Origin of the sequence: Flavobacterium rhamnosi, assembly GCF_048286515.1 — a bacterium.
Classification (GTDB): Bacteria; Bacteroidota; Bacteroidia; order Flavobacteriales; family Flavobacteriaceae; genus Flavobacterium.
Map to the genome: position 1 here is coordinate 1 of NZ_JBLVPS010000008.1, position 163889 is coordinate 163889.

Sequence of the window (163889 nt, forward strand, 5' to 3'; positions counted from 1 at the left end):
CGTTAATCAATACCTTTCTACGGTATTTTGGACACCATATCAAATGATAGGCTATATTGTATGTAGCACTTCTGCTTTTCCTCCATCGCTTTTCCATTAAACAAATATATAAAAAAAGTATTTAATTGTCACTTTTATATCTAAAATGATTAGAAGTATTTGCATTTTCAATTCATCCCCTGTCTAAAGACCCAAGTGTATGGGGGCTTTCTTGAAAAATTATCGTAATTTTTATTTCTTAATTTCTGCCACTTCTTTTTCAGTAACAATTTTAGTTTGTTTATTTCCCCAGGATGTCATAACGTAATTCATCACATCGGCTACTTCCTGATTAGAAAGTCCCATCGCCGGCATACTGCTATTGTACTTCATTTTATTGACAATAATTTCGCCACTTTGTCCAAATTTTACTACTGCAATGCTTAGGATTCTTTTATTTAGAAGCCAATCAGAGCCAGCCAATGGCGGAAAATTTTTAGTGTCTCCTTTGCCGTTGGCACCATGACATTGTATGCAAAAATCAACATAAATTTCTTTTCCTGGTGTTTGGAATTTCGAAGTTACTGTGCTGGTTGTATTTGCTTCAATATAGTGGTCTTGATAAAATGGGTTTTCAAAGAAAAAACCGCCCAATAAAAACGGGCCTAGTGCAAAAAATAGTTTAATAGTCAACATAGATTAATTAGGTATAATTTTGAGAATCCCTTTTTCTTCGACAGCTATGTAAATATAACCGTCCGGGCCTTGTGCTACATTGCGCATGCGTCCTATGTCTGTGGCAATTTTTTGTCTTTCTGTCACTTCGTTTCCTTTTAATTTCACCAATTCAAGATATTGAAATTTTAAGGAACCAACCAGTAAATGTCCTTTCCAGTCGGGATACTTATCGCCGGTAACAAAAGTCATTCCGCAAGGGGCGATGGAAGGTACCCAGTAATAGATTGGTTTTTCAATACCTGGTTTTTCTTTTTCTTTGCTAATGGTTGTTCCGTCGTAATCGATGCCATAGGTAACAACAGGCCATCCGTAATTGGCTGCTTTTTTAATGATGTTGATTTCGTCCCCGCCTTGAGGGCCGTGTTCATGTGTCCAAATAGCGCCCGTTAAAGGATGTTTTGCCATTCCTTGCGGATTTCTGTGGCCGTAAGAATAAATGGCTTCTTTGACTCCTGCCTGGCCTACAAATGGGTTGTCTTTAGGAATGGTTCCGTCGTCATTTAAACGGTATATTTTTCCGCCATCCCTTTTGATGTCTTGTGGGTTTTCGAGATGATTGCCACGTTCTCCCACAGAGAAGTACAAATAACCATCGTTGTCAAAGGCAATTCGGGAACCAAAATGTTGTCCTTTTGTGGTATTGGGCGTAGCTTTATAAAGCGATTCAATTTGCGTCAGATTTCCATCAATTAATTTTGCCCTTATGAGTTTAGTGTGACCGCCAGTTCCTTCACCTTCATCGGAGGAATAGGTTATGTAAATCCAGCCATTTTTCGCATAATCAGGATGTAAAGCGATATCTAATAAACCCCCTTGTCCACGAGAATAAACTTTAGGGACATTTTTTATTTCAGTCTTAGTACCATTTTTAATTTGATATAGCACGCCACTTTTTTCGGTAACCAACATTGATCCGTCAGGTAGCCAAGTCATTCCCCATGGTATTGCAATACCGGAAGCAACTGTTTCGAAAGTATAGTTCTTCGCTTCCTCTTTTAAAGGAATATCATTTGATTTTACTTGTGCATCACAACTAAAAAAAATGAAAGAGAGAATAGAAAGGCAGACTAGTTTGATTTTTTTCATGAGTTTGATCTTTAGGTCCCTTTTGAACAGAAATCTTTTTTAAAGATAGTAAAAGAGGAGTTAAAAAGGGAGGGAAGTGTTTAATTTTGCTTAGAATTAACAAACTAGCTCGATTTAAAGGTTGCTTTCTTATAGTGTTTCGTAAACATTTTTTTTACGAATGAGTGCCTCGAGACTTTACTTGTTAACTACTGTCGGCTAATTTTGTTATCTTAACCTATCATAGTTTTTAAATCCATAACCCATCTTTCGAATAAAACGACATTAGGTATTATTTTATCTATAGCAAAAAAAAAGACCATCAACTGATAGTCTTTTTAATAAATAAAATAACTACTCCCATACAGGAGTCTATTTTTTTTGATTACAGATACTATTATTTTAGGAATCCAGTCTGTAAAAAGTATTGGCATTTTTACACCAAATCTGCTGTTGCTCTTCTGCGGATAATTGCGAAATATAGTTCTCAAGAGTTTTTACAACCATCGCATAATTTGCGGCAAGATTGCAAACAGGCCAATCAGAACCGAACATTAGGTTTTCTTTCGAAAAATTTTCAAAAATCACGTCGAGATACGGTTTTAGATCAGCTGCTTTCCATGTATTCCAATCCGCTTCTGTAACCATTCCTGAAATTTTACACATCACATTTTCTGCTTTTGCTAATTCTTTGATGCCTTCTTTCCAGGATTGAATTGCTCCCGATTTTATATCTGGTTTGGCAATATGGTCTAATACAAAGGCCTGATCAGGAAAACGATTAACAAGATCTATTGCTGCCGGTAACTGTCGATGAAAAACGAGTATGTCGTAGGTGTAATTAAACGGTTTTAGCTCCCGGATACCGTTACGGAAATCTGTTCTTAGCATAAAATCATCGGATTCTCCTTGTACTACATGTCTGAAGCCTTTTAATTTTTTTTGGGTTGAAAAAAAAGCCAGTCGGTCGGCGGTATTTTTATCCAGCAAATTTACCCATCCTACCACACCTTTGATGAAATCATTTTTTACTGCTAAATCAAGCAGAAAATTAGTTTCTTCTTCCGATTGGCTAGCCTGAATCGCAACACAGCCTGAAAATTTATTTTCTGTCAGTAACGGCAGAAGATCTTCAGGCAAAAAATCTTTTTGAATTTTCTGCATAGATTCATCGATCCAACTATCCCTAACAGGATCAAACTTCCAAAAATGCTGATGGGCATCAATACGTTTATGCATAAAACTCTACTAATTTATATCGTTGATTAATGACCGGTCCAGATGCACGTATCCTCCGTCTACAAAAACGAATTGTCCAGTAGTGTGTGAAGAACGATCAGAGATAATAAAAAGTGCAGTATCTGCTATTTCTTCAGGAGTCGTCATCCTTGCCTCAAAAGGTATGCTTTTATTTATTTTAGCCAGTACCATTTCTCCATCTGGTAAAGTTTCTAACCAATCTTCGTAAGCTGGAGTCAGACTTTCCGCGATGATAATAGCATTAGAACGTATATCATATTGGATTAAGTCGACCGCCCACTCTCGGGTAAGACCCAATACGCCACCCTTTGCAGCTGCGTATCCGGAAGTTCCTCCTTGACCCGTTAAGGCAACTTTAGAACCGATATTAAGTATATTACCTTTGGACTCCTTAAGGTATGGAAGGGCATATTTGGTTAGTAAAAAATAGCTTACCAGATTCAGTTTTAAAGAGTCCATGAACTCCTCATAACTGGCATCTAATCCTGCACCGTCATTTACCCCGACGTTATTGATAACAGCATCTATTCTTCCGTATTTTTCAATAATTTTTTTTACTGCAGCTTCCATTTGCTCTGGATTGGTTACATCCGTTTGCACAAATATTGAATCCAGACCCCTTTTTTGAAGTGCTTCGGCATAGCCATAACCTCTGTCGTTACGGTCTACAAGTACAGGTATGGCGCCTTCATCAGCTAATCTCTTTATAATAGTCTCACCGATGCTTCCTGGTTTTCCTGCCGATCCTGAGACAACTATAATTTTATCTTTTAATCCTAAATCCATACTACTTTTATTTATTAAGTTTAATCCAGTTCTATCAATGCTTTGATAACGTTATTTTTTGGATCAATCCACTTTTCAAATTCAGTTATCATCTCGGTAAAGTCGGCCCTGTGGGTAATGTATTTTTTTGGGTCTATTTTGCCGTTTTTAAGGCATTCCATCACATAAAGAAAATCATCTTTTGTTGCATTGCGGCTGCTCATTAGTGTTGATTCTCTTTTGTGAAAATCTGGGTGGCTAAAGCTGAGTTCTCCCTTTTGCAGACCTACTAAAACAAATCTTCCACCATGGGCTATGTAATTAAAAGCACTGTTCATAACATTGCGGTTACCAGTGGCATCTATAACAACAGTAGGCATATCTCCGTTTGTGATTTCCATAAGTCTTGCTGTGACATCTTCATTTGCAGGATTTATGGTAGCATCAGCATTAAGTTCTTCTTTGCAAAAACGAAGCCTGTATTCGTTTATATCCATGGCGATTACTTTTGCACCTGCTATTTTGGCAAACTGTATCAAACCAATTCCTATAGGACCGGCTCCCATAATAAGTACCGTATCATTTGAATTTACTGCAGCCCTTCGTACACCATGCGCAGCTATTGCAAGCGGCTCAACCAGTGCTAGCTGATCGTAATCCAGTCCTTCGCCATGCAATAAATACTGTTCAGGAACGGTAATGTATTGCGCCATCCCTCCATCGATATGAACTCCGAAAACCTTAATTTTTGCACAGCAATTTGTAAGTCCATTTCTGCAAGCCACACATTCACCACAATGGAAGTAGGGTATAAAAGTTACCTTATCGCCCTGCTTGTAACCTTGAGCTTCGCCTTCAATGTATTCTGCAGCAAGCTCATGACCTAAAATACGTGGATATTCAAAATAGGGTTGTGTTCCGCCAAAGGCATGGATGTCTGTGCCACAAACACCAATTTTTCTAATCTTTAATAATACTTCACCGTCCTTGCGCACCGGCATAGGTTTTTCTTTTAACTTAAACTCATGGGGTTTTTCGCATACAATGTATTTCATCTCTTACCTTTTTTCTTTATAATTTATTTGCTGTATGCAACCGCCACTTGTTTACTTGTACCTAAACCTTCCATTCCTAATTCAACAACATCTCCCGCTTTGAGATAGATAGGTTCTGGTTTAATTCCTAAACCAACGCCCGGAGGTGTCCCTGTACTGATAACGTCACCTGGAAGCAATGTCATGAACTGACTCAGGTAATGCACCAGGTAAGGAATTTTGAAAACTAAATTTGATGTATTGCTATTTTGGAATTTTTTCCCATTTACGGTCAACCACATCGACAAATTATCTACATCTGCAATTTCATCTTTTGTTGCCATAAAGGGACCAAGTGGTGCAAATGTATCACAGCCTTTTCCTTTCGCCCATTGTCCTCCACGTTCTAATTGAAAGGCTCTTTCACTATAGTCATTATGCAAACAATAGCCTGCAACATAATCCATAGCATCAGCTTCTTCAACATAACTGGCTTTTTTTCCTACAATAAACACCAATTCGATTTCCCAATCTGTTTTAGTGCTGTTTTTAGGAATTATTAAATCGTCATTCGGCCCGCAAAGGGCAGTAGTGGATTTAAAAAAGATAATCGGTTCTTCTGGTATTGGTGCATTAGTTTCTTTACAGTGGTCCACATAGTTTAATCCAATGCATATTATTTTAGACGGTCTTGCTACTGGCGAGCCCAAACGTACCGAAGCATCAACTTCAGGCAAAACAGGATTGTTTTCTAAAGCTGCTTTTAATGTTTCCAGTCCATTTTCATCAAAAAATGCTTCATTATAATCTGCAACAATTGCCGATACATCAAATCTTTTTTCTCCAATTAAAATACCTGGTTTTTCTTTACCAGCCTCTCCAAAACGTATTAGTTTCATTTTATCTATTTTTAGTATGATTCTTTAATAATTGTATCAATATTAATAAGGTGATCTTAGTTATTTAATTTAATAAATCCGCCATCAATTGGATAGTCACAGCCTGTAATAAAACCAGCTTCATCACTGCATAAGTATAGCGCCAAAGCGGCTACTTCATCCGGTTTTCCCATGCGACCAATAGGTTGTGACTTGGACAGTTTATCAAACATTTCCGCTTCTTTTCCTGGGTAGTTTTTAGAAATGAATCCATCCACAAATGGTGTATGTACTCTTGCAGGAGAAATGGAATTACAACGAATATTTTCGGCCATGTAATCTTTGGCGACTGATAAAGTCATAGCCATTACAGCTCCCTTAGCTGTGGAATAAGCAAATCGATCTGGAATGCCTACCCAAGCCGCTATAGAAGCCATATTCACAATAACTCCACCATTTGAATGGCGTAGTTGTGGGATTGCTGCATGCAAACAATTGTAAACCCCTTTTACATTTACACTCATAATTCTGTCAAAGTCGGCTTCTGGTGTAGTTTCCACCTTGCCTACGTGGGCTATTCCAGCATTATTGACAAGAATATGAATGTTGCCAATTTTTTCAAATGTTGCCAATACTTCTTGCTGATCGGCCACATTACAAGCATGTGAAAATGCTTTCCCACCCATTGCGCGTATTTCCGATATCGCTGTTTGAGCGCTTTCATCAGTTAGTTCAATGATATGTACCTCAGCTCCTTGTTTTGCAAATAAGGCCGAAATTGCCTTTCCTATTCCGCTACCTCCACCGGTAACTACTGCTTTTTTATTTTGTAATGAAAACATATTTTTTCTTAGATTTAAAATTTTAACTACTTCTCGAGCTATTCCAGGTGTGTGACTTTACATTATCTTTAAACTACCTTCGCAACATTAATCTAAACTGTCCTGTAAAACGCATGAAAAGAATAAAATACAGTAACCGATTTTAATTTATTAGAAACACCCTTGTTTTGCGTAATCGATTGCATTATCAGTTACGAAAATATTTATATAAAATTAATTAATAATTCAGAGGGCGAAAGATATAAAGATCTCTTGATTAAAGTATCCTGCTTAGTTCAAAATTATTTTTGTTTAATCCTTAATTATTTTTGTTTTTTAACAAAATTGGAAGAATAAAATTACCGCTTATCAAAATAGTCTTCTTTTTTGTCTATTGCAAATTAAAAACTAATGTGATGGAATGAATAAGTCTGTCTGAAGAAAGGTATTGAAAATAGATAACCATTCAAGCAACTCAAAAATTTGGGAATTTGGAATAAAAAAACCACCTACATGCGCTGTAGGTGGTTTCAATTATAACTTTAGGATTACTTCTTAGCGTTATATTTTGCAGTTCTGGCGTCTTTGATTACACCTTTCCAGTTTAAACCAAAACCAAAATCATACACATTTCCGTTAGTATCTACATATGGAGTCATGTCGTGAGGAACATCTTCCATTTGTTTTTCAACGGTAGACATGTTCAATGGCATTTGTAAAGGCAATAATCCTGAAGGCTCTGTTTTTCCGGAGATAATATCCATTAAAGCTTCAACTTGGACGCCAAACTCTCCCACTATTGCATCAACCTCTTTTTCAAATTCGCCGAAAACCATCGGATTCGAAATATTTACAGCTACAAGTACCGGCTTTCCATTAAGTGCTTTTTTAGTTTCCAGAATCGTATTTAAATCCGGGTACGAATTTGATTTTGATGTTTTATTCAGATACGATCTGTTTGTAATCGTCGGGTCAATCACAGGATCTCCGGCTGCAATACTTTGGGCTCTGGCCTCAACTGCGGTATACTCTTTTAATTGTAAACTAATTGGCACATATCCATTTCCGCCTGCTTCTCTGTCGGCTCTGCTATATCCACCACTGATCGGGCTTTTGATAAATACGATGGCAAAATCAGCCTTGCTCGGATCCTCTGTTACGGTATAGTATTTTTTAATCAATTCTAAATTAATAGGATACTCGATTTTTTCAGGAGAGGGTTGACCAAAAAAATTGATACTCACTGGAGTAACTCTTTTCGGGATGTAAACCGTTTTTCCTTTTTGAATTGGTAAGGTCTTATTTTGATTTTTAATCATCACAACAGACTTTAATTGTGCATCATACCCTGCTTTCATAAATTCAGGTTTGCCCACGGTGGCTTTCGTCTCAAGAGGATCTAAATACGAATTTTCAAATAGTCCCACTCGGAAAATATTCAAAAGCAAACGAACAGCTGATTGCTCAAAACGTTTTCGCATAAAAGTTTCACCGTGTTCTTTTATACCCATTTGGTAGGCTTCTAAAACCGGATTGATATCATTATTACCCCCAAATTGATCTACCCCGGCCATTAGCACTTTATAATGTCTTTCGGCGACAGTTAAATTTTCAACACCCCAAGACTTTCCCGCAAAGACATCTGGAGTAGGACCTTCATTGGCCGTAATTAGCCAATCTGTGCAAACTACTCCATCATAGCCGTATTTGTCTCTTAATAAATCAGTAATAATGTATTTACTAAATCCGTTTCCAACATTCTCACCGTATTTTTTATCCTGACCATAAGAAATTGTATAATAAGGCATTACCGCAGAGGCTTTTTTAGTAGCACCTTTCAATTGAAAAGCGCCATCTACAAATGGTTTTAGATGCGTTTCAAAATTATTACCAGGATACACTGCAAATTTTCCATATGCAAAATGAGCATCGCGCCCTCCCTCTTCCGGCCCTCCACTTGGCCAGTGTTTTACCATGGCATTGACACTTTGATTACCCCACCCTTGATAAGCAGCAATGGATTTTGGCGATGTTTGAAATCCATCAACATACGCTTTTGCCAAATCCGTTGCTAATTTGGGGTCTTCGCCAAAAGTACCAACAAAACGATTCCATCGCGGTTCTGTCGCCAAATCAATTTGTGGTGATAGGGCAGTAGTAATTCCCATGGCTCGGTATTCCTTTGCTGCAATAGAACCAAATTGTTCTGTAATAGCAGCATCAAAAGTAGCTGCCAGTCCCAATTCCTCAGGCCATTGTGATATGGCTCCACCGGAACCTGCATTGTATTCGGCATCTTTATTGGCTCCATTTCTTGGATCAGAACTGTTGTTAGAAGGTATTCCTACTCCAATTCCTTCGACTAGTGCTTGTATATTATTGTTCCATGTTGCTGCAACTATTGGGCTTTCAACCGAAGTCATCAGTACGTGACGCAAATTATCTTTAGTTAAAAATGCAATTTGTTGATCGGACAAATCGGAAGCTTTTGCACCACTTTTAGAAAATGGCTTTCCACTATAAGTCCCGGTAAACATCCCTGCTTCCTGAGCTGGTATGGCTTGATGTCTGCTGTATAACATTAATCCGGACATTTGCTCTACCGTCATTTTAGAAGCAAGATCTTTTGCACGTTCCGCTACCGGTTTTCTCCAATCTTCGTAAATATCTAAGATTCCATTTTTGTTTAGGTCTTTAAAGGCTAATCCATCTGCTTGTAGTATTTTGACTCCGGATTTGGGTGCATATCCTAACGTTTGCCCTCCTTGGTTTTGAACAATATTATGCGAACCTTTAGGGGTTTCTGTCCATTTTTTTTGAGCGTAGGTTTGCGTTCCAACAAGTAAAATTAGCGCAGGGAGTAGTATTCCTTTTTTCATTTTTTGGTTGTTTTTTAGTATGTAAACAGGTAAATTTTCTTCGTTGTACAACGAAAACGTTTTCAAATATATAAAATAATGCGTCACAACAACACAATGAAATTAAAAACATTTACATAACACACTAAAAATACGCATTTTAGATCGTTTAACGCCTTAAAATTTTTTGCAAAATCCAAAAAAGCCCAGCCTCGCTGTCTAATTTTTACAAAATACAGACTATTTTAATTGTAACTTCTTCTTTGCCTCGAGGGCAATAGGGTCTGTGTTTAAGAGTTCCAGGGATTTGACCATTTCCATTGTACTGTTCTTATATCTCTTAAAATGAGAGGTTTGTACATGGGTGTTGTAAGCATTATCATTAGCGTATATCTCAAATATGGTGATGCTGGCAGGGTTAGCTTTATCCGATACCGCATACAGTGACAGGACTCCAGGCTCTACACGAACCGAAGTTTCCATTTCCTCTTTCAATATCCTTTTATAGTTTTCCAGCTGAGCCACATCAATTTCAAGTTTTGCAATACGTATGACCATGTTCTTATTTTGAGCAAATACACTGCCGCTTAAAAGGGTTGTCATTATTATCATTGCTACAATTTGATATAATACATCTTGATTCTTCATTGTTTTTGATCTTAGGGTTTGCTTAATTTCTTCAGAAAAAAGGTTAATAGGCCTTCTTTTCCACCCATCTTTACATACTGGCTATTTTTATAAATTTTCAGATCGCCAATACTGAAAATTAGTGTGTTTCACTTTACTTCGTGATTTCTTTAAGTATAAATGCTTCTCCAGGAACAAGCACATATATGCGTTGTGGATTAACCACCAGTTTTTTTAATTTTTCAGGATCACCATTGAACGGCGCAAAATCAGGTGCATCCACTGATCCCCAATGATTAAGCAGTAGCGGCGTGTTTGGATATGCATTTGCAATTTTCACCGCACCTTCTAAAGTAAAATGCCACTCGCTATCTGAAAAATCAAACAAAATAGCGTCTGGAGCTGGGAATTCAAGGTGCTCTTTCATCAATCGAGAATCGCCTGGTGCCCAAATAGTGCCATCAGGTGTTTCAATCCAAAACCCACACGCGTCTTCATTTTTAAAGACACGTTTACTCATGCCCGGATAAGCATTTTGGTATGCATGATCAGCGGGAGTCAGTTTAATCTTTAGACGCCCTATTTTAAACTGATCTCCGATAGAGTGTCCAAATGATTTGAACCCTTCATTTTTCATTAGTGAATCAACATATATTGTAGAATGATATTCTTTCGTTACACGCAAAAGGTCGCGATTGGTAGGAATACTATAGTGGTCATTATCGGCATGCGTAACCAATACTGCATCTAATCGAAGGACATCTTTTGGCGCTATAGGAAAATCTATCAAAAGAGGCATATCAAAACCTTTCAGCAGTGGGTCAACCATCAAAATAGTACCTCGGCTATTGATAAAAAAGCCAGCCATACCCAGCCATCTTAGCGTGGTTTTATCAGATTCGTCAAAAGCCTCTGCACCAAAAGTTTGTGTTTCTCCCGGTCGAGCCTGATATTTTTTCTCTTTCTTTTCTGTTACTGTACTTTGCGTACTATTTGTAGGTTGTTGTGCCTGCACAATTAGTATTGAAACTAAAAAAGTCGCTACTGTAAATTTCCATTTTTTTGCTTTCATAATCCTTTTTGTTAATTTGTACCACTTTGATTATCTGATATGCAAATTTCTTTCTATTTTTTATCAGAGAATTATATAAATCACTGTATATCTTACCATTATTACTGATTAAAGATAAAAATAAAAAAGCAATAAATATTTGTATTAATTTTGAATCAATTGAATTTAGGAGTCATGAAAGAAATAGTAAAATTGGAAAGTATCACACAATTTAATTCTGAGCGAGGACAGAAGACTTCACACCCCAAGGTGAGTGTTCTGGATCAATCACTGTCAAAACCCATTACAGCAACCCGTTTTGTTTCAGAACTTTATATCATTTTTTTTAAGGACTTGAAATGTGCGGAACTCAAATATGGACGCACCCATTATGACTACCAAGAAGAAACGCTGCTTTTCATTGCACCAGGACAGGTTTTGGGATTTGAAAAGGATATTAAAATTATGCAGCCAAATGGATGGGCATTAGCATTTCATCCTGATCTGATACGGGGATCTTCGCTTGCTAAAAGCATCAAAGACTACGGTTTTTTCTCCTATGATGTAAATGAAGCGTTGCATGTCTCTGAAAGAGAAAAACAAATTGTTTTGGAATGCTTTAACAAAATAAAGCATGAATTAGAATATCCAATTGACAAACACAGTAAATCTATAATTGTGAGCAATATTGAATTGTTCTTAAATTATTGTGTCCGCTTTTATGACCGACAGTTCATAACGAGAGAAAACATTCATAAAGATGCCCTAGTGAGGTTCGAAACTTTATTGAACGACTATTTCCAATCTGATAAACCACAAACGCTAGGATTACCTTCTGTACGGTATTTTGCTGAAGAACTTCACTTATCGGCAAACTATTTTGGAGATTTGGTGAAGAAAGAAACCGGAAAACCAGCTCAGGAATACATACAAGAAAAAGTGATAGCTCTCGCCAAAGAAAAACTTTTTGATATCAATAAATCAATTAGCGAGATTGCTTATGAAATGGGTTTCAAATACCCACAACATTTCACTCGATTATTTACACAACGGGTAGGTTATTCCCCTTATAAATACAGAACGATGAATTAAAAGCTACATTATTTATACATCTATAGCATCATAAACTAGTACCTTTTCCCATAAATGGGAACAGTTCTTTATAAAATCCTGATGAATTGGGTGGTCCTGGTATATTTTTTGGCCGGCTTCATCATCAAAAAACATAAGTTCTGAAACATCCCAAGAGGTATCTACTACCTCGCGCTTTTCCGTAGAAGCTAAAACGCCCACATGAATTTGACGAATAGTTGGAATTGCCGCTAAGGTTTTCAAACCGGAAATCAATTGCTGTTTATCAGCCTCTGATTCGGGGTTTTTTAACCAAAAAAACACATGGTGCAACAAGGGTTTTTTCTTTGGACGCATTGCAAAGCCCATAATACCTGCAACTCCAAATAAAGCTGCGGAACCAATAAATCTTCTACGTATCATCAATTTATTTATTTTAAAAGGTAAATATCGAAATTTAAAAGATAAAAAAAGACAAAATAGCTCCTTTATTTGTTTGAATAGCTTCGGATAGAGCAATTAATCCCCTAATGAAAGTTTTTTTTTAGATATTTAATAAAATCGTACGCTATAAAAAAAGGTTCCAAGATGCTATCTTGAAACCTTTCGGGTGTTGCTCCACTTCGTATTGTTCTATTTCATTGGGACACCTCCCTGATTGTTTTGATCTCCTTCTTTAAGATCATCATTATTAATGCCCTTCTTTTTAGCGCCAGTGAAATTCATTGAACCAAAATTATAACTGAATGTAATTCCAAAAGAACGAATTGGGAATTTGAAGGTACTGGTTTGACTGAATCCCTGTCCGCTTGAATTCTGTTTAAATTCCAAGTCCTTTTTAAAAGGTGACACCATGTTAACTCCCAATGAAGCAGCCTTGTTCCAAAATTGTTTTTTGACTCCAAACACCATTAAATTAAAAGCGGGACTGGTGCCTTGCAATGTTTTTTTAGAAGAGTTTTGGATTACAAAAGCTTCCGCTGAAATGTCGTTTTTTAATTGAAGTGTCCCACTCACGAAAGCAGAATATTGTATGGATGTGCCATTCGTGGATTGTTCCAGATTGTATGCCCCGGTTGGATCTGGTTTGTAAGTAAAGGCATTAAAGTTTCCACGTAGGGTTAAGATCTTAAATGGATTTACAGAACCGAAAAAACTCATTCCAAAAGATTTATTGTTTCCAATATTTTGATAATTGGTGATTGTTCCTGTCTCATCTGTTAAAGGTGTTGCAATACCTTCAATTAGGTCAGATGTATATTTATAATACGCGGAAATATTCAGGCTGCGCTTTTGTGAAAATGTTGAATACCCAAACTCTACGGTTTGTGATACTTCAGGATCTAGGGTTGGATTTCCCTGTGTTTGTGCTTGAATATTTGATTTATTAATAAATGGGTTGAGGTATGTAAAGCTGGGTCTTGAAATACGTTTGCTGTACGTTAATTTTAAAGAAGAAGATTGTGAAAGTGCTTTCTGCAGTGTAAAGCTTGGAATAAAGGTCCCATAGTCAATTTTGAATGGACTTAAATTTGTTTGTAGCGCATTGGTAGGATCTCCTTTTATAGCCGTGTTTTCAAAACGCGCACCCGCCATTACAGTAAAACCTTTGGGTAAAGTTACCGTTCCTACTGTATAAAGAGACGCAACATCCTGATCGTAATTGTATAAATTCGAACTAACAGGATCAAAAACAAATGCATTTTGTGCATCAGGAACATAATTTTGAAAATCACTCGAAATTTTTCTGATGATTGTTTTACCTCCAGCTTCCAGTTTAAATTTCTCAGTTACCGGCAAGGTATAATCCAATTGGAGTGTATATTCATTATTTGTTCCGTCATTATTTGCCTTTTGGTTGGTATAGAAATCAGAGTACATATTCTGGTAATCGGTATCGACTATGCTGTGGCTCCATTGAGACGAAAAGGTAAGTTCGTGTCCCTCTTTTGTGAATTTGTGGGCATAATTAAGGTTCCAGTCAAATCCTCCAAAAGAATTTTTAGCACTGCTTTGTCCAGTATAAATACTACTGTTTGCATCATTCATATAATCAGTAAACTGATTATCACTAATGCCTTTTCGCTCAAATCCTCCTTCATTATATCGGAAGGTTGTACTTAAACTGTTGAAATTGTTAAAATCATATCCTGCTGTAACAGATGCTACTATGCCGCTGCGTTTTACCTCGTTAGTTCCTTCGGTAGTTTGCAGGCTATTGGCGGTGCTATTGTTCAAAATTTGACTGGATTCGGAAGTTGACTCTTGTGGCCAGCCATTGTTGAATCCAACATTTGCGGATAAACTGAAACGGTTTTTATTGTAATTAACATTGGCATTAAAATTGTTTTGTCTTGTGCCAATACCGCCGCTTACCGAGCCACTTACCCCGGAAGTATTTTTCTGTTTGGTGATAATGTTTATTATTCCGGCAGATCCTTCGGCATCATACTTTGCAGATGGAGAGGTGACAACTTCGATGTTTTTAATCTGGTCAGCGGGTATTGTTTTCAGCACATCGGAAAGGTTGGCCGATGTTGCACCTGATGGTTTTCCATTTATAAGAACACGCACATTTCCATCTCCACGGATGGAAACTTTACCATCAATATCCACATTTACCATAGGAACTTTCTGCAATACGTCAGTAGCATTACCACCACTTGCCGTCAAGTCTTTTTCTACATTGTAAACAATTTTATCAATCTTGTTAGTCACCTGTTGTGTTTTTCCTACTACTACAACTTCTTTTAAAGAATTTGTTTCAGGACTAAGAACCACTTTTCCAATTTCAATATCCATCTTTGCATCAGTTGTAGTTACTGATGTAATCGTTTTGTCATTGTAGCCAATAAATGAAATGGTAACGGTATAGCTTCCCGCTTGAATTTCATTCAATTTGAAATTTCCGGACGCATCTGTCAAAACACCAGTCAAGGGTTTAGTGGAGTTAATTTTGTAAAGGCTTACTGAAGCATAATCTACAGGGGCTTTTGTTATCGAATCAATGACGGTACCAGAAATTTTTCCCTTTAAGCTATTCATTCCTGTAAAAGTTTGAGATTTTACAGAAAAAACAGAAAAAAGTAATACTGTAAGGAGGACAATTTTTTTCATTTTAAGACATTTTAAGTTCCGAATCCATTGGAATTGTTTCAATCAATTCGTTTGGATTCCGTACAAAGCAACATCTTAATAGAAACATATGCCAGAACATTCGACAGAGAGGCGGAGAACGTCGACGGAATTTTAGTAATTAAGATCTAAGACCAGCCTTGGAAAAATTTTATAAAATTGTCCTTGTATTGATCAGTGACCGCAATTGTAACTTTACCAATCTGTACTGAATTTTTTGTAGCTGCCTTTATTTTATCCAATGATACAATATACGACCGGTGGATTCGCATAAATTTATTCTCAGGAAGTTTTTCTTCAAGCGATTTCATACTTGTTAGTGACAATAGTGGCTTGTCCTCACTAAGTCTAAATACTTTTACATAATCCTTCATGCTTTCGATATAGATGATATCATCTACTGCTATTCTAACAAGCTGATATTCGAATTTTAGATAAATGTAACTTACTTCAGTTTCGGGAATTGGCGGATTGATGCTTTTTATTTCCTGTTCCGGGTTTCGGATTAAATCAAAATAAGCAAGAGCCTTTGCAACAGTTTTACTGAAATCAACAAAGCTAAAAGGCTTAAGGAGGTAATCGAGAGCGTCAACCTTATAACCATCAAGCGCATACTGATCAAAAGCAGTGGTGAATATGATTCTTAAATTCCCTTTTACACGATATTGTTCCACAATCTTTGCGAGTTCAATTCCATTTATGTCTGGCATTCTAATATCTAGAAATAGGAGGTCAATATCGTGTTCATGAATTGCTTTTAATGCTTCAATGGCGTTCGAAAACTGCCCTACTAATAATAAGGATGGGGTTTGTTCTATATAGGAAACTATAATTTGTAATGCCAGAGGCTCATCATCAACCGCGATACATTTTAATATCATGAGATTTGTAATTTTAAGATTACTCCGTACTCCTTCTGAAGGGGATCTTCATTAGTAACTAATTCGTACTTGCCAGGATAAATCAAATCGAGTCTTCGACGGGTATTAATTAAACCAATCCCGTTACTTTCTTCTTTGTTTATGGTTTGATTATCAAATATTGAATTGCGTACTTCAATTTGTATATATTTTTCGGACTGTTTAATTCCTATGTAAATATAGCTTGGGTAAATCCCACTGATTCCATGTTTATAAGCATTTTCTATAAAAGGCAAAAACAGCATAGGAGCTACTTCGACATCCTTAATAATTGTAGGCTTTTCAAATATTACCTGCACTTTATCTGTTATTCTCAATTCCATAAGTTTAAGATAATCTTCTACGAAACCTATTTCTTTACTTAGCGTTGTCAGATTGTTTTTGGTGTCATAAAGTACATACCGCATCATGTGTGACAGTGTATATATAGCTTCACGAGCAGGTTGGTTTTCTGTACCTGCTAAGGCATAAATACTATTCAGAATATTGAAAAAAAAGTGAGGATTGATTTGCGATTTAAGGAATGACAATTCCGAAATAACTTTTTCCTTTTCAAGATTTTGTCGCATTTGATTTTCAGTCTGAAGTTTTTTTGCAACGCTTATTACTGTGCTGCCTCCCACCATTAGCAGGGTTATTATGATTTCGCTTAAATTTGATATCAAGCTGCTGTGCATGTTGTCTTTCTCCGAAATTTTAAAATGCTTTCTTAGTATTTGATCAAGATCTAATACTGTGTTGAACGTATTACTAATGTACAGAACCGCCAGTAATAGAAAACATATTGAAATAAAGAAAAATCCGTTCCTTCCTTGAAATAATAGTTTAGGTACAGCTATTTTATAGGTAAGATAAAACACTGCAACCCATACAATATACATGAAAATTTGCTTTAACCAAAATTCAATCGGAAAGCTAATATTCAAATATAGAGGCATACTTTGGACTATAAGCAGTCCAAAAAAGAGCAAAGCTTTTGAAAAAATCGAAATATCTTTAACTGAAAATGGTTTCATTGGCTACAAATTAAAAATAAATATAAGCAATAAAATAAGTCCTAAAATGAAAATCGACCGTTTCCTATAGAATGTCGATAGAAAGACCTAGTTCACCTAAGAAAACTATTTGCAAGCTTTACTATAGGACTTTAATCATTTTTAATTAAGTCAACCAATTTGAGGGAAATAAAAAAAGGGAATACTCCAAAAGTGGTGTATTCCCTAATCTCAATAGTTGTAAATTTAATAACAGTGCCTAGTATCTGTTAATTATACCCATCATTCTGAGTTAATTTAGCTTGTGTGTTGTTCTGAATTTCTTTGCTAGGGACAGGATATAAATTGTTATGCAGTTGTACATTTTTACTGGAATAGAAGTTATATCGTTTTGTTCTGTCGTAAAGTAAACCAAGCCTATTTAGTGTTAATCTTCTAGGTTCCTCCAGATACAATTCTCGAAGACGTTCGTCAAGAATAAAATCAATGGTCACTTCCGCACCAGATATTTGCGATGCATTGGCTCTTGTTCGAATTTTATTAATATCAATTGCCGCCAGATCTTTTTTCCCCAAATTCATATTTGCTTCTGCTCTCAAAAGTAATGTTTCAGGAAGTCTGGCTGCATATATATCCGTAAAAAGTCTTCTTGCATTTGCAGACATCATAGGTCCTACACCTCCAAAACTTGCTATTAAATCTTTTTGTGCCTGAGTTGCCAATGCTGCTTGTGCTGTCGTAAGAGAATTGGCGCTACCTGTCATTAAATCTGTTGAGAAATGGTTGTTAATTTGAGTATATTTCAAAAATACAGGGTAGAGTTTTCGATTTGAATCGTTTTCAATTACGGCAGCATTTAAATACGTCTGATATGCCAATTTACTGTTAGTACGTAAATCAATGGTTTGATTATAATACTTTGATAGCGGGTTGTCTATCCACCATTTACGTAATATATTATGATCAGAATTTCGAATGTCGTTATCAAAATCTTGAGGTTTAACATTCTTCCAAATTCCATGGGTTACGTGAGTTGAAGGTCTGAAAAAACCTTGTCCTCTACCAGCATGATAGGTAGATTCATAAATAAAGGTTCGCACACCAATATTTTCATTTTTGGCCTCAAATCTGTTGTATTCCGGACCTATTAGTCTTTCCCAAAAATTTGCATCACCTATTGGATCACCATAACCACCCAAAGTTAAAAATTCAACCTGATACACCCAAATACTTTCTGTATTACCAGACTTTCTATTTTGATTATTCAGCTGGAATAAATCCCCATATATATCCCCAGGTTTATCTTTTCTTGAGCCAAAGCGACTGTTCATTAGTGAATATTTCCCTCCATCAATAACTTCAGAAGCAACCTCTACCGCTTTTTGATTTTCACCTTTGTAAATATATATTTCCGCAAGAAAATGACGGGCAACATCCTTGGATATTCTTCCATTCTCTTCTACATTGTCAACATCGGGTAAATTGGCCCTTGCGAACTCAAGATCATCGATGATGGCAGCGACAATTTCTGCTTTTGGTGCTCTAACAAAATCCCTTCTTGGAAAAGATATTTCTTCTAAGACAAGCGGAACATCTCCAAACAAATATACAAGCGACCTATAGGCATATGCTCTAAAGAATCTTGCTTCACAGAGGAGCGTCTTTTTTTGTGTTTCATCACTAAATTGTACATTGTCAATTCTAGCTATAATAGTATTGGCATTAGAAATGATTTTATAAGCTCGCTCCCATCTCTCTTGAACATCAGTGTTATCAGATCCAAAAGCAGTATATTGAGAAAATACGTTTGTTTTAAAATCTCTAGCTTGCCATCCCGCATCTGTACCAAGTAGCAAATCTAAATCATCAGGAGACCCAGAAGTCCCAGTTGCAAAATAACGTCGCGCTTGACTATATAATTGAGCTACTGACGCCTTGAAATTGGCCGGAGTTGTAAAAGAGTTTTCAACCGTTGTAAAATCTTTTGGGATTTCTTCTAAAATCATATCTTCATTACAAGCATTTAGAGCTATAAACAGGATAGATAAACAAATATATTTTATATGTTTCATAATTCTTTTAATTTAAAATTTTCTAAATACTAAAACGACAGGTTTACACCAAATGTATACGAACGGATCACTGGTCTTCCAAAAGAAATTCCTACAGGGTTTCCAAGATCATCGGTAGCCTCCGGATCAACACCTTTCCATTTGGTCCATGTTGCCAAGTTTTTACCACTTGCTACTAAAGTCAGATGTTTAAGTCCCATTTTTTTTATTAAAGCTTCATCAAAAGAATAGCTTAAACTAACGTCTTGTAATCGTACAAAGCTTCTGTCTCTTAAGAAAATTGCCTCTGAAGGGTTGTTGATACCGCCATAACTAATAACAGGATATTCAGCATTCGGGTTGTCGGGCGTCCAATAATCAACCACTTTAGGTAACAATCCTTGAATCTTCCCTTTACCTCCTGCATCCCAATTGGATACTCTCCAGTAATTATCTTCTCCGAGATATTTGTTTTTACCTCCCTGAATTGCATTTATAAAAGCACTTAGTTTAAAGTTTTTATATGTAAAAGTATTGACTATACTGAAACGATAGGCTGGGTCTTTACTCCCTAGTATCACCTTGTCATCCGTACTTGTAATTTTACCATCTTTATTTTGGTCCACTAATCTATAAAATCCGGTCTGAAAACCGGGTAACAAAGGATCTCCTATTTGATATATTGGATTGTTGGGGTCAATTTGAAAATGATATATAGCTCCTAATTCTTTTCCTATAAACAAACCAGCCGTAGGTAAATCATCTTCTTTTCCATCTTCGTTATCATCTCTACCCAAAACGGAAACTATTTTATTTTTATTTGTTGAGAAATTCACTGTTGATGACCATTCAAAATCACCCACAGTCATATTTCTGGAATTTACAGTAAATTCAAATCCAGTGTTATGCACTTTACCTAAATTAGCTCTGGCTTTAGAAAAACCATTTAAAGAAGGGATATCTATTCCGACAAGAATGTCTTTAGTGTCAGTGTTGTAGTATTCAATATTTCCGGTTATTCTGTTATTCAGAAGTCCGAAATCCAATCCTAGATTAACACCATTGGTTGTTTCCCATTTCAAATTGGGTGAGGCAATAGTACTTACTTCCTGTCCTGAAGCTGTTGTTCCTCCATCACCAAAAACATACGCATTATTTTGAGCTACTCTCGCTAGTGTTTCATATCTTCCAACTCCTCTTTTTCCACTCTCTCCATAGGATGCCCTCAACTTTAAATTAGACATAGTTTTATCAAGACCTTTGAAAAAGTTTTCTTTTGAGAGTGTCCATCCTAAAGCAACAGATGGGAATACTGCAAATTTATTCAGGGTACCAAATCCTGAAAAACCATCGCGCCTTACGGTGCCGGTAACAAAATATTTCTTATCAAAATTGTAATTAAGTCGGGCCATTTGATAGATACTGCTTTCGTCTTCAGCACCTGATTCAATGACTTTTGTACCCGCTAAACTAAAATCATTAAAACCTAATGTTTGGTTTGAGAAATTTGAGCCTGAGACTTCTGTTGATTCAATGGATCTTTCTTCACGTCCATAAACTAAAGTAGCATTAACATTATGAACCTCTTTAATAGTAGTATTGTAAGATAGAATATGATCCATAGTCCAATCATTTTCCAGGAAAAAATTTTTTCTTGCTCGTGAAGGAAGTGCATCTGTTTTATAAAGAAATTGATTATGTCTTCGGGTTCTGTAACTATTATTATAATTAAGTCTATAAGAGAGACCTTTTATCCAAGGGACATCAAAAGTCGTATAAAGCGTTGTGTTAAGGTGCAATCTCTTATCTGCATCAATATCACTTGCGGCAAGTAAAGGGTTGGACTGTAAACGACCCGTTGGCGAGGAAATAAGATTGCCGTTATCATCGTAAGGAGATGCATAGGGTGAATAAGTATAGCTTTCTCTATCGAATTCTATCCCAGAGTAATCTGCTGTTGTAACAAATGAGTTAGTGCCAATTTTCCACCAGTCATTTAATTTTACATCTAGATTGATCCTCCCAGTGATCTTTTCGTAGTTATCACCAATAATAATTTCTTCCTCATCTAAAAAAGATCCAGATATAAAATAGGTTACATTTTTAGCATTTCCTGATATGCTCAAATTATGATTATTAACAAATCCTTTTTGTGTCAACAGATCTTGCCAGTTAAAATTAGTGCCATTGTTATATCCTTTAACCTCAGCAGGATCCAACCCTGTAATTGGGTTAAAATTAGGATTGTATAAATCCCCTTGTGGGAAAGCGGATCGCCAGTTATATGCTCTAATCTGATTTAAGTAATCTTCACCAGAACCGTATTCTAATTTATGAGCATCTTCTTTAATACTATAACGAGTGGAGTAATTAAAAACTGGTTTCCCTTCTTCACTTCCTTTACCAGACTTTGTAGCTATCAAAATAACTCCATTAGATGCCTCCGAACCATAGATCGCAGTAGAACTTGCATCTTTTAAAACATCTACTGATTGAACGTCATCTGGATTAATATCCTGAAGGGTTCCTCTAAAGATAATACCATCAACAACTATTAGGGGAGTATCTGAAACTCCAGATCCTCCTAAGTTGTTTTTGCCTCTTAATGACACATTTAAATTACCTCCCGCAGAGGTACTAACTCCGACATTTAGACCCACTACAGATCCTTGCAACGATTGTAAAATATTGGTATTTCCTTGTTCCCTAAAGGTAGCCAAGTCTGCCCTCACTACTGCACCGGTCACATCTGATTTTTTCTGCGTACCATAACCTACTACTATAATTTCATTTAATACATTGTTTTCTGGATCTAAACTTATATTTATATTGGTTTTTCCATCAATGGGCATTTCGATTGTTTTGTAGCCCATATAACTAAAAACCAAAATGTCATCGGTTTTAGCGCTTATACTATAATTCCCGTCAAAATCTGTAGATGTACTCTTAGGAGTACCCTTGATAAGTATAGAAACGCTTGGCAAAGAACCTCCTAATTTAGCATCTGAAACCGTTCCTTTGATATTTAATACTGTTTGACCATAGATTGGAAAGCAAAATAGTATTCCAAAAAAAAAGAAATAATATTTAATTTTTATTTTATTTATTTTCATAGTTAGTTGTTGGTTAATTAAAAAAAATTAATGTAATCGTGTAGTTTGTTAAAATGAGATCGTTATTTTCTATAGGCCGCCTGTTTTTAAATTAATATTTAAATCACGAATTCGATTTCGTAATTATGTTTAAAAGAGAATTTGATGTGCTCATTATTTCAAATTTCACATAAATTTATGTTAAGGCTATCCTGCGCTATCCTGTTTTATTTAATTAAAAAATTAAAATTTTCTAATAAAAAATTATTAATAAAGTAAAATTCACTAATAAAATCCTGTATTTATTAAGAAAAATGTAATTAACCACCATAGGGTCAGGCAGGTGTAATCCGTTATGGTAAACTGAAAAGAAAAGAGAATGGACTAACAGAAAATTGTAGAATATCTTGATTGACTCAACATTAAACAAGATATTGACCATTAAGGCATAGCTGCGACGATTATTGATGCGGAACGGTTTATTTCTTAGAAGACAGTAAGATCTCTGTCGCTAAGTTTTCAACTAGTGTAAATAATCTGTTCTCCTTGAGCGGCAATTTGTTTTTGTCCTAATTACAAAAAGCATGTAGCTGTCAGTCAGTAAGTATAAAAGAGGAGAGGTCTATAAATGGCACTCATAAATACTATTTCATCAACCAGAACGTAAATAGCTATTTAAAGAAGGTTTTAGTGTTGCTATGTAAGTCAAAAAGAAAGCTCTCAGGCTCGTACAATAGCATTAGAATTTGAAAGAGAATCAATCAAAATGACTATCAGAAATAAACTTTACTTCGTTGAAAAACAGCTATTTGTTACAAAAAAAAATAGGTGGTAATATCACTAAAAGTGGGTATTGTATAAACAAGTTAATATGAGTTTATTTACAGGGAACAATTTACTTTTATTGTTTTTTCATTACGTTTAACTTAAACTCTTCCGATTATGAAAAATCTGTTAACTTTTTTATTATTAGCATTAGTATTATCAAGTTGTAGTGATGGATCCTCTGAGGATTCTGGTGATTTTAAACCTGCAATTACGACTCTAAATTTAACTGCAAAAGTCCCCACTTCTTTGCAATCTAAGTCGCCAGTGACTTGGGAGCAGATTAGTGCTATGGAAGCATATATGAATATGGGAGGAATGTTTATGAACCAGTCCAATACAAAAAAAACAGCTAAGTCATTAACAAGTAAGCTTTCTCTTTCGGCATCAATTTATAATTGGAGTGTTGGTGACTATGTTGTAGATTATTCTTATAAACTAATGGGGGAGAAATATGAATACACTTATGTGATAACCTTAAAAGGGGATAGTTACGCAACGATAAATGGATGGCAGAACACAAATGGTACAGCTGGTCATTGGACTTACGATATAAATTTATCAGTTGTTGGTGTGCCATCTACGTCAAATTTTAATATTGACTTTGATTGGACTAAAAACAATGCGGGTAATTATAATTTTGATATGGTTTTTAATATGGGAGACTATGGCACCATGCGTTATGTGTCAAATATCAATAGTGATTTGTCAGGGGATTTTAATTTTTACATTGACAATGAGCTTATTTATGCAAGCTTGTGGAATTCCGGCGGTAGCGGAAGATTTACTGATTATTTTACTGACCCGCCAACAATTACTACTTGGTAATTAAAAGAATTTAAAGAATTAAAAGAGGCTACAGTTGTTAGCTTCTTTTTTTTTGCAATTCTGTTAGGTTGGCTTGAATTGTATATTTCTAATAAAGCCAAAAAAAATTACCCTCTTTACTCTGAAAAATAACAGTATTTTTATGATTCAATAAAATGTTGAGATTATATCTATACTCCATTGGATTGATAACAACAAAATAGGCCCCTCCCCAAGGTATGCCTCGTGAAATTTTAGAACATCAATACAGTTTTGGTATTTGATAAACATACTACTGGAGTTAAAATAAATTAACAAAAAAATAATTTTAATTAACACTTACTGTTAACAAAAAAATATATATTTGCATGAAAATTACGTTTGATGATAACAAATTAAGAAAGTATGCTAATGATGACAGATTAGCAGAAAATAAACTTGGAAAACGAGAAGCTGGACTCTTTAAACAGCGACTTGATGATTTAGCAGCGGCACAAACTTTAGAGGATGTTAGACATTTGCCTGGCAAATACCATGAATTAGTTGGGAATAGAAAAGGACAATGGGCTTGTAATTTAGTTCATCCTTATAGATTAATTTTTGAGCCTCACGAAGACCCAATCCCTACCAATGAGGACGGTCAATATATCTGGATAGCGATAAAAGGAGTTGAAATAATTAAAATTGAAGATTATCACTAACAAAAAAACAAATGACAACAATTACCCAATATTACCCTCAGTCAGTTTCACATCCCGGCACTACTTTGTCAGAAATTTTAGCTGAGAAAGAAATGGGAGCAAAAGAATTCGCAGTAAGAACTGGAAAACCTGAAAAAACAATTTCAGATGTTTTGAATGGAAGAAGTGGGATTACCCCTGAAATGGGAATTTTATTTGAACAAGTATTAAAAATTCCTGCTCATTTTTGGATTAACAGGCAAAGAACTTATGATGAATATTTAGCAAGAGTTGAATATCAAAAAACAATAGAAGAAGGAGTTGAATGGTCAAAAACCTTTCCTTATGCTAAAATGGCTTTATTGGGTTGGGTTGAGCCAACCACGAAAAAAGAGGTAAAGGTTATAAACCTTTTTGACTACTTTGAAGTTTCTAATACTAAAGGATATTACGATTTTTATCATAATCAAAAACTATTAGTCAACTTTAGAATTTCATTAAAAGAGAATGAAAATGCTGGAGCTATTGCAGCTTGGTTAAGACAAGGAGAAATTCAAGCTGATGCTTTTAATGTTCCAGAATTTGACAAAAAAAAATTAAACGAAATTTTGCCTAAACTAAAAACAATTATGGCATCACAACCCAATGATTTTTTCAGTCAGATACAAGTATTGTGCAGCTATGCCGGTGTGAAAGTAGTACATACTCCTTGTTTGCCAAAAGCACCAATTCACGGTTCAACAAGATGGTTAAATGATGTGCCATTAGTACAATTAAGTGGACGTTACAGAAGGAATGATATATTTTGGTTTACCTTTTTTCATGAAATTGGACATATTTTACTTCACGGTAAAAAATACATTTCAATTGAAAATATTGAATATGATGGAGAAAATCAAGTTTATGAAAATGAAGCAAATGAATTTTCAGCAAATTTACTTTTGAATAAAGAACAAGAACAAGAAATAACGAACAATCATACTTTAACAGAAAATGATGTTGTTAGCTACGCTAATAAATTTAAAACGCATCCAGCCATTATAATTGGAAGGTTACAACATTTAAAGTTAGTTCCTTTTGGTATGGGTAATAATTTATGTAAACCAATAGATTTTTGTTCGTAGTAAAACCAATAGAAATATTCATCTCTTTAGTCGAATATTAATTGTTTTGAACTTGTATGATAAAAAAACGGACAGACTCGCATTGCGTTTCCCTTTTCAGACTGACTAATATTTATGCTTAATTTTTGCTTACGTACTGGTTTTCGGATTGATCTGTTTCTACGCCGTTTTATTAATAAATTAATTCTTAAAAAGACTTTTTCAGTGGCCTCTATTGCTGTAACCTCTTTTTAAAAAAGCTCTCTCTCTAAGAATAGAACCTATATAAATTTAAAGGGTTTTTAAATAATCGATACTTTTTTTCAATGCTATTTCGGGTGATTGTACCATATCCTGTTCAACAAAGAAATGCTCAACACCGTTTTGTTTTGCAGCAGTAAGTATTGTAGGCAAATCTAGTACACCTTCTCCAGATGAAGTCATGTAAGGAAAAAGGCTAATCCATTGTGATGCATCACCACCATCTCCTGCAAATCTTTTTGCTTCTTTCATGTCTTTTATATGCACCATTTTATACCTGTCTTTATGCTTTTTGAATAATTCAACGGGATCTGCTCCACCGGCTATTGTCCAGTAAAGATCCATTTCAAAATAAACCAAGCTAGGGTCGGTTTGATCAAAAATAATATCTAATGGCATAACTCCATTCACATTGTTTAAGCCATAGCCATGATTGTGATATGCAAAACGAATTCCTTCTTTCTTGGCTTGAGCACCAATCGAGTTGAATTTTTCTGCTACTCGTTTATAATCGTCTAGGTTTTTTCTTTCAGCATCCGGAATGGAAGGAAGTACCACATATTTTGCGCCAATTAAATTAGCGGTTTCCGCCAATGGACCCATATTATTTGATAGTGTATCTAAATCAGTATGCATGGAAGGAATAGTAATGCCATTTGATTTTGCTGCTTTAAAAAAATCAGAAGCTGTTTTGTTAAAGAAACCACTCCCTTTGAATCCTAATTGGGGTGTAACGGAATTCCATGAAGCTTTTGCTTTTTCAGTACTGAATTCATAAGGTCCAAAACATTCCACTTCTTTGTATCCCATTTTAGCTAACATAGCAAAAGCGCCATCAAAGTCATTCTCTAGCATTTTTGGTATAGAGAATAAACCCAAGCCTACTTTATTGATTAATGGAGTTCTGGCAAACAGTTCATTTGCGTTTACTAAAGATGCTACAGAAAATAGGGCAGTGCTTTGAAGAAATTGACGTCGTTTCATAGTGCGGAATTTACAACCTCTAATTTATTCAATTATTTGGAAATAAAAAATAATTTTATATAAAAGTGGTCCCTTCGAAAATTTAAGAATCACTAAGCGCTAATTTTTACACATAAAAAAAGCCCGACATTGCTGTCAGGCTTTTAAAGGTCCCTCTCTTGGGCTCGAACCAAGGAGTGTGACTAGCAGTAAAACCAAGACTTTACGTTGTTTTACTTTTTTATGTTACCGAATTGTATGCCTTTTTTATTGATTTAATAATGGCTATATCTTTTTGTTTTAATCAAAAACTACATCTTCATCAATTATTTCAGCAACATTCGTTGTGGGTAGAACATACTGATTAAAGGTAGTGTCTTCTGTTTTAGCGTGTAAAACCCCTCTAGTTGTTCCGATAGTAAGCATTGCCATATGAGCGACAAAATTTTTCGGGAAAATCATTTTGTCTTCTTTTGCAAAACTTTTCCATGCTGAATCATCAATTTGAAAGAAACAACTTACCTGTATACTCATGAATGGTTTTTTCTTCATTTCAAAAGTAAATTTCGTTGTAACTGAAAATCTTTTGTCATCTGAATTTAATCCAAAAGTCAAGTTAGTATTTAGTTTGATTTTATCTTTCTCAGAGTAATTTTCTGGAAATAAAGCAAACTGCTCAGTTTTTATCTGAATTAAGCTGAAACTAATTTTATTATTATCTTCCATTACATTGCCTTTTCTAAAGGTTGAAAAGTTGTTTGATTTAATTTGTTATAAACAATTTTCATATTTGACCCTTCTTTTTTCTTAAAGTTATTCAATGATTTAAAATAAGAATTGCTGGTTGAAGCCAAATCTTCTGACCAACTCTCTTGAACTGCTTTTATAACTTGAGCTTTAATCTCAATTTTATTTACTGGTTTGTAATCAATAATTTCCATCAAGACAATTCCTAATGCGGTTTCTAACTTATCAACCGTTTCAAAAGTCATGTTTTCTTGGCCTTTGACAATTTTATTCACATGCTGCGCAGAAACGTTCATTTTTTCTGCTAAATCTTTTTGTGACCAACCTTTGTCTTTTAATGCTTCAAGAACATTAACTGCTACTTTTGCTGATTGATCTAATCTTTTTTTGTTGGTTTTATAATGGTCCAACTTTGCAAGAAAATTAGATGGTTCATTACTTACTAATTTTGCAAATTTTTCTAATCTTTCGTTTTGTGTCATGGCTTTAAATTTCAAACGTTTCAAAATCATCTTGGTCTAGAATTCCTTCTTCTTTTAGATAATTTCTAACGTCATTCAATTTTAGTAATTCTTTTTGTAAATGTGGTTTGTCATTCATCGCGCCTACGAGCTTTATTGCTCCTCCGGTAACTATGAATGTATTGGGTGCTATTCTAATGGCGTATATACGTAACCATTTCTTCTGGCTGTTTGTTTTGGCTTTTTCTTGTTGAAGTTCTTTTTGAGAATAGTCACCGTCTCGTAACGGTTTAAAAGCTAATGATAATGTTTCGTCATTACTTTTTGTTCCAGAAATTGCCAATGCTTTGAGTCTTTCAAATAAAAATAAGGCTTCATCCCTTGTGTATGAAATTGCTTGTTGAATGCTGATAGTTTTTCCATAATAACCACTATTCAAATCGTTTTGATGCAAAGTGAAAAAATCGTGTAAATATTGAGGGTCTAATAACCATTGGTCGATACATTTAGTTGCTTCATCTTCTGGTTCTCCTAGAAAGTGAATAGAAAATAATCCCTGCTTATTTTCTTGGGCAAATATAGGAACTATTTTCATAAAATCAACTTATAGGTTTATTTTTTAGCAAAATTATATGATTTTACAATACTATGGAAACTTAGTTATTAACATAAAGTCTTGTTTCTTCCTCAATTACATCTTATGTTATTCGCAAAGACTTTAAAAACAATAGGTTGTAGACTATTTGTAACATCCTCTTTGTTTTCCTAAAAAGGATATTTATCTCTATCTGCTTTACCCGATCATAGCATTCTCACTGATTTTTTCTATTATGCTGATTACTTTATGAGCATCGCTATCATCAAAAACCCCTAATAAACCTTTGTCATTTGCATTTGTAAATGGTGATTCAAAGAGCACACTAGGCTCTATAGCGCCGTTTACAGTAAGATACGAAATGATGTTTTATTTGGTCTGCTCTTAGGTTTCCATTGCTTAGAAAGTCTGCAAAAGCATCTTATGCTGCTTTTACATCTAGACCAATAATACTTCTAATGAATATGCCAAGTGGTTCTTGTCCGTACTCCTTAACAAAATCCTCTCTTGTACCTTTCATTATTCATACTAGGTCACCTTTAAATGCCTTTTGTAAGAGTCTATTAGGAAAGAACAAATTCACTTTTCTTTATTTCTTTGCCTAAGTGTTTATCGTGAATGTCCTCAACAGAAAAAGGATTTTCCCGTAATCTTAAAATCATGTAGATGCTATTGACCTTTGATTTTATTGTGTCAAGTTGAGAGTTGTATAGAATTGCCGATTTATGAGATTTTAGAATTACTTGGCTTTTGTTGTCCCAATAGTCAGCTTCTATATGAATGCCTGTGCTAAGTTGTTTTCTGTTACCATTCAGGGTTAATCTACAATACAATGGGGATTGATTCTTCTTGTTTGTTCTGTTCTTTGCTTGAACAAATAGAATTTTAAAATTTTCTGTTGTCATAACTTTTGGTTTAAGTTAGACCTACAATTAGTTACAATAAAAAGTGTTGCCTTTTAGAAAAAGAGATGTTGCCTAATATGTTGCCTTTTTTTATAAAAGAAACTATATCAAAGTTGTCAAATGACAAAATCTCCATTTTTTAATAGAACCTTGTGAAGCACTGATTTCACTACCGCCTTAAAACAAAAAAGACCTTACATTGCTGTAAAGTCTTTTTAAAAAGCTCCCTCTCTTGGGCTCGAACCAAGGACCCTCTGATTAACAGTCAGATGCTCTAACCAACTGAGCTAAGAAGGAAACTGTGTATTTTTATTCTTGTATCGAATGAACGTTTTTAAGTGTTTATTAGTGACGTGTGTTTCACTTCTAAAGCGGTGCAAATATAGGGCTTAATTTGTTTTTAGCAAACAAAATTAAAACTTTTTTCAATTTTTTTTACTTCCCTACAATTGCTTTGTAAATATCGTTTCCGTTAGCAAATAACAACAGTGTTATAAGTAATACGAAACCAACCATTTGAGCGTTCTCAAGGAATTTATCGCTTGGTTTTTTACCACTTACTATCTCATATAATAAAAACATCACATGACCACCATCAAGCGCTGGAATCGGCAATAAGTTCATCACACCAAGCATTATTGATAATAAAGCGGTGATCGTCCAGAAAACTTCCCAACTCCATGTATTAGGAAAAATGTCGAAGATGGCTTTAAAGCCACCCACTTGTTTGTAGGCACCAGTACTTGGACTGAAAATCATTTTTAGTTGTTTTCCGTATCCTACTAGTTGATCTTTCCCTTTTACAAGCCCTACCGGAATAGATTCTAATAAACTAAATTCCTGTTTGCTGATTTTATAATAACCGAGTTTTTCAAGTGAAGCTATTCCTAAACCTCCAACACCAATCCCTAATTTTCCTTCTTTAGAAACAATAACAGGAACCTGGACTTCTTTGCTGTCTCTTAAAACCGTTGCACTAATCGTCTTGTTTTTGTTGTTTTCTAAAACTGCTTTAGCTTGGTCAAAATATTTTGTTGGCTGTCCATTAAGCGCAATAACGATATCTTTTGGTTTTAGTTCTTTATTCAATGATCCTGCTGAAATTTCAGAAACTGCAAATGGCATCCTAATGTCAACTAACGATCCTTTTTCAAACTTTGAGAGTTGATCCACAAAATCATTTGGCATTGTGATCGATTGTTCTGTTCCGTTTCTTTCTATCAAAACCTGTTTTGCCATGACAATCTTCATGTTAATGTCATTGTCGAATTTTACTACTTTTTCACCATCAATCGAGATGATTTTATCACCAGTTTTAAACCCTGCGTTTTGCATGGCTTTGTTTTCTATCAAAAGACCGTCTTTTAAATCTGAGTTTGCAATATAGGTGTCACCATAAGCAAATGCCATCCCGATATAAATAATGAATGCCAAAATGAAATTCACAGTTACGCCACCCAACATAATAATCAAACGTTGCCAAGCTGGTTTAGATCTAAATTCCCATGGTTGAGGTGGCAAAGCCATTTGCTCTTTGTCCATGCTTTCGTCGATCATTCCGGAAATTTTTACATAACCACCTAGAGGCAACCAACCGATACCATATTCAGTTTCGCCAATTTTCTTTTTTATAAGGGAATATTTAACGTCAAAAAACAAATAAAATTTTTCGACTCTGGTTTTAAACAATTTAGCAGGAATAAAATGTCCTAATTCGTGAAGTATAATAAGTAATGATAAGCTCAATAAAAATTGAGAAAGCTTGATAACTATGTCCATTTTTTAATTTTAGTTCTTTTACAACTTACAAAAGTAAGGTTTTCTATTTGTTTAATTTGCAATAATTGTTCCAGACCCTTTTAAATGTTTGTTAATTAATTAAATTTCAATTTTTCCTTTCAGCTATGTCTCGTAACTTTACTTTTTCTGAAACGGATTTTCGTTATCTTATTTAAAATGCATTTAAAATAAATAGTTATGTCTTCAAAATTATTTTCGCCACTTCAAATAAAAAACATCAGCCTTAAAAATAGAATCGTTATTTCTCCAATGTGTCAATATTCAGCGCAGGACGGTTTTGCCAATGATTGGCATCTTGTGCATCTGGGCAGTCGTGCTTCAGGAGGGGCAGGACTAATTATTCAGGAAGCGACTGCAGTTTCTCCCGAAGGCAGAATTTCCCCTGAAGATTTAGGGCTATGGAAAGACGAACAAATTGAAAAGTTACAAATCATCAATCGTTTTATTGTCAGTCAAAATGCAGTTCCCGGAATTCAATTGGCACATGCCGGGAGAAAAGCAAGCGGAGCTGCACCATGGGAAGGAGGCAGGAAATTAGACGAAAACCAAGGCGGTTGGGACACAGTAGCACCGAGTGCTATCGCATATCATGACAATGAGAAAGCACCAATCGCATTAGATAAAGCAGGAATTGTAAAAGTGATTGCAGACTTTAAAGCGGCTACCAAAAGAGCGGTTCAAGCTGGTTTTCAAGTTCTGGAAATTCATTCGGCTCATGGTTATTTATTGCATCAGTTTCTTTCTCCCTTATCTAATTACAGGACAGACGAGTACGGTGGAAGTTTCGAAAACCGAACCCGTTTGGTTCTTGAAGTAGTGGAAGTAGTACAATCAGAATGGCCTGAAAACTTGCCTTTGTTTGTTAGGATTTCCGCTACGGATTGGGCGCAAGGCGGTTGGAACATCGAAGAATCAGTACAGTTTTCGAAAATACTGAAAGAAAAAGGAGTGGATTTAATTGATGTTTCTTCGGGAGGATTGGTATCACATCAACAAATCTTGTTGGGACCAAATTACCAGGTTCCTTTTGCAGAAAGAATAAAAAAAGAAACTGGAATAAAGATAGGTGCCGTCGGATTAATCACAGAATCTGGTCAGGCAGAGGAAATTATTGCAACTGGAAAAGCAGATTTGGTTTTGTTTGCAAGAGAATCGCTTAGGAATCCAAATTTAGGACTGACATTCGCAGAGGAACTTCATGTGGATGTTCAATGGGCAAAGCAATACGAAAGAGCCAAAATAAAATAACTAAGCCCCTTCTGTTTTTCATATATTTTTCAGCGTTTAATCCTATAGGAATAAATAAGTTCATTGAGTTTTAAAATTAAAAGTTATAAATTCGTGTTCGACTAAAAAAAAAGCACATGCAAAAAATAAGAACTGCTTTACTTTCCTACGGAATGTCTGGAAAAGTATTCCACGCTCCGTTTATATCGTTTCACCAAGGTTTTGAACTGATTGGTTCATGGGAAAGAAGTAAAAAATTGATCCGGGAGGACTATCCTTCGGTTAAAAGTTATAGCACAATGGAGGCTTTACTCGAAGATGATGTGGATTTGGTAATAGTGAATACGCCAGTGGATACGCATTATGAATATGCCAAAAAAGTATTGCTAGCCGGAAAACATGCTATTGTCGAGAAAGCATTCACCACAACAGTTGCGCAAGCAAAAGAACTAGCTGCTTTGGCCAAAGAAAGAGGAGTAAAACTAGCCGTTTTCCAAAACAGAAGGTGGGACAGTGATTTTAAAACTATTCAGCAAATCATTTTGGAAAAAAAATTGGGTGAAATAGTGGAAGCTGAATTCCATTTTGATCGTTACAATCCTCTTTTGAGCCCAAAGTCACATAAAGAAACTGCCAATTCCGGAGCCGGAATTCTAAAGGATTTAGGACCTCATTTGATTGATCAGGCTTTGTGTTTATTTGGCTTGCCTGAATCTGTTTTTGCTGATATTAGAATTACGCGAGAGCATTCTCTAGTGGACGATTATATAGATATTTTGTTGTATTATTCTGATTTTCGTGTCCGATTGAAAGCTGGATTTTTTATCAGAGAAGCCGTGCCGTCTTATATGATTCATGGTAAAAAAGGTTCTTTCTTGAAACCGCGTGGCGATGTGCAGGAAGACGATTTAAAACTTGGAAAAAAACCTAATTTAGATACTTGGGGAAAAGAGCCTAACAGTAAAGAAGGTACTTTACACACTGAAATTGAAAACGACATCTTTAACGCTAAAGTCCCAACACTTCAAGGCAATTACTACGATTTTTTTGACGGAGTTTACAATTCCATTTTAAATGATACACCAGAGCCGGTAACTGCTCAGGACGGAGTTCATGTAATGCAAATTATTGAAGCTGCAATTCAAAGTAGCGCTGAAAAGAAAGTAATTGGTCTATAAGTTGGATCCGGAATGTTTAGCAATTTACCCGCAGATTCGATTTCTATAAAAGTTTAAAAATCAATGAATCTGCGGATATCGCTTTTTTGTTAGGCAACAGAGTTCATTTTTTATAAACAATAACGATGTATTTTTAGGCAAATGTGTTGTTTCGACATAATGAACGATTGCTTTTTGTACTTTTGACCTTAAGAAATTCTAAAACTAATTCTTTTGATAGATTTAAACTTTTTGGGCAGGTTCAAAGCGAAGGGAAAATATAAGAAAACATATAGGGACGCTAAAATTTCTTATTTGAACCGAATTCGTTGGGCAGTATCAATGTTTTATTTTGGTCTGGGTTTGTGTTTTGCTTCTTGGGCGAGCCGAATACCGGATATTAAAACAACATTGCATTTAAGCGAAGGCGATTTAGGCAGTATTTTATTTGCATTACCATTAGGACAGCTCGTAGCAATGCCTTTTTCAGGTAGATTAGTAACTCGTTTTGGAAGTCATCGCACCCTAATAGTTGCATTATTAGGGTATGTTTTCAGTCTGACGAATCTTGGTTTAGCTGTTCATGCCTGGCAACTGTCTCTGGCTTTATTTGTGTTTGGAATATTCGGTAATTTTTCGAATATCTCTGTTAACACTCAAGGTGTTTATACTGAAGGACTTTTTAAAAGAACCATCATGTCTTCTTTTCATGGCATGTGGAGTTTAGCTGGATTTACAGGAGCTTTGGTAGGATTGGGAATGTTAGCAATGGATCTTACTCCATATCAACATTTTTTAATTGTTGCAGCAATTGTACTTTTGTTGGTTGCTTTTAATTTTAAATTTCTAATAAAAGCAAAAGAAACCGTTACAACAGAAAAGAAAAAAGGATTCAGAAAACCAGATAGCACACTGATTTGGTTAGGAATAATTGGTTTTTGTTGCATGGCAAGCGAAGGAGTCATGTTTGACTGGAGCGGTGTCTATTTCAAAGATGTTGTGAAAGCGCCCGGACCATTGGTGATTTTGGGCTATACTTCTTTTATGATTATGATGGCGGGTGGCCGATTTTTTGGAGATGGTTTGAGTCATAAATTTGGACGAAAAACAGTGATGCAAATCAGCGGTTGCATGATTTCGGTAGGTTTATTTACCGCCGTATTTTTTCCGTTCATAATTCCATCAACCATCGCTTTTATGTTTGTGGGATTGGGAGTTTCCACTATTATACCAACTCTTTATAGCATTGCTGGGAAAAATCCAAATATCCCCACAGGCGAAGCCTTAACAGCTGTTTCTAGCGTAAGTTTCCTTGGCTTTTTAATGGGCCCACCAATAATTGGTTATATAGCTGAGGTATTTAGTTTGCGATTTTCATTCGCTTTCATTGGTATTTTTGGATTCTTCATTGCACTAATGGTTTCCAGAATCAAGGCAATTCAAGACTAGTTTTTGATACCCAACATCTGTAGTTGATTTAAGATGTTGCTTTTTAGTAAATGATGTGTAGTTTCGGGATTACAGATTTTTGTTTTAGAAGGTAAATCTTTTAGTTGTGAGGATGTTGTTTTTCACTGCGGCTACAGGAGGAATTTACTATATTTGCCTTTTTTAAATAAATTTTACCATGAAACAAATCCTTTTTGCACTAGTTCTAACGCTCTGTGTATCCTGTTCAAAAGACAAGGAAGTCGATTATATTGCCCAAAACGAAAAAGAAATTAGTGCTTATGTAGCAAAAAATAATTTAACGGTGCAAAGAAGTGCTTCAGGACTGTATTATGTAGTTAGTGACGAAGGTACTGGAGAGCAGCCAATAACAACCTCTAATGTAACGGTAGCGTACAAAGGTTACTTTACAAACGGATCTGTATTTGATCAAAGTAAAGCAGAAGGCATTTCATTTAACTTGCAAGAAGTCGTAAAAGGCTGGACAGAAGGAATCACTTATTTTAAAGAAGGCGGTAGTGGTATCCTTTTGGTACCGGCTCACCTAGGATACGGAAATAATGATAATAAGGGTATTCCCGGAGGTTCTGTACTCATTTTTGAGGTTAAACTTATTTCAATAAATTAGAATTTATTCCTTAGATGTTAGGATGAGAATCCGTGTTGTCTTGAGTATTTCTAAGTCATCTGGTTTTTAACGATAATGCTAAAATAAAAGGGCAGTCTAAATTTTTAGACTGCCTCTTTGTTTTTGATTATTTGATTTCGACAATGCTTATGGCATAGCCTCCACCCGGAGCACTGAATTGTGACAGTTTTGATTTACTGGTCACAGCCATTTTGCGAACAGTATATGCTTGCGGATTTGTTTTAAAATGCGCATCCTTTGCATCTGCATAGATCGTAGCCATATATTTTTTTCCTTTTTCCAAGAAATCGAACTTGATAGTAGAAGTACGAGAATTTTCACCATTTACATTTCCGATAAACCAGTTGTTCGTCACTTTTGCTTTACGGGCAACGGTAACATATTGACCTGGTTCAGCTTCAAGATATTTGCTGTCAGTCCAATCTACAGCTACATCTTTGATAAACTGGAAAGCATCCGGAAAGCGATCATAATTCTCCGGTAGGTCAGCTGCCATTTGCAATGGACTGTACATCGTTACATACAAAGCCAGTTGATTAGCTATTGTGCTGTTAACATGTGAATTATTACTAGGATTAAGTTTGCTTAAATCCATTTCAAAAATACCCGGAGTATAATCCATAGGTCCACCTACTAAACGTGTAAAAGGCAATACTGTTACGTGATTTGGCTTAGAACCTCCAAAAGATTGATATTCGGTTCCTCTTGCCGCTTCATTGCCGATCAAGTTTGGATACGTTCTTGAAATACCAGTTGGGCGAACAGCCTCGTGAGCATTAACCATAATTTTGTAATCAGCTGCTTTTTCTATAGCATATTGATAATGATTGACAATCCATTGGCTGTAATGGTTTTCACCTCTTGGCATGATATCACCAACATATCCGCTTTTCACGGCATCGTATCCATTGTCTTTCATAAACTGATACGCTTTATCCATGTGACGCTCGTAGTTACGTACAGAACCTGAAGTTTCATGGTGCATTATCATTTTAACTCCCTTCGATTTTGCATATTCATGTAAGCCTTTCACATCAAAATCTGGGTAAGGAGTTAAAAAATCAAAAACATAATCTTTTGAATGCCCAAACCAGTCTTCCCAACCTTCATTCCAGCCTTCTACCAATACTGCATCAAACCCATTCTTGGATGCAAAATCAATATATTTTTTCACATTAGCATTATTTGCACCATGTTTTCCGTTTGGTTTTGCTTTTGCAAAATCAGTAACGCCAAGTTGTACCGTAGGGAATTCATCGGTGTAAGCCCATGAGCTTTTTCCGGTAATCATTTCCCACCAAACACCCACATATTTAACGGGTTTTATCCATGAAGTATCTTCAATTTTACAAGGGTCATTTAAATTTAAAGTCATTTTTGAAGCAAGAATTTCTCTCGCGTCATCGCTAACAATTATGGTACGCCACGGCGAATGGTTTGGAGCTTGCATATATCCTTTATCTCCTTTAGCATCTGGTGTTAACCACGATTCAAATACCATGTTTTTATCATCCAGATTCAGATGCATACATGAATAGTTGATTAATGCCGCTTCATGTAAATTGATATACAGTCCGTCACCTGTTTTTAGCATTAACGAGGTCTGAACTCCTGTAGGAGAAAAAGAAGTCTGCGATACATTTGCAGTTTTCGCTTTTTCAGTTAACCCTCTAATTTCAGACAATTTTGAAGTGGTATAATCGTATTCTTGGGTGTCATAGTCACCGGGAATCCAAAATGCAGTATGATCGCCTGCCATTGCAAACTGGGTTCTTTCTTCTTTAATTACAAAATAAGTTAGGTTTTTTTGTGAAGGGAATTCATAGCGGAATCCAAGTCCATCGTCAAACAAACGAAAACGAATAATAATCTGTCTGTCAGTCCCTTTTTGATTTAATGTTACTGCCAATTCATTATAGTGATTGCGAATTGAAGCAACTTCTCCCCAAACAGGTTTCCAAGTTTCATCAAAGCTTACTGTTTTTGTGTCAATAACAGTAAAATCGTTCAATAGTGATTTTTTATCATTTTTTAACTCAAGACCTAATTTACTTGGTTTTACAACTGCTTTGCCTTTGTAATTTAAACTGTAACTAGGAGTTCCGTCATTTTGTAATGAAAACTCCATCACAAATTTTTCATTTGGTGATTTTAACTGCTGTGCTTTAGCGGAGTTAAAAAATGCTAGCCATACTAAGGCTGTAATAAGAAAATGCTTCATTTTTTAAATAAAATTTAATAATTAATTTTCAGGTTTAATAGTGAATGTGGTCAACATTATTTTCACGAAATCGATTTATTGGAAAATTCAAAGTTTTAATTCAAATTTCAAATTTCGTGGAAGTAAAAGTAAACTCTTTACACCATACATATTTTTATCATTCTTAAAAAGTAGATTGAATTTCTATTTAAAAAATGTAATATGATGTATAGCTGGTTATTATGTAAATTTATTGCTTAAAAAAAGTGGTAGATTGATATTAAAAAAGTAGTATTCAAGATTGTTTTAAACCTGAAAAGCTTCTTAATAAATAGATTTTTTTATTTTAAATTGGTTCCTATTCGCATTACTCTTGATTCAAATTGCTCACGAGGTCCTGCTGCTTTATTTTTTAATTGTGAACGGTAATTATAAATTGTGGATACAGAATAGCGAAGGAATATTGATATTTTTGCACTATCCTTGATGCCCAAACGGATGAGTGCAAAGATTCTTAATTCAGTATTAAGCAGTTCTCCTTCCTTCAATTGTGTTACTTCGTCATCAATCAGTAAAGCTGCAAATTCTTTGATAAAATTTGGAAAGAGCTGCAAGAATGTTTTGTCGAAATTACGGTAAAACTCCTTGAGCTCATTTTCAATAAACTGTTTCGATTTTATGGCACTTACGAGATCGTTCATTTTTCCTGTAGTTACCATTATATTCAATTTTCGACGGTATTCGTCTAGCTTGCCTATATAATCCGAACACTGATCCATGTAACGGCCAATGTATATTTCCTTCAAAAGGTTTGCTTCAGTAAGAGTGTAATTTGTCTCATTCAATTTTTCATTGAATGTATGTAATTCCTTATTCAGATCAGAAAGCTGGGTGTTCGCTAAACTTAAATCCTGCTTCGCTTTAGATAATTTCTTCATTTGCTTGTAGAGCAAAAAGAGTACTGCCAACAAAAATAATGATAAAATACTGGCACTTATTAAAAACAGAATTAATTGAAGTCGATTGGTTTCATTTTGTTTTTGATAGGACTCGTTGATGATAGGCATCATCTTAGATATTTCATAAGTCCGCAAGCGGGCATTGCAAAAAAGAGCATCTTCGAGGGACCGTTTTATATATTTATAAGCACGGTCTATATCTCCATTTTCATACATCAGAAAAGCCAAAGATCGCAACGAAATATATTCCTTTTTAGCCAATTGCAAATCGGATATGGCAGAAATTGTTAACCATTTTTTCTGCTGTTCATGGTCTTTTTTTTGGCGATAAGCCTGTGAAATAATATAGGCAATAACAGCCCGGTCAGGACTATTATGAGCAATATTCGGAAAATAATTATGTAGTAAATCAAGCGTCTCGTTATATTTTCCAGCATCAATAAGCGTACTGGACTTAGCCATAATGTATGGGCTTGTTTGAGGCATATAGAAATTTAACGAGGAGTCACGGTACTTTTTCGTTAGTAAAACATACTTTTCTTTTTCTTGAGGCGAAGATGCATAATCAGACATGTATCCATAAACAGCACTATTTACAGTAAAATAATAAGCCTTGAGATCGGGAGAAGTGTTGATGTTGATCTTATTAAGGATATCTGTTGCTTCCTTATACATCCCTAATGTTCCCATTATAGAAGCCAGATTTAATCGGGCATCATTTAGCTTTCTAACATCATTTAATTTTTCTGCTATTTGAAAACTCTTTCTTGCATAAATCAGGGCCGAGTCGGACTGATACGACTTGTATTCAGAGTACAATTTTCCATAAATCTCATGTTTTTGAAGATCAGTAGAAGTGTATTTCAGCAGTCCTTTGAGTTTGTTTATTTCATTCTCTTTTTTATTAGAATATAATTGATAATTATCTACCGTTTTGTCCAATTCATCTAACAATGAGTCAAAATTATTTTGAGCAAGAAGAAGAGCGGGAAATAGCGATACAATAACTAATGTCAAAAATCTATTCATTGTTTGTTCTTTGAAAGAATTAATTTTTTTTTCTATCTCATTCTACAAAACGAGAAGAAAATGAAAAGTCCGGTTGCTTAGTATTGCATTACATCAAACTGTCTTTCACAATCGGTAAACTATTTTTTTCAGCAGGAGCAATAACGGCATTGTCCAAAGTATTTGTAACTACTTTTGGGGTTGGTTTTATCTTCTGTTTGATAACAACCGCATCATTCAGTACAAATGGTGTAGGCATCATCCATCTTTCCCTTTTTGCGATGTTAAACAGCGGATTTTGTAACAAATCGAAAGAACTTTCCATTAATTCCATTTCCAAGACTGTAGCAATACTGATGCTGAATTGCATTTCCAAAGGTATATTATCAACGACGTAATAACTCAAGATTTTCTGTCCGTTTCGTTCGTATCTAGATCCTTTTTGGCCTAATGATGCCGCGCCGTTTGCTTTAAAATTATGAAAAACCATTTTTTCATTCGCGAAAATATCATAACGATTGACTTTTCGATTTGGTGAGATTTTGATTTTTAAATACCTTTGGTTGCCAATAATCCTGTCTTCAAGAAATTCTATGCTTGGTTTTGCTAAGGCTTTTACGGGAGCATCTGCCTGATAGGTAAGAACAGAGTTGTATTTGCTGTATAAAGGCGTTTCGTTTAATGCGCTTGCCTCTTTTGGATTTTCGCCTAGGTACCCTTTGGTCCATGCGTCAAGATTGGTGTCGTAGGTTAACCAGTTTGCTTTATTCGTATCGGCATTATATACATATAATAAACTGTTTGATTTGGCTTTTCCAAATTCATAACCTGAGTTGTAATGCGCTTTAACTAAAAAGCCAATCGCAAGAGCAAAAAACAGTAAAGACCAGATCCCTTTTTTGGCGAAAGCTCCAAAAACAGGCAATAGTAATCCAAAAGTCAATATTGTAAGAATAGCACTTCCAAACAGCACTTTGAGACCCAAACCGATTGGGAACATTTGGATGAATGGTACTATAATGATTAAAGAAGGGATGCTAAAAATAAGATTTAGCATTTTATTAGACCTCTGAGTCACAATAAAAACGCCAAAAATAAATAATCCAAAGTAAACCGGAATAATCAAAAATCCAGCTCCTTGTAGAACAAAAGCGAGAATTCCGTTAATTATAATCCATAGAAATAATGGTACTACGTAATGATTCATAGTAACTTTTTTAGCAGAAAAACTGTTGTAAAACGCTAAGCCTATCGCTAAGGCTAAAAGCACAAAAGCACAAATGTAATCGTGGCCATTATAGGTAAATCCGTTGAGTAAATCATTGTATTGGGGATAGACTTTCAATAGTATTTTCCATCCAAAGAATGTAATTAATCCAGTAACGATTAGGGAGCCTAAGAACGGAATAAATCCTTTTCCAATTTCCCGGAATGATAAAATGCGTTTGGCTCTTCCTAAAAACAGCAGGAAAATAAACAATCCTAAAGCGATTAGTACCATTGGTAAAACCCAGCTAAATGGATAGCTTATAAAAGTATATGGAATTGTGAAATAAACATCGTCTGTGGTTGCTTGGGTGGCACTCAAATCAGCATTCGAAAAATAATTTAACAACGGTACTAAGTAAGAGCCTTGATGTGTTAAGGTGTTTTTGCTCAAATGATCAATATCGTCCTGAGCGGTATGATAGTTAAAATGGTCATCAATAAAAGCAAAATTATATCCTTGAATATTTCCTTGTTCCCTGAAAACGGTTAAATCTGTATCATTGGGTAACATTTTGTAAATACTGTACATTAAGGAATTGGAGACGGGAAAAGTTGCATTAGCAGCAGCAAATTCCTGCACCAATCCTGCATTTCCTTTATTGGTTTCCATTAACATGTAACTCGGGCCCGAGGAGCCTCGTGCTTCAAAATTAAGCACTAAGCCTATTTGGTGTGCCCAACTATGTTTTGTAACAAAAAGGGCAGCACCATTTAATCCTAATTCTTCTGCATCTGAAAACAGAATGATGATATCATTTTTATGAGGTGTTTTATTGTACAAAAAAGCACGGACACTTTCTAAGATTGTTGCAACACCTGAGCCTGCATCACTTGCTCCGGGAGAATAGGAATGCGGGGCACTGTCATAATGTGTAAGTAACAGCAATGCTTTAGAATTAGAAGTTCCTTTTATTCGAGCCAAAATATTTTTTGACTTTACCAAATTTCCCCAATCACTCAAAGTGTATCCCTCTTGGATAGCGGTTTCCAGTCCTAATTTATTAAGTTCTTTTTGTAGATAATTCGCAACTATTTCATGATTATCAGAACCTACGTAATGAGGTTGTTTTGAAATGGCTTCCACTTGCTTCAAAGCTCTTTTGGTCGAAAATTCAGAAAGAGGGCTTTCATCTTCTGAGGTCCAATGCGGCATCATGGTAAAGTAAATCAATCCTAGAACTACTAGGATAAATAAACTGGCAAAAATTGAGGAGTAATCTTTTTTCATTGCTGGTTAGGTAGGTTTGGGGGTTGTGGTATTAAATGTCTTTTTTGACTAACATATAAAAATCATTCTCCAAGGGTAGGTAGCCTTGATCGTACAGAAAATAGTAGGTATTTCCTGTTTTGGTTTGTAGAATATTAGTAAAAAACTCGAAATCGAAACCTTTGCTGAGAAGTTTTGCTCGAGTGGATTTTGATTTTCCTTCAGTATTGAGTTCGGATAGAATGCGGTAATTTTTGCGTAACTTATTGTTTATATTACGCATGAAATTAGTGCTGTCCTTATTTATTTTGTTATTGTAAGCATTGCGACAACCGTCGCTGCAAAACTTTTTGTCTTCGCGGCCTACAATCTTCTCTCCACATTCTAAGCAGGTTTTATTCATGGATTGATTTTTCTAATTTCGTATAAATCAGTTCTACGGTCTTTTAGGATTCTGGCACTTCCATGCTCGTGAAGCTCTTTAAGTAGATTTACATCCACATCTACAATCAAGGTCATTTCAGTATTAGGGGTCGTTTCCGCTTTTATTCCGGTGCTGGGAAATGCGAAATCTGAAGGCGTAAAAACAGCGGTTTGTGCATATTGAATGTCCATGTTGTTTACTTTTGGAAGATTTCCAACACATCCTGCAATGGCTACATAACATTCATTTTCTATGGCCCTGGCCTGTGCACAGTGCTTTACTCTAGTGTAACCACTTTGAGTATCAGTTAAAAATGGTACAAATAAAATATTCATTTCTTCATCGGCCATTAATCTTGCCATTTCCGGAAATTCAACATCATAACAAATCATGATGCCTATTTTTCCACAATCGGTATCAAAAGTTTTAATTTGTGAGCCACCTTTCATTCCCCAATGCAGAACCTCATTTGGAGTTATGTGAATCTTATAATACATTTCAGAAGTTCCGTCTCTTTTGCAAAGAAAACCAACATTATACAAAGTGCCATTTTCTAAATAAGGCATGCTTCCTGAAATGATATTAATGTTATAAGATATCGCAAGTTCCTGAAATTTTTTGCGAATAGGGTCTGCATATTTTGCAAGCTCTCTAATGGCATCAGGTTCCGCCAGGTGATTGTAATCTGCCATAAGTGGGGCAATAAACAACTCCGGAAAAAGGGCGAAATCACTTTTATAGCCGGATACAGCATCAATAAAAAATTCTGCCTGCTCAAATAGAGCTTCTAAGTTTATCAGTGGACGCATTTGCCACTGGATTAATCCAAGTCTTATTATGCTTTTTTGAGTATTTATTAACTGAGGACTTTCATCATAATAAATATTATTCCATTCTAATAGTACAGCAAATTCTTTGGAATCAATGTCTCCTGGCAGATAGTTTTTCATAATTCTCATCACGTGAAAATCATTACTCAATTGAAAGGAAAGCACAGGGTCATGTAATTCTTTTAGTTTGACTTTGTCGATATATTTTTTCGGGGTCAGTTCTTTAGCGTATTTACTGTAATTTGGGATTCTTCCGGCAAAAACGATAGCCTTCAGGTTCAATTTTTCACACAATTCTTTTCGGGCGTCATACAATCGTCTACCAAGACGTAATCCCCTATAGTCAGGATGAATAAAGACATCTATTCCATATAATATTTCTCCTTTTGGATTGTGTGTCGAGAAAGTGAAATTCCCGGTTATTTTAGCATAATCTGGATTTTTATCAACCAAAATTTCGGGGACAATTAACGATAATGCAGCGCCCACCACTTTTTTATCCGCAATAATTACGAATTGTCCTTCAGAAAATAAGTCCAGTAGTATTTCAATATCCTTTTCTTTCCAATACGAGTCTACAAGCTCTGGATAGGACTTTACCATTGATTTTTTCAATTCCTTATAATCTTCAATCTTCAGATTTCGTAATTCTACTTTTTTTATTTTGGCCAGCATAAGGAGTTGATTTTGACCAAATATAACTAAATTTTTCCATTTACAAACGCTTACAAATAGTTACAACCGAAAGTAAACAGTTAGTAACCGAATACTTTTTAGAAGTCACCGCATCTTTGCAATGTTGATTTGAAAGAACAATTCAACAAAACATACACTAACATTTAAACAGTATACGCCATGAGCTCATTAAGAAACAAAGTACAGTTAATTGGACACGTTGGGAGTGATCCAGAAATCAAAATTTTTGACGGAGGAAAAAAATTAGCCAATTTCAATCTGGCGACAAATGAAAGTTACAAAAATGAGAAGGGAGAAAAAGTAGAAGAAACGCAGTGGCATAAACTCGTAGCTTGGGGTAAAACAGCTGAAATCATTGAGAAATACGCAGCTAAAGGAAAAGAAATTGCCGTCGAAGGTAAATTGACATATAGAAGTTATGATGATAAAAACGGTGAAAAACGTTATGTGACCGAAGTAGTGGTTAACGAGGTATTGCTTTTAGGGAAATAGTGTCCAGATAGCAGAATTCGGTCAGTTTGCAGCTATTGTAATATTGTAAACTGTGCTCAAATAAAAAGACCATCGATAGCCATCGATGGTCTTTATTATATAGTATTGTAACTGTGTGGCGTGACTGAATAACTAATTATTCCGTTTCTTTATCCAAATCAAATCTAGGGCAACGCTTACAACGTTTGTCTTCGCCTTTTTTATAACTTTCGCAGCATTTTGACTTGAGTTTTCCTTTGGTGCCATCCTTTTTAAGGAGCCCTTTTTTGTCCTTTTTCTTTTCCTTATTTTTCTTCTTTTTACTCAAATTTTCAAAGAATTAAAATCAAGTTATAGTGTTCTAAAAAGTTTATTTAGAGTCTTTTTCTGCAGAGCCGTTTAAAGTCATTTGTTGCATGTCTCTGTCAAATAAATATAAACCACCTTTATCATCCCCAATTAAATTTATTTTATCTAAAATAAGTTTGGCCTGCGCTTCCTCTTCAATTTGTTCTGCTACATACCATTGCAAAAAGTTATGTGTAGCATAGTCCTTTTCAGAAAAGGAAAGATGAACCAGTTCATTTATTGAATCAGAAACGAAAATTTCGTGTTTATAAAGTTCTTCAAACATTTCCTTGAATGTTCCGTAGCTAATTTTAGGAGCCTTTAGTTCGCTTACTTTTGCATGACCACCTCTTTCATTTATATAGCGTACCAATTTAAGCATGTGTGCACGTTCTTCATCAGATTGAGCATACATAAATTTTGAAATTCCTTCTAAGCCATGAGTTTCTGCCCAAGAAGCCATAGAAAGATAAGTTTGAGAAGATTCTGCCTCAATGCGAATCTGATGATTTAACGCGAGCTCTATATTTTTTGATAGCATAGTAGTGAGTTTTAAGTAAAGTTACAAAAAATACTTATTTACGGGTTCATAATATCCTAAAAAATAATGTAAAAATTGAGCTAGATGTAGGTTGTCTGTTAATTGATTAATTCAGATGAGCTGATTGCAGTATAGTTCTTTTTCTGTTTTCTGAAGCTATCATTTTTCCAAAAGAAATCTTAAGCAGCTACGGGGAGATGATCCCCCAAATAAGAAAATAGAAGAGTAGTAATCCTCAGGTCCTGAAAAAATAGTTTTTCATATAACACAAAAAATTTGGACATAAAAAAAGCCCTAAAAGAAATTTCCTTTAGGGCTTTTTGATATGAAGAATTAGATTATTTTACTCTGAAAGTAACTTTTCTAACTAATTTTCTAGCACCGTCTGAATCTTTATCAACTGAAGTATCTTCACCTGCTGCGATTACATTTAATCTAGATGCATCAATATTAGCTTTCACTAAAATGTTTTTCACATTATTAGCTCTTGCATTAGATAATTTATCATTGTATGCAGATCTTCCTAATTCGTCAGCATGACCAATAATGTCAACTGAAGCAGAAGGATTGTTTCTCAAGTACGTTAAGATAAAATCAATACCTTCAGTAGAAACGTTAGTTGGTTTAGATTTGTCAAAGTCAAAATAAGTAGCAACATAACCACCATTGATTAAACTTTTGATCAATTCGTTATCGTATACACCATTAGCATCACCAGTTTTACTTGCGTAATTTTTCATGATGTAATCTTCTGTTTCGTCAGGAACGTTATTGTTGTTCTTGTCAATTGATCTACCTTTAGTATCTACCATTGCACCAGCAGCAGTATTTGGTTCTTGATCCAAGTAATCAGCTACACCGTCATTGTCAGCATCAAGCATTTTTGTTTCGATAGCTGTAAGTCTGTTGTCAATAACATTGAATCTATCTTCATTGTCAAGAACCCAGTCAGCATGTTTTACATTTTTACCTAAGTAAACAGTAATACCTGCAGTACCGTTAAAAAGGATTCCACCGAAACCTCTAGTATTTGATGAACTAGCTCCGTCAAAAGCCATGTTTTGTTTTGCATTAAGAATTGTTGTAAAATCTCCTGTTAATGAGATTCTGTCAGACAATTTAATTTGACCAGTTAAACCTGCCATGAAGTTACCCATTCTGTCTTTTCTATAAGAAGGATCTTCTCTTTCTAATAAAGACAAACCAACTCCAGCATGACCTAATAAGCCAATAGTTTGAGTCCAAGTTTCAAAACTCATGATTCTTCCTAAGTTAGCAACACCTTGTAAGTCTACTCTGTAGTACTTAGTGTCGAAATCAATAGATTCTTTTTTACCTGTGAAACTGTTGTAACCAAAATCAGCTTTCAAACCAAATTTGTTGTTAAACATGTAACGAACACCTAAATCAACAACATAAGGACTTATTAGTGAAGTTGTATAACCTGCACTCATAGGTCTTTGAGGTTTGTTAAAACCGCCAGCTAATTCAACTGACCATTTGTTAAAAGCATCTTCTGTGCTCTTTACAGTTTCTTCAGTTTGAGCACTCATAGTAGTCATAACAGAAGCAAATACTAAAGTAAGTATGATTTTTTTCATATTGTTTCAATTTTAATTTAATGCAAAAATACATCACAATATTTAATTAAAAAACCCAAACCGTTAATTATATAAGTATTAATAATTATTCTGTAATGATAACAAGTGGGTTTTTAATTCAAAACATTGGTTATCAGTATTTTGAATATAATATAGGAAAATATTTATTTTTTTAAAATTTATAAAATAACAGAAAATCACTGTATTTTATGCTTAAAACGGCACTTATTTAGTCACTATAGAGAAGAGTTTTAGATTGAAAGCGTCTTTTTATCACGTACTCTAATCACCTAACGGTAAACCAATTTTAACTATTTATAGGCAAAGTCGTTACGCTATTCCAGCCTTTTTAAAACTTCTGTTATTTTTTCAAAAGTATTGAAATTTTCATGTTCTACTTTATGATCAATTTTTTCGTGTGCCCAAGTCGTATGAAACGGTATATGAACTGCGTGTCCGCCAATGGCCAAAACAGGTAGAATATCGGATTTTAATGAATTTCCAATCATAAAAAATTCAGAAGGTTTTATTTCTAATCTTTTAATCAGGTCAGCGTAATCAATTTCTTGCTTATCCGACATCACTTCGATATGGTGAAAATAATGACCTAATCCCGAATTATGAAGTTTTCGGCGTTGGTCCAATAAATCGCCTTTGGTAGCGACAACCAATTTGTATTTGTCTTTTAATGCTTCTAGAGTTTCTTCTACGCCATCCAATAAAACGATAGGTTTTTCAAGTAGTTCCTTTCCGTACTGAATGATTTTTTGAATGATTTCAATAGGGATAGTATTGTTCGATATGGACATCGCTGCTTCAATCATCGAAAGAATATACCCTTTGATTCCGTAGCCGTATAATCTAAGATTGTCAATTTCCACTTTAAAAAGTTCTTTGGAAATTCCTTGATGTGACAAATAGTCTTCCATCAGACCACAGAATTTTTTCTCCGTTTCATCAAAATACGTTTCGTTGATCCATAAGGTATCATCGGCGTCGAAAGCAATTACTTTTAGGTTCATATTTGTGATATTTAAAAGACGAATTTCACAAATTAACAGAAATTAATTCATGCCAATCTGTGAAATTAGTGTTTGGATTTTTCTTTAATTTATGGTCTCTCCATTTGCAACATTATCGGTGTCAGGGTTCACAAAAGCCAATTTTCCTTCAGTATTGGTAGTCATTAAAATCATACCTTGACTCTCCACGCCACGAAGGTTTCTTGGCGCTAAATTCACTAATACAGTCACTCGTTTTCCAACAATATCTTCAGGCTTAAAACTTTCGGCAATTCCTGAAACGATTGTGCGAACATCAATTCCTGTGTCTACTTTCAAAATCAAAAGCTTGTTGGCTTTTGGCATTTTTTCGGCTTCTAGAATTGTTCCTACACGAATATCCATTTTGGCAAAATCCTCAAATTGAATCGCTTCTTTTTGTGGTTCAGCTTTTTTGTTTTCAGCACTATTGGCAGTTTTAGTTGCTTCCAGTTTATCTATTTGTTTTTGGATTTCTTCGTCTTCGATTTTAGCAAAAAGCAATTCAGCTTCATCAATTTGATGTCCGGCCGGAATCAGGTCAGAAGTATCTGAAATTGTGTTCCAGCCTATTTTATCTTCAATTTTTAGAATTCTGGAAAGCTTCTTTGCGGTAAAAGGTAAAAACGGTTCACACAAAACGCTCAATGCGGCAGCAATTTGCAAGGCTACATACATTTGTGTTTGAACACGGTCCGGATTGTCTTTGACAACTTTCCAAGGCTCTTCATCAGCTAAATATTTATTTCCTAAACGAGCCACATTCATCAATTCGCTCAAAGCTTCACGGAATCTGTATCGTTCTACGGAACTTGAAATGACTGCCGGATAAGCTTTCAATTCGGTTAAAGTAGCTTGATCTACCTCCGAAAGTTCATTCGGTTGAGGTACGATTCCATTGTAATATTTATTGGTTAAAACCACTACACGATTAATGAAGTTTCCATAAATTGCAACCAATTCATTGTTATTTCTTGCCTGAAAATCTTTCCAGGTAAAATCATTGTCCTTTGTTTCAGGAGCATTTGATGTCAATGCATAACGCAAAACATCTTGCTGATTTGGAAATTCTTCTAAATATTCGTGCAGCCAAACTGCCCAATTTTTTGAAGTTGACAATTTGTTTCCTTCTAAATTCAAAAACTCATTTGCAGGCACATTGTCTGGTAAAATATAGCTTCCTTCTGCTTTCAACATCGCAGGGAAAATGATGCAATGAAAAACGATATTATCTTTTCCAATAAAGTGAACCAGTTTTGTGTCCTGATCTTTCCAGTAAGGCTCCCAATCTTTTCCTTCACGTAAAGCCCATTCTTTAGTAGATGAAATATAGCCAATTGGTGCATCAAACCACACGTATAATTTTTTTCCTTCGGCACCTTCAACCGGGACATCAATTCCCCAATCCAAGTCGCGAGTTACCGCACGAGGTTCTAATCCACCATCAATCCATGATTTTACTTGCCCGTAAACATTGGGTTTCCAGTCATTTTTATGCCCAACAAGAATCCATTCTTTCAAGAAATCTTCATATCGATCCAAAGGTAAAAACCAGTGTTTCGTAGATTTCAAAATTGGAGTTTCTCCGGTAATTGTCGATTTTGGATTAATCAGATCCGTAGCATTTAGCGTAGAGCCACATTTTTCGCATTGGTCACCGTATGCTTCTTCGTTGCCACATTTTGGGCAGGTCCCAACAACAAAGCGGTCTGCTAGAAATTGATCTGCTTTTGCATCATACAATTGCTCCGTTATTTCTTCAATAAAATCACCTTTGTCATACAGTTTTCTAAAAAATTCAGAAGCGGTATCATGATGAATTTTAGCCGAAGTTCTGGAATAATTATCAAACGAAATTCCAAAATCAGAGAATGATTTACGAATGATTCCGTCATATTTATCGATTACCTCCTGTGGCGTAATGCCTTCTTTTTTGGCTTTCATCGAAATTGCCACGCCGTGTTCGTCGCTTCCGCAAACAAACAAAACGTCTCTTCCTTGTAATCTTAAATATCTGGAATATATGTCCGAAGGCACGTAAACACCCGCCAAATGGCCGATGTGAATCGGTCCGTTCGTATAAGGCAATGCCGCTGTAATCGTATATCTTTTTGGATTCTGTATCATAACTCAATTTTAGTGACCGCAAAAATAAGCAATAGAATTGAGTCCCGACGCTTCGGGATAAGGTTTTTATTAGGAGCTGCTTCCCGCTATTCGTTGCAATCTTGTTGTTAAAAAAAAAGGAATAAGGATTTTTTAATGCAAGGGTCTTTTACTGGACTCTTATAAAGATTAAAGTTAAGTGAAGTAATCAGGGCAGTATTTTAGGGTGTCGATAAATTTAATGTCAATAATTTAATAGAGATAAATCACATTGTATTTCTTTTCTGTTTTAATTTAACTGAAATTTGCAATAATAGTATTTAAACATAAAAAGTATGGAATTTGGTAGAATAATTATTTCAGAAACCGCAATGAATAGTGAAAATCTCCAAGACGTTATTCACTCTAATATTTCGGTAATCAACTTAATGCGTGAGGAAGGTGTTGACGATGATTTGATTCACGAAGATGCTTTAATGAGTTATTATTTAGACTATTATGTGTCACAATATACAGAAGGAAATTTTGCTCAATTTGTTTTTAATTCGGGTTGGAATACCGAGTTAAACGAGTTGATAGAAGAAGGTCTGGCACTGGTTGGCGCTGAAAAACATTTGGAATTATTCAGACAGCAATGCAAAAAAGTAAAATTAATGAGCAGTGTAAAGTTGAATAAATTCCTGAAAGGGAAGCTGGAAGGAGTAAATCCTATCAGAGGCTTGCTTAACAACGATGCTTTTTTTGAAATTGAAGAGAACCTGATTGCTTTGAATGCTGGTTTTTTAAAAACACATCCGGATTTCGAAGTGTTGTCTGTAGACACTATGTTTGCAACGTTGGAGGAATTTGTAGGTCATGAGATTAAAAGAGAATAGATAACTTTTCATCAAAACTTTGTCCCATTTCTATCAAACATTTCCTTAAATTTGCTACCATTATTATAAAAGTAGAGTTATAAAAATCAAGCTATGTTACAAATCGCATTTATTAGAGAGAATCAGGAAAAAGTAATCAAGGCTTTGGCAAAGAGAAACATCGATGCTACAAGTGTTGTTGAAGAAGTGGTACAACTGGATGAAAAACGTCGCGCGACCCAAGTGGAGTTAGACGGTATTTTATCTGAATCTAATAAATTATCCAAAGATATTGGCGAATTGATGAAAGGCGGAGAAAAATCGAAAGCCGCTATCTTAAAAGAAAAAACAGTTTTATTAAAAGAAAAAAGCAAGAAATTAGCTGAAACTGCTGATACGCTAGCCGCAGAACTCTTAGAAAAATTATATACATTACCCAATCTTCCGGCAGATATTGTTCCTGTTGGAAAGACACCAGAAGAAAACGTAACCGTTTTTGAAGCTGGTGAAATTCCGGTTTTGCACGAAGGTGCACAGCCACATTGGGAATTAGTAAAAAAATACGATATCATTGATTTTGAATTAGGAGTAAAAATTACAGGTGCAGGTTTTCCGGTTTATAAAGGAAAGGGAGCGAAGTTACAACGTGCATTAATCAATTATTTCTTAGATAAAAATACTGCTGCAGGTTACAATGAAGTTCAAGTTCCACATATGGTTAACGAAGCATCTGCATATGGGACAGGACAACTGCCTGACAAAGAAGGACAAATGTACCACGATGCTGCCGATGATTTATACTTAATTCCAACAGCTGAGGTTCCAGTAACAAATTTGTTTCGTGATGTAATCCTGAACGAAAATGAATTACCGGTTTTAACTACGGCTTACACGCCTTGTTTTCGAAGAGAGGCAGGTTCATATGGTGCACATGTGCGGGGATTAAACCGTTTGCACCAATTTGACAAAGTTGAAATTGTACGCGTTGAACATCCTGATAAATCTTATGAAGCATTAGATGGAATGGTAGAACACGTGAAAAGCATTCTTCAGGAATTAAAATTACCCTATAGAATTTTACGTCTTTGTGGTGGCGATATGGGATTTACATCTGCTTTGACATATGATTTTGAAGTGTTTTCTACCGCGCAGGATCGTTGGTTAGAAATTAGCTCGGTCTCTAACTTTGAGACTTTTCAAGCGAATCGCTTGAAATTACGTTTCAAAGACAAAGACGGAAAAAACCAATTAGCACACACCTTAAATGGAAGTTCATTGGCATTGCCAAGAGTTTTGGCAGGAATTTTAGAAAATTACCAAACTCCGGAAGGAATAGTAATTCCAGAGGTTTTACGTCCGTATTGTGGGTTTGATATTATAGATTAAATAGTTTGCAGGTATCAGTCACAGAAAATGAAACTGTGACTGAAAGCTGTGACTGCGACTAAAAATGGATAATGAAAATGAAAAAGCTCTTTCTATATATCACTTTGTCATTCTCGCTATTTGCCTTCGCCCAAAACGAACAATTGGCGCAGTATTATTATGACAAAGGCGATTTTGAAAAAGCAAAAATCAGTTATGAAGAGCTACTGGAAAATCTTCCACAAAACACGCAGTATTTTTTAAGAACAATCGAATGTTATCAACAATTACAACAGTTTTCTATTGCCGAAAAAGCGATACTGGATCGACTCGATAAATACAAACAAGGAAATCTACTGGTAGAATTGGGATACAATTACCAGTTGCAAAAAAATGATGCTAAGGCCAAAATTTACTACGAACAGGCATTAGACCGAATAAAAAAAAATCTAAATGAAGTGTACGGAATCTCAAACTCTTTTGAAAAAAAAGTGTTGCTGGAATATGCTTTAAAATCCTATCAGACGGCAACGGAATTAGAATCTAATTTTAATTTCAATTATCAGATAGGGTTGCTTTATGGTCAATTGGGCAATCAGGAAATGATGATTACTACCTTTCTTAATGAAGCCTATGCAAATCCCCAAAATTCGATATTGATTCAAAATCAGCTGTCTCGTTTTATGGTTGATGAAGGTGATGCCAACTTTGGTGAAACACTGCGCAAAGCGTTAATTATTAGAACACAAAAAAATCAGGATCTTTTTTGGAATCATTATTTGAGCTGGTATTATGTACAGCAAAAAGAATTTGAAAAAGCATTTATTCAGGAGAAAGCCATTTACAAGCGTGACCCTGAATCGCTTGGTAATATCGTAAATTTAGCACAATTGGCTATTGAAGAAGACAACCAGGAAGTAGCTAAGGAGATTCTTGGTTTTGTATTGGAAAACACAAAAAATTTAGAACTTTTAGTTCAGGCGAATTCCTATTTGATTAAGATGAAAATAGAAAAGGCGAAAGAAAAAGAATATGCCACTATTAATACAGAATTGGAAGGTTTGTTGAAACAATATGAAATAAGTCCTTTTACCTTATCTTTGCAGCTGATTCAAGCACATTTTGTAGCTTTTAATTTGAAAAAACCGGAGGAAGGAAAAGCTATTGTTAAAAAAGCAATGGAGTTAGAATTGGATGATTATGAAGTGGCTCTGACCAAAATGGAATTGGCGGATATTCTGCTTTACGAAGAAAAATTCAATCAGGCTTTGATCTATTATTCACAGATTGAACTGGATTTAAAAAATGATGTGGTGGCGCACGAAGCGAGTTTGAAAGCCGCTAAGACCAGTTATTTCAAAACTGATTTTATATGGGCTTTGAAACAGTTCAAGGAATTAAAATCAGCAAATACACAATTGATAGCCAATGATGCTTTAGAATATTTTCTGTTAATCAATGACAATACGGTTGCTGATTCAACACAAGCAGCTTTGAAAGAATTTGCAAAAGGAGATTACCTTTTATATCAAAATAGAAACCAGGAAGCAGTAAAACATTTTCAGACCTTGTTGAAAAATTATAAAGGGAAGGAAATAGAGGCGGTGACGGTATTGCGTTTGGGTAAAATTTATGAAAAAACCGGTGATTTTACTATGGCTTTAAGCCAATATCAAACAATTATTGACCAACACAATGAAGGGATTTATATAGACGAAGCGTTGTATTTTTCTGCCGAAATTTATAGCAAAAAATTACAACTGCCCGAAAAGGCAAAACCATTATACGAAAAGATAATTTTCAATCATCAGGACAGTATTTATTTTGTGGAAGCTAGAAAAAAATTCAGGCAATTGCGAGGTGATACGAATTTATAAATTATTGATTAACAGGTTTGTTTTTAACCAGTTAATCAAATCAATACTAAAAAGTAAGAAATGATAATATACAACGTTACCACAAACATACATGAAAGTGTTCACGATCAATGGATGATTTGGATGCAACACAAACACATTCCTGAAATTCTGGCTACAGGGAAATTCTCATCTGCAAGAATGGTAAGGGTTTTAATTGAAGAAGAAATGGGTGGAGTGACGTATTCTGTTCAATATACCACAGATAGCAAAGAAACTTTGGAGCGATATTACCAGGAAGATGCACCCGCTTTTCGCGAAGAAGGATTGAAATTGTTTGGAGATAAAATGCTCGCTTTTAGAACCGAATTGGAATTGATTTCAGATCATTAAAAGAAAGTTTTCACTCCCAGTATCAGTTGGTGATAGTTTTCTGGATATTAAAATAAATAAATACGCATTGAACCTTTGCGACTTCGTGGCAAAACAATAGACAAAATGGAAAAAGTAAAAGCCAAAAAACACCTCGGACAACATTTTCTTAAAGATGAAAGCATCGCTAAAGACATCGCTGATACTTTGAATTTAGAAGGATATGATGATGTATTAGAAATAGGTCCCGGAATGGGTGTTTTGACAAAATATTTGTTGGACAAACCAATTAGCACTTATGTTATTGAAATCGATACAGAATCAGTAACGTATTTAGATGAGAATTATCCCAAATTAAAGGATAAAATCATTTCTAAAGATTTTCTGAAATATAACATCAACGAGATTTTTGAGGGAAAGCAATTTGCTATCATTGGGAATTTCCCGTATAATATTTCGACTCAAATCGTGTTTCGTGCTTTAGAATATCGTGATCAAATTCCTGAATTTGCAGGAATGTTCCAAAAAGAGGTGGCACAGCGTATTTGCGAAAAAAAGGGAACAAAAGCGTATGGAATTCTGTCAGTTTTAGTTCAGGCTTTTTATGATGCCGAATATCTATTTACAGTAGATGAAAATGTATTTATCCCACCACCAAAAGTAAAATCAGGTGTTTTACGTTTGCGTAGGAAGAAAGATTATAGCCTGCCTTGTGGTGAAAAATTGTTTTTTACAGTAGTGAAAACTGCTTTTCAACAACGTCGCAAGACTTTGCGGAATAGTTTAAAAACCCTAAATTTGTCCGATAGTTTAAGAGAAGACAAAGTATTTGACCTTCGTCCGGAACAGCTTAATGTAGAACAGTTCATAGAACTTACCCAAAAAATAGAAGCCGATGGAGTTTAAAATCAGCAAAGAACTAATCCAAGAATTAGAGCAACTCATTCAAAGTAAAAACGACCAACAGCTGGAAGTTTTATTGAATGATATGCACCACGCTGATATTGCCGAAATTCTCGATGAACTCGATTTTGAAGAGGCAACCTATATTTTTAGAGTATTAGACAGTGATAAAACGGCAGAAATTCTTCTTGAATTAGAAGATGATTTGCGAGAGAATATACTAAGCAGGCTTTCGGCAAAAGAGATTGCGGAGGAATTAGATGAGCTGGAAACCAATGATGCGGCTGATATTATCGCGGAACTTTCACAAGATCTAAAAGCGGAAGTAATATCAGAATTGCAAGACGTTGAGCATGCCAAAGACATTGTAGATTTGCTTCGCTATCAAGAAGATACCGCCGGTGGAATCATGCACAAGGAATTGGTTAAAGTCAACGAAAATTGGACCGTACTCACCTGTGTAAAAGAAATGCGTATTCAGGCCGAAAACATTTCAAGAGTCCATTCTATATATGTAGTTGATGATGAAGACCGATTGAAAGGACGATTATCACTCAAGGATTTATTAACCACTTCGTCCAGAACCGCAATTAGCGATGTTTACATCCGAAAGTTAAATTCTGTAAAAGTGGATACCGAAGACGTTGAGGTTGCCCGAATTATGCAAAAATACGATTTAGAAGCTATTCCGGTAGTGGATGAATTAGGGCGTTTGGTGGGAAGAATAACCATCGATGATATTGTGGATGTAATCAAGGACGAAGCCGATCAGGATTACCAATTGGCGGCTGGTATCTCACAGGATGTCGAAGCCGATGATAGTATTATGGAATTGACCAAAGCGCGTTTGCCTTGGTTGGTTTTAGCACTTTTGGGAGGTTTTATAACGGTAAGGGTACTCGGATTATTTGAAGGAGCCATGTTGGATCATGGGAATTTATTCTTTTTCACGCCACTTATTGCAGCGATGGCGGGCAATGTAGGCGTTCAATCTTCGGCGATTATTGTTCAAGGTTTGGCTAATAATACTTTGAGCGGTTCTTTGTTTAACCGATTGATAAAAGAAATATCATTAAGTTTATTAAACGGAGTGATTCTGGCAGTCATATTATTTTTGGGCAGTCATTTTCTGTTGAATGTTGAAATCATCATTGGTATTATTGTAACCATAGCGTTAATTTCGGTTATTATTATCGCATCGCTTATTGGAACCTTTATTCCCTTGTTACTCGATAAATTTGGGATTGACCCCGCACTGGCAACCGGACCGTTTATTACGACAAGCAATGATATTTGTGGAATCCTTATCTATTTTTCGATCGCAAAATTGATTTTAGGATTTTAATAACAAATTTTTTTAGAAATTAAAATACGCAGTAAATTTAAATAAATACAAAACTAACTAACACTTTTCCTGGCTTTCCCTTTTTTGGTCAACGTCAGGGCAAGGAAAACTACAACCAGAATGAAAGTACACATCATTGGCGGAGGAAATTTAGGCGTTTCGATTGCATTAGGAATATCAAAATTTTCACAAGAAAACCAAGTTACCGTAACTAGAAGAAATACAGCCAGTATCCTATACCTTGAAAAATTAGGAGTAACGGTTTCTACTAATAATATCCATCAGATTCAGGAGGCCGATGTTATTATTTTGACCATAAAACCCTATCAGGTCGATACCGTTTTGGCCGAAATACTTCCAGCGATTTCCAATAAAGTTATCGCTTCGGCAGTGAGCGGGTTGTCCATCGAAAATTTGCAAAAGAAGATAGGCGATTCTAATAGTGCTATAAGAATCATGCCTAATATTGCGGCTCAATTTGGCGCATCAGCAACTTGTATTGCATTTCATGAAAAAGACAAAGAGAAGGCGAAAGATGTAGTCGCGCTTTTTCAGAGTTTAGGAACTGCTCCGATCATTGACGAAAAATTAATGGATGCTGCAACGGTTCTTGCCGCTAGTGGAACTGCTTTTGCATTGCGTTACATTCGTGCTTCGATGCAAGCCGGAATCGAAATAGGATTTGACTGGCAAACTGCATTAGCCATTTCAGCACAAACCGTAAAAGGTGCCGCTGAAATGCTACTCGAAGAAAAAGGTCATCCTGAACAATTAATCGACCGTGTAACCACGCCACAAGGCTGTACCATAGCTGGATTGAATGAAATGGAATTGCACGGATTCAGTTCATCATTAATCAAAGGAATCAAAACCTCTTTAAAACAAATAAAGGGATAGACTTCTTGTAGGAATGTTCCCTATTACAAAAAGGATCTTGTCAACTAACAGTTGATAAGATCCTTTATTTGTTATGCGGTCAGTCTATCCTCGAGTGCGGTAGCTTTCTGAGGTATTAAAGTAAGAAAAAAATCAACAGCCAGTAATCGCATGCATCAATGTTTTAGTTGTTTGTCCTTCGAAAAATTAAGAGCGTTTCCTTTGCTAGCTAATTGTAAATTCATTTGAATAAATAGTATATTTGAAAAAAAACACCATGAAAAAGCTACTTCTAATAACCCTTTTTTTAATTGCGACCTGTTATACTGCAAATGCCCAGCAAAATAAGCAAAAACAAATGCTCAGACATGTCGTTATGTTTGGATGGAAAGCCGGTACCAATTCTGCAGATATTGATAAAGTGGTAACTGCTTTCAAAAATTTGGAACATAAAATTGCATTAATCAAATCGTTTGAATGGGGGATCAATAACAGTCCTGAAAATTTGAATAATGGTTTAACCCATTGTTTTATATTGACATTCAATAATGAAGCCGATAGAGACGCTTACTTGATTCATCCCGATCACAAAGCTTTTGGGGCTATTTTGAATCCAATTCCTGAGAAAATAACTGTGCTTGATTATTGGGCTCAATAACGAAAGTAAAGTATAGCATTAGGAAGTGAAATCGGTTTTAAGGGAAAAGGAAATGACAAGTGTGTATTTTAAGATTTAACTATTTAGCTGCTTTCAAACTAAATTTCAACCATAAAAAACCCACAGTTCCAGCAATAAAAGAAGCGAGTAGAATCGCAATTTTGGAATACGTAATAATTTCTTCTCCGTCATTTTTAAAAGCAAGAAGTGTAATGAAAATAGACATTGTAAATCCAATTCCGCCTAGCATTCCTGCTCCAATGATACTGCTCCACTTTAGGTCTTTAGGTAAGGTGCAAATTCCTAAACTAACGGCCAGTAATGAAAATAACCAAATCCCTAATGGTTTTCCCACAACAAGACCCAATATAATTCCAATCGTGTTGGAATGATTCAATCCTTCATGCCAGTCTTGACCAATTGCGATACAAGTATTTGCTACAGCAAATAAAGGCAGTATGAAAAAGGCCACCGGTTTGTGTAAAAAATGCTGTAATTTATAGGAAGAAGTTTTTTTACCTCCATTACCAAAAGGAATTACAAAGGCTAGCAATACTCCAGTTATAGTGGCGTGAACACCAGAATTTAACATAAAATACCACATCGCTGCTCCGCCAGCCACATAAGGAATAAGACTGTGAACCTTTCTTCTGTTCAGGATAAATAGTCCGCCCATGATAGTAAAAGCAATAAATAGATTGACAAAGGCAATGGTTTTTGTATAGAAAACGGCAATCACTATAATAGCGCCTAAATCATCAATTACGGCAAGAGCAGTTAGGAATATTTTGAGAGACGTAGGAACACGATTTCCTAAAAGCGACAGGATTCCAATGGCAAAAGCAATGTCAGTAGCCATTGGAATCCCTGCTCCATTCTGTGTTGCCGTTCCAAAATTCAACAGTAAAAAGATTCCGGCAGGAACAATCATGCCTCCCAAAGCGCCAAAAATCGGTAAAGCGGCATTTTTAATACTGGATAGTTCTCCCTGATAAATTTCGCGTTCTAATTCTAAACCAATTAAAAGAAAAAAAATAGCCATTAAGCCGTCATTGATCCAATGTGTTATAGAATGACTGCCGACATTGGTTTCCCAAAACGCAATGTATGCTGTCTGAATGGGTGAATTGGCTAATAGAAGAGAGAGTATAGTTACAAAAAGTAATAAGAGTCCTCCCGCTTTTTCACTTTCAAAAAAAGCGTTGAATGTTTTTGTTAACCTCATTTTTTAGTTTTCAAATACTACAATTATTCCATTTGTAATAAAAATTAAGAACGCTAATTTACGAATTTAGGGTCTAATTTCTTTCGTTAAAATAATAAACCGTAATTTTTTTGTTAATTTGAAGGATCAAAAAAACATTATATTTTATGGATATTAAAATCCTTCATATCGATAGCAATCATTCCTTACTATGGGATCAACTACAGCATTCCGGATTTATAAATCATAGCGATTTCACCTCTTCAAAAGAGGAAATTGAAGCTAAAATCCAAGACTATCAGGGAATTGTCATTCGCAGTAGATTTAAAATTGATAAGGCTTTCTTGGACAAAGCAACTAATCTGCAATTTATTGCTCGTGTAGGGGCAGGATTAGAAAGCATCGATTGCGAATATGCAGAGTCCAAAAACATTACACTTATCGCTGCTCCGCAAGGGAACCGGAATGCAGTAGCGGAACATACATTAGGTATGATTTTATCCCTTTTTAATAAATTGAACCAAGCCGATAGTGAGGTAAGAGCGGGTCATTGGAATAGGGAAAGCAATCGCGGCTACGAATTAGAGGGAAGAACTGTCGGGATTATCGGTTACGGAAATATGGGAAAAGCATTTGCGAAAAAACTCCGTGGTTTTGATGTGGAAGTGTTGTGTTACGATATTCAGGAAAATGTAGGTGATGTAAACGCGAAGCAGGTTTCATTAGAAGAATTTCAACAAAAGGCGGATGTAGTGAGTTTACATATTCCTTGGACTCCTGAAACGGACAAAATGGTTGATAGGGAATTTATTAATGCATTTGCTAAACCCTTTTGGATTATCAATACCTCTCGCGGCAAAAATATTGTCACAGCTGATTTGGTTGCTGCGATGAAATCAGGTAAAATACTCGGAGCTGGTCTGGATGTTTTGGAATATGAAAAATTATCTTTTGAAACCCTTTTTAACGATAAAAATACACCCGAAGCTTTTCAGTATTTATTACAAGCTAAAAATGCGATTCTGACGCCACATATCGCAGGCTGGACATTCGAGAGCCACGAACGTTTGGCACAAGTAATAGTTGATAAAATAAAAGCGAAGTATTTTGGGGAAGCCAAAGCTGAGTTGCTTGCAAAACGAGTTACTGGAATTGGCGGTTTCTTTTTTAAATCAAAGAATCCTAAAGAACTGGTGGCTTGGTATGGAAAACATTTAGGTTTAAAAACCGATGAATATGGATCTACCTTTTGGTGGAAAGACAAGGAAGGAAATGACTGTTCTACACAATGGTCGCCATTTGCTTCTGATACTACATATTTTGCACCTAGCGAAAAACCATTCATGCAAAATTTCAGAGTGGATGATTTAGAAAATTTATTAAAAAAATTATCAGATGAAGGTGTAACAATTGTAGGCGAAGTGGAGACCTATGAGTATGGAAAATTTGGTTGGATTTTAGATATCGAAGGAAATAAAATCGAACTTTGGGAACCGATTGATTCAGCATTTCAATAAATTTTATATTTTTAATCACTGAAAAACAACTTTATAACACAATCTATGGAAAATTCAAAACATGAAGGATGGAATATTCCTCCACCTGCTCAACAAGAAAATAAGAAGATAGTTGCAGGGATTTTAGCTATTCTTTTAGGAGGATTGGGCGTTCATAAATTTATATTAGGGTATACGAAAGAAGGAATTATCCAACTTATTCTTGGTTTTTTATGTGGTATAGGATTTGTAATTGGCCTTATTGAAGGAATAATCTACTTAACAAAAACCGACGAAGAGTTTTATCAAACCTATCAGGTTGGTAAGAAAGGTTGGTTCTAAAGCATAAAAAAATCCCGAAAATTTTGGGATTTTTTTTATTTAAGCTGAAATCAATCTTCCTTTTCACTCAGTTTTCGTTCCAGTTCTGCCTGAAATTCTTCCATTACAGGCTTCATGGTGCTTTCTGGAATATCTGCAATTCTGATGTACATCAATCCGTCGACGGCATTATTGAACAGTGGATCTACATTAAATGCAACCACTTTTGCATTTTGTTTAATATATTTTTTAATCAAAACAGGCAAGCGTAAACTTCCCGGTTCCAGCTCGTCAATAATTTTGTCAAACTTGTTCAAATCAGATTCGGCTTCATCAAAAATGAAATCCTTATCAGCATCTTTTAGTTTTACTTTATAGGCTTTCTTTGGATGAATGTATTGCGCGATATAGGGGTCGTAATAATTAGATTTCATAAATTCAATCATCAGCGATTTGGAGAAGTCAGAAAATTGATTGCTTATGCTCACGCCTCCCAGTAAAAACTTATGCTCTGGATAACGCAACGTGGTGTGCATAATTCCTTTCCAAAGCAAGAAAAGTGGCATCGGTTTCTGTTGGTATTCTTTGATGATAAAAGCGCGACCCATTTCTATAGATTTGTGCATCATATCATGTAATTCTGGTTCAAATCGGAAAAGATCATTGAGGTAGAAACCATTTATTCCGTATTTCGGATAAATTTCTGATCCTAGTCCCATTCGGTAAGCACCGGCAATTTTACAGGCATCACTATCCCACAAAAATAGGTGATGGTAATATTGATCATGCTTGTCCAAATCGATAGATTCGTTTGTTCCTTCACCCACTTCGCGAAAAGTGATTTCTCGGAGGCGACCAATCTCATGTAAAATATTCGGAATTTTAGATGCTTTAGCAAAGAAAACTTCATAGTTTTTACTTTGTAAAAGTCTGCAATCCGTACTTCGTAATGCATCTACTTCCTTAATCATTTTGTCCTGATTAGCGGCTGTAACAATTTTTTTCGGACTTTTTGGAATTTTTAAAGTTGGGGTTGGCAAAAAAGTACTTTCTTTTTCAAAGGGATTTGCCAGCATGTATGTTTTCTTTCTCAAAAATTCTGAATATTCCTCTATCGTTGTGAACTCATTTTGTTCATTTACTGAAATAGGTTTACCAATGCGTACTTTAATCACGCGGTGTTTTTGGCTAAACACTTCCGAGGGCAATTTTGCAGTTCTAAAAGTGCTGCTTATTTTAGAAAGCAAATAAAATAACCGACTGTTTTTGGCATGAAAATAAATAGGAACAACAGGGACCTGAGCCTTTCTGATTACCTTAATCGCGCCTTCTTCCCAAGGTTTGTCTACCATTAATTTTCCATCCTTATAGGTGGAAACTTCTCCAGCAGGAAACATTCCCAATGGTTTTCCATCACTCAGATGGCGCAACGTTTCTTTAATTCCCACCACACTCGATTTAGCATCCTTATGATTTTCAAAAGGATTTACCGGCATGATATATTTTTTGAGCGGTCTGATTCTGTGCAAGAGAAAATTGGCAATAATTTTGAAATTTGGTTCTCTTTCGAGCATCAATTTCAATAGTAAAACACCATCTATTCCTCCAAGTGGATGATTTGAGATAGTGATATAAGCACCCTCTTTTGGTAAACGTTTTAAATCCTCTTCCGGGATTTCGAATTTTATTTGTAAATCATCCAGTATTCCATTTAAAAACGAAACATCTTTCAAATGTTTGTTTCTGTTGTATACTTTGTTTAAGGTAGAGATTTTTAGCACCTTCATCAGCATCCAGCCGGAAAAAGTACCTAGTACTCCGTACTTATCAGCATTTATCGCTTTTGCAACTTCTTTAGCGGTTACTAAACCCATGTATTTTTGTTTTTTTAGAGCAAGAAACAAAGATAGCAAAAAACTCCATTTTCTCTATTTTTCTCAATCAAACTTCTACTTTTTTATTACATTTGAAACCCATACAAAAAATAATATGTTTCTTTCGATAAAATGAAAAAAGAAGGTTGCTGATAGCCTTAAGTAAATGAGAATTTTTCGTAAGAAACGCTAAAAACACTTTAATGAGAATTATTTCATACAACGTCAACGGAATCAGAGCTGCCATTTCAAAAGGATTTATTGACTGGTTACAACAAGCAAATCCAGATATTATTTGTCTTCAGGAAATTAAGGCAACGGAAGACCAAATCCCCGTTGAAGATATTGCGAAAGCGGGCTATCCCTACCAATATTATTATTCAGCAACTAAAAAAGGCTATAGTGGGGTGGCTATACTTTCTAAAATTAAACCGAATAATGTCGTTCATGGAACCGGAATTGGCCACATGGATTTTGAAGGAAGAAACCTTCGTGCTGATTTTGATGGGTTTTCTGTGATGAGTTTGTATTTGCCATCGGGGACAAATATCGATCGATTGGACCATAAATTTATGTTCATGGACGATTTTCAAAGCTATATCAACGAACTAAAAAAAGAAACACCGAATCTTATTATTTGTGGCGATTACAATATTTGCCACGAGGCAATCGACATTCATGATCCTATCAGAAATAAAAATGTTTCCGGATTTTTACCGCAAGAAAGAGCATGGCTTGACGGATTCATGAAGTCAGGATTTGTGGATAGTTTTCGCCATTTCAACAATGAGCCGCACCAATATTCCTGGTGGAGTTACCGTGCGGGATCAAGAGGAAACAACAAGGGCTGGCGCATCGATTATAATTTAGTTAGTGATTCTCTAAAACATAAACTTAAAAGGGCCGTTATTTTATCTGATGCAGTGCATTCTGATCATTGCCCGATTCTGGTAGAAATCGAGTAATTGTCTCCTGAGCGAATTCAAAAGCGATGAATTGTTTTGCGATTTACTATAATTGAATTTTTTGCTTTCAAAACAACAATAGAAACAACATAAATACAAACAAAATGATTAAAAGAGTTTCCATCGGATTAGTAGTATTGGCACTTTCAACCTCCTGTGTATCTAAAAAAATATACAATGACTTAGAAAGTAAATTCACCGATTTAAAGAAAGAAAATAGAACCCTAGCAGATGAAAATGCAGATTTATTAAAAGCTAAAAATCAAGTGGAATTAGATCGCGACGGTTTAACCTCAGATTTGAACAAATCAAAATCTGAACTGGAAAAATTGAAAGCAGATTACGCTGCTGCTCAAAATAAATTCAAAGTCTTACAAGATTCCTACGCTGCCTTAGAAAAAAACAGCAGCGAAGCTTTGCAGAGTAATATGAAGAAAAATCGTGATTTGCTGGAGCAATTGGATGAAAAAGGAAAAGCATTGGCATTAGAACAAGAGCGTTTAAACAAAAATGCACAGCGTTTGCAGGAATTGGAAGATTTGATTGCTGCCAAAGAAGCCAGTATGAAAAAACTAAAAGAAACTTTGTCAAAAGCCTTGAACAGTTTCGAAGGAAAAGGGTTGACAGTAGAACAGAAAAATGGGAAGGTATATGTTTCTATGGAGAATAAACTACTTTTCAATTCGGGAAGTTGGGCTGTAGGTTCCGAAGGGAAAAAAGCAGTAATTGAAGTAGGTAAAGTTTTAGGTGATAACCCGGAAATCTCTGTTCTTATTGAAGGGCATACGGATGACGATGCTTTTACCGCTTCAGGGCCAATTGCTGATAACTGGGATTTATCCACCAAGAGAGCCACAGCAATTGTAGCTATTTTAAGCGAAAATAAAAAAATAAACAAGCAAAGTCTTACCGCCGCAGGAAGAGGAGAGTTCTCTCCATTGGCCAGCAACTCAACTGCTGAAGGAAAAGCCAAAAACCGTAGAATAGAAATAATTCTGACGCCTCGATTAGACGAAATTGCAGAAATGCTGAATGATATTAATTAAAAAATCGGCACAGGTTTACAAGATAGAAAGGTTCAAAGTTTTTTGCTTTTGAACCTTTTTCTTTTGGAGCATACCTTTGTATCTTTGCCATTCTGAACTTTGAATCTTAATTATGAAATACACTACTTTATCCAATACTGATGTGAAAGTCAGCAAAATCTGCCTCGGAACCATGACTTTCGGACAACAAAACACAGAATCGGATGGTCATGCCCAGATGGATTATGCCTTAGAAAGAGGAATCAATTTCTTTGATACTGCCGAAATGTATTCTGTACCGGCGCGTAAAGAAACCTATGGTAGTACGGAGAAAATTCTTGGAACTTGGTTCAAAAAAACGGGAAAAAGAGAAGCGATAGTTTTGGCTTCTAAAATTGCCGGACCTAATCCAAATTTCACCTACATGCGCGAAAAAAATGACTTTTCGCCTGCGAGTATCAGGTTTGCATTAGATCAAAGTTTACAACGCCTGCAAACGGATTATATTGATTTATACCAATTGCACTGGCCAGAACGTAAAACAAACTTTTTTGGACAACGTGGTTTTAAAGTACAAGAAGACTCTTGGGAAGATAATATTCATAATGTTCTCGAAACATTAGATGGTTTTATCAAAGAAGGAAAAATAAATCACATTGGACTTTCTAATGAAACTCCTTGGGGAATTATGCGTTTTCTGGAAGAAAGCAACTATAATAATTTGCCAAAAGTGAAAACGATTCAAAATCCCTATTCGTTATTGAATCGACTTTTTGAAGCGGGTTCTGCTGAAATTTGCAAGAGAGAAAATGTTGGTTTATTGGCCTATTCACCGATGGCTTTTGGCGTTTTATCCGGTAAATTCCTAACTGGTGAAAGTCTTCCAAACGCCAGAGTCAATTTGTTTCCGCAGTTTTCAAGATACAGTAGTGCACAATGTACCGAAGCTACACGATTATATCAGGAAATTGCAAAGAAAAATGGGTTGACGCTAACGGAATTGTCTTTGGCATTCATAGAGCAACAGCCGTTTGTAACCAGCACAATTATTGGCGCTACGACAGTAGAACAATTAAAAGAAAATATCGATACGATTCAAGTGTCGCTTTCGGATGAAATCTTAAAAGCTATCGATGAAGTTCAAGCTGTTATTCCTGATCCGGCACCGTAAATTAATATTCCCTCTCAGAGTGCAAAACTAGGAGAGGGCTATTTTGACCTAAAGATCAAATTCTTCGTCTACCGCTAATGAGTCCACTTTTATTTGCGTAGAATCTTGTGCTTTGAATTTAATAAAAGATTTTGCAGGACCAGAAATAAATATAGGTAATGACTTGTAAATAGTGTCGTCCGGAGTCAAAACTCCTCTTCGAAGCATTATATTAGTTAAAAAAGATTCTTGTTTTACGGCAAAATCTTTCAACATGCCTTGGTCATTGAACTGGTACATAAATTTTCTAGGACTTGGAATAATTCGAGCGAGATACAAGCATTCATTCAGCGATAACTCCGAAGGTGTTTTTTGGAAATAAAACTGACTTGCCTCTCCAATTCCATAGATATTTGGACCCCATTCGATAATGTTAAAGTATACTTCGAGCATGCGCTCCTTGCTGACGATTCGGTTATTTTCCAAGATGTAAACCAGTAAAATTTCTTCCAGTTTACGAGAAACAGTTTTCTCTCGACTTAGAAAAACATTTTTCACCAATTGCATGCTAATTGTGCTTGCGCCACGTGAAAACTTTTTGGTTTTTATATTCTTTACAATAGATTGTTTAAATGCCTCGTTGATAAAACCGCGATGCGAAAAGAAAGAAGGGTCCTCGGTCGTCAAAACGGATTTTCTCAAATAGGGTGAGATTTGGTCTAAAGGAGTGTAGTTTGGATTGGCTGAACCGACTAAAACTGGGCGTTGCAGAACATTCTTTATAAGTGCCCGATAAACAAATTCTCCATTGAGTTTATTAAGATTTGCTTCGCCATATTTTGTGATTTTTAGGTTTTCTTTATTTAATTTGCTGTCAAAAATCAGTTGATTCGGTTTGTTTTTATTGAACATAAAATTTAATTTGTAATCAAAGTTACCTTTAGCTTCCATTCCTTGAAAATGGGTGAATAAGCCCTCAGGAAGTGATACGATAAAGTCCTGCGCTTTCATTTTTGGAATTGCCACCTTGAGTTTGTAAACGGTGTCTTTTTCAGTTTCGTACGCCAGATAGGGATGAAATTTTATTTTGTTGAACTGCACTGTCGAAGTACTGTCAATTGAAATGAAATCAGAGCCCAACAAGAAACGATAGTCAAATTTTGTATTTTTAAAAAGGACATCTTTACTGGCTATTTTTGGATGATTTACTTTTAAATTGCTAATAGCCATGAAGCCGTCAATATGCAATTCATCACCATCTTTATCGATGTTTGTAATATTCAATCGGATAGAATCAAAGCTCGATTTCAGGTTGTAACGCTCATCAAAGTAAGGCACTTTTATGGCACCGGTGTCAATATTTACGAAACGAATATCGGCTTTTTTATTTCGTGGATCAGCAAACCCTTTGATTCTCCAACGCTGTGTAAAGGTATTGGTTTGTACTTTGATCGAAGTTTCGATTTGTTTGTTTACCAGTCTTAGTTTTTGGAAATTAATGGTCGCTTTTTTTCCGTTGTCATTTAACCGAAACGAAAGATTGTCCAAAACCATATCGGTTGGAACTAAATTCAATGCTTTTGAGATAATTCTATAAGCAAATTGAGCGTAATCCCTTTTTTCGTTGCTTATTTCTGTTTGCTTGTCTTTTTTTAGAAAGGCATCAAAATTTCTAACTTTTCCCTTCTTTACTAATTGTATATAGCCATTCTTGATTTCTAAAGTTCCAAGTTGGACATCCCCTATTAATAACTGCCATAAGTTGACACTTGTTTTTAATTTTTGTATTTTAAAAAGCGTGTCTGCATTTTTTGGAACTAATACTACATCGGAAAGATTTACGCCAGAGATCCCGTCAAAAGAAGCTTTTTTTACAGAAAAAGTACTGTTGTAATCAATTTCCATTTCATTGGAAACTTTCGCAATAGTTTGCTTCAAAACCGCATCACGGAATAGGTAAAAAGCAATAATTAGAGCCGCAAATAATACAGTAAGTATTTGTACCGCTCGAATTATTTTTTGTTTTCCGGTTTTCATAAACAGTTTCGTATTTAAAAAAGCTAAAATAAGTAGCATTTGAAATCTAGCTTATAAAGAAAAGGAAAATTATACAAAAGGAAAGATTTTTATAGTTTTCTTTAGAATTTTGACGTGTAAGGATGATTTTATTTTCATTTTAAAACAAAAAAACTACAACCTAAGTGCATTGTAGTTTTTAAATTATTATAGGAGCTTTAAGTTAGCTTTTAGGTTCGGGTTCTTTGAATTCATATGGGTTATAAAATCTTCTGACTTTAGCCACAATCTCGTTTAAGGTCATTTTATCTTCCGTTTCAACTGATTTGAGTTTTCCTGGTTCAATTAAATTATCATCAATTAATTTTTGCTCCAGTTTTGTTTTGGTTTGTGCAGGACCAAAAACAATGAGTTCGTCCGATTTTTTAACGTAAGTCAGTACTGATTTTATAAAATAATCCAGTTCTTGATCTTTTCGGTCATCAAATTTTTTATCACTATCGCCATGATGACCCGCCGAAAAGGTCCCTTGATTGCCTTCTTTGTTATGATAAACACTGTTTTCAACATCAGAATCTATTTCGGTAATTTTTTCTGTATCACCATCAAGAGCAACAATTATTGCTTTTGAGGAGTCTATCCAAATGCCAGTTTGTCTTTTCATGTCTATGATTTTTAAGTTAAAGTAGAATGTTTAAAAACAGCTTTATTTTGATTTAAAAATGGTTTATTACATATTATTGTATTAGAATAGTACTTAGTTGACTTATTAGAACGTGTTCTGATTTGTTTTTTTCTAAAAAAGAATTTGCAATTGCATTTGCCGTTTTTAGAATTAAGGTTATGACTTGCGGAGTAAACAAATGTTCATGCTCTTTTCTGAAGATTTTAAAATCAGTAAGGACTTGTCCCGGATCCCATTTGTTAGCTACAAGCCAATCAAAAACAATTTCAATTTCATAGGCTGTGTCGTCCCCAAATTCGTTAAAAGTATTTTCAAGTGGAAGCCATTCTGTCTTTATAATTTCTTTTAGTTGTGCGATTTCTTCTGTACGAATTGTTTTGTCTATGGCCGCAATACAATAGAACACTTTTCCTAAGTGTTCATAGAGGTGAGTCATGGTTTGGTGTGATGGTTTCATTTTTCAATCTTTAGATAAAAAAACAACACATAAATTTACAACAAAATAATGAATCCTATTCCTGATTTTTTATTTTTTATTAAGCGAAAGTGTATTTCTATAAAATGCAACTAATTGAATTTCAAATTAATGAAACAAATCGAATTCTTTGTGAACTTGGAGTTTCTTCTGTTGGTTTTTAATAAGACACTTCTTAAAAAGTAGAATTTGTAGCAAAAAAAGGATGCCTTTCTTTCTGAAATGACATCCTCTTTTTTTATGAAATTTAAAAAATTATTTTTTCGAATATTCTTTTTCTAAAAACAAATAACGAGCGTCATTTTCAGCTCTTTTTGATTTTGAATTGACATCAATAATCATGATTTCTGGTTTTTCTTCGTTTTTTGCAATAGACCATACAGGGAGTTTATCACCGTTTGGATTTCCTGTTTTAATGAAGTTTGCAAAAAAGTTCATCATTGTATCAGACACTTTGAAATCATCTTCTGTCCAATTGTAATCTTTATTGGTTGCCAAATTTCCCATTGCATATTCTATTTCAGCAGAATGAACGGCTCCTTTTGGTTTGGGTGCTTGTGGGATATTTTTGTCTTTTTTAATGACACCGCCGGCAAGACCTGCTTCAAGGCTATTGTCCCTCATTTCTGGTCTGGGATGTACGTAATAATAGCGGTATACAGGCTGTGTGCTGTTTTTTCGATGCAAATCGAACCATTTCCAAGTGCTGTAGGCAATAAATCGATCACCAGATAAATCAGTAGCAGATTGCTCGGTTACTTCTGGGGTTCCTACGGGATATAATTTTAAGACTTCCTCGGCTTTATTGCCATACAATTCTTTTATATTCTGAATATAGCTCTCATTGTCTAAATCTTTTCCCTTTGTTAAAGCGCGATAGCTCATTTCCTCTGAATTCCACCCTAACAATAAAGGTACCATAGCTTGTTGTTTGGCTTCAAAAATTTCCGGTAGCGATTTTGGTAAAAAGTAACCGTCAATTGTTGTTTTGAAAACACCTAAACTTGTTCCAGCGGATTTTTGATACAATTCGAAAGTAGACATTGAGCGAAGTTCTTTTAATGAGGAAGCACCGATTTTTTTAGCAAATTCAAAGCCTGTTTTTTCAGCTTCGGCCAAAGGAACTGGAGCTAAAGTAGGGAAGATTGAACCACCACTTTCGCCAATAGCCCCTGCAATAAGACCTGTTGATAATGGAGAAGCCATTTGAGCGCTCACGGCAATTGAACCTGCCGATTCTCCTGCGATGGTTACGCGTTTTGGGTCGCCTCCGAATTTTGCAATATTGGCCTGTACCCATTTCAGGGCTGTGTTTTGGTCTAAGAAGCCATAATTTCCCGATGCGTGATTAGGAGATTCTTTGGTCAGTTCCGGATGAGAGAAAAATCCCCAAATCCCCAATCTATAGTTTACCGTTAGTGTTACGATTCCCTTTTTTGCCATGTTTTCGCCATCATACCGATTTTCAGAACCATCGCCTGCAGCAAAACCACCTCCATAGAAATAAACTAAAACGGGAAGTTTTTCATTGGAAGATTTGGCAGGAGTCCAAACATTGAGGTAGAGACAATCCTCACTCATCCCATCACTCCTAAAGCCCATATCTCCAAATATATTAGATTGGATTGCTCTGGGGCCAAATTTTTTCGTTTGTTTTACACCTGCCCACTTGGTTAAATTCTGAGGTGCTTTCCAGCGTAAATCGCCAACTGGAGGCTGTGCAAAGGGAATTCCTTTAAAGCTCTGAATATTTGTTTTTACATCAAATTCACCTTCAATAATTCCATTTACTATGGATATCTGAACAGGAAAAGCATTTTGATTTTCGGCATGTTGCGCTTTGGAAAAGAATGGAATTGCCAGTAGCAGTAGTCCAATGTATTTAATTTTAGGATTCATAGATTTATTGGATTTTATCGTGTAATAGTATTAGTTTTCATAAAGGATAAATAGTTACAAGTAAAAACTTAATAATAGATGCATTTCACTTATTTCCTACATTTTGTTATAAATCTAGAATTGTTCAACAATTTGTGAAATGCTATAGTCAAGGTCTTTTTAAAATACATTGCTACCCAAATAACTCACTCGCCACATCCTCAATCTTAGCGACCAAGCGAATTTTGATTCCTGTATTTTTCAAAGCGATTTTATTGTATTTGGATACAAAAATAGTAGAAAATCCCAATTTTTCAGCTTCCTGAATGCGCTGATCCACACGGTTTACTGGACGAATTTCACCAGAAAGACCCACTTCTCCGGCAAAACAAAAATCTTTATTTACAGGGATATCTTCATTTGATGATAAAATAGCAGCTACAACAGCTAAATCAATTGCGGGGTCATCTACAGAAATTCCTCCGGTTACATTGAGAAAAACGTCCTTGGCTCCCAAGCGAAAGCCTGCTCTTTTCTCTAAGACGGCCAATATCATATTCAGTCTTTTGGCATTGTAGCCTGTTGTACTGCGCTGCGGTGTTCCGTAAACAGCTGTACTCACTAAGGATTGAATTTCAATCATCAGCGGGCGCATTCCTTCAAGTGTAGATGCAATCGCAGTCCCGGATAATTCTTCATCCTTATGTGAGATTAATATTTCCGAAGGATTTGAAACTTCTCGCAAACCATTTCCCAGCATTTCATAAATACCAATTTCAGCAGTAGAACCAAAACGGTTTTTTAACGAACGTAAAATACGGTAGACGTGATTTCTGTCGCCTTCAAATTGCAAAACGGTGTCCACCATGTGTTCCAGGATTTTTGGTCCGGCAATGTTTCCGTCTTTGGTAATATGACCAATAAGAATTACGGGAATATTAGTTTCTTTCGCAAATTTTATGAGTTCGGCAGTAGTTTCTCGTATTTGTGAAATACTTCCTGGCGTTGATTCAATATAATCAGTATGAAGTGTCTGAATAGAGTCGATAATCACGATTTCAGGCTGAATGGCTTCAATTTGTTTAAAGATATTTTGAGTTTTGGTTTCGGTAAGGATATAGCAATTATCGCCGCTCGGTGTGATTCTTTCGGCGCGCATTTTTATTTGTTTCTGACTTTCTTCGCCGGAAACATATAAGGTTTTATAAGGTAGTTTTAAGGATATTTGAAGTAAAAGTGTACTTTTTCCTATGCCAGGCTCGCCGCCTAAAAGGATGAGTGAGCCAGGAACTATTCCGCCCCCAAGTACGCGATTGAGCTCTCCATCAGTAGTGTCCATGCGGATTTCCTGAGTAGAATCAATTTCGTTTATTTTTAATGGTTTAGGTGTTTTATTACTCGAAGTTACTTCGCTCTTCCAAGCTACTTTTTCTTGTTTTTGAATGATTTCTTCGGCTATAGTATTCCATTCTTTACAAGAATTACATTGTCCTTGCCATTTGGCATATTGCGCTCCGCAGTTCTGACAAAAAAAAGTAGTTTTTACTTTTGACATTATTTTTTTGGTGTTAAACTTTTCATAGCGTCATATTTTTGATACATCATGTCTTTGGTTAAATTACCAATTTCCTCTAATTGTGAAGCAGTTTGATATGATTTTGCTGCTTTTTTTGTGTCACCCGTTTTTTCATACATAAGGCCTAATTCATAATCGGCAAGCATGGATTTCGGATAGTTTTTCTTGGCAATATCAGATAATTTATCCAATTCTGGGTAGGCTTTGTTTTTTAGAATAGCGGCTTCGATTGCTTTGAAATCATTAATTCGGATAGGAATCTTTAAGCCTAAGTTTTTAGAAATAAGATCGTATTTGTTGGTCAGATAATCCACATAACCCGTTTGTAGGACTGCAATTTTTTCTGTGTATTCTGTTGATGAAATAGGCTTGTAAGAATCAAAAAACTGATACAAAGCATTCGGTATCGAATAAAGTACGAGTGAATAATGAGACGCCCCTTTAAAATTATCAAATTTGTAATTGATTAAGGGATTTGTAACCAGTTTCATATTCTGGTCAAGAGTTTTTATAGGTTCCTGTAGTTTTTTTACATCACCATCGCCTGTAGATTGGTAATAGAAAATGGGTTGTTTTGAGTTTGAAAGTTTTTCTGGAATGTGATTTTCCATGTTTGGAGCAAGTTCTGGACTTAGAGAAATATAGGCGTTAAATAATGGTGCATCCTTGTACAGAAAAAAGTTCAGATACCCTGCGGTAGTATCGTGCCCCGCAATAATTCGGAATGGTGCGACACGGTATTTTTTCTCAAGATACGGGAGTAATTCGCTTCCGATAAATTCGAAAAATTGGGCTCCTTTTCCTGAAGGTATGCCGTCAACGGCATCATAATTACTATCTTCTGTTCGTTCGTCTTTTTTGTTTTGAGTAATACCAACGATTATAGTTTCCGGTAGATCATCCCAATAAGTACCATAATTTAAAGCGCCGTAAAATGGATCAAACAAGTAGTCGCCATCCAGTAAAATCATTATAGGATACTTTTTGTTTGTGTTTTTTTCATAAGATGGTGGTAATCCGATTGTGATTTCTCGACTTTCACCCAGCTTATTTGAATCGAATGGTTGCGTTGTTTTTTGAGAAAATACCGAAATAGAAAAGAATAATAAGAGTAAAATCTGTTTCATAATTTTGGATGTTTTAGAAATTATATTCAATCTAAATGCAGTAGCAATATAATACTTTTATTAAAACAGAAACAGCAAAAAACAGGGCAGTTCGAAAACCGACATATTTTTTGCTATTTCTGAAAAATATAGCATAGAGTACCTTTAAAAAAGTGTTATAAAGTACTTTTATGAATTAAATTTCTAAGATAACTAGGTCAAAGAATTATCATTTTCATTAGGGAAAATAATCCAGGGCGTGAAGGTTTTGGCTTCTTCAAATTCTAGCAGGGCATACGAAATAATGATAATTATATCGTCTCTTTGCACTTTTCGGGCAGCTGGTCCGTTTAGGGTTATAATACCTGAATTTTTTTCGCCTTTGATAGCATAGGTGTCAAAGCGTTCGCCATTGTTGATGTTTACAATGAATACTCTTTCTCCTTCAATGATATTGGAGGCTTCCAGTAAAGCTTCGTCTATGGTAATGCTTCCGATATAATTTAAATCGGCTCCAGTTACTTTTACTCGGTGTATTTTTGATTTTACGACTTGAATTTGCATGCTACAAAAGTAAATTAATTTAATGAAATGGTGTCAATCAAACGAATATTGTTGACAAATACGGCAATAAAAGCGCGGTATTTTTTATTTTTATTTTTTCTGGTGCAGGGAAGAAGCGTGGCTTCATCTGCAATTACGAAATATTCTAATTTAAAAAGAGGATGTTTTTCGAACGATTTTTGAACCCATTCCGCTACCGATTTAGCACTCTTTGTTTTGAATTTTTCTTTCGCAATAGTTAATGTTTTGTAGATTATTGCTGCTTTTTCTCTTTCCTCTGCTGATAAACGTTCATTTCTGGAACTCATAGCGAGACTGTTAGCTTCCCTAAAAATGGGACAGCCAATTACGTTTACTTTTAAGTTGGCTTTAGCAACCATCTTTTTTACAATTTGTAATTGTTGAAAATCTTTTTCTCCGAAATAGGCATTTGTAGGTTCTACAATTTTAAAAAGACGCTTAACAATAGTGCCAACACCATTAAAATGGCCGGGTCTGAATTCGCCTTCCATCTGATCTTCTAAGCCGTCAAAATCAAAAGATTGAGACAGGGGTTGTCCGTCGTAAATGTCCTCGACCGTTGGAGCATACAAGATAATTTCTGAACTCAACGCGGTAAGTTTTTTCACATCTTCTTCCAATGTCCTAGGATATTTTGCTAAATCTTCCGGATTGTTGAATTGGGTAGGATTTACAAAAATACTCACTATGGTATTTTCATTTTCCAACAGCGATTTTTGCATTAAAGCCAAATGTCCTTGATGTAACGCGCCCATAGTTGGAACAAATCCAATAGTGGAATTCGAAGTTTTGATAGATTTCAAATAGTCTCTCAAAGCAGCTTTTCCATAGAAAATATGCATGGTGGTATTATTAAAATTAAATGCAAACATAATATTTTAGTTAATAACTGCATAAATTTTTGTAATTTTGCGTGGTTTTTATTACCAATAAACTAAGTAAATTACAATATGAAAGATAAGAGGATATTATATGTATCATCTGAAGTGGTGCCTTATCTCGCTGAAAATGAGGTTTCTTTAATGTCTTATGACGTGCCGAAAATGATTAATGATCAGGGAGGACAAATAAGAATTTTCATGCCTAGATATGGAAATATAAATGAAAGAAGACACCAGTTACACGAAGTAATTAGACTTTCGGGGATGAATTTGGTAGTAAATGACTTAGATATGCCATTAATTATAAAAGTGGCTTCAATCCCTAAGGAGAGGATACAAGTTTACTTTATTGATAATGATGAATATTTCAAAAGAAAAGCCACATTTGCTGATGAAGAAGGTGTTATGTATCCAGATAATGATGAGCGGGCTATTTTCTTTGCAAAAGGAGTTGTAGAAACCGTAAAGAAATTGAATTGGGTTCCGGATATTATTCATGTTCACGGATGGATGGCGGCAATGTTGCCTATTTATATGAAACATTTTTATAAAAACGAAGCTTTGTTTTCGGAAACAAAAATTGTTACTTCCGTTTACAGTCAGTCTTTCGAAGGAACATTAGATGTCGAAATGATTAATAAGGTGAAGTTTGATGGTATTCCTGATGATGCAATAGCTGATTTAGCAATTCCGGATTATGAGAATATTATAAAAGCAACTGTTATGCATTCAGATGCTGTAATTATTGCTTCAGAAAACCTGTCTTCAAGTTTAACAAAATTTATAGAATCTTCGGGTAAACCTTTTTTACCTTTCACCCCGAAAGACAAATTCGCGGAAGCGTATACTAATTTCTATAAAAACGAAGTTCTTTAAATTAAACTTTTATTATTAAATATGTACAATATTTCTTTTTTTAAGAAAATGCTTGTTTTAACAAGCATCGTTCTTTTGTATTCATGTGATAAAGATTATAATGCGATTGGTGGAGATTTAATTGGTGATAACCATTTTTCGCTCACGCAATCAACATTTAGTGTAGTAGCTTACAATCAAAAGGTAGGGCCGATTGAGTCCAATAATTTGGCAGTTAATGCTTTAGGGATGTATAAAAATCCCGCTTTTGGTACAACAAGTGCAAATTTCGCTACGCAATTGATTTTAGCCACACCTAATCCAACAATAGGAGCTAATGCAGTTATAGATAGTGTTTACTTGTCAGTACCTTATTATAGTACTTTGAAATCAACAAATACAGACGGAAGTCATGTGTACGAGTTGGATTCTATATATGGTGCAGGTACAGCGAAAATTAAACTAAGTGTTTTTGAATCTGGATACTTCATGAGAGATTTGGATCCTATTGGAGGGTTTAAAGAATCTCAAAAATATTTTACCGACCAAAAAGCGGATTTCGAGAATGCTAAAGTGGGAAGCCGTTTAAATAATAATGCGAACTTATCGCAGAACGATGCGTTCTTTTTTGATCCTAAAGAAATTGTGGAAGCAACCAAGGACGATGCAGGTAAAGTCACTAATACACGTTCAGTTCCAGCAATGCGCCTAAAATTAGATGCGGAATTTTTTAAGAATAAAATCATAAATGCTCCTGCAGGAAAGTTGGCGACAAATGAGGTTTTCAAAGAATATTTTAGAGGCTTGTATTTTAAAGTTGAAAAGGGAGAGGGTAGTGATGGAAGCATGGCTATGTTGAATTTTAAATTAGGAAAAATAACCATAAAATACAAAGAAGATTTGGCTTCAACAACTGGAGGTGCGGCAACAAGAGTGGAAAAATCTATAGTTCTGAACCTGTCCGGTAATACGGTGAGTTTGTTGGAAGAGAGTGATGTAAATACTGCCTATACTTCAACAGTGGCAGCTTCAGATGCTTCATTAGGTGATGAAAAATTATATCTAAAAGGAGGAGAGGGTTCTCTGGCAATTTTGGATCTTTTTAGTATTGCCGGTGAACTTGAAGAAGTTAGAAGTAACGACTGGCTTATTAATGAAGCAAACCTTGTTTTTCACATTGATGCTGGTGCGATGGCAAATAGTCATGAGCCTAACAGGATTTATTTGTATGATTTGACAAATAATAGACCTCTTGTTGATTATTTTGATTCGTCAACCAATAGTGATCCTAAAAAATCAAAAATGGTATTCGATGGTATTATAAATAAAGAAGTTGTAGCTAATGGAAGAGGATTAACTTATAAAATCAGAATTACAAATCATATCCGCAATCTTATAAATAATGCCGATTCTACAAATGTAAAGTTAGGATTAGTGGTTACAGAAGATATTAATACAAGCACTTCTTCCAAAATGAGAACGCCAAATGCATTTATTTCTCAAGCGCCAAAAGCGAGTGTTATGAGTCCGTTAGGGACAGTTCTTTTCGGAGGAAAATCAACAGTTCCTCAGGACAAAAGATTGAAACTTGAAATTTTTTATACAAAACCTAATTAAGTAAAAATTATGTGTGGAATTGTTGGATATATAGGTTATAGAGAAGCTTACCCAATTGTAATAAAAGGGTTGAAAAGATTAGAATATAGAGGATATGATAGTGCTGGTGTCATGTTATATGACGGCGAAAACTTAAAAATTTCAAAAACTAAAGGTAAGGTTGTAGATTTAGAAGAGAGAGCGTCTAAAGAAATCTCAATAAACGGAACGATAGGAATGGGACATACGCGTTGGGCGACACATGGAGTTCCGAACGATGTTAATTCACACCCTCATCTTTCCAATTCAGGTGATTTGGCCATAATTCACAATGGAATTATTGAAAATTATGCACCGTTGAAAAAGGAGTTAGTAAAAAGAGGATATATTTTTCATTCTGATACCGATACTGAAGTTCTTGTAAATCTTATTGAGGAAGTTCAGAAAAAAGAAAAATTAAAAATTGGTAAAGCTGTACAGGTGGCTTTGAATCAGGTTGTAGGTGCTTACGCGATTGCAGTTTTTGATAAAAAGAATCCAGATGAAATTGTTGCGGCTCGTTTAGGAAGTCCTTTAGCTATTGGTGTAGGTGAAGGTGAATATTTTATTGCTTCCGATGCTTCTCCATTTATTGAATATACGTCTAACGCTATTTATTTAGAAGATGGCGAGATGGCAAATATCAGGTTGCATAAACCAATGAAAGTAAGAAAAATTAAAGATGATTCTTTAGTTGATCCTTATATCCAAGAGCTTCAAATGAATTTGGAGCAAATTGAAAAGGGAGGTTACGATCACTTTATGCTGAAAGAGATCTATGAACAACCAGACGTTATAAAAGATACTTATCGTGGAAGACTTCATGCAAATGAAGGGATTATCCAAATGTCAGGTGTTGAGGACAATTTAGAAAAATTCCTAAATGCTGACAGAATAATAATTGTGGCTTGTGGTACTTCATGGCATGCGGGTTTAGTGGCTGAATATATATTTGAAGAGTTTGCCCGAATTCCTGTAGAAGTAGAATATGCTTCTGAGTTTAGATATAGAAATCCTATAATAAACAGCCGTGATGTAGTTATTGCGATTTCACAATCAGGAGAAACGGCTGATACAATGGCTGCTATTAAATTAGCAAAAGAACACGGAGCATTTGTATTTGGAGTTTGTAATGTTGTTGGTTCTTCGATTTCAAGAGAAACTCATGCAGGTGCCTATACTCATGCAGGACCAGAAATAGGTGTTGCATCTACAAAAGCATTTACTACGCAAATTACAGTGTTAACGATGATTGCTTTGCGTTTGGCAAAGGCTAAAGGGACAATGTCTAATACTGACTTCCACAGGTATTTACAAGAGTTAGAAATCATTCCTGAAAAAGTAAGAGAGGCTCTGGAAACAAATGAAAGAGCAAAAGAAATTGCTGCTGCATTTAAAGACGCTCCTAACTGCTTGTATTTAGGAAGAGGATATAACTTTCCGGTTGCTCTTGAAGGGGCTTTAAAGCTTAAAGAAATATCGTACATCCATGCGGAGGGTTATCCTGCTGCAGAAATGAAACATGGTCCGATAGCATTAATTGATGAACATATGCCTGTAGTGGTTATTGCTCCAAAGCAAGGTCATTATGATAAGATTGTAAGTAATATTCAGGAAATCAAATCCAGAAGTGGAAAAATTATTGCAGTGGTGACCAAGGGCGATACTCAGGTTCGTGATTTGGCTGACTACGTAATCGAAATTCCAGAAACTTCAGATGCTTTATCTCCGTTAATAACTACAATTCCTTTGCAGCTTTTATCCTATCATATTGCTGTTATGCGAGGATGCAATGTAGATCAACCTCGAAATTTAGCAAAATCAGTTACTGTGGAATAACAATACAGATTAACTTTAAATTAAAAAGCCTCGAAAAGATTTTTCTTTCGAGGCTTTTTTTTTGCTTCTTGTTTTTATTTTACAAAATTTATGCGAAAATGAATTTTTTGTCCTTTTGTTAACTTTTATTAAATAGTTAAAAATTAAGAAAATTATTAAGATTAATGTATTTATTGTATGCGTGCATAATGATTTTTTTGTTTTTTTGCTTAATTTTTAACAAAAAAACAAAAAACAAAAAATGTAGAATAAATATAAACGGACCAAAATCACTGATAATTATGAAATTTTTTAGGCTCTTTTTTATTAATATGAAAAATATTTGTATTTTGGCGTCATAAACCAACAAACTTTAGTCCAATGAGAATGTATTTACTTTTTTTGTCATTGTTTTTTTGTAGCCTGACTTTTGCTCAAAATTCAATTTCAGGCATTGTTACAGACAGTAACAATCAACCTATACCTGGAGCCAACATCAAAATTGTTGGAGAAACTGCCGGTACTATTACCGACATCGATGGAAAATTCACTTTAAATTCATCGAAAAAACCACCTTTTGTAATAAATATTACAAGTGTAGGATATGGTTCTCAAAGAGTGACTGTTTCGTCAAATAATCAAAAAGTAACAGTTAAGCTTGCTGATGAAGAAACTAAACTTAATGAGATTGTAGTTTCAGCTTCAAGAACCCCGGAAAGAGTATTGGAATCTCCAGTTACAATTGAAAGAATGAGTATAGCTGATATTAAAAAATCGGCATCTGCGACTTTTTATGATGGTTTAGAAAACTTAAAAGAAGTTCAAATGAATACTAGTAGTTTGTCTTTTAAATCAATAAATACGCGTGGTTTTGCCACAGTGGCTAATACCCGTTTTATGCAATTGGTTGATGGAATGGATAATGCTTCACCATTGTTGAATTTTGTATTAGGTAATATGATTGGTGTTTCGGAAATTGATGTTCAAAGTGTAGAGTTGTTGCCGGGAGCGTCATCTGCTTTATATGGAGCAAACGCTTTCAATGGTATTTTATTCATGAACAGCAAAAGTCCATTTACCAGTCCGGGAATTACCGCTTATGCAAAGTATGGACAAACAAGTCAGGAAGCTGCGGGATCAAATGACTTCGTTGATTATGGAGTACGAATGGCTCATGCGTTCAGTCCGAAGTTAGCTGGAAAGGTTAACTTTACTTATATGCGTGGGACAGATTGGCATGCTACAAACTACGACGACAAGACTGTTGTGGGAAGAGATAGAAGTAACGTGAATTATGATGGTATAAATGTCTACGGTGATGAGGTTACTACAAATATAAAAGGAGTTGGGCAATCATTAGCCGCTTTGGGTTTAATACCAGCAGCGGCTGTAAATTTACTTCCAAATTATAATGTTAGCAGAACAGGGTATAATGAAGTGGATTTAACAGATAACAGAGCCAGTAATACTAAAATTGACTTTTCGCTTCATTACCGACCTTTTGGAAATGAAAATTTGGAAGTTATCTGGCAAAGTAAGTTTGGTTTTGGAAATGCTGTTTATCAAGGAGCCAATAGGTATTACCTGAATAATTTTTCTATGCAACAGCATAAATTAGAGTTTAAAGGGAAAAACTTTTTTTTAAGAGGTTATACTACAACTGAGGATGGTGGAGAATCATATGATATGCTTTTCACAGGAATCAATGTCAATAGAAAATGGAAAGATGATAAAACATGGTTTGGGCAATATGCAGGAGCTTATGTACAATCTACGTTAGCAGGAATGACGCCTGAAAACGCACATATTATGGCAAGAAATACTGCTGATACTGGAAGGTTTCTTCCTGGTACTCCAGAATTTAAGGCCGCTTTTAATCAAGTGATTGCTGATCCAAGCGTACTTACGGGATCAAAACTTGTTGATAATTCTAGAATATACCATTCTGATGCCAATTATAATTTTAAAGATTTAATAAAATTCGCAGAAATTCAAGTCGGGGGATCCTATAGACAATATCAATTGAATTCTTACGGAAGGATTTATACTGATGCAAACGGACCTATATATTATAATGAATATGGTGCTTATACACAATTAACAAAAAGATTTTTAGAAGAACGATTGAAATTTACAGGTTCTATTCGTTATGACAAATCAAAGAATTTCGACGGTAGTGTATCGCCAAGAGTTTCTCTTGTTTATTCTGGAGGTGAAAGCAAAAAACACAACTTTAGAGCTTCTTTTCAAACCGGTTTTAGAAATCCATCAACGCAAGATCAATATATTGGATTTAATGTAGGAAGTGCAATATTGCTTGGTTCAGCTCCGGACAATTTAACAAGGTATAGTGAAACTTTACCAGTTTCTACTGCAATTGGTCAAGCTTTTGCTGGCGGATCATCTGTCGTTATGACTGGTTTGAATGCCTATAATAATTCATATACCGCTTCATCAGTGCAGGCATTTAGTGCATTGGCGCCTACTGATCCCATTGCAGGATCAGCTTTATTAAGAAAAACAAATGTCAGTTATGTGAAACCAGAGCAGGTGAAAGCATTTGAATTAGGTTACCGTTCATTGATAAAAGATGTGTCAATTGATATTAATGGATATTATAATATTTACAATGATTTTATTGGGAATCTAAATGTTGTAGCTCCGTTTTATGGTACAGCAACTGATGCGCCAAATCCTTTGGCAGGACCAACAGATCCTGGTACGCAATCATTACATGCGCTTCAAAACAGTAATTTTAGAGCGTATCAATTATATACTAATACTAATATAGAAATCAAATCGCTAGGTTTTGGTCTTGGACTTTCTAAAAAAGTGTATCGAAATTTTGAAGTGGGTGTGAATTATAATTTTGCAGAATTTGAGTTCGACCAGGCAAAAGATCCGAGTTTTGAAGCAGGCTTCAATACACCAAAACATAGAGTAAAAGCATCATTTGGGAATGAAAAATTATTTGATAATTTCGGATTTAATGTTAGCGGAAGATGGAATAGTGAATATTTATGGCAATCAACAATGGCTGACGGTATGATCGCTGCTGCGACAGTAATCGATGCTCAGGTTAATTATAATATGCCAAAGTTAAAATCAACACTAAAACTAGGAGCTTCAAATATTGGTGGTAAGGAATATACTCAGGTACTAGGTGCCGGATTGATAGGGCAACAATTTTTTGCTTCTTGGACAATCAATCCGTAATTGAGTCAATAATTTAAAAAAAAATACAAACATGATAAAAAATTTCAAATGGCTACTTTTGGTTTCATTAACCTTTATGGCATGTGATAGTAATGATGATGAGGCTATTGTTGAGGAGCCTTTGACGGCTGGAACAGCAAATTTTTCTAACTATGTTTCCTTAGGGAATTCGTTAACGGCGGGTTTTAGCGATAATGCGCTTTTCAAAAAAGGACAAGAAGGTTCCTATGCTAACATCTTATCGCAACAGTTTGCTTTAGTAGGTGGAGGTGCCTTTAAAATTCCTTATACTAGTGATAATACAGGAGGCCTTTTGTTTGGAGGGGCTCAAAACCCGGCTTTTGGTCCAAGATTGTATTTTAATGGAACAGCTCCGGTATCAGTTGCCGGAACCCCAACAACCGAAGTTTTTAACCCAGCTGTAGCGGCGGCAGGTCCTTACAACAATGTAGGTGTTCCTGGAGCTAAAAGTTTTCATTTGCTGTCGCCTACCTATGGTAGTGCAGCAGGTTTGGCAACAGGAACTGCAAATCCTTATTATGTGAGATTTGCTCCAAATGGCACTACATCTGTATTAAGTTATGCAATGAGTCAAAAGCCAACGTTTTTCTCTTTATGGATTGGGAATAATGATGTTTTAGGTTATGCGACAACTGGTGGTGACGGATCAAGTACTATTACACCTTCGGCAGGTCCTCCAGGAGTGGGTTTTGATGCAACTTACGGTGCTTTGGTTAATACGTTGACGTCAGAGAGCGCAAAGGGTGTGGTAGCTAATATTCCCTATGTAACGACGATTCCTTTTTTTACTACTGTTCCTTTTAGTCCAATAACTGCAAAGGTTTTGGGTGGAGGCAGCGAGGCAGTCGGAGTTGCAACAATAAACGCACTTAATGCGCAATTATACGGACCTCTTAAAAATGCATTAACTTTTTTCGGAGCTGGAGCAAGAATTAATTTATTGTCCGCTACTGCCGCAAATCCTTTATTGATAAAAGATGAATCATTGACTGATTTATCAGCACAGCTAACGGCTGCGTTTACGCCTTCGCTAGGCGCTGGAACAGCTGCGTTTTACGGAAGTGTTTTTGGTCAAGCCAGGCAAGCGACTGCTGCTGATTTGGTGCTTTTGACTACGCAGGGTGCAATTGGCGCTACACCGCCAGGACCCGCTACAGCTTTAAATAAACTTGGGATTACTTATCCTTTACAAGATAAGCATATACTGATTCCGACTGAGATTGCTGAATTGAAAGCGGCTACGGATTTGTTTAATATAACAATTAAAACTTTAGCAGATTCTAAAGGACTAGCTTTTGTGGATGCAAACGCAATAATGAGTCAATTGTTTAATGGAGGAATTGTCAGTAATAGTTTTACGATGCTGTCTACCTTTGTAACCGGAGGGTCATTTTCATTGGACGGAGTTCATCCTTCACCAAGAGGACAGGCATTGTTAGCTAATAAATTTATCTTAGCAATTAATGCAAAATATGGGTCAAATTTAAAGGGAGTAGATCTTGGTTCTTATCCAATATTGTATCCGGCCACATTGCAATAAAGAGATTGTAAATGTTAAAAAAACCACCTATTTTTACGAATAGGTGGTTTTTTATTTGCACCAAATAATAGGTTTTTGTTTGTTTTAAAACAAGATTAAAAACAAAGCAATAAAATTATACTGTTTTTTATAAAAAAAAATATTGATTTTATATTTTAAAAAATTATCTTTGCGCACTGAAAAAAGTGTCTAATCGAGATGTTTCGGTTGGGATTATTTCATAAACCTAAATAGCTATTTAATAAATACATAAGTAATGTCAAAAGTAATAGGAAAAGTTGCCCAAATCATTGGCCCAGTAGTTGACGTAGTTTTCAACGGTAAAGATGTTGAACTTCCAAAAATTTATGATTCGTTAGAAATCACAAAAAAAGATGGTACTTTATTAGTACTTGAAGTACAATCTCACATTGGTGAAAACACAGTTCGTACCATTTCGATGGACTCAACAGATGGTTTGAGTAGAGGTTATGAAGTAGTTGGAACAGGAAATCCTATCCAAATGCCAATCGGTGCGGATGTTTACGGTCGTTTATTCAACGTAATTGGAGATGCCATTGACGGTTTAGGTAATTTACCAAAAACTGGTGAAAATGGAATGTCTATTCACAGACAAGCTCCAAAATTTGAAGATTTATCTACTTCTTCTGAAGTTTTATTCACAGGGATTAAAGTAATTGATTTAATTGAGCCTTACTCAAAAGGGGGTAAAATTGGATTGTTCGGTGGTGCCGGTGTTGGTAAAACGGTATTGATTCAGGAGTTGATTAACAATATTGCAAAAGGTCACGGTGGACTTTCAGTATTCGCAGGAGTAGGAGAAAGAACACGTGAAGGAAATGACTTACTTCGTGAGATGTTAGAGTCAGGAATTATAAAATACGGTGATGAATTCATGCACTCTATGGAAAATGGAGGATGGGATTTATCTAAAGTTGATATGCTAGGAATGAGAGAGTCTAAAGCTACTTTCGTTTTCGGTCAAATGAATGAGCCACCAGGAGCTCGTGCTCGTGTAGCACTTTCTGGATTGTCTATCGCTGAATATTTCCGTGATGGAGCAGGTACTGATCAAGGTAAAGACGTTTTGTTCTTCGTGGATAATATCTTCCGTTTTACACAAGCAGGTTCTGAGGTTTCGGCACTTTTAGGTCGTATGCCTTCTGCAGTAGGTTACCAACCAACATTGGCAACAGAAATGGGTGCGATGCAAGAGCGTATTACTTCAACAAACAAAGGTTCTATTACATCTGTACAAGCGGTTTACGTTCCTGCGGATGATTTAACTGACCCGGCTCCGGCTACAACATTTGCTCACTTAGATGCAACAACAGTATTGTCTCGTAAAATTGCTGAGTTAGGTATTTATCCTGCGGTAGATCCATTGGATTCTACTTCAAGAATCCTTACGCCACAAATTTTAGGTGACGAGCATTATGACTGTGCTCAAAGAGTAAAGGAAATTTTACAGAAATACAAACAATTACAAGATATCATCGCGATCCTTGGTATGGAAGAATTGTCAGAAGATGATAAATTAGCCGTTTCAAGAGCTCGTCGTGTACAACGTTTCTTGTCTCAGCCTTTCCACGTTGCGGAGCAATTTACAGGATTAAAAGGAGTGTTAGTAGACATTAAAGATACTATCAAAGGATTTAATATGATTATTGACGGTGAACTAGATCACTTGCCAGAATCAGCTTTTAACCTTAAAGGTACTATCGAAGAAGCTATCGAAGCTGGAGAAAAAATGTTAGCGGAAGCTTAAAAATTATAAGTTATGAGTTATGGGTTATTTCAATTTTGAAAACTCATAACTCATAATTCAAAACTCATAATTATGTTATTAGAAATAGTATCACCAGAAGCAAAATTATTTTCGGGAGAAGTAACTTCAGTTACGTTACCTGGAGTTGACGGAAGCTTTCAAATTTTGAATAATCACGCACCAATCGTTTCTATTTTAGGAAAGGGTGTTGTGAAAATTACAGCTTCTAATTTTACTTTTGCAAAAGAAGTTGTAAGCAAATTCACTAAGTTAGATGATCAAAATTATACGCTAGCGATTATTTCAGGGACAATTGAAATGAAAGATAATAAAGTTATTGTTTTAGCCGACTAAAATAATACCGACTATAAAAAATTAAAGCCTAACGCAATCGTTAGGCTTTTTTTTGGTCCAATCCCAAAGGATTATATTCCAAACAATGTCATTTCTTTATAAAGTCTGTCACTTTAAAACTAATTGCTTCGTGGGCTTTCATAGCGCGAAGGTTTATAGGTGCAGCTTCAGTATCGAGGCAATCACATTCAGGATATATAAAAAGCGTAAAGTCTTTAGAATACCCCTTGTTTTCTATAATTTTTATTTTACAACTAGTTTCGAATTCCTTTCGGCATAATATTTTTCGTTGTATTTTCCAGCAATTACAAGTGCTCCTGAAATTAGAATAAGATTTTTAATTATATATTGTCCAACTAAAGTGGGACAATATGGAAATACGTCAAAGCAGATGGTTTTTAGGATGAAAACAGGAAAGAATGTAACAGCCATGTGCATTAATAACAATACAATTGTAAAGGGGATAAATCTTTTAATGAGTAATCCGAGACCAATAATCACTTCGCATATACCAAGGATTGGAATAAATATTTCTGGTTTAAACCAATACACTGTTTTTTCTACCAGATCGCCAGCAGGACTCATTCCGAAAATTTTTAAAGCACCAAACCAGACGTAAACTATTGCCAGAGAAACTCGCATCATAGTGATACTGTGTTTTTCCATTTTTTTACTAAAACTAAAATAAATAAAGTTGATTGATGGTTTCATAGTGGAATATTTGAATAGAATAATTTTATTGGTCTGCTGTTTTTCCAATTTGTTTGTGATTTGAAGTTAACAGTTAAAATAGGAATAGCCTAACAGATTTTCAACGTCTGTCAGGCTTTAGTTGATAGTGAGATAAAACACATCATCAACCGTACTATTTAGCTATTCTGCGCCATCGATAGCGGCTCTTGCAACAGCAAATCCACCTACTTTTTCGCCTAATTCAAGTCCCTTTTCGCAATCACTTCTGTAATGAATACATCCGAACATTCTGGAATCTGAGGCTTCTTTTGCCATGGCTGTAAAACTTTGCGCTTTTGCAGGAATGAAATGTGATAAAACTACACAAGCAGCAGCACTAAAGGTAGAATGGCCCGATACATAGGAAGGAAAATTAGGTGTTCCGGTCATTGTTTTTATAGTAGGGTCCATTTGTGATGGCCTTGGATTAAAGTAAGTGTATTTTGCATCCCAACAACTGATAGCGGCATCCATCATGGCAATGTTCAATAATGCCATATTTCTTGCCCATCGTACTTCACTGTAATTTTGTTCTACAAATGACGCAGATGCAATAGCGTTCCAGTGGCCGGGTGGCGTATAAGTTCCTACTCCATCAGCCCAAAAAGTAACAATTGCCATGTTCTTTTTGGATGGATTTTTGCCGTAATTTTTTATTTCTGCTAATTCCTTTGCAAATTGTTCTGATTTTGTAGAAGGTGGCGCAACTGGTCGACTGGCAACAACCATTTCAGGAGTCATCAGGAATGATTTTACTTTGCCAAACAATGGTAGCATTGGAGGTCTTGCAGGCAAATCTAGTGATAGCCAAGGCGTTTCTCCAGTGGCTATAGTTTGCGTCTCTAATTGTGTCCAGAGTGTTTGGTTTCCTATAGCAGCTCCAGCCCCATCACTTGCAGCGCGTGCAATAAATTTTGCTGCAATCTTTCTTCCGAGAATGATACCGGCATCGAGATCACTTCGAACATTAGCACCGCTTATAATACGATATAGTTTTTGTTCTTCCGATTTTTCGTTTATGTATGCGATTTCAGTTGGAAACAATAATTTTAATAATTCAACTGTAACACCAGATAATACACCATCTTCTGAAGGGTAGGAAGGCATGGAACTTTTTGGAATTAAAACTTGTAAAGCTGCATCAACGGTAAAAGGAGCTGCTCTATTGTATAATTTTTTATAATACCAAGTGGCAACCAATGCGTCGTATTGCGCAGCGCTTACATAAGCATAGGCTCTGGCCGCATAAGGTGGATTTGAAAATGGAAATTGCGGATTAGCAAACGGATTTGCCGCCAATGGTGCAGGATAGGTTCCGTCTTCGTTTTGATATGGAGGACGGTTGTGTCTGGCGACTAAAGTTCGCATGATTTCATTCCAACGCAAAACACCACCAGCACTCCAATATTTTATTATTCTTTTTTGATCTTCTGATATGTTGGCTTGATAGCTTTTTATTTCATTAATTTCTCGTATGAATGCAGGTGTGTTTGTTGCAACGGGTGCATCTAAAGAAAATTCTCCAGGAGTCGTCAATAAAAAAGTTTTCCAAGTTCCAGCCAAGTCGTCTGTATTAGCAGGATTTAAGGCTTGAAATTCATTTCGTTCCGTAATGTCATCACTACACGAATAGGTGCAGACAAAAAGTAAAGCGAGAAGAATGGTAAAGGCTGTTTTTTGTATGTTATTTTTCATCTTGGTTGTTCTTTTTTTTAAAATTAATTACATAAAATAGACCGCCATAGAAGGTGTCCGATTTTCCAACGTTTCTTCCTTGTACTACGTAATTATAGCCAGCTACAAGAGACAATTCGGGTATCTTTTTAAAAGTATATTTAGAACTAATTCCATATTTTAGTGCATTCATAGTGTTACTCGGAAAAGGCATATTGTTTTTTGTTATGTCAAATCCTCCAGATTGAGTTACCCAATTGTCTATTACAAATTCGGCAATCAATCTATTAGAACGATAACCCGCTCTAAAATTCACTGAAATAGCATCCGGCATATCAACTTCATTAGTATAGTGCATTTCATCAGTCAGATAGGCATCCCTATCGATGGTTATGTTCGCTCTCTTTATATATGCGCCAGATAGTGTGGTAAAGAAATTTCCTCTCTGATAATCTCCCATTAATCGCAATGAAACTGTTTTGCTTTTTAATCCAAGGCTCAATGGCAAATAATCAGCAGAATAATCGGATAGAGGAGTTGAAAAGCTTCCCAATGCATAAATGGAATAGGTTGCTTGGCCAATTGTTTTTTCTAAAGGCATATATTTTAACGTAAGCGAAAGATCCTGGATTCCCTTTTGGCCTTTCATGGTTCCGGCAGAAGCATTGGTTTCTATATACGGCAAACTAAAAATAGCATTCAATTTATCAGAGATGCCATAGTTTCCCATAAGTCCAAGTGATTTTGTTGATACGGTACCAAGATTTAAATTCGTTCTTTTAAGAGTTCCCTCCCAGTATTGATCCCAGCTACTATATTGATATATCGCTCCAATACAAAAATTATTTTTGCTCATCATGATTCCGTCAATATCTGTTTGAGCATTAATTAAAAAAGGTGCCAATAGTAGACAACTCAGGTAAAATTTTTTCATTTTTAGTAAAAAGGTTAGTTAATAATTAGTGTTTGGTCGGTATGAAAACAAGACAAATGTATAGGGTTGTCATTTTCATTATTAAAAATTTAATTGCTTTTAAATGCAATTAATGCTTCATTGTCATAGTCATTTTTTTATTTAAATTGAAACGATATGAATAACCAACATTGATAGAGGAATCTGCAAATGCAGCATCTCCCTGAACATGCACATATTTACTTGGATCAGTTATCACTGAATTCTGTAGGTTTTGATCCGCAATATCGGCAGCGCTTTGGATGCGATTTTTAACAACATTGTAAGGGATATATAAACTGAAACCATGTTTACCTATGCGATATGAAAAGCCATATTCAACTGCAATAACGTATCCGGGACGACGGTACGCCACTTGGCCACCAAAAGCATCATAGGCAGGAATTCCTTCAAATCTTCCGGCTAACGAAACAGTGAAATTTTCTTTTTTATCAATTGCAGCCATAAAACCTGCACGTCCAAAATACTGATCAGGTGATGCGTAAATATTATATCCTTCCAAACCTGCTTTTGGGGCTGATTTAAATGTGCCGTTTGATTCTCTTGGATTGAATAAATAATATCCATTTGCGAAACCGTAAAGGCGTCCGGTTAATTTTCGGAATGCTTGTAGTTCTACTGAAAAACCTACACCTCCGTCTCCAGGTTGAATGGCTTGATCCATTATGACGCTTGCGGTAGTTCCATCGGCTTGTGGAGCATCGTCTCTTCGGTCGTGACTACCATTGTTTAGTTTCACACCTAATCCTACCATAATGTTTCCTTTTTCTGCTTTTTTTGGATCAACAACCCAATAGTTAACGCTTAAACGGGCATCAGCTATGCCCTCAGCATAAACGCTGTATCGATACGTGTTTGTTACAGGCGCTGTTTGTCTCAATATTTGAGAACGCTCATTATTCACGTAAGGTAATGTTGCGTTCAACTGAATACGGTCAGTTAATCCGTACGATATATTTAAATCGACCGCATGAGAATAAATGTTTACTGCATTTCCGCGTTCTTTTCCGTTTGCATCAAATCCACCTCGTGTTAATTGACGTTGTGGTTGTTCTTCTTTACCAACAAAGTGTCTCCAAGAGTGAAAATAGCGATAGTTAGCTCCTACTTGAAATTCCCCACTGTTTAGATTGTAGGAATTGGCAGAGTTTAAATTTTGGCCACCCATTTGACGTACGGCCACACAGCCTTGCGCAGTCATGTTTTGGGTGTTAAAAGCAATTGTAAGTAGTACGATAAAGGCACAAGATTGTAAAGCGGATAGTTTTTTCAAGGTTTTAGTTTTTTTAAATGGTTAATAGTATAAAATGCTCCAACAACAGCTTCTTTTCGAAAAGAGGGTTGGAAAAAAAGCCTAACAGGTTTCCAACGCCTGTTAGGCTGTAGTTGATAAAATGAATTATTAAAACAAACCATTAAAACAAATCATCAACCTAATATTTAGATTATTTAACACCCCTCTTGCAACACCAATTCTTCTCCAATACAAATAAAATTCATAAGTAAGGTTTAATCGATTTGGTTGTATTATTGCATGGTGATGGCTTTACATATAGTGGAATTTTGAGTTTTAGCAGGAAAACTTATTTTGTTAAGTTTCACTTTAGCGATACTGGTACTTCCTTCTTTTATTTTAATAAATTGATTTGGTTTTATGTTTTTGAAAATTTGTGTTTTGCGGGTTTTAGACCATGTAATGGCTATTTCCTCTATCAGATTCGCTTGGCCAATACCAATCTCTCTTCTTAATGCAGATGCTCCAAAACTACCGCCAGAATTTACTTCTCTATAAACAACTCTCTTAATTCCATTTTCTTTAAAGCTAATTTTAATACGTGTTCCAATTGCAGAGCGGTTCGTAGCTGTTCCTTCTAATTGTAAATTGATCCAACGATTCGCATTCTGCCCTGGATTCACATACAAAGAATTGTTGAAAGAATCACCAATATAGGCGCCACCCACTTCTATAAAAATATCTGCATCGCCGTCATTGTCTAAATCATTTATGGCAACTCCATGTCCTTTTTGAAGATTGCCAACTCTACCGGAAACGGTAACATCGGCAAATTTACCATCTCCCATATTTCTAAAGAGGCGATTTGGAACAAGTGAGCTGTAGTCAGGGTTTCCGGTGCCTAAATACATATCTAAATAGCCGTCATTGTCAATGTCACCAAAGTTGGAACCCATTGCAAATACAGATTTATTTAGACCCGCTTTTTCTGAAACATTGGTAAATGTACCATCATGATTATTATGATATAAATACATTTTACTGGCTTTGTTAGGAACATTTAGCGCTTCCGTCGCAGCGGTATGGGCAATTGTGCTGTCAAATTTATAGCCACATACAAAAAGATCCTGCCATCCATCATTGTCATAATCCCAAAACCATGTTGGAAATGTTCCAACTTTTATGTCTGCTAAACCCGCTTTTTGGGTTACATCCTCAAATTGAGGAATCCCATTTTTTATTCCCGTGTTTTTGAGCAGGGTTTTTCTTTCTCTATTACTAGAGACATACAAATCTTCCAAACCATCATTATTGTAATCACTAGCTGTAACTCCTTTTACAAAATCGACAATTGCACAATTTGCAGGAAGCGAAACTTCTTTAAAAGTGCCATCCTGATTACTGATGTATAATTCACAAGGATTAATTTCATTTAATTCTTTTCGGCTCTCATTACCAATAAATAAATCTAACCAACCATCATTGTTAAAATCTTTCCATACTCCGGCCTGTGTAGGATGCTCTGAAAATAAGCCGCTTTTTATAGTTACGTCAGTAAAGGTGTTATCTCCGTTATTTCTTAACAGAGAATTAGGTTGCTTGCCATAATTTCCCATCCATGCGCCCCTTAAAACAAAAACATCTGTGTCCCCGTCATTGTCATAATCAGCTTGAATCATGTTTAATCCACCTTTGAAGCGCCCTAACTGGGAGTTTTTTGAGCAATCAGTAAATCCTCCTTTTTTGTCATTTTGATAGTAGTGCATCGCTCCATTTAAACTCCAATCAGAGGTTATGAGATCTAGATAACTATCATTGTTAAAATCGTCTATGATAATTCCACCTGCCATATTTCGGTTGTTGATACCTAAATTAGGTGCAACATCTACAAAAGGCTTAATTGCATAATTAGAGTTGTCTTTGTCTAAATTGGGGATAAGCCATTTGGCAGGAACTTTTGATGGATAGTCACCTAGTGTCATATAGGCAATATTTAGAAGCCATCTCGATTCATAATCCTTTGGATAGCTGTTCAAAATAAGTTTGTAAACTTCAATTGCCTTTTTAGAACCAAATTGTTTTTGATGTATTCCTGAATTTGTGATAGGCATAATACAGGATTCAGTGGAGTGATTCGCAACACAATTTTGTCTTTCGCCTAGCCGCATATAGGAAAGTGCCATACTTCGTAATACCTTAGGGCTATTGTCATTTGACATTCCTATTCTCTCAATGATAGATTCAAAAGTTGCTGCAGATTCATTTTCTTTTCCCAATTTCAAAAGACTATTTCCTTTATATAAAGTAGCGATAAACCGATTATTGATTTCAGAAGGTGCTTTAAGTAATGAATCAAAAAATACTAACTCCGCATCAGGGCAAAAAGGATTCTCTTTGACACTAAACTGCCTGTATTTTGCAGCCAAAATTTCAACCATTTGGTCATTTGGGTTCGTAGCTTGTTCGCAAGATTGAAGTAACAACGAAAGTAATAACGGTATGAATATATATAATGTTTTCATTTTACGTCGTTAAAATTTTGTTCTCTTTTTGATGGTTTGTTTCAATCAATTACTAAAGAAAGATAGGCGCTCTTTAGTAATTGATTAAAAATTAATGCTCCACAATCCCTTTCATATTGTTATTTAAAATGATGCGATAATGGGCTAGTACGATTATTGTTAAATACAACTAATCACTAATAGTGTATATTAAAATCTGGTTGATATACCTACGTTAACAGTGTAATCTGCAAATGCAGCATCACCTTGAACATGAACTCCTCTGGTAATTGAATTTTCTTTATCAGTAACACTTTGCGTACGGTTGCGGGCAAAGGCAACTGGCACTGATGCAAACAGGGTGATTTTTTTATAGTCATAGTTTACAGATGGTTCTACAGACCAGATATACCCCGGGCGACGGAAATCACCACTGCCACCAATAAGGTCATAAACTGGGATGCCTTCTAATCGTGCACCTGCTGCTAAAGACAAACCTTTAATATAATTGAAAGAATAGTTAAACCCGGCTCTAACCATGTACTGGTCAGGAACACTCATAATAGCTTCATTTGCTAAATTTGGGGATATCGTTTCTCTATATGTTCTTACACCATTTTGTTCTCTAGGGTTACTTAGATAGTAAAAATTACCATAGGCACCAAAGTTCTTTAAGAAATTATAAAAAGTGTTTAATTCAAAAGTAATTCCTGTACCTCCGTCCCCTAATTGTATGGATTGATCTACAGTGCGCAATTCTTTTGTTCCGCCTGGACCTACATTGTACCAATAATCTTTGTAGTCGTAATCACCAGTTGGTAATTTAAGTCCCAATCCTAGTTGAATATTTCCTTTCGTGCTTTTTACTGGGTCTAGCATCCATCTATAAGCAGCAAACCTAATGTCGCCTATGCCAAAAGAACGCATTGAATGTCTTTCTTTTTTAACGTAGACACCATTTACTAATCCATGTTCGTACAGTGAGGAACGAACGTTATTTGAAACGGGAAGATCAACCATAACTGACCAGCGATTGTTTAGTATTCTAGTCAGCGAAAGGTCAAAAATAGAGGTGTAATTTATGACTTCTGTTTTTTGAATTAACCTTTGTTTGTTTTCTTCCGTTCCTGAAAAGTGTCTAAATGATCTAAAATAGCGACCACTGGCTGCAAATTGCCATCCGGTAACATTAGTGCTGTCGGCATGAATAGCCATGCATGTCGTAGCATTACCTTTAATAGCCACGCAGCCCTGAGCGACCATTTTTTCAGTGTTAAAAGCAGCTGTTAGGAATACGATAAAAATACAAACGGATTGTAATGCGGATAGATTTTTCAAATTTTGGTTTTTTTAGAATAGTTAATGATATAAAATAGGCCAACAACCTCTTTTAAAAAAGATGGTCAGCGTTAAAAAAATAAGTTAATTGATAGTAGGGCCGTTGTAAAACAGAGTCTTTCTGGCTTCACCCAAAATGGTTCGTTTGATTTGCATGGCAAAATGGATAGACTAAAATTTTATTTGAAATAAATAACTCTTTAGAAATTCATTTTTGAATTTGTAAATGAAAAGCCATGATCTGAATGCTAATTGTACAAAATATACCAGAATAGAAAGGTAAAATAGGCCTATGAAAATCATTCACTAAAAGCGAATTCGGAAAATACAAAAGACTATTTTATATTTATAATAGACGTAACCTCTAATAAAGGGGATATTAAATCGTACAGATTTAGCTAAAAGTGATCATGAATTATCTTGACTTTACAAATGCCAGATAATGCGAATGATTCCATTAAAGGAAAAGAAGATTTAAGCGATGTCTGGTGGAGAATAGGACAGTGCAACGTGTCCTGAATCTAACGCTTGGTTTGGCGTAATAATAGGATCAATAGAAAGTATAACTGTTTCTGGAAAAAAATTAATACAAACAGTATGATTTGGAATATAATCCTGAAGAAAAGACTTCATGAGTTTTTTAACTGGAGATTCTTTTGAGGATGAACCATTAAATAACTGGTTTTCAACAATGTCTTTTAAGTCCTTGCTAATTTCTTCTTGATGTGAATTGCGAAGATAGTAAAGACTTAATACGTTATTTTGAATTCTTTTCTTGAAAATATGATAACTTTTATTGTTAATAACCACATCTTCGTTTACATATTCAAAATCAGTGTCTTCAATGAAAGAATATACGGTAGCATTCAATTTTAGTACATGCAACTGTGAACTAGGAACTTTTTCCATACTAGTCACCCATGCTTGCTCTTTTTGATAAGCAAACATCAGATAGTATCCAAGCACATTGTAAAACAATGTTACTAATAAGAAAAGAGATGCAATTCGTTTCATAATGGCCGAAAGTAGAAAACTATTTCATAATGAAATATCTTCTACATGAATTTTAAGTTTTTTTTAACATAAATTTATCGTTTTATTAAATCGAAAAGGTTTTCGGAAATTTTTGTCAATTTATTTTTAGTACCGATAGGTCATTTGTTAATTTTTTAGAGGATTGAATTTTTCAAGTAATGCAATGCGATTTAAAATGGGAATGGATACCTTAGAAATCCATTAATATTAAAAAAGCATTAAACAAAAATGGCGCAAATTATATAAACCGAAAAAGATGCTTATTTTTGTGCTGTATGAGAAAATTTCCAAAAAATCTAATCGCTAAACTTGAAATTCGAAAGCAAAATAATGCTTTACGAGAATTACCTTTGTCTGGTAAAGCGATTGATTTTGCTTCCAATGATTATCTGGGATTATCCAAATCAAAAACTATTTTTCACGAAACGCATCAGTATTTAATAGATAATAAAAACATTCAAAACGGAGCAACAGGTTCAAGACTATTATCCGGAAATCATAAAGTGTATCAGGAAACCGAAAACTACATTGCACAGTTTCACAAGTGTGATTCGGTCTTAATTTTTAATTCCGGCTATGATGCCAATGTTGGTTTTTTTAGTTCGCTTCCGCAAAAAGGCGACTTGATTTTTTACGATGAATTGTGTCACGCTTCCATTCGAGATGGGATTCAATTGTCCAATGCCAAAGCCTATAAATTCAAGCACAATGATTTTGAGGATTTGGAAAGGTTGATTCTTCGAAATCAAAATGCAGTCACTTATATTGTTACGGAGTCTGTTTTTTCCATGGATGGCGATACGCCAAATCTTGAAGAATTAGTACAGCTGTCCGAAAAACACAACTGTTATTTAGTTGTTGATGAAGCGCATGCTTTAGGCGTTTTTGGAGAAAAAGGAGAAGGTTTAGTTCAGATGTTAGGTTTACAAGACCAGGTATTTGCTCGAGTGATGACTTTCGGGAAAGGGTTAGGATGTCATGGAGCCGCAATTTTAGGTTCTCCAGAATTGAGATGTTATTTAGTAAATTTTTCCCGAAGTTTTATTTATACAACAGGACTTTCACCACATTCGGTCGCTACGATTTTACTGGCTTACAGACATTTAGATAAGGAACAACAAAATATAGAACAACTTAGAGAAAACATCATTCATTTCAATCAGGAAAAGAACTTGTTAGGATTAAAGCAATTATTTGTTCGAAGTAAGTCGGCAATACAATCAGCGATTATTCCAGGAAATGAAAATGTTAAATCCATAGCCCAAAAACTACAAGCAAAAGAATTCGATGTGAAAGCGATACTTTCACCGACCGTTCCAGAAGGGCAAGAGCGATTGCGATTTTGCCTGCACAGCTTCAATTCAAAGGAAAATATCTCCGAAGTCTTAACTTTGTTGAGTACTTTTGTTTTTGAACAGTGACTTTCAACGCCAATTTCTTTGTAAATTTTGCAGTTAAACAATAAATAATGAAACTATTCATCACAGGAATATCTACAGATGTAGGCAAAACCATTGCATCAGCTATTATAACGGAGTCACTCGAAGCCGATTACTGGAAACCAATTCAGGCCGGCGATTTAGAAAATTCCGATAGTACTACAATCAAATCATTAGTGTCCAATAAAAAGACTGTAATTCATCCTAATAGTTATGCTTTAAATACGCCGGCAAGCCCACATCTTGCCGCAGAATTTGACGGAGTTGTTATTGATTTAAAGAAAATCACAGCACCCATAACAGATAATCATTTAGTAGTTGAAGGTGCCGGAGGTGTTTTTGTACCATTAAATGAGACTAAGTCAGTTATTGATTTGATTCAATCTGACTATAAAGTGATTGTGGTTTCGAAGCATTATTTAGGAAGTATTAATCATACTCTGTTAACAATAGAAGCCCTGCAAAGCCGAAAAATTAATATTGCCGGAATCATCTTTAATGGTGAAGAGAACAAATCTTCGGAATCAATAATTTTAAATAAAACAGGAGTAAAATGCATTGGAAGAATTGAACAAGAGCCCTATTTTGACCAAAATGTAATAAAAGAATATGCCGATTTGTTTCGGCAAAATTTATTGAGTTTATAATAATTAAGGGTCAGGAAGAAAAAACCGAGACTTGTTTTGTGTTTTTCCCGCTTCTTGTATCTTGCTTCTTTATCTTTGCAAAATGAACTTAACAGAAAGAGACAGCCAATATCTTTGGCATCCGTATACCCAACACAAAACTGCAGCGTTGCCAATTGCCATTAAAAAAGGGGAAGGCGCTTTGCTTTGGGATGAAAATGACAGAGAATACGTTGACGCAATAGCCTCGTGGTGGGTTAATCCCTACGGGCATTCGAATAAATTCATTGCAGATGCGATTTACAAACAACTCACGACTTTAGAGCATGTTCTTTTTGGTGGGTTTACTCATGAGCCAGCTATTTTGGTTGGCGAGAAATTAATGGAAATTTTACCCAAAAACCAACAAAAGATATTCTTTTCCGATAATGGTTCTACGGCGGTTGAAATAGCAATTAAAGTTGCACTACAATATTTTTTCAATAAAGGAGAAAAGAGAACTACAATTATCGCTTTTGACAATTCTTTTCATGGAGACACATTTGCGGCAATGGCAGCGAGTGGAATTTCCTTTTTTACACAGGCCTTTAAAGGGATGTTCATAGATGTCGTTCGGATTCCTGTTCCGGTAAAAGGGCAAGAACAGGAAAGTTATAACGCCTTAAAAGAAGTTATTAAAAACCACAATTGCGCAGGTTTTATTTATGAGCCACTGGTACAGGGAGCTGCGGGGATGGTGATATATGAGCCGGAGGCTTTAGATAAATTAATGCAGATTTGTAAGGAAAATAAAGTGCTTACAATTGCTGATGAAGTGATGACGGGTTTCGGGAAGACAGGCAAAATATTTGCGACGGATTATCAGGTGGAAAAACCTGACATGATGTGTTTGTCGAAAGCATTGACTGGAGGTACTATTCCTATGGCTATTACGACTTTTACCCAAGATATTTTCGAAGCTTTTTATGATGACGATATTAATAAAGCACTATTTCACGGCCATACTTTTACGGCAAACCCTACAGGTTGTGCAGCGGCCTTAGCAAGTTTGGAATTGTTGCAAACCAATGAAATGCAAGATAATATTGCTCGTGTAAATCAAAATCATTTGAATTTTCAGGAGCATATAAAAAACCATCCGAAAGTAGCTACCACGCGTGTGCTCGGTGTCATTTTTGCTTTGGAAATGAAAACCGAAAGTTCCAACAGTTATTATGGGACTTTACGTAATAAACTTTATGATTTCTTTATCGAAAACGGAATAATTCTACGCCCAGTTGGTAATATAGTTTACATTTTACCTCCTTACATCATAACCGATGAGCAATTGCAAAAAGTATATCGAGTGGTTGAAAGTGCTTTAGAAATAGTTTAATTTTATAACAATAAAGGTGCATTTTGAATGTATAAATTTTCAAACCTTCGTGAACTTTGCTAAAAACTTTGCGACCTTTGCGCTTAAATAACAACAGTATTTTGTCCAAAACAATCTCCATAACTGCCATTGCTTCCATTTCACCTTTAGGGAATACGCCAGAAGTGATTTGGGAAAATTATCGTAATGAAAATCATTGTTTTACGGAACGCAATTTAGATAATAAAAATACGTACATAGCAGCGTTAGATAATAATTCAGAACAAATCATTGGCGAATTAAGAGAGTCTGATAGCAAATATAAAGCATTGGATAAATCAGTTTTGTATGCTATAGCAGCTTCGAGAAAAGCGATGCAAAGTGCAGGTTGGACTATAGATGATATTTTTGGAATCAACATTGGATCTTCTCGAGGTGCCACCGATTTATTCGAAAAACACTATAAGGAATATTTAGAAACAGGAAAAGCGCATACGCTTGCTTCTCCTACAACAACTTTAGGGAATATTTCCTCTTGGGTAAGCCATGATTTGCAAAGTTCGGGGCCTGAAATTTCACATTCCATTACTTGTTCCACCGCTTTGCATGCTGTCTTAAATGGAGTTGCTTGGCTTCGAGCAGGAATGGCGGATAAGTTTCTGGTTGGTGGGAGTGAAGCGCCATTAACTGATTTTACGATTGCGCAAATGCGCGCATTAAAAATTTATTCGAATAGTGAAGAGGCTTATCCTAATCGTGCCCTTGATTTAGAAAAGAAACAAAGCACGATGATTCTTGGTGAAGGTGCCGGAGTTTGTTGTCTGGAAATCGGCAGAAAAGAAAATGCATTGGCTTATGTCGAAGGAATCGGTTATGCTACGGAAGTTTTAGAACATAATATTTCTATTTCAGCGGAAGCGACTTGCTTTCAGAACTCAATGAAAATGGCCTTGCAAAACACGAATTTATCTGAAGTAGATGTAATTGTAATGCATGCACCGGGAACCATAAAAGGAGATTTGACCGAATATAGAGCGATTGAAAAAGTCTTTGGTAAATCACTTCCTTTATTGACTACCAATAAATGGAAAATTGGACACACTTTTGGAGCTTCGGGAATACTTAGTATGGAATTGGCCATTATGATGATGCAGCACAATACTTTCATCGGAGTCCCTTATGCGAAAACGCAATTACATACAAAACCTATTAGAAAAGTATTGATTAATGCAGTGGGTTTTGGTGGAAATGCAGTAAGTGTACTTTTGAGTTTGTAGTTCGGATTAGTTTTATTTTTTATTCCTCTTTTAAATTCTCCAGCTCCTTGACTTTTTCAAAGACTAAATTGCTTTCAAATCCTCTGCGTAACATATAATCACAGAATTTTTTTCTTTTTTTCAGCAAATTAATTTCTCTGATAAATTCCCAATGTCTTTCGGCCAATAGATGAAAAGTTGTTGCATATTCCTCAGGTGAGATTTCTTTTAATGCAATATTGATAAGAGTTTGTGTTATTTTTTTTGACTTTAGTTCGTTTACAATTCTAATTTTTCCCCAATTTTTAATGCGGTGCTTTCCTCTGGCAAAACTACAGGCAAAACGTTCTTCATTGAGAAAATTATCACCGATAAGATGCACCATAATGGTATCAATTTCGTGAGAATCCATCTTCATGCTTCTCAATTTCTGAACAACTTCATCATGACAACGTTCTTGATAGGCGCAAAAATGTTCTATCTTATTTATGGCTTCTTTTATCGTAAAAACGTCCTTCATGTTTTGATTTAAAGTTGTGAATTTAAGTATTTATTGTTGATTTAAAAGATTGCGTTTTGATGAAAAACAATTACGCATTCTATAAAACCTATTTTAATATGCTAAGAAATTAAAATTTTAATACGAAATTTAGTTTGCGTCACCTCAAAAACAGCATTATAGCGGATAAATAAGCGGATGAACGACTTTATTGTATTATGTAGATTTGTTTTTTTTATTTTGCGGTTTATTGTAGGTTTTTTCTCTTGCAATTGCAGAAGTTTAAAACTGAGTTTATTTAAATGCCACATGAAATAATATGATCAAAAAATTACCCTTTACTCTTTTTTTAGTTTTACTTCAGACTGTGGTTTTTGCACAAAATACTGGGGATTTCCGTTCGGCAGCCAGTGGAAACTGGACTGCCCTTACTAGCTGGCAGTATTACAATGGTACAACATGGGTTACTCCGTCAGGAACATCGCCACAAGGTTATCCGGGACAGTTTGCGGGCACTTATGCAGTTCTTATTCAAACTGGGCATACGATAAGCATTGGTAATCCGGGTATTTCTACTGAGCAGATGGGTACTCTAACAATTAATGGGCAATTGAGTTTGATAGGTGAGAATAGTGGTGCGATTGTCTTCTCATTAAAGACACAAGCCATTGTAGTTACTACAGGAGCTAAAATAAATTTTGAAGATAAAGCAACATTGGCTTTGCCAACAAATGCGACTATTCAAGTTGGAGCAGGCGGCTTGCCAGTACCTGGGGGTAGTGGAGATTGTAATAATAATATTCAAATTTCGATTGGAGGATTTGTGTATGCCTATTGTACTGGTGGTGGAAGTTCCTCGAATGATTTTGAAGAAATAATGGGACTTGGAGGTTCTGGTGGTGCAACTGTAAACTCTCCTGTTTGTGTTGGGAATTCAATTAATCTTTCTGCTATACCACCGCCGAAGGGAGGACCGTTTACCTATTTGTGGTCTGGGCCTGGTTTTTCCAGCAGTAAGCAGAATCCGGATTCATTTATAGCTTCAGCTGGTTCAGCTGGTTCTTATTCGGTGACGATGACTTCTACGACTTTAACCCCAAATAAATCAATTGTAGCCCAAGCTACTGTTGTTGTAAATTCAGCGACTACTGCGCCAATTGTTGGAACTGTCACTCAACCAACATGTTCTTTAGCGACTGGGGGTGTGGCTTTAAGTGGTTTGCCCGCATCAGGAACATGGACATTGACACGAAGCGGGACATCAAGTGCAACAACAACTGGAACGGGGACAAGTACTACAATTTCGGGGCTTCCTACGGGAACTTATACTTATACCATTTTTAATGGCAGTTGTACTTCAGTTGCTTCAAGCAATGTTGTAATAAATACATCTCATGTAGCGGTAGCTCCAGCAGTAACGCTAGTGCAGCCCGTTTGTACAGTTTCAACGGGTACAATAACGGTTACTTCGCCTTCACCAGCATCTGGAATTAGCTATACAGTCGTTGGGACGGTTCCATTTGTAGCGTCAGTAACGAGCGCAACGGGTGTTTTTTCTGGATTAACCCCTGGAACTTATAATATTACAACAACAAATTCAGGTTGTATTTCATCAGCAACAAGTGTAACTATAAATCCTATGCCTACCAATACATGGAATGGTTCGGCATGGTCAACTGGATTTGTACCAACAAGTTCTGAGAAAATCATCTTTAACGGAAGCTTTTCTTCAACGGCGGATTTAGTGGCCTGTTCTTGTCAGGTAAATTCAGGAGCTGTTGTTATCAATTCGAGTCATACTTTGAGTTTAACTAACGAAGTTGTGGTTTCTGGAGGATCATTGACATTTGAGAATAATGCAAGCTTAGTTCAAAGCAATAATAATGCTGTTAACACAGGGAATATAACTTATAAGAGGAGTAATACTACTACTAGGGAGACTGATTACACCTATTGGTCTTCACCAGTTCTAAACCAAACTTTATATGATGTGTCTCAAGATACACCTGACGGTACGTTTTATTCCTTTGATGCTGCCGTAGATGATTGGGTAGCGGAAAGCTCATCAGCGCATATGACAAAAGGAGTTGGTTACATAATAAGAGGGCCAGATTATGGTGAATCAATACCACCACCTGGATTTCATGAAGCATCCTTTATAGGTGTGCCAAACAATGGATTGGTTGAGGTTATTATTCCATCTTCAGGACATGAAACATCAAACCTTGTCGGTAATCCTTATCCATGCGCTGTAGATGCAGATTCGTTTTTGACAGCAAATAATGCAATTTTAGAAGGGACTCTTTATTTTTGGACGCATAGCACACAGATAGGTATTGGTGTTAGTAATCCAGGTACGGGACTTTATGCATATTCATCAGATGATTATGCTAGTTATAATCTTACCGGAGGAACTGGAACAGCAGGTAATTTTATAGGAGGTGTTACAGAGCAAATTTCCAACAAGCCTGTCGGTAAAATTGCAGCCGGTCAGGGATTTTTTGCTACCGGTAAAGCAACTGGCGGAAATCTTATATTTAATAATGGTATGCGCGTTGCTGGAGGTGCCTCAGGTGTAAATAATTCCCATTTTTTCAAGATGGCTGCGACAAAAAACACAAGTAAAATCCAGAAAAACCGTGTGTGGCTGAACCTAACCAATACGCAAGGAGCATTTAAGCAAGCCCTGGTTGGTTATATTACAAATGCTACTGATGGATATGATAGCGGTTTTGATGGAGAGAGTTTTGATGGGAATGAGTTTATCGATTTTTACAGTATTAACGAAGATAAAAATTTAACAATACAAGGGAGAGCTTTGCCTTTTGATCAAAAAGATGAAATACCGTTGGGCTATACTTCTAATATAGAAGGTGAATTTTCAATAAGTATAGATGAAGTTGACGGGATGCTTGCGTCTCAAAATATATATATTGAAGATAAAATAACAGGTGTAATTAAGAATTTAAAAGAAGGAGTTTATTCTTTTACTACAAAACCGGGTGCCTTTAATGACCGTTTTGTAATGCGATATACCAATATCGAGAAAATTTTAGGAAACGATGATTTTGATATATTGGATAAAACAGTTTTGGTTTCTAATAAAGATAAGCAAGTAAAAATAAATTCATCAGCTGAAGCATTAGATAAAGTTGAGGTGTATGACTTGTTGGGGAGATTAGTATATCAAAAAGGAAATATAGATGCCAATGAATTAGTTATATCTAATTTAGCCATAAATCATCAGGTATTGTTATTTAAAATTGAATTGCAAAAGGGTGAAATTATTACAAAGAAAATAAGTTATTAAAACTTCTTAAGCGCTATATTTATAAACCCATCTCGTCACAACAAGATGGGTTTTTTGTGTTAATGGGTTTTTGAAATATAATTTTATAACAAATACAAGCTTATTTGTTATGAAATGCACTTTAACAGGTATAAGTGTACTTCATCGATTTAATTTTGATTTTTTGATTTTTTTTTATGTTTTTGTAAGAATCATCTTTTGCTATTTACCGTAGATAATAAAAGGTTTATTAAAATCCCTCATAAAGATATGATTAAGAAACTCCTCCTTTCGTTTTTTCTGGTTTTGGTTAAATTTTCGGTTTCTTTTCAAACGAAAAATTACAAAAGATCAACAAGAGGAGATAGGAACATTGAAAGGGTTAATTCTTTAAATTTAGCACGTTTGTTTTTCGGCACCATTTCTAGTGCAAACATATGTAAACCGATATACGTTTCTGTATTGTTTTTTGCTGTTTCATTGGTTAGTGCTGCTACAAGAACAAGTACTGCTGCGGGTGGAACTTGGGCGAGTGGTTCAACCTGGGTTGGAGGTGTCGCTCCGGTAGCAGGAGATGATGTAATAATTGCAACAACGGGAGTAAACACCGTTACAGTGGGAACAGCTACGACTATTGTTAATGTCACTATTAATACAGGAGCCACTTTAAATATCGCAAACAGAACCCTTACTACAAGGGGATTTTTTGTCAACAACGGAACGCTTAAAGGAACAACAGGGATTATTGCGCTGACGGGCAATTTTACAAATTCCGGTAATTTTACGCTGACTACTGGTCGTTTAACCATTGTATCCGGAAATTTCAATAATTCAGGAACTTTTACTTTTACAGGAGCGGGAAGATTAGCTTTAGGTGGAGATTATAATACTTCAGGGACAGTTACCTTAGATTCTGGAGCAGTTCAATTTACAGGGACAGCAAATCAAACAATACAAGGATTTACTACAACGGGAACGGTTAGTATGCTGAAAACGGGTGGTACCGCCATGTTTACAGGAAATGTGGACGGAGGTGGATTCACAAGCAATGGATCAGGGGGTACATTAGATCTCGGGTTAGGATTGACTCATACTTTTTCGGGGACTTGGACAAGAACAGAGGGTACGTTGAATTGCGGATCGAGTATTTTGAAAATTGGTTTAGGTGTATCAGGTACAGGAGGATTATTTATAGCGGGAACCGGAACAGTGGAATATTATAGACCGGGAAATCAGGCAGCTGCTGCGCTTATTTATAATAATTTAGTATTTTCTGGATCAGGCACTAAATCATTTTCAACTACACCTATTGTAAATGGGAAGCTTACATTAGAAGGGACAGCAACCACCACAGTATCATCAACGGCAGTTATTACATATGGTCCAAATGCAACATTAGAATACAACACTACAAACGCGAGAACCGTATCAACGGAAGAATGGATAACTCCATTTGCTGCTTCTGGAGGTGTCGTCATAAATAGCAATCTGGTTATTACATTAAATGGTGCTAAAACTTTTAACAATTCTGTTCCATTAACTGTGAATAGTGGCGGTAAGTTAGCATTGTCTGATTTTTTGTTGACTCTAAGTGGAGATCTTATTAATAATGAAGGAAGCGTGACCGGAACTACAGGCGGGGTTACAATCACAGGAACTGTATCGCAAAACATTGGAGCTTTCACAACAACAGGTAGGGTGTCGATGTTAAAAACTGCGGGGACAGCAATTTTTACAGGTGCTGTAAATGGAGCGGATTTAGTAATTAATGGAGCAGGAGGTACTTTAAATCTAGGAGCGGAATTGACACATACTTTATCAGGTGATGTAACATTAACAAACGGGATATTGAATGGAGGCTCAAGCAGTCTTACTATAAATTCAACTAGCGCCACGACCTGGAATGGTACCGGTGCTAATTTTAATGCAGGAACTGGAACCGTGAATTTTGGTGGAGTAGCGCAAACAATTGCTACATCATCTACTTTTAATAATCTTATATTTTCTAATTCGGGAATAAAAACGTTAACGGGTGTCCCTACAATAAAAGGTATTCTTTCTATGGAAGGAACCGCAACTGTATCTGCGGCGCCAAACTATGATCCATCAGCTACACTTCAATACAATAGATCATTCTCTCAGCTTTCTGGATTAGAATGGATTACTCCATTTACCGCAACTGGAGGTGTTACTATTATCGGTTCAGGAATAATCACTGTAAGTGGAGTTAAAACATTTAGCCCTACTTCACCGCTAAATATCGCTGGTGGAGCAACTTTGGATAATGGTGGTTTTGCGATGACGGGAGGATTATTACTTTCGGTTGCTAGTGGTGGGGTATTAAAAGTTACCAGTACCAGTGCATTTCCGGATTTTATAAGCACTGCACTAAGTGTATTAAGTACGGTAGAGTATAATGGAAATGTTCAAACTGTTGCGACACATACGTATGGGAATTTAGCACTTAGCGGTACAGGAAATAAGACCTTTGTTTCAGCAACCACAATTGCCGGTGATTTAAAAATTAGCGGATTAGCAGTTGCGTTATTTTCCAGCGGTTTTTCTTCCTCACAATCCCTAACATTTGGGACAATGTTGCAAACTGCGGGTTCCTGGGGAGGTACCGTTTCTGCGGCAGTAAACGTTGATTTAGCTAGGTTTGGCTCTAGTACGATCGGGATTTTGAATGTTAATGTTTCCTGCACAGAAGGAACTTGGCTAGGCAGTTTGAGTTCCAGTTGGAACATCGCAGGAAATTGGTGCGGCGGGATTATACCCTCTTCAACTACTGATGTCATAATTACATCTGCATCTACAAACCAGCCGACATTGGGGTTAAATGCAAGTGTTCGAAATATAACTATTTCTAATGGTGCAGTTTTAACTATTTCAGGGTCAAATACATTAGCCATAAGTGGCAATTGGACAAATAATGGAATTTTTGTCCCTAATAGCAGTACTGCAAATTTTAATGGAACTATGCCTCAAACAATCAATGGGACAACAGCTTCAACCTTTAATAATTTTATAAACTCGAATGTACTCTCAGTCATTACTGCAGCAATAGGAGTTACAGTAAATAATGTACTAAAGATAAGTAATTCGTCATCGGTTCTTGATATGTCAAGCTTTGTGTTGAATGGTGGTGGAAGTTTTTCAAATTCTGGTAGTGGAAAAGTGATAACATCGAATAGCTCAGCTACTCCAATTCCTGCAAACAAGACTTGGACTAATACAGTGGTTTATAATAGTACAATAGGTGGTCAAACTATTGTTGGTGGTTCTTATACTGGAATACCTTCTCTTGAGTTGAAAAATAGTTCAGGAATTCAAACAGCATCTGGGAGTATTAGTACTGCCAATAAATTAAATATTGAGGGAGCAGGAACTCCTTTAATAGATATGAATGGTTTTGATTTGACATCTAATGTTTTAAATATTTCTGCTGTAAATGCAATACTGGATATGAGAAATGGCAGTTTTTCATATAGTGTTCTAGATGCTATGGATGGCACAATACGTTTTTCCGGACTGTCTAATGGAAAAGCTTTTCCTTCAGGTACTGTTGATTATTACGGAATAGGACAAACAGTTGCTGGTGGGAATTATTTTAATCTGCTTTTCTCGGGTGTTGGCGGGAGTTACGCTATTGGTAATAATATAAATGTTTCTGGCTCATTGAAGGTTGTTAATGGAGCGGTAGATGTTGAGGACTCCGTTTCTTTAAATTTAGATAATGCGGCTGCTGTTGTTCTACCTGGAACATTGACATTGAAAAATAATGCAAGTTTAGTACAAACAACGTACACGGGACCCAACACGGGGAATGTTAATGTTATAAGAAATACGAGTCCTATTAGATTAGATGATTTTACGTATTGGTCTTCGCCAACAAATGGAACACAAACACTATTTGATTTTTCTCCAAAAACTCAAGGAGATAAATTTTTTGATTACAATAATGACTGGGCTAATGTAAACGGTTCGACAACTGTTTTTGCACCTGGAATAGGATATGCCATTCGTTCTTCAGAAGAAATCCTAAGTTCGCCTGCAGTAGCTAATTCTTTTAAGTTTATTGGAGTGCCTAATAATGGTACAATTGATATTCCGGTGACGGCAAGGATATCAGATGGTGTGGGGGAGCGGTTAATAGGGAATCCATATCCTTCAGCCATAGATGCCGATGCTTTCATCAATGCGAATCTTTTAGGAACTGGAACAATAAACAAAACCATTACGGGGACCTTATACTTTTGGACGCACAATCACACCTTATCAGGTAATGATTATTTAGCGACAGATTATGCAACGTACAATTTATTTGGAGGAGTTGGGGTAAGTTCTGGAACTGGTAATTTAACTGATCCAAGCCAGTATATAGCTTCAGGTCAAGGGTTTTTTGTAGAAAATGATTTGGCTGGTAAAATTACGTTTGATAACAGTATGCGAATTGTTTCAAGCAACACCAATTTTTACAGACAGAAGAAAACCAAAAGTGAAGAAGATAACCATAGAATTTGGTTAAAATTACAAAAGAATACAGGTGATTTAACGGGAACATTAGTTGGCTATGGCTCTAATTCTACAAATGGCTTTGATCCTGGTTATGACAGTTATGTTTATGATGAGAACCAAGCTTTTTCGCTATATAGTTTTATTGGAACCACTAAAATGGCCATTCAAAGTAAAGCATTGCCTTTTGCAGATACGGATACAATTCCTTTAGGATATAGTATCAATGTCAATGGAATTGCAACAATCAGTATCGACAAAATGGACGGATTGTTTTCAGAAGATCAAAACATTTATTTACAAGACAAATTACTAAATGTAGTTCATAATTTAAAAGAAGATCCGTATGCTTTTAGTTCTGAAGTAGGTACATTTAATGAGCGTTTTGTATTGCGTTTTGCCACTACAAATTTGGCAACAGATGATTTAGAAATTAACAACAGCAGTATTTTAATTTCTAAAGACAAAAATGGATTGCAGATAAAATCAGAAGTAGAAAATATAAACAGAATTACTGTTTTTGATTTACTGGGAAGAAAAGTTTTTGATAAAGAAGCTATAGATAGTAATGAATTCCGTACTCCAAATATTAATTTGAATAAGCAAACGGTGATCGTAAAAGTAACTTTAACGGATGGTCAAATAATTTCTAAAAAAGTCATTTATTAGAGAATGTTTAATCGGTTAATACTTGTAACATCCCATTCTGTTCTGCGGAATGGGTTTTTTAATGCTTGTTTTGTATTATGCTAATAAAAATTGTATTGCAAACTAGCCGTACAGTTACCAATAAAATTTATATAAAAAAACACCATCTGTACGATGGTGTTAAATATATATATATATATTGTAGCGTCTATTTCTCTTTAGCAGATGCTTCAAGATTTCTGTCTATTGTATGTCCTGGTCTAGACCATTTTGGTTTTTCGCCAAGAGGAGCAAATTGAGAATCTGCAGCTTCAACTGTTTGTGGTTGAGAAACTTTTGTAAATGGTTTTTGAGGATTTAAACCTAACATTTCAAACATTTTCATGTCTTCATTTACATCAGGATTTGGTGTCGTAAGTAATTTATCTCCTGCAAAAATTGAATTCGCACCAGCAAAGAAACACATGGCCTGACCTTCGCGGCTCATGTTCATTCTGCCTGCGGATAAACGTACTTGAGTTTCAGGCATGATAATTCTGGTGGTTGCCACCATTCGGATCATTTCCCATATTTCAACTGGTTTTTCTTCTTCCATTGGGGTTCCTTCAACAGCAACCAATGCATTTATTGGCACTGATTCAGGTTGTGGATTTAATGTAGAAAGTGCTACAAGCATTCCTGCCCGGTCTTCGATACTTTCTCCCATCCCGATTATTCCACCACTACAAACAGTAACATTTGTTTTACGAACATTTTCAATGGTTTGCAAACGGTCTTCAAATCCCCGTGTTGAGATTACCTCTTTATAATATTCTTCTGAAGTGTCTAAATTGTGATTGTAGGCGTATAAACCTGCTTCTGCCAAGCGATGCGCCTGATTTTCTGTGATCATTCCAAGTGTGCAGCACACTTCCATATCCAGTTTGTTTATGGTACGAACCATTTCAAGTACTTGGTCAAATTCAGGGCCATCTTTTACATTTCTCCAAGCTGCTCCCATGCAAACACGAGAAGATCCGCTTGATTTTGCTCGCAATGCTTGCGCTTTTACTTGGCTTACTGACATTAGATCATTGCCTTCAATTTCGGTATGATATCGGGCAGCTTGTGGGCAATAGCCACAGTCTTCCGGGCATCCGCCAGTTTTTATTGACAATAAGGTTGAAACTTGAACAACATTAGGATCATGATGTTCTCTATGGATAGAAGCTGCTTCAAAAAGCAAATCCATCATAGGCTTGTTGTATATTGCGATAATTTCGTCTTTCGTCCAGTTATGTTTTGTAATGCTCATTGATACGATTATTAGATGCGCCAAAAGTAGTCAAATTGTTCTAAAGAAGCAATGTAATAACCTTGAAAAGCCAATTACAAACAATTAGGGGCTAAGTTAATCCGTTGCATGACGGTTGTTCCAATATAACATTAATAACATGGTGACAATTACTGAAGATGCGATTCCTTCAAAAAGCAAACAAATGGAATAGGTATTGACTGATGGATTTCCGCCAAACAAAAAGGTTTTGGGTAATGATTTTACATAGGAATCACCGCCATTCATGGAGCTGTAAATAACTAATCCAATGATGCTTAAAAACACTCCTATAAGTGAAGTGATCATCGCTGAAATGGCATTGGCAACAAAATTCTTTTTGCCTTCTGCAAGGTTCATTTCGATAGTCCGGTTTACACCATAAAAAACAAAAAACACATTAAGTATTCGCAAATAAAACACATCTGCAAATCCTAATGCATTCATGAGCAAAAAATAAACTCCAATTCCGATGAAAATAATACAGCCATTTAATAATTCTTTTGGAAGTTTCATGCTATTAGTTTTTAAAACTTAAAATAGAGTACATGTTTGACTTAAAAAAGTACGTTTGAAATCTATACAAATCTTTAGTATTGATTTAATTTTGATGTTTATCAGAAGTATAACGAGTTTCCCAATATAACATTAGCATAAATGTTACAATTACGGCTGAAACGATTCCTTCAAAAAGCAAAGAAATGGAGTAGGTCATCACAGATGGATTTCCGCCGAATAAAAAAGTTTTTGACAATGATTCGACATAGGAATCACCGCCCTGTAAGAAGCTGTAGGTTATTAGTCCAATGATGCTTAAAAACACCCCGGTGAGTGACGTGATTAATGCTGAAACAGCATTTGAGACTAGAATAGTGTTGCCTTCTGAAAAATTTGCTTTTAATGTTCTGTTGGTTCCGTAAAACACAAATAAGATGTTAAATAGGCGTAAGTAAATCAAATCAGCAAGACCCAAAAACTCCATTAACAGAAAGTAAAGTCCAATTCCGATGAAAATAATAAATCCGTTGTAAAATTCTTTTGGGAGTTTCATATGATTAGTTTTTAAAAAAGTTAAAAATAATACCGCTATGACAAATAATACATTACGTATCAAATTTACAGAAAATCTGACAATATTTTATTATATATGTTAAAAAAATAATTTATAAAAAAGCTAAATTTTATTTAAGTAATCTAGCGCAGTTTTTTTATCTTTTTCAAGTTGCTCCTTCAGAAGAGTAACGGATTCAAATTTTTGTTCTGAACGAATTCTTTGTAAGATGGATACCCTGATTTTTTGATGGTAAAGATCTTCATCGAAATCAAAATAATTAATTTCTATAGATTGACTTTCCCCATCAACAGTCGGATTGAATCCAATATTCATCATTCCAAAAACCGTTTCTTTATTGATGGTGCTTTTTACAATATAAACTCCGTTTTGAGGGATAAGCTTATAATTTTCATCAATTTTTAAGTTGGCGGTTGGAAAATTTATAGTTCTTCCCAATTGTTTTCCTTTGACAACTACTCCGGTCAGGAAATAATCATATCCTAAGTATTTATTGGCTAAGGCCATATCTCCTATTAATAATGCTTTTCTGATTTTGGTAGAACTCACGGAAATATCATTTATTTCCTGAACTGATATTTGCTCTACTTCAAAATCGTACTGTTTCCCAAAAGCGATAAGGTCGTCAATGTTCGCTGTGCGATTTCTTCCAAAACGGTGGTCGTAACCTATGATTATTTTTTGGATATGAAATCGATCTACCAGAACAGTCTTCACGAAATCTTCGGCAGTTAATCTTGAAAAAGCTTCGTCAAAAGGATGAATAACAAGGTTTTCAATGCCGATTTGTTCCAATAAATCTATTTTCTCATCGATGGTGTTGAGTAGTTTTATGTCGGAATGTTCCTGTAGAACCATTCTGGGATGAGGAAAAAAAGTTAGAACTAAACTTTCGTAATTCTGGTTTTCGTTTTTTTGGATTATTTTCTCCAGAATTTTTTTGTGCCCAATATGAACTCCGTCAAAGGTGCCCAAAGTTAGGATTGTTTTTTTTGTGGAACTGAAATCGTTTATAGAATGAAAAATCTTCAAAGCAAATATTTTATAATAGTGCAAATTTATACTATCTATTTTAAAAGTAACGGTATGAGGAATTGATTTTCGATAGATTTTAACGAAGGGCTCTAAAAAAATGACTTAAATGCTAAAAAATGATATCTTTAAACTGATATTTCGTTTAAAATATTAAGTAATGGATCCATTCATTAATATAAATGCTTTAATTTTGAAGTTAAAATATATTCAAATCATGAGAAGAACTATACTATTCCTTATAATTGTTCTTTCTAATTCAATGATCTATGGTCAAAATGGCTCTCCTTGGAAAAGAATTAATCAAGATGCGGTTGGTGTTTCGGAAAGAAACGGTGCTAAGCCAAATGCCGATAATGAGTTATTGTTCAAAGTAGATGAAATTGTTTTAAAGCAATTTTTGGAGCCACTTCATGCTAAAACAGCCAAGGGAAGTAGAATCGAAATCGCTATTCCAAATAGTAACGGTGTTTTGGAAAAGTTTTCAGTTTGGGAGTCCTCTAACTTTGAACCGGAATTGCAAGCTAAATACCCAGATATAAGATCATATGCCGGTATTGGAATTACAGATCGTAATGCTTCGCTTTACTTCAGCTTATCGCCAAAAGGAATTCAGACCATGATTCTGAGGGGTGATAGTGGATCTGAATTTATTGAGCCTTATTCTAAAGATAAAACGGTTTATGTTCTTTTTAATGCTAAAAGCAGGACAAGAGGTAGTTTACCTTTTACTTGCAAAACAGAAGATGTAGCTTTGAATAAACAATTGCTAAATAAAACCGGTAAAATGGCAGCAAACAATCAGGTTTTTAAAACTTTGAGGCTTGCTTTGTCTTGTACGGGTGAATATGCAACTTATTTTGGGGGAACTAAAGCAGGTGCTCTTGCTGGAATGAATGCGACTATGACAAGGGTAAACGGCGTTTTTAATAAAGATTTAGCCTTAAAATTAAATATTATTGCAAACAATAACCTCGTGATTTATACTGATGCCGCGAGCGATCCATATTCGGCGGTAGTAGATGAAGCTCCAACAGCGTGGAGTCAGGAAGTACAGACTACTTTGACTAATGTTATAGGGAATGGAAATTATGATGTGGGGCATCTATTTGGGGCAACCGGTGGTGGTGGAAATGCCAGTTGTATAGGCTGTGTATGTGTGGATCCCACAATTGATGAGCCTTTAGCAAAAGGGAGTGCTTTTACTTCGCCAAGCGATGCTAAACCAGAAGGAGATATGTTTGATATTGATTTTGTAGCTCACGAAATGGGGCATCAGCTCGGTGCAGGACACACCTTTTCATATGTCCTCGAGGGTGCTGGAATTAGTGTCGAGCCAGGAAGTGGTTCTACGGTTATGGCTTATGCAGGGGTAACCACTGACTATGATGTTCAGGCTACTTCTGATGATTACTTCACTTACGTGAGTATTAAACAAATTCAGGACAATTTGTCGACTAAAACTTGTCCTGTTAGTGCTGCAATCAGTAATAATCCTCCAACAATAAGTGCGGGTTCAGATTATATGATTCCGAATGGAACAGCTTTTAAGCTGATAGGGACGGGTTCAGATGTTAATGGAAATACGATTTCTTATTGCTGGGAACAAAATGACTCGGCTACCTCTACCAGTGGAGCTAGTAGTGTTGCTTTTCCCACTAAATTAGATGGTCCGCTTTTTAGATCGATGTATCCAAGCAGTTCTCCAGTGCGCTATATGCCTGCCTACAGCATGGTGCTGTCTAATAAATTGACTACAACTTGGGAATCTGTTTCTACTATTGAAAGAGTACTTCATTTTACCTTAACAGGTAGGGATAATGCGGCTCTTGGTACAGCACAAACTAATACTGATGAAATGATTGTAAATGTAAGCGGAACGGTTGGCCCATTTGCAGTTACGTCACAAAATACTGAAAATTCAAGTTGGGCTCAAGGAACAACACAAATGATAACTTGGAGTGTAAATGGTTCAAATACCTTAGTAGGCTCAGCCAATATAAATATCAGGCTTTCTACTGACGGCGGTTTGACTTTCCCTGTAACATTGGTGTCAAATACTCCAAATGATGGTTCTCAGTCAATCACAGTTCCAAATATTACAGCAAAAAAATGCAGAATTTTAATTGAGCCTACAGCCAATATTTATTATGCAGTAAACAGTAAGTCATTTGCAATTGGATATTCAGTTGTTTCATCCTGCAATACGTATACTTTTGCGGCCCCTTATCCTATACCGGAACAACTTGCTTATACTTCTAAAACCATTACAGTCCCGGTAGATGCAACTGTAGCAGATGTGAAATTATCTATTGGTTTAACACATTCGTTTATGTCAGATGTTCAAATGGATGTGATAAGCCCACAAGGTACAATTGTAAAATTATTTGAAAGAAGTTGCAATGCTACTAATAGTAGCCTATTGCTAAATTATGATGATTTAGGAGGGGCGCTTGTTTGTGGAACAACCACTGCTCAAACGGTATCGCCATATGAGCCTTTAGGGACTTTTAATGGGCAAAATTCACTGGGAGTTTGGACATTTAGGGTGCGTGATGCTTTTCCTGATGATACAGGAACAATAAATTCGGCGTCAATAACTATTTGTACACAAACATTTACTCTGGGAGCAACTGATTTCGAAATTAATGATTTTGTCTTGTATCCAAATCCAAACAAAGGGAGTTTTAATGTCCAATTTACAAGTAAATCTTCAAGTGGAGTGAAGGTAGCGGTACACGATTTATTAGGAAGGAAAATTTTCGAAAATGAATTTGAAAACAAGTCCGATTTCAATGAGAAAATTCAGTTGAAAAATGTTCAGCCAGGACTTTATTTGTTGACCGTGATAGATGGAGATAGAAAAGAGATACGAAAAATAGTAATTGAGTAAGTAATTTTATCTGTAAATAGAAAAAGGGAAACGTAATTGAATTATGTTTCCCTTTTTTTATTTTCCATTAAATGAGGTCATGGTGCTTTCTAGTCCTGCAGTTCCAAATGATTTTATAATCTCGGAAGCTAATTCTAACCGCTCCGGAAGTGCATTTTTTTCAGCATCATCCCAATCGCCAAGAACATAATCAACTTGTTTTCCTTTTTTGAATTCGTCGCTAATTCCAAAACGAAATCGGGCGTAGTTCTGTGTATTTAGGACAAGATTGATGTTTTTTAATCCGTTGTGCCCGCCATCGCTTCCTTTCTGTCTGATACGAATAGTTCCAAAAGAAAGATTCAAATCATCTGTAATGACCAAAATATTTTCTAAAGGAATGTTTTCTTTGTCCATCCAATAGTTAACGGCTTTCCCGCTCAAATTCATGTATGTGTTGGGTTTTAAAAGTAAAAAAGTTCTCCCTTTGAATTTGTATTCGGCCAGAGATCCCAATTTTACAGTTTCGAAGTTAATTCCTTCTTTTCTCGCAAAGAAATCGACTATTTTAAAACCAATGTTGTGTCTTGTGTTCACATATTCGGCGCCAATGTTGCCGAGTCCAACTATTAAAAATTTCTTCATACAATCCGTATTGTCTTCTGTTTTTGTTGATGAGAATAAATTTGAAATCCATGTTATCATGGTGCAAAAATAGACTTAATTAGAGTATTGGACTATTAGATTTTTAGAAAATCGTGATTGGAAACAAAATATTTATGAGTAGCCTTGATGGCAACGGGTGGTTTTTAGACTAGTTTTCGAAGTGAATATTGCGTAAGGCGAGGAGACATATTTGAAATCGAAGGTTAAAGATTTCTAGTTCCTTGAAATGAGAAAGGAAAATAAGAGGCAAAAAAAAAGCACCAGTTTTACAACTGATGCTTTCTTAAATGATTGAAAAAATATTATTTTTTCTTTCCTTTTGCAGGAGCTTTCAATGCTTTTGCTGCTTCTTGAGCTGCTTTCATAGCTGCACGAGAGATTCTTACTTGTGCAACAACAGTGTTGTCAGGGTGAATCAATTTGTATTTGTCAGAAACAAGTTTCGTAACGTACAATTTGTTACCCATTTGAAGTGGAGTAATATCAGCTTCAATAAAATCAGGAAGATTTTTAGGTAAAGCTTTTACTTTAAGTTTACGAGTGTTCAAACGTAAAACACCACCAGCAAGAACTCCTTTAGAAGTTCCAACCACTTTTACAGGAACTTCCATAGTGATTTCTTTGTCATCAAATAATTGAAAGAAGTCAATATGTAAAATCTTGTCAGACACCGGGTGAACCTGAATGTCTTGTAAAATGGCATGAAATGGTTTTCCTTTTCCAAGATCGATCTCAACTGTGTGAGCGTTTGGAGTGTAAACCAAGTTTTTGAAAGCCATAACTTCTGCTGAGAAATGAACTGCCTGATTTCCTCCGTATAATACGCAAGGAACCAATCCAGCATTACGTAAGGCTTTAGTCGCAACTTTGCCCACGCTTTCTCTTTCTGATCCTTTAATTGTAATCGATTTCATTGTAAAAAAAATATAGTTATTAAATAATATTCATGCTTTTTGTAAATGTAATAATTGATTAAGTATACTCAGGGGTTAAGCCTTCTGCATAGTATCCTTATTACATTATAAACTTTCCACTAATGGAATTGTTGTGGTGCACCATGTGCATAACTTCAGCAAAAAGAGGTGCACAACTCAACACTTTTATTTTGCTTGATTCTTTCTTTAATGGGATAGAATCGGTAACTATTAATTCGCTCAATTGCGAGTTCTCTATTTTTTCGTAAGCACCACCTGATAAAATAGCGTGTGTACAAATGGCTCTTACGCTTAATGCTCCTTTTTCGATCATTAAATCTGCGGCTTTCGCCAAAGTGCCTCCGGTATCAATCATGTCATCTACTAAGATTACATTTCGGCCTTTTACCTCACCAATTAATTCCATGGTGTCAATAATGTTTGCTTCTTTCCTTTGTTTGTAACAAATAACTACATCAGATTCTAAAAACTTAGAATAGGCATACGCTCTTTTTGAACCACCCATGTCTGGAGAAGCAATCGTTAAATTGTCTAAACCTAAACTTTCTATATAAGGTATAAAAATAGTCGATGCAAAAAGATGATCTACTGGTTTTTCAAAGAATCCTTGAATTTGATCAGCGTGCAAATCCATTGTCATTACTCTTGTTGCCCCCGCAGCATCTAATAAATTAGCTACTAATTTAGCTCCTATCGGAACTCTTGGCTTGTCTTTTCTGTCTTGTCTTGCCCAACCAAAGTAAGGAATTACTGCAGTAATGTGTCTTGCTGAAGCACGTTTTGCAGCATCAATCATCAGTAACAATTCCATTAAATTATCTGCAGTTGGAAAAGTGGAACAAACGATAAACACGCGTAAACCCCTGATAGACTCTTCGTAAGAAGGTTGAAATTCACCATCGCTGTACTTTGACATAGTGATTTTTCCTAATGGAATTCCGTATTGCTCTGCTATTTTTTCGGCAAGATAGACACTTTGTGAACAAGCAAAAATTTTAGCTTCTGGTTCTAGGTGTGACATTTAATTTGTTGTTTTGTAGTTAGTTGTGAGTTCGGTTTTTAACGAGGTGCAAATTTATAAAATTTATTCAACTCTGAAAGGAAAAAATTAAGTATTTTTAGTAGAACTTTTAATATTATTTTTTACATTTGCACCGTGTTAAAGGAATTGATGGTTGATTTAAACACAATCACATCTTTTATTGCGTTGAAATAATTGTTATTATTTCATGTCTGCTAAGCCCGGATGGCGGAATTGGTAGACGCGCTGGTCTCAAACACCTGTGGGAAACCGTGCCGGTTCGACTCCGGCTCCGGGTACATTAAAGTCCGTAATTTCTTGATTTATCAAGTGTTACGGGCTTTTTTCGTTTGTATTTGCCAGCTATCTAAGTATGGATCAATCCCAATATCTGTGGAAAACTAAAATTAAGGATAGATAATTGGTTAGCGTATAGGGCCATTTTATTTTGATGATTCAGATTTAGAAATTGTAGTACCGAACTTGGGAACCCTGTAAAAAACAAAAGCAATCTGGCAACAAAGTAGGACGCTTCAAAACAATAAAAATGTGCTGAAAACACCCTTCGAATAAGAAGTTCTTCTAGTTTTTAATTCCTCTGATAAATTAATCTAAGTAATTGACGATCAATATGACAATATTTTTAGTAGGACGTTATTTATATAAAATTATTTTTGTATTCTTGTAAGTGTAAATTAAACACTTAATTATGAAAAAAATACTTTTGCTCACTTTATTGACTATGTCATTAACTTCATTTACAGGAAAATCAACCAGTTTCTTTTTTGTAAATGCGGATAAAACAATAAAAATTGAATTTAATCTGACTCAAAGGAAGACTCCTTATTATAAGGTTTTCTTTAAAGAGAAATTAGTCATCAATACTTCTGATTTGGGGATTATAAGGGAAGATGCCAATTTTTATACAGATTTAAAAATAGTAAAGGTTTCTAAATTGAAGCCAATTAAAGCAACGTATTCTATGTTGCAAGGGAAAAAAAAGCAAATCTCTTATGTGGCAAATCAGTACACAGTGAGTTTACAAAACAATAAAGGGGAATCAATGGATATTATTTTTCAATTATCCCATGATGGAATTGCTTTACGGTACCACTTTCCAGAGACCTCAAAAGAAATCAAAAAAATAGCCGAAGAGAAAACCAGTTATAATTTTGATACAACGGTAAAAGCTTGGTTACAGCCGATGTCTAAGGCAAAAACAGGATGGAAAGAAACCAATCCATCTTATGAAGAGCATTATGCTATGGGGGTTCCAGTAAATACAAAACCAGCGATCGGAGAAGGGTGGGTATATCCTGCTTTGTTTAATGCCAATAATACCTGGCTTTTAATTTCTGAAGTGGGACTGCCAAGAAATTATTGTGGCAGCCGATTAGTGTATAATGACGCTTCAAACGCGTTACAAGTGACCTTTCCTCAAAAAGAAGAAGTTTTTCCTAATGGTGCCTTGAATCCTGAATCCCAATTGCCATGGTACACGCCTTGGCGTATTATTACTGTAGGATCATTAAAAACAATTACAGAAAGTACCTTGGGAACTGATTTGGCTGATCCGTCAACCGTTACAGATACTTCATTCATCAAAAGTGGTATTGCCTCTTGGAGTTGGGTTTTATTGAAAGATGAATCTGTAAATTTCGAAACAACCCATAAATTTATTGATTACGCAGCTGCTATGAATTGGCCTTATTGCTTGATTGATGCCGATTGGGATACCCGAATAGGTGATGAGAAAATGAAAGAATTGTCGGTCTACGCTAAAGGTAAAAACGTGAAATTATTGGTTTGGTATAATTCATCAGGATCTTGGAATAGTACTGAATATCATCCAAAAAGTAAATTAATAACCCATGCCGACAGAGTAAGAGAGTTTACCAGACTTAGCAAGATGGGTATTGCAGGTATCAAAGTAGATTTTTTTGGTGGTGACGGACAATCGATGATTGCCTATTATCATGATATGTTGCAGGATGCTGCAGCTTATAAATTGTTGATTAATCTGCATGGAGCGACTTTGCCAAGAGGCTGGCAACGCACCTATCCTAATTTATTAACTACCGAAGCGGTAAAAGGATATGAATACATTACATTTTTTCAGGATATTGCTGATTTAGCGCCAACGCATTGTGCGATGCTTCCTTTTGCACGTAATGTTTTTGATCCGATGGATTTTACGCCAACGGTATTGGATTCTATTCCAAACATACAGCGAAAAACCACTCCTGCTTTTGAACTAGCACTTCCTGTCTTATTCTTATCCGGAATTCAACATATGGCTGAAACACCAGATGGAATGGCTAAAATGCCGGCCTACGTAGTAGATTATTTAAAGGATGTTCCGACGAATTGGGATGATTCTAAATTTATTGACGGCTATCCAGGAAAATATATTGTTATGGCCAGAAAAAAAGACAATGTTTGGCATATTGTAGGTATAAATGGAGAGAAAATTACAAAAGAAATCGAAATTGATTTGTCTTTTGTGGTTAATGCTGCAGGTTTTATTATTAGTGAAAACAAGAAAGGTTTTGAACAACATCCAGTATCAAAAAGCACTAGACTGAAAGTAACGATGAAGCCTCATGGAGGGTTTGTGGTGAAGATATAAATTCTTAAAATGCTTAATTACAAAACGTCGAAAGCATAAGACTTTCGAGGTTTTGTAATTTAAAGGAGTTTCTGACTTTTGAACGGTAGGTAGTGAATCGGTCTTGTAAAACAATAATGATGTAAAGATTGTTTATCTCCTGGAAGTTTGTTTTGAACAAGCGGTTAAGCAAGTAGATAGATTTTATAAGATTAATGTTCTGTGACAAGATTTTAAAAATTGAATCATGGTTTAAAATGAAAAACCCCGGACTTTACATCCAGGGTTACTAACTAATTCCATATGATAAACCAAACCATTCAACTTATTAATTATGGGTATAGAAAAAAATCTATTATAGTTAGTATCTTTATTTTTCAGTTATTTAACTGAAAACTTAAATGTTGTTTTTGTTTTATAATGCTCTCCAGGGTTTAGAACAGTAGATGGGAAATCTTTTTGATTTGGTGCATCAGGATAGTGTTGTGTTTCTAGACAAAAACCAGTTCTGTGTGCATATGTTCCACCGTTTCTCATCGGTAAAGTACCGTCTAAAAAATTGCCTGAATAAAATTGTATTCCTGGTTGATCTGTATATACTTCAAGTAATCTTCCGCTTCCTGCATCATAAGCAGAAGCCGCAAAACGTTCTCCTTTATCTTGGTTATTTAATACCCAACAGTGATCATAACCTAGTCCTTTTTTCAGCTGATCGTCCTTCGCTTCTATATCTTTTCCAATAACTTTAGGCTTTCTAAAATCGAAAGGGGTATCAGTTACATCGGTCAATTTACCTGTTGGAATTAGCGTTGCATCAACTGGAACTAATTTGTCAGCATCAATACTGATTTCATGATTCAAAATTGGTTTTGAAAAATCAGATGACAAGTTAAAATAGGAATGTTGCGTCAAATTTACCACAGTTTTCTTGTCGGTAGTCGCTTCATAAAGTACGTCTAATGAATTATCATCTTTCAGTGTATACGTTACAAAAACAGTCAGGTTTCCAGGGTATCCTTCTTCCATGTCTTTACTGACATATTTCAACTTCAGGGATGCGATGTCTCCACCTTTTGCTTCTTCGGCAGTCCAAACGACTCTATGGAATCCTTCTGGTCCACCATGTAAGGCATTTGGCGTATTATTGATTGCCAACGAATATTCTTTTCCGTCCAAAGTAAATTTACCTTTTGCTATTCGGTTACCATATCTTCCAATAAGGGCTCCAAAATACGGATTGGGTTTCATGTATTGCTCTAATGAACTAAAACCGATAACAACCTCTTCAGATTTACCTGCTTTGTTAGGAACTTTTAAAGAGGATATAATACCACCATAAGTGATAATGTCTACTTCCATTCCTTTTTGGTTTTTAAGTTTGTAACTGTCTATTTTTTCGCCTTTTGGAGTAGTTCCGTAAGCCGTTTTTTCGATAGTTACCACTTCTGTAGCTTTTGCTTCTGTAGTAGTTTCTTCCACTTTTTTATCGCTTTTGCATTGAATATTCATACTGGCCAAACTGGCTATGGAAATTCCATAGATACAACGTTTTAATACATTCATAATTACTGGTTTTTAGTTATTATAGACCATGCTGAAACAAATGATAATACGCTTCATTCGCATTAATTTTATCCTTAAAATCTCTTACGGTTGTTTTCTCATCGATAACAAGCAATTCTATTCCTGCAATATCGGCAAAATCTTCCATATATTCTGTTGTAATCACTTGGCTATACACAGTATGATGTGCACCGCCAGCCAATATCCATGTTGTTGCAGCAATATCAAGGTCTGGTTTACAATCCCATAATACACGAGCCACAGGAAGTTTAGGTAAATCAGCCAGAGGCGCTACTGCTTCTACTTCGTTTACGATTAATCGGAAACGGTTACCCATATCAATCAATGAAGCATTAATGGCATTTCCGGCAGCAACATTAAATACCAAACGGACAGGATCTTCTTTTCCACCTATTCCTAATGGATGTACTTCACAAGAAGGTTTAGCATCAGCAATAGAAGAACAGATTTCCAACATGTGAGAGCCTAAAACGTATGATTTTTGAGGTGTGAAATGATAAGTGTAATCTTCCATAAATGAAGTTCCGCCTTCAAGACCTACATTCATTACTTTCATCGCTCGGAGTAATGCAGCCGTTTTCCAGTCACCTTCTCCTCCAAAACCGTATCCATCTGCCATAAGGCGTTGTACAGCAATACCAGGAAGTTGTTTTAATGAGCCAAGGTTTTCAAAAGTATCTGTAAATGCTTTGAATCCTCCTTCTTCAAGGAATGCTCTCAATCCTAATTCAATTTTTGCAGCCTCTACTAATGAGTCTCTTTTTTCTCCACCTTTTTGAAGTGCTGGAGCCAAATTATAAGATGCTTCATATACTTCGACTAATTTATTGGTGTCAGTGTCAGAAACCGCATCTATATGTTTTGTTATATCCGAAGAGTCGAAACCATTTACCGAAAAACCAAAACGGATTTGGGCTTCGACTTTATCACCTTCGGTTACAGCAACTTCACGCATGTTGTCTCCAATTCTAGCGACTTTTAAGTTTTGGAACTCATCCCAACCTAAAACCACTCTGGACCAAATGCCTAATTTCTTTTGAACACGTTCGTCTTCCCAATGTCCTACGACCACTTTGCGTTTTTTGCGCATTCTAGACATGATAAAACCAAATTCTCTATCTCCGTGTGCTGATTGATTTAAATTCATAAAGTCCATATCCATAGAAGCCCATGGAATTTCTGCATTGAATTGTGTATGTAAGTGGCACAATGGCTTTTTAAGAATACTTAATCCGCCTATCCACATTTTAGCTGGTGAAAAAGTATGCATCCAAGCAATAATACCAATACAGTTTTTGTTCGAATTAGCTTCTAAACATACATTAGTTATTTGAGCAGGTGATTTTACCACGTCTTTATACACGACTTTCACTGGAATATGTGATGAGCCATCCAATCCTCTTGCAATGTGTTGGGAGTGTTCAGCTACTTTTCTTAGCGTTTCTTCACCGTATAATTCTTGGCTTCCTACTACAAACCAAACTTCCTTTTGAGATATATCGATCATATTTTTTGTTTAATGTTTTCTTAGTCTATATTATAAAGCTTTCAGAATTCAATAGAAATTGTATTTAAAAGCTATCATTTCTTATCTTAAATTTTATTTTTGCCCGTAATACGAATCTGCTCCATGCTTGCGTTCGTAATGTTTTTTTATTAGTGAATCTTTCAATCGTGGGGCATTTGGGTTTATTAGCAACGTTAAGTGAGCCATTTCAGCGACTACTTCTAAAACTTTACTGTTATAAACCGCTTTTGCTGCGTTTTTTCCCCAGGCGAAAGGACCGTGATTGCCTATGAGAACCATCTCCACTTCCTCATAAGAAAGGTTTTTTTCTTTGAAGCAATCCAAAATTTGAATTCCTGTATTGTGTTCATAATTTCCTTCAATAAGTGCATCACTCATAGGAGCTGCACAAGGAATATCAGATGTTAAATGGTCTGCATGGGTTGTTCCAAATATTGGAATGTCTCTTTGGGCTTGTGCCCAAGCCACAGAATAAGTGGCATGAGTGTGCGCTACTCCGCCAATTTTTGGCCAATTTTTATATAAATAAGCATGTGTTTTTGTATCCGATGAAGGACGCATGCTACCTTCGATAATGTTGTTGTCAAAATCAACAATAACAATGTCTTCTGGTTTTAAATCTTCGTAAGGAACGCCACTTGGTTTAATGGCAAAAACACCATTTTTTCGATCCACTGCGCTTACATTTCCAAAAGTATACACTACTAAATTCAATGCATTTAATTGCATGTTGGCTTCGTAGCATTCTTGTTTCAAATCTTTATACATAGTGTTCCTGTTGTAATTTTTTAATAGATGGATCTGCAAAAGAGCTTAATTGGTCATATGCTAACAATAACTTGTTATATGCGGCGACTTTGTCTAATTGAGGGAAATATTCGCCATCAAAATCACTTCCCATTTTTTGACTTGCTTCAATTACTGTAGGATAAATTCCTGCTGCAACTGCTGCATAAATGGCTGCGCCCAATGCTGGTGTTTGATCTGACGCTGCAATTTTAATTGGTTTGTTCAGAACATTAGCCAAAGTTTGCATGATATAGGGTGATTTTCTGGCTACACCACCAATTCCGATTACACTGTTTATTTTTACACCTTCTTCTTCAAAACGATCTACGATTTTTTTAGAACCGAAACAGATTGCATTTACTAAAGATTTGAATAAATGAGGTGCTTTTGTGCCTAATGATAAATTAGAAATGGCACTTTTTATTTCCTGATTGGCATCCGGAGTTCTTCTTCCATTAATCCAATCCAGAGCAACTGGAACGCTTTCTGATAGTGGAATTTTTTCTGCTTCTTGTGTTAATTGTAGTATTAGATTTTCGCTAATTTCTTCTTTTAACTGTTCTTTTTGTGTTTCGTTTAGGGTATTCGAAGTAGCTAATAAATGGTCCGTTGGCCATAGTAGTAATTCTTTGTACCAAGCCAATAAATCTCCAAAAGCAGATTGACCAGCTTCTAAGCCAATAAAACCAGGAATTACTGAACCGTCCACTTGTCCGCAAATCCCACGAACTGATTTAGCTCCTATGCTCTCTTCCGAAGCCACAATAATGTCACAAGTTGAGGTTCCCATAACGCGAACCAATGTGTGTTCTTCTATTTTTGCCCCAACAGCTCCAGAGTGCGCATCAAATGTTCCGACAGCAATAACTGTATTTGTTGTAAGTCCCAATCGGGTAGCCCACTCTTGACTTAAATTTCCTGCTACAAGATCTGATGTATAGGTTTCATCATACAGTCTTCCGCGAAGTGCAGCAAGATACGGATGTAATTTTCCCAGAAATTCTTCTGGAGGTAACCCATTCCAGTCTTCATGCCACATTGCTTTGTGGCCTGCTGCGCATCTACTTCTCTTAAACGATTTTAAATCTTTATTGTCAATCAATAAATACGTCATTAAATCACAATGTTCCATCCAAGTGTAAGCCGCATTTTTTACAGCCTCATCTTGTCTGGCAATGTGCAGAATTTTTGCCCAAAACCATTCAGATGAATAAATTCCTCCTACATATTTTGTGAAATTTTCTCCGCCCCAATTTGCTGCAAGCTCATTGATTTCGTTTGCTTCATTTATAGAAGTATGATCTTTCCATAATACCATCATAGCATTTGGATTGTTTTCAAAACCTTTTGTCAAAGCCAAAGGTATTCCGTCTTCAGTAACTGGTACAGGTGAAGAACCTGTTGTGTCGATGCAAATGCTTCGTATAAGGGAAGGATCTATAGCGCTGTTTTCAACAACATATTTTATAGTAGTTTCTAATCCTTCGATATGATCTAAGGGGTGTTGGCGAAACTGGTTTATCGATGCGTTACAATATTCTTTGTTTTTCCATCTCTTGTAGTGACAAACGTTTGACGCTATTTCTTGCCCGTTTTCAGTGTCTATTAAAATTGCTCGAACAGAATCTGTTCCATAGTCTAATCCTATAACGTAATTTTTCATTCCAAAATCTTTTTAGATATATGCAAATATAAATATATTTATTTCATAAGTGTATAAAAAACACTTAATTTAATTTAATTTCGTGATTTTTGTCAAAACATCAATAAAATCGCTGTTTATGAGTAAAATAAGAAATAATTGTCAATAATACAATTAATACATTGTGATTATTTCATCTTAATCTTTAAAACTGTTACAGAATAGGCTGGAAGACTCATTTGTGCCTTCTCCCCTTTGCGTTTAAATTCGTTTTCTGTAGGGCTTATTTTTTTAGGATTCGCAAAAGAATTTTCATCTTCCAGATTTGAACTTGTAAGTGTTGTAACAGTGCCTTTAGACGCCAATTTGCTTCCTTTTAAATCAATATCGACCTCATGAGCTGTGGCAGCAGTATTTACTAATTTTACGATTACTTCTTTGCTACTTGCATCTTTCACCGCAGATGCATAGAGATTGTTTTGTCCCGTTACCGGTTTTCCATCTTTAGTAATAGTAATAAGATCAGTTCCTCTATTGGTTGCGAATAATTTTTGAACATAATAATTGGCAGAACCATACGCTTCTAAATTATTGAACCAAAGTAAATCCGGGGTCCATTGCCAAGCTTCTTCATGAGCCATCAACGGCGCGTAAGAGGTTAAATTTACCACTTCAGCATTTCGTTCTAAACCAGTCATAAAAGCAGCTTCAGAGAATGCGCATTCCCAGTTGTTCCTGTTGTCAGGACTTGCAATAGCAACACTTTGAGCGGCATATTCTCCTGCAAAAATTTTAGGGCCTTTTCGATCATAACTGTCGTAACGTGTTGCATTTTCTCTAAACCATTGCGGGCTTTTATAATAATGCTCATCTACGATTTCAGCATTTAGTTTTTTGAGTTCTTGCATGCCATATTCAAAATAGTCTCCTTCTGGAAATGGACCGCTTCCGGAAACAATAATCATTTTTGGGTATTTAGATTTTATGGCTTTTTCAAATACTTTGTATCTTTCAATATAATCTGGTCCCCATTGCTCATTTCCAACACCAATGTATTTTAGGTTGAAAGGTTTTGGATGCCCCATTTCAGAGCGGACTCTTCCCCAAGGAGTTTCAACTCCACCATTAGCAAATTCAATTAAATCCAAAGCATCTTGCACGTACGGATCTAATTCTTCCAATGGTACCAATTCACCAGTATTGAATTGACAAGCCATACCACAACTTAAAATAGGTAATGGTTGCGCACCTAAATCTTCTGAAAGTTGGAAATATTCAAAAAATCCTAATCCAAAAGTCTGGAAATAATCTGGTGCCGGTTTGTGACTGAATTCTGTGTTCCAACGGTTAACTAAAGTTTCTCTTTTATCCACATCGCCTACTGTTTTTTTCCATTGGTAGCGTTGCGCTAAAGTTCTTCCCTCAACGATACAACCGCCTGGAAATCTTAAAAAACCCGGCTTCATATCATATAAAAGTTGCACAATATCTTTACGCATTCCATTTTTTCTATTTTTCCAGGTATCTTCCGGAAACAAAGAAATCATATCCAAATCGATTGTTCCTGTTCCTTCGAAGGTGATTTTCAATTGAGCTTTAGCCTCGGTTTGTGTTGCAGTAAATTGTGCAGAATAGCCTTTCCAGTCGTTTGATGTTGGAATAATACTCGTTTCACCTAATACTTTTTTGTTTTTATCAATAAATTGAATAATGATTTTTTTGATAGCGCCATTGTGATTCGCTGCTTTTAGAGAAAGATTGTATTTGGCATCTTTTTTTATTCCCATTCCTCTAAATCCTTCATTAATTATAGAAAATCCTTTGGAATCATTGATTAGTACTCTACAAAAACTAGGATTGGTTTTATTTTCTAATGCTTTAATTGTTGTAGCAATTCCTGACTCTTTATTGAAAGAATGCTTATCACTATTAGGTTGTTCCCATCCCATAAGCGGTGCCTCAAATTCAAAAGAACGGTTTTTAATCATTTCGGCATACAATCCACCATCCGCAGCAAAGTTGATGTCTTCAAAAAAGACACCGTACATCGTTGGTTGAATTTTAGTAACTGTATTGGCGATATTAACTTCCAGATTCGTTTTTTGCGCAGTGGCGTATAAGCCATTTAGTAAAAGCCCGCAAAGGGCAATTTTGGTAATTAAATTAGGTTTCATTTTTTTATTTGTTTGAGTTTTAAAGTCCAAGCTTGTTGGCATACAGGTTTAGACTTTGTTATTTTTTGTCATTATATTTAATCCATACTTTCATTTTTCCAACGCCCCTGTTAGACCAGGAATAATAGGGGATGGCTTTTAATTTTTCTGTTTGAATCGTATTTACACCCTCCAGAAGCCCGTCTTCTTTTTTAACTTTGAAAGTATCGTTTGCACCGATAGTTATGGCATCGAAATTAGTAGCGTTGTCGGCTTCTTCAATCGCATATACAATAGGTCCATATTCTAATGCGACTTTCCCAATGTTACCTTCTACTTTAGCGTTGGTCACCACTTGTTTTACTTCCATTGGGAAATCAAGGACAATTGTTTCTCCTTTTTTCCATTTTTTTGTGATGGTGATGTATCCTTTTTCTTCATGATAAGCAATTGCTTTTCCGTTTACAGTAACTTTTGTTTTAACAGTTGAGGTAGTTGCATAGCGATACAGATCGCCCGGTAAAACTTGATTCCTTGCCCAACTTGGGATACGTAATTTTAAGGTGAATTCGGTTTCTTTTTTAGGATTGACAGCGAGAGAAACTTTTCCGTCCCACGGATAATTAGTCTTTTGTGAAATTTCTAAGTCCGTTTTATCCAATGTTATTTTCGCTGTATTGGAAGCATATAAATTAACATAAAGCACATCTTTACTTTTTGAATAAATCAAACCTGGAATCGAAGGTATAAATCGAATTAAATTGGTTGGACAGCAAGAGCAATCAAACCAGGATTGACGGGTACATTCGCCTCGGTTGAATTTATAAACACCATCGGATTCTAAAGCATTTGGATAAAAGAATTTTTTCCCGTCTAATGATAATCCAGAAATTAATCCGTTGTATAAAGAGCGTTCAATCACATCAAAATAATCTGAACTTCCAGATAAATTATGCAATCTGTGGTTCCAGTAAACGTTTCCAATTGCCGCACAGGTTTCATTATATGCGGTCAGATTTGGCAATTCATAATTTTCTCCAAAAGCTTCGCCATCGTGTTTAGCTCCGATACCTCCTGTGATGTATGTTTTTTTGTTCACCATATTACTCCACAAATTATTGACTGCATTCAGGTAGGCAGCATTATTTTCTAAAGCGGCAATATCCGTCATGCCTGCATACATATAAACAGCTCGTACGGCATGACCTACAGCTTCTTTTTGTTGAACAACAGGAATGTCATCCTGTGAATAAGCGCCGTATAATTTATGGTTTTTTGGATTTCCCCTGTTGTCCAAAAAGTATTTTGCCAGGTTTAAATAGGCTTTGTTATTGGTAAGTTGGTATAATTTTACCAAACCTGTTTCTACAATTTGATGCCCGGGAACACCATGAACCTGGTTTTGTTTATCTCCAAAAGTGCGCACTAACATATCCGCATTTTTGATGGCAATGTCTAAGAAGTTTTTCTTTCCGGTAGCTTCGTAATGCACAACAGCAGCTTCAATTAGGTGACCAGAATTGTATAGTTCATGGCTGATAAATAAAGATTCCCATCGTTTTCCCTCTACCACAGGTACCCAGGTGGCAGGTGGCTTGGCTGGATTGATGGTTCTCCAAGTGGTTAGATAACCATCTTTTTCCTGACCAATTTTCACAATACTAATCAGAGAGTCTAATAGAATTTCCAGTTTTGGATTGGGTTCGCTGATTAAGGTATTTGAAGCCCCTTCTATAATTTTATATACGTCCGTATCGTCAAATGGCATTTGGCCTTTTACGGTTCCTTCCATTTTGCCACCTGCAACTAAGAAATTATCCATACGACCTTCTTCTTGGCATTTATGAATCGCATATTCGATGGTTTTTTCTTGTACTTTTTTGATGATAGGCAACCAAAAGGCATCAGTTACCTTGACATTTTGAATGTTTACGGGTACTATGCTATAACCTGTTTTTTTTGGCGAATCCGATTTTTTGGAACGCTGTTGGCTATGTCCATAAACGGTTATTAATAGAGAAGCTGCCAGTATTGTTTTTTTGATGAAGATCATTTTAACGGCTATTAATCGATTTTTATTTTTAGTTCAGTGGTTCAACGACAGGCCATAAATCGGCATCCCATTGCAATTGTTTTATTTTTAAAACAGGTCTTCCGCTTTGTTTTGCATCATAAGCATGGTAAACCATATAGTCTTTTCCATCAAAAGTATAAGCGCTGTTATGTCCGGCCCCGTACCAATTTTCGTTTCCCTGTATCAGTAATGTTCCGCCACCTTCGTTTAATGATTTTCCGTCTTTATCTACATAAGGGCCAGTAATTTTTTTGGATCTCCCTACAACTACTTTATAAGTGCTTTTTTCACCTCGACAACATAAATCCCAAGAAAGGAATTGATAATAATAGCCATTCTTTTTAAATATAAATGGAGCTTCGAGTGCGCCATCTCCTGGGTCAGTATCTGCTAATTCGAAGGTTCTTTTGCGTTTTGATATAGTGGACCACTCTTGAGGCTCGGCCACTGATTTTAAATCGGAATTTAATTTTACCATTTTCAAACCATTCCAAAAAGAACCAAAAGCCAACCATGGAATGTTATTTTCATCAAAAGTCAAATTGGGATCTATGGCATTCCACATATCACGATTTGGGACTGATTGAATCACAATTCCGTGATCAATCCATTTGTAGGCAGGATCTTTTGGATTTAATGTAGTATTAGTAGCTAATGCTATCGCCGAAGTGTTTTTTGCGAATGCAGAAACCGAATAATATAAATAATAGCGGTTGTTATGAAAGGAAACATCTGGAGCCCATATGTGATTGTTGAAATCCGGAACAACAGTATCTGCCCAAACCGGCTTTTCTTTGAATATGGCCGGTTCTTGATTCCAGTTTTTCAAGTCCTTAGAACTAAAAACACTGATTCCTTTACCTGTACAGTATAAATAGTACGTATCTTTTTGTTTAATAACTACTGGGTCATGAACAGAAATCTCTTGCGACCAAGATATTGAGGTGATTAAAATCAGCAGAAAGAAGAACAGTGGTTGTCTGTTTTTATGAAATTTCATGTGGTTTGTTTTTTATTTTTGAATCCCTTCCGATGTCATAATTATTCGTTTTATAGTTCCATCTTCGTTGTAGTAGAGGCGATCTATGCAAACGGATCTTCTAAAACTGCCGCCGTTAGGTTGAATACTCCCGTTATGATAGATAAAATAATCTTTTCCTTTAAACTCAATTATAGATTGATGGTTGGTATTTGAATTCGCGGCTATTTCATTCAAAATACCTTTGTATTCCCATGGACCTTTAAGAGATTTACTCATCGCGTATGCAATTTTTTCAGGAAATTGATAGGCATACGATAAATAGTACCAATCCTTTTTTTTATGGATCCAAGGTGCTTCGGTAAAATTAGGCAATGAAATGGTTTGGATGGGACCATCAATTTCAATCATATTTGCTTTCAGCTTTGCATAATGACAAACGGTGTTTCCCCAAAATAAATAGGCTTGACCATCATCATCTATGATTACCGATGGATCTATATCGTCCCAATCAATAGTGGTTTGTGTAGTCATGTCATTGGTAATGATTGCTTTTCCTAAGGCATCTTTAAAAGGACCTGTCGGACTATCCGAAACAGCTACACCTATTGCTTTTCCATTGATAGCTCCGTGTGTAACGGTGACGTACCAATAGAATTTTCCGTTGCGTTCGATGACTTGAGCTGCCCAGGCATCAGATTTTGCCCAGGCAAAATCACTAACTTTCAGTGGTACAGGATGTTCTTGCCAATTCACCATATCAGAGGAGGAATACACCAGCCACTCATTCATTTTATAAAAATTGAAATCATTTGGTGCCTCATCATGACCAGCGTAGAGATATACCTTGTCTTTGTATACTAAAGCTGCCGGATCTCCTGTGTATTTGTCTTTGATAATGGGATTATTCATTGTCGAAACCTGATTTGCATTTTCAGTAAGGGTAGGGGTAACCTCAGTTGTTTTTATAGTTTTACAAGAGGAAACAAGTGCCAATAGGGATGCAATTAGAAGTGTTTTTTTCATTTTATTTTTTTCTGTAAAAAAGATAAAAAAGAATATTTTATCGGTAATAACTGCCTTTTCTAGTGACTAAAAAAGGCAGTTGAATTTAGAATTAATTTATTTTTTTTGCCCAAACCGGTTGCCCGTTTGCTGTGAATCCGGAATACGTCAAGGTTACTTTTCTAGGAGAGGCTTCCCAATCCCAGGCATCGCTTACTTTACATTTGTTTCCATTTACAGTAAGGGTAGCATTTGTGCTGTCATACGACCAGGTTCCTGTAAGTCCACCGCTCACTTTTTTATCGGCAGTCAGGAATATAGAAACAGATTTTTGAATTGTTTTGTATTGATAATTCATTGTGATTTGTTCCCATGTGCCTATAAACGAAGCTTCTGTCATAGAAGTTTTTGGTACCTGAGCATAACGTTCAGGTGAAACAACCGGCCATCCATCTTCAGTCCACTGAATGGCGCGAACATGACCCATCATTAGCGCATTTGATGCATTAATCCCCGGAACACCCTCTGGTAAACGGGCTTGTGAAGCATAAAACCATTCTTTGGTGTCTGGATTTTGAAAAATCGAGCAATGGGAAAAACCAACCCATCCGGTATGATAGTTAAACGAGTAGGGATGTGTCAGCATTGGCCAGCATTCTGCTCCATTAGTGACATCGCCGCCATTGATGCCAATGTATGGACCCATAATGTTTTTAGAACGGGCAACTCGGGTGTTGTAAGCGACAGATAACTCGTCGTAAGCTAGAAATAAATAGTAGTATCCGGTGTTTTCGTTGTAAATAATTTCAGGGCCTTCAGACGATTGCCAGCGGCTGTTTCCTCGTTTTGCAATTCGGGTTCCATAGTCGCTTAGCGTTTTTAATTGATCCGGTTTACCTGTAGTCGGATTTAATTTTAATGCTGCAATACCGGAGTGCCAAGAGCCGTAAATTAAATAATGTTCTCCTTCCGGAGTAATGGTAAAAGTCGGGTCGATAGCATTAAATTTGAAATAAGCTTCCCAGTCATTACCACCATTTCTGACATAACTTTTTACGCCGTCCGGTTCTGAACAGACTACCATTCCTTTATCTGTCCAATTATTAGTTGCCAGATCATCAGATTCTGCAAGACCAATAAAGGCCCTTTCTGACCATGAGGTAGTATAGTCGGTACCAATAATCGGCTCCGTAACCACAATGCTATAATACATACGGTATTTGTTGCCGACTTTTTTGATGTACGGCGCCCAATAGCCATAGGACGGATTTGCTAGAGGAGGTAAAGCCGGAACCATACGCGCTCTTTTGTTGTTTAGGGAATCTTTTACCCATGCCGGTGCCTGTGTCATTGCAGCACCCATGTATTCCCAAGTTACAAGATCTTTTGAACGTCTGTACGGGAAATGACCGTGTCCGTCATGTGCATTTCCATACGATGCATCCGTTTGATACATATAATAATAATCGCCACATTTTTCAACAGAAGGATCATGTACGTTAGCCAGATTCCATTGAGAACGGCTATCCCAAGATGCAACAGAGGTGTAGTTGTCAGGGTAAGTAGGTCCGGGGAAAGTATTTGGTACGACCACTACTGGTGGAACTACTGGATCTGGGTCCGGACCCGAGGCAGGATCATCACTAGAACAACTACTAAAAAGTACTACCAATAATAATACTATTGGATACGACCTTAAATTCAAAATGGGAAGAAACTTTTTCATCTTTTTATGCTTTTATTTGGCTTCTAAAACTACCACAGAAAATGGAGGTATTATTATTTCCAGTTTACCCTTTTTTGTCTGAAAACCTTTGAATACAGCAGGTTTGATGTTTGTCGGGTTGTCAAATGAATTGTGGTCTTGTAATTTTGACGATGCTAAAATAGTTCCAACAACAGTTTTAATTCCAAGCTCTTTTATGTCAATTTCTATTTTGTGTTCTTTTTTAGAGTCAATATTTACTAATGAAATATGAACTGATCCATTTTTATCTTTTGATGCCGAAGCTGATAATGCTGGAAGCGTTTCGGCATTATATGTATATAAAGGAGAATTAAATGTAAGGGGTAATAATTGAGCATCCTGATGTTCACTATACATTTTCATTACATGATAGGTCGGCGTTAAAATCATTTTAGCTTTATCTGTAAGAATAACTGCCTGTAAAACATTTACACATTGTGCTAGATTAGCCATACGTACCCTATTGGCATGGTTGTTAAAAATATTAAGCGTTGCTCCAGCCAAGACCGCATCTCTCATGGTATTTTGTTGGTATAAAAATCCAGGATTAGTTCCTTTCTCTACATCGTACCAACCGCCCCATTCATCTACAACTAAAGCAATTTTTTTCTCAGGGTCATATTTGTCCATAATGGCGCCATGTTTAGTAACCAGTTCATCCATTTTTAAGGCTTCTTTCATAGTTGTGAAATACTGTCCTTCGGTAAAATCTACGCCATCGCCTTTTTTATTCCACTCAATTACAGAATAATGATGCATGGCAACACCACCCAACATGTTTGCCGGAATATTCTTCATCAATGTTTCGGTCCAATTGTAGTCGGCATCACTTGCACCAGAAGCAATACGCATTAAACCGCCTGTGTTTTCCCAATCAGACATAAATGTGGCATATTTTCGGTATTCGCCAGCATAATATTCGGGTTTCATATTACCACCACAACCCCAGGCTTCATTACCAATTCCCCACATTTTTACTTTCCAGGGTTCGACTCTGCCATTTTTTTTACGCAGATCACTCATTGGGCTTTTACCTCCAAAGTTGGCGTATTGTACCCAATCTGAAAGTTCCTGGACAGTGCCACTACCTACATTTCCGGATAGATAGGGTTGTGTTTCAAGTAATTCACACAAGTTTAAAAAATCGTGTGTACCAAAACTATTATCTTCCGTAGTTCCTCCCCACCACTGGTTTACTATTGTTGGTCTGTTTTCTTTTGGACCAATCCCGTCTTTCCAGTGATAAGTATCCGCAAAACAGCCGCCCGGCCATCTTAAATTAGGAATTTTTAATTTTTTAAGGGCATCAATAATATCATTACGCACTCCATTTGTATTGGGTATTTTTGATGTATCCCCAACGAAAAGGCCACCGTAGATGGATCGTCCTAAGTGCTCTGCAAAATGTCCATAGATATTTTTATTGATAGTAGGCGCGTTTGCATCGCTTTTTATAGAAAGTACTGTAGCTTCTTTTTGTGCAAAAGTAGTTTGAGTAAAAATAAATAAGATTAATATGGCTTTTTTCATATTGTTTTTAAGTTATAATATCACATGGTAAATGCTACCATGTGATATTAAAGTTTTAACTAATTCAAATTAATATTAATAACCACTGTTTTGAATGGTTCCTGGATTGTTATCCATTTCTAATTGTGGTATTGGGAAAAATTCTCTTCCTGTTGCATAGGAATTAAATTCAACGTCTCTTGATTTTAACCATGCTAATTTTGTTGGATCCTGCAACCAACCCCAACGACGAATGTCATCGAAACGGTGTCCTTCTAATGGGAATTCCAAGAATCTTTCGTGTCCAATTTGGTCTCTCATAGTAGCTTGTGTCAATCCTGGTTTTGCGGTACTTAAATTAGGCAATCCCACACGACTTCTAACCATCTGGATGTAAGTATAAGCTCCTGGAGTATCGCCAGTTTCGTTTAAACATTCAGCATACATAAGCAATATATCTGCATAACGTAATAAACGTTCGTTTATGCCGGAACGCCAATCGAATTCGTTCGCGTAATTTCCGTCTGAATTTTCATATTTTCTACAAAATAAATCATTTAAATCGCCTGGGTTTCCTGCATAAAAAGTAGCGAAATCTTGTCCGTAAAGTTGCATTCCTCCAGGTTTGTTATAGAACATAGTGGCATCTAAACGTGGATCTACTGTATTCGCCGTAGTTTTTTCATCATGGAATTCATTAAATAATGTCCAGGTTGGTTGTACATCAGTCCATCCAAAAGCTCTAGGGCCATAAGTAATTGCTCTTGCAGATGTTTTTCCCCAACCAGAAGCCGGAGCACCACCCCAACCTAAATCAACACCACCTGCACTTCTGCTAAACTGTACTTCGAATAGTGATTCTGAATTGTTTTCGTTAGTGTCTGTAAAGTTATCACGGTAATTAGATACTAAAGAATAAACTCCCAAATCAATGACTTGTTTAAATGCAGTTTTTGCATTTGTAAAGTCTTTAGTAAACAAGTACGCTTTCCCTAAATATCCTAAAGCCGCTCCTTTTGTGGCGCGTCCTTTTTGACCCGCATCTAAACCAGCAACATTGTCATAAGATGCAGGAAGCAATTCTGCAGCTGCTTTGAAATCTGCAATAACTTGTGCCCAACCTTCTGCATTTGTTTTTTGTGGGTAGAAAGCGGCAATTTCGGTTGGTAGCGGTACATTTTGAAACAGGTTGACTGCATGAAATAAATACAATCCTCTTAAAAAATAAGCCTGACCTAGAATTCTGTTTTTAAGAGCGGTGTCAGCCATGTCGATAGCAGGTGTATTGGTCAAAACTTGATTACTGCGGTAAATACCTTGGTAATAAGTTTCATAAGCCCAGCCATAAATAGCAGAATTTGAGACAGTTGAGTTAAAACGTCCAACGTTATACATAGCATCCCATGGACTGTTACTTCTGGTATCATCACCTTTTAAATCTAATAATAAAGGAGTACTTCGCATATAAGTACCATCGGTTAGTAAACTACCATAAGCGGCGTTCACACCTTTTAAAGCGTCTTCATCTGTTTTCCAAAATGAATCTACGGCGTCATTATTGGGGTCAAGTTGAATTAAATCTTCGTTGTCAACACAACTTGTTGTTACAACTGCCAGTGAAAATAAACCAGCTATATAATTAAATATTTTATATTTCATTTTGATTCGTTTTAAGTGGTTTGCTAATTTAAAAATTTACTTCAAGGCCTAAAGAAATGGTTCTAGGGTTAGGGAATGACCCTCCGTCATATCCTCTAGAGAACGATCCGTCATTGCTATTAAAGTCAGGATCACCTCCATTATATTTACTAATAGTTAAGAGGTTTTGCCCATTTACATACACTTTTGCTTTTTGAATAAAACTTTTAGCTACTGGAATTTCATATCCAATTTCCATAGTTTGCAGCTTTACGTAGTCTCCATTTTCAATGAATCTGTTAGAATCTCTTCCGTTTGCATTAGGGTCACCAATAATTGGGCGCGGAACATTTGTATTTGTATTTGTAGGTGTCCAGTAATTTAGCATATCAGTACTGTGATTGCCATATTGTGCAGCCATTAAATTACGGTATACGCTGTTAAAAACTTTGTTTCCGCCACTTCCTTGCCAAAACATAGAGAAATCCCAATTTTTATAAGAACCACTAAAGTTCATACCGTAACTGTATTTAGGAATTGTAACACCTTGAAAGGTTCTGTCAAGATCACTGATCATACCATCTCCATTAATGTCTTTGAATTTAATATCCCCAACTCCAGCATTAGTTTGCGTTGGAGCAGCAGCCAGTTCAGCAGCATTTTGAAAAATACCATCCGTTTCGTAAGCGTAAATTTCACCCATAGACCTGCCTACTTCTGTTTTTGAAGCAGCACCATAGATTGGATTTCCGTTGATGCCAATTTGTAACACTTCATTTTTCAAGGTTCCTAAATTGGCAGATATGCTGTATTTGAAAGCATTATGGTTGTTATTGTATGTTGTTGAAAACTCTAGACCTTTATTTCGCATCGCACCAGCATTTGTTGTGATACTTGCCGGAAAGGCACCCGTTGAAAATGGTAATGGAACACCAATTAAAAGATTCGTGGAGTTTTTAACATAATATTCTGCAGTAAACTGTAAATCATTATTAAAGAATCCAAGCTCAAGCGCTACATCGGTCGTTTTATTATCTTCCCATCGTACATTTGGATCGAAAGAACTCACCACAGTTGTACCAGGAGCTAACTGATTATTAAAATCGTATCCTGCAAAACTATTGATTGTAGTAGCAAAAAAATACGCTGGAATTGTGTTGTTTCCTAATTTACCATAACTACCTCTAAGTTTAATGGTGTTTATCCATTCTGGCAAGTGAATGAACTTTTCGTTGCTTATTTTCCAGGCTCCTGAGAAAGAGTAAGCATTAGTTGTGTTGTAATTTTCACTAAAAAGAGACGATTTGTCTTGTCTAAAGTTTGCCTGAAACAAATAACGATCATCAAAAGAGTAATTGATTCGGCTTATATAAGAAGTGCCTCTAATTGCAGTTTCTGACTCACCTGTACTGTTGTCATCAGCATATTGCAATTTGCTGATTTCACCGAAATCATATCCTACACCTCTTGACCAGTGGTTGTAATAGTCTTTGGTTTCTTGTACCCATCCTGCTAGCGCATCAAATTTATGTCTATTGATATCCAATGAATAGGTTAGCAAATTGTTAAAAAAAGTTTTGGTTTCGTTACCAGTTGATACGTCTAGAGAAGCCTCTTCTTTTGTAGTAATATAATACCACCCTAAATCACTTTGGGGTACAAATTTGTTATTTTGATAGTCTAATCTGTCAAAACTGGCGTCTATTTTGTATTTTAATCCTTTAACGATTTCATATTCTCCCCAAATATTACCAATGAAACGGTTTCTTTTTCCGCTGTTTGTTATTAAGTTATTAAACCCGATAACGTTAAGTGATATTGCTCTTTGCGTTAAGTTGTCGGTACCGCCGTATCCTCCTAATCTATTTTCATCATATACAGGCATCGTAGGAATTGCACCTATCAAAGCAGCAATTGCTGATTCTCCTACGTAACTATTAAAGCTTTCTTTGTCAGATTGTGTAAATCCTATCTTTGTACCGTATTTGAATTTTCCTTTTTTACCATTCAAATTCAAATTCATAGACAATCTTTCATAATCCTGAGGAGATTTGATATAACTGCTGTTTTTGAAATAGTCCATATTCATGTTATAGGCCAAGTCTTCACCACCACCATTAAACGCTAATGAGTGGTTTTCTATAATTCCGGTTTCATAAGCGGCATCCTGCCAATTAGTGTCTACAGTATTGATATACATTGGATTTGTTGGGTCATTTCCAGGAGCAACAGTTAATCCCGCATTCCTTTCTGCGGCACTGGTAATAGTTTGATATCCTACTCTGTCGGTTACTGACCATCTTCTGGATACATTTTGAAAACCGACAAGTGATTTGTATTTAATATCTAGTTTGCCCTTTTTTCCTTTTTTAGTAGTTATAATTACAACACCATTAGCGCCACGAACACCATAAATAGCTGCCGACGAAGCGTCTTTAAGTACTTGCATGGATTCTATATCTCCAGGAGCAAAATCAAATGGAGAATCTACAATCATTCCGTCAATTACAAAAAGCGGGTTGTTGTTGCTAAACGAGTTAAGTCCTCTAATTTTGATGTTTACAAATCCGCCTGGTTCACCAGATGATTGCACCGTTACACCTGCTACTTGTCCCTGAAGCATTTTCGCTGCATCATAGGTTACTGTTTTTTTTGCGGATTCCATGTTTACGACACCAACAGATCCGGAAAGATCTGATTTTTTCTGTGTTCCGTATCCAATAACAACTACTTCGTCGAGTTTATTCAAATCATCATTTAATACTGTGTTTACTTGAGATTTGTTGCCAACGGTAATTTCCTGATTTGCAAATCCTATGTAAGAAAAAACAAGAACATCTTTTGGTTCCGCTTTTATTGAATATGCTCCGTCAAAGCCAGTAACTGTTACTGTAGTGGTACCTTTTATTGAGACATTTACTCCAGGTAAAGACATTGCGTCTTTGGCTGATGTAACGATTCCCGTAATAACCCTAGCTTCCTGGGCAGAAAGATTATAGGTAGAAAATAACATAACTACCAGTGCTAGTAGCCATTCTTTTTTTGGCAATAAAAAATGGCAATAAAAAAATAATCTTTGGTTTGTTTTCATTCTGATTTGTTTTGGTTAATTTATAAGTGTGTGTTTTACATTTGTAAATTTAATTAAAATATATCTACAAAAACAAATTAATCTGATAAAAAAAGTGGCAAAAAAAAATACATCTCGCAAATTAAGTGTAGATAATACATTTAAAAATTGTGGTTTTGAAAAAAAAACGCTCGTTTTTGTAATTAATTTGTGTAAAAGGCACACTTTTAATAAAAAAACAAACATTCCTATAAAAAAACAGTGTTGTTAAATATTTGATAAAAACATCAAAATAATTGTTTTTGATCCTATAAATCAAAGTACTATTGTGAAAAAAATCTTGTTTAGAGCGTATCCTTTATGTAAAAAATCAAAAGTGCCATCTCAATATCTCGCCCTACAGTCATCTTAATTGTCTGAAAATAGCAAGAGGACCATTTATTAATCTGTTTTTTCTAACGACAAATTCTGGTTTAGGATCAATTATGAAGTAATCGGGAGCACTATGATTTGTTTTTTAAAAAATGCACACAGTTTATTTGAACAAATCTGGATTTGCTATTTTTATCTTTTGATTTATTTAGTGTAAAAACCACATTAATAAATTATGAAACCTAAAAGGAAGTTTATATATTTACCTAAAAAAAGCTAGTATGTTAAATAGTTATAGTTCTGCTGACAAGGTTTTATTAGCGGTAGATTGTATCATTTTCGGATTTGACGAGGAAGGATTAAAAATACTTTTGATTAAAAGAGATTTCGAACCTGAGAAGGGCAAGTGGTCTTTAATAGGAGGATTTCTAAGAAAAGATGAGGTGCTGGATAGTGCAGCCATTAGAATACTTAATAACTATACGGGACTTCAAGAGATTTATATGGAGCAATTGTATACTTATAGTGAAATAAATCGTGATCCTGTTGAAAGAACTATTTCCGTTGCTTATTATGCTTTGATTAATATCGAAAATCATAATGCGGAATTGACTCAAAATTATCATGCACAATGGTTTAGTATTGCACAGGCACCTAAATTAATTTTTGACCATGATTCCATGGTAGAACACGCGATTAGAAGATTGCGTTACAGAACCTCCACGAAGCCTGTCGGATTTGAGCTTTTGCCGGAAAAATTCACCATGCGTCAATTGCTGGAATTATACGAAGCTATTTTAAGCAAAGAACTGGACAAGAGAAATTTTATCAGTAAGATAAATTCGTTGGATATCCTTGTAAAATTAGAGGAGAAAGACATGATGTCTTCTAGAAAAGGGTCCTATTTATACACGTTTGACAAAGAAAAATATGATGCAAAATTATTGAATGATTTTGTTTTGAATTTATAAACAGTTTTAATTCCAATCTTAAAGCAGTTTTGGATTGACAAAATTGTTTCAGAATTTCAATAAATAAAAAAGGAAGTCTCTGTAAAAAGAGTCTTCCTTTTTTGGTAATAAATAAAAAATGAGCAGAAATAATGCTATTCTCCGGACTACTACAAGTTCATGATTTTAAATTATTTCTAATGAATTAAAACTGTCTTTTTATAAAAATGATTAGAATTAGGGGTCAGTTTTAAATGATTAAACGTTTTGTATTTAACTATTCCCTTTGTTATAATCTGCTAGGAAAGTAGCTAAACCACTATCCGTAAGTGGGTGTTTTAGTAATCCCTCAATAGCGCTTAAGGGACCTGTTATTACATCGGCTCCAATTTTAGCACAATTCAAAATATGCATTACGTGGCGTACTGATGCAGCCAAAATTTGTGTTTCATAGCCATAATTGTCATAAATCAATTTGATTTCTGCAATTAATGCCATTCCATCAGTAGAAATATCATCTAATCTTCCGATGAAAGGAGATACATAAGTGGCTCCGGCTTTTGCAGCGAGTAAAGCTTGACCTGCAGAAAATACTAAAGTACAGTTGGTTTTTATTCCTTTATCCGAAAAGTATTTTATTGCTTTTATTCCTTCTTTAATCATTGGAATTTTCACTACGATTTGAGGATGCAAAGCGGCTAATCTTTCTCCTTCAGCAATCATTCCGGCTAAATCAGTTGAGATCACTTCGGCACTAACATCGCCATCGACCAATTCACATATTTTTACATAATGCGCAATGATATTTTCAGCTCCTGTAATTCCCTCCTTCGCCATAAGTGACGGGTTGGTGGTTACTCCGTCTAGGATTCCCAGATCATTGGCTTCTTTAATGTCTTTTAAATTTGCTGTATCGATAAAAAATTTCATGTCTTAATTATTTAGTTTTTTGGTTACTTATTTACTTTCTTCAATATATTTAAGGATTTCCTCACAAGCGTGTTCGCTTGTAAATCCAAATTTTTCGTCCAACACACTTGCCGGAGCGGAATAGCCGAAATGATCTAATCCAATCACTTTTCCGCTATCACTAATCAGGCCTTCGAGATTTACCGGAAGTCCGGCGGTAAGGCCAAATACCAATTTCTCTTTTGGAATGATACTTTCTTGGTACGCTTTCGATTGTTGTTTGAATAAACCTTCGGATATAATTGAGGCTACGTTTATTTTTAGATTTTTTTCTTTTTCTAATATAAATGCAGCTGCTAAAAGTGTAGCTACTTCCGATCCATTTGCGATTAAAGTGATATCGGGATTTTGCGTAGATTTCACTAAGTAGCCTCCTTTTGTCGCCTCCTTTGCCTCCTCATACCTTGAGGTTCCTTGTGCAGGTATGTCTTTGATATTTTGTCTGGATAGGATCAGTCCTGTTGGTGTTTTAGTGTTGTTTAATGCCATATTCCAGGCTACAGAAGTTTCTATAGCATCAGCAGGGCGGAGTGCCAATAAACTTTGATTACCAGAATGGTTTTTTATTTTTTCCATTAAGCGTATTTGCGCTTCCTGTTCAATCGGTTGATGCGTTGGTCCGTCTTCACCCACACGGAATGAATCGTGTGTCCAAACATATTTAACGGGAAGTTCCTGGATGGCTGCTAATCGGATGGCAGGTTTCATATAATCAGAAAACACAAAAAACGTTGCCACTACAGGAATAATGCCTCCATGAAGTGCAATTCCGTTTGCTATGGCAGTCATAGTCAGTTCTGCAACACCGGCTTGCAAAAAGGCTCCGCTGAAATCATTTTTTTGCAAGATGGATGACTTTTTTAGGAAACCATCTGTTTTATCACTGTTTGATAAATCTGCCGAAGAAACAATCATATTTTCCACATGTTCTGCCAAATAAGCCAACACGGCAGAAGAAGCATCTCGTGTAGCTGCATTGGGTTTTTGGACAACACTGCTTAAATCTAATTCAGGGAGTTTTCCGGAGAAAAACAAATCCATCTTTTGAGACAGTGCTGCGTTTTCTTTTCTCCAAGTAGCAATTTGAAGTTTCTTATAGGCTGATTTTTCCGATTTTATCGCTAGTATTTTGGTATAGTATGTTTCCACTTCTTCAAAAATCGCAAATGGATTTTCAGGATTTGCTTGTAGATTAAGAAGTGTTTTTACATAATCTGCTTTGGTTTCGCCAATCGGTTTTCCGTGTAATTCACATTCTCCTTCATACATGTCGCCCGTTGCTGTAACGGTACCTTTTCCCATAATTGTTTTTCCAATTATCAAAGTAGGTTTTTCGGATTCTTCATTAGCTGCATTCAGTGCTTTTCTAATTTGCGCATGGTCATGACCGTCTATGGTTATTACATTCCATCCCCAAGCGTTATATTTCATCGCTGTATCTTCCGAGGTAACTTCGTCGGTCATGGAAGAAAGCTGCACATCATTAGAGTCATAAAACATAATGAAATTATTCAATCCTAAATGGCCGGCTATTCTTCCTGCTCCTTGAGAAATTTCTTCTTGAACACCACCATCGGTAATGAAACCGTATATTTTATGATTAAAAAGACCTTTAAATCGGGCATCTAAAAATTTCGCAGCAATGGCGGCTCCAACACCCATAGCGTGTCCCTGACCAAGAGGGCCTGAGGTGTTTTCGATTCCTCTCAGTACATCTACTTCAGGGTGACCAGGGGTAACGGAACCCCATTGTCTAAAATTTTGAAGGTCTTCTTTTTTATAATTGCCCAGTAAATAATATTGGGAATACATTAATGCGGATAGATGCCCCGCATCCATAAAGAAACGATCTCTAAAAGTCCAGTCCATTTCAGCAGGATCAAAATTGAGATACTCTGAGTATAAAATATGCATATAATCTGCAGCTCCCATAGCACCACCGGGATGTCCCGACTTTGCTTTTTCTACCATAGAAATGGCGAGTGCTCTTATATTATCAGCGGCTAATTGGTCAATTTTTTTATTCATAATTTAATTATAATAGTTTCTTGTAAATCAGAAAAGTTGGTTCAGGTTTGAAAATAGTAATAGCTTTAAAAACGAATCGTTGTATTCAATTATTGTTAGTTGTTGTTCTTAAGTCCGTCAAATAAAATGCTGTTTGTAAGTATTTAATGCAGGAATTAATAATAAGTGTAAAAAATACATTTGCAAATGTATGTAAATTTATTTTACAAAAACAAATAAATTATTTTTGTTGTCTTTTAAAAGAGGAACCTCATTTTTTTCTAAGAAGGGAATTGTTTTTTTTTTATAAGGAATTCCTAATAATCAAAGCGCACTTATTTTCTATTTGCTCTTTTTTTCCTTTTAAAATCATCTGTGCTAAAATTTTTCCCATGGCTTCAAAATTCGTTGAAATTGTTGTAATTCCATTTGCGACCACTTTTTTGAGAGGAGTTTCATTATAGGAAATAATGCCAAAATCACTGCCTAATTTTAAGTTTTGATACTTTGATCTTTCAATCACACGGACCAGATCCCTGTCGTTTGGGATTATATATACTTCACCGATTGTTATTTTTCTGTCCGTAAATTCGGTAATGACTTCGTAGTCGAATGAATGGTCATCGCAAAAATTCAAAAAACCTTCTTTCATTCCCGGTGGTTCTCTAAATCCAGGGAAAATCATAATGAGCTTTTTATATTTATTTAACTTAGATTTTGCTTTGTCTAAACCATCAAAGATGTCTTTCTTATGATTCTGGTATATTGCGGGATAGGATTCTAGTTCAGGATTGGTCTGATCCAGTATGAAAACTTCATTTACTGGTAGGGTTTTTATAAAATCAGAGACATCAATTAAGTTGGTTGGCATTATGATGTACTTCGTGTAATTTCCATTATTATCGTTTATTAATTTTTTGAAAACTTGTACATTAAAATAATGGAAAAAAATATCTACCTGTACATTTTTTCCAATATTTTTTACAAACGAATTGTAGGTGTCTTCTTTGAAAATGTTTAACTCGTCAAAAAGTAAAAAAATCCTTTGTTTGATAGTGATTTCAATACTTTTAATGTAATATCCTTTGCCTGGAATAGCATAAATAATGCCTCTTTTTTTTAATTCATCGTATGCCTGTAGAACGGTATCACGTGATAATGATGAGGCTAAACAAACTTTATTTACGGAGGGAAGTCGGTCTCCTTTTTTTAGTTTCTCTTCTTCTATTGCCTTCTCAACTGAAAGAATTATCTGCTTATATTTTGGTACACCAAGGTTGTTTTGGATCGAAATAATTTTCATAAATAAACATTTTTCGTGCAATATACGAAAAACTGGTAGGTACTGGTATGCTAAAGTGAATTAATCGTATAATTTTGAATTTGATATTTCGCAAAAAAATATTGAAAATAAAACACATATCATATTTTATGACTAATTATATAATGGAATTATTTGGTTTGATGCCTGGAGGTGAAGTTGTCGATTCTTATGAATTGACGAACAAAAATGGAATGCAATTGAATGTAATCAATTATGGCGCTACCATTACTTCACTGAAAATGCCACTGAAAAATGGTGAAATTGTGGATGTAGTTTTGGGGTTTGATACTTTAGAAGCATATATTAATTCTTTTGATTTAGAAAGTGCTCCTTATTTGGGCGCAACAGTTGGGAGATTTGCCGGAAGAATAAAGGATGGTACTTTTAGTTTAAATGGGAAAAAATCTTTTTTAAATAAAAACAATGCTAATCATTCGTTGCATGGTGGAAATAAGAACTTCAGCCAAAAGGTTTGGAACGTTGAAAATAGTACTGAGGGTAAAAATCCATCAATAACTTTCTCCTATTCCAGTCCAGATAATGAAGAGAATTATCCGGGAGAATTATCCGTTGAGTTAACCTATACTTTATCTGAGGAAAATGAATTAATTATAGAATACAAAGCAAATACTACAGAGGATACTATTGTGAATTTAACGCATCATAGTTATTTCAATCTCGATGGTCACCAATCCGATATCTCAGAACAGGAATTGATTGTGAATTCTGTAAAAATGTTGGAGACGACAAATGAAAATATTCCAACGGGAAGGTTCTTAAACGTTGCTGATTCTTCTTTTGATTTTACGCAGCCAAAAAAATGCCCTTCGAAAATTGATACTACGTTTGTTTTAGAAAAAGAAAATGAATTTTCGGCTTCGCTTTTTAATAAAAAGAACAATCTAAAAATGGCAGTTTATACCAATCAACCCGGAGTTCATATTTATGTAGGCGGTAATTGTTTCAACGCTATTAAAGGAAAAGAAAATGCGGATTATCATGCATTGAGCGGTATTTGTTTTGAAACACAAAATTTTCCTGATGCACCAAATCACGAACATTTTCCAAATTCAGTTTTGAAAAGAGAGAAAACGTATTATCATAAAACGATTTATAAGTTTCAATCCTTTTAACAAAAAACAATTATAATAAATACTGTTTTTTATTTGTTTAAAAATTTTATATCACATCCAAAAATGAATTCGATTTTGAAACCTTCTATTTTTCTACTGTTAATTGTACTGACTTTTTCTTTTGGGAGAATAGAGGCTCAATCAAGAACGAAAGTTAATTTTGGTTCTGATTGGGAATTCAAAAGAGAAGAAAACAACAATTCTGATTGGGAGAAAGTAACGATTCCGCACACTGCAAAAATAGAGCCTTTGGTTGTCAATAACCAGTTTCAGGGAACGTCTTGGTATCAAAAAAAGTTCAAAATCGAAAATTCAAAAAACAAGAAAGTCTTTCTTTATTTTGAAGGAGTGATGCAAGAAGCGGATGTTTGGATAAACGATCAAAAAGTATCCAATCATAAAGGGGGTTATTTGCCTTTTACGGTTGATGTTACTGCGTTTTTAAATTCGAAAAGAGACAATGTAATCAAAGTGAAAGTCAACAATGAAGACAATCCAGAGTTCCTTCCCGGGAAACCGCTAAAGGACTTAGACTTTAATTACTATGGTGGGATTTACAGAAATGTTTATTTGATCACGACAAATAAAGTATACATTACTAATGCGGTAGAGGCGAATAAAACAGCTAGTGGCGGGGTTTATGTAAATTTTGAAAAGAGCAATAAAAATCAAGCTTTTGGTTCGGTTCAGGTGCATTTGAAAAATGAGTTTTCGGTTGAAAAGCGTGTTTCATTGAAATGTATTCTAACTAACAACGATGGAGAAAAACAAGAGTTTAATTCGGAGCCAGTTGTTGTAGATTCAAATACAGATATTGCCATTACGCAAAATATTGAGGTGAAAAACCCGAAACTATGGTCGATTTCTAAACCTAATTTGTACCATTTAGAAGTTCAGTTGATTTCAAATGGTAAAATCATTGATAGTTATTCGGAAAAGGTAGGAATTCGAAAATCAGAACTGAAAGAGGATGGCTACTATCTCAATGATGAGAAATTATACATCACAGGGACTAACCAACATCAGGAATATCCCTATTTAGGATACGCTATTTCCGATGAAGCCCAGTATCGTGATGCAGTGAAAATTAAAAATGCCGGATTTGACTTTGTGCGATTATCACACTACCCTCATGCTGAAGCTTTCCTGGATGCTTGTGATGAACTAGGAATCCTGGTTATGAACAGTTTAACGGGATGGCAGTTTTTTGGAAATGAAATCTTTCAAAAAAATGCTATTAAAGATATCCGGGATATGGCAAGAAGAGACAGAAACCACCCGAGTATTATTTTTTGGGAGGCGTCTTTGAATGAAACCGAAATGAGTGAAAGTTTCATGAGTGAAGCCACTAAAGCACTAAAAGAGGAATTACCTTTTCCACACAATTACAGTGCCTGTTGGATTGATAATCCGAACTACGATATTTTTATTCCTGCACGCCAACACGGAAAGTCACCAGACTATTGGACGAAATACAACAAAGGAAATAGAAAGATATTTATAGCCGAATATGGCGATTGGGAGTATTATGCACAAAATGCCGGATTCAATCAAAAGGAATTTTCAAATTTGAAAGAGGAGGAGAGAACTTCTCGTCAGTTACGTAGTAACGGTGAAAAGCGATTGTTGCAACAAGCGTATAATTTTCAGGAAGCAGCGAATTCAAATAGAAAAGGAACACAGACTATTGGTGAAGCAAACTGGGTGATGTTTGATTACAATCGTGGTTATAGCAATGATTTAGAGAGTTCAGGGATAAGTGATATTTTCAGAATTCCAAAGTTTGCTTATTCGTTTTACCAGAGTCAGCGCAATGCAGCTATAGCTTTGGACGCTAAATTAATATCTGGACCAATGGTACAAATTGCAAATTATTGGACAGAAAATTCCCCGTTGAGTGTTACTGTTTACAGTAATTGTGATGAAGTTGCTTTGTATTTAAATGATGTCTTGGTTGGCAGACAAAAACCAACAATAAATCAAAATAGTGATGAATTGAAGGATGCACCGTTTGTTTTTAAAGTAGAAAAATTTACTGCCGGGACATTGCGTGCCGAAGGTTTTGTTAAAGGAGAAAAAGCCGTTTCAAATGTTGTTAAAACACCTGAACGTGCTACTAAAATTGCAATGAGTTACGATGTTTCGTCAAAAGAGATCAATCCAATTTTTCCTGATATGGTGTTTGTTTATGCCAAAATTACAGATGAAAACGGAACGGTTATTCCTGATGCCACCAATGAAGTGACTTTTGTTTTAAGCGAGGGTGATGCGGAATTAATAGGGGAAAATCCAGTAAAAGCGGAGGCAGGAATTGCTACTATTATCCTTAAAACAGCTGGCTTAAAAAAATCAATAGTACTAACGTCAAGTTCCGAACGATTACAAAATGGGACGCTTACAATTTCTAAATAATGAATGATATTTTAATTAAAAAAACAACCGCTTTTTTTAAACAGACATTTGGTACAGAGCCAAAAAAAATAGTGCTTTCACCAGGAAGAATTAATATTATTGGGGAACATATTGATTACAACGATGGATATGTTTTGCCTGCAGCGATTGACAAAATTATTTGTTTTGCGTTCGAAAAAAGTAATTCGAATACAGCAAGGATAATCGCCATAGATCTTGATGATGAATTTGAAATTGATCTTAGCAGTGCAATGGAGCTAACGGATAATGTTTGGACCAATTATATCCGTGGTGTTGTTAATCAATTGAAAATAAATGGTTTTCAATTTGATGGATTTAACTGTGTTTTTAGCAGTAATATTCCTGTTGGTTCTGGTTTATCTTCTTCAGCAGCGTTAGAATGTGGATTTTTATTTGGAATAAATGAACTTTTTAATTTGAATATTAAGCCAATTGATATTGCATTAATGGGACAAAAAGCAGAGCATTGGGTAGGCATCAATTGTGGGATAATGGATCAGTTTTCAAGTGTCATGGGTTTAGAAAATAAGGTCATAAAAATTGATTGTAAAACATTGGAATTCGAATATCATGACGCTAATTTCAGTGACTATTCTCTGATTTTATTTGATTCTAATGTGAAACATTCTTTGATGACCTCGGCTTATAATGAAAGAAGACAGCAATGTGAAGAAGGTATTGCTATTATAAAAAATAATTTTCCTGAGATAAATAGTTTTAGAGATTGTACGGAACAGCACGTGTTAGGATTAAAAGAATTAATGAGTGAGAATGTTTTCAAAAGATGCCTTTTTGTTGTAAAAGAAATCAAGAGGGTGCAACAAGCCTGTGAGGCTTTAGACAAAGGAGATATTAAAACTTTAGGCAGACTAATGTTTGAAACTCATGAAGGATTATCGGTTGATTATGAAGTCAGCTGCGCTGAATTAGACTTGATAGTAGACATTCTTAAAGAAGAAGAAGCTGTAATTGGTTCCCGATTAATGGGAGGTGGATTTGGTGGTTGCACAATCAACTTGATAAAAAAGGGGCATGAACAGGATATTAAAGAGAAACTTTCGGCACTTTATTTTGATGCTTTTGGAATAGAATTAAAAATTTATGATGTTAAAATCGGAAACGGTACATCACTTTATAACAATAACTAGAATGAAAAATTTTGATATCAACGAAGACCCGCACAGACGTTATAACCCGTTAATCAACGAGTGGGTTTTGGTTTCTCCACATCGTTCAAAAAGACCTTGGCAGGGACAAAACGAAACAGTTAGCTCAGATTCTTTACCAGAATATGATCCGACTTGTTACTTATGTCCAGGAAATGTTCGCGCAAATGGCGAGGTAAATCCAGCATATGAAAACGCTTTTGTTTTTGAAAATGATTTTGCTGCTTTAAAGCAAGAGGAGATTATTTTTGAGGATACTAAAAAAGAAACGTTTTTCAAAGCACAACCGGAAAGAGGAATTTCCAGAGTGGTGTGTTTCTCTCCAAAACACAATCTGACTTTGCCGGAAATGTCTGTTGCTGCCATTAAAGACATCATTACTACTTGGCAAAAAGAGTATACTGATTTAGGTAAAGTAGATTATATCAATCATGTTCAGATTTTTGAAAATAAAGGAAGTGTAATGGGATGTAGTAATCCACATCCACACGGACAAATCTGGGCACAATCTTCATTGCCGACAGAAGTGGAGAAAACACAGAATAATCTGAAAGCGTATTTTGATAAACATGGAAGTACACTTTTGCGGGATTATTTGCAAGAAGAATTAAAGTTAAACGAACGTATTGTAATTGAGAATGATCATTTTGTAGCTTTAGTGCCTTTTTGGGCAATTTGGCCTTACGAAACGATGATAATCAGCAAACGTCATTTTGGTATGATCACTGATTTAACTGAAACAGAAAAAAACGCTTTTGCGACAATTTTAAAACAGTTAACCACAAAATATGATAATCTTTTTGAAACGTCATTTCCGTATTCGTCAGGAATTCATCAGTCGCCAACTGACGGTGAAGCCCATCCGGAATGGCAATTTCATATGCATTTTTATCCGCCATTGTTGCGTTCTGCAACCGTAAAAAAATTTATGGTTGGGTATGAAATGCTAGGCGAATCACAAAGAGATATTACCCCCGAAAAAAGTGCTGAAATTTTAAAAAACTTATCAGAACTTCATTACAAGCATTCCTCGTAAACTAAATGAAGGATAGTGCGAATTTCAAATGAATTGATCTCCAGCTCAATTTCAATTTCTTTGTTTTCTACGACTCTTTTGTCTTTTTTAAAAGGATAATTAATTTTACCAACCAACCAATTAAAACCATGAATTTATGAAAAACATTAAGGCCGTAAATCAGTTGTTAAGGATTAAAACATTCTTAACCTCTAAACTTACTCTGTCAATCATTATTATGGGCTCGTGCATCAGTTTGCAGGCTCAGAATAGTATTACAGGGTCTGTTGTAGATCAAAAAACATCCCAAACCGTTATTGGCGCTTCTGTAGTAGTCAAAGGAACTACAAATGCAACCATGACTGATGGTGATGGGAATTATAAATTAAACGTAGCTGACCCTAATGCTACACTAGTTTTCTCCTACATCGGATATACTAAAGTTGAAGAAGCTATTGCAGGAAGAAATGTAATAAATGTTTCACTCAGTGAAGAAAATAATACATTAGAAGAAGTAGTAGTAATTGGATACGGAACTGTTAAAAAGAGTGATTTGACAGGAGCTGTTGGAGGATTAAAAGCTGCACAATTGGATTCTCAAAGTAATACAAATTTAGGAAGCGCAATACAAGGTAAAATTGCCGGTGTTACTGTAGAGTCTGCAGGTGGTGCTCCGGGATCGGGAACTAGGATCCAGATTAGAGGTGCCGGATCATTAAACAATAACAATCCTTTGATATTGGTTGATGATATTGCTGTTTCCTCAATGAATAACCTTAACCCAAGTGACATCGAATCAATTCAAGTTTTGAAAGATGCATCTGCGGCTGCAATTTATGGTTCAAGAGCTGCAAACGGTGTAATTTTAATTACCACAAAAAGTGGGAAAAAAGGAGAGATGAAAGTTAGCTTTGATTCTTTTTATGGTGTTGCCAGTGTAACTAAGAAACTAGACTTGTTAAATCAAGAGGAATGGGCAAAAGTAAGTAATGCCGCATATAGCGCTGCAGGAAAAGCACCGTTAGACATTGCTCTAAACCCTCAGGTTCCAGGTGCAGGAATTAATTGGCAGAATGAAATATTCAGAGATGCTCCTACACAAAATTATTCATTAGGGCTTTCTGGAGGATCAGATAATTTGAAATATAATATGTCATTAAGCTACTTTAATCAAGAAGGAGTTATAAAAGAGACAAATTATGACCGTGTCAATTTAAGGGTTAAATCGGATTACAAAAAAGGGATTTTTAAAATTGGAGAAACAGTAATGTTGACCAAAGAAAAAAGAAATGATTTGCCAGGCATGCCAGGTCAGGGAAGGAATATTCTTGGAGCTGCTATATCTATGATTCCTGGATTTGCAATTTATAATGAAGATGCTATAGGTGGATATGGTGGAGCATCAGGTGCGGTTACCGATATCTTTAATCCAGTGGCAGCTTTGAATCTTTTTGATGTAAAAAATGATTATTACCAAGCATTGATTAATACCTATGCTGAAGCAAGTTTCTTTGATGGCTTTAAATATAAATTAAATGTTGGGGTAACGCTTTCTGAGCATAAGAGTTATAACTATACACCACGTTATGAAGTAGGTGGATTCTTCAAGAATTTAAAAAATACTTTAGCGGAAGGAAGTGATTTAAACCAGTATTATCAAATCGAAAATACTTTAAATTACTCAAAAAAATTCGGAAAGCATTCCGTAAATTTATTAGCAGGACATACTGTTTATCAAAATAATTTTCGTTCAATTTTAGGTTCTGTACAAGGAATGCCAGATGGTATATTTGTTCTGGCTGGTGCTGAGCAGCCTGCTATTTCAGGGATTGCCAGTGAGAGTAAATTGATTTCTTATCTTGGACGTGCGATATATTCTTACGATAATAAATACATCCTTACGGCAACTTTCAGACGTGATGGTTCCTCTCGTTTTAGTCCAGAAAATAAATGGGGAAATTTCCCGTCAATTTCTGCAGCATGGGGAATAGGAAAAGAAGATTTTTTCAAAAATCTAGACTTACCGGTATCTGAATTCAAGTTGCGTACAAGTTATGGTATATTAGGAAATCAAGAAATTGGAGATTACCAATACCTTGGATCAATTACATCAGGAATAAGCTATGGTACAGGAGAACCAAATACACTTTGGATCGGTAATATTCAAACAGAATATCCTGCGATTGGATTAAAATGGGAATCAACTACGACAGCCAATGTTGGTTTTGATTTAGGTTTATGGAATGGTAAATTAGATTATACTTTTGACTACTTTCAAAAAAACACATCAGATTTACTTTTACGTGTGCCAATTCCTTTGTCAGTAGGATCTAGTAATGATCCTTATACAAATGCTGGTGAGGTTTCAAATAAAGGTTTTGAGATGGGTTTAACGCTTAATCAAAAAGTAGGAGAAGTTAATTTCTCTATAACTTCTAATATTTCAAGTGTAAAAAATCGTGTTGAAGAATTGAGCACAGGAAGTCAGATTCTTGCAGGTTCTAGTGGATCATTTCATGGATCAGCTGTGACTTACAGTAAAGTAGGGTATCCTATTTATTCTTTTTTCCTTGTTAAGACTGATGGATTATTCAGAACACAAGAGGAACTGGATGCACATAATGTGAATGGAACTCCTATCCAGCCCAGAGCAGCAATAGGAGACATAAGATATGTTGATTTTAATGGAGACGGAAAAATTGATGCAGGAGACAGACAGTTTAGAGGAAGTGCTTTTCCTGATTTCGAATATGGACTACGTATTCAGGCAGATTGGAAAGGAATTGATTTGACTGTTGCCGCTCAAGGTGTTCAGGGCAATGAAATATACAATGGAAATAATACTGACTTAGCAACAGTAAAAGCAAATACAAATTATGCTACTTCAACTTTAGATTCATTTACTTTTAACCCAAACTCTAATTTTCCAAGATTAAATATTGATGATCCAAATGATAATGGTGCTGATTATTCAGATCGTTTCCTTGAAAATGGTTCTTATCTTAGAATAAAAACGATTCAGGTTGGGTATACGTTTCCTAATAATTTAAGTAAAAAATTAGAAATTGACAGATGTCGATTCTATGTTGCAGGAGATAATCTTATCACTTCTACAAAATATACAGGATACAATCCAGATGTTTCGGCTGATGGACTTGGAGGTAGAGGAATAGATTACAAATCGTACCCATTAAGCAAGACTATAATTTTTGGTATGCAACTTAACTTTTAAATCAACGAAAAATGAAAAAGAAATTAATTATATTATATTTTATGGGAGGGCTAGCTTTGCTAAGTTCTTGTTCGGATAACCTTGAATTAGAAAACCCTAGTAAAGTAACAACCGGTTCTTTCTGGCAAACGCCTGAGGATTTGGAGTCTGGATTAGCGACTGTTTACAATGTATTAGTAGATAACAATAACGCAGGTTATTGGGAAATACAAGCAATGCAGCTGAAAGAAAACAGAACAGAAAATTTCGTTGCAAGAAATGATGTGCCTGGTCGTTATGCTGTTTCTACCTATAAAAACACACCAAGTACAAATGAGACTACTGGAATGTATAAAGCATTGTACATTGGTATATTTCGTGCTAATCAAGTAATCAATTATGCTCCTCAAATCAAAAATATTGATGAAACAAAAAGAGCACAAATAGTTGCTGAAGCTACTTTTCTAAGAGGACTGAACTATTTTAATTTAGTAAATGAATTTGGAAGTGTTCCGATTTTTACAGATTTAGTAAAGGAATCAGCAGATTATTTTAAAGAAAAATCGACAGAAGAAGAAGTATGGCAACAAATTATTGCTGATTTTGAAGCGGCAGCAACTAGCCCTCTGCCTGAGATCTATCCTTCAGCTTTAAAAGGCAGAGTGACAAAAAATACTGCAATCGCTTACCTTGGAAAATCGTATTTGTATTTAAAAGATTGGGCAAAAGCGGAAGAGCAATTTTCTAAACTGGTAAATAACGAAACCGCAAATGGGTTTGGTCTTTTGGACGATTACGCGCAATTATTTGATGGTAAGCATGAAAATAGTAAGGAATCAGTGTTTGAAATTCAATTCAGCAGACAAGGTGGTGCTACAATTTGGGGTGGAAATCCATCAGAAAGAACAAGAGCAACTACTATGGCTCAGGAATTAGCACCAGGAGAAGTTGGAGGATGGTTTGAGCTGTTACCTACAAAAAAATTATTAGATGCTATGACCAAAGAGAAAACTACAGATGGTAGTTTTGATCCGAGAGCACTTGCTACTTTGGCATGGGATTATCCGGGAAGTGTTTATTATAATTATAATTTCACATCTAAGTTTAAGGCGACTGATATATGGATAAGAAAAAATCAAAACTGGTGGAATAACGATGAAGGAGATTGGAAATCAGAATTGAACGAATATGCAATGCGTTATGCTGATGTACTTTTAATGCTTGCTGAGGCAAAAACGATGCAAGGAAAAGTTGGTGAAGCAATACCTTTAGTTAAAAGAATAAGAGACAGAGCAAAGTTGGCTACTATCACAATGACAGGATGGAGTCAAACCCAAATGATGGATGAGATTATGCATCAAAGAAATGTTGAATTTGCTCGTGAAGGAATTCATTGGTATGATTTAAGAAGATGGGGTACTTTAGAAAAAGTAATCAAAGAAAGCCAAGTTGGCGGTTATCTTAATTACTCGGCTAAATACAACTACTTCCCTATTCCGGAAAGTGAGTTGAATAACAACCCAAAAATGACACAAAATGCCAATTGGTAATAAGGGTCATATATTTTAGTTAGTAAAAGGTTAAAAATAAGAATTTGACAAATGGTTAATGAACTATATCATAGTGCATTAATCATTTGTCATCTCTTATAAAAAATATCCGATAGCTTTAGGTTTATCAGATAAAAGTATTTCGATTTTAAAAATTCATTATAAATGAAAAAAGCAACAATTTTAGCCTGCATTTTTACAGTTATTTCTTTGGTTGTGTTCGCACAAGAAAAGCCAATGATTAATGATTGGGAAAATCCAGCAATATTTCAGATTAATAGAGAACCTGCAAGAGCTGCATTTTTACCTTATGCTGATGAATCATCTGCTATTGCTGATGATTATACGCGTTCTCCTTGGTTTCTAACTTTAGACGGAAAATGGAAATTTAATTGGGCACCAACACCCGATCAGCGTCCTAAAGATTTTTTTAAAACAGATTTTAATACAACCAACTGGAAAGAAATTTCTGTGCCTTCAAACTGGGAATTGGGCGGGTATGGAATTCCTATTTACACTAATATAATCTATCCATTTGTTAAAAATCCACCGTTCATTGATCATGCAGATAATCCAGTAGGGTCTTACCGACGTGCTTTCGAGTTGCCAGAAAATTGGAACGGACGTCGTGTTTATCTTCATTTTGAAGCAGGAACTTCAGCGATGTATATTTGGATAAATGGAGAAAAAGTAGGGTATAGTGAAAATACGAAAAGTCCAACGGAATTTGATATTACTAAATACGTAAAAGCTGGTAAAAACCAGGTTGCCGTTGAGGTGTATCGTTGGAGTGATGGTTCTTATTTAGAAGATCAAGATTTTTGGCGTTTGTCAGGAATAGATCGTGACGTTTACCTTTATAGTACGGCTAATACTCGTATTGCAGATTTCTTTGCACGTCCTGATCTTGACGATTCTTATAAAAACGGAAGTCTGTCTGTTGATGTTAAACTTAAGAACATGAACAAGGTTACAAAAAATAACCAAACTGTAGAAGCTAAATTAGTGGATGCAGCAGGAAAGGAAGTTTTTACAAAAACGATTAAAATAAATTTAAAAGCAAATTCAACGGAATCAGTTAGCTTTACTGAAAAAGTAGACGCACCACTTTTATGGAACAATGAAAATCCTTATTTATATACTTTATTGCTTACGCTTAAAGATGACAATGGAAAGTTCGTGGAGACGGTTTCTACTCAAATCGGTTTCCGAAAAGTAGAATTAAAGAACGGACAGTTGTTGGTTAACGGCATCCGAATCATGGTGCATGGTGTAAATATCCATGAACATAATCCTAAAACGGGTCATTATCAAAATAAAGAAACCATGATGAAGGACATTCGCATGATGAAGCAGTTAAACATCAATGCAGTGCGAAGCAGCCATTACCCTTCTAATTTGGAGTGGGTTAAGTTGTGTAATCAGTATGGTTTGTTCTTGGTAGACGAGGCTAACATTGAAACTCATGGTATGGGTGCTGAATTGCAAGGTTCTTTCGATAAAACAAAACATCCTGCTTATCTGCCGGCGTGGAAAGCAGCACATATGGATCGAATTTACAGTTTGGTAGAGCGCGATAAAAACCAACCTTCTGTAATTCTTTGGTCTTTGGGTAATGAGTGTGGAAACGGACCTGTTTTTCAAGAGGCTTATAATTGGGTAAAAAACAGAGATAAAACACGATTGGTTCAATTTGAGCAAGCTGGTGAAGAAGAAAATACCGATGTAGTTTGTCCTATGTATCCTAGTATGGATTATATGAGAGAGTATGCTAAACGCAAAGAGGTCAAACGTCCGTTTATTATGTGCGAATACTCACATGCTATGGGGAATAGTAGTGGTAATTTTCAGGAATACTGGGATATTATTCGTAGCAGCAATAACATGCAGGGGGGATTTATCTGGGATTGGGTAGATCAGGGATTTGAGATGACAGATGAAGTAGGACGCAAATATTGGTCGTATGGTGGAGATATGGGAAGCCAAAATTACACTAACGATGAGAATTTCTGTCATAATGGATTAGTTTGGCCAGATCGTACACCACACCCAGCTGCTTTTGAAGTGAAAAAAGTGTATCAGGATATTCTGTTCACAGGGGTTGATTTAAAGCAAGGAATTATTCAGGTAGAAAATGGATTTGGTTATACAAATCTAGAGAAATACCTTTTCAAATATGAGGTTTTAGAAAACGGGCTGGTCATCAAGACAAGTACTGTTGATATAAGTCTTGCGCCGCAATCCAAGAAACAAATACAACTTGAATTGCCAAAATTAGCGTCAATAGACGGAGTCGAATATCTTTTGAATATTTATGCTTACACAAAAGAAGGTACCGAAGTTTTACCTCAAAATTTTGAAGTTGCCAGAGAACAGTTTTTAATTAGTGAGAGTAAATATTTTATTAAATCAGCAGCAAAAGGGATAAGTCCTATTGTTAAAGAAACGAATGATGCTATCATCCTTAGCGCTGCAGGTGTTGAGGTAACAATAAATAAGAAAACGGGTTTGATGCAGCAATATAGATCTAATGGGGACTATTTTTTCAATCAAATGCCAGTTCCTAATTTTTGGCGTGCTCCAACGGATAATGATTTTGGGAATTATATGCAGGTAACCAGTAATGTATGGAGAACTGTGGGAAGATTCAGTAGTTTGAATAGCATAGAGGTTAAGGAAGTGTCTGGTAAAACAATAATAGTGGCCAGTCTTTTCTTAAAAGACGTAGCGTCTTTTTATACAATTACTTACTCGATGGATTCTGATGGTAGTTTAACACTGCAGAATTCATTCAAAGCAGGAAGTAATCCATTGGCTGAAATGCCTCGTTTTGGGATGCTATTCTCTCTTAAAAAAGAGTTGGATAATTTCAGTTACTACGGAAGAGGACCTTGGGAAAATTATCAGGATAGAAACACATCATCTCTGAAAGGAATTTACCAAAGTAAAGTTGCGGATCAATATGTACCTTACACACGGCCTCAAGAAAATGGGTATAAAACAGATGTTCGTTGGCTAACGATTACAAATAATTCAGGAAATGGAATTGAAATCGAAGGTTTACAGCCACTAGGAGTTAGTGCGTTGCATAATTACCCTGAAGATTTTGATCCAGGTTTGACAAAAAAGTACCGTCATACTAGTGATATTACACCACGAAATGAAGTTGTGATTTGTGTTGATTTAGCGCAAAGAGGTGTTGGTGGAGACAATAGTTGGGGTGCTATGCCACACGAACAGTACCAATTGAAAGACAAAGAGTATAGTTACGGTTTTGTTATTAAAGCTAAAAAGAAATAAAAAATTAAAATTTCACTCCTTTTTAGCACTTATAAATAGGGGTGGAATAAATTGAGCGGATACAAATGAAGCTGTTAAAATTAATTATTATGAAAGAAAAACTAGAATCCTATTTTAATAAAAAATATATGGTCACTATATATTTTATGATAAGTGTTATCACATTATCAGCGCAGAAAGTGACTATTCCTATTGCAACTGATAGTAATCTTATGTTGTTGCAAACGGATGATGACAACCGACTCCGAACGGTTTATTTTGGTAAGCCTCTCGCTAACGACAGTGAATATTCCGCTGTTTCAGAGGGCTATAATTTCAAAGACGAAAATGCGGGAATTTATAATGCTACCTATACACCTGCAGGGACATGGAATTTTTCTGAACCTGCAATTCAAGTCAAACATGCTGATGGTAATCCATCTTTGGAACTTAAATATGTAAGTCATAAAACAGAAAAGGTTGACGCTAATTCTTCTCTTACAAGTATTCTTTTAAAGGATGCACTTTATCCTTTTGAAGTTACTTTGTACTATAAAATTTGGACAAAAGAAAATATAATCGAGCAATGGACAGCGATAAAACACAGTGAAAAAAAACCTGTTTTGTTGCAAAAATTTGCTTCTGCTAATTTATATTTCACCAATAAAGATTTTTATCTTACCAGTTTTCAAGGGGAATATTTAAAAGAGATGCAACCCATTGAATCAAAGCTTTTACAAGGGATAAGAACCGTGGATTCTAAACTGGGAACAAGGGCCATGCTTTTGCAAACGCCAAATTTCATAGTGTCGTTCGGTAAACCAGCTTCTGAAAATGAAGGAACTGTAATGTTGGGTCAACTTGCCTGGAGCAGTAATTTCAAACTGGATTTTGAAATAGACTCTTATAAAAATCTTCGCCTTCTCGCAGGAATTAATCCGTATGCATCAGAATATTTATTGCCGGCAAATCAAATTTTCAAAACGCCGTCTTTAATTTATGCATTGTCTAATCATGGCACAGGGGAAGCGAGCCGAAACCTTCATGATTGGGCTCGAAAATACAGATTGTTAGATGGTCAAGGAGAGCGCCTTACATTGTTAAACAATTGGGAAGCGACTTATTTTGATTTTGATGAGAATAAAATTTCTTCTTTATTTAAAGATGCTAAAGACTTAGGAGTAGATATGTTTTTGTTGGATGATGGATGGTTTGGAAATAAGTATCCTAGAAATGACGATAAAGCGGGTCTTGGGGACTGGAAAGAAAATGCAAAGAAGTTGCCGCATGGTTTAGGCTATTTAGTGAAAGAAGCCAAAAAAGAAGGAATAAAGTTTGGGATTTGGATAGAACCTGAAATGGTAAACCCAAAAAGTGAATTATACGAAAAACATCTTGATTGGGTCATCCGACAGCCGGACAGACCTGAGGTTTATTATCGCAATCAGTTGGTACTGGATTTGTCTAATCCGGAAGTACAGGATTTTGTATTTGGAATCGTAGACAATCTGTTTGTTGAAAATCCAGAATTGGCTTTTATAAAATGGGATTGTAATGCCGTTATATATAATGCTTATTCGGCATATCTTAACAAAAAAGGAATTCCTCAATCTAATTTATATATCGATTATGTAAGAGGTTTGTATAAAGTGTTGGAGCGAATCCGTGCCAAATATCCTAAGGTTCCTATGATGTTGTGTTCTGGTGGAGGCGGTCGCGCAGATTATGAATTGCTTAAATATTTTACGGAATTCTGGCCAAGTGATGATACCGAGCCCATAGAAAGAATATTTATGCAATGGGATTATTCTTATTTTTTCCCTGCTATTGCTACCGATAACCACGTTACTGACTGGGGGAAACAACCACTAAAGTTTAGAATTGATGTGGCTAGTATGGGAAAATTAGGATTTGATATAGTAGCAAGCCATTTAAATGAAAACGATAAATTGTTTTGTAAACAGGCAATTGCTAATTACAATTCTTTTAAAAATATTGTATGGCATGGCAACTTGTATCGTTTGATAAATCCTCATGAGAATGATATCTCGGCACTTATGTATGTTAATCCAGAAAAGAGTAAAGCGATTGTTTTTAATTATTTGGTAAATAACCGCTTCAAGATAACCGCTACACAAAGACCTGTTGTTTTGGATGGATTAGATCCGAAGAAAAAATATACCGTAAAGGAAATTAACTTGTATCCTGGAACTAAATCATCAATCTCTTCTGAGAAAGTATATACAGGAGATTTTCTTATGAAAGTAGGGGTCAATCCTAATGTTACTTTACAAAGAACTAGTGTGTTGCTTGAAATAAATGAAGTAAGATAACCGGAAATATTAAAAATAAGAATATTAGATTCATTATAAAAGTAAATTATGAAAGTATTAGTTACAGGCGGCTTAGGTTTTATTGGCTCGCATACTGTTGTCGAATTGCAAAACGAAGGATTTGAAGTTGTAATTATTGACAATCTTTCTAACTCATCTGAAGAAGTTTTGAAAGGAATTATCGCGATAACGGGTAAAACGCCTCTTTTTGAAAAATTGGATTTAAGAGAGAAAACAACGGTTCAGGATTTTTTTAAAAGACATTCTGATGTTGCTGGCGTAATCCATTTTGCAGCTTCTAAAGCTGTTGGTGAGAGTGTAGAAAAGCCTTTGTTGTACTATGAAATACCCATGATTTAGCAAGCGCAAACCCCCATGAGTTTTTCACGGAACGTGAATATATTCGTAAATTAGATGTCTAAAAAACATTTAAGATTATGGAAACAGTTCAATTCG

At 35.6% G+C, this 163889-nt stretch carries 118 protein-coding genes, 2 tRNA genes and 2 pseudogenes; 49 read left to right on the forward strand and 73 right to left on the reverse strand.

Annotated elements, in window-relative coordinates:
- The 11 genes from ACNQGN_RS08355 to ACNQGN_RS08405 form a co-directional block, all read right to left on the reverse strand.
- The coding region (locus ACNQGN_RS08355; protein ID WP_417987488.1) for a transposase at nt 1-97 on the reverse strand (97 nt) is incomplete at its 3' end.
- A 134-nt stretch (nt 98-231) separates the two neighbouring features.
- The gene (locus ACNQGN_RS08360) at nt 232-675 is read right to left on the reverse strand and encodes a c-type cytochrome (RefSeq protein WP_417987374.1); all 444 of its coding nucleotides are present in this window, start codon (nt 673-675) and stop codon (nt 232-234) included.
- A 3-nt stretch (nt 676-678) separates the two neighbouring features.
- Nucleotides 679-1803, reverse strand: coding sequence for a PQQ-dependent sugar dehydrogenase (locus ACNQGN_RS08365; RefSeq protein ID WP_417987375.1), 1125 nt, complete (start codon nt 1801-1803; stop codon nt 679-681).
- 381 nt (nt 1804-2184) lie between these two features.
- Nucleotides 2185-3021 carry an amidohydrolase family protein gene (locus ACNQGN_RS08370; RefSeq protein ID WP_417987376.1) on the reverse strand — a complete coding sequence of 279 codons (837 nt, stop codon included), beginning with the start codon at nt 3019-3021 and terminating at the stop codon, nt 2185-2187.
- A gap of 9 nt (nt 3022-3030) precedes the next feature.
- Nucleotides 3031-3828 (reverse strand): SDR family oxidoreductase, encoded by a 798-nt coding sequence (locus tag ACNQGN_RS08375; protein WP_417987377.1) that lies wholly within the window; start codon nt 3826-3828, stop codon nt 3031-3033.
- 20 nt (nt 3829-3848) lie between these two features.
- Nucleotides 3849-4862 (reverse strand): zinc-binding alcohol dehydrogenase family protein, encoded by a 1014-nt coding sequence (locus ACNQGN_RS08380; protein WP_417987378.1) that lies wholly within the window; start codon nt 4860-4862, stop codon nt 3849-3851.
- Nucleotides 4863-4885: 23 nt separating this feature from the next.
- A complete protein-coding gene (locus ACNQGN_RS08385) occupies nt 4886-5740 on the reverse strand; it encodes a fumarylacetoacetate hydrolase family protein (protein WP_417987379.1) in 855 nt (284 codons plus the stop codon).
- A 56-nt stretch (nt 5741-5796) separates the two neighbouring features.
- A complete protein-coding gene (locus ACNQGN_RS08390) occupies nt 5797-6561 on the reverse strand; it encodes an SDR family NAD(P)-dependent oxidoreductase (RefSeq protein ID WP_417987380.1) in 765 nt (254 codons plus the stop codon).
- A gap of 527 nt (nt 6562-7088) precedes the next feature.
- Nucleotides 7089-9419 (reverse strand): glycoside hydrolase family 3 protein, encoded by a 2331-nt coding sequence (locus ACNQGN_RS08395; protein ID WP_417987381.1) that lies wholly within the window; start codon nt 9417-9419, stop codon nt 7089-7091.
- A gap of 219 nt (nt 9420-9638) precedes the next feature.
- Entirely contained in the window at nt 9639-9956 is a 318-nt protein-coding gene (locus tag ACNQGN_RS08400) for a putative quinol monooxygenase (RefSeq protein ID WP_417987382.1), read from the reverse strand.
- Between the two features lie 223 nt (nt 9957-10179).
- Nucleotides 10180-11097, reverse strand: coding sequence for an MBL fold metallo-hydrolase (locus ACNQGN_RS08405; protein WP_417987383.1), 918 nt, complete (start codon nt 11095-11097; stop codon nt 10180-10182).
- Between the two features lie 174 nt (nt 11098-11271).
- On the opposite strand from ACNQGN_RS08405, the gene ACNQGN_RS08410 reads away from it, so the two are divergent.
- Nucleotides 11272-12168 (forward strand): helix-turn-helix domain-containing protein, encoded by an 897-nt coding sequence (locus tag ACNQGN_RS08410; RefSeq protein WP_417987384.1) that lies wholly within the window; start codon nt 11272-11274, stop codon nt 12166-12168.
- 12 nt (nt 12169-12180) lie between these two features.
- Here ACNQGN_RS08410 and ACNQGN_RS08415 read toward each other — a convergent pair whose 3' ends face one another.
- The 6 genes from ACNQGN_RS08415 to ACNQGN_RS08440 form a co-directional block, all read right to left on the reverse strand.
- Nucleotides 12181-12570, reverse strand: a complete 390-nt coding sequence (locus ACNQGN_RS08415) for a Dabb family protein (protein ID WP_417987385.1) — start codon at nt 12568-12570, stop codon at nt 12181-12183.
- Between the two features lie 210 nt (nt 12571-12780).
- On the reverse strand, nt 12781-15264 hold the full coding sequence (locus ACNQGN_RS08420; protein WP_417987386.1) for a TonB-dependent receptor: 2484 nt from the start codon (nt 15262-15264) through the stop codon (nt 12781-12783).
- 146 nt (nt 15265-15410) lie between these two features.
- Nucleotides 15411-16163, reverse strand: a complete 753-nt coding sequence (locus ACNQGN_RS08425) for a LytR/AlgR family response regulator transcription factor (RefSeq protein WP_417987387.1) — start codon at nt 16161-16163, stop codon at nt 15411-15413.
- Nucleotides 16160-17083 (reverse strand): sensor histidine kinase, encoded by a 924-nt coding sequence (locus tag ACNQGN_RS08430; RefSeq protein ID WP_417987388.1) that lies wholly within the window; start codon nt 17081-17083, stop codon nt 16160-16162. Before ACNQGN_RS08430 ends, ACNQGN_RS08425 begins: the two co-directional genes overlap by 4 nt.
- 383 nt (nt 17084-17466) lie before the next feature.
- Complete coding sequence (locus ACNQGN_RS08435; RefSeq protein ID WP_417987389.1) at nt 17467-19269, reverse strand: RagB/SusD family nutrient uptake outer membrane protein; 1803 nt, start codon at nt 19267-19269, stop codon at nt 17467-17469.
- Nucleotides 19270-19298: 29 nt separating this feature from the next.
- Nucleotides 19299-22361 (reverse strand): SusC/RagA family TonB-linked outer membrane protein, encoded by a 3063-nt coding sequence (locus tag ACNQGN_RS08440; RefSeq protein WP_417987390.1) that lies wholly within the window; start codon nt 22359-22361, stop codon nt 19299-19301.
- A 921-nt stretch (nt 22362-23282) separates the two neighbouring features.
- Here ACNQGN_RS08440 and ACNQGN_RS08445 point away from each other — a divergent pair.
- The 3 genes from ACNQGN_RS08445 to ACNQGN_RS08455 all read left to right on the forward strand — a co-directional run bounded on the left by ACNQGN_RS08445 (nt 23283) and on the right by ACNQGN_RS08455 (nt 25776).
- The gene (locus ACNQGN_RS08445; RefSeq protein ID WP_417987391.1) at nt 23283-23993 is read left to right on the forward strand and encodes a hypothetical protein; all 711 of its coding nucleotides are present in this window, start codon (nt 23283-23285) and stop codon (nt 23991-23993) included.
- A gap of 347 nt (nt 23994-24340) precedes the next feature.
- A complete protein-coding gene (locus ACNQGN_RS08450) occupies nt 24341-24673 on the forward strand; it encodes a type II toxin-antitoxin system RelE/ParE family toxin (RefSeq protein ID WP_417987392.1) in 333 nt (110 codons plus the stop codon).
- Between the two features lie 11 nt (nt 24674-24684).
- Nucleotides 24685-25776 carry an ImmA/IrrE family metallo-endopeptidase gene (locus tag ACNQGN_RS08455; protein ID WP_417987393.1) on the forward strand — a complete coding sequence of 364 codons (1092 nt, stop codon included), beginning with the start codon at nt 24685-24687 and terminating at the stop codon, nt 25774-25776.
- Nucleotides 25777-26046: 270 nt separating this feature from the next.
- Here ACNQGN_RS08455 and ACNQGN_RS08460 read toward each other — a convergent pair whose 3' ends face one another.
- The 7 genes from ACNQGN_RS08460 to rseP form a co-directional block, all read right to left on the reverse strand.
- Nucleotides 26047-27000 carry a sugar phosphate isomerase/epimerase family protein gene (locus tag ACNQGN_RS08460; RefSeq protein ID WP_417987394.1) on the reverse strand — a complete coding sequence of 318 codons (954 nt, stop codon included), beginning with the start codon at nt 26998-27000 and terminating at the stop codon, nt 26047-26049.
- A 279-nt stretch (nt 27001-27279) separates the two neighbouring features.
- Complete coding sequence (locus tag ACNQGN_RS08465; protein ID WP_417987395.1) at nt 27280-27705, reverse strand: hypothetical protein; 426 nt, start codon at nt 27703-27705, stop codon at nt 27280-27282.
- Nucleotides 27705-28223, reverse strand: coding sequence for a helix-turn-helix transcriptional regulator (locus ACNQGN_RS08470; protein WP_417987396.1), 519 nt, complete (start codon nt 28221-28223; stop codon nt 27705-27707). Before ACNQGN_RS08470 ends, ACNQGN_RS08465 begins: the two co-directional genes overlap by 1 nt.
- Complete coding sequence (locus ACNQGN_RS08475) at nt 28213-28782, reverse strand: hypothetical protein (protein WP_417987397.1); 570 nt, start codon at nt 28780-28782, stop codon at nt 28213-28215. Before ACNQGN_RS08475 ends, ACNQGN_RS08470 begins: the two co-directional genes overlap by 11 nt.
- Nucleotides 28783-29345: 563 nt before the next feature.
- A complete protein-coding gene (locus tag ACNQGN_RS08480) occupies nt 29346-29687 on the reverse strand; it encodes an Arm DNA-binding domain-containing protein (RefSeq protein ID WP_417987398.1) in 342 nt (113 codons plus the stop codon).
- Between the two features lie 223 nt (nt 29688-29910).
- Nucleotides 29911-29984, reverse strand: a tRNA-Asn gene (locus tag ACNQGN_RS08485).
- A gap of 138 nt (nt 29985-30122) precedes the next feature.
- Nucleotides 30123-31466: an RIP metalloprotease RseP gene (gene rseP, locus ACNQGN_RS08490; RefSeq protein ID WP_417987399.1), complete on the reverse strand. Its 1344-nt coding sequence runs from the start codon at nt 31464-31466 to the stop codon at nt 30123-30125.
- 198 nt (nt 31467-31664) lie between these two features.
- Between rseP and ACNQGN_RS08495 the strand changes: the two genes are divergently transcribed.
- The 4 genes from ACNQGN_RS08495 to ACNQGN_RS08510 all read left to right on the forward strand — a co-directional run bounded on the left by ACNQGN_RS08495 (nt 31665) and on the right by ACNQGN_RS08510 (nt 35948).
- The gene (locus ACNQGN_RS08495; protein WP_417987400.1) at nt 31665-32735 is read left to right on the forward strand and encodes an NADH:flavin oxidoreductase/NADH oxidase; all 1071 of its coding nucleotides are present in this window, start codon (nt 31665-31667) and stop codon (nt 32733-32735) included.
- Nucleotides 32736-32851: 116 nt separating this feature from the next.
- Nucleotides 32852-33892, forward strand: a complete 1041-nt coding sequence (locus tag ACNQGN_RS08500) for a Gfo/Idh/MocA family oxidoreductase (protein WP_417987401.1) — start codon at nt 32852-32854, stop codon at nt 33890-33892.
- Between the two features lie 213 nt (nt 33893-34105).
- Nucleotides 34106-35320 carry an MFS transporter gene (locus ACNQGN_RS08505; protein ID WP_417987402.1) on the forward strand — a complete coding sequence of 405 codons (1215 nt, stop codon included), beginning with the start codon at nt 34106-34108 and terminating at the stop codon, nt 35318-35320.
- A gap of 178 nt (nt 35321-35498) precedes the next feature.
- Nucleotides 35499-35948, forward strand: coding sequence for an FKBP-type peptidyl-prolyl cis-trans isomerase (locus tag ACNQGN_RS08510; RefSeq protein ID WP_417987403.1), 450 nt, complete (start codon nt 35499-35501; stop codon nt 35946-35948).
- Nucleotides 35949-36075: 127 nt separating this feature from the next.
- Here the strand turns inward: ACNQGN_RS08510 and ACNQGN_RS08515 are convergent, their stop codons facing one another.
- From ACNQGN_RS08515 to ACNQGN_RS08535, 5 genes are all read right to left on the reverse strand, one after another.
- Nucleotides 36076-38190, reverse strand: a complete 2115-nt coding sequence (locus tag ACNQGN_RS08515; protein ID WP_417987404.1) for a glycoside hydrolase family 97 protein — start codon at nt 38188-38190, stop codon at nt 36076-36078.
- A gap of 320 nt (nt 38191-38510) precedes the next feature.
- Nucleotides 38511-40157 (reverse strand): DUF6377 domain-containing protein, encoded by a 1647-nt coding sequence (locus ACNQGN_RS08520; RefSeq protein ID WP_417987405.1) that lies wholly within the window; start codon nt 40155-40157, stop codon nt 38511-38513.
- A gap of 88 nt (nt 40158-40245) precedes the next feature.
- On the reverse strand, nt 40246-42633 hold the full coding sequence (locus tag ACNQGN_RS08525; protein WP_417987406.1) for a M28 family peptidase: 2388 nt from the start codon (nt 42631-42633) through the stop codon (nt 40246-40248).
- Nucleotides 42634-42664: 31 nt separating this feature from the next.
- The gene (locus ACNQGN_RS08530) at nt 42665-43015 is read right to left on the reverse strand and encodes a hypothetical protein (RefSeq protein WP_416851661.1); all 351 of its coding nucleotides are present in this window, start codon (nt 43013-43015) and stop codon (nt 42665-42667) included.
- Nucleotides 43012-44541 carry a GNAT family N-acetyltransferase gene (locus tag ACNQGN_RS08535; RefSeq protein ID WP_417987407.1) on the reverse strand — a complete coding sequence of 510 codons (1530 nt, stop codon included), beginning with the start codon at nt 44539-44541 and terminating at the stop codon, nt 43012-43014. Before ACNQGN_RS08535 ends, ACNQGN_RS08530 begins: the two co-directional genes overlap by 4 nt.
- A gap of 180 nt (nt 44542-44721) precedes the next feature.
- Between ACNQGN_RS08535 and ACNQGN_RS08540 the strand changes: the two genes are divergently transcribed.
- The gene (locus ACNQGN_RS08540; protein ID WP_417987408.1) at nt 44722-45054 is read left to right on the forward strand and encodes a single-stranded DNA-binding protein; all 333 of its coding nucleotides are present in this window, start codon (nt 44722-44724) and stop codon (nt 45052-45054) included.
- Between the two features lie 349 nt (nt 45055-45403).
- Here ACNQGN_RS08540 and ACNQGN_RS08545 read toward each other — a convergent pair whose 3' ends face one another.
- The 4 genes from ACNQGN_RS08545 to metG form a co-directional block, all read right to left on the reverse strand.
- A complete protein-coding gene (locus ACNQGN_RS08545) occupies nt 45404-45922 on the reverse strand; it encodes a ferritin (RefSeq protein WP_417987409.1) in 519 nt (172 codons plus the stop codon).
- Between the two features lie 338 nt (nt 45923-46260).
- A complete protein-coding gene (locus ACNQGN_RS08550; RefSeq protein ID WP_417987410.1) occupies nt 46261-47523 on the reverse strand; it encodes an OmpA family protein in 1263 nt (420 codons plus the stop codon).
- 335 nt (nt 47524-47858) lie between these two features.
- Nucleotides 47859-48545: an HAD family hydrolase gene (locus ACNQGN_RS08555; protein ID WP_417987411.1), complete on the reverse strand. Its 687-nt coding sequence runs from the start codon at nt 48543-48545 to the stop codon at nt 47859-47861.
- A gap of 84 nt (nt 48546-48629) precedes the next feature.
- Nucleotides 48630-50690, reverse strand: coding sequence for a methionine--tRNA ligase (gene metG, locus ACNQGN_RS08560; protein WP_417987412.1), 2061 nt, complete (start codon nt 50688-50690; stop codon nt 48630-48632).
- A 314-nt stretch (nt 50691-51004) separates the two neighbouring features.
- Here metG and ACNQGN_RS08565 point away from each other — a divergent pair, with 314 nt between their 5' ends.
- The 8 genes from ACNQGN_RS08565 to ACNQGN_RS08600 all read left to right on the forward strand — a co-directional run bounded on the left by ACNQGN_RS08565 (nt 51005) and on the right by ACNQGN_RS08600 (nt 58898).
- Nucleotides 51005-51544 (forward strand): DMP19 family protein, encoded by a 540-nt coding sequence (locus tag ACNQGN_RS08565; protein ID WP_417987413.1) that lies wholly within the window; start codon nt 51005-51007, stop codon nt 51542-51544.
- Nucleotides 51545-51637: 93 nt separating this feature from the next.
- Nucleotides 51638-52909 (forward strand): serine--tRNA ligase, encoded by a 1272-nt coding sequence (serS, locus tag ACNQGN_RS08570; protein WP_417987414.1) that lies wholly within the window; start codon nt 51638-51640, stop codon nt 52907-52909.
- 77 nt (nt 52910-52986) lie between these two features.
- The gene (locus ACNQGN_RS08575) at nt 52987-54765 is read left to right on the forward strand and encodes a tetratricopeptide repeat protein (protein WP_417987415.1); all 1779 of its coding nucleotides are present in this window, start codon (nt 52987-52989) and stop codon (nt 54763-54765) included.
- A 60-nt stretch (nt 54766-54825) separates the two neighbouring features.
- Nucleotides 54826-55137: a DUF4286 family protein gene (locus ACNQGN_RS08580; RefSeq protein WP_417987416.1), complete on the forward strand. Its 312-nt coding sequence runs from the start codon at nt 54826-54828 to the stop codon at nt 55135-55137.
- Between the two features lie 105 nt (nt 55138-55242).
- Complete coding sequence (rsmA, locus tag ACNQGN_RS08585) at nt 55243-56022, forward strand: 16S rRNA (adenine(1518)-N(6)/adenine(1519)-N(6))-dimethyltransferase RsmA (RefSeq protein WP_417987417.1); 780 nt, start codon at nt 55243-55245, stop codon at nt 56020-56022.
- Nucleotides 56012-57364: a magnesium transporter gene (gene mgtE / locus ACNQGN_RS08590; protein ID WP_417987418.1), complete on the forward strand. Its 1353-nt coding sequence runs from the start codon at nt 56012-56014 to the stop codon at nt 57362-57364. Before rsmA ends, mgtE begins: the two co-directional genes overlap by 11 nt.
- Nucleotides 57365-57484: 120 nt before the next feature.
- Nucleotides 57485-58261 carry a pyrroline-5-carboxylate reductase gene (proC, locus tag ACNQGN_RS08595; RefSeq protein WP_417987419.1) on the forward strand — a complete coding sequence of 259 codons (777 nt, stop codon included), beginning with the start codon at nt 57485-57487 and terminating at the stop codon, nt 58259-58261.
- Between the two features lie 256 nt (nt 58262-58517).
- Nucleotides 58518-58898 carry a Dabb family protein gene (locus tag ACNQGN_RS08600; protein WP_417987420.1) on the forward strand — a complete coding sequence of 127 codons (381 nt, stop codon included), beginning with the start codon at nt 58518-58520 and terminating at the stop codon, nt 58896-58898.
- Nucleotides 58899-58977: 79 nt separating this feature from the next.
- Here ACNQGN_RS08600 and nhaA read toward each other — a convergent pair whose 3' ends face one another.
- Complete coding sequence (gene nhaA, locus ACNQGN_RS08605; protein ID WP_417987421.1) at nt 58978-60123, reverse strand: Na+/H+ antiporter NhaA; 1146 nt, start codon at nt 60121-60123, stop codon at nt 58978-58980.
- 146 nt (nt 60124-60269) lie between these two features.
- Between nhaA and ACNQGN_RS08610 the strand changes: the two are divergent.
- From ACNQGN_RS08610 to ACNQGN_RS08620, 3 genes and pseudogenes are all read left to right on the forward strand, one after another.
- Nucleotides 60270-61208 (forward strand): annotated as a pseudogene (locus tag ACNQGN_RS08610) (2-hydroxyacid dehydrogenase); the annotation flags it as partial.
- A gap of 21 nt (nt 61209-61229) precedes the next feature.
- Nucleotides 61230-61619 carry a VOC family protein gene (locus ACNQGN_RS08615; RefSeq protein ID WP_417987489.1) on the forward strand — a complete coding sequence of 130 codons (390 nt, stop codon included), beginning with the start codon at nt 61230-61232 and terminating at the stop codon, nt 61617-61619.
- Nucleotides 61620-61664: 45 nt separating this feature from the next.
- Nucleotides 61665-61940: a TM2 domain-containing protein gene (locus tag ACNQGN_RS08620; protein WP_417987422.1), complete on the forward strand. Its 276-nt coding sequence runs from the start codon at nt 61665-61667 to the stop codon at nt 61938-61940.
- A 50-nt stretch (nt 61941-61990) separates the two neighbouring features.
- Here the strand turns inward: ACNQGN_RS08620 and ACNQGN_RS08625 are convergent, their stop codons facing one another.
- Complete coding sequence (locus tag ACNQGN_RS08625; protein ID WP_417987423.1) at nt 61991-63793, reverse strand: GNAT family N-acyltransferase; 1803 nt, start codon at nt 63791-63793, stop codon at nt 61991-61993.
- 203 nt (nt 63794-63996) lie between these two features.
- Between ACNQGN_RS08625 and ACNQGN_RS08630 the strand changes: the two genes are divergently transcribed.
- The 3 genes from ACNQGN_RS08630 to ACNQGN_RS08640 all read left to right on the forward strand — a co-directional run bounded on the left by ACNQGN_RS08630 (nt 63997) and on the right by ACNQGN_RS08640 (nt 66954).
- Nucleotides 63997-64758 carry an exodeoxyribonuclease III gene (locus ACNQGN_RS08630; protein ID WP_417987424.1) on the forward strand — a complete coding sequence of 254 codons (762 nt, stop codon included), beginning with the start codon at nt 63997-63999 and terminating at the stop codon, nt 64756-64758.
- A gap of 104 nt (nt 64759-64862) precedes the next feature.
- Nucleotides 64863-65804 carry an OmpA/MotB family protein gene (locus ACNQGN_RS08635; RefSeq protein WP_417987425.1) on the forward strand — a complete coding sequence of 314 codons (942 nt, stop codon included), beginning with the start codon at nt 64863-64865 and terminating at the stop codon, nt 65802-65804.
- A 112-nt stretch (nt 65805-65916) separates the two neighbouring features.
- On the forward strand, nt 65917-66954 hold the full coding sequence (locus ACNQGN_RS08640) for an aldo/keto reductase (RefSeq protein WP_417987426.1): 1038 nt from the start codon (nt 65917-65919) through the stop codon (nt 66952-66954).
- 48 nt (nt 66955-67002) lie between these two features.
- On the opposite strand, the gene ACNQGN_RS08645 is transcribed toward ACNQGN_RS08640, so the two are convergent.
- The 8 genes from ACNQGN_RS08645 to panC form a co-directional block, all read right to left on the reverse strand.
- A complete protein-coding gene (locus tag ACNQGN_RS08645; RefSeq protein WP_417987427.1) occupies nt 67003-68970 on the reverse strand; it encodes a transglycosylase domain-containing protein in 1968 nt (655 codons plus the stop codon).
- Nucleotides 68971-69172: 202 nt separating this feature from the next.
- The gene (locus tag ACNQGN_RS08650; RefSeq protein WP_417987428.1) at nt 69173-69613 is read right to left on the reverse strand and encodes a hypothetical protein; all 441 of its coding nucleotides are present in this window, start codon (nt 69611-69613) and stop codon (nt 69173-69175) included.
- 73 nt (nt 69614-69686) lie between these two features.
- Entirely contained in the window at nt 69687-70091 is a 405-nt protein-coding gene (locus ACNQGN_RS08655) for a hypothetical protein (RefSeq protein WP_417987429.1), read from the reverse strand.
- Nucleotides 70092-70364: 273 nt separating this feature from the next.
- Nucleotides 70365-72008, reverse strand: coding sequence for a carboxylesterase/lipase family protein (locus tag ACNQGN_RS08660; protein WP_417987430.1), 1644 nt, complete (start codon nt 72006-72008; stop codon nt 70365-70367).
- Nucleotides 72009-72180: 172 nt separating this feature from the next.
- Entirely contained in the window at nt 72181-73542 is a 1362-nt protein-coding gene (radA, locus tag ACNQGN_RS08665) for a DNA repair protein RadA (RefSeq protein WP_417987431.1), read from the reverse strand.
- Entirely contained in the window at nt 73542-74690 is a 1149-nt protein-coding gene (locus tag ACNQGN_RS08670) for an alpha/beta hydrolase (RefSeq protein ID WP_417987432.1), read from the reverse strand. The genes radA and ACNQGN_RS08670 overlap by 1 nt, the downstream gene beginning before the upstream one ends.
- A gap of 192 nt (nt 74691-74882) precedes the next feature.
- Entirely contained in the window at nt 74883-75233 is a 351-nt protein-coding gene (gene panD / locus ACNQGN_RS08675) for an aspartate 1-decarboxylase (protein WP_417987433.1), read from the reverse strand.
- 14 nt (nt 75234-75247) lie between these two features.
- Nucleotides 75248-76126, reverse strand: coding sequence for a pantoate--beta-alanine ligase (gene panC, locus ACNQGN_RS08680; protein WP_417987434.1), 879 nt, complete (start codon nt 76124-76126; stop codon nt 75248-75250).
- Nucleotides 76127-76204: 78 nt separating this feature from the next.
- Here panC and ACNQGN_RS08685 point away from each other — a divergent pair, with 78 nt between their 5' ends.
- The 7 genes from ACNQGN_RS08685 (at nt 76205) to ACNQGN_RS08715 (ending at nt 87342) form a co-directional block, all read left to right on the forward strand.
- Complete coding sequence (locus ACNQGN_RS08685; protein ID WP_417987435.1) at nt 76205-77011, forward strand: glycogen/starch synthase; 807 nt, start codon at nt 76205-76207, stop codon at nt 77009-77011.
- A gap of 21 nt (nt 77012-77032) precedes the next feature.
- Nucleotides 77033-78607, forward strand: coding sequence for a DUF4270 domain-containing protein (locus ACNQGN_RS08690; RefSeq protein WP_417987436.1), 1575 nt, complete (start codon nt 77033-77035; stop codon nt 78605-78607).
- Nucleotides 78608-78616: 9 nt separating this feature from the next.
- Nucleotides 78617-80464, forward strand: coding sequence for a glutamine--fructose-6-phosphate transaminase (isomerizing) (gene glmS, locus ACNQGN_RS08695; RefSeq protein WP_417987437.1), 1848 nt, complete (start codon nt 78617-78619; stop codon nt 80462-80464).
- Nucleotides 80465-80824: 360 nt separating this feature from the next.
- On the forward strand, nt 80825-83659 hold the full coding sequence (locus ACNQGN_RS08700) for a TonB-dependent receptor domain-containing protein (RefSeq protein ID WP_417987438.1): 2835 nt from the start codon (nt 80825-80827) through the stop codon (nt 83657-83659).
- A gap of 31 nt (nt 83660-83690) precedes the next feature.
- Entirely contained in the window at nt 83691-85220 is a 1530-nt protein-coding gene (locus ACNQGN_RS08705; protein ID WP_417987439.1) for a G-D-S-L family lipolytic protein, read from the forward strand.
- A 256-nt stretch (nt 85221-85476) separates the two neighbouring features.
- A complete protein-coding gene (atpD, locus tag ACNQGN_RS08710) occupies nt 85477-86988 on the forward strand; it encodes a F0F1 ATP synthase subunit beta (RefSeq protein ID WP_417987440.1) in 1512 nt (503 codons plus the stop codon).
- Nucleotides 86989-87060: 72 nt separating this feature from the next.
- Complete coding sequence (locus ACNQGN_RS08715) at nt 87061-87342, forward strand: FoF1 ATP synthase subunit delta/epsilon (protein WP_417987441.1); 282 nt, start codon at nt 87061-87063, stop codon at nt 87340-87342.
- 243 nt (nt 87343-87585) lie between these two features.
- Here ACNQGN_RS08715 and ACNQGN_RS08720 read toward each other — a convergent pair whose 3' ends face one another.
- The 7 genes from ACNQGN_RS08720 to ACNQGN_RS08750 all read right to left on the reverse strand — a co-directional run bounded on the left by ACNQGN_RS08720 (nt 87586) and on the right by ACNQGN_RS08750 (nt 96808).
- Nucleotides 87586-88053, reverse strand: coding sequence for a DoxX family membrane protein (locus ACNQGN_RS08720; RefSeq protein ID WP_417987442.1), 468 nt, complete (start codon nt 88051-88053; stop codon nt 87586-87588).
- Nucleotides 88054-88215: 162 nt separating this feature from the next.
- Entirely contained in the window at nt 88216-89769 is a 1554-nt protein-coding gene (locus ACNQGN_RS08725; protein ID WP_417987443.1) for a vanadium-dependent haloperoxidase, read from the reverse strand.
- Nucleotides 89759-90682: a hypothetical protein gene (locus tag ACNQGN_RS08730; protein WP_417987444.1), complete on the reverse strand. Its 924-nt coding sequence runs from the start codon at nt 90680-90682 to the stop codon at nt 89759-89761. Before ACNQGN_RS08730 ends, ACNQGN_RS08725 begins: the two co-directional genes overlap by 11 nt.
- 109 nt (nt 90683-90791) lie before the next feature.
- Nucleotides 90792-91994: a hypothetical protein gene (locus ACNQGN_RS08735; RefSeq protein ID WP_417987445.1), complete on the reverse strand. Its 1203-nt coding sequence runs from the start codon at nt 91992-91994 to the stop codon at nt 90792-90794.
- Nucleotides 91995-92248: 254 nt separating this feature from the next.
- Nucleotides 92249-94477 (reverse strand): CRTAC1 family protein, encoded by a 2229-nt coding sequence (locus tag ACNQGN_RS08740; RefSeq protein WP_417987446.1) that lies wholly within the window; start codon nt 94475-94477, stop codon nt 92249-92251.
- 189 nt (nt 94478-94666) lie between these two features.
- Nucleotides 94667-95794: a hypothetical protein gene (locus ACNQGN_RS08745; RefSeq protein WP_417987447.1), complete on the reverse strand. Its 1128-nt coding sequence runs from the start codon at nt 95792-95794 to the stop codon at nt 94667-94669.
- Nucleotides 95795-96268: 474 nt separating this feature from the next.
- Nucleotides 96269-96808, reverse strand: a complete 540-nt coding sequence (locus tag ACNQGN_RS08750; RefSeq protein ID WP_417987448.1) for a hypothetical protein — start codon at nt 96806-96808, stop codon at nt 96269-96271.
- 296 nt (nt 96809-97104) lie between these two features.
- Here ACNQGN_RS08750 and ACNQGN_RS08755 point away from each other — a divergent pair, with 296 nt between their 5' ends.
- From ACNQGN_RS08755 to ACNQGN_RS08770, 4 genes are all read left to right on the forward strand, one after another.
- A complete protein-coding gene (locus tag ACNQGN_RS08755) occupies nt 97105-98250 on the forward strand; it encodes an aminotransferase class I/II-fold pyridoxal phosphate-dependent enzyme (protein ID WP_417987449.1) in 1146 nt (381 codons plus the stop codon).
- A gap of 47 nt (nt 98251-98297) precedes the next feature.
- Nucleotides 98298-98915 (forward strand): dethiobiotin synthase, encoded by a 618-nt coding sequence (gene bioD / locus ACNQGN_RS08760; RefSeq protein WP_417987450.1) that lies wholly within the window; start codon nt 98298-98300, stop codon nt 98913-98915.
- 82 nt (nt 98916-98997) lie between these two features.
- Nucleotides 98998-100269, forward strand: a complete 1272-nt coding sequence (gene bioA / locus ACNQGN_RS08765) for an adenosylmethionine--8-amino-7-oxononanoate transaminase (RefSeq protein WP_417987451.1) — start codon at nt 98998-99000, stop codon at nt 100267-100269.
- Between the two features lie 101 nt (nt 100270-100370).
- A complete protein-coding gene (locus ACNQGN_RS08770) occupies nt 100371-101525 on the forward strand; it encodes a beta-ketoacyl synthase N-terminal-like domain-containing protein (protein ID WP_417987452.1) in 1155 nt (384 codons plus the stop codon).
- A gap of 19 nt (nt 101526-101544) precedes the next feature.
- Here ACNQGN_RS08770 and ACNQGN_RS08775 read toward each other — a convergent pair whose 3' ends face one another.
- Nucleotides 101545-102024 (reverse strand): regulatory protein RecX, encoded by a 480-nt coding sequence (locus ACNQGN_RS08775; RefSeq protein ID WP_417987453.1) that lies wholly within the window; start codon nt 102022-102024, stop codon nt 101545-101547.
- 298 nt (nt 102025-102322) lie between these two features.
- Here ACNQGN_RS08775 and ACNQGN_RS08780 point away from each other — a divergent pair, with 298 nt between their 5' ends.
- Nucleotides 102323-105313, forward strand: coding sequence for a T9SS sorting signal type C domain-containing protein (locus tag ACNQGN_RS08780; protein WP_417987454.1), 2991 nt, complete (start codon nt 102323-102325; stop codon nt 105311-105313).
- 249 nt (nt 105314-105562) lie between these two features.
- Nucleotides 105563-110476: a T9SS sorting signal type C domain-containing protein gene (locus ACNQGN_RS08785; protein WP_417987455.1), complete on the forward strand. Its 4914-nt coding sequence runs from the start codon at nt 105563-105565 to the stop codon at nt 110474-110476.
- Between the two features lie 187 nt (nt 110477-110663).
- On the opposite strand, the gene bioB is transcribed toward ACNQGN_RS08785, so the two are convergent.
- The 4 genes from bioB to ACNQGN_RS08805 all read right to left on the reverse strand — a co-directional run bounded on the left by bioB (nt 110664) and on the right by ACNQGN_RS08805 (nt 113871).
- Complete coding sequence (gene bioB / locus ACNQGN_RS08790) at nt 110664-111749, reverse strand: biotin synthase BioB (RefSeq protein WP_143387225.1); 1086 nt, start codon at nt 111747-111749, stop codon at nt 110664-110666.
- Between the two features lie 96 nt (nt 111750-111845).
- Nucleotides 111846-112283, reverse strand: coding sequence for a hypothetical protein (locus tag ACNQGN_RS08795; protein ID WP_417987456.1), 438 nt, complete (start codon nt 112281-112283; stop codon nt 111846-111848).
- A gap of 85 nt (nt 112284-112368) precedes the next feature.
- Nucleotides 112369-112818: a hypothetical protein gene (locus tag ACNQGN_RS08800; protein ID WP_417987457.1), complete on the reverse strand. Its 450-nt coding sequence runs from the start codon at nt 112816-112818 to the stop codon at nt 112369-112371.
- A 123-nt stretch (nt 112819-112941) separates the two neighbouring features.
- On the reverse strand, nt 112942-113871 hold the full coding sequence (locus ACNQGN_RS08805; protein ID WP_417987458.1) for a bifunctional riboflavin kinase/FAD synthetase: 930 nt from the start codon (nt 113869-113871) through the stop codon (nt 112942-112944).
- 160 nt (nt 113872-114031) lie between these two features.
- Between ACNQGN_RS08805 and ACNQGN_RS08810 the strand changes: the two genes are divergently transcribed.
- The gene (locus ACNQGN_RS08810) at nt 114032-116764 is read left to right on the forward strand and encodes a zinc-dependent metalloprotease (protein ID WP_417987459.1); all 2733 of its coding nucleotides are present in this window, start codon (nt 114032-114034) and stop codon (nt 116762-116764) included.
- A gap of 57 nt (nt 116765-116821) precedes the next feature.
- Here the strand turns inward: ACNQGN_RS08810 and pth are convergent, their stop codons facing one another.
- From pth to ACNQGN_RS08825, 3 genes are all read right to left on the reverse strand, one after another.
- A complete protein-coding gene (pth, locus tag ACNQGN_RS08815; protein WP_417987460.1) occupies nt 116822-117448 on the reverse strand; it encodes an aminoacyl-tRNA hydrolase in 627 nt (208 codons plus the stop codon).
- Between the two features lie 263 nt (nt 117449-117711).
- On the reverse strand, nt 117712-118323 hold the full coding sequence (locus ACNQGN_RS08820) for a 50S ribosomal protein L25/general stress protein Ctc (RefSeq protein WP_417987461.1): 612 nt from the start codon (nt 118321-118323) through the stop codon (nt 117712-117714).
- A gap of 100 nt (nt 118324-118423) precedes the next feature.
- Nucleotides 118424-119365: a ribose-phosphate pyrophosphokinase gene (locus tag ACNQGN_RS08825; RefSeq protein ID WP_417987462.1), complete on the reverse strand. Its 942-nt coding sequence runs from the start codon at nt 119363-119365 to the stop codon at nt 118424-118426.
- A 219-nt stretch (nt 119366-119584) separates the two neighbouring features.
- Here ACNQGN_RS08825 and ACNQGN_RS08830 point away from each other — a divergent pair.
- Both ACNQGN_RS08830 and ACNQGN_RS08835 read left to right on the forward strand, forming a co-directional pair.
- Nucleotides 119585-119664: transfer RNA gene (locus ACNQGN_RS08830), tRNA-Leu, on the forward strand.
- 410 nt (nt 119665-120074) lie between these two features.
- Nucleotides 120075-121994, forward strand: coding sequence for a glycoside hydrolase family 97 protein (locus tag ACNQGN_RS08835; protein ID WP_417987463.1), 1920 nt, complete (start codon nt 120075-120077; stop codon nt 121992-121994).
- Between the two features lie 360 nt (nt 121995-122354).
- Here ACNQGN_RS08835 and ACNQGN_RS08840 read toward each other — a convergent pair whose 3' ends face one another.
- The 12 genes from ACNQGN_RS08840 to ACNQGN_RS08895 form a co-directional block, all read right to left on the reverse strand.
- The gene (locus ACNQGN_RS08840; protein WP_417987464.1) at nt 122355-123536 is read right to left on the reverse strand and encodes an aldose epimerase family protein; all 1182 of its coding nucleotides are present in this window, start codon (nt 123534-123536) and stop codon (nt 122355-122357) included.
- A 19-nt stretch (nt 123537-123555) separates the two neighbouring features.
- Nucleotides 123556-125064 (reverse strand): L-arabinose isomerase, encoded by a 1509-nt coding sequence (araA, locus tag ACNQGN_RS08845; protein WP_417987465.1) that lies wholly within the window; start codon nt 125062-125064, stop codon nt 123556-123558.
- A gap of 93 nt (nt 125065-125157) precedes the next feature.
- On the reverse strand, nt 125158-125853 hold the full coding sequence (locus tag ACNQGN_RS08850) for an L-ribulose-5-phosphate 4-epimerase (protein WP_417987466.1): 696 nt from the start codon (nt 125851-125853) through the stop codon (nt 125158-125160).
- On the reverse strand, nt 125846-127537 hold the full coding sequence (locus ACNQGN_RS08855) for a ribulokinase (RefSeq protein WP_417987467.1): 1692 nt from the start codon (nt 127535-127537) through the stop codon (nt 125846-125848). The genes ACNQGN_RS08850 and ACNQGN_RS08855 overlap by 8 nt, the downstream gene beginning before the upstream one ends.
- A 167-nt stretch (nt 127538-127704) precedes the next feature.
- Nucleotides 127705-129690 (reverse strand): alpha-L-arabinofuranosidase C-terminal domain-containing protein, encoded by a 1986-nt coding sequence (locus ACNQGN_RS08860; protein ID WP_417987468.1) that lies wholly within the window; start codon nt 129688-129690, stop codon nt 127705-127707.
- 58 nt (nt 129691-129748) lie between these two features.
- On the reverse strand, nt 129749-131722 hold the full coding sequence (locus ACNQGN_RS08865) for a glycoside hydrolase family 127 protein (protein WP_417987469.1): 1974 nt from the start codon (nt 131720-131722) through the stop codon (nt 129749-129751).
- Nucleotides 131723-131750: 28 nt separating this feature from the next.
- Nucleotides 131751-132743, reverse strand: coding sequence for an arabinan endo-1,5-alpha-L-arabinosidase (locus tag ACNQGN_RS08870; protein ID WP_417987470.1), 993 nt, complete (start codon nt 132741-132743; stop codon nt 131751-131753).
- Nucleotides 132744-132755: 12 nt separating this feature from the next.
- On the reverse strand, nt 132756-133748 hold the full coding sequence (locus tag ACNQGN_RS08875; protein WP_417987471.1) for a glycoside hydrolase family 43 protein: 993 nt from the start codon (nt 133746-133748) through the stop codon (nt 132756-132758).
- A 91-nt stretch (nt 133749-133839) separates the two neighbouring features.
- A complete protein-coding gene (locus tag ACNQGN_RS08880) occupies nt 133840-135453 on the reverse strand; it encodes an arabinan endo-1,5-alpha-L-arabinosidase (RefSeq protein ID WP_417987472.1) in 1614 nt (537 codons plus the stop codon).
- A 12-nt stretch (nt 135454-135465) separates the two neighbouring features.
- Nucleotides 135466-137004: an alpha-N-arabinofuranosidase gene (locus ACNQGN_RS08885; protein ID WP_417987473.1), complete on the reverse strand. Its 1539-nt coding sequence runs from the start codon at nt 137002-137004 to the stop codon at nt 135466-135468.
- 75 nt (nt 137005-137079) lie between these two features.
- Nucleotides 137080-138642 (reverse strand): RagB/SusD family nutrient uptake outer membrane protein, encoded by a 1563-nt coding sequence (locus tag ACNQGN_RS08890; RefSeq protein WP_417987474.1) that lies wholly within the window; start codon nt 138640-138642, stop codon nt 137080-137082.
- Nucleotides 138643-138670: 28 nt separating this feature from the next.
- Nucleotides 138671-141712, reverse strand: a complete 3042-nt coding sequence (locus ACNQGN_RS08895) for a SusC/RagA family TonB-linked outer membrane protein (protein ID WP_417987475.1) — start codon at nt 141710-141712, stop codon at nt 138671-138673.
- Between the two features lie 632 nt (nt 141713-142344).
- Between ACNQGN_RS08895 and ACNQGN_RS08900 the strand changes: the two genes are divergently transcribed.
- Nucleotides 142345-143034 (forward strand): NUDIX hydrolase, encoded by a 690-nt coding sequence (locus ACNQGN_RS08900; RefSeq protein ID WP_417987476.1) that lies wholly within the window; start codon nt 142345-142347, stop codon nt 143032-143034.
- A 252-nt stretch (nt 143035-143286) separates the two neighbouring features.
- Here ACNQGN_RS08900 and fsa read toward each other — a convergent pair whose 3' ends face one another.
- The 3 genes from fsa to ACNQGN_RS08915 form a co-directional block, all read right to left on the reverse strand.
- Nucleotides 143287-143943 (reverse strand): fructose-6-phosphate aldolase, encoded by a 657-nt coding sequence (fsa, locus tag ACNQGN_RS08905; RefSeq protein WP_417987477.1) that lies wholly within the window; start codon nt 143941-143943, stop codon nt 143287-143289.
- Between the two features lie 27 nt (nt 143944-143970).
- Nucleotides 143971-146010, reverse strand: coding sequence for a transketolase family protein (locus tag ACNQGN_RS08910; protein ID WP_417987478.1), 2040 nt, complete (start codon nt 146008-146010; stop codon nt 143971-143973).
- A 283-nt stretch (nt 146011-146293) separates the two neighbouring features.
- Nucleotides 146294-147292: a GntR family transcriptional regulator gene (locus ACNQGN_RS08915; RefSeq protein ID WP_417987479.1), complete on the reverse strand. Its 999-nt coding sequence runs from the start codon at nt 147290-147292 to the stop codon at nt 146294-146296.
- A gap of 128 nt (nt 147293-147420) precedes the next feature.
- Here ACNQGN_RS08915 and ACNQGN_RS08920 point away from each other — a divergent pair, with 128 nt between their 5' ends.
- The 9 genes and pseudogenes from ACNQGN_RS08920 to ACNQGN_RS08960 form a co-directional block, all read left to right on the forward strand.
- Nucleotides 147421-148446, forward strand: coding sequence for an aldose epimerase family protein (locus ACNQGN_RS08920; protein WP_417987480.1), 1026 nt, complete (start codon nt 147421-147423; stop codon nt 148444-148446).
- Between the two features lie 63 nt (nt 148447-148509).
- Nucleotides 148510-150858: a glycoside hydrolase family 2 TIM barrel-domain containing protein gene (locus tag ACNQGN_RS08925; RefSeq protein WP_417987481.1), complete on the forward strand. Its 2349-nt coding sequence runs from the start codon at nt 148510-148512 to the stop codon at nt 150856-150858.
- A complete protein-coding gene (galK, locus tag ACNQGN_RS08930; protein ID WP_417987482.1) occupies nt 150858-152027 on the forward strand; it encodes a galactokinase in 1170 nt (389 codons plus the stop codon). The genes ACNQGN_RS08925 and galK overlap by 1 nt, the downstream gene beginning before the upstream one ends.
- 1 nt (nt 152028) lies before the next feature.
- Nucleotides 152029-153081 (forward strand): UDP-glucose--hexose-1-phosphate uridylyltransferase, encoded by a 1053-nt coding sequence (locus tag ACNQGN_RS08935; protein ID WP_417987483.1) that lies wholly within the window; start codon nt 152029-152031, stop codon nt 153079-153081.
- 136 nt (nt 153082-153217) lie between these two features.
- Nucleotides 153218-156292, forward strand: a complete 3075-nt coding sequence (locus tag ACNQGN_RS08940; protein ID WP_417987484.1) for a SusC/RagA family TonB-linked outer membrane protein — start codon at nt 153218-153220, stop codon at nt 156290-156292.
- A gap of 11 nt (nt 156293-156303) precedes the next feature.
- Complete coding sequence (locus ACNQGN_RS08945) at nt 156304-157821, forward strand: RagB/SusD family nutrient uptake outer membrane protein (RefSeq protein ID WP_417987485.1); 1518 nt, start codon at nt 156304-156306, stop codon at nt 157819-157821.
- Between the two features lie 165 nt (nt 157822-157986).
- The gene (gene lacZ / locus ACNQGN_RS08950; protein ID WP_417987486.1) at nt 157987-161121 is read left to right on the forward strand and encodes a beta-galactosidase, LacZ type; all 3135 of its coding nucleotides are present in this window, start codon (nt 157987-157989) and stop codon (nt 161119-161121) included.
- Between the two features lie 89 nt (nt 161122-161210).
- Entirely contained in the window at nt 161211-163433 is a 2223-nt protein-coding gene (locus ACNQGN_RS08955; RefSeq protein ID WP_417987487.1) for an alpha-galactosidase, read from the forward strand.
- Nucleotides 163434-163481: 48 nt separating this feature from the next.
- Nucleotides 163482-163778, forward strand: a pseudogene (locus ACNQGN_RS08960) (SDR family NAD(P)-dependent oxidoreductase); the annotation flags it as partial.
- Nucleotides 163779-163889: the final 111 nt, after the last annotated feature.

What these genes read in the sequence shown, in the direction of transcription:
- ACNQGN_RS08360 (WP_417987374.1), bottom strand. Translation starts at nt 675, where the DNA reads ATGTTGACTATTAAACTATTTTTTGCACTAGGCCCGTTTTTATTGGGC.
- ACNQGN_RS08365 (WP_417987375.1), bottom strand. Translation starts at nt 1,803, where the DNA reads ATGAAAAAAATCAAACTAGTCTGCCTTTCTATTCTCTCTTTCATTTTT.
- ACNQGN_RS08370 (WP_417987376.1), bottom strand. Translation starts at nt 3,021, where the DNA reads ATGCATAAACGTATTGATGCCCATCAGCATTTTTGGAAGTTTGATCCT.
- ACNQGN_RS08375 (WP_417987377.1), bottom strand. Translation starts at nt 3,828, where the DNA reads ATGGATTTAGGATTAAAAGATAAAATTATAGTTGTCTCAGGATCGGCA.
- ACNQGN_RS08380 (WP_417987378.1), bottom strand. Translation starts at nt 4,862, where the DNA reads ATGAAATACATTGTATGCGAAAAACCCCATGAGTTTAAGTTAAAAGAA.
- ACNQGN_RS08385 (WP_417987379.1), bottom strand. Translation starts at nt 5,740, where the DNA reads ATGAAACTAATACGTTTTGGAGAGGCTGGTAAAGAAAAACCAGGTATT.
- ACNQGN_RS08390 (WP_417987380.1), bottom strand. Translation starts at nt 6,561, where the DNA reads ATGTTTTCATTACAAAATAAAAAAGCAGTAGTTACCGGTGGAGGTAGC.
- ACNQGN_RS08395 (WP_417987381.1), bottom strand. Translation starts at nt 9,419, where the DNA reads ATGAAAAAAGGAATACTACTCCCTGCGCTAATTTTACTTGTTGGAACG.
- ACNQGN_RS08400 (WP_417987382.1), bottom strand. Translation starts at nt 9,956, where the DNA reads ATGGTCATACGTATTGCAAAACTTGAAATTGATGTGGCTCAGCTGGAA.
- ACNQGN_RS08405 (WP_417987383.1), bottom strand. Translation starts at nt 11,097, where the DNA reads ATGAAAGCAAAAAAATGGAAATTTACAGTAGCGACTTTTTTAGTTTCA.
- ACNQGN_RS08410 (WP_417987384.1), top strand. Translation starts at nt 11,272, where the DNA reads ATGAAAGAAATAGTAAAATTGGAAAGTATCACACAATTTAATTCTGAG.
- ACNQGN_RS08415 (WP_417987385.1), bottom strand. Translation starts at nt 12,570, where the DNA reads ATGATACGTAGAAGATTTATTGGTTCCGCAGCTTTATTTGGAGTTGCA.
- ACNQGN_RS08420 (WP_417987386.1), bottom strand. Translation starts at nt 15,264, where the DNA reads ATGAAAAAAATTGTCCTCCTTACAGTATTACTTTTTTCTGTTTTTTCT.
- ACNQGN_RS08425 (WP_417987387.1), bottom strand. Translation starts at nt 16,163, where the DNA reads ATGATATTAAAATGTATCGCGGTTGATGATGAGCCTCTGGCATTACAA.
- ACNQGN_RS08430 (WP_417987388.1), bottom strand. Translation starts at nt 17,083, where the DNA reads ATGTATATTGTATGGGTTGCAGTGTTTTATCTTACCTATAAAATAGCT.
- ACNQGN_RS08435 (WP_417987389.1), bottom strand. Translation starts at nt 19,269, where the DNA reads ATGAAACATATAAAATATATTTGTTTATCTATCCTGTTTATAGCTCTA.
- ACNQGN_RS08440 (WP_417987390.1), bottom strand. Translation starts at nt 22,361, where the DNA reads ATGAAAATAAATAAAATAAAAATTAAATATTATTTCTTTTTTTTTGGA.
- ACNQGN_RS08445 (WP_417987391.1), top strand. Translation starts at nt 23,283, where the DNA reads ATGAAAAATCTGTTAACTTTTTTATTATTAGCATTAGTATTATCAAGT.
- ACNQGN_RS08450 (WP_417987392.1), top strand. Translation starts at nt 24,341, where the DNA reads ATGAAAATTACGTTTGATGATAACAAATTAAGAAAGTATGCTAATGAT.
- ACNQGN_RS08455 (WP_417987393.1), top strand. Translation starts at nt 24,685, where the DNA reads ATGACAACAATTACCCAATATTACCCTCAGTCAGTTTCACATCCCGGC.
- ACNQGN_RS08460 (WP_417987394.1), bottom strand. Translation starts at nt 27,000, where the DNA reads ATGAAACGACGTCAATTTCTTCAAAGCACTGCCCTATTTTCTGTAGCA.
- ACNQGN_RS08465 (WP_417987395.1), bottom strand. Translation starts at nt 27,705, where the DNA reads ATGGAAGATAATAATAAAATTAGTTTCAGCTTAATTCAGATAAAAACT.
- ACNQGN_RS08475 (WP_417987397.1), bottom strand. Translation starts at nt 28,782, where the DNA reads ATGAAAATAGTTCCTATATTTGCCCAAGAAAATAAGCAGGGATTATTT.
- ACNQGN_RS08480 (WP_417987398.1), bottom strand. Translation starts at nt 29,687, where the DNA reads ATGACAACAGAAAATTTTAAAATTCTATTTGTTCAAGCAAAGAACAGA.
- rseP (WP_417987399.1), bottom strand. Translation starts at nt 31,466, where the DNA reads ATGGACATAGTTATCAAGCTTTCTCAATTTTTATTGAGCTTATCATTA.
- ACNQGN_RS08495 (WP_417987400.1), top strand. Translation starts at nt 31,665, where the DNA reads ATGTCTTCAAAATTATTTTCGCCACTTCAAATAAAAAACATCAGCCTT.
- ACNQGN_RS08500 (WP_417987401.1), top strand. Translation starts at nt 32,852, where the DNA reads ATGCAAAAAATAAGAACTGCTTTACTTTCCTACGGAATGTCTGGAAAA.
- ACNQGN_RS08510 (WP_417987403.1), top strand. Translation starts at nt 35,499, where the DNA reads ATGAAACAAATCCTTTTTGCACTAGTTCTAACGCTCTGTGTATCCTGT.
- ACNQGN_RS08515 (WP_417987404.1), bottom strand. Translation starts at nt 38,190, where the DNA reads ATGAAGCATTTTCTTATTACAGCCTTAGTATGGCTAGCATTTTTTAAC.
- ACNQGN_RS08520 (WP_417987405.1), bottom strand. Translation starts at nt 40,157, where the DNA reads ATGAATAGATTTTTGACATTAGTTATTGTATCGCTATTTCCCGCTCTT.
- ACNQGN_RS08525 (WP_417987406.1), bottom strand. Translation starts at nt 42,633, where the DNA reads ATGAAAAAAGATTACTCCTCAATTTTTGCCAGTTTATTTATCCTAGTA.
- ACNQGN_RS08530 (WP_416851661.1), bottom strand. Translation starts at nt 43,015, where the DNA reads ATGAATAAAACCTGCTTAGAATGTGGAGAGAAGATTGTAGGCCGCGAA.
- ACNQGN_RS08535 (WP_417987407.1), bottom strand. Translation starts at nt 44,541, where the DNA reads ATGCTGGCCAAAATAAAAAAAGTAGAATTACGAAATCTGAAGATTGAA.
- ACNQGN_RS08540 (WP_417987408.1), top strand. Translation starts at nt 44,722, where the DNA reads ATGAGCTCATTAAGAAACAAAGTACAGTTAATTGGACACGTTGGGAGT.
- ACNQGN_RS08545 (WP_417987409.1), bottom strand. Translation starts at nt 45,922, where the DNA reads ATGCTATCAAAAAATATAGAGCTCGCGTTAAATCATCAGATTCGCATT.
- ACNQGN_RS08550 (WP_417987410.1), bottom strand. Translation starts at nt 47,523, where the DNA reads ATGAAAAAAATCATACTTACTTTAGTATTTGCTTCTGTTATGACTACT.
- ACNQGN_RS08555 (WP_417987411.1), bottom strand. Translation starts at nt 48,545, where the DNA reads ATGAACCTAAAAGTAATTGCTTTCGACGCCGATGATACCTTATGGATC.
- metG (WP_417987412.1), bottom strand. Translation starts at nt 50,690, where the DNA reads ATGATACAGAATCCAAAAAGATATACGATTACAGCGGCATTGCCTTAT.
- ACNQGN_RS08565 (WP_417987413.1), top strand. Translation starts at nt 51,005, where the DNA reads ATGGAATTTGGTAGAATAATTATTTCAGAAACCGCAATGAATAGTGAA.
- serS (WP_417987414.1), top strand. Translation starts at nt 51,638, where the DNA reads ATGTTACAAATCGCATTTATTAGAGAGAATCAGGAAAAAGTAATCAAG.
- ACNQGN_RS08575 (WP_417987415.1), top strand. Translation starts at nt 52,987, where the DNA reads ATGAAAAAGCTCTTTCTATATATCACTTTGTCATTCTCGCTATTTGCC.
- ACNQGN_RS08580 (WP_417987416.1), top strand. Translation starts at nt 54,826, where the DNA reads ATGATAATATACAACGTTACCACAAACATACATGAAAGTGTTCACGAT.
- rsmA (WP_417987417.1), top strand. Translation starts at nt 55,243, where the DNA reads ATGGAAAAAGTAAAAGCCAAAAAACACCTCGGACAACATTTTCTTAAA.
- mgtE (WP_417987418.1), top strand. Translation starts at nt 56,012, where the DNA reads ATGGAGTTTAAAATCAGCAAAGAACTAATCCAAGAATTAGAGCAACTC.
- proC (WP_417987419.1), top strand. Translation starts at nt 57,485, where the DNA reads ATGAAAGTACACATCATTGGCGGAGGAAATTTAGGCGTTTCGATTGCA.
- ACNQGN_RS08600 (WP_417987420.1), top strand. Translation starts at nt 58,518, where the DNA reads ATGAAAAAGCTACTTCTAATAACCCTTTTTTTAATTGCGACCTGTTAT.
- nhaA (WP_417987421.1), bottom strand. Translation starts at nt 60,123, where the DNA reads ATGAGGTTAACAAAAACATTCAACGCTTTTTTTGAAAGTGAAAAAGCG.
- ACNQGN_RS08620 (WP_417987422.1), top strand. Translation starts at nt 61,665, where the DNA reads ATGGAAAATTCAAAACATGAAGGATGGAATATTCCTCCACCTGCTCAA.
- ACNQGN_RS08625 (WP_417987423.1), bottom strand. Translation starts at nt 63,793, where the DNA reads ATGGGTTTAGTAACCGCTAAAGAAGTTGCAAAAGCGATAAATGCTGAT.
- ACNQGN_RS08630 (WP_417987424.1), top strand. Translation starts at nt 63,997, where the DNA reads ATGAGAATTATTTCATACAACGTCAACGGAATCAGAGCTGCCATTTCA.
- ACNQGN_RS08635 (WP_417987425.1), top strand. Translation starts at nt 64,863, where the DNA reads ATGATTAAAAGAGTTTCCATCGGATTAGTAGTATTGGCACTTTCAACC.
- ACNQGN_RS08640 (WP_417987426.1), top strand. Translation starts at nt 65,917, where the DNA reads ATGAAATACACTACTTTATCCAATACTGATGTGAAAGTCAGCAAAATC.
- ACNQGN_RS08645 (WP_417987427.1), bottom strand. Translation starts at nt 68,970, where the DNA reads ATGAAAACCGGAAAACAAAAAATAATTCGAGCGGTACAAATACTTACT.
- ACNQGN_RS08650 (WP_417987428.1), bottom strand. Translation starts at nt 69,613, where the DNA reads ATGAAAAGACAAACTGGCATTTGGATAGACTCCTCAAAAGCAATAATT.
- ACNQGN_RS08655 (WP_417987429.1), bottom strand. Translation starts at nt 70,091, where the DNA reads ATGAAACCATCACACCAAACCATGACTCACCTCTATGAACACTTAGGA.
- ACNQGN_RS08660 (WP_417987430.1), bottom strand. Translation starts at nt 72,008, where the DNA reads ATGAATCCTAAAATTAAATACATTGGACTACTGCTACTGGCAATTCCA.
- radA (WP_417987431.1), bottom strand. Translation starts at nt 73,542, where the DNA reads ATGTCAAAAGTAAAAACTACTTTTTTTTGTCAGAACTGCGGAGCGCAA.
- ACNQGN_RS08670 (WP_417987432.1), bottom strand. Translation starts at nt 74,690, where the DNA reads ATGAAACAGATTTTACTCTTATTATTCTTTTCTATTTCGGTATTTTCT.
- panD (WP_417987433.1), bottom strand. Translation starts at nt 75,233, where the DNA reads ATGCAAATTCAAGTCGTAAAATCAAAAATACACCGAGTAAAAGTAACT.
- panC (WP_417987434.1), bottom strand. Translation starts at nt 76,126, where the DNA reads ATGTTTGCATTTAATTTTAATAATACCACCATGCATATTTTCTATGGA.
- ACNQGN_RS08685 (WP_417987435.1), top strand. Translation starts at nt 76,205, where the DNA reads ATGAAAGATAAGAGGATATTATATGTATCATCTGAAGTGGTGCCTTAT.
- ACNQGN_RS08690 (WP_417987436.1), top strand. Translation starts at nt 77,033, where the DNA reads ATGTACAATATTTCTTTTTTTAAGAAAATGCTTGTTTTAACAAGCATC.
- glmS (WP_417987437.1), top strand. Translation starts at nt 78,617, where the DNA reads ATGTGTGGAATTGTTGGATATATAGGTTATAGAGAAGCTTACCCAATT.
- ACNQGN_RS08700 (WP_417987438.1), top strand. Translation starts at nt 80,825, where the DNA reads ATGAGAATGTATTTACTTTTTTTGTCATTGTTTTTTTGTAGCCTGACT.
- ACNQGN_RS08705 (WP_417987439.1), top strand. Translation starts at nt 83,691, where the DNA reads ATGATAAAAAATTTCAAATGGCTACTTTTGGTTTCATTAACCTTTATG.
- atpD (WP_417987440.1), top strand. Translation starts at nt 85,477, where the DNA reads ATGTCAAAAGTAATAGGAAAAGTTGCCCAAATCATTGGCCCAGTAGTT.
- ACNQGN_RS08715 (WP_417987441.1), top strand. Translation starts at nt 87,061, where the DNA reads ATGTTATTAGAAATAGTATCACCAGAAGCAAAATTATTTTCGGGAGAA.
- ACNQGN_RS08720 (WP_417987442.1), bottom strand. Translation starts at nt 88,053, where the DNA reads ATGAAACCATCAATCAACTTTATTTATTTTAGTTTTAGTAAAAAAATG.
- ACNQGN_RS08725 (WP_417987443.1), bottom strand. Translation starts at nt 89,769, where the DNA reads ATGAAAAATAACATACAAAAAACAGCCTTTACCATTCTTCTCGCTTTA.
- ACNQGN_RS08730 (WP_417987444.1), bottom strand. Translation starts at nt 90,682, where the DNA reads ATGAAAAAATTTTACCTGAGTTGTCTACTATTGGCACCTTTTTTAATT.
- ACNQGN_RS08740 (WP_417987446.1), bottom strand. Translation starts at nt 94,477, where the DNA reads ATGAAAACATTATATATATTCATACCGTTATTACTTTCGTTGTTACTT.
- ACNQGN_RS08750 (WP_417987448.1), bottom strand. Translation starts at nt 96,808, where the DNA reads ATGAAACGAATTGCATCTCTTTTCTTATTAGTAACATTGTTTTACAAT.
- ACNQGN_RS08755 (WP_417987449.1), top strand. Translation starts at nt 97,105, where the DNA reads ATGAGAAAATTTCCAAAAAATCTAATCGCTAAACTTGAAATTCGAAAG.
- bioD (WP_417987450.1), top strand. Translation starts at nt 98,298, where the DNA reads ATGAAACTATTCATCACAGGAATATCTACAGATGTAGGCAAAACCATT.
- bioA (WP_417987451.1), top strand. Translation starts at nt 98,998, where the DNA reads ATGAACTTAACAGAAAGAGACAGCCAATATCTTTGGCATCCGTATACC.
- ACNQGN_RS08775 (WP_417987453.1), bottom strand. Translation starts at nt 102,024, where the DNA reads ATGAAGGACGTTTTTACGATAAAAGAAGCCATAAATAAGATAGAACAT.
- ACNQGN_RS08780 (WP_417987454.1), top strand. Translation starts at nt 102,323, where the DNA reads ATGATCAAAAAATTACCCTTTACTCTTTTTTTAGTTTTACTTCAGACT.
- ACNQGN_RS08785 (WP_417987455.1), top strand. Translation starts at nt 105,563, where the DNA reads ATGATTAAGAAACTCCTCCTTTCGTTTTTTCTGGTTTTGGTTAAATTT.
- bioB (WP_143387225.1), bottom strand. Translation starts at nt 111,749, where the DNA reads ATGAGCATTACAAAACATAACTGGACGAAAGACGAAATTATCGCAATA.
- ACNQGN_RS08795 (WP_417987456.1), bottom strand. Translation starts at nt 112,283, where the DNA reads ATGAAACTTCCAAAAGAATTATTAAATGGCTGTATTATTTTCATCGGA.
- ACNQGN_RS08800 (WP_417987457.1), bottom strand. Translation starts at nt 112,818, where the DNA reads ATGAAACTCCCAAAAGAATTTTACAACGGATTTATTATTTTCATCGGA.
- ACNQGN_RS08810 (WP_417987459.1), top strand. Translation starts at nt 114,032, where the DNA reads ATGGATCCATTCATTAATATAAATGCTTTAATTTTGAAGTTAAAATAT.
- pth (WP_417987460.1), bottom strand. Translation starts at nt 117,448, where the DNA reads ATGATAACATGGATTTCAAATTTATTCTCATCAACAAAAACAGAAGAC.
- ACNQGN_RS08820 (WP_417987461.1), bottom strand. Translation starts at nt 118,323, where the DNA reads ATGAAATCGATTACAATTAAAGGATCAGAAAGAGAAAGCGTGGGCAAA.
- ACNQGN_RS08825 (WP_417987462.1), bottom strand. Translation starts at nt 119,365, where the DNA reads ATGTCACACCTAGAACCAGAAGCTAAAATTTTTGCTTGTTCACAAAGT.
- ACNQGN_RS08835 (WP_417987463.1), top strand. Translation starts at nt 120,075, where the DNA reads ATGAAAAAAATACTTTTGCTCACTTTATTGACTATGTCATTAACTTCA.
- ACNQGN_RS08840 (WP_417987464.1), bottom strand. Translation starts at nt 123,536, where the DNA reads ATGAATGTATTAAAACGTTGTATCTATGGAATTTCCATAGCCAGTTTG.
- araA (WP_417987465.1), bottom strand. Translation starts at nt 125,064, where the DNA reads ATGATCGATATATCTCAAAAGGAAGTTTGGTTTGTAGTAGGAAGCCAA.
- ACNQGN_RS08850 (WP_417987466.1), bottom strand. Translation starts at nt 125,853, where the DNA reads ATGTATAAAGATTTGAAACAAGAATGCTACGAAGCCAACATGCAATTA.
- ACNQGN_RS08855 (WP_417987467.1), bottom strand. Translation starts at nt 127,537, where the DNA reads ATGAAAAATTACGTTATAGGATTAGACTATGGAACAGATTCTGTTCGA.
- ACNQGN_RS08860 (WP_417987468.1), bottom strand. Translation starts at nt 129,690, where the DNA reads ATGAAACCTAATTTAATTACCAAAATTGCCCTTTGCGGGCTTTTACTA.
- ACNQGN_RS08865 (WP_417987469.1), bottom strand. Translation starts at nt 131,722, where the DNA reads ATGATCTTCATCAAAAAAACAATACTGGCAGCTTCTCTATTAATAACC.
- ACNQGN_RS08870 (WP_417987470.1), bottom strand. Translation starts at nt 132,743, where the DNA reads ATGAAATTTCATAAAAACAGACAACCACTGTTCTTCTTTCTGCTGATT.
- ACNQGN_RS08875 (WP_417987471.1), bottom strand. Translation starts at nt 133,748, where the DNA reads ATGAAAAAAACACTTCTAATTGCATCCCTATTGGCACTTGTTTCCTCT.
- ACNQGN_RS08880 (WP_417987472.1), bottom strand. Translation starts at nt 135,453, where the DNA reads ATGAAAAAGTTTCTTCCCATTTTGAATTTAAGGTCGTATCCAATAGTA.
- ACNQGN_RS08885 (WP_417987473.1), bottom strand. Translation starts at nt 137,004, where the DNA reads ATGAAAAAAGCCATATTAATCTTATTTATTTTTACTCAAACTACTTTT.
- ACNQGN_RS08890 (WP_417987474.1), bottom strand. Translation starts at nt 138,642, where the DNA reads ATGAAATATAAAATATTTAATTATATAGCTGGTTTATTTTCACTGGCA.
- ACNQGN_RS08895 (WP_417987475.1), bottom strand. Translation starts at nt 141,712, where the DNA reads ATGAAAACAAACCAAAGATTATTTTTTTATTGCCATTTTTTATTGCCA.
- ACNQGN_RS08900 (WP_417987476.1), top strand. Translation starts at nt 142,345, where the DNA reads ATGTTAAATAGTTATAGTTCTGCTGACAAGGTTTTATTAGCGGTAGAT.
- fsa (WP_417987477.1), bottom strand. Translation starts at nt 143,943, where the DNA reads ATGAAATTTTTTATCGATACAGCAAATTTAAAAGACATTAAAGAAGCC.
- ACNQGN_RS08910 (WP_417987478.1), bottom strand. Translation starts at nt 146,010, where the DNA reads ATGAATAAAAAAATTGACCAATTAGCCGCTGATAATATAAGAGCACTC.
- ACNQGN_RS08915 (WP_417987479.1), bottom strand. Translation starts at nt 147,292, where the DNA reads ATGAAAATTATTTCGATCCAAAACAACCTTGGTGTACCAAAATATAAG.
- ACNQGN_RS08920 (WP_417987480.1), top strand. Translation starts at nt 147,421, where the DNA reads ATGACTAATTATATAATGGAATTATTTGGTTTGATGCCTGGAGGTGAA.
- ACNQGN_RS08925 (WP_417987481.1), top strand. Translation starts at nt 148,510, where the DNA reads ATGAATTCGATTTTGAAACCTTCTATTTTTCTACTGTTAATTGTACTG.
- galK (WP_417987482.1), top strand. Translation starts at nt 150,858, where the DNA reads ATGAATGATATTTTAATTAAAAAAACAACCGCTTTTTTTAAACAGACA.
- ACNQGN_RS08935 (WP_417987483.1), top strand. Translation starts at nt 152,029, where the DNA reads ATGAAAAATTTTGATATCAACGAAGACCCGCACAGACGTTATAACCCG.
- ACNQGN_RS08940 (WP_417987484.1), top strand. Translation starts at nt 153,218, where the DNA reads ATGAAAAACATTAAGGCCGTAAATCAGTTGTTAAGGATTAAAACATTC.
- ACNQGN_RS08945 (WP_417987485.1), top strand. Translation starts at nt 156,304, where the DNA reads ATGAAAAAGAAATTAATTATATTATATTTTATGGGAGGGCTAGCTTTG.
- lacZ (WP_417987486.1), top strand. Translation starts at nt 157,987, where the DNA reads ATGAAAAAAGCAACAATTTTAGCCTGCATTTTTACAGTTATTTCTTTG.
- ACNQGN_RS08955 (WP_417987487.1), top strand. Translation starts at nt 161,211, where the DNA reads ATGAAAGAAAAACTAGAATCCTATTTTAATAAAAAATATATGGTCACT.